The organism is Pseudomonas sp. H11T01 (genome assembly GCF_048515765.1).
Taxonomy (GTDB): Bacteria; Pseudomonadota; Gammaproteobacteria; order Pseudomonadales; family Pseudomonadaceae; genus Aquipseudomonas.
In genome coordinates, this window is the sequence record NZ_JBLYED010000012.1 from 57,672 (window position 1) to 234,984 (window position 177,313).

At 59.2% G+C, this 177,313-nt stretch carries 140 protein-coding genes, 2 tRNA genes, 5 pseudogenes and 1 riboswitch (1 of these 148 running past the window's edge); of the genes and pseudogenes, 60 read left to right on the forward strand and 87 right to left on the reverse strand.

The features are described 5' to 3' along the window. Positions 1 to 1,111 carry the 3' portion of an AGE family epimerase/isomerase gene (locus ACN1C3_RS17405; RefSeq protein ID WP_419117008.1) on the forward strand. It extends 23 nt beyond the left edge of the window, so only the last 1,111 of its 1,134 coding nucleotides appear in the window; the start codon falls outside the window, past its left edge; the stop codon is at positions 1,109 to 1,111. Between the two features lie 136 nt (positions 1,112 to 1,247). On the opposite strand, the gene ACN1C3_RS17410 is transcribed toward ACN1C3_RS17405, so the two are convergent. The 8 genes from ACN1C3_RS17410 to ACN1C3_RS17445 form a co-directional block, all read right to left on the reverse strand. After that, complete coding sequence (locus ACN1C3_RS17410; RefSeq protein WP_419117009.1) at positions 1,248 to 2,015, reverse strand: SDR family oxidoreductase; 768 nt, start codon at positions 2,013 to 2,015, stop codon at positions 1,248 to 1,250. A 931-nt stretch (positions 2,016 to 2,946) separates the two neighbouring features. Next, a complete protein-coding gene (locus ACN1C3_RS17415) occupies positions 2,947 to 3,663 on the reverse strand; it encodes an ABC transporter ATP-binding protein (protein WP_419117010.1) in 717 nt (238 codons plus the stop codon). After that, positions 3,660 to 4,535 carry an ABC transporter ATP-binding protein gene (locus ACN1C3_RS17420; protein WP_419117011.1) on the reverse strand — a complete coding sequence of 292 codons (876 nt, stop codon included), beginning with the start codon at positions 4,533 to 4,535 and terminating at the stop codon, positions 3,660 to 3,662. The genes ACN1C3_RS17415 and ACN1C3_RS17420 overlap by 4 nt, the downstream gene beginning before the upstream one ends. Next, the gene (gene livM / locus ACN1C3_RS17425) at positions 4,532 to 5,815 is read right to left on the reverse strand and encodes a high-affinity branched-chain amino acid ABC transporter permease LivM (protein ID WP_419117012.1); all 1,284 of its coding nucleotides are present in this window, start codon (positions 5,813 to 5,815) and stop codon (positions 4,532 to 4,534) included. The genes ACN1C3_RS17420 and livM overlap by 4 nt, the downstream gene beginning before the upstream one ends. A gap of 2 nt (positions 5,816 to 5,817) precedes the next feature. Beyond that, the gene (locus ACN1C3_RS17430; protein ID WP_419117148.1) at positions 5,818 to 6,732 is read right to left on the reverse strand and encodes an ABC transporter permease subunit; all 915 of its coding nucleotides are present in this window, start codon (positions 6,730 to 6,732) and stop codon (positions 5,818 to 5,820) included. Between the two features lie 191 nt (positions 6,733 to 6,923). Continuing rightward, positions 6,924 to 8,057 carry an ABC transporter substrate-binding protein gene (locus tag ACN1C3_RS17435; protein WP_419117013.1) on the reverse strand — a complete coding sequence of 378 codons (1,134 nt, stop codon included), beginning with the start codon at positions 8,055 to 8,057 and terminating at the stop codon, positions 6,924 to 6,926. A gap of 364 nt (positions 8,058 to 8,421) precedes the next feature. Beyond that, complete coding sequence (locus ACN1C3_RS17440; RefSeq protein WP_419117014.1) at positions 8,422 to 9,705, reverse strand: NAD(P)/FAD-dependent oxidoreductase; 1,284 nt, start codon at positions 9,703 to 9,705, stop codon at positions 8,422 to 8,424. A 166-nt stretch (positions 9,706 to 9,871) separates the two neighbouring features. Next, a complete protein-coding gene (locus tag ACN1C3_RS17445) occupies positions 9,872 to 11,362 on the reverse strand; it encodes an aldehyde dehydrogenase family protein (protein WP_419117015.1) in 1,491 nt (496 codons plus the stop codon). Positions 11,363 to 11,538: 176 nt separating this feature from the next. Between ACN1C3_RS17445 and ACN1C3_RS17450 the strand changes: the two genes are divergently transcribed. From ACN1C3_RS17450 to nadE, 3 genes are all read left to right on the forward strand, one after another. Beyond that, a complete protein-coding gene (locus ACN1C3_RS17450; protein WP_419117016.1) occupies positions 11,539 to 12,426 on the forward strand; it encodes a LysR family transcriptional regulator in 888 nt (295 codons plus the stop codon). A 236-nt stretch (positions 12,427 to 12,662) separates the two neighbouring features. Beyond that, positions 12,663 to 13,889 (forward strand): nicotinate phosphoribosyltransferase, encoded by a 1,227-nt coding sequence (pncB, locus tag ACN1C3_RS17455; RefSeq protein WP_419117017.1) that lies wholly within the window; start codon positions 12,663 to 12,665, stop codon positions 13,887 to 13,889. A gap of 3 nt (positions 13,890 to 13,892) precedes the next feature. Beyond that, complete coding sequence (gene nadE / locus ACN1C3_RS17460) at positions 13,893 to 14,720, forward strand: ammonia-dependent NAD(+) synthetase (RefSeq protein ID WP_419117018.1); 828 nt, start codon at positions 13,893 to 13,895, stop codon at positions 14,718 to 14,720. Between the two features lie 198 nt (positions 14,721 to 14,918). On the opposite strand, the gene azu is transcribed toward nadE, so the two are convergent. Next, positions 14,919 to 15,365, reverse strand: coding sequence for an azurin (azu, locus tag ACN1C3_RS17465; RefSeq protein ID WP_419117019.1), 447 nt, complete (start codon positions 15,363 to 15,365; stop codon positions 14,919 to 14,921). 343 nt (positions 15,366 to 15,708) lie between these two features. Between azu and ACN1C3_RS17470 the strand changes: the two genes are divergently transcribed. Further along, entirely contained in the window at positions 15,709 to 16,296 is a 588-nt protein-coding gene (locus ACN1C3_RS17470; protein WP_419117020.1) for a TIGR00730 family Rossman fold protein, read from the forward strand. Positions 16,297 to 16,364: 68 nt separating this feature from the next. After that, complete coding sequence (locus tag ACN1C3_RS17475) at positions 16,365 to 16,553, forward strand: hypothetical protein (protein ID WP_150640425.1); 189 nt, start codon at positions 16,365 to 16,367, stop codon at positions 16,551 to 16,553. A 230-nt stretch (positions 16,554 to 16,783) separates the two neighbouring features. On the opposite strand, the gene ACN1C3_RS17480 is transcribed toward ACN1C3_RS17475, so the two are convergent. The 11 genes from ACN1C3_RS17480 to rnr form a co-directional block, all read right to left on the reverse strand. Further along, on the reverse strand, positions 16,784 to 17,677 hold the full coding sequence (locus ACN1C3_RS17480; protein WP_419117021.1) for a transglutaminase family protein: 894 nt from the start codon (positions 17,675 to 17,677) through the stop codon (positions 16,784 to 16,786). After that, entirely contained in the window at positions 17,677 to 20,163 is a 2,487-nt protein-coding gene (locus tag ACN1C3_RS17485; RefSeq protein WP_419117022.1) for a circularly permuted type 2 ATP-grasp protein, read from the reverse strand. The genes ACN1C3_RS17480 and ACN1C3_RS17485 overlap by 1 nt, the downstream gene beginning before the upstream one ends. Positions 20,164 to 20,251: 88 nt before the next feature. Beyond that, positions 20,252 to 23,527 carry a DUF2126 domain-containing protein gene (locus ACN1C3_RS17490; protein ID WP_419117023.1) on the reverse strand — a complete coding sequence of 1,092 codons (3,276 nt, stop codon included), beginning with the start codon at positions 23,525 to 23,527 and terminating at the stop codon, positions 20,252 to 20,254. Between the two features lie 311 nt (positions 23,528 to 23,838). Further along, the gene (locus ACN1C3_RS17495; RefSeq protein WP_419117024.1) at positions 23,839 to 26,142 is read right to left on the reverse strand and encodes a YgiQ family radical SAM protein; all 2,304 of its coding nucleotides are present in this window, start codon (positions 26,140 to 26,142) and stop codon (positions 23,839 to 23,841) included. 124 nt (positions 26,143 to 26,266) lie between these two features. Next, complete coding sequence (gene dnaB, locus ACN1C3_RS17500) at positions 26,267 to 27,661, reverse strand: replicative DNA helicase (protein WP_419117025.1); 1,395 nt, start codon at positions 27,659 to 27,661, stop codon at positions 26,267 to 26,269. 123 nt (positions 27,662 to 27,784) lie between these two features. Continuing rightward, positions 27,785 to 28,231, reverse strand: a complete 447-nt coding sequence (rplI, locus tag ACN1C3_RS17505) for a 50S ribosomal protein L9 (protein WP_419117026.1) — start codon at positions 28,229 to 28,231, stop codon at positions 27,785 to 27,787. A gap of 18 nt (positions 28,232 to 28,249) precedes the next feature. Continuing rightward, positions 28,250 to 29,143 (reverse strand): hypothetical protein, encoded by an 894-nt coding sequence (locus ACN1C3_RS17510; RefSeq protein ID WP_419117027.1) that lies wholly within the window; start codon positions 29,141 to 29,143, stop codon positions 28,250 to 28,252. A gap of 36 nt (positions 29,144 to 29,179) precedes the next feature. Then, positions 29,180 to 29,410 (reverse strand): 30S ribosomal protein S18, encoded by a 231-nt coding sequence (rpsR, locus tag ACN1C3_RS17515; RefSeq protein ID WP_002551829.1) that lies wholly within the window; start codon positions 29,408 to 29,410, stop codon positions 29,180 to 29,182. A gap of 28 nt (positions 29,411 to 29,438) precedes the next feature. Then, positions 29,439 to 29,864 carry a 30S ribosomal protein S6 gene (gene rpsF / locus ACN1C3_RS17520; protein ID WP_419117028.1) on the reverse strand — a complete coding sequence of 142 codons (426 nt, stop codon included), beginning with the start codon at positions 29,862 to 29,864 and terminating at the stop codon, positions 29,439 to 29,441. A 318-nt stretch (positions 29,865 to 30,182) separates the two neighbouring features. Then, entirely contained in the window at positions 30,183 to 30,950 is a 768-nt protein-coding gene (gene rlmB / locus ACN1C3_RS17525) for a 23S rRNA (guanosine(2251)-2'-O)-methyltransferase RlmB (RefSeq protein WP_419117029.1), read from the reverse strand. Continuing rightward, positions 30,947 to 33,577, reverse strand: coding sequence for a ribonuclease R (rnr, locus tag ACN1C3_RS17530; RefSeq protein ID WP_419117030.1), 2,631 nt, complete (start codon positions 33,575 to 33,577; stop codon positions 30,947 to 30,949). Before rnr ends, rlmB begins: the two co-directional genes overlap by 4 nt. 224 nt (positions 33,578 to 33,801) lie before the next feature. Here rnr and ACN1C3_RS17535 point away from each other — a divergent pair. The 4 genes from ACN1C3_RS17535 to ACN1C3_RS17550 all read left to right on the forward strand — a co-directional run bounded on the left by ACN1C3_RS17535 (position 33,802) and on the right by ACN1C3_RS17550 (position 36,955). Continuing rightward, positions 33,802 to 33,888: transfer RNA gene (locus ACN1C3_RS17535), tRNA-Leu, on the forward strand. A 166-nt stretch (positions 33,889 to 34,054) separates the two neighbouring features. Continuing rightward, positions 34,055 to 34,141, forward strand: a tRNA-Leu gene (locus tag ACN1C3_RS17540). Positions 34,142 to 34,364: 223 nt separating this feature from the next. After that, on the forward strand, positions 34,365 to 35,390 hold the full coding sequence (locus ACN1C3_RS17545) for an extracellular solute-binding protein (RefSeq protein WP_419117031.1): 1,026 nt from the start codon (positions 34,365 to 34,367) through the stop codon (positions 35,388 to 35,390). Further along, positions 35,390 to 36,955, forward strand: a complete 1,566-nt coding sequence (locus ACN1C3_RS17550) for an ABC transporter permease (RefSeq protein ID WP_419117032.1) — start codon at positions 35,390 to 35,392, stop codon at positions 36,953 to 36,955. Before ACN1C3_RS17545 ends, ACN1C3_RS17550 begins: the two co-directional genes overlap by 1 nt. Positions 36,956 to 37,076: 121 nt before the next feature. Here the strand turns inward: ACN1C3_RS17550 and ACN1C3_RS17555 are convergent, their stop codons facing one another. The 12 genes from ACN1C3_RS17555 to ACN1C3_RS17610 form a co-directional block, all read right to left on the reverse strand. Further along, on the reverse strand, positions 37,077 to 39,011 hold the full coding sequence (locus tag ACN1C3_RS17555; protein WP_419117033.1) for a methyl-accepting chemotaxis protein: 1,935 nt from the start codon (positions 39,009 to 39,011) through the stop codon (positions 37,077 to 37,079). A 138-nt stretch (positions 39,012 to 39,149) separates the two neighbouring features. Continuing rightward, a complete protein-coding gene (locus ACN1C3_RS17560) occupies positions 39,150 to 40,442 on the reverse strand; it encodes an adenylosuccinate synthase (protein WP_419117034.1) in 1,293 nt (430 codons plus the stop codon). 54 nt (positions 40,443 to 40,496) lie between these two features. Beyond that, a complete protein-coding gene (locus ACN1C3_RS17565; protein ID WP_419117036.1) occupies positions 40,497 to 41,684 on the reverse strand; it encodes an ATP phosphoribosyltransferase regulatory subunit in 1,188 nt (395 codons plus the stop codon). Positions 41,685 to 41,960: 276 nt separating this feature from the next. Next, a complete protein-coding gene (hflC, locus tag ACN1C3_RS17570) occupies positions 41,961 to 42,830 on the reverse strand; it encodes a protease modulator HflC (protein ID WP_419117037.1) in 870 nt (289 codons plus the stop codon). Beyond that, on the reverse strand, positions 42,830 to 43,999 hold the full coding sequence (gene hflK / locus ACN1C3_RS17575; RefSeq protein ID WP_419117038.1) for an FtsH protease activity modulator HflK: 1,170 nt from the start codon (positions 43,997 to 43,999) through the stop codon (positions 42,830 to 42,832). Before hflK ends, hflC begins: the two co-directional genes overlap by 1 nt. A 96-nt stretch (positions 44,000 to 44,095) precedes the next feature. Then, positions 44,096 to 45,397, reverse strand: coding sequence for a ribosome rescue GTPase HflX (hflX, locus tag ACN1C3_RS17580; protein ID WP_419117039.1), 1,302 nt, complete (start codon positions 45,395 to 45,397; stop codon positions 44,096 to 44,098). A 12-nt stretch (positions 45,398 to 45,409) separates the two neighbouring features. After that, the gene (gene hfq / locus ACN1C3_RS17585) at positions 45,410 to 45,670 is read right to left on the reverse strand and encodes an RNA chaperone Hfq (RefSeq protein ID WP_419117040.1); all 261 of its coding nucleotides are present in this window, start codon (positions 45,668 to 45,670) and stop codon (positions 45,410 to 45,412) included. A gap of 97 nt (positions 45,671 to 45,767) precedes the next feature. Continuing rightward, positions 45,768 to 46,739 (reverse strand): tRNA (adenosine(37)-N6)-dimethylallyltransferase MiaA, encoded by a 972-nt coding sequence (gene miaA / locus ACN1C3_RS17590; RefSeq protein ID WP_419117041.1) that lies wholly within the window; start codon positions 46,737 to 46,739, stop codon positions 45,768 to 45,770. Next, positions 46,739 to 48,637: a DNA mismatch repair endonuclease MutL gene (mutL, locus tag ACN1C3_RS17595; protein ID WP_419117149.1), complete on the reverse strand. Its 1,899-nt coding sequence runs from the start codon at positions 48,635 to 48,637 to the stop codon at positions 46,739 to 46,741. Before mutL ends, miaA begins: the two co-directional genes overlap by 1 nt. Positions 48,638 to 48,645: 8 nt before the next feature. Beyond that, the gene (locus ACN1C3_RS17600; RefSeq protein ID WP_419117042.1) at positions 48,646 to 50,073 is read right to left on the reverse strand and encodes an N-acetylmuramoyl-L-alanine amidase; all 1,428 of its coding nucleotides are present in this window, start codon (positions 50,071 to 50,073) and stop codon (positions 48,646 to 48,648) included. After that, positions 50,074 to 50,544 carry a tRNA (adenosine(37)-N6)-threonylcarbamoyltransferase complex ATPase subunit type 1 TsaE gene (tsaE, locus tag ACN1C3_RS17605; protein WP_419117043.1) on the reverse strand — a complete coding sequence of 157 codons (471 nt, stop codon included), beginning with the start codon at positions 50,542 to 50,544 and terminating at the stop codon, positions 50,074 to 50,076. Next, entirely contained in the window at positions 50,532 to 52,031 is a 1,500-nt protein-coding gene (locus ACN1C3_RS17610; RefSeq protein ID WP_419117044.1) for an NAD(P)H-hydrate dehydratase, read from the reverse strand. The genes tsaE and ACN1C3_RS17610 overlap by 13 nt, the downstream gene beginning before the upstream one ends. Positions 52,032 to 52,094: 63 nt before the next feature. Between ACN1C3_RS17610 and queG the strand changes: the two genes are divergently transcribed. Then, a complete protein-coding gene (gene queG, locus ACN1C3_RS17615; protein ID WP_419117045.1) occupies positions 52,095 to 53,186 on the forward strand; it encodes a tRNA epoxyqueuosine(34) reductase QueG in 1,092 nt (363 codons plus the stop codon). Positions 53,187 to 53,214: 28 nt separating this feature from the next. Here the strand turns inward: queG and ACN1C3_RS17620 are convergent, their stop codons facing one another. From ACN1C3_RS17620 to orn, 3 genes are all read right to left on the reverse strand, one after another. Then, the gene (locus ACN1C3_RS17620) at positions 53,215 to 54,279 is read right to left on the reverse strand and encodes a Fic family protein (RefSeq protein ID WP_419117046.1); all 1,065 of its coding nucleotides are present in this window, start codon (positions 54,277 to 54,279) and stop codon (positions 53,215 to 53,217) included. A 174-nt stretch (positions 54,280 to 54,453) separates the two neighbouring features. After that, complete coding sequence (locus ACN1C3_RS17625; protein WP_419117047.1) at positions 54,454 to 55,065, reverse strand: trimeric intracellular cation channel family protein; 612 nt, start codon at positions 55,063 to 55,065, stop codon at positions 54,454 to 54,456. Positions 55,066 to 55,253: 188 nt separating this feature from the next. After that, positions 55,254 to 55,796: an oligoribonuclease gene (gene orn / locus ACN1C3_RS17630; RefSeq protein WP_419117048.1), complete on the reverse strand. Its 543-nt coding sequence runs from the start codon at positions 55,794 to 55,796 to the stop codon at positions 55,254 to 55,256. Between the two features lie 107 nt (positions 55,797 to 55,903). Between orn and rsgA the strand changes: the two genes are divergently transcribed. Next, entirely contained in the window at positions 55,904 to 56,935 is a 1,032-nt protein-coding gene (gene rsgA, locus ACN1C3_RS17635; protein WP_150803046.1) for a small ribosomal subunit biogenesis GTPase RsgA, read from the forward strand. Positions 56,936 to 56,986: 51 nt separating this feature from the next. Here rsgA and motB read toward each other — a convergent pair whose 3' ends face one another. Further along, complete coding sequence (motB, locus tag ACN1C3_RS17640) at positions 56,987 to 58,033, reverse strand: flagellar motor protein MotB (RefSeq protein ID WP_419117049.1); 1,047 nt, start codon at positions 58,031 to 58,033, stop codon at positions 56,987 to 56,989. 3 nt (positions 58,034 to 58,036) lie between these two features. After that, entirely contained in the window at positions 58,037 to 58,888 is an 852-nt protein-coding gene (gene motA, locus ACN1C3_RS17645; RefSeq protein WP_419117050.1) for a flagellar motor stator protein MotA, read from the reverse strand. A gap of 165 nt (positions 58,889 to 59,053) precedes the next feature. Between motA and ACN1C3_RS17650 the strand changes: the two genes are divergently transcribed. From ACN1C3_RS17650 to ACN1C3_RS17665, 4 genes are all read left to right on the forward strand, one after another. Then, a complete protein-coding gene (locus ACN1C3_RS17650) occupies positions 59,054 to 60,592 on the forward strand; it encodes an HDOD domain-containing protein (protein ID WP_419117051.1) in 1,539 nt (512 codons plus the stop codon). A 39-nt stretch (positions 60,593 to 60,631) separates the two neighbouring features. Beyond that, positions 60,632 to 61,447 carry a thiosulfate sulfurtransferase gene (gene rhdA, locus ACN1C3_RS17655; RefSeq protein ID WP_419117052.1) on the forward strand — a complete coding sequence of 272 codons (816 nt, stop codon included), beginning with the start codon at positions 60,632 to 60,634 and terminating at the stop codon, positions 61,445 to 61,447. An 18-nt stretch (positions 61,448 to 61,465) separates the two neighbouring features. Then, complete coding sequence (gene asd, locus ACN1C3_RS17660; RefSeq protein ID WP_419117053.1) at positions 61,466 to 62,326, forward strand: archaetidylserine decarboxylase; 861 nt, start codon at positions 61,466 to 61,468, stop codon at positions 62,324 to 62,326. Between the two features lie 154 nt (positions 62,327 to 62,480). Further along, positions 62,481 to 64,283 (forward strand): molecular chaperone, encoded by a 1,803-nt coding sequence (locus ACN1C3_RS17665; protein WP_419117054.1) that lies wholly within the window; start codon positions 62,481 to 62,483, stop codon positions 64,281 to 64,283. A 38-nt stretch (positions 64,284 to 64,321) separates the two neighbouring features. Here the strand turns inward: ACN1C3_RS17665 and serB are convergent, their stop codons facing one another. Then, entirely contained in the window at positions 64,322 to 65,536 is a 1,215-nt protein-coding gene (gene serB / locus ACN1C3_RS17670; RefSeq protein ID WP_419117055.1) for a phosphoserine phosphatase SerB, read from the reverse strand. 134 nt (positions 65,537 to 65,670) lie between these two features. Here serB and ACN1C3_RS17675 point away from each other — a divergent pair, with 134 nt between their 5' ends. Beyond that, positions 65,671 to 67,218: an AhpA/YtjB family protein gene (locus ACN1C3_RS17675; protein ID WP_419117056.1), complete on the forward strand. Its 1,548-nt coding sequence runs from the start codon at positions 65,671 to 65,673 to the stop codon at positions 67,216 to 67,218. A gap of 317 nt (positions 67,219 to 67,535) precedes the next feature. On the opposite strand, the gene ACN1C3_RS17680 is transcribed toward ACN1C3_RS17675, so the two are convergent. From ACN1C3_RS17680 to ACN1C3_RS17720, 9 genes are all read right to left on the reverse strand, one after another. Then, positions 67,536 to 68,243 (reverse strand): PqiC family protein, encoded by a 708-nt coding sequence (locus ACN1C3_RS17680; RefSeq protein WP_419117057.1) that lies wholly within the window; start codon positions 68,241 to 68,243, stop codon positions 67,536 to 67,538. A gap of 176 nt (positions 68,244 to 68,419) precedes the next feature. Next, positions 68,420 to 70,678, reverse strand: coding sequence for a DNA topoisomerase IV subunit A (gene parC / locus ACN1C3_RS17685; RefSeq protein WP_419117058.1), 2,259 nt, complete (start codon positions 70,676 to 70,678; stop codon positions 68,420 to 68,422). Positions 70,679 to 70,688: 10 nt separating this feature from the next. Continuing rightward, positions 70,689 to 71,210 carry a retropepsin-like aspartic protease family protein gene (locus tag ACN1C3_RS17690; RefSeq protein ID WP_419117059.1) on the reverse strand — a complete coding sequence of 174 codons (522 nt, stop codon included), beginning with the start codon at positions 71,208 to 71,210 and terminating at the stop codon, positions 70,689 to 70,691. After that, the gene (locus ACN1C3_RS17695; protein WP_419117060.1) at positions 71,207 to 72,190 is read right to left on the reverse strand and encodes an esterase-like activity of phytase family protein; all 984 of its coding nucleotides are present in this window, start codon (positions 72,188 to 72,190) and stop codon (positions 71,207 to 71,209) included. Before ACN1C3_RS17695 ends, ACN1C3_RS17690 begins: the two co-directional genes overlap by 4 nt. Continuing rightward, on the reverse strand, positions 72,190 to 74,094 hold the full coding sequence (gene parE, locus ACN1C3_RS17700; protein ID WP_419117061.1) for a DNA topoisomerase IV subunit B: 1,905 nt from the start codon (positions 74,092 to 74,094) through the stop codon (positions 72,190 to 72,192). Before parE ends, ACN1C3_RS17695 begins: the two co-directional genes overlap by 1 nt. A 45-nt stretch (positions 74,095 to 74,139) precedes the next feature. Next, positions 74,140 to 74,748 (reverse strand): YqiA/YcfP family alpha/beta fold hydrolase, encoded by a 609-nt coding sequence (locus ACN1C3_RS17705; RefSeq protein WP_419117062.1) that lies wholly within the window; start codon positions 74,746 to 74,748, stop codon positions 74,140 to 74,142. A gap of 97 nt (positions 74,749 to 74,845) precedes the next feature. Then, positions 74,846 to 75,661 carry a 3',5'-cyclic-AMP phosphodiesterase gene (cpdA, locus tag ACN1C3_RS17710; RefSeq protein ID WP_419117063.1) on the reverse strand — a complete coding sequence of 272 codons (816 nt, stop codon included), beginning with the start codon at positions 75,659 to 75,661 and terminating at the stop codon, positions 74,846 to 74,848. 99 nt (positions 75,662 to 75,760) lie between these two features. Further along, a complete protein-coding gene (locus ACN1C3_RS17715) occupies positions 75,761 to 76,213 on the reverse strand; it encodes a DUF1249 domain-containing protein (RefSeq protein ID WP_419117064.1) in 453 nt (150 codons plus the stop codon). After that, the gene (locus tag ACN1C3_RS17720; protein ID WP_419117065.1) at positions 76,204 to 76,821 is read right to left on the reverse strand and encodes an NUDIX domain-containing protein; all 618 of its coding nucleotides are present in this window, start codon (positions 76,819 to 76,821) and stop codon (positions 76,204 to 76,206) included. The genes ACN1C3_RS17715 and ACN1C3_RS17720 overlap by 10 nt, the downstream gene beginning before the upstream one ends. A 266-nt stretch (positions 76,822 to 77,087) precedes the next feature. Between ACN1C3_RS17720 and ACN1C3_RS17725 the strand changes: the two genes are divergently transcribed. Continuing rightward, positions 77,088 to 77,831 (forward strand): RsiV family protein, encoded by a 744-nt coding sequence (locus ACN1C3_RS17725; protein ID WP_419117066.1) that lies wholly within the window; start codon positions 77,088 to 77,090, stop codon positions 77,829 to 77,831. Here the strand turns inward: ACN1C3_RS17725 and cytX are convergent. Next, positions 77,800 to 79,089 carry a putative hydroxymethylpyrimidine transporter CytX gene (cytX, locus tag ACN1C3_RS17730; protein WP_419117067.1) on the reverse strand — a complete coding sequence of 430 codons (1,290 nt, stop codon included), beginning with the start codon at positions 79,087 to 79,089 and terminating at the stop codon, positions 77,800 to 77,802. The genes ACN1C3_RS17725 and cytX overlap by 32 nt on opposite strands. Before the next feature lie 195 nt (positions 79,090 to 79,284). Beyond that, entirely contained in the window at positions 79,285 to 81,174 is a 1,890-nt protein-coding gene (gene thiC, locus ACN1C3_RS17735; RefSeq protein WP_419117068.1) for a phosphomethylpyrimidine synthase ThiC, read from the reverse strand. 153 nt (positions 81,175 to 81,327) lie between these two features. Next, a riboswitch (TPP riboswitch) is annotated at positions 81,328 to 81,433 on the reverse strand. 195 nt (positions 81,434 to 81,628) lie between these two features. On the opposite strand from thiC, the gene ACN1C3_RS17740 reads away from it, so the two are divergent. Next, entirely contained in the window at positions 81,629 to 83,065 is a 1,437-nt protein-coding gene (locus tag ACN1C3_RS17740) for a TolC family outer membrane protein (RefSeq protein WP_419117069.1), read from the forward strand. A 178-nt stretch (positions 83,066 to 83,243) separates the two neighbouring features. Here the strand turns inward: ACN1C3_RS17740 and waaA are convergent, their stop codons facing one another. Then, on the reverse strand, positions 83,244 to 84,518 hold the full coding sequence (gene waaA, locus ACN1C3_RS17745; RefSeq protein ID WP_419117070.1) for a lipid IV(A) 3-deoxy-D-manno-octulosonic acid transferase: 1,275 nt from the start codon (positions 84,516 to 84,518) through the stop codon (positions 83,244 to 83,246). A 22-nt stretch (positions 84,519 to 84,540) separates the two neighbouring features. Beyond that, entirely contained in the window at positions 84,541 to 85,431 is an 891-nt protein-coding gene (locus ACN1C3_RS17750) for a LysR family transcriptional regulator (RefSeq protein ID WP_419117071.1), read from the reverse strand. Positions 85,432 to 85,534: 103 nt separating this feature from the next. Between ACN1C3_RS17750 and ACN1C3_RS17755 the strand changes: the two genes are divergently transcribed. The 4 genes from ACN1C3_RS17755 to ACN1C3_RS17770 all read left to right on the forward strand — a co-directional run bounded on the left by ACN1C3_RS17755 (position 85,535) and on the right by ACN1C3_RS17770 (position 89,050). Then, the gene (locus tag ACN1C3_RS17755; RefSeq protein WP_419117072.1) at positions 85,535 to 85,867 is read left to right on the forward strand and encodes a DMT family transporter; all 333 of its coding nucleotides are present in this window, start codon (positions 85,535 to 85,537) and stop codon (positions 85,865 to 85,867) included. 191 nt (positions 85,868 to 86,058) lie between these two features. Beyond that, positions 86,059 to 87,234 (forward strand): NAD(P)/FAD-dependent oxidoreductase, encoded by a 1,176-nt coding sequence (locus tag ACN1C3_RS17760; protein ID WP_419117073.1) that lies wholly within the window; start codon positions 86,059 to 86,061, stop codon positions 87,232 to 87,234. Continuing rightward, on the forward strand, positions 87,231 to 88,043 hold the full coding sequence (locus ACN1C3_RS17765; RefSeq protein WP_419117074.1) for an aldo/keto reductase: 813 nt from the start codon (positions 87,231 to 87,233) through the stop codon (positions 88,041 to 88,043). The genes ACN1C3_RS17760 and ACN1C3_RS17765 overlap by 4 nt, the downstream gene beginning before the upstream one ends. A 41-nt stretch (positions 88,044 to 88,084) precedes the next feature. Next, positions 88,085 to 89,050, forward strand: coding sequence for a metal ABC transporter ATPase (locus tag ACN1C3_RS17770; protein WP_419117075.1), 966 nt, complete (start codon positions 88,085 to 88,087; stop codon positions 89,048 to 89,050). Positions 89,051 to 89,112: 62 nt separating this feature from the next. On the opposite strand, the gene hldE is transcribed toward ACN1C3_RS17770, so the two are convergent. From hldE to ACN1C3_RS17795, 5 genes are all read right to left on the reverse strand, one after another. Beyond that, positions 89,113 to 90,534, reverse strand: coding sequence for a bifunctional D-glycero-beta-D-manno-heptose-7-phosphate kinase/D-glycero-beta-D-manno-heptose 1-phosphate adenylyltransferase HldE (hldE, locus tag ACN1C3_RS17775; protein ID WP_419117076.1), 1,422 nt, complete (start codon positions 90,532 to 90,534; stop codon positions 89,113 to 89,115). Between the two features lie 103 nt (positions 90,535 to 90,637). Continuing rightward, positions 90,638 to 91,249 carry an adenylyl-sulfate kinase gene (cysC, locus tag ACN1C3_RS17780; protein WP_419117078.1) on the reverse strand — a complete coding sequence of 204 codons (612 nt, stop codon included), beginning with the start codon at positions 91,247 to 91,249 and terminating at the stop codon, positions 90,638 to 90,640. After that, positions 91,242 to 91,946 (reverse strand): sulfotransferase family 2 domain-containing protein, encoded by a 705-nt coding sequence (locus ACN1C3_RS17785; protein WP_419117079.1) that lies wholly within the window; start codon positions 91,944 to 91,946, stop codon positions 91,242 to 91,244. Before ACN1C3_RS17785 ends, cysC begins: the two co-directional genes overlap by 8 nt. Positions 91,947 to 92,129: 183 nt before the next feature. Continuing rightward, positions 92,130 to 93,938, reverse strand: a complete 1,809-nt coding sequence (gene msbA, locus ACN1C3_RS17790; protein WP_419117080.1) for a lipid A export permease/ATP-binding protein MsbA — start codon at positions 93,936 to 93,938, stop codon at positions 92,130 to 92,132. Positions 93,939 to 93,953: 15 nt separating this feature from the next. Further along, complete coding sequence (locus ACN1C3_RS17795; protein WP_419117081.1) at positions 93,954 to 95,126, reverse strand: O-antigen ligase family protein; 1,173 nt, start codon at positions 95,124 to 95,126, stop codon at positions 93,954 to 93,956. A 108-nt stretch (positions 95,127 to 95,234) separates the two neighbouring features. Here ACN1C3_RS17795 and ACN1C3_RS17800 point away from each other — a divergent pair, with 108 nt between their 5' ends. Next, positions 95,235 to 95,840 carry a toluene tolerance protein gene (locus tag ACN1C3_RS17800; protein WP_419117082.1) on the forward strand — a complete coding sequence of 202 codons (606 nt, stop codon included), beginning with the start codon at positions 95,235 to 95,237 and terminating at the stop codon, positions 95,838 to 95,840. Here the strand turns inward: ACN1C3_RS17800 and ACN1C3_RS17805 are convergent. The 14 genes from ACN1C3_RS17805 to glnE form a co-directional block, all read right to left on the reverse strand. Continuing rightward, on the reverse strand, positions 95,829 to 96,929 hold the full coding sequence (locus ACN1C3_RS17805; protein WP_419117083.1) for a glycosyltransferase: 1,101 nt from the start codon (positions 96,927 to 96,929) through the stop codon (positions 95,829 to 95,831). The genes ACN1C3_RS17800 and ACN1C3_RS17805 overlap by 12 nt on opposite strands. A gap of 48 nt (positions 96,930 to 96,977) precedes the next feature. Then, the gene (locus tag ACN1C3_RS17810) at positions 96,978 to 97,739 is read right to left on the reverse strand and encodes a glycosyltransferase family 2 protein (RefSeq protein WP_419117084.1); all 762 of its coding nucleotides are present in this window, start codon (positions 97,737 to 97,739) and stop codon (positions 96,978 to 96,980) included. 54 nt (positions 97,740 to 97,793) lie between these two features. Next, the gene (locus ACN1C3_RS17815) at positions 97,794 to 98,750 is read right to left on the reverse strand and encodes a glycosyltransferase family protein (RefSeq protein ID WP_419117085.1); all 957 of its coding nucleotides are present in this window, start codon (positions 98,748 to 98,750) and stop codon (positions 97,794 to 97,796) included. An 84-nt stretch (positions 98,751 to 98,834) separates the two neighbouring features. Next, a complete protein-coding gene (locus tag ACN1C3_RS17820; protein ID WP_419117150.1) occupies positions 98,835 to 100,238 on the reverse strand; it encodes a PIG-L deacetylase family protein in 1,404 nt (467 codons plus the stop codon). Between the two features lie 8 nt (positions 100,239 to 100,246). Next, positions 100,247 to 101,143: an antimicrobial resistance protein Mig-14 gene (locus ACN1C3_RS17825; protein WP_419117086.1), complete on the reverse strand. Its 897-nt coding sequence runs from the start codon at positions 101,141 to 101,143 to the stop codon at positions 100,247 to 100,249. Further along, complete coding sequence (locus ACN1C3_RS17830; RefSeq protein WP_419117088.1) at positions 101,143 to 102,273, reverse strand: glycosyltransferase; 1,131 nt, start codon at positions 102,271 to 102,273, stop codon at positions 101,143 to 101,145. Before ACN1C3_RS17830 ends, ACN1C3_RS17825 begins: the two co-directional genes overlap by 1 nt. Beyond that, on the reverse strand, positions 102,257 to 104,014 hold the full coding sequence (locus tag ACN1C3_RS17835) for a carbamoyltransferase (RefSeq protein WP_419117089.1): 1,758 nt from the start codon (positions 104,012 to 104,014) through the stop codon (positions 102,257 to 102,259). The genes ACN1C3_RS17830 and ACN1C3_RS17835 overlap by 17 nt, the downstream gene beginning before the upstream one ends. Positions 104,015 to 104,189: 175 nt before the next feature. Beyond that, entirely contained in the window at positions 104,190 to 104,525 is a 336-nt protein-coding gene (locus ACN1C3_RS17840) for a YceK/YidQ family lipoprotein (protein ID WP_419117090.1), read from the reverse strand. Positions 104,526 to 104,713: 188 nt separating this feature from the next. Next, positions 104,714 to 106,156, reverse strand: a complete 1,443-nt coding sequence (locus tag ACN1C3_RS17845) for a lipopolysaccharide kinase InaA family protein (RefSeq protein ID WP_419117091.1) — start codon at positions 106,154 to 106,156, stop codon at positions 104,714 to 104,716. A gap of 119 nt (positions 106,157 to 106,275) precedes the next feature. Next, positions 106,276 to 107,082 (reverse strand): lipopolysaccharide core heptose(I) kinase RfaP, encoded by an 807-nt coding sequence (gene rfaP, locus ACN1C3_RS17850; protein ID WP_419117092.1) that lies wholly within the window; start codon positions 107,080 to 107,082, stop codon positions 106,276 to 106,278. Beyond that, complete coding sequence (locus ACN1C3_RS17855; protein WP_419117093.1) at positions 107,082 to 108,203, reverse strand: glycosyltransferase family 4 protein; 1,122 nt, start codon at positions 108,201 to 108,203, stop codon at positions 107,082 to 107,084. Before ACN1C3_RS17855 ends, rfaP begins: the two co-directional genes overlap by 1 nt. After that, positions 108,203 to 109,267 carry a lipopolysaccharide heptosyltransferase I gene (gene waaC, locus ACN1C3_RS17860; protein ID WP_419117094.1) on the reverse strand — a complete coding sequence of 355 codons (1,065 nt, stop codon included), beginning with the start codon at positions 109,265 to 109,267 and terminating at the stop codon, positions 108,203 to 108,205. The genes ACN1C3_RS17855 and waaC overlap by 1 nt, the downstream gene beginning before the upstream one ends. A gap of 1 nt (position 109,268) precedes the next feature. After that, the gene (gene waaF / locus ACN1C3_RS17865) at positions 109,269 to 110,303 is read right to left on the reverse strand and encodes a lipopolysaccharide heptosyltransferase II (protein WP_419117095.1); all 1,035 of its coding nucleotides are present in this window, start codon (positions 110,301 to 110,303) and stop codon (positions 109,269 to 109,271) included. Between the two features lie 117 nt (positions 110,304 to 110,420). Then, complete coding sequence (gene glnE, locus ACN1C3_RS17870) at positions 110,421 to 113,360, reverse strand: bifunctional [glutamate--ammonia ligase]-adenylyl-L-tyrosine phosphorylase/[glutamate--ammonia-ligase] adenylyltransferase (protein ID WP_419117097.1); 2,940 nt, start codon at positions 113,358 to 113,360, stop codon at positions 110,421 to 110,423. Between the two features lie 382 nt (positions 113,361 to 113,742). On the opposite strand from glnE, the gene aceE reads away from it, so the two are divergent. The 5 genes from aceE to msrA all read left to right on the forward strand — a co-directional run bounded on the left by aceE (position 113,743) and on the right by msrA (position 123,708). After that, entirely contained in the window at positions 113,743 to 116,388 is a 2,646-nt protein-coding gene (aceE, locus tag ACN1C3_RS17875; RefSeq protein ID WP_419117098.1) for a pyruvate dehydrogenase (acetyl-transferring), homodimeric type, read from the forward strand. A gap of 11 nt (positions 116,389 to 116,399) precedes the next feature. After that, positions 116,400 to 118,358: a dihydrolipoyllysine-residue acetyltransferase gene (gene aceF / locus ACN1C3_RS17880; RefSeq protein WP_419117099.1), complete on the forward strand. Its 1,959-nt coding sequence runs from the start codon at positions 116,400 to 116,402 to the stop codon at positions 118,356 to 118,358. Positions 118,359 to 118,695: 337 nt separating this feature from the next. Beyond that, positions 118,696 to 120,090, forward strand: a complete 1,395-nt coding sequence (locus ACN1C3_RS17885; protein WP_419117100.1) for an alkaline phosphatase D family protein — start codon at positions 118,696 to 118,698, stop codon at positions 120,088 to 120,090. Positions 120,091 to 120,292: 202 nt separating this feature from the next. Then, the gene (locus ACN1C3_RS17890; RefSeq protein WP_419117101.1) at positions 120,293 to 122,986 is read left to right on the forward strand and encodes an EAL domain-containing protein; all 2,694 of its coding nucleotides are present in this window, start codon (positions 120,293 to 120,295) and stop codon (positions 122,984 to 122,986) included. A gap of 74 nt (positions 122,987 to 123,060) precedes the next feature. Beyond that, complete coding sequence (gene msrA / locus ACN1C3_RS17895) at positions 123,061 to 123,708, forward strand: peptide-methionine (S)-S-oxide reductase MsrA (RefSeq protein WP_419117103.1); 648 nt, start codon at positions 123,061 to 123,063, stop codon at positions 123,706 to 123,708. Positions 123,709 to 123,809: 101 nt separating this feature from the next. On the opposite strand, the gene ACN1C3_RS17900 is transcribed toward msrA, so the two are convergent. The 9 genes from ACN1C3_RS17900 to putP all read right to left on the reverse strand — a co-directional run bounded on the left by ACN1C3_RS17900 (position 123,810) and on the right by putP (position 136,308). Next, complete coding sequence (locus tag ACN1C3_RS17900; RefSeq protein WP_419117104.1) at positions 123,810 to 124,646, reverse strand: 23S rRNA (adenine(2030)-N(6))-methyltransferase RlmJ; 837 nt, start codon at positions 124,644 to 124,646, stop codon at positions 123,810 to 123,812. Between the two features lie 281 nt (positions 124,647 to 124,927). Then, the gene (locus ACN1C3_RS17905) at positions 124,928 to 125,251 is read right to left on the reverse strand and encodes a hypothetical protein (RefSeq protein WP_419117105.1); all 324 of its coding nucleotides are present in this window, start codon (positions 125,249 to 125,251) and stop codon (positions 124,928 to 124,930) included. A gap of 512 nt (positions 125,252 to 125,763) precedes the next feature. Continuing rightward, on the reverse strand, positions 125,764 to 126,180 hold the full coding sequence (locus tag ACN1C3_RS17910) for a hypothetical protein (protein ID WP_419117106.1): 417 nt from the start codon (positions 126,178 to 126,180) through the stop codon (positions 125,764 to 125,766). Further along, positions 126,180 to 126,557, reverse strand: coding sequence for a hypothetical protein (locus ACN1C3_RS17915; RefSeq protein ID WP_419117108.1), 378 nt, complete (start codon positions 126,555 to 126,557; stop codon positions 126,180 to 126,182). The genes ACN1C3_RS17910 and ACN1C3_RS17915 overlap by 1 nt, the downstream gene beginning before the upstream one ends. Positions 126,558 to 126,666: 109 nt before the next feature. Further along, complete coding sequence (locus tag ACN1C3_RS17920; RefSeq protein WP_419117110.1) at positions 126,667 to 127,083, reverse strand: hypothetical protein; 417 nt, start codon at positions 127,081 to 127,083, stop codon at positions 126,667 to 126,669. Between the two features lie 10 nt (positions 127,084 to 127,093). Continuing rightward, entirely contained in the window at positions 127,094 to 131,875 is a 4,782-nt protein-coding gene (locus ACN1C3_RS17925) for an RHS repeat-associated core domain-containing protein (RefSeq protein WP_419117111.1), read from the reverse strand. Then, positions 131,875 to 132,612, reverse strand: a complete 738-nt coding sequence (locus ACN1C3_RS17930; protein WP_419117112.1) for a DUF4123 domain-containing protein — start codon at positions 132,610 to 132,612, stop codon at positions 131,875 to 131,877. The genes ACN1C3_RS17925 and ACN1C3_RS17930 overlap by 1 nt, the downstream gene beginning before the upstream one ends. Next, on the reverse strand, positions 132,602 to 134,473 hold the full coding sequence (locus ACN1C3_RS17935) for a type VI secretion system tip protein VgrG (protein WP_419117113.1): 1,872 nt from the start codon (positions 134,471 to 134,473) through the stop codon (positions 132,602 to 132,604). Before ACN1C3_RS17935 ends, ACN1C3_RS17930 begins: the two co-directional genes overlap by 11 nt. A 350-nt stretch (positions 134,474 to 134,823) precedes the next feature. After that, positions 134,824 to 136,308: a sodium/proline symporter PutP gene (gene putP / locus ACN1C3_RS17940; RefSeq protein WP_419117114.1), complete on the reverse strand. Its 1,485-nt coding sequence runs from the start codon at positions 136,306 to 136,308 to the stop codon at positions 134,824 to 134,826. Positions 136,309 to 136,768: 460 nt separating this feature from the next. On the opposite strand from putP, the gene putA reads away from it, so the two are divergent. Both putA and ACN1C3_RS17950 read left to right on the forward strand, forming a co-directional pair. Next, entirely contained in the window at positions 136,769 to 140,722 is a 3,954-nt protein-coding gene (gene putA / locus ACN1C3_RS17945; protein WP_419117115.1) for a trifunctional transcriptional regulator/proline dehydrogenase/L-glutamate gamma-semialdehyde dehydrogenase, read from the forward strand. A gap of 244 nt (positions 140,723 to 140,966) precedes the next feature. Continuing rightward, on the forward strand, positions 140,967 to 142,769 hold the full coding sequence (locus ACN1C3_RS17950) for an acyl-CoA dehydrogenase (RefSeq protein ID WP_419117116.1): 1,803 nt from the start codon (positions 140,967 to 140,969) through the stop codon (positions 142,767 to 142,769). A 147-nt stretch (positions 142,770 to 142,916) separates the two neighbouring features. Here the strand turns inward: ACN1C3_RS17950 and ACN1C3_RS17955 are convergent, their stop codons facing one another. The 4 genes and pseudogenes from ACN1C3_RS17955 to ACN1C3_RS17970 all read right to left on the reverse strand — a co-directional run bounded on the left by ACN1C3_RS17955 (position 142,917) and on the right by ACN1C3_RS17970 (position 145,495). Beyond that, positions 142,917 to 143,762 carry a methyl-accepting chemotaxis protein gene (locus ACN1C3_RS17955; protein ID WP_419117151.1) on the reverse strand — a complete coding sequence of 282 codons (846 nt, stop codon included), beginning with the start codon at positions 143,760 to 143,762 and terminating at the stop codon, positions 142,917 to 142,919. An 18-nt stretch (positions 143,763 to 143,780) separates the two neighbouring features. After that, a pseudogene (locus ACN1C3_RS17960) lies at positions 143,781 to 144,899 on the reverse strand (cache domain-containing protein); the annotation flags it as partial. A gap of 66 nt (positions 144,900 to 144,965) precedes the next feature. Next, positions 144,966 to 145,268: a cell division protein ZapA gene (locus ACN1C3_RS17965; RefSeq protein WP_419117117.1), complete on the reverse strand. Its 303-nt coding sequence runs from the start codon at positions 145,266 to 145,268 to the stop codon at positions 144,966 to 144,968. After that, positions 145,265 to 145,495, reverse strand: coding sequence for a hypothetical protein (locus ACN1C3_RS17970; RefSeq protein WP_419117118.1), 231 nt, complete (start codon positions 145,493 to 145,495; stop codon positions 145,265 to 145,267). The genes ACN1C3_RS17965 and ACN1C3_RS17970 overlap by 4 nt, the downstream gene beginning before the upstream one ends. A 342-nt stretch (positions 145,496 to 145,837) precedes the next feature. Between ACN1C3_RS17970 and ACN1C3_RS17975 the strand changes: the two are divergent. The 5 genes and pseudogenes from ACN1C3_RS17975 to selO all read left to right on the forward strand — a co-directional run. Continuing rightward, positions 145,838 to 146,494, forward strand: a pseudogene (locus tag ACN1C3_RS17975) (MCP four helix bundle domain-containing protein); the annotation flags it as partial. Between the two features lie 303 nt (positions 146,495 to 146,797). Next, a pseudogene (locus ACN1C3_RS17980) lies at positions 146,798 to 147,397 on the forward strand (methyl-accepting chemotaxis protein); the annotation flags it as partial. A gap of 325 nt (positions 147,398 to 147,722) precedes the next feature. After that, positions 147,723 to 149,465 carry a potassium/proton antiporter gene (locus tag ACN1C3_RS17985; protein WP_419117119.1) on the forward strand — a complete coding sequence of 581 codons (1,743 nt, stop codon included), beginning with the start codon at positions 147,723 to 147,725 and terminating at the stop codon, positions 149,463 to 149,465. 35 nt (positions 149,466 to 149,500) lie between these two features. After that, positions 149,501 to 152,851 carry a mechanosensitive channel MscK gene (mscK, locus tag ACN1C3_RS17990; RefSeq protein ID WP_419117120.1) on the forward strand — a complete coding sequence of 1,117 codons (3,351 nt, stop codon included), beginning with the start codon at positions 149,501 to 149,503 and terminating at the stop codon, positions 152,849 to 152,851. Positions 152,852 to 152,899: 48 nt separating this feature from the next. Further along, positions 152,900 to 154,363 (forward strand): protein adenylyltransferase SelO, encoded by a 1,464-nt coding sequence (selO, locus tag ACN1C3_RS17995; RefSeq protein ID WP_419117121.1) that lies wholly within the window; start codon positions 152,900 to 152,902, stop codon positions 154,361 to 154,363. Between the two features lie 7 nt (positions 154,364 to 154,370). On the opposite strand, the gene ACN1C3_RS18000 is transcribed toward selO, so the two are convergent. Together ACN1C3_RS18000 and ACN1C3_RS18005 are read right to left on the reverse strand one after the other, a co-directional pair. Further along, the gene (locus ACN1C3_RS18000) at positions 154,371 to 154,733 is read right to left on the reverse strand and encodes a type II toxin-antitoxin system PemK/MazF family toxin (protein WP_419117122.1); all 363 of its coding nucleotides are present in this window, start codon (positions 154,731 to 154,733) and stop codon (positions 154,371 to 154,373) included. Continuing rightward, positions 154,733 to 155,002 (reverse strand): AbrB/MazE/SpoVT family DNA-binding domain-containing protein, encoded by a 270-nt coding sequence (locus tag ACN1C3_RS18005; RefSeq protein ID WP_419117123.1) that lies wholly within the window; start codon positions 155,000 to 155,002, stop codon positions 154,733 to 154,735. The genes ACN1C3_RS18000 and ACN1C3_RS18005 overlap by 1 nt, the downstream gene beginning before the upstream one ends. Before the next feature lie 487 nt (positions 155,003 to 155,489). Here ACN1C3_RS18005 and ACN1C3_RS18010 point away from each other — a divergent pair, with 487 nt between their 5' ends. Together ACN1C3_RS18010 and trxC are read left to right on the forward strand one after the other, a co-directional pair. Next, entirely contained in the window at positions 155,490 to 156,008 is a 519-nt protein-coding gene (locus ACN1C3_RS18010) for an Hcp family type VI secretion system effector (RefSeq protein ID WP_419117124.1), read from the forward strand. Positions 156,009 to 156,169: 161 nt separating this feature from the next. Further along, positions 156,170 to 156,604: a thioredoxin TrxC gene (trxC, locus tag ACN1C3_RS18015; protein ID WP_419117125.1), complete on the forward strand. Its 435-nt coding sequence runs from the start codon at positions 156,170 to 156,172 to the stop codon at positions 156,602 to 156,604. A 10-nt stretch (positions 156,605 to 156,614) separates the two neighbouring features. Here the strand turns inward: trxC and ACN1C3_RS18020 are convergent, their stop codons facing one another. Next, positions 156,615 to 157,385 carry a ParA family protein gene (locus tag ACN1C3_RS18020; RefSeq protein WP_419117126.1) on the reverse strand — a complete coding sequence of 257 codons (771 nt, stop codon included), beginning with the start codon at positions 157,383 to 157,385 and terminating at the stop codon, positions 156,615 to 156,617. A 391-nt stretch (positions 157,386 to 157,776) separates the two neighbouring features. On the opposite strand from ACN1C3_RS18020, the gene ACN1C3_RS18025 reads away from it, so the two are divergent. The 20 genes from ACN1C3_RS18025 (at position 157,777) to ACN1C3_RS18120 (ending at position 175,917) form a co-directional block, all read left to right on the forward strand. Continuing rightward, a complete protein-coding gene (locus ACN1C3_RS18025) occupies positions 157,777 to 158,502 on the forward strand; it encodes a beta-ketoacyl synthase chain length factor (protein ID WP_419117127.1) in 726 nt (241 codons plus the stop codon). Next, on the forward strand, positions 158,478 to 159,299 hold the full coding sequence (locus ACN1C3_RS18030; protein WP_419117128.1) for a lysophospholipid acyltransferase family protein: 822 nt from the start codon (positions 158,478 to 158,480) through the stop codon (positions 159,297 to 159,299). The genes ACN1C3_RS18025 and ACN1C3_RS18030 overlap by 25 nt, the downstream gene beginning before the upstream one ends. Then, positions 159,268 to 159,540 (forward strand): phosphopantetheine-binding protein, encoded by a 273-nt coding sequence (locus tag ACN1C3_RS18035; RefSeq protein ID WP_419117129.1) that lies wholly within the window; start codon positions 159,268 to 159,270, stop codon positions 159,538 to 159,540. The genes ACN1C3_RS18030 and ACN1C3_RS18035 overlap by 32 nt, the downstream gene beginning before the upstream one ends. Positions 159,541 to 159,549: 9 nt before the next feature. Then, complete coding sequence (locus ACN1C3_RS18040; RefSeq protein ID WP_419117130.1) at positions 159,550 to 159,804, forward strand: acyl carrier protein; 255 nt, start codon at positions 159,550 to 159,552, stop codon at positions 159,802 to 159,804. Beyond that, entirely contained in the window at positions 159,801 to 160,346 is a 546-nt protein-coding gene (locus ACN1C3_RS18045) for a hypothetical protein (RefSeq protein WP_419117131.1), read from the forward strand. The genes ACN1C3_RS18040 and ACN1C3_RS18045 overlap by 4 nt, the downstream gene beginning before the upstream one ends. Then, a complete protein-coding gene (locus tag ACN1C3_RS18050) occupies positions 160,343 to 162,022 on the forward strand; it encodes an AMP-binding protein (protein WP_419117132.1) in 1,680 nt (559 codons plus the stop codon). Before ACN1C3_RS18045 ends, ACN1C3_RS18050 begins: the two co-directional genes overlap by 4 nt. Further along, positions 162,015 to 162,749, forward strand: coding sequence for a glycosyltransferase family 2 protein (locus ACN1C3_RS18055; protein ID WP_419117133.1), 735 nt, complete (start codon positions 162,015 to 162,017; stop codon positions 162,747 to 162,749). Before ACN1C3_RS18050 ends, ACN1C3_RS18055 begins: the two co-directional genes overlap by 8 nt. Next, positions 162,746 to 163,690 carry a glycosyl transferase gene (locus tag ACN1C3_RS18060; RefSeq protein ID WP_419117134.1) on the forward strand — a complete coding sequence of 315 codons (945 nt, stop codon included), beginning with the start codon at positions 162,746 to 162,748 and terminating at the stop codon, positions 163,688 to 163,690. The genes ACN1C3_RS18055 and ACN1C3_RS18060 overlap by 4 nt, the downstream gene beginning before the upstream one ends. Next, positions 163,671 to 165,215 carry an HAL/PAL/TAL family ammonia-lyase gene (locus ACN1C3_RS18065; RefSeq protein WP_419117135.1) on the forward strand — a complete coding sequence of 515 codons (1,545 nt, stop codon included), beginning with the start codon at positions 163,671 to 163,673 and terminating at the stop codon, positions 165,213 to 165,215. Before ACN1C3_RS18060 ends, ACN1C3_RS18065 begins: the two co-directional genes overlap by 20 nt. Further along, positions 165,208 to 165,633 carry an acyl-CoA thioesterase gene (locus tag ACN1C3_RS18070; protein ID WP_419117136.1) on the forward strand — a complete coding sequence of 142 codons (426 nt, stop codon included), beginning with the start codon at positions 165,208 to 165,210 and terminating at the stop codon, positions 165,631 to 165,633. Before ACN1C3_RS18065 ends, ACN1C3_RS18070 begins: the two co-directional genes overlap by 8 nt. Before the next feature lie 164 nt (positions 165,634 to 165,797). Further along, positions 165,798 to 166,382, forward strand: a complete 585-nt coding sequence (locus ACN1C3_RS18075; RefSeq protein ID WP_419117152.1) for an outer membrane lipoprotein carrier protein LolA — start codon at positions 165,798 to 165,800, stop codon at positions 166,380 to 166,382. Then, on the forward strand, positions 166,366 to 168,705 hold the full coding sequence (locus ACN1C3_RS18080) for an MMPL family transporter (protein ID WP_419117137.1): 2,340 nt from the start codon (positions 166,366 to 166,368) through the stop codon (positions 168,703 to 168,705). The genes ACN1C3_RS18075 and ACN1C3_RS18080 overlap by 17 nt, the downstream gene beginning before the upstream one ends. Next, complete coding sequence (locus ACN1C3_RS18085) at positions 168,705 to 169,862, forward strand: sodium:proton antiporter (RefSeq protein WP_419117153.1); 1,158 nt, start codon at positions 168,705 to 168,707, stop codon at positions 169,860 to 169,862. Before ACN1C3_RS18080 ends, ACN1C3_RS18085 begins: the two co-directional genes overlap by 1 nt. Further along, entirely contained in the window at positions 169,849 to 171,096 is a 1,248-nt protein-coding gene (locus ACN1C3_RS18090; RefSeq protein WP_419117138.1) for an NAD(P)/FAD-dependent oxidoreductase, read from the forward strand. The genes ACN1C3_RS18085 and ACN1C3_RS18090 overlap by 14 nt, the downstream gene beginning before the upstream one ends. After that, the gene (locus tag ACN1C3_RS18095) at positions 171,093 to 171,818 is read left to right on the forward strand and encodes a class I SAM-dependent methyltransferase (protein WP_419117139.1); all 726 of its coding nucleotides are present in this window, start codon (positions 171,093 to 171,095) and stop codon (positions 171,816 to 171,818) included. The genes ACN1C3_RS18090 and ACN1C3_RS18095 overlap by 4 nt, the downstream gene beginning before the upstream one ends. Continuing rightward, positions 171,818 to 172,303 carry a hypothetical protein gene (locus ACN1C3_RS18100; protein WP_419117140.1) on the forward strand — a complete coding sequence of 162 codons (486 nt, stop codon included), beginning with the start codon at positions 171,818 to 171,820 and terminating at the stop codon, positions 172,301 to 172,303. The genes ACN1C3_RS18095 and ACN1C3_RS18100 overlap by 1 nt, the downstream gene beginning before the upstream one ends. Continuing rightward, positions 172,300 to 173,496 carry a beta-ketoacyl-[acyl-carrier-protein] synthase family protein gene (locus tag ACN1C3_RS18105; protein WP_419117141.1) on the forward strand — a complete coding sequence of 399 codons (1,197 nt, stop codon included), beginning with the start codon at positions 172,300 to 172,302 and terminating at the stop codon, positions 173,494 to 173,496. Before ACN1C3_RS18100 ends, ACN1C3_RS18105 begins: the two co-directional genes overlap by 4 nt. After that, positions 173,493 to 173,966, forward strand: coding sequence for a 3-hydroxylacyl-ACP dehydratase (locus ACN1C3_RS18110; protein WP_419117142.1), 474 nt, complete (start codon positions 173,493 to 173,495; stop codon positions 173,964 to 173,966). Before ACN1C3_RS18105 ends, ACN1C3_RS18110 begins: the two co-directional genes overlap by 4 nt. Next, positions 173,963 to 174,691, forward strand: coding sequence for a 3-oxoacyl-ACP reductase FabG (fabG, locus tag ACN1C3_RS18115; RefSeq protein ID WP_419117143.1), 729 nt, complete (start codon positions 173,963 to 173,965; stop codon positions 174,689 to 174,691). Before ACN1C3_RS18110 ends, fabG begins: the two co-directional genes overlap by 4 nt. Beyond that, positions 174,691 to 175,917 (forward strand): beta-ketoacyl-ACP synthase, encoded by a 1,227-nt coding sequence (locus ACN1C3_RS18120; RefSeq protein WP_419117144.1) that lies wholly within the window; start codon positions 174,691 to 174,693, stop codon positions 175,915 to 175,917. Before fabG ends, ACN1C3_RS18120 begins: the two co-directional genes overlap by 1 nt. 296 nt (positions 175,918 to 176,213) lie before the next feature. Here ACN1C3_RS18120 and ACN1C3_RS18125 read toward each other — a convergent pair. Beyond that, positions 176,214 to 176,537, reverse strand: a pseudogene (locus tag ACN1C3_RS18125) (2Fe-2S iron-sulfur cluster-binding protein); the annotation flags it as partial. A gap of 104 nt (positions 176,538 to 176,641) precedes the next feature. Between ACN1C3_RS18125 and ACN1C3_RS18130 the strand changes: the two are divergent. Both ACN1C3_RS18130 and ACN1C3_RS18135 read left to right on the forward strand, forming a co-directional pair. After that, on the forward strand, positions 176,642 to 177,127 hold the full coding sequence (locus ACN1C3_RS18130; protein WP_419117145.1) for an Hcp family type VI secretion system effector: 486 nt from the start codon (positions 176,642 to 176,644) through the stop codon (positions 177,125 to 177,127). Further along, a pseudogene (locus ACN1C3_RS18135) lies at positions 177,124 to 177,313 on the forward strand (hypothetical protein); the annotation flags it as partial. The gene ACN1C3_RS18130 and the pseudogene ACN1C3_RS18135, both read left to right, overlap by 4 nt.

Sequence of the window (177,313 nt, forward strand, 5' to 3'; positions counted from 1 at the left end):
CTCCCAGCCTGAATTGACTGCCCTGTTTGCTGCTGTGCAGCAGCACTTCCATGACGTGATTGTGCCGCTCTGGCAAGGTCCCGGCTGGAATGCAGAATTGGCGCTGCCCTATGAAGCGCTGGACGCCGAACATCGGCCATTGCCGCCACAACGCTACCGGGCCATGGCTTGCGCGCGGCAGTTGTACCTGTTTTCAAGCCTGATCGGCGAACCCGGCGAACCCACCGCCCAGGACCGCGCAGGCGCGTTGTTCCGCTCGTTGCAGCGACATTTCCACGATGCCGAGCATGGTGGCTGGTTCTACAGCATCGACGCCCATGGCGCGCCGCTGGACAAACGCAAAGACCTCTACACCCACGCGTTCATCATCTTTGCCTGCGCCCATTACTGGGACAAGGTTCGCGAGCCGCTGGTGGAATCGGTGCTCAACGCCGCCCTGGAAGTGGTGGCCGAGCGCTTCGCCACGGACGACGGATTGTATGAAGCCAGCCTCGATCGGGACTGGTCAGCACTCAAATCCGGGCCATTGCAGAATCCGTTGATGCATCTGGCCGAAGCCTTCCTCGCCACTCTCGCGGTTCGCGAAGACGCTGCCGTGCAATCTGCACTCGGCACGTTGTGCGATGCCATGCAAAGGCGCTTCATCGACCGTCAGCACGGTGTGATGATGGAAAAACCGCTGGGGGCTGTGGATAACTGGTTCGAACCGGGGCATCAGTTCGAGTGGTTCTTTCTGCTCGAGTCTTCCCCGCGGCTCAAAGGCACGCCTCTGCACACTTCGCTGGAGCGCGCCTTCGTCTATGCCGAACAGGTCGGTGTCGACCCGCAAACCGGCACTGTCAGCGGCATGCTGGATATCGATGGTACGGTTCGCGACGGCACACAGCGGATCTGGGCTCAAGCGGAGTACCTGCGCGCCCTGACGTTGCGTCCTGACAGCCAGGCGCTGCTCAACCGCCAATTGAAGGCACTGCAACAGCGATTTCTGCATGCCGGTGGTTGGTATGAGTGCCTGGATGCGACCGGTACCGTCAGCCGCCGGGATATGCCATCGACCACGCCTTATCATCTGGCAACCTGTTATCGCGGTCTGATCGAATATTTCGGCTGACTGTCAGACCGCTATCGCGAGCAAGCCCGCTCCCACATTAGATATTCGTCGATCACATAACTTGTGATCGACACTGGTCCAGTGTGGGAGCGGGCTTGCTCGCGATGAACCGGGGTCGCGCTCGACCGACTCGGTCTTAGGCCTTTGCCCCGCGCTCGATGGCGAAACCACCCCAGGTCTGGCTCACTGGCATCAGCTCAAGGCTATTGATGTTGATGTGGGCCGGGGTGTTGAGGACCCAAAAAATCGTCTCGGCAATGTCCTGCGGCTGGATCGGTTCGGCGCCAGCGTAGGTGGCGTCGTAGCGGGCCTGATCACCGGCAAAGCGCACCAGCGAAAACTCGCTTTCACACAGGCCCGGCTCAATGTTGGTCACCCGCACACCAGTGCCTTGCAGGTCGCAGCGCAGGTTCAGCGAGAACTGTTTGACGAAGGCTTTGGTCGCGCCATAGACGTGGCTGCCCGGGTACGGGTAGTTACCGGCAATGGAGCCCAGGTTGATGATCCCGGCACCGCGGCCGTGGGCGATCAGCCGTGGCAGCAACAGGCGAGTGCTGTACATCAGGCCTTTGATGTTGGTATCGACCATGGTGTCCCAGTCGTCCAGATCGCACTTGGGGGCCGGATCGACGCCCAGGGCCAGGCCTGCATTGTTGATCAGCCCGCGCAGTTTGGCGAAGGACGGCGGCAGGTTGGCAATCGCGTCCTCCATGGCCTTGCGATCACGCACGTCGAGCACCAGTCCATGGACCTCGGTCTGCGCTGACAACTCGGCGCACAAGGCGTTGAGGCGCTCTTCACGACGGCCTGTCAGCACCAATGACCAGCCGGCCTCGGCAAAACGACGGGCGCAGGCTTCACCAAAACCTGCGGTCGCGCCGGTAATAAACAGGGTGTTGGACATCGTGTTCTCCTTGCTGGGCTTCAAGCAGCCATTGGAATAGAAAATCAACTGGCAGCATGCCCGGCCAGCGTCGTAGCGGCAACTGGTGTGCGGGAAATCAACAACACGCAGATTCCCTGTAGCAGCTGGCGAAGCCTGCGTCCGGTCGCGGAGCGATCGCAATCCTGACGACTCAATAGATGCTGGATAAACGCATCCAGTCTATTTGCGACTGCTTCGCAGCCGGACGCAGCCTTCGGCAGCTGCTACGAAGAGCGCGAACCCTGTACAAAAATTGATCACTCGATTCAAAACCATACCCGCCGTGGCCTACAGCCAATTGCACGCACCTTATCCACAGCCCCGTCCACAGTCTTTGGGGGCAAGTGCAAAACGCTCAAAGCCACTATCCACAGGGCCTGTAGCGCGAATCTGCAAGTTTTTTGCTTGACCCACAGAGCGCCACATGTAGCAGTTTCGAAACGAGGCGACTACTCAGTCTTCAGGGCGATGGCGCCAAGCCAGTAATTACGCCACCTTGCGGAGTCTTTCCAGAGTTTAACCACAGACTTATCCACAGGCTTCATCACGCTTTTTCGGCCGTCTTTCTGTGACAATAAAAGGGTTGACAACCCCCATTCCAAGCTACGTAAAAACGCCTGATCAAAAAACAACCACAACGCTACAGACCACGCCCATCAAGGCTTTCAGCCAGCTACTCCCACGTTACCCACAGCCAGCTCCACAGCAAACGGGGACAAGTCAAAACCGTGACAAAACAACTATTTGCAGCGGCTTTATGTCGCGCTTTAACAGGTTGTTAAATTTGTTTTCCACAATTTCCCGAAACGCTATAGACACCCGAAAAACCTCGGACCGGTTGGCTGTCGTACACACAAAAAACGCCCTGACACGCGGAGCACGTCAGGGCGTTTTTGATGACCTCGATGGCTTAGTGACCGCCGAGATAGGCGTTGCGCACCTCCTCGTTGACCAACAGCTCTTCGCCGGTGCCGGTCAAGCGGATTTTACCGTTGACCATCACGTATGCCCGATCCGACAATTTCAGCGCATGGTTGGCGTTCTGCTCCACCAGGAAGATGGTCATCCCACTCTTGGCCAGCTCACGCAGGGTATGGAAGATCTGCTTTACGATGATCGGCGCCAGCCCGAGCGACGGTTCATCGAGCAGCAGCAACTTGGGTCGACTCATGAGTGCCCGAGCGATAGCCAGCATTTGCTGTTCGCCGCCGGACATGGTCATGGCACGCTGATTGCGACGTTCCTTGAGTCGCGGAAACAGCTCGAACATGCGCTGCATGTCTTGCGTGGCGAACTTGTCACCGATGGGGATGGTGCCCATCAACAGGTTTTCCTCGACGGTCATGTCGGGGAACACCCGCCGCCCTTCCGGCGACTGCGCAATGCCGTTGGAGGCGATGTAGTGCGAGGACTTGTGCGTGATGTCGACACCGCGATAGATGATCTGCCCACTGCTGGCCCGCGGCTGACCGAAGATCGACATCAACAGCGTCGACTTGCCGGCGCCGTTGGAGCCGATCAGGCTGACGGTTTCACCTTCGTTGATGTGCAACGATACTTTTTTCAGCGCCTGAATCGGCCCGTAAAACACTTCGATCTCTTTTAGTTCGAGGATCGGTTCGTTCATACCAACTCCTCTTCATCAGCACCCAGGTACGCAGCAATCACTTTCGGATCGTTGCGGATCTGGTCCGGACCACCTTCGGCAATTACGTTGCCGTGATCAAGTACCACGATGTAATCGGAAATACTCATGACCATGCCCATGTCGTGTTCGATCAGCACTACGGTCAGGTCGTGTTCGTCGCGCAGTAACCGAATCATCTTGCTCAGGGCTTCGGTTTCCTGCGGGTTGAGGCCGGCAGCCGGTTCGTCCAGACAAATGATCTGCGGCCGCGTGCACATGGCCCGGGCGATTTCCAGACGCCGTTGTTGACCGTAGGACAGTTCCCCGGCCAAACGGTTGGCGCAATCCACCAGGTCCACCACTTCCAGCCAATAGAATGCATGGTCCAGCGCGTCGCTTTCGGCTTTGCGGTAACCCTTGGTATTGAGAATCCCCGCCATCAGGTTGCGATTGACCCACATGTGCTGGGCCACCAACAGGTTTTCCAATACCGACATTTCCCGGAACAGACGAATGTTCTGGAACGTCCGCGCCAGCCCCGCACGATTGATCAGGTGCGTGCCGCCGAACATTTTGTAGAACAGACGGCTGCCAAACGCTTTGGGCGAGACGAAATCGGTCGCCTTGAACGGCTCACCCAGCATCTTGATCACATTGGTGCTGGTGCCCCGGCTATTGAGCTGAATGCGGCCACCCGTGGCCTTGTAGAAGCCAGTCAGGCAGTTGAACACAGTGGTCTTGCCAGCGCCGTTGGGGCCAATCAGGGCAGAGATCGAGTTGCGTTTGATCTTCAGGCTGACATCACTCAGGGCTTTGATCCCGCCAAAGTGCATCATCAGGTTTTCTACCGAGAGAATGACTTCATCGTTCATGGCGCCACTCCTTTACGTGGGGTCACACCGGTACGGCTGATACGAATCAGGCCCCGCGGTTTCCAGATCATCATCAGCACCATGAGGACGCCAAACAGCAACACGCGGTATTCCGCGAAGCCGCGCAGCAGTTCCGGGGCGACGGTCAGCACGAACGCGGCGATCACCACACCGACGGTCGAACCCATACCGCCGAGCACGACAATGGCGAGGATCAATGCCGACTCGAAGAATGAGAACGAGGTCGGGTTGACGAAGCCTTGATAGCTGGCGAAAAACACACCGGCCAGACCGGCAGTGGAAGCCCCCAGGGTAAAGGCCGACAGCTTGACCAGTACGTGGTTGAGGCCCATGGCACGGCAGGCGATTTCATCTTCACGCAAGGCCTCCCAGGCACGACCGACCGGCATGCGGGTCAGACGATGCTTGATGTACAGCACCAGCATCACGACGAGAAACAGCACGCCATAGATGAGCATAAACTTTACGTTCGGATTGTATTCAGTCCCGAAGAATTCATGGAAGGGTATCCCGCCATCCTTCGCCACGCGCCCGAACTCAATACCGAAAACCGACGGTGATGGCACCGGCATACCGTTCGGCCCGCCCGTGAAGGACAGCCAGTTGGTCAGTATCAGGCGAATGATTTCACCGAAGCCCAGGGTCACGATGGCCAGGTAGTCGCCGTGCATGCGCAAGACCGGGAAGCCGAGTATGCATCCGGCCATCGCCGCCATGAGTGCCGACAGCGGCAACATGGTCCAGAAGCCCAGGCCAAGGTAGTGATAACCCAGCGCCAGGCCATAAGCGCCGATGGCGTAGAACGCCACGTAACCCAAGTCGAGCAGACCCGCCAGACCGACCACGATGTTCAGGCCAAGGCCCAGTAACACGTAGATCAGCCCAAGGATCACCACCGTCAGCAGGTACTTGTCGGCGAAGATCGGAAACACGATAGCGATCACGATCAAACCCGGGATGATCACGCGCAGCCGCGACTTGTAATCAGGTGGCAGCACATGCACGCCTGAGCCGGTGACTTCGAAGCTTTGCTGGACCTTCACGCCCCTGGCGGTCTGCATGAACAGGCTCAAGACGAGACGGCCGATCATCACCGCTCCGACCATCCAGGCCACACGTGTCGGCTGCAGGTTGTAGCTATAACCTTCAAGCACTACGCCCACGATCGGGCCGAAGACAATCAGGGCAATCAACCCGGCCAGAACGGCGTCGATCAGGCTTTTTTTGACATCGATAGGTTTGTTATTAGCGTCGGACATACTTATACCTTCGCCACGAGTGGGCGACCCAACAGGCCTTGAGGACGGAAAATCAGGATCAGTACCAGCAGCGTGAAGCTGAAGACGTCCTTATAGTCAGAGTTGATCACGCCGGAAAACAGCGACTCGGAGATGCCGAGAATGATCCCGCCGAGCATGGCGCCAGGTAGCGAACCAATCCCGCCGAGCACCGCAGCGGTGAAGGCCTTGATGCCGATCACGAAGCCTGCGTAGAAATCGAAGGTGCCGTAGTTCACCGTGATCAAGACACCGGCCAGCGCAGCCATGGCGGCACCGATGATGAACACGTAGGAGATCACCCGATCGGTGTTTATCCCGAGGATCGAGGCCATCTTGCGATCTTGCTGGGTCGCACGACACATGCGCCCCAACTTGGTGTATTTGATGATGTAGGTCAGCAGGGCCATCCCGACAAACGCTGCGACCAGAATAAAGATCTTGGTGTAGGTGATCTGCACAAAACCAGTACCAATCTCGAATCTCAGCCCACCGCTCAGCAGCGTAGGGATACCCTGTTGCCGTGAGCCCTGAGCGATCTGTGCATAGTTCTGCAAGATCAGAGAAACGCCGATAGCACTGATCAGCGGTGCCAGTCGGGTGGAGTTGCGCAGCGGTTTGTAAGCGATTCGCTCGATGACCCAGCCATACACACCGGTCACGAAGACAGTGAACAGCAGAGTACCCAGGATCAACAACGGAAAGGATTCGACGCCGAAGTAGGACAGTAGAGCCAGGCTGATCGCCGCGAGGTACGCGGAAATCATATAAACCTCGCCGTGGGCGAAGTTGATCATACCGATGATGCCGTAGACCATTGTGTAGCCGATGGCGATCAGGCCGTAGACCGACCCGAGAGTCAGACCGTTGATAACTTGTTGCAGGAAAATACCGTCCATCATGCACTCTCACTAACTTGAGAGGCCACCGCGAACCCGGTGTCGATGAGCCCTTGTGAGGCGCACTTGGCCGGGTTCATGTGGCTCAGAAGAAAAATACCGGGTCGGCACGATTGCAGAACCCATAATCAAAGCCAGGCCTGCGCCCCACGACGACTATCGAGAGACCCAGGGCTGGCGATGCGCTTATCTCACTTCTGTGTTTCCAACTGGTGGTATTTGCCCGCTTTATCCCACTGGTAAACCACGTAGTCGGAGATTTTCAGGTCGCCCTTGCTATCCCATTCCTTCTTGCCCATCACGGTCTCCACCGGGTGCGCTTTCAGCCATTTAGCAGCGTCTTCGCCTTTGTTCGTCTTGGCACCGTTGAAGCCGGCAGCCAGGGCTTGCACCGAGGCGTAGGCGTACAGGGTGTAGCCTTCAGGCTCGTAACCGGACTTGCGGAAGGTGTCTACGACAGTCTTGCTGTCTGGAATCAGACGCGGGTCAGCGCCAAAGGTCATGTACACGCCGTCGACGTACGGAGCACCACCGGCAGTGGTGACCATTTCGTCAGTCACGATGCCGTCATCGGACATGAACTTGACGTCCTTCAGACCTTGCTCACGCAGTTGGTGGACCAGTGGGCCGGCTTCCGGGTGCAGGCCGCCGAAGTAAAGGACATCAGCCCCTACCGAACGGACTTTGGTGATCAGGGCGCTGAAATCTTTCTCGCCGCGGGTCAGACCTTCTTCAAGAACCGGCTTCACGCCACGTGCGGTCAACTGCTTGGCTGTCGCGTCCGCCAGGCCTTTACCGTAGGTGTCTTTGTCGTTGATGACGGCAACTTTCTTGCCTTTCAGGACGTCGACGATGTAGTTACCCGCGACGATACCTTGCTGGTCATCACGCCCACACATACGCATCATGGCGGGTAGGCCGCGCTCGGTGACCGCCGGGTTGGTAGAACCTGGAGTGATTGCGATGATGCCTGCGTCGGAGTAGACCTCAGAAGCCGGGATGGTCGACGACGAGCAGAAGTGCCCAACTACGCCGATAACCTTGTCCTGCACCATTTTGTTCGCGACAGCTACAGCCTGTTTCGGTTCGCAGGCGTCATCTCCCTGGACCAGTACGATTTTTTCGCCGTTGATGCCGCCTTTGGCGTTGATTGCATCCGCCGCAGCTTGCGCGCCTTTCATGTATTGCAAGCCGAAGGAAGCGCTAGGACCGGTCATTGGACCTGCCACACCAATTTTGACATCAGCCTGAGCAAACGCAGAAACACCCAACGCAGTTGCCACTGCGAGGGCCAGAAAGCCTTTTTTGTAAAACGTCTGGGACATGAGGTGATGCTCCATGGTTCTTTTTTAGTTGGCACTGCGACTTCACTGAATGCTCAGAGCAAGGGCCGTGCCATAGGTTTTTTATTCTGAAAAAAGTCGCTCTTATATTGTTATTTCGACTGTTTCGAGCCCATTTTCATTGGGCGTGCAACCGTCTAAACCGCGGAAGGTGAAACCTTTATTTTTAAAAGGCGCAACCGGCAAGTGCCATCATTGCAACCAAGACACTTAACGGCGTGCAACCACCCTGTAACAGCATGCGTCACCGAAGTGCACACTCTCGGTGCGAGACTGCTACAACCCGCACCACTACAGGCTAGCCGCTTCGCTGAAAAGCGCCGCATCCAGCAACACATTTCAGCTATCAAATAACGATCCGCAAGCACTGGCCCGCGTGATACAGGGAGAAGCCCGCCTCGTACAAACAGCTACGCAGCCCAACACCGGTCAAGGGCTGCATGGGTGCGAAGGGAATCGGCAAGGCTTGAGGATTTCCGTTACACAAGTAATCGGCGAAGGCTTTGCCAACCACAGTGCCGGTGGTCACGCCACGACCGTTGTACCCGGTGACAGCTACTAAACCGGGCGCCGGCTCGAACAAACGCATCAAGTGATCAGGCGTAAAGGCGATGCAACCGGTCCAGGTGTATTCCCATTCCACCGGTTTGAGGTAAGGGAAATAATGCTGCTGAACCCGGTCGGCCCAGGATTTCAAGAACCAGGTCGGTTTCTGATTGCCATTACCCAGGCTACCGAGCAGCAGACGCCCGTCGGCATCCCGACGAATACTGCTCAGTACCTGACGGGTATCCCAGGAGCCTTGGCCGCCGGGCAGAATCCGTTTCGCCGCTTCTTCAGTCAGTGGTTTTGAGGCCACTTGGTAGTAGTAACCAGGGAAGAAGTTACGTCGTAGTTCGGTCCACTCGCCTTCGGTGTAGGCGTTGGAGGCGATGACAACTTGCTCGGCCAGCACTGAACCCTGTGCCGTCTGCACCGACCAGCGCTGGCCCTGACGCTCAAGCTGAGTGACCGGCGAATGGTCAAATAATTGACCGCCCAACGCGACCGCAGCCTTGGCCAGACCAGAGGTGTAGGCCATCGGGTTCAGGGTGCCGGCACGCCGATCAAGCAAGGCAGCAGCGATTTTTTTGGTGCCGGTGGCGGCTTCGCAGGCAGCACCGGTCAACAACTCCACCGGGGCACCGCGACGCTTCCATTGTTCTTCTCGACTGCGCAGATCCGCTTCGCCACGGGCGTTGTGGGCCATGTGCAGCGTGCCCTCGCGACGTAACTGGCAATCGATGTTGTATTTGTCGATCAGACTGAACACCAGGGATGGCGCTGCGCCGAGCATCCGATTGAGCTGGCTGCCGACCGTTTTACCAAAACCTGCTTCGATCTCGTCCGGGGGAATCCACATCCCGGCATTCACCAGCCCGACATTGCGCCCCGAGCCGCCATGCCCCGCGCGATGGGCTTCCAGCACACAGACGCTTTTGCCCTGTTCAAGCAAATGCACCGCTGCCGACAAACCGGTGAAACCGGCGCCGATCACGCAGACATCCGCCGTCACCTCGCCTTTGAGCGCGGCATTGTCAGGCCTTTGCGGCGTCAGTATTTCCCACAGACATTCTTCGCGTAACGGCATTGCCAGACTCCGAAAATGAAACCTAACCTACCTCGTTGATCGTTCCCACGCTCTGCATGGGAATGCCTCACTTGGACGCTCCGCGTCCGCTTCGGCTGTGACGCAGAGCGTCACGGGCTGCATTCCCACGCAGAGCGTGGGAACGATCGATCATCAAACAATCGACTCAGTCGAAAGTGATGCCCTGCGCCAACGGCAATTCCAGCGAGTAGTTCACAGTGTTGGTCTGGCGGCGCATGTAACCGCGCCATGCATCGGAGCCGGACTCACGACCGCCACCGGTTTCTTTCTCGCCACCAAAGGCGCCGCCGATTTCTGCGCCGCTCGGGCCGATATTGACGTTGGCAATGCCGCAGTCGCTGCCCACCGCCGACATGAATTGTTCAGCCTCACGCACGTCAGTGGTGAAGATGCACGACGACAGGCCCTGTGGCACGGCGTTGTTCAAACGCAACGCCTCGGCGAAATCCTTGTAGCCCACAACGTACAGAATCGGCGCGAAGGTTTCAGTGCAGACCACATCGCTCTGCTCTGGCATTTCGACGATGGCTGGCGACACGTAGTAGGCGTTGGGGAACGTGTCTTCCAGTTGGCGCTTGCCACCGAACACCCGGCCGCCTTCGCTCAAGGCCTGCTCCAGCGCGTCCTGCATGTTCTCGAAGCTGTGCTTGTCGATCAGCGGGCCGACCAGATTGCCTTCCAGCGGGTGACCGATGCGCACTTTGGAATACGCGGCTTTGAGGCGTGTGACGATTTCTTCTTTCACCGATTCGTGAGCGATCAAACGACGCAGAGTGGTGCAACGCTGACCGGCGGTACCAACAGCGCTGAACAGAATCGCCCGCACGGCCATGTCGAGGTCGGCGCTTGGGCCGAGGATCATTGCGTTGTTGCCACCCAGCTCAAGAATGCTGCGGGCGAAACGTGCGGCGATTTTTGGCGCCACTTCACGGCCCATGCGGGTGCTGCCAGTAGCGCTGATCAAAGCCACGCGCGGATCGTCGACCAACGCTTCACCGGCATCACGACCGCCGATGATCACTTGACTGAGGTACTGCGGCGCATCGCTGAAGTTCTTCAGCACGCGCTCGAACAGCGCCTGACAGGCCAGTGCGGTCAGCGGGGTCTTTTCCGACGGTTTCCAGATCACCGCGTTGCCGCAGACTAGCGCCAGTGTGGTGTTCCAGGCCCAGACGGCAACCGGGAAGTTGAATGCGCTGATCACCCCGATCACTCCCAGTGGGTGCCAGGTTTCGCGCATGTGGTGGCCAGGCCGCTCGGAAGCAATGGTCAAACCGTACAGCTGACGAGACAGGCCGACGGCGAAATCACAGATGTCGATCATTTCCTGCACTTCACCCAGACCTTCCTGAGTGATTTTGCCGGCCTCCCAGGATACCAACTCACCGAGATCGGCCTTGTATTCACGCAGAATATCGCCCAGTTGACGTACTAGCTCGCCACGACGCGGTGCCGGCACCTTGCGCCAGAGCTCGAACGCATGCTCTGCGCGACTGACCTGCTGCTCGACTTCAGCGGCGCCTTCCCAGTTCACGGAGGCGATCTGGCTGCCGTCGATCGGCGAATGCACGGGCTGTTTACCGGTCTGATACAAGGCCGGGTTTACACCAAGACGATCAAGCAATGCGGCAACCATGGGTCACTCCTTCAGCATGTAAAACAGAAATTTCGTAGCCTGCGAACGCGACTATTCAGACCTCTAGTTGTAGCCGGACTGAGACTTGCCAACAAACGACGATTAGGCGAGATATCATTCCGTTTATTCATGCTGCACTGGCACAGCAGCGCTGAGACAAGAATAAGGGCCCACCCATGTTGAATAAACGCTACCTGCCATCGATCACCGCGCTGCAGTGCTTCGAGGCCGTGACCCGTCATCTGAGCTTCACCCGCGCCGCCGAAGAGCTGAACCTGACCCAGAGCGCGGTCAGCAAGCAGGTCGCCCAGCTGGAAGAATTGCTCCAGCACCTGCTGTTCCGCCGTGTTCGCCGACGCCTGCAAATGACCCCGGCTGGCGATCTGTACCTGGTCGAGGTGCGAAAAATCCTCACCCAGGTTGAGATGTCGACCCATTATCTGCGCTCCTACGGCGGTGAAACCGAAGTCCTGCGAGTCTCGACGCCATCGACCTTCGGCGCACGCTGGCTGGTACCGCGCCTCAAGGGCTGGCGTCTGCGCCATCCGCATATCCATCTGGACCTGTGCAACGAACAGGAAGCCGACGACCTGCTGCAAGGCCGCAGCGACCTGGCCTTCTACTTTGGCCAGGGCTCGCGCCCCGGCACCGAGAGCCTGAGGTTGTTCGGTGAAGAGCTCGTGCCGGTGTGTGCACCGGGCAGCCTGCCGGACAAGCCATTCACCGATCCGACGCAACTCAGCGAACTGGTGCTGCTGCAAAATGCCTCCCGCCCCCAGGCCTGGCACGACTGGTTCGACAGCCAGGGTTACCACACCGAACACAGTTATCATGGCCCGCGCTTCGAAACCTTTTACATGTGCATCCGCGCCGCCCAGGTCGGCTGCGGCGTGGCGCTGTTGCCACGGTTTCTGGTGGAAGAAGAACTGGCCGACGGCAAACTGATCATCCCGTGGCAGCATGCAATGCCCAGCAACGACGCCTATTACCTGGCCTACCCGGAGCATTCGGCGGAAGTGCCCAAGGTCCGGGATTTTGTGAGGTGGATGCTGGAGCAGGTGTAGGAGCTGCCGGAGGCTGCGATCTTTTGATCTTGGTCCTTGGTGCAAGTCTCACCGCAGCAGCGCTCCCGAAAAGATCGCAGCCTGCGGCAGCTCCTACGCAGAGATGTCTCGCCGTGAATCCATGGGAATGCAAAAAACGCTGGCAATGCGGGCCGCTGATATGCGCCACTAGCCCCATTCATTGAAACAGCTGAGATGCCGCTGCCAAAGCGGTGATCAGCATGGAGATTCCCGTTATGAGCGAGAGTGTATTTGCCGATCGCATCGTGCAGAACCTGCTCGACACCGACTTCTACAAGCTGACCATGATGCAGGCGGTGCTGCACAACTACCCTAACGTTGACGTCGAATGGGAGTTCCGCTGCCGTAACAGCGAGGATCTGCGCCCGTATCTGGCGGAGATTCGTTTTCAGATCGAGCGTCTGGCCGAATTGAGTCTGAGCGCTGATCAATTGAGCTTTCTGGAACATATCAGCTTCCTGAAGCCGGACTTTCTGCGCTTTCTTGGCTTGTTCCGTTTCAACCTGCGCTACGTTCACACCGGCATTGAAAACGGCGAGTTGTTCATCCGTCTGCGCGGTCCGTGGCTGCATGTCATCCTCTTCGAAGTACCGTTGCTGGCGATCGTCAGCGAAGTGCGCAACCGTTATCGCTACCGCGAAATCGTCCTGGAGCAAGTCCGCGAGCAGCTGTACCGCAAGTTTGACTGGCTGACGGCCAACGCCAGCGCCGATGAACTGGCGCACCTGCAAGTGGCCGACTTCGGCACCCGTCGGCGGTTCTCGTACCGGGTCCAGGAAGAAGTGGTCAACGTCCTCAAGCACGACTTCCCCGGGAGATTCGTCGGCACCAGCAACGTGCACCTCTCTCGCGAACTGGACATGAAGCCGCTGGGCACCATGGCCCATGAATGGATCATGGCCCACCAGCAACTCGGCCCACGGTTGATCGACAGCCAGATCGCCGCGCTCGATTGCTGGGTTCGCGAGTACCGCGGCCTGCTGGGAATCGCCCTGACCGATTGCATCACCACCGATGCCTTCCTGAGCGATTTTGATCTGTACTTCGCCAAGCTGTTCGACGGCTTGCGCCACGACTCCGGTGACCCGATCCTCTGGGCCGAAAAGGCCATCGCTCACTACCACAAGCTGGGCATCGAGCCGATGAGCAAGACCCTGGTGTTCTCCGACAGCCTGACACTGCCCAAGTCATTGGAGATATTTCGCGCGCTACACGGTCGGATCAATGTCAGCTTCGGGATCGGTACCAACCTGACGTGCGATATTCCCGGTGTCGAGCCAATGAACATCGTGCTTAAAATGAACGCCTGCAATGGCGAGCCCGTCGCGAAAATTTCCGATGAAGCGGGCAAGACCCATTGCACGGATCCAAACTTCGTCGCTTACTTGCGCCACGTTTTCAAAGTCCCTGCCACCCCTTTTGGCACATCAAGCAAGGAGTGAATCATGCAAGCCGTACAGCGTGAGATTGCTGAACAGCTCAAGGTCCAACCGCCGTTTGCCGACCAAGTCGCCCTCGAGGCGGAAGTCGCCCGGCGGATTACCTTTATCCAGGACTGCCTGCTCAATTCCGGGCTCAAGACCCTGGTACTGGGCATCAGCGGTGGTGTCGACTCGCTGACCGCCGGCCTGCTGGCCCAGCGGGCGATGGAGCAACTGCGCGAGCAAACTGCCGATCCGCAGTACCGCTTCATTGCGGTGCGCCTGCCCTATGAGACCCAGTTCGATGAACACGATGCTCAGGCATCGGTAGATTTCATTGCGCCGGACGAGCGCCACACGGTGAACATTGGCCCAGCGGTCAAGTCACTGGCCAACGAAGTCGCAGCCTTTGAAGGCAAGCAGGCGGTCTGGGTGGATTTCGTCTTGGGCAACACCAAGGCGCGGATGCGCATGGTCGCGCAGTACACCATCGCTGGCGCCGCCCATGGTCTGGTGATCGGGACTGACCACGCGGCGGAAGCGGTGATGGGCTTTTTCACCAAATTCGGCGACGGCGCCTGTGATCTCGCGCCACTGAGCGGTTTGGTGAAAAATCAGGTTCGCGCCATCGCCAGGCACTTCGGCGCGCCAGAGTCGCTGGTGGAAAAAGTCCCCACTGCCGACCTCGAAGACCTATCCCCCGGCAAGCCGGACGAAGCCTCTCACGGCGTGACCTATGCCGAGATCGATGCCTTCCTGCACGGCCAACCGGTGCGCGAGGAAGCGTTCAAAATCATCTGCGACACCTACAAGAAAACCCATCACAAGCGTGTGATGCCGTTCGCGCCGTAAGCGGCGGCTGGGACGAAAAAAGCCCACTGAAGGTTGAACCTCAGTGGGCTTTTCGTTGGCTAAAGCATTTGTCGATGCTAAGGCCCCTATCGCGAGCAGGCTCGCTCCCACATTGGTTCTGCGCCGTGATCGACGCATAACCTGTGGGAGCGAGCCTGCTCGCGATGAACGATAACGCGGTCTGAATGAAGCAGCCGATCACTTCAGAACAACATCGCCTTTCATCATCGAGTTGTGGCCCGGGAACGAGCAGAAGAACTGGTAGCTTTCGCCAGCGGTCAGTTTCGAGACGTCGAAGGTCACCGAGTCTTTCTCGCCAGTGCCAATGATCTTGGTGTGGGCGATGATGCGGTCGTCGCCGTCTTTCAGGTAGTTTTTGTCGATACCGGCGGCCATGCCGTCGGTGGCGATGCCAGCCATGTCTGCGGTTTTGCTCAGTACCCAGTTATGGCCCATGACGTTCTTCGGCAAGCTGCCGGTATGCGTCAGGTTGACCGTGAAGGTCTTGCAACTCTTGTCGATGGTGATTTCCTTGGTGTTGAAGGACATCTGATCGGTGGCGTCGACATTGACCTTGCACTCTGCAGCCATCAATTGGCTGCTGGCCAGTGTCAGCAGGGAAACCGCAACGAGTTTGGCAAACATGGTGAATCTCCATGACAGGGTTAACAAAAGGCATTTGGAGTGAAGACTGCCTGAAATCGGCACAAACTCCTATGACCTGAATCAAGAAATTGTATACAACTTTCGGGCTATGACGCTGATCGAAACAATCAACCAGCCAGACGCCAGGCAGCGCCCTATGATCAGGTCGTCATCACCCTCTGGAGTGTCTGTCATGCAGCTTAGTAGCCTGTTTCGCAGTTTGCTTGCCGCTTATGCCTGCGGTGCCAGTGGCACCTACGAAAAGCCGCAACGCGAGGTTTAACCCTTGGAGAGCCGCCAACCAGCCATTACTCTGAGGTCATTACTGACCACGGAGTAAGGCATGTCTTTAGCGTCTGTTTGTGTATTTTGCGGTGCCAGCACTGGCACCCACCCGGCTTACCGTGAAGCAGCGATTGCCTTGGGGCAGGAATTGGCCAGGCGCAAGCTGACCCTGGTCTATGGCGGCGGCGCAGTCGGCTTGATGGGTATTGTTGCCGATGCTGCGCTGGCGGCCGGTGGTGAAGTGATCGGAATCATTCCCCAAAGCCTGAAGAACTCGGAAATCGGCCACCAAGGCCTGACCCGCCTGGAAGTGGTCGACGGCATGCACGCGCGCAAGGCCCGTATGGCTGAATTGAGCGACGCCTTTATCGCCCTGCCCGGCGGCTTGGGCACCCTGGAAGAGCTGTTCGAAGTCTGGACCTGGGGCCAGTTGGGCTACCACGGCAAGCCACTGGGTTTGCTGGAAGTGAACGGTTTTTACGAGAAACTCACCGGTTTTCTTGATCATGTCGTCGGCGAAGGCTTCGTTCGCGACCATCACCGTGCCATGCTGCAAGTGAGCGAATCGCCGCGCCAATTGCTGGACGCGCTGGATGCCTGGCAACCCTCGGTGCCACCAAAATGGGCCGGGCAAAAACCCAGCTAACCCTAAAGCCCTGTTTAAAGGCAGAATACGCGCCGCTCAACCTCACCTTCGACCCCAGAGGATCGCCCATGGCTAAACCTAATTACTCGTTCGCCAAACGTCAGAGAGACTTGGCTAAAGAGCAGAAGAAAGAGGAAAAGCTTCAACGCAAGAAAGCTACCGCCGAAGAAGAAGCCGCCGCACTGAACCCGGATGCAGAGGGTGAAGTGGTTGCTGATGATGTTGAAGCACCGAAAGATCAGGCGCCTGACGCCTGAGTCCCTCAGGGCCCGATGATCTGATCAGGCCCACCGGATCTGTGTCCAGGGTCAGCAGTCACGCTGCTGACCCTCACAGTCCCAATGCTCTTACAATCGAATTTGATCGTTCCCACGCTCCCGCGTGGGAACGCAGCCAGTGACGCTCTGCGTCACAGCCGAAGCGGACGCGGAGCGTCCAGTGAGGCATTCCCACGCAGAGCGTGGGAACGATCTATAACGATCTAACGTCACTCATCCAACGGCATCACCGTCACCTGCACTTCCGGATCATGGCTGCCGCCCCCCAGAATCACCCCGCGCAGCGGCGATACATCGGAAAAATCCCGACCCCAGGCCAAAGTGATGTGTTCCAGCGCTGGCTGCACGTTGTTGGTCGGGTCAAAGTCGACCCAGCCCAGCACCGGACAAAACACCGAGACCCAGGCATGAGACGCGTCAGCCCCGATCAGCCGTGGTTGGCCGAGCGGTGGCTGGGTCAGCAGGTAGCCGCTGACATATCGCGCCGCCAGCCCACGGGAACGCAGGCATGCGAGCATCAGGTGAGCAAAGTCCTGACAGACCCCACGCCGACGCTCCAGCACTTCAACCAACGGCGTTGCGACCTGGGTCGCCTCGGCATCGAAGGTGAATTCGCTGAAGATCTTCTCCATCAGCGCCTGAACGCCCAGCAGCAACGGTCGACCAAGGGGAAAACAGCTCTCGGAAAACTCGACAAAGCTGCTCTTCAAATGCACGTAGGGCGATTCGAAACGATAGCGGCAGGCTTCCAGCAAATCAGCGGAAACCGGCTGACTGTTGTAAGTCAACGCATTGCGGGTCGCGTCCCAGGCCAATGACTGGCTGAAGTCCAGCGCAGGCCTGGCCAACACCTCGACCGTCAGCCGGGCATTGACCAGCAGTTCGTCGTGGGGTCGTTCGAAGGCCAGGCGGGTCAGCGGATTGCCGAACACATCCCGCTCATCGCAGCGTGTGGTCGGTTCCGGGCTGATTAGCAGTTGCTGTTCGGTGCAGCGCTGCCAGGCACAAGGTCGCGGCCATAAGTGAGCAAGCTGCTGGGCCAGCGACACCGGGCTGTCGTAGTGATAGTGAGTGTCGTGGAGAATCTGGTAATGGGCGCTCATCAGACGGACACCGTTTGCTGGCTAACATCATCGACATGGGCGAAATGTCGCAGCGCCAGGCGGTCAGACACTTGTCCGCCAACGTCGGCGACTTCTTGCAGCAGGTCCGCCAAACCATCAAGGGCGGCGCGCACGCTGGCCTCGCCGAACAGGGGATTTTCCAGACAGCCAAGGTCGAAGCGCGCCAAACGCTCGACCAGTTGAGCGAGCCCGGTTTCTCGCGGTACACCGAAGTCGTCGTTCAAACGCTTGAGGGTGCGCGTCACCAGTTTCAACTGGAACAGCACCGCGTGGGGGTTCTGCTCGTCGAGCAATAGCAAGTCGAGCACGGGAATCAACTGCGCCACCGCCAGGTAACGCGAGCGGTAGGTGATGCTGCTGTTGCCCAGCTCCAGCAGCCACTCAAGCCCGGCCTGATCAAACGCCGCGGCGCCGCGCAAGAATGCCGCCAGGCTGCTGCTGAGAAACTGCAACCGCTCAAGCCGCCGACCGGTCATCAAGAAGCGCCAGCCTTCGTCGCGGGTCATGTCGTCCAGGGCAAACCCGGACAATGCCGCCAACGACATCACCAAACGGTTGAGGAAATCCAGCAACTCGCCAAAATCCGGTTCTTCGGTTTCCAGCTCCTGAGCTTCGCGCTGCAGCTCCACCAGCGCTTGCCAGTTCTCCCGCGAAAGCTTGCCGCGCACCTGGGAGGCCGTCCACTGCAAGCGCTGTAAGTTGGAGCGCAGACTGAACGCCCAGTCATCACCGAGCAACGCGGCCAGCAGCCGCTCAGGCAATTCGCCCTCCTCCGGCAGCAGCATCAGGCTCTCACCCAGATCGACCGCCGCTTGCAACGCCTGCGGGTCATCACCGTCGATATACCGCGCCAGCATGATCCGCAGCAGTCGGGCACTGTCGTCGCAACGCTCGCAATAACGGCCGAACCAGAACAGGTTTTCCACCACTCGCGAGGGCAAATACGGATCGCGGCGCACCAGATCGTGCACGCCGATGGCCCGTTGAGTCTTCCATTGCTCGCCGTTTTGCGCGCGCTCACCCAGCACCCAAGTGTCCTTGCTCGCACCGCCGCGCTGCATCGACACCACCTCGGCATCAGCCTCAGCCGCCACCCGGGTCAAGCCGCCGGGCAGCACGCGATAACCGTCGGCACTGGCCACCGCGTAGACCCGCATGCCAATAGCGCGCGGCTGCAACTGACCGTCTTCGGTTTGCCAGATCGGCGCTTGCGATAACTGCGCCAACTCCTGCGCGACATAGGCGTAAGGACGGGCCTGCATCCGCTCGGCCAAGGCCTGGCGCTGCTCGTCATTCAGATCGCGACCGAACACCGGCGCAAAACTTTGTGAGGGGAAGGCTGGTTTGATCAGCAGTTCCGGCATTTTTTCCAGCGCCTGAGCCAGTACGGGCGCTTCACCGCACCACCAGGTCGCGATGGACGGCAGGATCAGTTCTTCACCGAACAAGAATTGATTGATCCGCGGTAAAAACCCCAGCAACGCCGGCGACTCCAGCACCCCGCTGCCCAACGCATTGGCCACCAATACCCGACCCTGGCGCACCGCCTCAAGCAGGCCAGGCACACCCAGGGCCGAGTCGGTGCGCAGTTCCAACGGGTCGCAGAAGTCATCGTCGAGCCGACGCATGATGGCGTGGACGCGACGCAGACCGCTCAGGGTCTTCAGATAGACCGTGGCGTTGCGTACGGTCAAATCACCGCCCTCGACCAGTGGATAGCCAAGCTGGCGGGCCAGATACAGATGTTCAAAATAGCTCTCGTTGAAACGCCCCGGTGTCAGCAGCACCACCAAGGGTGCTTCATCATCGCTCGGTGCCTGGCGAGCCAGGGTTTCCTGCAAGGTGCGGAAGAACCCGGCCAGATGCTGCACTTTCAGATCACGGTACAGCTCGGGAAACGCTCGCGAGACGATGGTGCGATTTTCCAGCGCATAACCGGCACCGGATGGCGCTTGAGTCCGGTCAGCCGTCACCCACCAACGCCCATCGGGACTGCGCGCCAGATCCACGGCGTACAGATGCAGAAAGGCCCCGTCAGGCGGTGCAATGCCCTGACAAGGCCAGAGGAAGTTGTTATGGCCAAACACCAGTTCGGCCGGTAGCAGCCCTTCGGCGATCAAACGTTGCGGGCCGTACAGATCCGCCAACACCGCATTGAGCAAGCGCGCACGCTGGGCAATCCCGGCGGCGAGTTGCTGCCACTCATCGGCGGCAATCACATGGGGCAGCAGATCCAGCTCCCACGGGCGATCAGCGCCCTTGGGGTCGGCGTAGACGTTGTAGGTCACGCCATTTTCCTGGATCTGTCGGGCCAGCAGCGCCTGACGCTGAACCAGCTGCGCCGGGGTGCTGCGTTGCAATTGGTCGAACAGCCGACGCCAGTGCGGGCGCACCGCGCCGCTGTCGTCGAGCAATTCGTGATAAGTGCCCGCCGTCAGCGGGTAGCGGTCAAGCAGGTCAGGCATGGAAAGCTCGGCAGATACCAAGGAAAAGGCAGATTAGCGCAGACAGATGACGCCCGGATATCCGAAAAATCCGAGCGTCGTATCTGCTTTAGAAACGTCGTAAATCGAGCGTCATCGGCAGCTCGTCGTTGATCGTCAGGGTCGGCACCAGCAAGGTGCCAGGGCTGTGGCCAAGGCGGAAGAAGCGCGCCATTCGCCGGCTCTCGGCTTCGTTGGCGTTCACCGGCAAGCTGTCGTAGTTGCGCCCGCCCGGATGGGCGACGTGATACTGACAGCCGCCCAGCGAGCGCTGCATCCAGGTATCGAGCAGGTCGAACACCAATGGCGCATGCACAGGAATGGTCGGTTGCAGGCAATTGGCCGGCTGCCAGGCGCGAAAACGCACACCAGCAACAAATTCACCGACCCGCCCGGTCGGTTGCAGCGGCACCGGAATGCCATTGCAGGTCAGTAAATAACGCTGCGGCGCCAACCCCTTGAGCTTGACCTGCAAGCGCTCCAGCGACGAGTCGACATAGCGCACCGTGCCTCCCACTGCGCCCTCTTCACCCAAGACATGCCAAGGCTCAAGCGCCTGGCGCAACTCCAGCTCAATGCCGCTGACCGCGTAATCACCAACCTTCGGAAAGCGGAACTCCAGATGCGCGGCGAACCACTCCGCGCGCACGGCATAGCCCGCGGCGTTCAGGTCGACGATAACGTCGGCGAAGTCCTGCTCGATAAAGTGTGGCAACAGGAAACGATCATGCAGTTCGGTGCCCCAACGGGCCAGCTTGGCCGGCGCATAAGGCTCACGCCAGAACCGCGCCACCAGCGCCCGCAGTAGCAGCTGCTGGGCCAGGCTCATGCGCGCATGAGGCGGCATTTCGAACGCTCGCAACTCCAACAGACCGAGGCGACCGGTCGCGCCATCAGGCGAATACAGTTTGTCGATGCAGAACTCGGCCCGGTGAGTGTTGCCAGTCACGTCGATCAGCAGGTTGCGCAGCAAGCGGTCGACCAACCATGGCGGGCACTCTTCACCCGGCTTGGGCATTTGCGCGAAGGCGATCTCCAGCTCATACAACGCGTCGTTACGCGCTTCGTCTACTCGCGGCGCCTGGGACGTCGGGCCGATGAACAGTCCGGAGAACAGGTAAGACAGCGACGGGTGGTTATGCCAGTAACTGATCAGGCTGCGCAGCAGATCCGGGCGACGCAGAAACGGTGAGTCGGCCGGTGTCGCGCCGCCCAGTACGAAATGGTTACCGCCGCCGGTGCCTGTGTGGCGGCCATCAATCATGAATTTCTCGGTGGTCAGTCGCGTCTGCCGCGCCTCTTCGTAGAGGAACTCGGTGCGCTCCACCAGTTCATCCCAACTGGCGGAGGGCTGCACGTTGACCTCGATCACACCCGGGTCGGGGGTGATCCGGAAATTGCTCAGACGCGGATCGCTCGGCGGCTCATAGCCTTCCAGCAACACCGGGCAATGCAACTCCTCGGCGGTGGCTTCGATGGCGCTGACCAGTTCCAGATAGTCTTCCACCCGCTCCAACGGCGGCATGAACAAGTACAGCCGCCCTTCCCGCGCCTCAGCGCAGAACGCGGTACGGGTCAGCCAGTCGGCGGACTCGTCCAGTTTTGGTGCGCGTTCAACGGCGGTCGCCGGGTTGCCATGAACCTGCAACTGCGCGGTGGCGGGCAGTTCAGGCAAGTCCTGATTCGGATCGGTCGGATGCACAAACGGATATTCCGCCGCCGTCACCCAAGGCTGCGAAGCCAGCGGCAAGCGATAGCCCAACGGCGAATCGCCCGGCACCAGTCGACAATGGCTGTCACGCAAGTACCAACTACCGCTCTGCCATTGATCACCTTTGGCGGTGCGCGCCAGCGGCAGGACCTGACCAATGACCTTGTCCAGGCCCTGGCTGAAGACTTTATGCAGGCGGGCCCGCTCGAGCTCGTCGCCCAGACGTGAGTCTTTGGCGCTGACGTTCAGCGGCAAGGCGCCTTCACGCCAGAGGTAATAGAAATTGTCTTCGTAGGCCGGAAACACAAAGCGTGTCGGCAGTTTCAAGCGCTCGGCGACACTCGCCAGAAAACGCCCGGCCAGCTCACCATCAGCGCCATAGTCTTCCTGCTCATCGGCAATCAGTGCGCTGTTGTGCCAGATCGGCACGCCGTCGCGCCGCCAATACAGATTGAGCGACCAGCGCGGCAGCTGCTCGCCGGGGTACCACTTGCCCTGGCCGAAATGCACCAAGCCCTTGGGCGCGTAGTGTTTGCGCATGCGCTGGAACAGTTCGGCGGACAGCTTGCGCTTGTCCGGCCCCAGCGCGGCGGTGTTCCATTCAGCGCCATCCGGATCGTCGATAGAGACGAAGGTCGGCTCACCGCCCATGGTCAGGCGTACGTCGCCCTCGAGTAGATCAGCATCGATCTGTCGGCCCAACGCCTGAATCGCCAGCCACTGGTCTTCGGTGTAGGGCTTGGTAACCCGAGGGGCCTCCCAGATCCTTTCCACTGACATTTCGTGGGTGAATTCACACTCGCACGGTTCGACCAAGCCACTGATCGGCGCGGCAGAGGAAGGATCAGGGCTACAGGCCAACGGAATATGCCCTTCACCGGCAAACAGCCCAGAGGTTGCGTCCAGGCCTATCCAGCCAGCACCCGGCAAGTACACCTCGCACCAGGCATGCAGATCGGTGAAATCCACCTCGGTGCCGGACGGGCCGTCGAGGGCTTTGACATCGGCGGTCAGTTGAATCAGATAGCCGGAGACAAACCGCGCCGCAAGGCCAAGGTTGCGCAGCAATTGCACCAGTAGCCAGGCCGAGTCGCGGCAGGAGCCCGAGGCGTTTTCCAGCGTGTGCTCAGGCGTCTGCACACCCGGCTCCATACGGATCAGGTAACTGATGTCTTCGCTCAGGCGCTGATTCAGCGCGACCAGGAAGTCGACGCTGGGCAGCGGCGTGCGGTCGATGCCTTCCAGGTAGGCCTCGAATTTCGGCGTCAGCGGCAGTGTTTCCAGGTACGGCGCCAGCTCACGCTGTTCGTCAGCAGCGTAGGCGAAAGGGATCTTTTCCGCGTAGGGCTCAAGGAAGAAATCGAACGGATTGAACACCGCCATCTCGGCCAGCAGATCGACCTCGATCCGCAGCTCGTCGGTTTTCTCCGGGAATACCAGTCGCGCCAGGTAATTGCCCTGGGGGTCTTGCTGCCAGTTGATGAAATGCTGTTCGGGCAAAACCTTCAGCGCATACGAGAGAATCCGCGTGCGACTGTGAGCAGCCGGACGCAGGCGAACAATCTGCGGCCCGAGTTCTACCGCACGGTCGTAGCGGTAATGTGTGACATGGTGTAATGCGACATGGATCGACACGGCGTGCCTCCTGCGAGCCTGGACGTTATCGAAAGCGGCGCAAGACTTATGCCATACAGACAAGTCTGGCGCTTTCTTCGGTTACCCAGGGCAGTACAGCACTAAAATCGGGCGATGCGGGATTTTGCTTTGGGAGAGTTGCACGCAAATGAGGCGGCGTGCGGGCAGGTTGCTCGTTTGACTCAAGACCCACCCCTCACCCCAGCCCTCGCCCCTCTGGGGAGAGGGCTAGGGTGAGGGGTCGATCTATCTGACACCACAACGCAAAACGCCAGCCCGAAGGCTGGCGTTGTCTTTACTGCTGACTGCGCTTAACGCGGTACGACCGGCTTACGCGCAGGCTTTGGCCCCTTGCCTTTGGCCGCATCCTTGCGCTCCTTGGCAGCTTGCTGGTTGCGGGCGAACGCCGCCGCTTTGGCCTGTTCGCGCTTGTCCCACGGGTTGCCGCCATCGCTGGCACGTGGAGGCAGGCCGGTGTGCTGGGTCAGGATCTTGGTGGTCTTTTCCTGGGCCACTTTATGACTGCCGGCCGGCGTCGAGTTTTTGCGACGGGCACTCTGGTAGCTGTCGGTCGCCGGCTGGTGCAGCGGGATCAACTGGTTCTTGCCCGGCCCGATCAGGTCGGCACGACCCATACGGGTCAAGGCTTCACGCAGCATCGGCCAGCCTTTCGGGTCGTGGTAACGCAAGAACGCCTTGTGCAGACGACGCTGCTCTTCGCTCTTGACGATGGTCACGCTGTCGCTCTTGTAGGTGACCTTGCGCAACGGGTTCTTGCCCGAGTGGTACATGGCGGTGGCAGTAGCCATCGGCGACGGGTAGAACGCCTGCACCTGGTCAGCACGGAAGGCGTTGCCCTTGAGCCACAAGGCCAGGTTCATCATGTCTTCGTCGGTGGTGCCCGGGTGCGCGGCAATGAAATACGGAATCAGGTACTGCTCTTTCCCGGCTTCCTTGGAATACTTCTCAAACATCCGCTTGAACTTGTCATAGCTGCCGATGCCCGGCTTCATCATCTGGTTGAGCGGACCTTCCTCGGTGTGTTCCGGGGCGATCTTCAGGTAACCACCAACGTGGTGGGTCACCAGCTCCTTGACGTACTCCGGCGACTCGACCGCGAGGTCATAGCGCAGGCCGGAGGCAATCAGGATCTTCTTCACACCTGGCAAAGCGCGAGCGCTGCGATACAGCTGAATCAGCGATGAGTGGTCGGTGTTCAGGTTCGGGCAAATGCCGGGGAACACGCACGAAGGCTTGCGGCACGCGGATTCGATTTCCGGGGTTTTGCAGGCAATGCGGTACATGTTCGCGGTCGGGCCGCCGAGGTCGGAAATGACACCGGTAAAGCCTGGGACCTTGTCGCGAATCTCTTCGATCTCGCGAATGATCGACTCTTCGGAGCGGTTCTGGATGATCCGGCCTTCGTGCTCGGTGATCGAGCAGAAGGTGCAGCCGCCGAAGCAGCCGCGCATGATGTTCACCGAGAAGCGGATCATGTCGTAGGCCGGAATTTTTTCCTTGCCGTACGCCGGATGCGGAATCCGTGCGTAAGGCATGCCGAACACGTAGTCCATTTCTTCGGTGGTCATCGGGATGGGCGGCGGGTTGAACCAGACGTCCACTTCACCGTGCTTCTGAACCAGCGCGCGGGCGTTGCCCGGGTTGGTTTCAAGGTGCAGCACGCGGTTGGCGTGGGCGTAAAGAACGGCATCGCCACGGACTTTCTCTACCGACGGCAGACGAATCACGGTCTTGTCGCGGGTCATCCGCGGGCTCGCCAGGATCTGTACGACCTTGGCTTCTTCTGGATCTTCGACCGGACCTTTCTCTTGCTCGATAGCGCAGGCCTGGGTGTCCTGGGTGTTCACGTACGGGTTGATGATCTTGTCGACCTTGCCCGGACGGTCGATACGCGTGGAATCGACCTCGTACCAGCCTTGCGGCGTGTCGCGACGAATGAACGCTGTGCCGCGAACATCGGTGATGTCTTCGATCTTGTGACCGTAGGACAGACGCTGGGCGACTTCGACGATCGCGCGCTCGGCGTTGCCGTAGAGCAGGATGTCGGCGCAGGCGTCGATCAGGATCGAGTTGCGAACCCGGTCCTGCCAGTAATCATAGTGGGCGATGCGACGCAGCGAAGCTTCGATGCCGCCCAGAACGATCGGCACATTCTTGTAGGCTTCCTTACAGCGCTGGCTATAGACCAGGCTCGCGCGATCCGGACGTTTGCCAGCCATGCCACCGGGGGTGTAGGCGTCATCGGAACGGATTTTCTTGTCGGCGGTGTAGCGGTTGATCATCGAGTCCATGTTGCCGGCCGCGACGCCGAAGAACAGATTCGGCTCGCCAAGCTTCATGAAATCGTCTTTGGACTGCCAGTTAGGCTGCGCGATGATGCCGACGCGAAAGCCCTGAGACTCAAGCAAACGACCGATGATCGCCATGCCGAACGACGGGTGATCGACGTAGGCATCACCGGTGACGATGATGATGTCACAAGAATCCCAGCCAAGCTGATCCATCTCCTCCCTGCTCATCGGCAGGAATGGCGCTGGCCCGAAACATTCGGCCCAGTACTTGGGATAGTCAAATAACGGCTTGGCTGCTTGCATGTCGATGACCGGTGTTGGCTTTCAATGGGACTCTTTGTTTCCAAAGAATTTCGCGGGCGCGGAATATAGCACAAAATTTAACCAATTCCGACGACCATGGTCGGAAATTGGTGGCACCAACAAGTTATTCGTCTTCGAAGTTGTAACTGCCTGGCGCGAGGTTTTCGAAACGGGTGTACTTACCGATAAACGCCAGGCGAGTGGTGCCGATCGGACCGTTACGCTGTTTACCGATGATGATTTCGGCGATGCCTTTGTGCTCGGTTTCCGGGTGATACACCTCGTCCCGGTACACAAACATGATGACGTCAGCATCCTGCTCGATCGCTCCAGATTCCCGCAGGTCGGAGTTGATCGGGCGTTTGTTCGGACGTTGCTCCAGGGAACGGTTGAGCTGCGACAGTGCAACCACCGGGCAGTTGAACTCCTTGGCCAGGGCTTTCAACGAGCGAGAAATCTCGGAGATCTCGTTGGTCCGGTTATCGCCGCCAGAGCCTGGAATCTGCATCAATTGCAGGTAGTCGATCATGATCAGGCCAACCTCGCCATGCTCACGCACCAGTCGACGAGTACGCGCACGCATCTCCGAAGGGCTAATACCCGCGGTGTCATCGATGAACAGCTTGCGATCGTTGAGCAGGTTGACCGCCGAGGTCAGGCGCGGCCAGTCATCGTCTTCCAGGCGACCGGCACGGACTTTGGTCTGGTCAATCCGGCCCAGTGACGACAGCATACGCATGATCAGCGATTCGCCTGGCATCTCCAGCGAGTAAACCAATACAGCCTTCTCGCTGCGCAGTACGGCGTTCTCCACCAGGTTCATGGCGAAGGTGGTCTTACCCATGGACGGACGGCCAGCGACGATGATCAAGTCCGACGGCTGCAGGCCGCTGGTCATCCCGTCGAGGTCGGTATAACCGGTGGACAGGCCGGTGATGGCGTTGTCGGTGTTGAACAGCGTATCGATACGGTCGATGGCCTTGGTCAACAGGTCGTTGACGCTGACCGGGCCGCCGGTTTTCGGACGCGCTTCGGCGATCTGGAAGATCTGCCGTTCGGCTTCGTCGAGAATCTCGGCGGCACTGCGGCCTTCCGGGTTGAAGGCGCTGTCGGCGATTTCAGTACTGATGCCGATCAATTGACGCAAGGTCGCTCGCTCACGAACGATTTGCGCATAGGCCTTGATGTTGGCGACCGATGGCGTGTTTTTCGCCAGTTCGCCCAGATAACCAAGACCGCCGACTTGCGAAGTCTGACCTTCCTTGTCCAATTGCTCGGCAAGGGTCACGACGTCGATCGGCGAGTTCTGATCGGCCAGTTTGGCGATCGCACGGAAGATCAGGCGGTGGTCATGTCGATAGAAATCGCCGTCGGAGACTTGATCGAGCACGCGTTCCCAGGCGTTGTTGTCCAGCATCAGACCACCGAGTACAGCCTGTTCGGCCTCGATGGAATGCGGCGGCACCTTCAGGGCAGCGGTTTGCAGATCGTATTGCTCAGGAGCAGAGATATCGTTCATGGCCACTTGGGTTCTGGTTATGAAAAGCGGGGGTCTACAGAAAGACAAAGGGCACGACCTGTAAACAGGATCGTGCCCGATGTTACCGGCAAGCACCCTAGGGTGCCAGCCGACAAGTACTGCTTAAGCTGCTACCACAACAACGCGTACGGTTGCTTCAACTTCAGCGTGCAGGTGCACGGCTACGTCGAATTCGCCTACGTTGCGGATGGTGCCGTTCGGCAGACGAACTTCGCTTTTTGCAACTTCAACGCCAGAGGCGGTCAGTGCATCAGCGATGTCGTGGGTGCCGATCGAACCGAACAGCTTGCCTTCGTCACCGGCGGTGGCAGTGATAGTCACTTCCAGCTCAGCCAGTTGGGCAGCGCGAGTTTCGGCAGAAGCTTTTTTGTCTGCAGCCAGTTTTTCCAGCTCAGCACGACGCTCTTCGAACGCAGCCAGGTTGGCAGCGGTCGCAGCGGTAGCTTTGCCGAAAGGCAGCAGGTAGTTACGGCCGTAACCAGCCTTAACATTTACCTTATCGCCCAGGTTGCCCAGGTTGGCGATTTTTTCCAGAAGGATCAGTTGCATGTGAAAATCCTCTAACTTTTAACCTTCACCGTTCGCGTTATCGGCGTCTTTCGGCGCCAAACGACCGCGAATATCAATCAGGCTGTCGACAATGGCCAACACCACGAGTAACGGATAGATCAGTTGCATAAACAGCAACAGCGTTACGTACAACCCCACCAGCCAAAACTTGGCCAGTCGCTTTTCAGCCACCAGCCCGTGAATCAGGGCCAGCCCGGCGAACACCAGCGGTACGCTGCACAACGGCGTTAACATCGCCATCTGAGAACCGAAATTCGGCCCCAGAAGCATGCACGCCAGCAGCAACATCGCTGGCCCCAGCGGGATACGGATGGCGCGAAACTCGCGACCAAAACCACCGGGGTTGTACAACAACGCCTGCCAGTAGCGCCCAAGAATCAGGCTCAGCACACTGACGATCTGCAACAAGGCCGCAATCAAGCCGGTCAGGACGGGGGCAATCAGTGACGCCAGACGCGCTCGCTCTTCTACCGAAAACTGCTGGTAGAGATCTCCAAGCGCCAGCGGCAGGATTTTTACCAACTCCTGCGCCAGGCTTTCGATCTGAGGGCGGAAAGCCGCACCCAACACCACTGAAAACACCAATCCCATCGCTATGCTGACCAGCAGCACGCGGTTCCAGGACTCACTTGCGCGTAAAACCAACGCAAGGCCCGACGACCCGAGCAGCACCATAAGTGCGCGTGGATCATCAGAGTAAAGCCACCAGATCAACGCCGGCAGCAGTCCCAGAGCAAGAACGCCAAGGGCGTCCTTCAATCCGCGCCGCAGGAGCACGAGGCTTCCCGCGGCAGCACCCAACCAATACAACAACGGCAATGCTGCACATCCGGCCACTACCAGAGTGGCCTGCATACGACCGCGCATGATGAACTCAGCTAAGGCGCGCATGCATTCAATCCCTTACTACGTGTCGACTGCCCGGTCTCAGCGGCCGTGGCTGTCGGTGTAGGCCAGCAGGGCCAGGAAGCGGGCGCGCTTGATAGCGGTGGCCAGCTGACGCTGATAACGAGCTTTGGTACCGGTGATGCGGCTTGGAACGATTTTGCCGGTCTCGGATACATAAGCTTTCAGAGTGTTGAGATCTTTGTAATCGATCTCTTTCACGTCTTCAGCGGTGAAGCGGCAGAATTTACGACGACGGAAGAAACGTGCCATGTAATTGGCTCCTCAAAAGGTCCGTGGATTACTCGTCAGCGTTATCGCTGGCGTCGCTGTCATCACCATCAACGCCATCGGCGCTGTCGGAGTGCTCAGGACGGTCGCGACGCTCACGGCGCTCACTGCGGTTTTCTTCAGCCTTGAGCATCTCGGATTGGCCGGTAACGGCTTCTTCGCGACGGATGACCAGGTTACGGATCACTGCATCGTTGTAGCGGAAGTTGTCTTCCAGCTCAGCCAGGGCTTTGCCGGTGCATTCAACGTTCAACATCACGTAGTGAGCCTTGTGAACATTGTTGATTGCGTAGGCCAGTTGACGACGGCCCCAATCTTCCAGACGGTGGACTTTGCCGCCGTCTTCTTCGATCAGCTTGGTGTAACGCTCTACCATGCCGCCGACTTGCTCGCTTTGATCCGGGTGGACCAAAAAGATGATTTCGTAATGACGCATGAATGCTCCTTACGGGTTGTAGCCTGCCGCTCAAAAGCGGTCAGACAAGGAGTGAATGACACTTGTGTGTCTTGCCAGAGGTAGGCACATGTATGCCTGCCGTCACAGCAAGGGGCGCAATTGTAGAGAAGGGGTGAGAGAGGCGCAAGGCAATTGGTGATTATTTGAACAGTCTCGTTCATGCCACAACCTTTCGCCCTGATACAAACCATTGTGGGAGCGAGCCTGCTCGCGATGGGGGCGCAACATTCAATATTTATGCTGAATGTTACACCGCTATCGCGAGCAGGCTCGCTCCCACAGGGGATCTGCAGCAGATCAGGACTTCTTGGTAGTTCCGGCAGCCTTGACGCTGCGCTGGCGCAGCGCTTCGAACAGGCAGACGCCGGTGGCCACGGAAACGTTGAGACTGCTGACGCTGCCGGCCATCGGCAGACGCACCAAGTAGTCGCAAAGATCGCGAGTCAGGCGGCGCATCCCGCTGCCTTCCGCACCCATGATCAGGATGGTCGGACCGGTCAGGTCTTGCTGATACAGATCCTGCTCAGCCTCGCCCGCCGTACCGACGACCCACAAGCCGCGCTGCTTGAGTTTTTCCAGGGTACGCGCCAGGTTGGTCACGGCCACCAACGGAATCACTTCCGCCGCGCCACAGGCGACTTTCCGCACCGTCGGAGTCAGGGTGGCTGACTTGTCCTTTGGTACGATCACGGCCAAAGCACCCGCCGCATCGGCAGAACGCAGGCAAGCACCGAGGTTGTGCGGATCGGTCACGCCGTCGAGCACCAGCAGCAATGGTGCGCCTTCGGTGCGATCGAGCAATTCGTCGAGCATCGCCTCGCCCCAGACCTGGCTCGGGCTCACGTCCGCCACCACGCCCTGGTGCACGCCTTCGACCCAGGCATCCAACTCACGACGCTCGGCGTTGCCGACGGCTACGCGATTTTCGTTCGCCAGCTCGATCAGCGTCTGAACCCGCGGATCACTGCGGCCTTCAGCCAGCCAGATCTGCTTGACGCGTTTTGGGTGATGACGCAACAGCGCTTCTACAGCATGCACGCCGTAGATTTTTTCCAACTGACTCATGACTTGGCCTTAGGTTTACGCACTCCGCCGCTTTTCGCGGCTGGAGCCGAGCCCGCTTTTGGCGGGCCTTTACGGTGTTTACTCGGTTTGGCTGGCTTGCCCGTCGAACTGGCTGACCCCGACCTTCCGGACTTTCCCTCAGACGCCGCTTTACCGCCGCTTTTCGCTTCGTTCAGCAACGCCTGCTTCATTTCACGACTTTTGCGCAGCTCGGCGTTTTTCGCCGCAGCATCGCTCGGACGATAAGCTTCGCCGGATTTTTTATCTGCCGCAGTACGCCGCCCGGTTTTCGCCGTTGCCGGCTCAGGAACAGGTTTCGCCGCAGGCACATCGACACCCGCCGTACGCTTTTTGCGACCGATCGGTGCGCTGATGGTTTTTTCGGCCATCTCGAAGTCGATCTTGCGTTCGTCGAGGTCAACCCGCATGACCCGCACTTCCACGGTGTCACCCAAGCGGAAGCTGCGACCGGTACGCTCACCAGCCAGGCGATGGTGCACAGGATCGAAGTGGTAGTAGTCACCCGGCAAGGCGGTGACGTGCACCAGACCTTCGACATAGATATCGGTCAGCTCAACGAACAGACCAAAACCTGTCACCGCGGTGATCACACCTGGGAACGACTCGCCAACGCGGTCTTTCATGAACTCGCACTTGAGCCAGTTCACAACGTCACGAGTGGCTTCATCGGCACGCCGCTCGCTCATCGAGCATTGCTCGCCGAGCTGCTCCAATGCCGCTTCGTCGTACGGGTAAATACGCGCTTTCGTGATGGTCATCGCACCGGCACGCTTGACGTGCGGGGTGTTCTGTTTGGAATGGATGACACTGCGAATCGCCCGGTGCGTGAGCAAGTCCGGGTAACGGCGGATCGGCGAAGTGAAGTGGGTATAGGCTTCGTAATTCAGGCCAAAGTGACCCTGGTTATCGGCACTATAAACCGCCTGACTCAACGAGCGCAGCATGACGGTCTGGATCAGATGGAAATCCGGACGATCCTTGATGCCGGCAAGCAACGCCTGGTAATCCTTCGGCGACGGACCCTCTTTGCCTTTATGCAGGGACAGACCGAGCTCACCCAGGAACGCGCGAAGCTTTTCCAGACGTTCCGGCGGCGGACCCGCGTGGACCCGGTACAACGCAGGGATTTCGTGCTTTTTCAGGAACTCAGCGGTGGCCACGTTGGCCGCCAGCATGCATTCCTCGATCAGTTTGTGCGCATCGTTACGAACGGTCGGGGTAATTTCAGCAATTTTGCGCCCGGAACCGAAGATGATTCGGGTTTCCATGGTTTCAAAATCGATCGCACCACGAACATGCCGCGCGCCGAGCAGCACTTTGTACAGCGCGTACAGCTGCTTGAGGTGCGGCACGACATCCGAGTATTCGCCACGCAGTTGCTTGGCTTCGCTGGTTTTCGGCTGCTCGAGGATCGTGCTGACCTTGTTGTAGGTCAGACGTGCCTGAGAGTGGATCACCGCTTCGTAGAACTGGTAATCGGTCATCTCGCCGGTTTTCGAGATAGTCATCTCGCACACCATGGCCAAACGGTCGACTTTCGGGTTCAGCGAGCACAGGCCGTTGGACAACTGCTCCGGCAGCATCGGTATCACACGCTCGGGGAAATACACCGAGTTGCCGCGTACCTGGGACTCGGTGTCCAGCGCCGACCCAATCTTCACGTAGCTGGAAACGTCGGCGATGGCCACGTACAACTTCCAGCCGCCGGAGAACAGGCGCAGCTTGCCCGGCTTGACTTCGCAATAGACCGCGTCGTCGAAGTCGCGCGCATCTTCGCCGTCAATGGTGACGAACGGCAGATGACGCAAGTCGATGCGTTTCTCTTTGTCTTTTTCTTCAACTTCCGGCTTGAGCTTGGCGGCTTCTTTGAGCACCGCTTCAGGCCAGACGTGAGGAATATCGTAAGTACGCAGCGCGACATCGATTTCCATGCCCGGCGCCATGTAGTTGCCCACGACCTCGACCACGTCGCCTTGCGGCTGGAAGCGTGGCGTTGGCCAGTGAGTAATCTTCACTTCGACGAACTGACCGACTTTGGCGCCGGCATTGCGACCCGGCGTGACCAGCACTTCTTGCTGGATCTTCGGGTTGTCGGCAACGACGAAGCCGATACCACCCTCTTCGAAGTAACGGCCAACGATGCTTTCGTGAGCACGGGTGACCACTTCGACGATCATGCCTTCACGACGACCACGACGGTCCAGACCGGACACCCGGGCCAGCGCACGATCACCGTCGAACACCAGACGCATTTGCGCCGGGCTCATGAACAGGTCGTCACTGCCGTCGTCAGGGATCAGGAAGCCGAAGCCATCACGGTGACCACTAATGCGACCAAGGATCAGGTCGAGTTTGTCCACCGGCGCATAGGTGCCACGACGGGTGTAGATGAGTTGAGCATCGCGCTCCATGGCGCGCAGGCGGCGACGCAGGGCTTCGAGTTGGTCTTCTGTGGTCAGACCAAACTCCTCCACCAACTGCTCGCGGTTAGCTGGCGAACCCCGATCAGCAAGATGCTTGAGGATCAGTTCGCGGCTAGGAATAGGGTTTTCGTATTTTTCCGCTTCACGAGCGGCCTCGGGATCGAGGGACTGCCAATCGGCCATTAGAGAGTTTTCACCTTGTCTATATGCGGGTTAGTTTGGCATACGCGTATTGAAACGGGAAATTTCAGGCTCGGACAGCACGTGAAAAGCCCTTTGCCAAGCATAGAAAGCTCACAGAAATGCCGCTCGCGAAATTTTCCAGGTATTTTTGATAACAGGGGTTTACAGTTAAAAAGTTGGTCCGTATAGTGCGCGCCATCGACGACGGAGACGTTGTCGATATTGCCCAGATGGTGAAATTGGTAGACACGCCAGCTTCAGGTGCTGGTGACCGCAAGGTCGTGGAAGTTCGAGTCTTCTTCTGGGCACCAATTTAGAGTTGGAGATTACATGAATCTTCAGACTCTCACAAAAACCCGCGAAAGCGGGTTTTTGCATTCTAAGTGTTTGATTTATTAAAACCAAAACAGGGGTTTACAGATCAAAACGCTCTCCGTATAGTGCGCTCCATCAACGGCGAACAACGCTGCTGATACTGCCCAGATGGTGAAATTGGTAGACACGCCAGCTTCAGGTGCTGGTGACCGCAAGGTCGTGGAAGTTCGAGTCTTCTTCTGGGCACCAATTCAAATTCAAGAGCATCGTTCTTGAGTTTCACAAAAACCCGCGAAAGCGGGTTTTTGCGTTTCTGGCTTTCGAATCTACAAAGCCCATCTCAATACCCCCCGATCCAACACCCGTCTTTATAACCTCAAAGCCCAAACCTCAGCCTCTAACCGCACATGAGAAACGATATCGTTTATCATTGTTACAAGTTTTTGCGATACGACAGCGAGGAATCCTGCGAATGATGTTTCGAAATACCCTGCTCCCGACATCCCTTCTGCGTGGCCTGACCATCACCCTACTAGGCCTGACCCTCGCCTCTCCCCTCACCCAAGCTGCCGATCCGGTTTCCCTGACGCTTTACAACGGTCAACACAAGGAAGTCGGCGACGCCATCGCCAAAGCGTTCGAAGCCAGGACCGGCATTCACGTCAACGTGCGCAAAGGCAGCAGCAACCAACTCGCCAGCCAGATCGTTGAAGAAGGCGACCGCTCGCCTGCCGACGTGATTTACACCGAAGAGTCGCCGCCGCTGAACAAACTCGGCGAACAAGGCCTGCTGGCGAAGATCGACGCCGCAACCCTCGACGTACTGCCCAAGGAATACGTGGCCGGCAACGGCACTTGGATGGGGGTCACTGCACGAGTCCGGGTGGTCGCATTCAACCCGAAACTGATCGACGAGAAAAACCTGCCGAAGTCGGTCATGGAGTTCTCCCAACCACAATGGCAAGGAAAGGTAGGCTTCGTCCCAACCAGTGGTGCCTTTCAGGAACAGGCCGTGGCGATCATCAAAGTGCACGGAATGGACGCTGCCGAAGAGTGGCTGACCGGCCTGCGCGCCTTCGGCAAGGTCTACAGCAACAACATGGTGGCCTTGAAAGCCGTAGAGAATGGCGAAGTCGCCAGCGTCCTGGTAAACAATTACTACTGGTTCGCCTTACAGCGCGAAAAAGGTCAGCTCGACTCAAAACTGCATTACTTCACCGGCGGCGATGTTGGCGGGCTGATCACCGTATCCAGTGCGGCCGCACTCAAATCCAGCAAACACCCGAAAGAAGCCCAGCAACTCCTCGCCTTCATGGCTGGCGAAGAAGGCCAGCGCGTGATTACCCAGACCTCGGCGGAATACCCGCTGCGCAAAGGTATGGAGTCGGATCGGGGCCTGAAACCCTTCAACGAACTGCAACCACCCAACGTAACCCCGGCGGATCTGGGCAATGCAGAGCAGGCACTGGACCTGGAACGTGACGTTGGCCTGAACTAATGAGCGCATCGCTACCCGCCTCCGCTTCGCGCGAAGGTTATGCGCCACGGCGCAAACAGCCGTCGATCTGGCTGCTGCTGCCGGTCCTGCTGTTGGTCGCCCTTAGCCTGTTGCCGTTGTTGTATGTCGGGCTCAAGGCCTGGCAAGCCGGCTGGGTGCAAGCGCTGCACCTGTTGTGGCGGCCCTATGTGTTCGGCTTGCTGCGCAACACGCTGCTGCTGATGGTCGGCGTCACGCTGGCTTGCGCAGTGATCGGGCTATCGCTGGCCTGGCTACTGGAACGCAGCAATTTGCCCGGCCGCCGCTTGTGGGGCGTGGTGCTTTGCCTGCCATTTGCCGTGCCGGCGTTTGTCAGCAGTTTTACCTGGGTTTCGCTTAGCGCGAACTTCGAAGGCCTGGGCGGCGCCATTCTTGTCATGACCCTCTCCAAGTACCCACTGGTTTTCCTTCCGGTGGCCGCCACGCTGCGCAACCTCGACCCTTCGCTGGAAGAGTCAGCACGAACCCTGGGACAAAACCGTTGGGGCGTATTCTTCAGGATTACCCTGCCCTTGCTTTGGCCTTCTTTACTGGCCGGATCACTGCTGATCGCCCTGCACATGCTGGTGGAGTTTGGCGCCCTGTCGATCATCGGCCTGCAAACCTTTACCACAGCCATCTATCAACAGTTCGAGCTGGAATTCAGCAACGCCAATGCGGCGATGTTGTCTGCCGTATTGCTCGCACTTTGCCTGGCGCTGCTGTGGCTGGAGTTGCGGGTTCGCGGCAAGGGCCGCCATGTGCGGATCGGCCAGGGTGCCGCGCGGCATGCCGAGCAGGTTCGCCTGGGTAAGTGGGCGACTGTCGGTCAGCTTTATTGCCTGTCGCTCGCGATTATCGGCAGCGGCATTCCTTTGGGCATGCTGGCGTATTGGCTGGCAGTGGGTTCGTCAGCGGCATTCCCGGTGGGCGCCATCAGCGAAGCGTTGTTGTCTTCGCTATCGCTGTCCCTGGGTGGTGCAGCGCTGTGCCTGGTGCTGGCCGTGCCGGTTGGCTTGCTGGTGGTGCGTTACAAAGGCCGATTAGCACTCTGGGCGGAACGCTTGCCCTACTTGCTGCATGCACTGCCGGGATTGGTGATCGCACTGACGCTAGTGTTCTTTGCGCTGCATTACGCTCCCGTGCTGTATCAGACGTCCACGCTGCTGCTGATCGCTTATGCGCTGCTGTTTCTGCCGCTGGCTCAAGCGCCAATCCGCACTGCACTGAATAAGGCCGCGCCGCAACTGGAAGAGGCTGCCCGAACCCTCGGCGCATCGTCCTTCAGCGCGTTTTGCCGAGTGACTCTGCCGATTATCTTCCCGGCCCTAGGGGCCGCGTTTGCGCTGGTGTTTCTTGATGCGATGAAGGAACTCACAGCGACGTTGCTGCTCAGCCCGACAGGACTGAACACGCTGGCGACGGAAGTCTGGGCGCATACGGCGAATGTTGAATTCGCGGCAGCAGCACCTTATGCGGCGTTGTTGATTCTGGTTTCTGGTTTGCCGGTCTATTTGCTGACGACGCGGATGTACCTGAGCCGCTGAGATTGTCATCGCGAGCAAGCCCGCTCCCACACTAGGTCTTCTGTGAGCACACTATTTGTGAGCAGCAGAGATCAAATGTGGGAGCGGGCTTGCTCGCGAATGCGATAACCCAGACAACAAATCAGGCCCTGAACTGCCCCAAGCTCGCTTTCAACTGCGCCGCCAGACCATCCAGCACTTTGCCGCTGGCAGTTGTCTCCACCACCGCCTGAGCCGCGCGCTCTGCCTGGGCATGGATGGTTTCAACCCTTCCGCGCACCGCGTGCGCACCTTGCGCCTGATGGGCTGCAGCCTGGGTAGCCAGACCGATCGCGGCGTGCACTTGCTCAACCGATGACTGCACCGACTGCTGCAGCCGCGCACTGTCACGCAACACCAGCAAACCTTCACTGGCCTGGCGACCCGCCTGACCAATCGCCGCTACCGCTTCGCGTGCACCTTGCTGCAAGGCGCCGATATGCGCCTGAATGTCGCCGGTGGAACTCTGAGTCTTGCTCGCCAGTGCCCGCACTTCATCGGCCACCACCGCGAACCCGCGCCCGGTTTCACCGGCACGCGCCGCTTCGATGGCCGCGTTCAGCGCCAGCAAGTTGGTCTGCTCGGCGATTCCATGGATCACCGTCAGCACCACCTCGATCTGCTCACTTTGTTGCGCCAGGCGCTCGATCACTTTAGATCCGGCCTCCACCTGCCCGGCCAACGCTTCGATCAGACTGCCGACCTGAGCGGACGTGCGAGTGTTCTCGTCGGTCGCCTGACGGATATCCACCACCTGTTTCAAAGCCGCCTGCATGGCATGACTTTCGGCCTGCGCTTCATCGGCCATTTTCGACAACGCACGCAAGCTCTCTGCCACCTCGTCTCGCTGCGACGCTGCCGCCGCATCTGCACCGGCATTGCGCAGCGTCATGGCACCGATTTCTACACCCGTGCGCTGCGCCACATCGCCCGCTTCGCGCACAATCGGCTGCAACTTATCCACAAAGCGATTGACCGCCGCGGCCATTTCGCCGATCTCGTCCTTGCTGTTGAGCTGGACGCGCTTGGTCAAATCGCCCTCACCGGCCGCCAGGTCATTGAGGGCGGCAATCAACAGATGTAACCGGTTGACCACCCGACGCCCTAGCACGACCGCCAGCAACAGCAAGACACCGAGCCCAACCAACGCCAAGCCCATACCGATCCGCCAGCGCAAGGTTGCGGCCGCTTCCTGGACGGTACTGGTGGTGTTGTCCTTCATCTGCGACGCAGTGGTTTGCGCCGACTGCAGCCGCGCTCGCATCGCCGTGGCGCTATCAGCCGCCGCCCCCTTGAGGCTATCGCCAACCAGTTGGTCACTGCTGGCGATCAAAGCAGAGAAGCGCTTATCCAGAGCCGCCAGATCAGTCTCAACTGAAGCCGTGGAGACGCCCATCAAGACCTTGCCGATTTCCACCCCATTGGGACTGATCGAAGCTTCGAGGTAGTAAACCGAAGGATCGTTTTTCGCCGCATCCAACACTTTATCCATTGCGCGCTCGCCCTGGCCTTTTTCCAAAAGGGCCTTGTTGATCGGGTTTTCCCGATTCATATAGCGAGTCAGGTGCTGGCCGGTAGCGTCGTCATACACCACGAACAGCACGTTGGGATTGCGTTGGGCACGTCGAGCGAACTCGGAAAGGGCCGGGACGTCGCTGTCCCACATCGCGCGCGGAGCCACAGAAGCAAGAAGCTGGGCCATGTCATTGGCCGAGTCCTTCAAATCCTTCTCCAACGTCGCACGCAGTTGCACCTGCTCGTCCTTCAGCCGCGAGGACAGCCCTGCCGTGAGGCGCTGACGCGTACTGGTGGACAGACTGTCGAGGCTCGACGTGACTTCGCGTCCCGCCTGCTCGAGTTCGCCAGAGAGCTTCTGACTATCGACGCCCAGGCGATTACCGAGATCGGCTTCCAATGCGGTCACCGTGCTTCGAGTCAATGCAACAGCCACCAGCACTTGCACCAAAAGGGCGATACCAAGCGTAACGAATACAGGCCGCAGCAAACGGCTTTGTAACAGTGAGAGAACGGCCGACACAGGAAATCCCTCTGCTTTGGCGCCATTAAATTGATGGCACCCTGGAAAGGATAATCACAGCAAAGGTCGTGCCGCCCAACAGACAGAAACGACAAAGGGCCCCATAAAGGGCCCTTTGTCTTTTACATCAACGACTTATTAAGCGAACGGGTGACGCAGAACGATGGTCTCGTTGCGGTCCGGGCCCGTCGAAATAATGTCAATCGGCGCGCCGACCAACTCTTCGACGCGTTTGATGTAGTTGCGAGCAGCCTGAGGCAGCTCTTCCAGGGTCTTGGCACCCAGGGTCGACTCGGTCCAGCCCGGCATTTCTTCGTACACCGGCTCCAGGCCGATGTAGCTGTCAGCGTCGGTCGGTGCGTCGATGACTGCACCGTTCTGGTTCTTGTAGCCCACGCAGATATTGATGGTCTCAAGACCGTCGAGCACGTCGAGCTTGGTCAGGCACAGGCCGGAGATGCTGTTGACGTCGATAGCGCGACGCAGGATCACGGCATCGAACCAGCCGCAACGACGGGCACGGCCGGTGGTAGCACCAAACTCGTGGCCACGCTTGGCCAGGAACGCGCCAACGTCGTCGAACAGCTCAGTCGGGAATGGACCCGAGCCAACGCGAGTGGTGTACGCCTTGGTGATGCCGAGGATGTAATCCAGGTACATCGGACCAAAACCCGAACCGGTAGCGATGCCGCCAGCCGTGGTGTTGGAGCTGGTGACGTACGGGTAGGTACCGTGGTCGATGTCCAGCAGGGAACCTTGGGCGCCTTCGAACATGATGTCCTTGCCGGCACGACGCAGTTCGTGCAGTTCGGCAGTCACATCCAACATCATCGGCTTGAGCAGCTCGGCGTATTCCATGCACTCGTCGAGTGTCTTCTGGAAGTCGATCGCTGGCTCTTTGTAGTAATTGACCAGTACGAAGTTGTGGTAATCCAGCAACTCGCCCAGCTTCGCGGCGAAACGCTCGCGATGGAACAGGTCACCGATACGCAGGCCGCGACGTGCAACCTTGTCTTCGTAAGCCGGGCCGATGCCGCGACCGGTGGTACCGATCTTGAGCTCGCCACGGGCTTTTTCACGGGCTTGGTCCAGCGCCACGTGGTAGGACAGGATCAGCGGGCAGGAGGGGCTGATACGCAGGCGCTCGCGCACCGGCACGCCTTTCTCTTCCAGCTTGATGATTTCACGCAGCAAGGCGTCAGGTGCAACCACTACACCATTACCGATCAGGCACTGCACACCTTCACGCAGCACACCCGACGGGATCAGGTGCAAGACGGTTTTCTCGCCGTCGATCACCAGAGTGTGACCGGCGTTGTGGCCACCCTGATAGCGCACTACGGCGGCGGCATGTTCGGTCAGCAGATCAACGATCTTGCCTTTGCCCTCATCACCCCATTGGGTGCCCAGGACTACGACATTCTTACCCATAACACTTGTCCTCATTCGCGCAAACTTGGTGCCGGCAGCCGCCGGCAGGAAAACTCAAGAAGCCAGCGGCAATACTTGCCAAAGCCCGTTCTGCAGAATCAATTGCCGGTCGCAGTCCGCTTCACGGGCGGCGGCCAAAGGTTGCCCAGGCAGCGCCTGAACGACACGCTGACCCTCACTGCGCAACTGGCAAACCTGCTGCCAGAGGGCCGCGTCCGTACTGTCAGGCATCCAGATACCGCCAGACGGTAGCTCGATTTCAGCACGCCCCAGGGTCACCAGGGTTTTCAAATCGGTAGAGAAGCCAGTCGCCGGACGGGCACGACCGAAGTCGGCACCGATGTCGTCATAACGACCACCCTGAGCGATGGACTGGCCTACACCCGGTACGAATACCGCGAACACCACACCGGTGTGGTAGTGATAACCGCGCAACTCGCCCAGATCGAAGTAAAGCGGTAACTCAGGGAAACGCGCAGACAATCGCTCGGCAATCGCCAGCAAATCATCCAGCGCAGCCAGAACTGGCGCCGGCGCACTGGCCAGACGCTCGCGCGCCGCAGCCAATACTTCACGCCCACCGCACAGGTCGACCAATGCCCGCAACATGCCCGACAAATCGGCAGGCAGGCCTTCGGTCAAGGTAATGACCTCATCGATCGCCTTACGTTGCAGAGCGTCAAACAATTGTTGTTCCACTTCACCGGACAAACCGGCGGCACGGGCCAGACCGCGATAGATCCCGACATGGCCGAGGTCCATGTGCACATCCGGCACATCGGCCAGTTGCAGCATCGCCAGCATCAGGCTGATGACTTCAACATCGCTGCTTGGACTGGCGTCGCCGTAGAGCTCGGCGCCCAGCTGAATCGGGCTGCGCGAGGACGACAAGGCCCGCGGCTGCGCATGCAGAACGCTACCGGCATAGCATAGGCGACTCGGGCCTTCGCGACGCAGGGTGTGCGCATCGATGCGCGCCACTTGCGGCGTGATGTCAGCACGGAAGCCCATCTGGCGACCCGACTGCGGGTCGATCACCTTGAAGGTCCGCAAATCGAGATCCTGACCTGCGCCAGTCAGCAGCGATTCCAGGTATTCGATATGCGGGGTGACGACGAACTCATAGCCCCAGCTCTGGAACAGATCCAACACCTGACGGCGCGCCACTTCGATGCGCGCCGCTTCTGGTGGAAGTACTTCTTCGATGCCATCTGGCAGCAGCCAGCGGTCTACCGTTGCCATTACGCCATTCCCCTGTGATCCGGGCGGCAAGCCCTTGGGCGAGCCTTGAGTGAAGCAGAAAGCACTCGCATCCGGCGCGAACTCAGCCGGACAGGCAGCCTAAAAGGCTGTGCAGAGCGCTTTCCTCGAAAAATCTTGCCGGGCTCTCAAGCGAACTCCAGCCAATCAAACGTGCAGACGCAAAAAAGCCGGGAATTTCCCGGCTGCCGCATCATACACTCGTTTTCCCAAAGGATCACCCCGCCAAGCGCTTTAGCCGCCCGGCGGGGTGCCCCATCAAGGCTTGGCTTTTTCCAGATAACGGAAGAAGTCGCTGCCTGGGTCCAGAACCATGACGTCGGTTTTGTTCGCGAAGCTTTCACGGTAGGCACGCAGGCTACGGTAAAACGCGTAGAACTCCTGATCCTGACCATAGGCCTTGGCGTAAATCGAAGCGGCCTGGGCGTCGCCATCACCGCGAACCTCTTCAGACTCACGATAAGCCTCAGCCAACAGCACGCGACGCTGACGATCGGCGTCGGCACGAATGCCTTCTGCCAATTCGTTACCTTTGGCGCGATGCTCACGAGCCTCACGCTCACGCTCGGTGCTCATACGCTCGAACACGCTGCGATTCACTTCCTTCGGCAAATCGATGGCTTTGACCCGAACATCGATGACTTCGATGCCCAGCTCTTTTTCCGCCATTTTATTGAGCGAAGCAGTGATGTCCGCCATTAGCGCATCACGCTCACCAGAAACCACTTCATGCAGGGTCCGTTTGCCGAACTGGTCACGCAGGCCCGATTCCAGACGGCGCGAGAGGCGCTCGTCAGCAATCTGCTTGAGGCCGGATGTCGCGGTGTAGAAGCGCTCGGCATCTTTCACGCGCCACTTGGCGTAGGCATCGACCATGACGGCTTTCTTTTCCAGTGTCAGGAAGCGCTGCGTCGGTGCATCAAGCGTCATCAAGCGCGCGTCGAACTTACGCACCTGGTTTACGTAAGGCACTTTCACATGCAGGCCCGGCTGAACATCAGCCTGAACCACGCGACCGAACTGCAGCAACACCGCACGCTCTGTCTGAGCCACGATGTAGAAGCAGTTCCAGGCAGCGATAGCCACGACGACGCCGACAATAAGGGCGATCAGCGATTTATTGCTCATCAGCGACTCTCCCTGGAACGCGTTGGCTGTTGCTGCGAATCCGCTGCGCGCGTGCTCACATCGTTGTTGCCAACGGCCGCCGCGCCCGTTACGGGTGCAGTGCCGCTACGGCCACCGTCGATCATCTTGTCCAGCGGCAGGTAAAGCAGATTGTTCTGCCCACCCTTGTTGCCGGTCACAAGCACCTTGCTGGTGTTGCTGAAGACTTCCTGCATGGTGTCCAGGTACAGACGCTGACGGGTCACTTCAGGGGCCTTGCGATACTCAGCCACAAGCTTGGTAAAGCGATCAGCCTCACCCTTGGCGCGAGAGACGGTCTCGTCGCGATAACCGTTGGCATCCTCAAGGATGCGCTGAGCCTGACCACGAGCTTCCGGCACGACGCCGTTGGCGTAGGTCTCAGCCTGGTTACGCGAACGCTGCTCATCTTCACGAGCGCGGATCACGTCATCGAAGGCTTCCTGGACTTCACGCGGTGCAGCTGCGCTCTGAACGTTGACCTGGGTGACGGTGATACCGGTGCGATAGGTATCGAGGAAACGTTGTAGACGCTCCTTGATTTCGCTGGCCATCAATTCACGCCCCTCGGTCAGCACCTGATCCATCGCAGTGGAACCCACCACATGGCGCAGGGCGCTCTCGGTCGCGTGCTGCAGGCTGATTTCCGGCTGATCGACGTTCAGCACGAAGTCCTGCAAGTTGCTGATCTTGTACTGCACGGTCAGCGGTACTTCGACGATATTTTCGTCTTCAGTCAGCATTTGACCCTGCTTGGTATAGGCACGCTCACGCGTGACGTTTTCCATGTACTTGCGATCGATCGGCGGGAAATAGATATTCAGGCCCGGGCCGACGGTTTCATAGTATTTGCCGAAGCGCAGCACCACGGCCTGCTCCTGCTCGTCTACCACGTAAACCGCGCTGTACAGCCAAACGGCTGCCAATATGACAAGACCAATGCCCAGCAAGCCGTAACCACCGCCCTTGCCTGAACCACCGCCGTCATCACCCCGTTTCTTACTACCACCGAACAACCCATTCAGGCTTTCCTGTAGCTTTCGGAAGGCCTCGTCGAGATCTGGTGGCCCCTTGCGGTCGCCATTATTGCGGCGCTTACCACCCCAAGGATCCTGATTATTCGAGTTGCCACCCGGCTCATTCCAAGCCATAGCGCTCTCCATCTGATAAAGCAAAGACGCGCCCACGGCGCGCCGACCAATGCTACAGAATGCCCGTCACAGCGGCACAACCGCTTTTTCAGGCTTTTATTGCAAAGTGTGTTGCTCGATGAATTCCAGCGGTTGCATTCCTTCGCGACTCACCAGTCGATTCAACTCGACCCGTGGCAAGCGAACAGCCAGCAAACTGATGCCTTCTTCGTCGTGTTCTTCTTTCTGTACTGCGCCTAAAGCGAAGAACTGAGCCCGCAGTCGAGCAAAACGCTGCGGCAAGCGCAAGGTGCCGACGAACAAATCGTTGCCGAGCAATTCTGCGACAGCCTGTTTGAGCAGGTCCAGGCCCTGACCGTCCCGCGCCGACAACCAGACCCGCTGCGGTTTACCCTCGGCATCACGCTGGATCTGCGGCTCCACGCCTTCGAGCAAATCGAGTTTGTTATAGACCTCCAGGATCGGCAAGTCTTGAGCACCAATCTCACCGAGCACCACCATGACCTGTTCAATCTGGGCCATACGCTCGGGTTCATGGGCGTCGATCACGTGCAGCAACAGGTCGGAGTTGCTCGACTCTTCGAGCGTAGCCCGAAAAGCCTCGACCAGTTTGTGCGGCAAATGACGAATAAAACCCACAGTATCGGCCAGCACAATGGGACCGAGATCGTCGAGTTCAAGCCGGCGCAGTGTCGGGTCAAGGGTGGCGAACAGCTGGTTGGCCGCAAAGACATCGGAATCGGTCACCGAGTTGAACAGCGTCGATTTGCCGGCGTTGGTATAACCCACCAGTGAAACCGTCGGAATGTCAGCACGCTTGCGCCCGCGTCGCGATTGCTCACGCTGGCTGCGAACCTTTTCCAGTCGCCCCTTGATCTGCCGCAGTCGAACCCGCAGCAGACGCCGGTCGGTTTCGAGCTGGGTTTCACCCGGGCCGCGCAGACCGATACCGCCTTTCTGCCGCTCAAGGTGAGTCCAACCGCGAACCAGCCGCGTACTCATGTACTCAAGCTGGGCCAGTTCGACCTGGAGCTTGCCTTCATGGGTGCGTGCGCGTTGGGCGAAGATATCGAGAATCAAACCCGTACGGTCAATCACGCGACACTCGAAAACACGTTCGAGGTTACGTTCCTGACTAGGTGTGAGAATGTGATTGAAAATCACCAGATCTACCTGTTCGGCTTTGACCAGGTCGCGTAACTCTTCGACCTTGCCGCTGCCAATCAGGTATTTGGCGGATGGCCGATGACGCGGCACGTTAAAAAACGCGACGGTCTCGGCACCAGCCGATATTGCCAACTCCTGAAACTCCTGCGGATCTTCGCGCGCCTCAGGGTCCTGACCATCCAAGTGAACGAGGATTGCCCGCTCACCACCACCGTGGCGCTCAAAGAACAAAGGAGACTCCTATCAGGCGTTACCTGGCTCAGCGTCGCCCTGTTCGGTTTCGGTTGCGCTAGGCAAGCGAATTGGACGAACCGGCACCACTGTCGAGATAGCGTGTTTGTAAACCATCTGGCTGACGGTGTTTTTCAGCAAAATCACGAACTGGTCGAAGGACTCGATCTGACCTTGCAGTTTGATCCCGTTGACCAGATAAATGGAAACCCCAACTTTCTCTTTACGTAAAGTATTCAAGTAAGGGTCTTGTAGCGAATGCCCTTTTGACATGTGCCGCACTCCTTTAAGGATCAATAATAAAAAAAATTAGAAAACAGATGGCTTGTGGCCGCCACTCCCCCAAAGGATAGACGGCAATTGCAAGGACTCAGCTCAATATGGAGACCGTTCCCAAGTATTTCAAGGCGCGTGGCAGATTGTCGCAATCCAGGCTGTCCAGCCAATGCAGGTCAGCCCAGCTGCGTAGCCAGGTGAACTGGCGCTTCGCCAATTGGCGCGTGGCAATGATGCCGCGCTCCTGCATCTCGGCTGACGTCAGCTTGCCATCCAGATGATCCCAGACTTGTCGATAGCCTACAGCACGTATAGACGGCAACCCGGTATGCAGGTCACTTCTTGAACGCAGAGCTACGACCTCGTCAATGAACCCCTGTTCCAACATTTGTGTGAATCTTTGTGCAATTCGCTCGTGCAGTACCTGACGGTTCGCCGGAGCGATGGCCAAGTTCGCGACAGTATAGGGCAATTGTCCGTGTCCCGAAGCGGCTGCTTCAGTACTTTGCGCAGATTGTCGCTGTCGATGAGCCGTCATGCTCAGGCCGCTGACTCGATAAACTTCCAGCGCCCGGCTCAGTCGTTGCGGATCATTGGGATGGATTCTCGCCGCAGATTCCGGATCGATAACCGCCAGCTGGTCGTGCAGGGCTTGCCAGCCAAGGCGTGCAGCCTCTTCTTCAATTTCTGCGCGCACCTGCGGATCGGCCGCTGGCATATCCGCCAGACCTTCGAGCAAAGCCTTGTAATAGAGCATTGTCCCGCCCACCAGCAGCGGAATCTTGCCGCGCGCGGTGATGTCGGCCATGGCCGCCAGGGCGTCAGTACGAAATTCAGCCGCTGAATAGCTCTGCGCCGGATCGAGAATATCGATCAATCGATGGGGAAATTGCGCCAACAGCTCTTTTGAAGGCTTGGCGGTGCCGATGTCCATGCCGCGATAGACCAGCGCCGAATCGACGCTGATCAGCTCGCAGGGCAGCACTTTAGTCAGTTCGATGGCCAGATCGGTCTTGCCCGCAGCCGTCGGGCCCATCAGGAATATGGCTGGAGGGAGCTGACTCATCAACGACCGCGCAAGAACAGTTTGTCCAGATCGTCCAGACCCAATTGGGTCCAGGTCGGCCGGCCATGGTTACATTGGCCGCTACGCTCGGTGTTTTCCATATCGCGCAGCAAACCGTTCATTTCCGGCAAGGCCAGGCGCCGATTGGCGCGAATCGCACCGTGGCAGGCCATGGTCCCGAGCAACTCGTTGAGATGCGCCTGGATTCGGTCGCTGGTGCCGTACTCCATCAGGTCCGCCAGGACGTCATGAACCAGACGGTTGGCCTCGGCCTGCTTGAGCAGCGCCGGAATTTGCCGGATGGCCAGGGTTTCAGGGCCCAGCCGCTGCAACTCGAAGCCCAGACGCTGGAACCATCCGACGTGCTCTTCAGCGCAATCCGCTTCGCGCTGACTGACTGCAATCGACTCAGGCACCAACAATGGCTGACCGCTCAGGCCTTCGCTGGCCATGGCGACTTTCAGCCGCTCATACATGATCCGCTCATGGGCTGCGTGCATATCCACCAGCACCAGACCCTGGGCGTTTTCTGAAAGAATATAGATGCCTTTGAGCTGCGCCAGCGCATAACCCAAGGGCGGAATATCACCTTGGCCGTCGGGCAATGACACTGCCCCGCTTACTGGCAAAGGCGCATAAAACTCGCGATAGGCACTCTGGGCTTCGGCGGCCGGCAGCGCCGATTGAGGCCGTGGCGTGTATTGGTATTGATAGCCCGCCCCGGCGCCGGAGCCTGGCGTATTGAATGTCGGTTGCGGCTGGGGCTGTTCCAGCAGCAGATTGGCCGCCAGACGCATTTCACCTTGCGGACCGAACTCACCGGCCTCGATTCCGCTTGGCCGGACAACGCCGGCAACAGCGGCTGGCGCGGCCAGATGATCTTCCGGACGCACGTCGCCCAAGGCGCGGTGCAAGGTCCCGTAGAGGAAGTCGTGAACCATGCGCCCGTCACGGAAGCGCACTTCGTGTTTGGTCGGGTGGACGTTGACGTCCACGACCGCCGGGTCGACTTCGAAAAACAGTACAAAAGTCGGATGCCGGCCATTGAAGAGCACGTCCCGGTAAGCCTGACGCACCGCGTGAGCCACCAGTTTGTCGCGCACGGCACGGCCGTTAACATAGAAATATTGCAAATCCGCCTGACTGCGGGAGAACGTCGGCAACCCGACCCAACCCCACAGATGCAGACCATTACGCTCGACCTCGATCGGCAGGGCCTGCTCGAGAAAACCGGCACCGCACACCGCCGCCACACGCCGGGCGCGGGCTGCATCGTCATTTGCTTCGTGCAGGCTGAGGATGGTCTTGCCGTTGTGGCGCAAGTGGAAAGCCACGTCGAAACGCGCCAGCGCCAAACGTTTGATCACTTCTTGCAAGTGATCAAATTCGGTTTTCTCGGCTTTGAGGAATTTACGTCGTGCCGGAGTATTGAAAAACAGATCGCGCACTTCCACCGAAGTCCCGACCGGATGGGCCGCCGGCTGCACGCGCGGCGCCATGTCACGACCTTCGGTCTCGACTTGCCAGGCCTGGTCGGCATCGCGGGTACGGGAAGTCAAGGTCAACCGCGCCACCGAGCTGATGGACGCCAGTGCCTCCCCACGAAATCCCAGGCTCATGACGCGCTCAAGGTCTTCCAGATCGCGAATTTTGCTGGTGGCATGGCGTGCCAGGGCCAACGGCAGGTCATCCGAAGAGATGCCGCTGCCATCGTCACGTACGCGCAACAGCTTGACCCCGGCTTGTTCGACATCCACATCGATGCGCTTGGCACCCGAGTCGAGGCTGTTTTCCAGCAATTCCTTGATCACTGACGCCGGGCGCTCGACCACCTCACCGGCGGCGATCTGGTTCGCCAGCCGCGGGCTGAGCAGCTCGATACGCGCGTTATTGCTCAGCATCTCGCTCATTCCTTGGCCGCCAGCTCAGTGCCCGGAATGGTCAGGTTCTGACCGACCTTCAGTTCATCGCTCTGCAGATTATTGGCGCTGCGCAGGGTGGAGGCCGAAACCTGATAGCGCACGGCAATCATCGCCAGCGTTTCACCCGGGCTCACCCGGTGGTCACGCGGTCCTTGGGCGATCTTGCCGGCATCACGCAGCCAGGCGATATAAGTGCCTGGTGGCGGATTCTGCTGGAAGAACTGGCGAATACCGCTGCTGATAGAGCGGGCCAGCGCTTGCTGATGGTTCGACGCTGCCAGTTTCGAGGCTTCGTTGGCGTTGGAGATAAACCCGGTTTCCACCAGGATCGATGGAATATCAGGGGATTTGAGCACCATGAACCCAGCCTGCTCGACGCGCTGCTTGTGCAATGGCGTGACCCGGCCAATGTTGCTCAGAACCTTCTGGCCGACGTTCAGGCTTGAGGTCAGCGACGCAGTCATCGACAAGTCCAGCAACACGCCAGCAAGCATCCGGTCCTTGTCATCGAGGCTGACATTCCCGGCGCCGCCAATCAGGTCGGAGCGGTTTTCACTGTCGGCCAGCCAACGAGCGGTCTCGGAGGTAGCACCGCGCTCAGACAGAGCAAACACCGAAGCACCAAAGGCCGCTGCGGACGGCGCCGCATCGGCATGGATAGAAACGAACAGGTCTGCGCCCTTCTTTCGTGCAATCTCGGTACGGCCGCGCAACGGAATGAAGTAGTCGCCGGTGCGGGTCAGCTCGGCGCGAAAGCCTTTCATGCCGTTAACCTGGCGCTGCAATTCTCTGGCAATCGCCAACACCACGTCTTTTTCCTTCTGACCACGGGAGCCGGAAGCGCCCGGATCTTCGCCGCCATGACCGGCGTCGATAACCACAATGATGTCGCGCTTGCCAGCCGGTGCAGGCGGAAGCTTGATCGCCGGCTCAACCGGAGTCACCGGAACCACGGGCACAGTCGCGACATTGGTCGGCGGCGGGATCGGCGCGGCATCAGCGGCGCTATCGAACAGGTCAACCACCAACCGGTTGCCGTACTGCGCATTCGGCGCCAGGATGAAACTTTTCGGCGTGACGGCTTTTTTCAGGTCGATAACCACCCGCAGGTCGGTTGGCGTACGCTGGGCCGAGCGCATGGCGGTAATCGGTGTATTGGCGGTGGAGACATTCAGCGGCGCTCCCAGCGTTGCACCATTGATGTCGATCACCAGACGATCCGGGGAAGTCAGGGTGAAGACGCTGTGCTCGACCGGACCGGACAGGTCGAATACCAGTCGCGTGTTATCCGGTGCGCGCCACAGGCGTACGCTGCGCACCTGTGTAGCGGCCACAGCGTCGACGGCCAATGCCGTAAGCAACAGTCCTACGACAGCAACCAACGCGCGAATGCGCATACCTAACCCCATCATTTATTTGAATTCCAATGCCAAAGCGGCACACCACGACTCGCCACGCGAGCCTTGGGGCAACAAACTCAGCGAACGTCCGCTGTTATGCGGGCTAATGGTAATGGTCAGGTCGGGCTTTGGCAAAAAGCCTGCACCACGCTGGGGCCATTCGATCAGACACAGTGCATCACCTTCGAAGTAATCACGGACGCCGAGAAACTCCAGCTCTTCCGGGTCGACCAGCCGATACAGGTCAAAGTGAAAAGCTCGCACCTCTCCGATTTCGTAAGGCTCGACCAGGGTAAAGGTCGGACTTTTGACCGCCCCCACATGCCCCAGGCCGCGGATGATACCCCGCGACAAGGTGGTTTTCCCCGCCCCCAGGTCACCGTCCAGAAAGATTACCCCTAGCCCCTGGGTGACTTGAGCGATATGCGCCCCCAACTTGATCATGGCTTCTTCATCGGCCAGATACAGCGTTACTTCAGACACGGTGATTGCTCCTCCAGCAACTGACGAATGACTGGAATCAAATCACTGGCCGCCAGCCCCCGACCCCATTTTCCTTGACGCTCGCCAGCGCTGGCGTGCAACCAGACCGCCAGACAAGCTGCATCGAAAGCGTTCATGCCCTGAGCCAGCAACGCGCCGACCAATCCGGCGAGCACATCCCCCAGGCCCGCCGCCGCCATTGCCGGATGGCCACGATCACACAGCGCCAGGCGACCGTCTGGACTGGCGATCAGGCTGCCGGCACCTTTAAGAATGACCACTGCCGAGTGTTTCTGGCTCAATTCGCGCGCAACAGTAAAGCGATCTGCCTGAACGTCCGCTGTCGAAATACCTAACAGACGCGCCGCCTCGCCCGGATGCGGGGTGATCACGCAGCCCCTTGGCAATTCCAGCCCACCTTTAGCCAGCAGGTTCAGCGCATCGGCATCCCAGACTTGCGGCAAAGGCGCATTGACCGCCGCTGACAACAGACTGCGGCCCCACGCGGCCTGACCCAGCCCAGGGCCAACCACCAATACCGAAGCCTGCTCAAGCAGCCCCATCAATTGGTTCGCCGAATGCGTGCCCACCGTCATCACTTCTGGCAAGCGCGCCAAGGCTGCCGGCACGTGTTCGCTGCGAGTCGCCAGGGACACCATGCCCGCACCGCTGCGCAGTGCACTTTCGGCACTTAATAAGATGGCACCACCAAAACCGCGGTCACCGCCAATCAGCAACACATGGCCGGATTGACCTTTATGGGCAGTGGGGGAGCGTGATGCCAGACGCGGCAAGTTGTCCGGCATCAGACGTTTCGCGCTTGCGCAGGCTTTGGCAAGGAGTTCTGGAGGCGCTTGCAGATCATTGAACACCAGATCTCCCACACAATCCGGTGCCTGTGCGGTGAACAGACCAAGCTTCAACCCGATAAACGTCACCGTCAGATCAGCCCGCACGGCCACGCCCAGGACCTGTCCGGTATCGGCACAAAGGCCCGAAGGAATATCCACCGCAGCAACTGGCAGGCCGCTGGCATTGATGGCAGTAATAATGCTGGCGTAAGGCTCACGCACCTCGCCCGCCAGCCCTGTGCCCAGCAGCGCATCCAGCACCACACCGCTCAAGGTTGCCTGTGCGGTCCAGGCCTGGACACTTACCCCGACTGCCAACGCCTCTGCATGGGCCAACGCGGCATCCCCTTGTAACCGCTGCGGATCAGCTGCCGCCAGAACCTGTACCTGCCAACCGGCACGCAAGGCCAGCGCCGCGACCAGATAGCCGTCGCCCGCGTTATTGCCATGCCCTGCCACAACACTGAGTTCGCCCGCATTCGGCCACCGCCGGACCAGGGCCCGCCACATTGCCCGCGCGGCACGCTGCATCAATTCGAAGCCCGTCGTGCCTGCGGCAATCAGGCTCGCGTCGAGGTCGCGAACTTGAGCGGCGCTATACAGCGCGTCGGGTAAATCGTCTTTAATTTGCGGCATGCGTCTTCAGGCTCCGATGTCTGGCAGAATTATACGCATCTCAGCCCCGGTTTCTCTCGCCTCATGCTTGCTATTACTACAGACCTTCCCGCCCTCGCCCAATCGATCAAGGATTGGGGCCGCGAGCTGGGCTTTCAGCAAGTCGGCATCAGCGGCCTGGACCTGGCCGAGCATGAGCAGCACCTGCAGCGCTGGCTCGACGCCGGATATCACGGCGAGATGGACTACATGGGCGCCCACGGCAGCAAACGCTCCCATCCCGAGGAGTTGGTACCGGGGACGCTGCGGGTGATTTCGCTGCGCATGGATTACCTGCCGGGCGATACCCAGATGGCTCAGCGCCTGGCCCAGCCGGAAAAAGCCTATGTTTCGCGTTATGCCTTGGGCCGCGACTATCACAAGCTGATTCGCAAACGCGTGCAGCAGCTGGCAGATCGCATCCAGCAGGTGATCGGCCCATTTGGTTATCGCGCCTTCGTCGACAGCGCCCCCGTGCTGGAAAAGGCCATCGCCGAACAGGCCGGGCTTGGCTGGATCGGCAAGAACACCCTGGTCCTCAACCGCAAGGCTGGTAGCTATTTCTTTCTCAGCGAACTGTTTGTCGACTTACCGCTGCCGGTGGACCCGCCCCACACCAGCGAACACTGTGGTCGCTGCACCGCTTGCCTGGACATTTGCCCGACCAACGCCTTCGTCGGCCCTTACGTGCTGGATGCCCGGCGGTGCATTTCCTACCTGACCATCGAACTGAAAACCGCCATCCCCGAGGATTTGCGGCCGCTGATCGGCAATCGGGTGTTTGGCTGTGATGACTGCCAGATCGTCTGCCCGTGGAACCGCTTCGCCCGCCCTTCGGGAGAAGGCGACTTCAAACCCCGGCACAATCTGGATAACGCCCAACTGGCCGAGCTGTTTATGTGGGATGAAGACACATTCCTCAGCAGCACCGAAGGTTCGCCGCTGCGCCGGGCTGGCTACGAGCGCTGGTTGCGCAATCTGGCGGTGGGGCTGGGGAATGCGCCTTCAACGATTCCGGTGCTGGAAGCGTTGAAGGCACGGCGCGATTACCCGTCAGAACTGGTGCGTGAGCACGTGGAGTGGGCGCTGAAGCAACACGCACAACGCGCTCGCAGCGAAGGGTTATCAGGCGCTTAGCAGTGCAACGAATCGAGTGAAACTGGATTTAGGCTTGCGCTTGCAACCCGCTTTGTTTTTTCCACTTGGCACTACGCCCCTTTCCTGTCGGCTCAATGAGCCCTTCGGCTTTCAACGAACGGAGAACCATACGCACAGTATCGCGACTCACGCCTGGACAAGCCTCTTCAATCTCTGAAATCGAAAATGGCAGCGCGCGCTTCAGCGCCTCGGCTCGAACTCGGTCGCTTTTGCCTCCATGGCGCTTATCAATGGTGCCAACGCGTTCCTCAAACTCCTTATAAGCACGAAGCAGCGCTCCCCAGAAGTAGTTGAGCCATGGTTGGACATCGTGCTTACCTTCGTGCCAGCCTTGAGAACTGACTTCAAGTGTTTCGTAGTAGCTTTCCTTCGAGTCCTCGAAGATGCGCTCAAGGCTGATAAAGCGGCCTACGCAATAATCAAATTGGTAAAGCAGCAACAAAGTCAGCAGCCGAGCTACGCGGCCGTTGCCATCCGAGAAGGGATGTATGCAAAGGAAGTCAAGGATACTCAGGGGGACCAGGACCAAAGGATCGGCAAGATTCTGATCTACAGCAGCGCGATATCCTATGACCATATCGGCCATTGCAATGGGGGTCAGATGTGCAGCGACCGGCTGAACGCGTATACGTGAGCTACCGTCAGGATGGCGTTCGATGATGTCGTTGTTGGTTCCTTTCCAATCCCCTCCATCCTGCGGCATATAGCGGTAGAGCATATTGTGCAGTTGGCGAATGGTCCCTTCAGAAAATGGCATTTCCCCTGTTGTTTCGTGGATTAAAGCCAACGCATCGCGGTACCCGGCAACCTCTTGCTCAGAACGGCTTTTGGGTTCTGCATTTTTAATGATGAGAGATTTCAAGCGCCCAGGTGCTACAACCACGCCTTCCAGCCGGTTCGATGATTCGGTGGACTCGATGACCGCAAGTTGCTTCAGGCCTCCGAGAATCTCTGGAGATTGAGCGACGAATAGTTGCTGCTTGCCGCGATACTCACCCAAGGCGCGCAACGTCGCGATTTGTAGACCGTTGTAGCGTAGCTTTGAGAGGAACTCGGGTGTGAGCGATCGCATATTGCAGCCTTTCCTTAATGGGGTAGCATTTAGCTTAAACAGGGTAAACCGCTACAGGTTTACCCCCTTTAATGCTTTTTTACCCCATTCAGGTAGGTCAGGCCAGACCGATCCATCAACATCATGTTTCGAGCTTAATGACCTCTGAATATCCGCCAGTTCAACGACGAAATTTCAATGTTCGTCGTTGTAGACGAACTTCGGCATTTCCCAGTGAAAACGTATCGCCAGCAAGCGCAATAGAAACCCACCGAACAAGGTAAGCAGAATCGCCTGTTCGCCCGGTAATTGCAGGTAGACGCAAAGCAGATAACACCAGGCGGCCGCGAACGAGACGCTGGCATAGAGTTCGCGGCGGAAGATCCACGGAATGTCGTTGCAGAAGATGTCCCGCAGAATGCCGCCGAACACGCCGGTGATCACGCCGCTGACCGAAGCCACCAACATGCCGTGGCCCATTTCCAGGGCGGTCATGCAGCCGATCAGGGTGAAGGCCACCAAGCCTAAGGCGTCGAGCACCAGGAACAGTGAACGCAGGTGGCGCATCCACCGCGCGATGAAGATCGTCACCAGCGCTGCGATCGAGGTCAGTACCAGATATTCCGGGTGTTTGACCCAAGTCAGCGGGTAGTGCCCCAGCAGCACATCACGCACCGAACCGCCACCGAGCGCCGTCACGCAGGCGATCAGCACCACACCGAACCAGTCCATGCCGCGGCGACCGGCAGACAACGCACCAGTCATAGCTTCGGCGGTAATGGCAATCAGGTAGAGCATCAACAACATGGCGGGAGGTCCTTGCAAGAAGGCGCGCAGTCTACTCACTCGACGCGAGCACCAAAAGAGGGCAACCCTTAATCTCAGCTATTGAACGCATGTAGGAGCTGCCACAGGCTGCGATCTTTTGATCGTCTCAACTCAGGTGATCCTGAAAAGATCGCAGCCTGCGGCAGCTCGTCAACCGAGTTCCTTCATTAAAATTTGATGAAGTTCTTGCGGTAATGCTGCAATTCGGCGATGGACTCGCGGATGTCGTCCAGCGCGAGGTGAGTGCTGCCCTTCTTGAAGCTGTTGAGCACATCCGGCGCCCAGCGTGCAGCCAGCTCTTTCAAGGTCGACACATCAAGATTGCGGTAATGGAAGTAGCTTTCCAGCGCTTTCATGTGGGTATAGAGAAAGCGGCGATCCTGGCAAATACTGTTGCCGCAGATCGGCGACTTGCCCTTGGGCACCCACTTCTCCAGGAACGCGATGGTCTGGGCTTCGGCTTCGGCCATGCTGATGGTGCTTTCGCGAACCCGTTGAGTCAGGCCGGAACCGCCGTGTTGACGGGTATTCCACTCATCCATACCCGCGAGGATTTCGTCGCTATGGTGGATGGCGATGACCGGGCCTTCAGCCAAGGTATTGAGATTACTGTCAGTGACAATGGTCGCCATCTCGATGATGACGTCGGTGTCAGGGTTCAGACCGGTCATTTCCAGATCGATCCAAATCAGATTCTGCGGGTTTTGCATGTGTCGGCTCCTCGGCGTAGTTGCGCAGTTTAGCCTAGCCAGTAGGCAGGGCGTGCTAAACTCGCGGCCGTTTTACCTAACCGCAGCATTATTGACACGGAACACCCATGGCCAAACGCCAGCTCAATCGTCGCCAAAACTGGCGCATCGAAAAGATTCAAGGTGAACGCGCTGCCCGCGCCGCCAAACGCGAATCCTCTGCTGTGGAAGCACTCGAGGGCGGCGATCTTGGCCCCGAGCAAACCGGTCTGGTAATCGCCCACTTCGGTGTGCAGGTCGAGGTCGAAGCTCGCGACGGCGAACTGGCCGGCCAGGTTTTCCGCTGCCACTTGCGCGCCAACCTGCCCGCGCTGGTGACCGGTGATCAGGTGGTCTGGCGCGCCGGCAACCAGGGTATCGGTGTCATCGTTGCGCAATTGCCGCGTAACACTGAACTCTGTCGCCCGGACAGTCGCGGCCAGCTCAAGCCTGTAGCGGCCAACGTCGACATGATCGTCATCGTCTTCGCCCCGCTGCCAGAACCCCACGCCAACCTGATCGACCGTTATCTGGTGGCCGCTGAGCATGCGGGCATCAAGCCACTGCTGTTGCTGAACAAGTTCGACCTGATCGACGAGCAAAACGCTCCGGCGCTGAATGCCTTGCTGGCGGTTTACCGCTCGCTGGGTTACCCGGTGCTGGAAGTCTCGGCCCATCACGGCGATGGCATGGAGAAATTGCAGGAGCAGCTGGACGGGCGCATCAGCGTGTTCGTCGGCCAGTCCGGCGTCGGCAAGTCCTCGCTGGTGAACACCCTGCTGCCGGAAGTCGAAGCCCGTGTCGGCCCGCTGTCCGAATTGTCCGGCCAGGGTACGCACACCACCACCACTGCCCGGCTGTTCCACTTCCCGGGCGGCGGTGAACTGATCGACTCCCCGGGGATTCGTGAATTCGGTCTGGGCCATGTCAGCCGCGCTGACGTCGAAGCCGGCTTCATCGAGTTCAATGATCTGATCGGCACCTGCCGCTTCCGTGACTGCAAGCATGACCGCGAACCGGGTTGCGCGCTGCTCAAGGCGCTGGAAGAAGGCCGCGTGCAGCAGCAACGGATGAACAGCTACCGCTCGATCATCGCCAGCCTGCCGGAAAACAGCTATTAAGTAGCGATCCGCAGAGACGAAAAAGCCGCGATCATCGCGGCTTTTTCGTGGTTACTGCTTCGGCGGTTCAGGAGCTTTGCCCGTCCCCCCTGCTTTCGGTGGACTGTCCTCAAAGAGGTTCAATCTCTCCCGAAGTTCATGGGCCGGCAGCGGCTGCTTGTCTGCCGGCACAGCGTTTGGATCGGCGGCCGCGTCCGGCACTTCCCCCGGCGCGCCCTGCCCTGGTGCCGGCGCTGGTACAGGCTCGGCACCTTGCTCGCCTTCGATGGCGCGCTGGGCTTTCTTGGTCAGCACAACGATGTCGATCCGCCGGTTGACCGGATTGAACGGATGCTCGCGATCAAACAATGCCGACGAGGCGAAACCCACCACCCTGGCCACTTGCTTATCCGGATAACCTCCAGCAACCAGTGCTCGGCGCGCGGCGTTGGCACGGTTAGCCGACAGCTCCCAGTTACCAAAGTCGCCGGTGCCCGTGTACGGTTTGGCATCGGTGTGGCCACTGACGCTGATCTTGTTCGGCACCGCTTTGATGGTGTCCGCCATGGCCAACAGGATGTCTTCAAAGTACGGTTTCAGCCGCGCACTGCCAGAGTCGAACATCGGCCGGTTCTCGGCGTCCATGATCTGGATGCGCAAACCGTCCGGGGTGATTTCGAACAGGATCTGGTCCTTGAATTTCTGCAGCTGCGGGTTCTCTTCAACCTTGTTCTGCAATTCTTGCAGCAGCAACTCGAGGCGTTCCTGCTCGACCTGTTCGGCCATGCTCTCGACCTGCTGGGTATCGACGGTGACCTTGTCCGGCTGCGGCTGAGACTTGACCTCGGGATTGATGGTCTTCTCCGGCGCCAGCTCCGGCGAGCCGCCCAGATCGATGATGAACGGCGTACCGCTTTCGGAGAAACCGATCGGGTCCTTGAAGTAACCGGCGATGGCGATCTTCTGCTCCGGGGTCGCGGTGGACAACAGCCACAGCACCAGGAAGAACGCCATCATCGCCGTCGCAAAGTCCGCGAAGGCAATTTTCCAGGCGCCCCCGTGATGCCCACCGGCGTAGCGCTTGACGCGCTTGATGATAATCGGCTGATTATTTTCCATGGCTTAGCGACCGCGAACCGCTTGTTCCAGCTCAGCGAAGCTAGGGCGGTGCGACGGGTACAGAACCTTGCGTCCGAATTCCACCGCCAGCGACGGCGGCATGCCAGAGGCCGATGCCACCAGCGAGGCCTTGATGGCTTCGTAGACGTTCAGTTCTTCCTTGGCATCATGGGCCAGCGAATGAGCCAGTGGGCCGAAGAAACCATAGGCCGCGAGAATACCGAAGAAGGTACCCACCAGCGCCGCGCCCACGTGCATGCCGATGGCTTTCTGATCACCTTCGCCGAGGGAGGCCATGGTCACCACGATACCCAAGACCGCCGCGACGATACCGAAACCGGGCATCGCATCAGCGATACCGTTGACCGCGTGGGAAGGATGCTCCAGATCTTCTTTCAGGCTGAACAGTTCCATGTCGAACAGACCTTCCAGCTCATGGGGAGCCATGTTGCCGGAGGACATGATGCGCAGGTAATCACAGATGTACGCAGTCATGCGGTCATCTTTGAGCACCGCCGGGTACTTGGCGAAGATCGGGCTGGCGGCAGCGTCTTCGATGTCGCCTTCAATCGCCATCATGCCTTCGCGACGGCTTTTGTTGAGGATCTCGTAGATCAGGCCCAGCACCTCCAGATAGAAGGTGTGAGTGAAACGCGAGCCGAACATCCCCAGGGATTTTTTGAGGACGTGCTTCGTCATATGGCCGGGGTTGGCTTGAAGGAACGCACCGAGGGCTGCACCACCAATGATCATGACCTCAAAAGGCTGAATCAGGGCGGCAATCTTGCCGTGGGAAAGCACGTATCCGCCAAGCACGCTCGCGAATACGACGATGATGCCGATAATTTTAGCCATAGTAGGAAAGTACTTATTGAGTCGGGTTCAAGGTCATATTCAGAAGTTAATAAAACTCTTCTTCTGCTTATCGGCAAAACTGCGCCAGACTGTAGGCCGTTAAGGCGAAAAACCAACTTGCCTCCTTTGGGGCGTGTTAATTGTGAATGATGATCGCGCCCAACCATGGCAAATGAAACGACAGTCCAAATTCCAAAACCCAACACCCTCGAAGGCTGGATAAAGCTCCTCGACTCGGTGCGTTTACCGGTGCCGCAAACCAGTCATGACCGGGTATGCAAAGCCATCGCCGACAGCCGCAGTTCAATGCGCGATATCGCCGAGTTGATGCAAGAGAGTCCCGCGTTGGCCCTCAGCGTGATTCGCGAAGCCAACCAACACACCCACGGCAGCATGACCGAGCCGGCCGAGAACCTTGAGGTCGCGATCAATCGCCTCGGTTTGAAGCGCACTGAAGAATTGCTCGCGCGCCTGCCGGCCTTGCCTCAGGACGAAATTCCGGTGGCGTTGCGGCAGTTGCAACTGATCAGCCAGCACGCCACACAACAAGCCAACGGCCTGTTTTCCAGCCGCCTGGCGCGACTCTGGCAAGACATCCACTGGGGCAGTTTGCTGTTCCTCTCACCCCTCTGGCCGATGGTGCTGACACATCCGCAATTGCTGGAAGAGTGGGAGCTGCGGGTCATTCACAAAGGCGAGTCGGCGAGCAAGGTCGAACAGGAACTGTTCGGCGTGCGTCTGTTGGAGCTCTGCCAGACCCTGGCCGAAATCTGGCACTTGCCGATCTGGGTGATGCAGGGTTATCGCCTGCTGCTCAAGGAGCAACGGGTACTGGTCAAGGTCTTGCGTATCGCCCGTGACAGCGATCACCGTTTGCGTCAGCAACAGCGACTGGACGCCGATCCGGCGTTGCGCCGCTGGCTGAATCAGCCGGCCAATACCGTGCTACTGGCCAATGGTCTGGCACTGTCGGCACAACACGCCTGGGACAGCCCGCACAGTCTGCGCTGGCAGTACCTGACCAGCCTCTATCTGCAAATACCGCTGGATGAATTGCAGCAACAATCTCACCAGCAGTCCGCACAGAGTGCACGCAACCATGCAATGCCCGACCTCTGGCACCCGGCCGAAGCGTTGCTCTGGCCCTGGAATGCACATCGCATCCATAGTGGTCTGCTCCCGGCGGCACCGCCCTCGGCCGAAGACCTGGTGGTGTGGCGCAAGCACTGTGCAGAGTTGCTGGTAGAACCGAGCCGCTTCACCAACGCCATGCACCTGACCACCTGCGCCCGTGATGCGCTGGTGGCCTGCGGAATGCGACGGGTAATGCTGTTGATGGCCGACCGCAGCCAGAGCAGTCTGCGAGTCCATCAGATCGCCGGCCTGCCCAAGGAATCGGCCATGCTGAATCTGCAGGTCAGCCAGAGCACCGCGCTGCAACGCCTGCTGGCACAACCGGCACAAGTTCGCCTGACACCGGCCAACAACGCACAATTTTCGACGCATCTGCCCAACAGCTTGCGCAGCCAGTTCGGTGGCGAGCATCTATTGTTGCGCTCGCTGAGCAGCAACGGCCGGGTGGTGATGCTGGTGGTGGCCGACCAGGGCGGCGGCCCGTTCTCGGAAATCACCGTGCAGGCCTTCGGAAAAACCGCGCAGTGCATCGAAAAGGCACTGCACAGCTTTACCAACCGCGGCAACTGACGCGCTACAATCCTCCCTTTTGTGCTCTGGAGACCTCACATGTCTGACTTCTCTGGCTTGCCGTTGGTGATCGAGCCCAGCGACCTGCTCGCCCGCCTCGACGCCCGCGAACTGATCCTGGTCGACCTGACCAGCAGCGCCCGCTACGCCGAGGGACACATCCCCGGTGCACGCTTCGTTGACCCCAAACGCACTCAGCTTGGCCAGGCGCCTGCGCCGGGCCTGCTTCCGACACAGGCCGCTCTTGAAGCGCTGTTCGGCGAACTGGGACACAACCCCAATGCGGTCTACGTGGTCTATGACGACGAAGGCGGCGGTTGGGCCGGGCGGTTCATCTGGTTGCTGGATGTCATCGGCCATAGCCACTACCACTATGTCGACGGCGGCCTATCAGCCTGGCTGACAGAAGGCTTGCCAATGTCGATCCAGGTCCCGGCAGCGGTTGGCGGCCCGGTCGCTCTGACCCTGCACGACGAACCCACGGCCACCCGCGAATACCTGCAAAGCCGTTTGGGCGCTGCCGATCTCGCGATTTGGGATGCGCGCGGACCGCTGGAGTATTCCGGCGAGAAAGTGCTTGCGGCCAAAGGCGGGCATATTCCCGGCGCGGTCAATTTCGAGTGGACGGCGGGCATGGATCGGGCACGCAACCTGCGCATCCGCACCGACATGCCGCAGATTCTCGAAAAACTCGGCATCACTAAAGACAAAGAAGTAATCACCCACTGCCAGACTCACCATCGTTCTGGCTTCACCTATCTGGTGGCCAAGGCGCTCGGTTATCCGCGAGTCAAAGGCTACGCCGGCTCCTGGGGCGAATGGGGCAACCACCCCGACACGCCTGTTGAGATTTAAGGTTTTTAAGGACAGTTAATGAAAAAGCGTTTGTTTATCCTCAGCCAGTACCTGCTGCCCCATCACCTGCTCTCGCGGCTGGCCGGCTGCATTGCAGAATGCCGCGTGCGCTGGTTCAAAAATGCCCTCACCGCCTGGTTCGCCAAGCGTTATCAGGTGGACATGTCGCAAGCGCTGGTCGAAGACCTGACCGCTTACGAGCACTTCAACGCCTTCTTCACCCGCGCCTTGAAAGACGGCGCGCGGCCGCTGGACCAGACGCCGGGCGCGATCCTCAGCCCGGCGGACGGTGCGGTCAGCCAGCTCGGTCCGATCGAGCACGGTCGCGTTTTCCAGGCCAAAGGTCACAGTTTCAGCGTGCTGGAACTGCTGGGCGGTGATGCCGCTGCGGCGGCGTCGTTCATGGGCGGCGAATTCGCCACTATTTACCTGTCGCCAAAAGACTACCACCGCGTGCACATGCCGCTGGCCGGCACCCTGCGTGAGATGGTCTACATCCCGGGCCGGATCTTCTCGGTCAACCAGACCACCGCCGAAAACGTCCCGGAACTGTTCGCCCGCAACGAGCGTGTGGCGTGCATTTTCGACACCGAGCGTGGGCCAATGGCCGTGGTGTTAGTGGGTGCGATGATTGTCGCTTCGATCGAAACGGTCTGGGCCGGGCTGGTGACACCGCCCAAGCGCGAGCTGAAAACCGTGCGTTACGACGAAGCCGCGCGTGCGCCGATTCACCTGGAAAAAGGTGCTGAACTGGGACGCTTCAAGCTCGGTTCTACCGCAGTCGTATTGTTCGGACCAGAGCAGGTGAAGTGGGCCGAAGAGCTGGTTGCCGGTTCGCCGGTACAGATGGGCCAAGGCATGGGCTTGCCCAAAGCGTAAGCATTTCTCCTTGTTTTTCGCCCCCACGAACCCTCGTGGAGGCGCAAAAGGTCGGCGCAGCGGGCGCCATTGCTGCTAGAGTCTGGGCAATCACTGGCCAGCCTTGTTCGATGTCTGGCCAGGTAATTGGCACTGGCCGGAGTCTGTCACTGACATGAATGAGCCCCGCCCCCCTCTACTATTACGCTCCCCGATACCTACGCAATCACGTCTGTCGTTCTGCGAAGCCACACCGCGCGACTTGAAGCGCTGGATTGCCAGCCTGCCGAAAGCCAACATCGGCGAAACGGCGCGTCAGTTGTACCAAGGACTTGCCGAACTCAACCAGTTGCTCACGCCCAGCGCTAACCGTCTGCAACTGCTCGAACTGCTACGGCCCGAGGTGTATTACGTCTGCAAGCACCTGGAACGGCACTTTCTCAACCAGGCGATTGTTCTCGACGAACGTCCGCGCAAGATCGCCAACCTCTGCCAGGCACTGCAAAACCACCTCGCCATTGGCTACAAACAAATCGTCATGCGCATTGCACCTCGCTTCAGTAAGGAACGCGGGCCGCTGCTGGCCACCGCCGTGCAGCGAGCAATGCATTGCCTCAATGGCTCACTGATTCGCGCTAGCCAACTCTATTGTCCGGTTCCCGAGGGTGTATGGCTGGAGCTGCATCAGCTTTATCGGATCGCCAGCCAGCACGGGTTGCAGCACAGCACCGTCCCTGATGAATTGGCCAGCCAGCCCCGGAATCCGAGCGTCGAGCAGACCTACGTGGTCGCCTTGTTGATGGGGTGTTCGCGTTGTAATCAATTGCGCCAGAATCACATTGCCCGGCTCGCCGAAGTGCTTGAGCCCTGGAGTCAATGGGTCAAGCTGCAACCGATGACACAAGCCTCCAGCTTGTTTGCCATCAACCCCGGTGTTGACGCCCCGCCGCGCTACAAAACTTCGTTCGGCCCCGAGCAACAAGGATCATTGCTAGGGATCAATCCGCTGCAGCTGGCCGACGCCATCGGGTATTACCTGGCATTGCCCGCTGAGCAACGCAGCCAATCACCGTTGCCGGTGCCCGCCGGGTTCAGCCTGGAAACGCTGCTGCACTTGTGTGCTGCTTGGGGCGAAGCCGCCGAACGGACGTTCCAGCGCACCACCGGCCAAGGCACGCTAACCCTGTGCATCGGGATGAGTGCACTGCACTTTTATCTGGGCGGACAACGTTCGTTCGGTGAAATACTCAAACACCCGGCTGGCAGTAAAGCGGCGAAGTTCAGTGCATCATCACTGGCCAAAAACCGTGTACAGGATCCCTGGGCTCACGCGTTTGATGCCGAACGCCAAGGCAGTGCGGACACTCTGCTGCCCTACGAAGAAATCCAATACCAACAGACGGAGGCCGATGGCGGCGCCCCGTCGTCCAATAGCAATCAGCATTTCCCGACCTATGCGTTATCCATCATCAACCACAGCCCTGGCGGTTACTGCCTGGCGTGGCCAAAAGAGGTGCCCGGCGAGTTGCAGGCCGGAGAGATGGTCGGCATTCAGGATACGAGTGCGCAAGCCTGGAGCATTGCGGTCGTGCGCTGGGTTCGTCAGGTGCGCAAGGGCGGCACGCAGATGGGCATTGAACTGGTCGCGCCCTACGCTCAACCCTGCGGTTTGCAATTGATCCGCACCAGTGAGGGCAACAGCCAGTACCTCAGGGCATTGTTGCTGCCGCAAATCAGCGCTATCGACCGGCCTGCGACCTTGCTCGCCCCGCGTCTGCCGTTCCAGGAGGGCAACAAGGTGATGATCAACACCGACGGTGAGGAACGCCGCGCCAGCCTGAACAAGCGTCTGACCAGCACCGGTAGTTTCAACCAGTTTGAGTACTGCACACTGGAACAACCCATCACTGAAAACGCCGCAAGTAGCGGCGCGCCCAGTGCTGAAGAGAATTTTGATTCGTTGTGGAAGTCGCTTTAACTGTGGCGAGAGGGCTTGCCCCCTCACCACAAGGTCACTCAGAGCTGCCCGTCGCGATCCCTGAATCCCAGCAAATACAGTACCCCGTCCAGCCCCAAGGTCGAGATCGCCTGTTTGGCCGATTGTTTGACCAGTGGCTTGGCGCGGAACGCTACGCCAAGACCGGCGATCGCCAGCATCGGCAAGTCGTTGGCGCCGTCGCCCACCGCAATGGTCTGCTCCAGACGCAAGCCTTCCTTGTGGGCCAGTTCTCGTAACAAGTCGGCCTTGCGTTGAGCGTCCACGATCGGTTCGACCGCCACGCCCGTAACCTTGCCGTCGACCACTTCCAGCTCGTTGGCGAACACGTAGTCGATACCCAGCTTGGCTTGCAGTTGTTTGGCAAAATAGGTGAAACCACCCGACAGAATCGCGGTTTTATAACCCAGGCGTTTCAGTTCGGCGAACAACGTTTCAGCGCCTTCGGTCAGGCGCAGAGAAGCGCCGATCGAGTCGAGCACGTTGACATCCAGCCCCTTGAGCAGGGCCAGGCGCTCCTTGAAGCTGGCGCGGAAGTCCAGCTCGCCGGCCATCGCCCGCTCGGTGATCTCGGCGACGCGGTCACCGACGCCGGCGGCCTTGGCCAACTCATCGATAACTTCCGCTTCGATCAGGGTCGAGTCCATGTCAAACACCGCTAAACGGCGGTTGCGCCGGAACAGCGAGTCTTCCTGGAACGCGATGTCGACATTCAGCTCTTGCGCCACACTGAGGAACTCGGCGCGCAAGGCTTGCGGGTCAGCCGCTTCGCCGCGAACGGAGAACTCGATGCAGCCCTTGCCCTTGTCCGCAGGGGTATCCAGCGGCATGCGCCCGGACAGGCGATCGATGTGATCGATGTTCAAACCGTATTTAGCGGTGATCGAACTGACTCGCTGCAGTTGTTCAGCGGTCACTTTGCGGGTCAACAGCGTCACGATGTGACGTTTCTTGCCCTGACCGCCCACCCATTGCTGGTAATCTTCTTCGGACACCGGCGTGAACCGCACTTGCTGATCCAGCTTGTAGGCCGTGAACAGGATGTCTTTGAGCACCGAGGAGCCTTGCTCGGTACTCGGAATTTCAACCAGGATGCCGAACGACAGGGTGTCGTGGATCACCGCCTGGCCGATGTCGAGAATGTTCACACCACCCTGGGCCAAAACGCCAGTAATGGCCGCAGTCAGACCCGGACGGTCGACACCCGTGATGTTTATCAGGACGATTTCGCGCAAGGCGCACCCCCGCAAGTGGAAAAAAACCGCATTCTACCCACATTCAGTGACCATCGGGCACAGCCAGCGCTTTGCCGGTCTAGGGCCTGTCGCTATACTGCGCCTCAACTTCACGGACAAAAGAGCCGAGCTCAGTGAACCGGCCTACGCCAGTTAAAACCGATAACTTCTTTCTGCTGATCTTCCGGGCACTGCGCCACCGCCGTGTACCGATCGCATTGCGCATTGCCAGCCATAACGTGATCCTGGTCGCTCTGGCCCTGGTGATCTATGCCTGCGTGATGGGTCTGCAGTTCAAACAGGCGATGCACGAGCAGGCGGATGCCCTCGGTCAGAGCCTGACCACCCAGACTGCCACTTCAGCGACCGAACTGCTGGTGTCCAACGACATCCTCAGTCTCAACGTGCTGCTGAACAACCTGACCAAGAACCCATTGGTGGCCCACGCTGCAATCTATAGTGTGGACAACCGGATTCTCGCCGAAGCCGGCCAGCGCCCGAAAAACGGTCTGTTGGGTGAAGCCGAAGGTCTGTATCAGACCAAGATCACCTTCCAGGACGTGACCGCCGGACATCTGCGAATCAGCCTCGATATGCAGCAGTTCCAGCAGCCGATGACCATCAGCCTGCAAAGCATGGGCATCCTCAGCGCGATTCTGCTGGCGCTCTCCCTGGCCTTGAGTTTGCGCCTGGGTCGGCATATCTCCACGCCGCTGATGCAATTGCGTGTTTGGCTACGGGATATTGACGAACATACCCCGGCGACTCAGCGTCAGGATGAAATCGGTGACCTGGCCCGTCAGCTCCACGCCAATTTCGCACCTGAGAAGGTTGAGCCCGAACCAGTGCCTGAAGAGGACTACGACGACAGCGATTACGACGAAGCCGAAGCCGAAGAGCAAGAGCCGGCTTTCGAGGTGCGCAACCTACGGGACCCAAGCTTCGACGAAACCGCACCTGTCGCCGGACTCAAGTCTGCGCCGCGGCATGTTGTCAGCGCTGAAGAAGACGACCTGGACGAAGAAGACCCGTTCGCCGATCTGCGTGACCACTCAGTAGCGACTGCGCCTAAACAGGTACCAAAACCGATTGCCCCTTCGCAGCCACAGCACAGTGCAGTCCTGGCGGTGCAACTCGGCGCGCAGGATCAACTGCGTCGCCTGCCCCGCGCACGTCTGACAGAGCTACTCGAACGCTATCGCGACTGCCTCGATCAGGCCGCTTCGCTCTACCAGAGCGAGCTGCACACCCTGAATGACGGCAGCACGCTGATGCTGTTCCACAGCGAAGACAGCGGTGACGACTACCTGACCAACGCCATCTGCTGTGGCGAGCTACTGCGGGCGCTGGGCCATGCCCTGCAAATCGAAGTTGCAGACAGCGGTATTACCTTGCAACTGCAGCTTGGTCTGACCCTGGGCGACGAACTCTTCGGCTTGAGCCAGATCGATCTACTGCTGACTGAAACCGCCCAGGACGCCCTCGCCCTGTCCCAACACAGCCGCAACCTGCTGCTGGTGGAGCGCAAGATCAGCGATGACGTGCTGATCCGCCAGCGCGCACGCATTCGGCCGATCGCCAGCCCCGAAGGCGCTTGCTGTGTAGAACGGCTGATGGAGCCTTATCCATCGATGCTCGAACGGCAACTGGCGCGGATGCACGAGACTCGGGCCAAGAGCTGAGTCAGATAGAGCATTAAGCAAAAGCCCGCAGACGAGTAATCGCTGCGGGCTTTTTGTTGGTAGTAAGATTGCCTCGATGCCGCTCGTCACAGATACCCTTCCGACACCCAGGCTGAATGTTCAACCGTCTTCGCGGGCAAGCCCGCTCCCACAGGATTTGTGTTTATCTCTGGGATGAGAGGGCAGCACTGCCCTTGTGGGATGGGCCGGGCGACGTTCGCTTGCCCGCGAATAGGCCGGAACAGGCGCTCGAGATTTCCAATCTACAGAAACAACAAAGCCCGCTGTTGAGCGGGCTTTGTTTTACGCCATATCACTTAGAACCGAAACACTTCCATATCCGTACGAATTGGCGCGGCCATCGGGATCTTCGGTTTCTCTGGTTCAGCTGGCTTTGCCGATGCAGGTGCCGATTTGCGCGGCGCTTCAGCTACAGGCGGCTGATTGGCCAGCGGCTTGAGTGCCACCGATAGCTGTTCCGCCAGGCGTTGCAACAACACGCCCTGGGCTTGTACCTGAGCAGCCGTGCTGCCGGCATGCTGTTCCTGCAAGTGAATGATACGGTTGTCGCGGACCTGTCCACGGCGGTCGATCAAACGCCACTGAGCATCGAGAATCGCTGGTTGCGAGGCACCCGAATCCAGACGGGTGATCGACAACAGAACCTGAACATCCGGTGTAAAGCCGAGCGTTGCCGGCGCCAGCACTACCCGCTGACTGTCCAGATGCCCGGCCACTTGGCGCAACAACAACTGATTGATATCGGAAGACAGGCTCCCCGCCCAACGACCGTCGGTCGCCGCTTGCAGGCTGCCATCAGGCTGGCGCTGCAACAGGGTCTCGCGTTGCAGGTAGTCGGCTATCTGAACCGGGCCAAGCAATACCGCCATACCAGCGCTTTGTGCTGGTTGAGTTGGACTTCCGCTGTCCAACTGATACAGCGACACCGGCTGGTGTACGCTGCAACCCGCCAGGCCAAGTAAGCCTGCGAGCAACAAAATAAAAGGAAGGCGTAAAGCAATCATCATCCCATCCAGGTGGCGGCCACAAGGCGAGCCACAGTGTAAATATCCAAAAATTCTAAAGAACGCTCAGCCACGCCGGCGCTTGAAAGGCCATATCATCCGTGAATATGCGCCGCGACTCCAGCGTTGTAGCGTCGATCTACCGCTTAAATCGTAGATCGAGCGCTCTAGACCGCTTAATTGAGAGTTTCTACCAATAACGCATCCACCCGCTGGAAGCCACGTGGCAGCTTGTTCCCACGGCGTCCGCGCTCACCTTTGTAGTGTTCGAGGTCGTCAGCCTTGAGCGACAGTGTGCGCTTACCAGCTTGCAATACCAGCGTCGCGCCGTCCGGTAGAACAGCAATATCGGTGACATATTCCTCACGGCTGGCCACACGCTCGCCGGAAATCCCGATGATTTTGTTGCCCTTGCCTTTGCCCAGTTGCGGCAAATCGCTGATCTTGAAGATCAACAGCCGACCTTCGGTGGTCACCGACGCCAGCCAGTTCTGTTCGCGATCACTGACCGGACGCGGCAGGATCACCTTGGCGTTGTTCGGCAGACTCAGCAGCGCCTTGCCGGCCTTGTTTTTGGCCTGCAGGTCTTCACCCTTGACCACAAAACCGTAACCGGCATCGGAAGCGATGACGTACAGCGCATCGTCTTCGGGCAGCAACACACATTCGAAGGTCGCCCCTGGCGGTGGCGTCAGACGACCGGTCAGCGGTTCGCCCTGACCCCGCGCCGATGGCAGGGTGTGGGCTGCCACCGAGTAGCTGCGCCCGGTGGAGTCGATAAACACCGCGAACTGATTGGAACGTCCCGCGGCCGAGGTTTTGAAGCCATCCCCGGCTTTATAGGAAAGCCCGGTAGCATCAATATCATGACCCTTGGCGCAACGTACCCAGCCCTTTTCCGACAGAACGATGGTGACCGGCTCGGTCGGCATCAGCTCGTTTTCCGACAAAGCCTTGGCTTCGGAACGGGAGACGATCGGCGAGCGACGGTTATCGCCATAGGTTTCAGCGTCGTTGATCAGTTCGGTACGTACCAGCTTCTTCAGCTTGGTTTCGCTGCCGAGCAGGGCCAACAGCTTGGCCTGCTCCTTGCGCAACTCATCCTGCTCGGAGCGCAGCTTCATCTCTTCCAGCCGCGCCAACTGACGCAAGCGGGTGTCGAGGATGTAGTCGGCCTGGATTTCGCTCAGGGCGAAACGCTCGATCAGCTTGGCTTTTGGATTTTCCTCGGTACGGATGATGTGAATCACTTCATCCAGATTGAGGTAAGCGATCAACAAACCGTCCAACAGGTGCAGACGGCGCTCGACCTTGTCCAAACGGAACTGCAGGCGGCGGCGTACGGTGTTGACGCGGAACTCCAGCCATTCGACCAGCAGGGCCCGCAGGTTTTTCAGCTGCGGCTTGCCGTCCAGACCAATGATGTTGATGTTGACCCGGTAGCTGGATTCCAGCTCCGTGGTGGCGAACAGATGCTGCATCAGTTCGTCGAGATCGATCCGATTGGAGCGCGGGATGATCACGATACGGCATGGGTTTTCGTGGTCCGACTCATCGCGCAGGTCAGCAACCATCGGCAGCTTCTTGGCCTGCATCTGTGCAGCAATCTGCTCCAGTACTTTGGCGCCCGAGACTTGATGCGGTAGCGCGGTGACGATGATGTCGCCGTCTTCGATACGGTACACGGCGCGCATACGCACTGAGCCACGACCGGTTTCGTAGATTTTCAGCAGATCGGCGCGCGGTGTGATGATTTCAGCTTCGGTCGGATAATCCGGGCCCTGGATGTGCTCACAAAGCTGCTCGACCGTGGCTTTAGGCTCATCCAGCAAACGTACGCAAGCCGTCGCGACTTCCCGCAGGTTGTGCGGCGGCACGTCAGTGGCCATGCCCACGGCGATACCGGTGGTGCCATTGAGCAGGATATTCGGCAAACGTGCCGGCAACACCAGAGGCTCGTCCAGGGTGCCGTCGAAGTTCGGGCCCCAGTCCGCGGTGCCCTGGCCCAGTTCGCTGAGCAGTACTTCGGAGTAACGCGACAGCCGCGCCTCGGTGTAACGCATGGCGGCGAAGGACTTGGGATCATCCGGCGCACCCCAGTTACCCTGGCCGTCCACCAGCGTGTAGCGGTAGCTGAACGGCTGTGCCATCAGCACCATGGCTTCGTAGCAGGCCGAGTCGCCGTGGGGGTGGAATTTACCGAGCACGTCACCGACGGTCCGTGCGGACTTCTTGTGCTTGGAGTCAGCGTCCAGCCCCAGCTCACTCATGGCGTAGATGATTCGCCGCTGTACCGGCTTCAGGCCGTCGCCGATATGCGGCAATGCACGGTCCATGATCACGTACATGGAGTAGTTGAGGTAGGCATTTTCGGTGAAGTCAGCCAGCGATCGGCGTTCAACGCCATCTAAGCTGTCTGCAAGGATGTCACTCATGCGGGCCTCATTAATTCGTTGTCTGGCGCAGCAGCAAGGTGCCGCCACGCTGGGTAAATTCAAGTTTTTTCAGGGCGCTCATGCCCAGCAGCACTTGATCGCCGCTCAAGCCTGGCGCCACCAGCGCGCGGACATCGTGCAAGACGATATCGCCCAATTGCAGGCGGTCGATGCGGGTTCGATAACCCTCGCTGCGACCATTGGCGGTGCTTAAGGTCACCGGGGCACCTTTCTCCAGACCAAGACGCTCGGCCAGCCCGGACGGAATCGACACATCGGTCGCACCGGTATCAAGCATGAAATCCACCGGCTGACCGTTGATCTGGCCGCTGGCGACAAAATGCCCCTGGCCGTTGCCGACCAGCTTCACTTCGATATAACCCTCGCCTTGTTGCGAGGTGACGACAGCATTGGGATTTTCCTGACGTTGCTCCCACTGCCCGAAAAATCGCGTTGCCAAAAACAGCCCTGCTCCCCAGGCCAACACCAACAGCACCCGTGCGGCTCGTTTGCCGGGCGGTTGCTGGCTCATGGCTTGGCGCTCCAGCCATCGGCCGGTGCGGCAAAGCGCCAGACAATCGGCCGCTTCTCGCCATCGGCGCGAACATGGCTACCGTTGTCGACACCGATCCAGGCGCCGTCATCGTCAATATTCAAAGCTTCTGCCATACCGTACCGGGTTTTATAACGCCGGCTGTCGGTCAGCGTTTCTTTGGCGAACGACCAGCAGCGCTCGATCTCGCCAGTCGCCGGTGTGCGACGACAAATACGATAAGCCATGCGTTCAAGGGTAAACAGCTTGTCCTTGTAGAACACCAAATCGGAAAAATCTTTTTGTTGCCCGCCGGTCACTTTGACCTGAGGCGGCGGTTGTTCAAGCCCGCCTTCGCTCAATACCACGCAGTTGCCGTCGCAATCCCAGACCGCCTGCTGTTTATGCACCACCAGCAAACCACGGCGCTCGCGCTCGGCCGCCAACCACAGCAGGTTGCCGGCCGGGTTGATGGCAATGCCTTCGAACACCGCGTTGAAATGCAGCAACAGGCCACTGGCACGCGCTTGACGAACCATCAGCGGCGAGATTTTCAACCAGGAGGGAGCTGCCGTTGGCGGCACTTGCAGTACGGCCGCATGAGCCTCGCTGACGATGTAACGATTACCATCGCTGTCGCAGGTGATGCCCTCGAAATCCAGATCGCCGCCACGCAACGGAGTGGCCGCCCAGGCGCGCATGCGCAACCCCCAGGGCAGCCCGCTGTCTGGCACTGGCGGCACGTCGATACGGACCGTCTCGGCCTGCCAGACGGTCTCGCGGGTATCGAGTCGATAGATCTGATCATCATCGCGATCAGAAACCGTCCACAGCTCTGTTCCGCACTGCGCAAGCCCGGACAGGTTACCGCCGCGCATGCCTTCTACCGGGTGCTCGGAGAGCAGCGTCAGTTCAGACAAAGGCGCAGCCACCACCGAGGTCGCCAACATCAGAAACACCAGGGCGAAACCGCTCCGCATCAGGCCAGAACCTCGGCCAGGTTGCCTTTGGATTCCAGCCAGGACTTGCGATCGCCTGCGCGTTTTTTCGCCAACAGCATGTCCATCATTTCCGACGTGGCTTCGAAATCATCCAGGGTCAGCTGGACCAGGCGCCGGGTGTTCGGGTCCATGGTGGTTTCGCGCAGTTGTGGCGGGTTCATTTCACCCAGACCTTTGAATCGGGTGACCTGCGGTTTGCCGCGCTTCTTCTCGGCCACCAGGCGATCGAGAATGCCATCGCGCTCAGCTTCATCCAGCGCGTAGTAAATTTCTTTACCGAGGTCGATCCGGTACAACGGCGGCATCGCGACGTAGACGTGACCGGCATCCACCAACGGGCGGAAATGCTGGACGAACAGCGCGCAGAGCAAGGTTGCGATGTGCAGACCGTCGGAGTCGGCGTCGGCGAGGATGCAAATTTTACCGTAGCGCAGCTGGCTGATGTCCGCCGAGCCCGGATCGACACCAATGGCCACGGCGATGTTGTGCACTTCCTGGCTGGCGAGCACTTCGCTGCCGTCGACTTCCCAGGTGTTCAAGATCTTCCCGCGCAACGGCAGGATCGCCTGGAACTCTTTGTCCCGCGCCTGCTTGGCCGAACCGCCGGCAGAATCACCTTCCACCAGAAACAGTTCAGAGCGCATCGGGTCTTGCCCGGCGCAGTCCGCCAGCTTGCCCGGCAGCGCCGGGCCTTGAGTGATGCGTTTGCGCTCGACCTTCTTGCTGGCCTTGAGGCGACGGCCGGCATTGTTGATCGCAAGCTCAGCCAGTTGCATGCCCAGCTCAGGGTGTTCGTTAAGCCACAGACTGAAGGCGTCCTTGACCACACCGGAAACGAACGCCGCCGCCTCGCGGGAGGACAGCCGCTCTTTGGTCTGACCGGAGAATTGTGGTTCCTGCATTTTCATCGACAGGACGAAAGCGATCCGCTCCCAAACGTCTTCCGGTGCCAGCTTCACGCCACGCGGCAGCAGGCTGCGGAATTCACAGAACTCGCGCATCGCGTCCAGCAAACCCTGGCGCAAACCGTTGACGTGGGTGCCGCCCTGAGCGGTCGGAATCAAGTTGACGTAGCTTTCCTGGACGCTGTCGCCGCCTTCCGGCAACCACAGCAGCGCCCAGTCCACTGCTTCTTTATTACCGGCGAGACTGCCACAAAACGGTTCGTCCGGCAGGCGCTCGAATTCGGTGACTGCATCCACCAGATAGGAGCGCAGACCGTCTTCGTAATGCCACTCGACTTTCTCGCCGGTAGCCTTGTCTTCAAAGCTGACCAGCAGGCCCGGGCACAGAACGGCCTTGGCCTTGAGGACGTGTTTGAGGCGGCTGACCGAGAATTTTGGCGAATCGAAGTATTTCGGGTCCGGCATAAAGTAAACGCTGGTGCCGGTATTGCGCTTGCCAACGGTGCCGACCACTTCCAGATCGGTGGCCTTGTAACCATCGGCGAAGGTCATCTGGTACTCGTTGCCATCACGCTTGACGCGCACCCGGACTTGAGTCGACAGGGCGTTGACCACAGAAATACCGACCCCGTGCAGACCGCCGGAGAACTGGTAGTTTTTGTTGGAAAACTTGCCGCCAGCATGGAGTTTGGTGAGGATCAGCTCGACACCCGACACACCCTCTTCCGGGTGAATGTCCACTGGCATGCCGCGGCCGTCATCGCTGACTTCCAGGGAGTGGTCGGCGTGCAGGATGACTTGCACCGATTTCGCATGCCCGGCCAAGGCTTCGTCGACGCTGTTGTCGATGACTTCCTGGGCAAGGTGGTTCGGCCGACTGGTGTCGGTGTACATGCCCGGGCGTTTTCGTACCGGGTCGAGGCCCGAGAGGACTTCGATGGCGTCTGCGTTATAAGAGCTAGCGCTGGGAGTGGCCATGGGGTCTCGTCGTTAGTCGTTCAATGAAAATAGAGGCCAGGGATTTCACAGTGCGGTGAAATCGATCGCCTGATACTGATCTGCGCCGATGCCGGCAAAACTCAACAGCGCCGGTAGCTGCCCGGCAAAGCCTTGGAAACTGTGGTCGCCGCCGGCCTGGATGCGCAAGGCACAGGCTCGGTAATACTGCTGGGCGAGGCGATAGTCCAGGGTCTCGTCACCTGTCTGCAACCATACCTGAAACCGCTGTGGGTCCTGTGGCGCCGGCACTTCCAGTTCGGCCAGAGCCGTTACATGGTCGTGGGTCATTTCCCAGGTTTCATCGGTATACAGGTTTTTCTGGCTGCCCAGGAATCCGTCGAACATCCGATGAGGGCTGACGGCGGGGTTGACCAACAAGGCTTTGAGGCCATGGCGCTCGGCAAGGTGAGTCGCATAGTAGCCGCCGAGGGAGCTGCCGACCAGCAGTGGCCGACCAAGTTCGGCAATCGCCTGTTCCAGCTGGCCAATCGCCTCACGCGGGTGGTGATGCAAGGCCGGCACCTGCAATTGCTCACTCAAGCCAAGGCGGTCCATCACGCTGATCAACTGACAGGCCTTTTTCGACGCGGGCGCGCTGTTGAAACCGTGGATATACAGGATCGAACCGAACATGCGAGCTCCCTCTATGCATCAGTCAAAGATGAGGCAGTTTACAGGGACTGGCGTGGATTGACTTGCTCTGAGATGTATCAGGCCCTTGTAGCAGACGTCAGTAGCCCTTGCTGCCGTAATCAACCTGAAAATCGAAACCGGTCACTCGCTCAACCCCGGTTTCCAACCGGCCATCGGGCAACAAACGTAGCCAGCGATAGCCCGGTGCCAGATCATCGACTTTGAAATCCTTGCTGCCGGGCTCGAACTGGATGCAGGTCGACGGCGAAGCAATCAAGCGCACGCCATTGCGTAGCTGGTCGATTTCCTGATGTACGTGCCCCCAAAGCACCGCGCGAACCTGAGGAAAACGGTCCAATACGGCGAATAGCGCCTCTGGATTGCGCAAACCAATCGGCTCCATCCAGGCGCAGCCAATGGACACCGGATGATGGTGGAAACACACCAGATGATGACGCTCGGGGGCCTCGCTCAGGGATCGGGCGAGCAATTGCAACTGCTCGTCTTGCAAATACCCCGGCACCGAGCCTGGCACCGCAGAGTCCAGAAGCGTGATGCGCCAGTTGCCGATATCCACCACTGGATCAAGCAGAAGGCTTTGGGTGGCCGCCTTGGCCATAAAGTGCGGTTCATCGTGATTGCCGGGAATCCAGCGCGCCGGCGCATCGATCTGCCGGGTCATCTCACGAAACAGCTGATAGGACTCAAGCGTGCCGTCCTGGGACAGGTCACCACTGGCGATCATCAGATCGATCCGCGGTTGCTGGGCCAATACCAGTTCGATGACCTTTTGCAGGCTCTGGCGGGTATTCATGCCCAGCAACGTCCCGTCGGCCTCGGCGAACAGATGGCTGTCAGACAGTTGCACCAGCAACACCGAATCGGTGGAGGTCAGAGTGGATACGCTCGGCAAGGCGTTCTCCCAGGGCGTGATCACGAAAGTGGATGAATGGCGCAATTATGCTGGGGGAAAGTCAAAAGGGGAAACCTGCGAAGCGGACGCAGTTCACATCTATCGCACAGCTTCGAACTCATGGCCGCAGGCCAGGCAGTGGCTCAGCCATTCGCCGAGGAACACATTGAGCTGGGCCTTCTCATCCGGCTGGTGCATGAAGGCATTGGGGTATGGATAAATGCCGCGAAAGCGTCGGGCATTTTCGGCACAGATGACCTCAGCCATTCGCGCATCGTGGTAAACCTGAACTTCCAGTTGCGGGATCGGCAGCCATGGCAGGCTGTGTTCCTGGCGCACTTGCAAGGTCGTGGTGTAAGGACAGGCTTGCAGCACTTCCAGTGCCAGCACGCCGAGCATCTGGTCGCCTTGGGTGACAGCAATCCGCCGCGCGACAGGCTGGTTGCGCATGTCTGGCAACAGGCGCATCAAGCGAGCGTAGTTCGCCTCACACGCGGCTTGCAGCCCGACCAGGTCGACCCGGTAGCGATCGCGTAACTTGTTTACGACCATAACCCCCTCACTTCAACGCGGTTCAAAGCCAGCCATTGCAGGGCAATGATGCTTGCCGCGTTGGAAATCAGTCCGTCGCGAACGGCTTGCAGGGCATCTTCGAACGCCCAGACCGTCACACGGATATCTTCCGCCTCTTCCTCCAGCCCATGTAAACCGCCGGCCCCAGTACTGTCACAACGCCCCAGAAACAGGTGTACGTATTCGGTGCTGCCACCCGGCGACGGAAAGTATTTAGTCATCGGCCAGAGTGCGGTGAACACAAGCCCAGCTTCCTCCTGCGCTTCGCGGTGAGCAACTTCTTCCGGTTGCTCATCTCTGTCGATCAGACCAGCTACCAATTCGATTAGCCACGGATTGGCAGTCTTGCCCAAAGCACCGACGCGAAACTGCTCGATCAACACCACTTCATCACGCTGCGGATCGTAAGGCAGTACGCAGACTGCATCATGGCGAACAAAGAGTTCACGACTGATTTCACGGCCCATGCCACCGGCAAACAGCTCATGGCGCAGATGCACGCGATCGAGCTGATAGAAGCCTTGAAAGCATTTCTCGCGCCGAACGATATCGACGGCTGTCGGCATGGCGTTGGCAAAGTCAGTCATATCAATCCTCGTTCTTGCGGTCCGATCCGAGGCTCCCCCTCGACTTCGCGCCATCCTAACGCGCTCTCGCCTGTTGATGCAGCCCCTTTCCAGTCAGCGGGATAGACGGCTGCCCGCAAACCAACTCTAATTAGCGTAGGTCGTGTTGGCGTTAAATGACGGTCGCACCGTCATTTAACGCCAACACGACCTCGCGGCGAACTGACGGCTGCGCTGACAGTCGAAGCCGGTAACTTTTGCCTATCTCTGATTTACGAAGGACGCACATGTCGCTTTTTAAAATCGCCTCCGTGGCCTGTATCGCGCTGACTCTAGGTGCCTGCCAAAGCCTGTTTCAGCCCAACTATCGGGCACCGCTGGAAACCAAACGCGACGCCTCGGAGCAAATCAAGCCGGGCTGCACCCCCCCTGATTGCCCGCTGGTGAATATCGATACACTGCAGTTCCCTGCCGAACCGCAACTGGACGGCATCATTGAAAAGCGTCTGCTGCAATTGACCCGCACCTCGCCGGACGCACCGGTTCCGACCTCGCTGAACGCCTATCGGGAGCAGTTCCTGCGTGAATCCGACAGCCAAAGCAGCTACTTGCAGGCCAAGGTACGTGAGCAGCATGACGGCTTGGTGATCATCGAATTGTCCAGCTATCTGGACACTGGCAGTGCCGATAGCCTGCCGGGCCGCGGTTTCATCAACTATTCGCGCCAGCAACACAAAGTGCTGAATCTGTCGGACATGTTGCTGCCGGGCCAGGAAGAGGCGTTCTGGAAGGCCGCTCAAGTAGCGCACAACAGCTGGTTGATCAGCACCAAGCTGGATCAGGAAGCCGAGTTCGTGAAAAACTGGCCATTCCAGAAAACTCCGAATGTGGCTCTGACCTATGGCGGGGTGATCCTCAAGTACGACGTGTCCACCATCGCACCTTATGCGCTCGGACACATCGAACTGAAGATCCCTTACCCGCGTCTGAACGGTATTCTCAAGCCCGAGCTGTTTCCCGGCCGTAACTGAAGGCCCGGCCCAGCACGAACTGCAACAGCCCTGCCAGCACCAGTGACGGCAGGGTTGCGCCGATCTCCGGATAGAGATTGGCCAGCAGGTGATAGGTGCTCACCCCGCCCAACCAGGCCAGCAACGCCGGCCAGCGCAACGCTGACAACGCCACCTGCGCACTGCGCTTGCGCAGAATGAAATGATCCACCAGCACCACACCGAACAGCGGCGCGAACACCGAACCGATCAACAACAGGAAGTTCTGGTACTGCGCCAATGGCGCGAAGCAAGCGATCAGCGTGCAGATGACACCGATGGCCAACGCCAGATGTTCGACTTTCAAGCGCAACAGAATCCCGCTGGACACCGCTGCCGAGTGAATGTCGGCGAAAGCGTTTTCTGATTCATCCAACAGAATCAGCAGCAGCGGGATCCCCAGGCCAGCACCGGCCAGCGCCAACAGCAAGGCATTCACTTCACCGCTCGGCGCGAACGCCAGGGTGTAGGCCACGCCCAGGCTCATCAGCCAGAAGTTACCGATAAAGAACCCCAGAGCTGTACCACCGAACACGCTTTTGGCGCGTTTGCCGAAACGCGAGTAGTCGGCAATCAACGGCAGCCAGGACAGCGGCATGGCGATGGCGATGTCGAAACCCACCGCAAACGGCATCGAACCATCACCGGCCTGGGCCCACAACGCGGCCAGATCAGCCTTGGCAAACAGGTTCCAGGTCAGCCAGATGCAGGCCGCCAGCAGCAGCCAGATACCCCATTTGCGCAGGATCTGCCGCACGAAGGTCAACGGACCGCTCACCGCAAGCAAGGTTGCCAAGGCGCCAAACACTAGAGTCCAGAGCAGCGGATTGGCCAACAGGCTGCCCTCGCTGAATGCACGTGCGCCGAGCAGGCTGGCTGCATCGCGCATGACGATGATTTCGAACGAGCCCCAACCGATCAGTTGCAGCAGGTTCAGCACCGCCGGCAGGCTCGCTCCGCGGGTGCCGAGGCTGAGCTTGAGCGCAGCCATGGACGACAGACCGGTGTCGCTGCCGATCACGCCTACAGCAGCCAGCAGCAGTACGCCCACTGCCGTGCCGAGAAAAATGGCCAGCAACGAACCGGACAGGCCCAGGCCTGGCGCGAGCAAAGCGCCGGTCTGCAAGACCATCAGGCCGATGCCGAGGGAGAACCACAGGGAAAACAGATCGCGTGCACCGAATACGCGCTTTGCCAAAGGCACGGCGTGATCGGGGGAATAAGTGCTGGGTGTGTTCACAGGGTGTTATCTCGGAGGAAATATGTGCGTGGTTTCGCCATTGAGATCTCTGTTGTCTGTGCCACCGCTATCGCGAGCAAGCCCGCTCCCACACTGGATCTGCTTCAACCACAAAAGGATGGTTAGCGCAGAACTAATGTGGGAGCGGGCTTGCTCGCGATGAGGCAGTACAGGCGCCATCAATCTCAGCTCAGATCAAACCTTTTTGTACAGCTGACTGCCTTCTTTCTTGAACCGCTCGGACTGCTCGCGCATCCCTTCTTCAACCTCTACATCGACGGCTTCAATGCGCTGGTTGGCCGCGTACTCACGCACTTCCTGGGTAATTTTCATCGAGCAGAATTTCGGCCCGCACATGGAGCAGAAGTGCGCGACCTTGGCCGAATCCTTCGGCAGGGTTTCATCGTGGTACGAACGCGCGGTGTCCGGGTCCAGACCGAGGTTGAACTGGTCTTCCCAACGGAATTCGAACCGCGCCTTGCTCAAGGCGTTGTCGCGGATCTGTGCGCCCGGATGCCCCTTGGCCAAGTCCGCGGCATGGGCTGCGATCTTGTAGGTGATGATCCCGGTCTTCACGTCATCCTTGTTCGGCAGGCCCAAGTGTTCCTTCGGCGTGACGTAGCAAAGCATGGCGCAACCGAACCAGCCAATCATCGCCGCACCGATGCCGGAGGTGATGTGGTCGTAACCCGGTGCGATGTCCGTGGTCAGCGGGCCGAGGGTGTAGAACGGCGCCTCGTCGCAGCACTCGAGCTGCTTGTCCATGTTCTCTTTGATCAACTGCATCGGCACGTGGCCAGGGCCTTCGATCATGGTTTGCACGTCGTGCTTCCAGGCGATCTTGGTCAGCTCGCCGAGGGTTTCCAGCTCGCCGAATTGCGCTTCGTCGTTGGCGTCGGCAATCGAGCCCGGACGCAGGCCATCGCCCAGCGAGAAGCTGACGTCGTAGGCCTTCATGATTTCGCAAATGTCTTCGAAATGAGTGTAGAGGAAGTTTTCTTTGTGGTGCGCCAGGCACCATTTGGCCATGATCGAACCGCCACGGCTGACGATCCCGGTGACGCGCTTGGCGGTCATCGGCACGTAGCGCAGCAACACGCCGGCGTGGATGGTGAAGTAGTCGACGCCCTGCTCGGCCTGTTCGATCAGCGTGTCGCGGAACAGCTCCCAGGTCAGGTCTTCGGCGGCGCCGCCGACTTTTTCCAGCGCTTGATAGATCGGTACGGTACCGATCGGCACCGGCGAGTTGCGGATGATCCACTCGCGGGTTTCGTGAATGTGCTTGCCGGTGGACAGGTCCATGACCGTGTCCGAACCCCAGCGAATGCCCCAGGTCAGTTTTGCCACTTCTTCTTCAATGGAAGAACCCAGCGCACTGTTGCCGATGTTGCCGTTGATCTTCACCAGGAAGTTACGGCCGATGATCATCGGTTCCAATTCGACGTGGTTGATGTTCGCTGGAATGATTGCGCGACCGCGGGCGATTTCTTCACGAACGAATTCGGCGGTGATTTCTTTAGGGATGCTGGCGCCGAAGCTATGGCCCGGGTGTTGCTGTTTCAGCAGGCCAGAAGCACGGGCTTCCTGAAGCTTCATGTTCTCGCGGATGGCGACGTATTCCATCTCGGCGGTGATGATGCCCTGACGCGCATAGTGCATCTGGCTAACATTGGCACCAGCCTTGGCCCGACGCGGGTTGTTCACGTGGGCGAAACGCAGTGCGGTCAGCTCCGCATCGGCGAGGCGCTCCTGGCCGAAGTTCGAGCTCAGGCCGGACAGACGCTCGGTATCGCCACGGGCGTCGATCCACGGCGAACGCACGTCGCCCAAGCCTTTGCGTACGTCGATGATCACATTCGGGTCGGTGTAGGGACCGGAGGTGTCGTACACCACCACTGGCGCGTTGATCTCGCCGCCGAATTCGGTCGGGGTGACGTCAAGGCTCACTTCGCGCATCGGCACGAGGATGTCCGGGCGTGAACCCTGGACGTAGATTTTTTGCGAGCGGGTAAAGGGCTGAACCGATTGCTGATCGACCTTGGCCGAATCACTTAAGTTAGCGGTGTTTTTTAGTTTTGTACTCATCACGGGCTCTCCAGACACACATCCAGGCAGTGGATTTTTTGTCGGAGCGAACCTGTAACGAATGGACGCACCAGGACTGGTGCTGTGCTGAGTGCACGAGGGTTGTTCGATTGTCGAACAACATCCCGGACGAAGCACAAGAGGACTCGCCGGGGGACGAGAAATCTTGTTCCCTACGCAGGCGCTAACCTGATCAGGTTCAACGGGATCCGGAATTATCCGATCTCAGCCTCATAGCAAGGCACCCCGACAAGAACGTGGCCAGTCTAGACAGAACTCACAAAGAACGCCAACACCGGTGCAAACAGCGTGATGAATGGCGCAATTACAGGATTGTTGCCGCAAGCCTGCACAACTACACTCGCTACGCTGTGCCGTCCTTGACGCTCTGCACCGCGCGCCGTAGCCTTGGCGTTTAAATTATAGCCGTAATATTCACTCTAGGGATCGCCTCATGCTGCGCAAACTCTCACTGGCCCTCGCCGTGTCTTGTGCGTCCAATGGAATGGCCTGGGCAGCAGAAGCGCCCTTATCGACCAAAACCGATCTGGTCAGCGTCTACCAGGAAGCGGTGGACAACAACGCCGATCTGGCCGCCGCCCGCGCCCAGTACGGAGCTCAAAAGGAAGTCGTGCCCCAGGCCCGCGCCGGCCTGCTGCCCAACCTCTCGGCCGGGGCCGATGTGAGCGATGTGCGCACGCAATTCGACCAACCCGCGGCCACGGCCAACCGCAGCGGCCATGTGTATCAGGCAACCTTGAGTCAACCGCTGTTCCGTGCCGATCGCTGGTTCCAGTTGCAAGCCGCCGAAGCGGTCAACGAACAGGCGGCGCTACAACTCTCGGCCACCGAGCAGAACCTGATCCTGCAAAGCGCTGAAAACTACTTCAACGTCCTGCGCAGCCAGGACAACCTGGCCTCGACCAAAGCCGAGGAAGCCGCGTTCAAACGCCAACTCGACCAGTCCAACGAACGCTTCGATGTCGGCCTGTCGGACAAGACCGACGTGCTGCAGTCGCAAGCAAGCTACGACACCGCGCGAGCCAACCGGATTCTTGCCCAGCGCCAGGTGGATGATGCGTTCGAAGCGCTGATTACCCTGACCAACCGTCAATACAACTCGATTCAGGGCATTGTGCATACCTTGCCGATCCTGCCGCCGGCACCGAACGATGCCAAGGCCTGGGTCGACACGGCGGCCAAACAGAACCTCAATCTGCTGGCCAGCAACTACGCGGTCAGCGCCGCCGAGGAGACCCTCAAGCAGCGCAAGGCCGGTCACGCACCGACCCTCGATGCCGTGGCGCAATACAAGAAAGGTGATAACGACGCCCTGGGTTTCACTAACCCTACCTTTGGCCAGCCATTCGGTGGCAATGTCGAACAACGCTCGGTCGGCCTGCAACTGAACATTCCGATCTACAGCGGTGGCCTGACCAGCTCCCAGGTCCGCGAATCGTATTCGCGGCTCAGCCAGTCAGAGCAGCAACGCGAAGCCCTGCGTCGGCAAGTGGTGGAAAACACCCGCAATCTGCATCGCGCGGTGAACACCGATGTCGAGCAAGTACAGGCGCGTCGCCAGTCGATTATCTCCAACCAGAGTGCGGTAGAAGCCACGGAAATCGGCTATCAGGTGGGCACGCGCAATATCGTTGACGTGCTGGACGCTCAACGTCAGCTGTACACCTCGGTGCGCAACTACAACAACACACGCTACGACTACATCCTCGACAACCTGCGTCTCAAGCAAGCGGCTGGTACGTTGAGCCCGGGAGACTTGCAGGATCTGTCGCGTTACCTCAAAGCCGATTACAACCCGGACAAGGACTTCCTGCCACCGGACCTGGCCAAGGCCGCGCAAGAGCAGCTCAAGGCTAATCCGGGGTATTGATTTGTAGCCGATCCGTGGCGCGCGGGCTTTTTGTGGCGAGGGAGCTTGCTCCCGCTGGATCGCGAAGCGGTCCTAAAACCTGCGACCGCGCTCTAACAGGTAAACCTCATTCGCAGGATTTACGACTGCTGCGCCCGAGCGCGGACCGGCCGGCGGGAGCAAGCTCCCTCGCCACAGGTTATGAGATCAACCTACCCAACCCATCCAGCAAGCGCTTTAGCGCACCTTGATTGGCGCGCATCACCTTCAGGCCTGCTTCAGCCATCTTCTGCGCATCGTGCGGCAGTTCGAACAGTCGCTGCACTGCCACCGCCAAACCTTGCGCATCGTCCACTTCCTGTAACGCTCCGGCCTCCCGCAACAGCGCGGCGATTTCGAGGAAGTTGAACAGGTGTGGGCCACTCAGCACCGGTTTGGCCAGAGCTGCCGGTTCCAACAGGTTATGCCCGCCGTTGGCCACCAGACTGCCACCGACAAAAGCGATGTCCGCCAATGCGTAGAGAAACAGCAATTCGCCCATGGTGTCGCCGAGCAACACCGAGGTGTTCGCGGTGACCAGCTCAGCCTTTGAGCGGCGTACGGTGGCGAAGCCCCGCTGCTGACACAGCTCGAAGACAGCGTTGAAACGCTCCGGATGACGTGGCACCAGAATCAGCAAGGCATCCGGATGGTTGGCGAGCAACTGTCGGTGGGCCGCGAGCACCACTTCGTCTTCACCTTCATGGGTGCTGGCGGCGATCCACACCGGACGCTCCGCTGCTTGCCATTGACCGCGCAACTCGGCGGCGCGCGCCAGTAATTGCGGATCGATGCTCAGATCGAACTTGATCGACCCGGTCACCTCGACCGTTTCAGGCCGCGCCCCAAGCCCAAGAAAGCGCTGCGCCTCTGCCTCGGTCTGCACCGCGAAAAAGCTCATTTCGGCGAGCATGGGTTGAGTCAGTTTCGCGAAACGGCCGTAGCCCTTGGCCGAGCGTTGCGACAACCGCGCATTAGCCAGCGCCACCGGAATTCCACGCTTGGCGCACTGATGAATATGGTTCGGCCAAAGCTCGGTCTCCATGATCACCGCCAGCGTCGGCTGGACCCGCTCGAGAAACCGCGCCGCCGCACAGGGCAAGTCGTACGGCAGATAGCAGTGTTGGATGCGCGGTTCACCGGCGAACATCGCCTTGATCCGCTCCGAGCCGGTCGGGGTCATGCAGGTCACGGTGATCGGCAGCTGTGGATAACGTTCAAGCAGGCCACGGATCATCGGTGCGGCGGCGATGCTTTCGCCCACAGAGACCGCGTGCACCCAGATCCCGCCGGGACGCATCGTTGGCAGGCCGAAAGAAAAGCGTTCGCCGATGCGCTTGGCATAGGCCGGCGCCTTGCGCGCCCGCAGCCACAGACGCAACGCTACCAACGGCAGCCCCAGGTAAAACAGCGCGGTGTAGAGAGTTCTATTCATGGCGGCGGAGTTTATCGGTTTTTTAGCCGATCGCCTGCAAGTGCACGGCAAAACGTTCAGCCAGCCAGCGCGCGGCCGGGCCAAGGGGTTCGTCGCGGCGCCAGACCAGTTCTACCACCAGCGCCGGCGGGGTCCATTCGCTGACCAGTTCGACCATCTGCCCCTGATACGACGGGTACTGCACCACATGCCGCGGGAGCCAGGCCCAGCCCAAGCCACGCATCAGCCACTCGGCCATCACGTAGAAGCTGTCGGCGCGCCAGACCTGCGGACTGGCCTGTTCGCTGCCGGGATAGACACTGGACTGCGTGGCCATCAGCAGCTGTCGATGCTGCGCCATTTGCTGGCAGTCCACCTTTCCTTCGGCCGCCAGTGGATGCCCCACACCGCACACTGTCACCATTTCGACACTGCCCAGCACCCGCCGCTCGAGGGCTTCGGGGATTTGGTCATGGTAAAACAGCAAACCCAGATCGGCTCGACGCTCAACCAGCTTGCGCGCCACATCGCCCTGGGCGGCGCTGGTCAGCTGCACTTCAAGGCTGGGAAATTGTTCGGCCAATGCTTCGAGGCTGTCGATCACCGGTTGATAGGGCATCGCCTCATCTTGAGCCAGCCGCAAGCGTGCTTCCTGACCACGCATCAATGCCAGGGCCCGACCGTTGAGGCGCTCACACTGACGCAACACTTCCCGGGCCTCTTCGAGCAGGGCGTGGCCCGCTTCGGTCAATTTCGGCTGACGACCGCTGCTGCGGTCGAACAGACTGACGCCAAGGTCTTCCTCCAGCATAGCGATGGCACTGCTGATCGCCGACTGCGCCTTGCGCTGGTCCCGGGCCACCGCAGAAAACGAACGCTGTTCGGCTACGCTGACGAACAAGCGCAGTTGCTCCAGATTCCACTGAATATTCATGGCCCAACCCATCTTCAGAACAGATAGGTAATGACTTTACCCCATCTGTGCAACCTCTAGAATGCCGACCTAAGAAAGCAGCACTAAATATGAGGATTCGCCCATGAACGCTTACTACTATCTGGCCATCGCCATCTGCGCCGAAGTGATCGCCACTGTTTCGATGAAAGCGGTCAAGGGCATCAGCACACCTCTGCCCCTGCTGTTGGTCATCGTCGGTTACGGCATCGCGTTCTGGATGCTGACACTGGTGGTGCGCAGCGTTCCGGTGGGCGTGGCTTACGCTGTGTGGGCCGGCATGGGTATCGTAATGGTCAGTGTCGCCGCGCTGTTTATCTACGGGCAGAAACTCGACATCCCGGCCATCGTTGGCATGGGGATGATTGTTCTGGGTGTAGTGGTGATTCAGCTGTTTTCGAAAACTGCGGGGCACTAAAAATCGCAGGCTTCGCCAGCTCCTACGGGATTTGCGCAAGACGCGCTTTTGTAGGAGCTGCCAATAGGCTGCGATCTTGGCAATCTACCTACCCCCCTCAATTCAGCAGCCTCCATCATTGATTACCGGCAAAGCCTGCGATCTTCGAGTCTGTATACTGCGCCCCTAGTCTTGAACACTGAGGTCGCTGCATGCCATCCGTTATTTCCACCGACGTTCTGATTGTCGGCGCCGGGGTTGCTGGCCTCTGGCTGAATGCACGCCTGCGGCGCCAGGGCTTTTCGACTGTGCTGGTGGAAAGCGCCAGCCTCGGCGGCGGGCAAAGCGTGAAGTCCCAGGGGATCATCCACGGCGGCGCCAAATACGCGTTGCACGGTGCGCTGACCGGCGCCTCGGAAGCCATCGCCGACATGCCACGCCGCTGGCGCGAAGCCCTGGCCGGAAACGGCGAACTGGACCTCACCGGCGTACGCCTGCTCTCTGAAGCCCACTATCTCTGGTCCCCCGGCACGATTGCCGGCAACCTCACCAGCTTCTTCGCCAGTAAAGCAGTGCGCGGGCGAGTCGATCAGGTCAAAGGTGATCAGTTGCCACCGGCCCTGCAAGACCGCCGCTTCAAGGGCAAGGTCTATCGTCTGGCCGAGCTGGTGGTCGACGTGCCGAGTCTGATCCAGCGCCTCGCCGAACTGGCGGGTGATGGCCTGCTGGCAGGTCAGACCATCGAACCCTTGCAGGAAAATGGCGAACTGGTCGGCCTGCGGGTCGATGGGCGGGAAATCCGCGCACAACGCATCGTTCTCAGCGCGGGTGCCGGCAATGCCGATTTGCTCAAGGCGTTAGGCTTGAGCCAACCAGCGATGCAACGTCGGCCATTGCACATGATCATCGTCAAAGGTCCGACCCTGAAACCGCTGTACGCCCACTGCCTGGGCGGCGGGCCAAAGCCGCGGATCACGGTCACCACGCACCCGGCGGCCGATGGTCAGTGGGTCTGGTATCTGGGCGGTGATATTGCCGAAGCCGAAGGCGTCGCCCGTGAACCGGCCGCGCAAATCGCCGCCGCGCAGAAAGAACTCGGCAGCCTGCTGCCGTGGGTCGACCTGAGCCAAGCGCAATGGGCGACCTTGCGGGTTGATCGGGCAGAACCGGCGCAATCGGGCCTGACCCGTCCAGACAACGCCTTCCTCGCCGAACAGGATCGCCTGTTGGTGGGCTGGCCGACCAAGTTGGCCCTGGCGCCGGACTTCGCTGATCGCGTGCTGGCCGCGCTGGACCGTGACGGCATCCAGCCAAGTCACCCGGCGTCTTTGCCCGAACTGCCGAAACCGCCGATGGCACAACCCGCCTGGGAGCAATTGTTGCCATGAGCCAACCGACCTTGCACGATTTGCATCGCCCCCTCGGCAGCACTGGCCTGTTGGTCTCGCCGTTGGGCCTGGGCACCGTCAAACTCGGTCGCGACCAAGGCGTGAAGTACCCCAATGGCTTCCGGATTCCCGACGATGACGAAGCGCGCATGCTGCTCAAGTTGACTCGTGACCTGGGCATCAACCTGATCGACACTGCCCCCGCTTATGGCCGCAGCGAAGAACGCCTCGGCCCGCTGTTGCGAGGTCAGCGCCAGGACTGGGTGATCGTCAGCAAGGTCGGCGAAGAGTTCGTCGATGGCCTGTCACACCACGACTTCAGCGCCCAACACACACGCTTCTCCGTCGAACGCAGCCTGCAACGCCTGGAAACCGATTTTATCGATCTGGTGCTGGTGCACTCGGACGGGAACGACCTCGCAATCCTCAACAACAGTGAGGTCTACCAGACGCTTGCCGAGCTGAAACGTGAAGGAAAAATTCGCGGCTTTGGCTTCTCCGGCAAAACCGTCGACGGCGGATTGAAGGCTCTGGAACAAGGCGATTGCGCCATGGTCACCTACAATCTCAACGAGCAGGCTGAGCGGCCAGTCATCGACTATGCTGCCGCACACGGCAAAGGCATTCTGGTGAAAAAAGCATTGGCCAGCGGTCATGTCTGCTTGAGCCCGGGTGTCGACCCGGTCCGCGCCAGTTTTGAGTTGCTGTTTGAACATCCCGGTGTCGTCAGTGCTATTGTCGGGACCATTAATCCGCTGCACCTCGCCCACAATGTGGCGACTGTCGCGCAGGTTTTGCGCAGAAACTGACGCCGCCGACGCGGCCGCCCCCGACGCAAGAAGGAGCTGAGATGTCGCGCACGCTCATTAGAAAGAACCCCAGCAACTTCAAAACCCTGCCGTTGATCGTCCAAGCGACTCCCGAAGGCCTGAGCTATCACAGCGTCGGAATGCCGCTCAATTTTTCGCAGACCTTGCAGCGTCGTCGTCCAGTGACGGTCGCTGACGCCGAGCGTTTTTCTCTCGAACTGGCCAACCTCGGGGTTTCAGTTCGCCTGACCCTGCATTGGCAGAATCGTGATTACTGGGTCCTGGTTCGTCAACGGCGCCAGGACCGTGGCGATGTAGTACTAAAGCTGATCTCTGGTTATGTGCCGGCCCACGAATTGAACCTGCCGCTGCACACCGCGATTCAGGAGATTGCTGAAGAGTGCTTGCTGGAAACCCCGGAAGGCTGGCTCAACGGGCGCTTCAACGACACTTGGCTGCCGGCACCCTATTCGACTGCGCTGCATTACCGCGAAGCCCTGCCCTTTCGCCTGACGCCACTGTCCGGTTCTGCGCGTCCGGTGCGTTGCGCCAGCATGCAACTGATCGAACGACCAAGAGCCTACGTTCACCTGCCCACGGCTTCGCTGCAATTGATTTACGATTTGCGACTGGATGTGCCGAAAGAGGCCAAGTCACTGAGCCTGTTCCACGTCGATGAGCGTCTGGAGGGCGATCAACTGGTCGCTCGTCTGGACCGCAAACGGCCGGACCTGTACCTGATGCCGCTTGAGGATGGTCAACCTCTGGCCGAGCTCTATATCTTGAAAAAGGATCAGCTACACCCGGCCAGTACCCGCGGACTGTATCTGGCAGAAAGCTTTGCCCGACAGGAAGGCTGGCTGGTGCGCGATGAGCGGATTCGCTGGAAGGACTGGCTCAGGCAGCAAGGCTTAAGCCAACCGGGCAAGGACTCGGGTTTCAAGCGCCTGACGGGCAAGGCGCGGCAGTTGTTGAAGAAAATGGTGCCAAGGAGCGCTGCGCGCTAAACGCGGGATTGATACGAACCTGTGGTGAGGGAGCTTGCTCCCTCACCACAATGACCACGCAATCAGTGGTTGCGGATCTTCTCGACAATCGCGGTGGTCGAGCTGTTCTCAACCAGCCCCAGCACCTTGACCGTGCCGCCATAGGCACTGACGATATCGGCACCGACAACCTGGTCGATGCCGTAGTCGCCACCCTTGACCAGTACATCCGGCTTGACCTGAGCCAACAGGTTTTCAGGCGTGCCTTCGGGGAAGCTGATCACCCAATCCACCGCCCCCAGACCGGCCAGTACCGCCATGCGACGGTCGACACTGTTGATGGGGCGACCTGGCCCTTTCAGGCGGCTGACCGATGCATCGTCATTGACCGCAACGATCAAGCGATCGCCTTGTGCCCGCGCTTGCTCAAGATAGGTCACGTGCCCGGCATGCAGGATATCGAAGCAACCGTTTGTGAAGACGATTTTCTCTTTATGCGCACGAGCATCGTCGATCGCCAACAGCAGTTGATCGAGACTCAGCACACCGCGCTCGGAACCTTCCTCGCGCTGGATGGCGCGACGCAGTTCCGGCGCGCTGATCGCCGCTGTACCCAATTTGCCGACCACGATACCCGCGGCCAGATTGGCCAGGGCCACCGCATGGGGCAACTCTTCACCGGCAGCGATAGCCGCCGCCAAGGTGGAAATCACCGTATCACCGGCACCGGTCACGTCGAACACTTCACGCGCCCGCGCCGGCAGATGCAACGCCGGGTGATCGGGACGCAACAGCGTCATGCCGTGTTCGCCGCGAGTGACGAGCAAAGCGCCCAGCTCGAGGTCGTGCATCAGTTTGGCACCCTTGGTCACCAACTCATGCTCATCGGCGCAACCGCCGACAATGGTCTCGAACTCACTGAGGTTAGGTGTGATCAGGCTCGCACCGCGATAGATCGAAAAGTCTTTGCCTTTCGGGTCCGCCAATACCGGAATGCCGCGCGCGCGCGCAGCCTGGATCAGCACCTGATGATTCCTCAACGCACCTTTGCCGTAGTCAGACAGCACCAGCACTTTGATGCCTTCAAGCAGGCCATCGACCTCGGCAGCCAATGCCGGCGCATCGGTGGCGAAGGGTTCTTCGAAGTCGATCCGCAGCAGTTGCTGGTGACGACTCATGACCCGCAGCTTGACGATGGTCGGCTGGTGAGCGATGCGCTGGAACAGTGCTCGCACGCCTGCGCCATGCAAGCTGTTGGCCAGGCTGTCGGCGGCTTCGTCATCACCGGTCACGCCGACCAGTGAAGCGGGCGCACCGAGAGCGGCAATGTTCAAGGCAACGTTGGCCGCACCGCCCGGGCGGTCCTCTATTTGCTCAACCTTGACCACCGGTACCGGCGCCTCAGGGGAGATCCGTGAGGTACCACCATGCCAGTAACGGTCGAGCATGACATCGCCGACCACCAAGACAGGGGCTTGATCGAATCGCGGCATGGACAACTTCATGGAGCAACCCACATACAAAATGAACAGGGGCGCGATATTAGCACAGGGTGAACGCTGCCTAGTTCGAGAGCTTCACCGGGCGTGTAACACGCCCTCACATTGATCATTTTTCAAGCAAGACAGCCAGGACACGCTGTATAGCCTCCGCCAGATCGACCTCGTCAGTGTTGATCTCACAGTCGGCCTGCTGCGGTGCTTCGTAAGGACTGTCCAGACCCGTGAAATTTTTGAGTCGCCCTTGCAACGCCGCTTGATACAAACCCTTTGGATCGCGCCGGGCACAAATATCGAACGGCGTGCTGACATACACCTCAAGAAATTCGTCTGACCGGAACAGCGCTCTGGCCGCGGCCCGATCAGCACGAAACGGCGAAATCGCCGAGACAATCACAATCAACCCCGCGTCGACCATCAACCGTGCCACTTCGGCAATACGCCGGACATTCTCCTGGCGCGCCATAGCGTCCATGCCCAGGTCATTGCACAAACCATTGCGCAGGTTATCGCCGTCGAGCACAAAGGTATGCCGCCCCTGCTCATTGAGCTGCATCTCAAGGGCATTGGCCAGGGTCGACTTGCCAGCGCCGGACAGGCCCGTCAGCCAGAGGCAGCAGGGTTGTTGATGCTTGAGTGCAGCTCTGGCGGTTGGCGACAGCGACAATGCGTAAGGGCGAATCTGCGGTCTGGGCGCAGCACTTGAAGACGGCTTACTCATAACCGAGCATCTCGTAATCACGCTGGTAAACACGCCGCACCAGCCGTCGCGTGCGCACCGAACAAAAATCGCGCGCGGGTGCAGCACGACGTTGTTCCGAGCCGTTCAGATGAGGCAACAATGAAGTCACCCCAAGCTGTTGGCACAGCAGCTGAAAATCACGCCCCAGATGCTCCTGATAGCCGATGAAATCCATCGCCATACGCCCCATGGAGTCAGTCAGAAAGTCCGTCTGCAAAGCAAAATGAAGTTGCCTGTGGACAGTGTCCGAGTGCAGCCAACGCCGAATGAAATCATCGAAATCCCGGTAACTGCTGACCAGTGCTTGAGCCGGCAGATCTCGCTGACTCAGCGTGTTACCCCGTAAAAAAGCGTAGGCCGAGTAAGCCCGCTCCAGCGGGTCACGCACAAACGCGAATTTGAAACTGTGGGAAAAATGCTCGGGAAACTGTTGTTCGTACCAATACAGTGGCAGATGCCCTGGGGTCCAACCGTCGAACAGCGCCGAACAGACACTACTCCCGGCACATTTCGGAACATGGATGAACAGGCAGGAGCGCTGCTGAAAAGGGACCGGAAAGGAGGTGTTGCCAGACAACGATTTGTTCACCACCTGCCGGTCGACTACCGACAGACGCCCCAACAGAAAGGTCCGCTGGGTCTTGGGTAGTAGTTTCCAGAGATAGCGCTGCAGCATTTCAGTCCCCACGCGAAAGGGTTGACCCCCTCGTGTTCAATCAAAATCGAGGCTGGAACTGTAGCAAGCGCGGGACGGAGAATTATTTAGCCTTGGTCAAGTGTGTAAAGTATTGGATACAACACCTCGGGCGCATTGCACGCCCGGGAAGCTGACAGGGTGACTCTCACCCTGAAGTCGATATCAGACGATGCCGGCCGTGACAGGTTCGTCCAGGCCCATGGCATGCAGGCGCGAGTAGTAACCGCCCTGCGCCAGAAGCTCGGCGTGGGAACCACGTTCGACAATTTCGCCGTGATCCATTACCAGGATCAGGTCTGCCTTCTCGATGGTCGACAAGCGGTGCGCGATCACCAGCGTGGTGCGACCTTTCATGACTTTATCCAGTGCCGCCTGAATGTGCCGCTCGGACTCGGTGTCCAGCGCCGAAGTCGCCTCATCGAGAATCAGCAACGGGGCGTTTTTCAACAAGGCCCGAGCGATTGCAAGACGCTGACGCTGACCACCGGACAACAACACGCCATTCTCACCAACGTCGGTGTCCAGACCTTGCGGCAACTGCGCAATGAAGTCCATTGCGTAAGCGTCTTCAGCGGCCTTCTCGATATCTGCACGAGGAGCACCGGCCAGATCACCGTAGGCGATGTTGTTGGCAACAGTGTCGTTGAACAGGGTGACGTGTTGCGTCACCTGAGAGACGTGCCGACGCAAATTGCGCAGACGATAGTCTTCGATCTCCACGTCATCGAGCAGTATTTGCCCTGTTTCGTGATGGTAGAAGCGCGGAATCAGGCTCGCCAGCGTCGACTTGCCGCTGCCTGAACGTCCAACCAGCGCGATCATCTGCCCCGGCGCAGCCGTGAAGCTGATGTTCTTCAGCACTTCGCGGTCGGTCCCCGGATAAGTGAAGCTCAGATTGCGCACGTCCAGACGACCGCTGACACGTTCTTTCTCGACGGTACCGGTATCGACTTCCGACTCGACATCCAGCTGCTCGAAGATGCTTTCCGCGCCGGCCACGCCTCTCTGAATGGTCGAGCTGACTTCCGACAACTGTCGAATCGGTTTCGGCAACAAACCGGCTGCGGTGATATAGGCCACCAGATCACCGGCCGTCGCATCACCACGCAGGAACAGCACCAAAAACATGAGCGCCGCCATGGCGGTGTAGATCACCAGCTGCAGCATCGGGGTATAGACCGCACTGGTCTTGGTCATGCGCAGCTGCTTGTCGGTATTGCTTTGACTGGCTTTGGCAAAGCGCTGCTGTTCGTAGTTTTCGCCACCGAAGCTGCGCACGACGCGATAGCCCTGAATGGTCTCGGACGCCACGTGAGTCACGTCGCCCATTGCCACCTGGATCTTCTTGCTCTGCTTGCGGAACTTCTTGCTGGTGTTGCCGACCATGAACGAAATCATCGGCAGAATCGCCAGCATCACCAGGGTGAGTTTCCAGTTCATCCACAACAGGTAGGCGAACAGGAAGATCACGGTCAGACCTTCACGGAAAACCACCTTGATGGCATCGGTGGCGGCACCGGTGACCATCGTCACGTTGAAGGTGATACGGGAAATCAGGTGCCCGGAGTTGTGGGTATCGAAATAGCGGTTGGGCAGCACCAGCAGCTTGTTGAACAACTCCACCCGCAGGTCATGCACCAGCCCAAGGGAAACCTTTGCCAGGTAGTAGTTGCCGAGGAACGAACCAAGGCCCTGCCAGGCGGCGATCAGAACAATTAGCAACGGCACAGCCATCAGCAGCTGCAAATTGCGCAGATAAGGAACATTGGGGAAGAGCACCGCTTCAGGGTTGCTCAAGCCATCGACGAAATATTTGAGTATCCCGGCCAACATCGGTTGGGTGGAGGCAAATATTACGAAGCCCACGATACTCACCAGGAAAATGCCAGCGTAGGGTTTTACATACCCCAACAGCCGAAAATAGATTTTCAGGCTGGAATCCTGTTCCGCATTGGGCGGTGCTTTACTCATCGTAGAGCTCACTGATTAGGAAGAACGCGGGATTTTATCACAAGCACTGGATTTGGCCCGTGTCCATGCCAAAACACTGGCCAGGCCGATCGGTAGCCAGCTGATGAACCATTCGGCTCGTGGCGTTCCGTTCAGGCTGGCCGCATCGAACTGCATGGCAAGGAACGAGAACAGCCAGATTCCGATGAGGCCTTGACCGTACAACGATTCACGGGCTCGCCATGCCTCACGCAGCACCGCAAACCAGACCACACACCACAATAGCAGCCCGGGAAGCCCCAGCTCGATGGCAATGTGAGAGAACAAGTTATGAGCATGATCAAAATACTGGCCTTCGGCAAACACCTTATAGTCGGCACCCAGGCCAAGGCCACGCCACGGGTGTTCGGCGATCATTTGCAGACTCGCCACGAAAATTTGCGGACGGAAAGAAACCCCACGAGCCACGACCAGTGACTGAAGCGCCCAGAAAGCCAACACCGCGAGAACCAGCGCGGCAACCGCGATGATGCGGCGGCGTCGATCACGGCACCAGATCGGCATGGCGAGCACACTGAGCAACAAGGCCAGCGCCGCGCCACGACTCTGGCAAAGCACGACAAACACTCCGAGCAAAGCCAGTGCGACCACCCAGACCACTTGCAGCCCGCGCGCGCGCGGCACCCAATGCACCATCCAGACGGCGGCCAGCCCAATGACGTAACCACCGAGAATCGGGTGAGCCAACTCTCCCAGCCCTTCAAGACGCGCCCACCACAGGTTCCCGTCGATCCAATAGAACTTGACGATGGCCACCAATGCACTCAACGCCAGACCGAGGCCACCCCATTGCATGACACGAATCATCCGTTCAGGTCGGGCATCGGCAAAGACCGGAAAGAACAAGAGAAAAACAACGATATACAGCAAGCGCTTTTCTTCGCGAGACGGGTCCTCTACGTTGGTCCATAACAGGCTGATCAGCGCCCAGGCCACCAACCCTATCAACGCCAGGTAAATCAGACGTTGCGCGCGCCAGACTTCACCAAGCCGATCCCGTGCCGACCAGGCAAAGGCCATCGCTGGCAACCAGAGAAACGCGACCAATCCTTGCTGATAGAGTTTGTTGGTAGGCGCAAATGCAATAGCCAGTAAAAACCACAGTAAACCAATCGTCATCCACACTTGCGCCCAACGAGTTGATTGCATCAATTAGCTCCTTAATGATTCACCCATCCAACCCGGCATGGTTAAAACAACAACTTTTCGGCATCATTGCCCGCCACTGTACCGGCTATTCCAACAAGGTTTCCTACGATGCAATGCTCCCGGCTTCCCCAAGCCGCTTTAAATCAAACGATTGAAGGCGCCAGAGTACTAGAGGCCGACAGCTTCGGTCCGAAAGTCTATCTGTTGCAGGATGGGAATATCCTCAAACTGTTTCGCCGCAAACGTCTTTTTTCATCAGCGCTGTTTCGACCTTACTCGAAGCGCTTTATCGACAATGCCGTTGAATTGAAAAGACTCGGCGTGCCCACCTTGCAGGTCATGGAGTGCTATCAGCTGCAAGTTCCTGGCATGACGGCAGTGCTTTACCAGCCTTTGCCAGGAGAGACACTGCGCCAGATTTCCAGTAAAGACGGCTTCAACTGGCAGCAAACCCTCCCGGCACTGGTGGAGCTGATTCACAGCCTTCACACGTCGGGGATCTACTTTCGCTCATTACATCTGGGCAACATTGTCGTCACACCGGACCACCAGCTCGGCCTGATCGATGTGGCTGATATGCGTTTCTTGCGCGCGCCGCTGCCCAATCATCTGGTCAGACGCAACCTGCAGCACTTCGCCCACTATATTGCTCGGGAGAAGCTGAACGAGAGCTTTCCAATGCAAGCATTGGAGCGAGCCTTACTACCTGCATGACAGTAATTCCCGGGCTGTTTCACTAAAGCTCCGCCAGGCCTTGTCAGGTGCGAGCGCCTGATATTGCTCAGCCGCGATCGCCTCAGGGGAAGTACTGAACGCCCGCACGATGGCGTCGCTCCAGGCGCTCACGTCGTCTACGGGGGCATACCATCCGGTCTCTGCCAACTGTTCCTGGAACACTGCCAGTTCGCTGGTCAGCACCGGAACACCCGCCATCACCGCTTCCTGCAGAATCAACCCCAAACCTTCGTCCAGTGAAGGAATCGCTACCCAGTCGAATGCGCTGTAAAGCCTGGCAGCATCATGAAAGTGCCCAGGCAATGAAACCTTGTCCGTCAACCCGAGATGATTAATCCGCGCCTCAAGTGCTGCCCGTGCGTGCCCCTCACCGATTATCACCAACCGCAAGTCGGACCGGCGCAACAACGCTTGAGCAAATGCCTCTAGCAAACAGGCAAAGCCCTTATCATCCACCAAGCGTCCAACCGCACCGAGTACCGGCGAAGTATTGGTGGGCAGGCCCAATCGTTTACGTGCCTGCTCACGAGGTAAAATGCCGGCCCGGAAGGTGACGGGATCAAACGCGCTACGCAACGCGATCACCGGAATCTGAAGCTCATCCTGGAGTGACGAGGCTAACGTTTGCGAAACGGCAGCCAGCGTCAGCTGCGAAGAAGGGGACTGCTGAAACAGTTCCCGATCAGTTTTGTGAAGTCGTGTAGCGCCATGAACGATGACTACCGCGCGCATCTGGGGCAGTTTTTTGAGAATCGGCAATAGCGTACGCGCCACACCCAATCCGTCGAGCAGCAACACATGCGCCTGACTTTCCTCAAGAGCCTTTTGGAAGCGTGCCTGCATCCAGGGTTTAACCAACCTCCATAAGTGCCTGCCCTTCAATTGAGCGGAAGACAGATTCCACTCGCGAGTCTCTCCAACATCGACCACGCATCCGGCAGCACTACCCTGCAATAGCCAGGTCTTGATCGGCGTTCCAGGTTCAACTTGAGAAAGTATTTGCTTATGGACCTTGTGAACCGAGGCAAACGGGGAGCCGCCCGCCCACATGACGTTTAAGATACTCATTGAGCAAGAAGCCCTCTTGCGTATCTCAGAGTGTCAGCTGCGGCGCACTTAATTGATGAACCAGCCAATACAGACTCCAAGCAAGAGGACCAAGGCGAGCTTTATTTGTTCGCGACGACTGCGGCGTGCCTTACGCTGGCGTTCAGCAGGCGTTTCTACGTGAAGACCAAAGCCGGTATGTAAAACAGCATCCCCCTCAAGCGTTACAGCCGTTAGATTCAGCTCTGCATAACGCTGCGACAGAGCCTTCTCCCCGCCGTATCCGGTAAACGGGGCACAGATCCGATACTCTTTGAGGCGGCGCAATCCTGGGTTGAGCGAAAAGCTCTGCCATTCCGGTTTGTCGGAGAGCAACGGATAGCACGGCACGCCACCGACCACCTCACGCGCTCCCAAGCTGATGTAAGGGCTGTGAACATGTAAATCATAGACGTAGTTGCGTAGCCAGACCTGAAGGATCTGGGGGCGCAATTCAAGAATGGTTCTGGAGTCCTCGACAAAGCCGGGACGATAGAACTCCCAATCATCTTCACAATGAAAGATAAAGGGTGTCTTGACCTGCTCATAGGCGAGATCGATCGACGCAAGCTGACCCAGCTTCGGGCGATTGACGAAGAACGTACAGTGATCCTTCCAATGGGCAGGAATCGCTGCGCGCACGCCGTCATCACCCGAGTCTTCAGTGATGAAGACCTCGCGAATAGGGGCTGTGTTAAACCGATCGAAACTCTCAAGGGTGTGCTTGAGCAGATCCAGACGGCCACAACTGGTCACCACCAGGGTGATGTCACTCTCTTGACAAAATTGCACTTGATTCTCGTTTGTTCAAAAGTGCCGCTACTATCATGGGTGAGAAAATCACTGTCAAACACCTAGCTTCAAACGCAGACGCTCGACCAGGCTCAATGCCGCGCGGGGACGCAATGCAGGCCGAAGTTCCTCGACGATGCGCTGACCAATACGTGCGAAGCTATATTCGGACATCGCCAGTGTTTGCCCGTTTCGAGCAATAGACGTCGCCCGCTCAGGATCAGCGCGAAGGATGGCGAGCTTCTCTTGCAGTTGCGCAATGGTTTGATAGAAGACCACGTTGTGCATGTCTTGCAAACCCAAGGCGCGATTCTCGGCATCGCCCTGATCAAAAGCCAGTAACACACAGCCACAGGCCATGGCTTCGAAGTTCTTGATCATGTATTCGCCCATACCGACATCCGCACTGACGAAGAAGCGGATACGGTTGAGTGTGTCGCAGTACTCTTCACCGGACTGGGTGCGGGTCACCACCAAGGGTTCGACGCGCCCCAACTCATCGAGCAACGCTTTGCGACCGCTGTAGGCAACGCTATTGATACTGCCGACAAACGCCAGCTCGATATCGCGTTCACGTCCCTGGTCCTGTAACTGCGTCTGGTCGTAACCCTTGGGTACGAACACCGCGTCGAAACCCTCCTCGCGCAAACGCTCGGTGACCATGAAACCCGAACTGATGACCCGTGCCCACGGCAAGCGACGGTAATGCGCGCTGAACTTGCCGGTGTACTTGCAGGGGATGTAGTTCTGGTAGGCATCGTGTTCGAGAATCACCAGATTGGGGATCGTGCGGATAAACCCGGCCTGACGAACTTCCTGTTTGAAACGTAGGAAGAATACGATCCGGTCGTAATGCGAGACATCCACTTCACGCCGGAAGTAGCCGCGCAAATTGCGCTGTTCATCACTGCTCAGCCAGCGCAGGTCGCACTCGCAATGAGCGGCCACTCCTTCGTATAAGCGATCCAGAATGGCTCGCTGTTCTTTCTGCACCAGAAATAGAACTTTCATCTTCTTCCTTGCAGCGCTGAGCAGCCCGACAAAAACCTGAAATTACCTCTCTGCCCGAGCAGAAAGGCTTCATGCGACAGCCATTTACAAACGCCAGAACAGCTCGTGCCGACGCACAGCTTTGCGGAAAAATTCGTTTTCACCGTAGGGCGAACCCGAGCGCCCCGCCAACAGACGCTGCAACCCGCGACGCAATCGACGCTTGAACGGCGCCCGTGGCTGCAAGTCATGCATCATCCCCAATGCCATGGCCTTGTTGCGTTGCTGGTCCAGAGAAAGCTCCAGACAGTACGGCTGCAGCAACTGCATCGAGTCGAACACCGGAGGCAATGCAATACCCGCCCCTGAATCGCCCATTGGCCAACGATCATTGTCATGCAGGTGATTGGCGTAGCCGAGCAATGTCGTCGGCTGCCACTCAAGCCCCTTCAAGGCTTGCAGCACAGCTTGCTGCGCACAGAGGTGATCAGGATGCGGATCCAGCGACGGATGCGGCAGCACTATCACTTCGGGGCGCGCCTTAAGCAACAGTGCACGCAAGTCCGCCAGCAGATTGTTCCAGGTCGGCAAGCCGTCGTTGTCCGCTGGCAAGGGAAACGGATTCAATTGGCGGAACAGACGAATATCCGATAGATCGGCTTCGCGAGACGAAACCGGCTGATCCGGCGCCGCCTGCATCGCTGGCAGCTGCAAACAGAAATACCCCAACTGCACGCAATGCGCCTCAGGCACACCAGCCCAGCGCGGTACGGCGATGCTGTCCCAAGCGCGCAGACGTCCCTTGATCCGCGCAGCGTCAGCCCGGTTCATGCCCATCTGCTGATAGTGTTCGGCTTCGATTTCACCGGCGGTCAGCGTGACGATCCAGGCTTCATCGGCCTGGCTGTACAAACCGAAGGCGGCCAACTCGGCGTCATCGGCGTGCGGCGCGATGACCATCACCCGCTGACGGCGATAATCGGGCTGCTGAAATGCCCACAGCGTCGGCTCACCGAACGGCCTGCAGAAGCGTCCATGCAGGCGCAACTCGCCGCTCGCCAACGGAGTAGCCAGGCCACTGAGGTTGAGGTAACGCAGACCATTCACGCCGCGCTCGAATGTCTGACGATCCGGGTTTTCGCCACCCTGCAATTCAACCGAGGGATCAAAAAAGCGCCCCAGCCAATTGCTTTTTACCTGCAACGCCAGAATCAGGGTTTCGTCGCCAATCAGATTGACTGCCCGATCCAACAGCAAACGACCACCTTCCAGACGAACCCCGGACTGCTTGGCTTCTGGCGCAAATGTGTAGTGATAGTCGTCTTGGGACGAATAGAAGAAATGGTCAGCGAACCACGCTTCGTGGGCTACCCAGCCCAGCACGCCGAGCAGCAACGGCAGCCACCAGGCCACCAGCACGCCGACGGCGATCAGCAGCAGCAAACCGATTAACAGCCCCATACGCTTGTTGCGCCGATGGCGCTTGAGCAATTGTTGTTTGCGGTTCACCACCTGGCTCATACCGTGAACACCGGCACAGGGTTACACCAACGATCCTTATATTCACGGTCTGCGCGGCCGAACGAAAAACGCAGCGGCTTGCCAATGGCTCGCGCCTCTTCCCAGGCACTTTGAGTGTTAAGAAAGCTCAACACGCTACCGGGGCTGAACTCACGCGTCTCGGGATCGACACCGCCGTTGATGTACTCAATGCTGATCCAGTCCGGCGCCTCGACGCGGTAGACCAACTGAATCGCGATCGGCGCATCGTTGAGAAAAATCACCGAGCCGATCATCAACTCGCGCAACAACTCGACAACCTCAGCCATACGCTCAGCCCCCGTTGCCGGGAAACCCCAGCGGCGCTGAAACAGATCGCAGTAGATGGCCGCCAGCTCGCTGCTTGTGAACTCGCTGATCGGCCGCACCACACCGCCCGCCTCTTCCAGCAAACGCAATTCGCGGCGCTGGTTGTAGCGAAATTTCTTCGACAACTCTTCAGGCGTGCGGGCCATGGCCAACTGCTCGGTTTGCAGCTTAAGGGTGCTGAAACGTCCTTCGTTCAAGGCCGAGAGATAGCGACCGCGATGGCGCAACGGAACTTGCGCATCGGCGGCGGCTGGCAGAATCAGTTCGGCATTGCCGAGGTCGAACAGGCCTTTCTTGCCGCGGCGTTTGAGCACGTCCTTGGACAGCGCCAGATCGCCCCCCCAGGTTGGGATGGCGGCTTTGAGTTCGCCGTTTTGCTCCCAGGCCAGATAACGCACCGGGATCTGTGCCAGATGTGCCAGACGCTCTACGACCAGCGGATGGGTCGCGACGCTACCGCCAAAACGCTGCCAGGCATCGGCATACGTCGATGCGTCCACAGCTGTCCAGCCGCGCTCGCGCCAGCCTTGAAATCGGTTGAGCATCAGACCCTCGCGGTCAGGTTGATGACTTGTGGCAAGTGCCAGAACGCATCACGCACCGCGCGGTCCGAGAAGCGCTCGCGCAAGCGGTCGAGCATCAGCTCGGCACACTGATGACGTTGCTGCTCGTCCATCGCGGCCAGATGCTGCAACCCTTGAGCCATATGCTCGGCATCACCTTGCGGGAACAGAATGCCAACGCCTTCGACCACTTCCTTTGCACCACCGCAAGCAGTAGCCAGCAACGGCACGCCAGCGGCCATAGCCTCTAGCAGCACCATGCCGAACGGTTCGTTATCTGAGCTCAGGGCAAACACATCGAAGGCACGGAAAAAGCGTCGCGCTTCTGGTACCTGACCGAGAAACAGCACACGGTCGGCGACGCCGAGTTCGCGGGCCTGCTCCTTGAGGTCCTGCTCCAGACGTCCCGTGCCCAGGATCGCCAGTTGGCTGTTCACCGGCAAACCAGGTAACGCCGCAGCAAAACCCTGCAACAGCGTGGCCTGATCCTTGTCCGGATGCAGGCGGCCGACGTTGCCGACAATCCAGGCATTCGACGACAGGCCCAGGGTTTCCCGAGCCTCGGCGGCCGACACCTGGCTGGCCTGCAAAGTCTGGACATTGATGCGGTTGTAAAGTGTCTGAATGCGCGTGCCCGGCCAGTTGGGCAGGCAACGACGCATATCGTCGCGCACGGCATCGGAGACCCCGAGCAGGCTCAGGCGCTTGCGAAAAATATGCGCGAACAGTTTGCGCGTGCGCCGCTGGTAATCACCAAAAGCGTGATGCACGCCGATTACCGGCAAACCGGTGGCCAGCAAAGCGATATAGATCGGTTTGAAACGGTGAGCGATACAGAAACTGAAGTTGCGCGATGCAGCGATTTTGCGCAGGTCGCCAATCGCGCCCAGCTTCAGGCCACGAATGGCCTTTGAGCTGTACTCCAGAAACAGTACTTCGTCAGAGGCACAACCCGCGGCGACGTCGGCATCGGCAACCCCGGTCAAAAACACCGTGGTTACCCGGTAGCCGGTCCCCGCGAACAGGCTGGCGTATTGCCGGGCGCAGTCCAGGAACGGCCCGTCATAGCCGTGACAGAACTGCAGTACATGGCGCTCAGCCGAGCGTGTCATAAGCGTCCACGCCATCCTTGACCACAAGGATGTCTTCCATGATCAGGTACTGCAGGTCGGAACCGAAGAACATGTTCAGGGCGTCGGTCGGCGAGCAGATCATCGGCTCGCCACGGCGGTTCAGCGAGGTGTTCAGCGACACGCCGTTACCGGTCAGCACTTCCAGCTCTTTCATCATGTCATAGTAGCGCGGGTTGTATTCGCGCTTGAGCACCTGGGCGCGGGACGTACCGTCTTCGTGGACAACTTCCGGCACACGGGTTTTCCACTCTTCAGACACTTCAAAGGTGAAGGTCATGAACGGCGCCGGGTGATCGATCTTGATCATCTGCGGTGCAACGGTGTCGAGCATCGACGGGCAGAAAGGCCTCCAGCGCTCGCGGAACTTGATCTGATGGTTGATGCGATCGGCCACGCCAGTGGCGCTCGGGCAACCAATGATCGAACGACCGCCCAACGCACGCGGACCGAACTCCATACGGCCCTGGAACCAGGCCACAGGGTTGCCGTCGACCATGATTTTGGCGATGCGCTGCGGGGTGTTGTCGATCTGACGCCAGGTCGGCTTGCTCGGGTGACGGGCACACGCGGCAATCACGTCTTCGTTGCTGTAGGACGGGCCGAGATAGACGTGTTCCATCTTCTCTACCGGTACGCCACGGGCGTGGGAAACGTAGGCCGCCGCGCCAACCGCAGTACCGGCATCGCCGGACGCTGGCTGCACGAACAGCTCTTTGATGTCGTCGCGAGCGATGATCTTCTGGTTCAGTTTGACGTTCAGCGCACAGCCGCCGGCGAAGGCCAGCTTGCCGGTCTCCTTGAGGACGTCGCCCAGGTAGTGGTCGATCATCTGCAACGCCAGTTTTTCGAACAGCGCTTGCATGCTCGCAGCGTAGTGAATGTACGGTTCGTCGGCGATATCGCCTTCACGTTTCGGGCCCAGCCACTCGATCAGCTTCGGCGAGAAGTAAAAGCCTTTGCCCTTCTCTTTATAGCGGCGCAGGCCAATGACGTTGGCGTAATCGGTGTTGATCACCAGTTCGCCATTCTCAAAACTGGCCAGACGCGAGAAATCGTATTTGCTGGCGTCGCCGTACGGCGCCATGCCCATGACCTTGAATTCACCGTCGAGCATCTCGAAACCGAGGAACTCGGTTATCGCGCCGTACAGGCCGCCAAGGGAATCCGGGTCGAAAAATTCTTTGATCTTGTGGATCTTGCCGTTTTCGCCATAACCGAAGAAGGTCGTGGCGTACTCACCCTTGCCGTCGATCCCGAGAATTGCGGTTTTCTCTTTGAAGCCGGAGCAGTGGTAAGCGCTGGAGGCGTGAGCCAGGTGATGCTCGACCGGCTCGATCTTGATTTTCTTCGGATCGAAGCCCAGTTGTTCGAGGCACCAGACGATCTTGTTGCGATAGCGCTTGTAACGGCGGTTGCCCATCAAAATCGCATCAAGGGCGCGGTCCGGCGCGTACCAGTAACGCTTGGCGTAGTGCCAGCGGGCCTTGCCGAACAGGCTGATCGGAGCGAATGGAATCGCCACCACATCAACGTCCGAAGGTTTGATACCGGCCTGCTCCAGGCAGAACTTCGCCGATTCGTAGGGCATGCGGTTCTTTGCATGTTTATCGCGTACGAAGCGCTCTTCTTCAGCCGCTGCAACCAACTTGCCGTCGATGTACAGGGCTGCGGAAGGATCATGGCTAAGGGCGCCGGACAGGCCAAGAATCGTCAATGCCACAGGGGTCTAGCCTCTATTAGTCTGCATACAGGCGGCGGGCGCCTGAGAAAAATGTGTCCTCGCAAAGCGGCGAGAAACAGCTAAAGGGCGGGATTATAGCGTAAAGATGGCGGGAATGACCCTGCGGTTATCAGGCCCCTGAAGATGACCTTGGGCGACAGCGTTTCGCCTTTGCTCATCCGCGACCTGTTCTCCAGTAAATTCTGATATTGCCCTCTGTACTCTGCCGATAAATCGTATACGGCAAGAAAACCGTGTCGAAGACACCCGACAGGGTCAAATCCAACAACATGAACGGCGCAAGGATGCCTGTGGGATCCGGTGGCGCATTCAATACACAAAAATCATAAGCCAGACCGCTGTAGATACGAGGAATGGACTGACAGTAGGTTTTTTGCTTCCTGAGATCCCGGGCCGCCTGCGCATCATCTTGCAACACCGTTTTGACGGTCCCACAGCCAGTCAAAGCCAGTGAGAAAACGCCAAGTAAAACAGCCATTTTATTAGTCAATAACCTGCCCTCCGAGAACATCAGGCAAGCTAGCACCACGGCTGTTTACGCTACAGTTCACGACCTCTCCAGATTACGTAGGAAACTTCACAACAATTTGTCGCCCATGACATACAAAAGCCCGCACAAGGCGGGCTTCTGAACTCAGGTGTCCATTGAGGCGCTCCCATGCGGGAGCGTGAGAACCTTCAATCAACCGTCTTGGGTAACCGCTGATCAATCACTTGATACAGCGCGCTGTTCTCGGGCCAGTTGCGCATGAACCGTGCACGGTCACGAGCGTAGGCCGGGGCGAAGCTGCTGGCTGAGTGATGCTGACACATCGAATCCAGATCGATCAGCGCCCAACGGTCGTGGTGCCAGAACAGGTTATGCCCCTTGAAGTCACCATGACTGATGCGTTCGCCAATCAGTTCGGCGAACAAGTAATCCAGAGCTTGCAACTCCAGCTCCGGCGCTTCGCCGCTCTCAACGAACGGCGCAAACCGCTCGACAATGTCCGGCCCGGGCAAGTATTCGGTGATCAGATAGGCACGACTGCGCAGCCAGAAAAAACGCCGCTCCAGCAGCGCAAGCGGCTTGGGCGTGGCAATCCCGAGGAACGCCAGGCGATTTCCTTCGCGCCATGAATGCCAGGCCCGGCTTGGGCGCCAAAAGCGCTTGAACCAATGGGCGAAGCCTTTGATGTTGTAGCGCTTGATCACCAGCGAACGACCCGCCACTTCAACCCGTCCGACGCTCGCGGCGCCGCCGGTTTTGTACAGGTGGCCCTGGTCGAGCAAGGCATCGGCCTGATCCAGTATCGGCAGCATCGCCGGCTCTTCCTCGCGACGAATCGCCCGCAAGGCGAACGCACCACGCTGCACGCTGAACAGCGTGCAATCACGGCCAACCTTGTTGAGGAAGTCTTTCAAACGCCAGCTACGCACTTTGTTCACCTGCTTTTGCAGGGATTCGAGTGGCAAGGCGTGCTCGCCATTGCTCAACAGGTAATGCACCAGCAATTCTTCGGTAAACGGCTCGAAAACCTTTGGCAGTTGCGCAAAGAAGACGCCGAGGTTTTCCAGGACTTTTTGCCGAGACAACGGCTTACCCGCTTGTTCGACGCAGATCCCAGCGCCATCGATCAAATGCAGCTGACCTTGGTGACGCAGCAGGTTGTCCAGATGCAGGTCTTCCTGCCATAGGCCTTTGCTGTGCAGCTGACCAACAGCCGCCAATGCCTCAGCCAGAACTGCTTGTTGCTCGTCAGCCAACACCGGGAGCGCTTCGACGCGTTTCCAGGCATCACCCAGACTTTCAGCGCCTTCGAGATAATCAAACAGCAACCAGCCGCCTTCGCCTTCCTTCAAGCCATCGGCCAATAGCAGTGGCGTGGTCATGCCTTGGGCGGCGAGCAAACGCACGCCGTCCAGCTCACGCTGAAAATGCCGTGCTGCTTTGCTGCCCACCAACAACTTGGCCAACACCGTGCGCCCGCGCCAAACCCCTGCGCCGACATAACGCTGCCCCGGCAACACCCGCAGCAAACTGAGTAATTGCAATTGGGCCGGACCCGCTGCATCCGCCAACTCCAGGCTCAGCGGCAGGTTTGGCGTGCGGCCCGCATTCTTCAACTCAGACAAACGCATCAGTGGGTCTCCTTGTGACTGCTACGCGCGGTCAGACGCCGAACCCAGGCATCAACCATAGGACTACTCAAAGGCTGATCCAGATAAGTGGCGAGCAAGCGCCATTTTCCAACCCGCCATCAGAGCGCGTCTCCGTACCGCTGTTTACGCTCGTAAAGCTTGCCGGCCTTGCCTTCCAGTCGCGCGAGCAATGGCGCTTCGTCCTGCAGGATCTGCCGCAACGGCTGCTGAAAGTAGCCCTTGAGAAAGCGCAGCTTGTCGCGATGGGTAAGACCGATGTCCAGTGCCGAGAAATACAAGGCCGCCAAATCCTTGTTGCGCCAGCGCCTGGTGATCGCCGGGCGAGTCTGGGCGCGGTGCAGGTCAATCACCGAGAGTTTCAAATCGTCGGCAGTCACCGGCTTATCGGTGTGCAGCAGGAAATGGCAGATATAGCAGTCGCGGTGGTTGACCCCGGCGCGGTGCATCATGCCGGTCATGCGTGCCACTTCAGCGATCAGCGCGCGTTTGAGTCTGGGCTCTGGCGGCTGCTTGACCCAATCGATGCTGAAGTCTTCGAGGCTGATGGTCGGCGCCAGCTCTTCGGTGACGATGAACGAATGCTGATCCGCCGGGTTACTGCCGCGTTCGCCATAGGCGACGGCGGTCATGGTGGGCACGCCGGCTTCGTGTAGACGCTCCAGCGCCCGCCATTCCTGACCGGCACCGAGCACCGGCAGTTTGGCGGTGAGCAAATTCTTGAAGATTTCGCCCCAACCGATACCACGGTGGATCTTCACAAAATAGCCGCGGCCGGCGACTTCCGTACGCAAAGTACGACGCGCTTCCAGCTCACGGTAAACCTGACCGCTCAACCCCTCGACGTCGGCGAACGCATCGCGCCCGGCCCACAGGGTCTTGAACGGTTCGGCAAGAATCAACTTCATCAGTGTTGCTCCGCCAGAATCACATCCGCAGCGTGTTGCGGCATGCTATAGAGGTCCGCCGTCTCGGCGAAGGCCAGGCCATTACGGCTCCAGGCCGTGCGTGCGGCATCATCGGCCAACATGGTGCTCAGGTATTGAGTGAGCTGTGCCTGTTCGAATGGCTCGTCCAGCACCAGACCGCTATTGGACTCGGCGATGTAATGGGCGTAGCCGCATACCGCGCTGACCAGCACCGGCAAGCCGGCGACCAGAGCTTCAAGCAAGACCGTACCGGTATTTTCGTTGTAAGCCGGGTGGATCAACAGATCGGCGCCCAGCAGGAACCGCGGAATATCGCTGCGACCCTTGAGGAACTGCACCTGATCACCCAGCCCGAGTGTCGCGCTCTGCAATTGGAATACTTTGGGGTCGTCCTGGCCGATTACAAATAGCCGGGTGCGTTTCTTCAATTCAGCAGGCAGTGCCGCCAGCGCCTTGAGGCTGCGATCGACGCCTTTGGTCTTGAAGCCGGAACCGATCTGCACCAGCAGCAGATCATCATCGGCCAGTTTGAATTCCCGACGGAATTGGGCCCGAATCTCAGCCGCATTGGCCGGTGCGCGACGGTCCTGAGCGATGCCCGGTGGCAGCAGGTGGAAGCGCTGCAATGGGGTGTCGTAGTGCTTGATGAACAGCGGCTGCTGGACTTCGGAAATCATCAGGATTTCGGTTTTGGCGTCTCTGGCGAACACCGCGCGCTCGTACTCGGCGAAGTGCCGGTAGCGACCCCAGCGGCGATAGAGCGAGTTGCGCAGGTTCTGAGCCTTATCCTCAAAACAGCCGTCGGCGGCGTAGTACACGTCCAGTCCCGGCATCTTGTTGAAACCGATCAAGCGGTCAACCGGACGCTTCGCCAGATCGGCCTCCATCCAGGCGCTGAGTTTCTCGTTGCGCCGATGGTTGAAAATCGCTTTGACCGGCGCCACCAGCACTTCGAAACCCGGCGGAATATCGCCTTCCCAGATCAGCGTGTAGACGCGAATCTGATGTCCGCGTTGCTGGCATTCCAAGGCAATACGCATGAAATCGCGCTGCAAACCACCAAACGGGAAATATTTATAAAGGACAAAAGCCAGTTGCATCAGCGCAGCTCCTCAGCCAGTAACAACGTGCTTAATCGGCTTGCGACACGCTCGGGATTCAAGCGAGTGAAGCACAATGGCCACTCGCGCTTCAGATCGAACCGGCGCTGGTCTTCAGCCGTCGGTTGATAGGTGCATTTCTTTTGCAGGCAAGGCGCGCAGCTTGGGAAGTCGCTCGCCAGATGGATCTGGCTCTTGCCGTAAGCGCCGGTCAGCCCCGGATTGGTCGGACCGAACAGCGACAGGGTCGGCACATCCAGCGCCGCCGCCAGGTGCCCGAGGCCAGTGTCCACCGCGACACAGGCCTGAGCGCCGGCCAGAACCTTGGCCACGCCGGCCAGATTCAGCTTGGGCAGCACTTGAGCGTTACTCAGACCACTGGCAATACGTTCAGCCCGGGCCTTCTCGGCCGGATTGCCCCACGGCAGTTTCACCTCGACGCCCAACTGGCTCATGCGCTCAGTGAGCTCGCGCCAATAAGCTTCGGGCCAATGCTTGGTGTCCCACGTGGTGCCGTGCAGGAACAGCACAAACGGATTTTTGCGCGGCAGCTCAACCAGTTTCTCGACACTAAGGCCGTAGTCGCCGAGGCCTTTGGGCAGGTCATAGCCCAGCGCCACCGCGAACAACTGACGCACGCGTTCTACAGCGTGCTGCCCACGGGCCACCGCCAGACGACGCGAATAAAAACGCGCAGCCAAGGGTTCGCGGGCCGACTGCTTATCCAGCCCGGCCACCGGTGCCTGGACGTAACGGGTCAGCCAGGCGCTTTTCAGCAAGCCTTGAGCATCGATCACCAGGTCATATTTAGTCGCGCGAATGCTTTGTTTGAAACGCCGCCATTCGCCACTTTTGAGGGTATGCCAGATGTTCTGGCGCCAGCGACGGATCGCCACCGGAATCACTTTGCCAACAGCCGGGTGCCAGGTTGGAATCTCGGCAAAGCCTTCTTCCACCACCCAGTCAAATTTGATCCCGGGGATCGCCCGCGCCGCGTCGGTCAATGCCGGCAGCGCGTGAATCACATCACCCAGGGAGGACGTCTTGATCAACAATACCCGCAACTTACTGAACCTCGACCACAGAGCCCTGCAACCGCTGCAAGGCATCGACCACCGATTGCGGCAGGAGCTGGCGCAAGCAGTTGTAATGGCCGAAACGGCAGGTGCGATCAAAACACGGGCTGCACTCGATACCCAACCGGACAATCTCGACCTTCTCGGCCAACGGCGGGGTGAAACCTGGCGACGTCGAACCGTAGACCGCCACCAGCGGCCGGTTCAACGCAGCCGCCACGTGCATCAGGCCTGAATCGTTGGACACCACCGCATCCGCGCACGACAGCAAGTCGATGGCCTCGGCCAGCGAGGTGCCTCCACTGAGGTTCACCGATTCTTCACGCAGACCGGGAATCAGCCGCGCGCGAATGTCTTCGCCGACGGCATGATCGTTTTTCGAACCGAACAGCCAGACTTGCCAACCCTCGCGAATTTTCGCCTCGGCGACTTTGGCGTAATGCTCGGACGGCCAGCGCTTGGACTCACCGAACTCGGCACCCGGGCACAGCGCCAGCACCGGACGGTCCAACTCCAGGCCGAACTTGGCCAAGGTAGCGTCGCGAGTGGCGTGGTCGATTTGCAGAGACGGCCGCGGATACGGCGTGGGCAACTCGGCACCCGACTCATAGGCCAGCGCCATGAAGCGTTCGATCATCAGCGGGTAACGTTCTTTATCAAGCGTGCGCACATCGTTGAGCAGGCCATAGCGAAACTCGCCACGCCAACCCGTGCGTTTAGGAATACTGGCAAAAAACGGCACCAGCGCCGATTTCAGCGAGTTGGGCAGCAAAATCGCCTGGTCGTACTGACCGGCCAACGATTTTCCGATGCGCCGGCGGGTTGCCAGTTCGAGCACGCCATGACCGAGCGGAAAGCTCAAGGCCTGCCGCACTTCGGGCATGCGCTCAAGGATCGGCCGACTCCATTCGGGAGCCAGCACGTCGATCTCACACTGCGGATGGCGCTGTTTCAGACACTGGAACAGTGTCTGCGCCATCACCATGTCACCGACCCAGCTGGGCCCAACGATCAGAATTTTCATAGTTATCCACAAACGAGCGGGGAGGCATGACCAGTCGACCTGGTTGCCTCCCCGTCTTATTTATCCAGGCTATATGTGACCAGTGTACGCCACTCGGCATGGGCGGACAGACCGGTTCTAGCTCAACCCCAGCTCGGCCCAAATCCGCAACACTTCCCGCCGTTCGGCCTCGAACTGATCACCGCCGATTATCCCGGCCTCATTCTGCAAGGCTTGACGGTGAGCGGCCGCCCGGTAGGCCTTATAGGCTTCGCGTAACAGACTGGCATCGGTAGCGGGCATCAGCCCGACCTCCTCCAACCCTTCGAGAATGCGGATATTGTCGGTATAGCGCAGCAACGACGGGTGCTCTTCGGACCACGCCAGGGCCGCGTATTGCACCATAAATTCAATATCGACGATACCTCCGGCGTCCTGCTTGAGATCGAACGGCGCCGTGGCTTCGAAGGCATTTGCCGCGGTTCCGGCAGCCGTCGCTTTACTCCCAAGGTTGTCGCGCATCTTGGCGCGCATCTCGCTGACTTCCAGACGCAACGTGGGCAGATCCCGCTCACGCCCCAGCACCTGCGCCCGGACGTTCTCGAACGCCGCCCCGACATGCTTACAACCGACCAATACCCGCGCCCGCACCAGCGCCTGATGCTCCCAGGTCCAGGCTTCATTCTGCTGATAACGCTCGAAAGCGCCGAGCGAACTGACCAACAACCCCGATGCTCCGGACGGTCGCAGGCGCATATCCACCTCATATAACTGACCCGAGTTGGTCTGAGTGGTCAGCAAATGGATGATTCGCTGGCCCAGTCGGGTGAAAAACTGCGCGCCATCGATGGGTTTGGCGCCATCGGTTTCCGCCTGTGGATCGCCATCGTGGATAAATACCAGGTCCAGGTCGGAACCATGCCCGAGCTCCAGGCCACCGACTTTCCCATAACCGACAATGATGAAGCCCGGATCGCACAAGGTGCCATCCGCGCGCTGCGGCGAACCGTATTTACTCACCGTCTGACGCCAGGCCAGCGCCAGTACTTGCTCCAGAATCGCTTCGGCCAGCCAGGTCAGGTAATCGCTGACTTTCATCAGCGGCAAGCTGCCGGAGATTTCCGACGCAGCTACCCGCAGGCGGTGGGCCAGTTTGAAGTGACGCAAGGCTTCCATCTGTTGTTCGAGGTCATCCTCAGGGATTCGCGTCAGCCGCTCGCGCAGTTCGGCGGCCAGTTCCGGCGCCAGCGGCGGTTTGAACAAACGACCTTCATTGAGCAATTCGTCGAGCAACAGCGGGAAGCGGGTGATTTGTTCAGCGATCCAGGGGCTTGCCGCGCACAAGGTCAGCAGTCGGCGCAGGGCTCCCGGGTTTTCCGTGAGCAGCACCAGATAAGCGGAACGTCGCGCTACCGCCTCAACCAGCGGCAATACCCGCTCCAGCACCAGATCTGGATTGGCATGCTCAACGGACTGGGCCAGCAAGCGCGGAATAAACGCATCGAGCCGCTCACGACCGAGGCGCTGCATAGCGCGCAATTGCGGGCTACCACGCAGGCCGGCCAAAGTTTTCAAGGCTTTCGGTGCATCGACGAAACCGCCTTCCTCTAATTGTCGGCAAGCGGCCTCTTCGTCCTGGGACTCTTCCCACAACGGTAGCCATTCACCGCCAACCACCACTTCGCTTTCGTCGCCCTCTTCTTCATCAGGGTCAGCAATCACCTGACGGAAGTGCCAATCCACCCGTCCACGCCAATACATAAGTTGTTCATGGAACGCCGTCCAGTTGGCAAAGCCGAGCATGAAGGCGATTCGCGCCTGATCCCGCTCACCGTCCGGGAGCATTTGCGTCTGCCGGTCAGCAATCGCCTGGATCGCATGCTCGGTGTAACGCAGGAACTCATAACCTTCGCGTAACTCGCTGATGACCGCGGGCGGCAGATAACCCTGCCCTTCCAGAGTGCTCAGTACTTTTAATAGCGGGCGCTGCTGCAGGCTCAGGTCGCGGCCACCGTGAATCAGCTGGAATGCCTGGGCAATAAATTCGACTTCGCGGATCCCGCCGGAACCGAGCTTGATGTTCTCGGCCATGCCTTTGCGCCGGACTTCCTGCTGGATCAGCTGCTTCATGGTGCGCAGCGCTTCGATCGCGGAAAAATCCAGGTAACGCCGATAAACGAATGGCCGCAGCATATCGAGCAATTGCGCGCCAGCGACCTGATCCCCAGCCACCACCCGCGACTTGATCATCGCGTAGCGTTCCCAGTCGCGGCCCTGGTCCTGGTAATACTGTTCCAGCGCGTTGAAGCTCAGCACCAGAGCGCCAGACGAACCATACGGACGCAGGCGCATGTCGACACGGAACACGAAGCCATCGACGGTCATTGGGTCCAGCGCCTTGATCAGCCGCTGACCCAGACGAATGAAAAACTCCTGATTATCCAGCGCACGCTTCACCCCAACGGTCTCGCCACCTTCGGGGTAGGCAAAGATCAAATCGATGTCAGAAGACAGGTTGAGCTCCACGGCACCGAGCTTGCCCATGCCGAGGATGACCATCTGCTGCGGCTCGCCACTGCGCCGACCGGTCGGCGTGCCGAACTGCTGGCAATGGCGCAGATACAGCCACTGATAGGCCTGGTCGATGCTGGCGTCAGCCATGTCCGACAGATCGCGGCAGGTTTGCACCAGATCCGCCTGGCGGTTCAGGTCGCGCCAGATGATCCGAACCTGATGCCGGGCGCGCTGACGACGCAGGGCACGCCCCAGCTCATCCTCACTCTGCGCCAGTTGCACGGCCGCAGCGATCTGGCCGCACAACTCGCCAGGGGCAAAGTTGCGGTCCAGCTCGCCGGACTGCACCAGCTCGAGCAACATCAAAGGGTCACGCACGCTCTGCTCAATGACGAAGTCGCTGGACGCAACGACGCGAGCGAATGCCGCCCAACGCTCAGGCGACCACGTGGACAAACCATGATCATCATCCAGAGCGGCAACTGCGGTACGTAACGACTGCTCGGCGCGATTGACCAATGGCAGAAGAATGGCCGGCAGTTCGGCCAGCGTTGGCAGGCTCATGGTCTATCCTTGATCGGCGTATGGGAGGCGGCCTGTAGTGAACGTAAGAAACACGCTACCTGAAGGACTGTCGAACAAAAGTTAGAAATAGCTAAAAAAACAATTTTCTTGGCAGTAAACATCAAACCCCTACCTTTTTTTGTTCGATAAAGACCAACAATAACGATTATTCTCACCCACCAGAAGGAGCGTATTGGTCGCTATTCTGTAGTTTTACTACTGGTATATACATTCGAAAGGCTGAAATGCCCGATGATTTGTAGTAAAACTACACGCCGCCGGAACAACCTCTGGCAATCCAAGAATTTATATCGTCTGCCCACAAGGCCAGTCGCTAACTCAGGCAACCGATTCTGGAAGCCTTTCCGCCCTGGAGCAAGCCATGCAAGACCTCGATCCCGTCGAAACCCAGGAATGGCTGGACGCCCTGGAATCGGTTCTCGACAAAGAAGGCGAAGACCGTGCTCACTATCTGATGACCCGTATGGGCGAACTCGCTACCCGCAGCGGTTCGCAACTGCCCTACGCCATCACCACGCCGTACCGCAACACGATCCCTGTTACCCACGAAGCACGCATGCCTGGCGACCTGTTCATGGAACGCCGCATTCGCTCGTTGGTACGCTGGAACGCGATGGCCATGGTGATGCGTACGAACCTGAAAGATTCTGACCTGGGCGGTCACATCTCCAGCTTCGCCTCCAGCGCAACCCTGTATGACATCGGCTTCAACTATTTCTTCCAGGCCCCGACCGACGAACACGGCGGCGACCTGATCTACTTCCAGGGTCACACTTCGCCAGGCGTTTACGCTCGTGCGTTCATGGAAGGCCGCATCACCGAAGACCAAATGAACAACTTCCGTCAGGAAGTCGACGGTCACGGCTTGTCGTCCTACCCGCACCCTTGGCTGATGCCTGACTTCTGGCAGTTCCCGACCGTATCCATGGGTCTGGGCCCGATCCAGGCGATCTACCAGGCGCGCTTCATGAAGTACCTGGAAGCCCGTGGCTTCATCCCTGAAGGCAAGCAAAAAGTCTGGTGTTTCCTGGGCGACGGCGAGTGTGACGAGCCGGAATCCTTGGGCGCCATCTCGTTGGCTGGCCGCGAAAAGCTGGACAACCTGATCTTCGTTATCAACTGCAACCTGCAGCGCCTCGATGGCCCGGTTCGCGGCAACGGCAAGATCATCCAGGAACTCGAAGGCGTGTTCCGCGGTGCGCAGTGGAACGTGACCAAAGTCATCTGGGGCCGCTTCTGGGACCCACTGCTGGCCAAAGACGTCGACGGTATCCTGCAACGTCGCATGGACGAAGTCATCGACGGCGAGTACCAGAACTACAAAGCCAAAGACGGCGCGTTCGTGCGTGAGCACTTCTTCAACTCGCCAGAACTCAAGGCGATGGTTGCCGATCTGTCCGACGACGAGATCTGGAAGCTCAACCGTGGTGGTCACGACCCGTACAAGGTCTACGCGGCGTACCACGAAGCGGTCAACCACAAAGAACAACCGAGCGTCATCCTGGCCAAGACCATCAAAGGTTATGGCACCGGTGCCGGCGAAGCGAAGAACACCGCGCACAACACCAAGAAGGTTGATGTTGAAAGCCTGAAGCTGTTCCGTGATCGTTTCGACATTCCGGTCAAAGACACCGAGCTGGAAAACCTGCCGTTCTTCAAACCGGAAGAAGGCAGCGCCGAAGCCCGTTACCTGAGCGAGCGTCGCACCGCACTGGGCGGCTTCGTCCCTCAGCGTCGCGCCAAGAGCTTCAGCCTTCCGACCCCGCCACTGGACACCCTCAAGGCTATCCTGGACGGTTCCGGCGACCGCGAAATCTCCACCACCATGGCCTTCGTGCGGATTATTTCGCAGCTGGTCAAGGACAAGGACATCGGTCCGCGCATCGTCCCGATCATCCCGGACGAAGCCCGTACCTTCGGTATGGAAGGCATGTTCCGTCAGTTGGGCATCTACTCGTCCGTTGGCCAGCTCTACGAGCCAGTCGATAAAGACCAGGTGATGTTCTACAAAGAAGACAAGAAGGGCCAGATCCTCGAAGAAGGCATCAACGAAGCAGGCGCCATGAGCTCCTTCATCGCTGCCGGTACTTCGTACTCCAGCCACAACCAGCCAATGCTGCCGTTCTACATCTTCTACTCGATGTTCGGCTTCCAGCGTATCGGCGACCTCGCCTGGGCCGCTGGTGACAGCCGCACCCGTGGTTTCCTGATCGGCGGCACCGCCGGCCGGACCACGCTGAACGGCGAAGGCCTGCAACACGAAGACGGTCACAGCCACATCCTGGCGGCCACCATCCCGAACTGCCGCACCTTTGATCCAACCTACGGCTACGAGCTGGCGGTGATCATTCAGGACGGCATGAAGAAGATGACCGAAGAGCAACAGGACGTTTTCTACTACATCACCGTGATGAACGAATCCTACCAGCAGCCAGCCATGCCGGCCGGTGTCGAGGAAGGGATCATCAAGGGCATGTACCTGCTCGAGGAAGACACCCGCGAAGCGGCGCACCACGTACAGCTGATGGGCTCCGGCACCATCCTGCGTGAAGTCCGTGAAGCGGCGAAGATTCTGCGTGAAGAGTTCAACGTCGGCGCTGACGTGTGGAGCGTAACCAGCTTCAACGAACTGCGTCGCGACGGCCTGGCCGTGGAGCGCAGCAACCGTCTGCACCCAGGTCAGAAGCCTAAGCTGAGCTACGTCGAAGAGTGCCTGAACGGCCGTCAAGGTCCGGTCATCGCCTCTACCGACTACATGAAACTGTTCGCTGAACAAATTCGTCAGTGGGTCCCGTCCAAGGAATTCAAAGTCCTGGGCACCGACGGTTTCGGTCGCAGTGACAGCCGCAAGAAGCTGCGTCACTTCTTCGAAGTCGACCGTCATTTCGTGGTGTTGGCAGCCCTGGAAGCCTTGGCTGACCGTGGTGACATCGAACCTAAGGTTGTGGCCGAAGCCATCGCCAAGTTCGGTATCAACCCGGAAAAACGCAACCCACTGGACTGCTGAGGAGATTTTCTGTGAGCGAACTCATTCGCGTACCTGACATCGGCAGCGGTGAAGGTGAAGTAATTGAACTGATGGTCAAGGTCGGCGATCGCATCGAAGCCGACCAGAGCATCCTGACGCTTGAGTCGGACAAGGCAAGCATGGAGATCCCTGCACCAAAGGCCGGGATCGTCAAAAGCCTGAAAGTGAAGCTCGGCGATCGTCTGAAAGAAGGCGACGAGCTGCTGGAACTGGAAGTCGAGGGTGCCGCTGCTGCGGCGCCAGCGGCGGCTGCGCCTGCTGCCAAGGCCGAAGCAAAACCGGCTGCCGCCCCTGCTCCTGCAGCGGCTGCACCGGCTGCTGCTCCAGCGGCTGCAACCACTCAGCAAGTGCACGTGCCGGACATCGGTTCGTCGGGCAAGGCCCAGATCATCGAGATCCAGGTCAAGGTCGGCGACACCGTCGAGGCTGATCAATCACTGATCACCCTGGAATCCGACAAGGCCAGCATGGAAATCCCTTCGCCCGCCGCTGGCGTGGTCGAAAGCATCAGCGTCAAGCTCAACGACGAAGTCGGCACTGGCGACCTGATTCTGGCCCTGAAAGTGGCGGGTGCTGCGGCACCGGCTGCTGCCGCGCCAGCCCAGGCTGCTGCGCCGTCCGCCGCTGCTCCAGCGCCAGCCGCTGCGGCCCCGGCTGCACCGGTCGCTGACAGCGTCCAGGACATTCACGTCCCGGACATCGGCTCGTCGGGCAAGGCCAAGATCATCGAAGTTCTGGTCAAGGCCGGCGACACCGTTGAAGCCGATCAGTCGTTGATCACCCTGGAATCCGACAAGGCCAGCATGGAAATTCCATCGCCAGCCGCTGGCGTGGTGGAAAGCATTTCCATCAAGCTGGACGACGAAGTCGGTACCGGCGACCTGATCCTCAAGCTGAAAGTCAAAGGCGTAGCGGCGGTTGCTGCCCCTGCTCCAGCCGCAGCACCTGCTGCTGCCAAGGCTGAAGCCGCCCCTGTGGCCGCAGCTCCGGCACCTGCCGCTCCTGCTGCTGCACCGGCCAAGCCAGGCGCCAAGGTTCACGCAGGTCCTGCGGTGCGCCAACTGGCCCGTGAGTTCGGCGTCGAGCTGAACGCGGTGAGCCCAAGTGGCCCACACGGCCGTGTGCTGAAAGAAGACGTGCAGGTTTACGTCAAAGCCATGATGCAGAAGGCCAAGGAAGCACCGGCCGCTGCTGCCGGCGTAACTGGCGGCGCGGGCATCCCGCCGATTCCGGTCGTGGACTTCAGCCGTTTCGGCGAAATCGAAGAAGTGCCGATGACTCGCCTGATGCAAATCGGCGCGTCGAGCCTGCATCGCAGCTGGCTGAACATTCCGCACGTGACCCAGTTCGACCAGGCAGATATCACCGAGCTGGAAGCGTTCCGTGTCGCTCAGAAAGCCGTCGCAGAAAAGGCCGGCGTCAAGCTGACCGTACTGCCGCTGCTGCTCAAGTCCTGCGCGCATTTGCTCAAGGAACTGCCGGACTTCAACAGTTCGCTGGCGCCAAGCGGCAAAGCGATCATCCGCAAGAAATACGTCAACATCGGCTTCGCCGTCGACACTCCAGATGGCCTGCTGGTACCGGTCATCAAGGACGTCGACAAGAAGAGCTTGCTGCAACTGGCTGCCGAAGCCGCCGTACTGGCGGAAAAAGCCCGGACCAAGAAGCTCACGGCTGATGACATGCAGGGCGCTTGCTTCACCATTTCCAGCCTCGGCCACATTGGCGGCACCGGCTTCACGCCGATCGTCAACGCGCCGGAAGTGGCGATCCTCGGTGTTTCCAAGGCAACCATCCAGCCAGTCTGGGACGGTAAAGCCTTCCAGCCGAAACTGATGCTGCCACTGTCGCTGTCCTACGATCACCGTGTGATCAACGGCGCCGCTGCTGCACGCTTCACCAAGCGTCTGAGCGATCTGCTGGCGGACATCCGCACTATCCTGCTGTAAGACCGGCCGGCCCTCCTTTGCGGGAGGGCCGACCGCGTTCCACGTTTTCCGAGCGCCACGCTCGTACCTCAACCCCGCCAATTTGGCGGGGCTTTTTTTGCCTGAATTTCCAGCGCCTCCCCGTTCAAAGTCGAAAGCTCTGACGAGCCTGACAACTTCTCGCCCACTGCTTTTTACCGAACGACGTACTGCCTCCGTCCACAAGCGCCACACACTAGAACTCATTGCATGAACAGCTTATCCCGCCTCGGCAGTTAACCTTACCTAAACAAAGCAGAACCACTGGCTTCGTTGGCAATAACTATTGACTCAAGACTTTTTTCGAAAGGACTCGGAAATGATCAAACCCAGCGTTGGCCCGATCATCGGCCATACCACCGCCCATCATTCGCGCCTATTTCTGCGCGCTATTTATAGCGGAGCCCCTTTGACCTTCGGCGGTATTCGCCATCGCCGGGCGGGAGAGCAGACATGGTCGCAAGGCGCTTTCGTTTTGCTGGACAAGCAGCACGATATGTCCGGCATCGTTGTACTGAAGGGGCTGGAAGCGGCTACCCGATATGAGTATCAGGCAGGCTGGTTCACCACGGCTGACAGGAGCGAAACGGTGGATACGGTCCACGATCTTCCTCTGCGGTGGCCCGAACCTGTTTATACCTTCAAAACCTGTTCTAACAATAAGACCCGGCCACGCGCTTACATCATTGGTTCCTGTCGTTACTTGCGCATGACCTTAGGCATACCCTCCGCTCCCGAACGGGGTGACGGTATATTTGCCGCGATCAACGCCTTGGTACGAAATCCCGAGACACCGGTTGACGGGATGTTGATGGTCGGGGATCAGGTGTACGTCGATGATCTGAACATTGTCGCGCCAGACCGCGAATACAAAGACATTCTGCAGAAATATCAGACCGCGTTTTCTCAGCCGCATATCCGCCAGCTGATGGCCCACGTGCCGACGTACATGATTCTGGATGACCATGAAATCGAGGATAACTGGCCGGCCAAGGCCAGCAGCAATGACCAATCGCTGTTCAACAATGCCATCCGCGCCTATGAGCTTTACCAATGCAGTCACAGCCCGGCCCATGCGCTTTTGCCTTCAGGGCAACTGGACCGCAACATTCCTCACTACTGGTATCAGTTCGCACATGGAGACATTGAATGGTTCGTGCTGGATACCCGAACCCGGCGCACGCTTTCCAAGGAAGACCGGCGCATGCTCGACAGCGAACAGGAACACGCACTGCTCGACTGGCTTATCACCAGCAGCGCGAGGGTCAAGTTGGTGGTCACCAGCGTCATGTTCTACCCGGACCGCCGGAACGATGGCGGTGATGCCTGGAAATCTTTCCCGGCGCAGCGTGAGCGGATCCTTGAAACCATCCGCAGTCACACGATCAAAAATGTGATCTTCATCGCTGGCGATGTCCACGGCTCGATGACCAGCCAACTGACCCACAGTGACGACCCGGACTTCAGGGTCCACACCATCGTTTCCTCACCGCTGTGCAACAGCAAGCTGCTGCCCTATGCCAAAGCCGACAGCTTCATCCTGGACCGGCCGCTCGCCAGCCTTGGCCACGGCAGCTACAACCAGGAACTCACCAGCAACGTCATCAGCCAGGACAACTTTGCGCGTATATCCATCGATACAGAGCACATCCGCGTCGATTATTACGACAAATACAGCACCCTCCTGCAATCAGTGAATATCGTGCTGCAATGATTCCCCGCGCCCGGTACCCGTGCGCAGGGACATCAGTTTCCCTGTCACCTGCAGAAATCCCCGGCCCTGCCGATAAACGTTTATAGCACTTAGCCTTCATCCTCTCTTGTCAGTCTGTGCCGCATGATGCAACCTTGCCGCAAGCAACAGTAAAGAGGGCGCGAGCCCGGCGCGATCAGCATTTTCGAAGCGAGTTTCTTCCATGAAAAGCCAACCCGATGCCGCCAGCCGTATGGCGGCCGAGGTAGTGACGCAGTTGCCTGTGCCCTCGCGGCTCGGCATGCTGCGTTTCGAGCGGCTGAATGAGGCTAGCTGGGCGCTGCTGTTCCTTGATCCCAACTGTGAACGTCAGTTCGGTCTGGCCGCCATCGAGCTCTGCGCATTGGTGGATTCACCCTATGCCAGCCTCATGGAGCCTGAAGCGCGCTATCAACTGCATGACGCGATCCAGCAGCAGTTGACCGCAAGCCCCTATTACCTGATCCGCTACACGCTGCACACCGCCCACGGATCCTTGAGCCTGCTCGAACTGGGCGAAGCCTACAAACAACACAATCGACATCTGCTACGCGGTTATTTGCTGGTGGTCGACGGCCTGTTCAACGACGCCCCGCAACAGCCAACGCTTGATCTGGAGACCCAGAACAGCCGACTGCAAATCGCCTTGGAACTCAACCAACGAACGCAGCAGGAACAACTTCAACACCTTGAACGGGTTCGCGCCCAGCAGGACCTGATTCTGCTCCTGGCCCGTCAGCGCTACAGCAACAGTAACTCCTTGCAAGAAGCCGCCGAACTGATCACCCGCAGCGCTTGCGACATCTATGAGGTCGATTGCGCAAGCATCTGGAATCTCGTAGATCAACAACTAGTGCCGATTTCTGCGTACAACCGAGCCTCCCGGGAATACCGGATGCCAGGCGTCATCGACGCGAGCGTTTTCCCCGACTATCTGGAAGCGCTGCACACCAGTCGGGCGATCGATGCTCACAACGTCATGCACGATCCACGCACCCGGGAAATGGCCGAGAGCCTGAGATTACGCAACGTCAACGCCATGCTCGATGCCAGTATCCGCGTCGACGGCCAATTGGTCGGCGTGCTGTGTCTGGAGCAGCTCGGTGCAACCCGCGCCTGGCAGTCAGACGAGATCGCTTTCGCCGGCGAGCTGGCCGATCAGTTCGCTCAGGTCATCAACAACCACAATCGACGCACCGCTACCAGCGCTCTGCACCTGTTCCAGCGCGCGGTCGAGCAAAGCGCCAACGCCTTTCTGCTGGTCAATTGCGACGGTGTGGTGGAGTACGTCAACCCAAGCTTTACCGCAATCACCCAATACAGCACCGAAGAAGTCCACGGTCACAAACTGTCGGAACTGCCGGCGCTGGAGAACCTCAGCGAATTGCTGTTCGACGCGCCGTCGAGCCTGGCCAAGAGCAATAGCTGGCAGGGCGAGTTCAAGAGCCGGCGTAAAAACCTCGAACCCTACTGGGGCCAGCTGTCGATCTCCAAGGTCTACGGTGACAATCGAGAGCTGACCCACTACATCGGCATCTACGAAGACATCACCCAGACCAAGCTCGCCCAGCAACGCATCGAGCGTCTGGCCTACACCGACAACCTGACGAATCTGGGCAACCGTCCGGCGTTCATCCGCAACCTCGACGAACGTTTCGCCCGCGACAGCGACACACCGATCAGCCTGCTGTTGGTGGACATCGACAATTTCAAGCGGATCAACGACAGCCTCGGCCACCAGACCGGCGACAAACTGCTGATCAGCCTGGCCCGACGCCTTCGTAACAGCCTGAGCCCGAGCGGCAGCCTGGCGCGTTTCGCCAGTAACGAATTCGCGGTGTTGCTCGACAACACCGACCTTGAGGCTGGCCAGCAGGTCGCCAGCCAATTGTTGATGACGCTGGATAAACCGATGTTCGTCGACAACCAGTTGATCAGCGTCACCGGCTCCGTGGGCCTGGCCTGCGCACCACTGCACGGCCGCGACCCGCAAACCCTGATGCGCAACGCCGGGCTCGCTCTGCACAAGGCCAAAGCCAACGGCAAGCATCAGGTTCAGGTGTTTACCGAAGCGCTGAACGCCGAGGCCAGCTATAAGCTGTTCGTCGAAAACAACCTGCGTCGCGCCCTGACCCAGAACGAGCTGGACGTGTTCTATCAGCCCAAGCTTTGCCTGCGCAGCGGTCGCCTGCTGGGGATGGAAGCCTTGCTGCGCTGGAATCATCCGGAAAAAGGCATGATCCGACCGGACCAGTTCATCAGCGTCGCCGAAGAAACCGGACTGATCATTCCCATCGGAAAATGGGTCGCCCGCGAGGCCTGCCGCATGAGCAAGCAACTGACCGCTGCCGGCCTGGGCAATCTGCAAGTGGCGATCAACCTGTCGCCCAAGCAGTTTTCCGACCCGGACCTGGTGGCGTCCATCGCCAGCATCCTCAAGGAAGAACAGCTGCCCTCCTCCTTACTGGAGCTGGAGCTGACCGAAGGCCTGCTGCTGGAAGCCACCGAAGACACTCACTTGCAGCTCGATCAGCTGAAACGCCTGGGCCTGACCCTGGCCATGGACGACTTCGGCACCGGTTACTCGTCCCTGAGTTACCTGAAGAAATTCCCGATCGACATCATCAAGATCGATCGCAGCTTCATTCATGAGATCCCGGACAACCAGGACGACATGGAGATTACCTCCGCGGTGATCGCCATGGCCCACAACCTGAAACTCAAAGTAGTCGCCGAGGGTATCGAGACCGCTGATCAGCTGGCGTTCCTGCGTCGCCACCGCTGCGACGTCGGCCAGGGCTACCTGTTCGACCGGCCAATCCCGGGCAGCGATCTGATCGAAAAGCTCAAACGCTACCCGCGTGGCCCAATCGCCTGACAGCGCTGTAACACTCGGGCAAACTGTCAGTCTGACTCTTTACTGTTAACTCAATCTGACTGAGAGGACTGATCATGGTCTTGCGCTCGGAAATTCTGGTGAACAAAAACGTGCTTCCTACCAAAGAACAAGCTCTGCCTGGCCGCGAAACCCCAATGACCGTGCCGGAAAAACACTTCGTCCACGACGCCCCGTTGCTGGGGCCGTTCGTCACCGACGTGGACTTCGCGATCTTCGGCCTGGGCTGCTTCTGGGGCGCTGAGCGCAAGTTCTGGCAGCGCGAAGGCGTGGTCAGTACGGCGGTGGGTTACGCCGGCGGTTTTACGCCGAACCCGACGTATGAAGAAGTCTGCTCCGGCCTGACCGGCCACAGCGAAGTGGTACTGGTGGTCTACGAGCCGGCAAAAGTCAGCTACGAAGAGCTGCTGAAGATGTTCTGGGAACTGCACAACCCGACCCAGGGCATGCGCCAGGGCAACGACATCGGTACCCAGTACCGCTCGGTGATCTACGCCACCAACCCGACTCAGTTGGCCGCCGCCAAGCACAGCGAGCAAGTCTTCCAGGCCGAACTGACCAAGGCTGGCAAAGGCACCATCACCACCGAAATCGAAGAAGCGCCGACATTCTTCTTCGCCGAGGCTTATCACCAGCAATATCTGGCAAAGAACCCTGAGGGTTACTGCGGGATCGGCGGCACAGGCGTGACGTGCCCGATTTGATGTGAAACCCCCGGCCCCACATTGGAATGCAATCAAATGTGGGAGCCGGGCTTGCCCGCGATGAGGCCCGCTCAGCCAACACAAGGCTCAGACCAGACAGATCACTCCGCGATCAACCAATCCATCTGCCAGCCACCCTGAGTCTGCCCCAACTTCTTCGACAGCCATGGCAGCAACTCACGCAACTCCTCCTCCAGCCCCCACGGCGGATTAGCAATCGCCAGCCCCGAACCGTTCAGACTATTGGGCGTATCCAGCGGATGCACCAACAACTCCACCCGCAACAACTTCGGCGCACCGGTGCCGGCCAGGTCCTGATAGAACCGACGCAACATCCGCTGATCCTTCACCGGGTACCAGATCGCCGCCACCGTCTGACGCATCCGGCCAATCGCCTCTTTCAACGACGCCGCACAGCGCTGCATCTCATCGAGCTGCTCGAATGGCGGATCGATCAACATCAACGCGCGCTTCTCCGCCACCGGCAGCAACGCCCGCGGCACATGCCAGCCTTCGCCCAGGTGCACCGCAACGCGACGATCACCTTTCATGTTGTCCTTGAGCAAACGCCCGTCTTCCGGGTGCTTCTCGTTGAGCAACACCCGATCCTGGGAGCGAGTCAAACGCCGCGCCAGCTCCGGCGAACCCGGGTAATAGCGCAACTCGCCATCCGGGTTCATCTCATGCAGCACCTGCATGTAATCAGCCGTCAACAGCGGCAGATCCGGCTCGCCCCACAACCGGGCGATACCTTCCAGATACTCGCCGGTACGACTGGCCTCGTCACCCTTGAGGTCATACAGACCAATCCCGGCGTGAGTATCGAGATAGGCAAACGGCTGTTCCTTGCGCGACATCAAAGCGATGAGGCGGGTCAAAGTCAGGTGTTTGAAGACGTCGGCGTGGTTGCCGGCGTGGAAGGCGTGGCGATAGTTCATGGTTGCTCCTGCGCAGGAGGCGAAGTTTACCTTGTACGGCGCAGAACGTCAGGGGTTCACAGCCAAGCGGACAGATGCCGCAAAACCTGTGGCGAGGGGGCTGCCCCCGCTGGGCTGCGAAGCGGCCCCAAAACCTATAACCCGACTCTTCCAGACACACCGCATTGATCGTTCCCACGCGCTGCGTGGGAATGCAGCCCGTGACGCTCCGCGTCACAAGAGCGGACGCAGAGCGTCCGGTGAGGCATTCCCACGCGGGAGCGTGGGAACGATCATCAGGGTTATTTCGAAACCTGTGCCTGCAACCGCCGCCCAATCACATCCAGCAAATCACACCCATCGCGCAACGGAATGGCACACAGCCGCGCAAAGTCATGCAGGATCACCGCATCGGTATGAATCTCCTCACGCATCGCCAGATTCTCCATCACCTGAGTGACCGCCCGAATGCGGTAACCGGCAGCATCTTGCAGCACATCGAGAGGGGCTTGAGTGTCGATGAACAGAGTCGGGATATCGCAATCGTTGCTGGTGAGGGCCATGTAGCGACTGGTGGGCTGGGTGGTATCGGTGGAAAAGCGTGGATCGGGGGTAAGTGTTTTCATTTTTAAAGCTCCGGTTATGCATGGGAGCTGCCAACAGCCTTCCTACAGGCTTGGGTGGCAGCTATACGCGGGGTAGGAATACCGAGTACCAGAGAAACTCGACCACGCCGAAACGTGCCCGCGCACAGCCGCCGAAACTGATCTTACGGACGCATGTTAATTGCCGCAATCAAGTGTCGACGCTAAGCGTCTCCGATAGTTTTGAAGGGTTCCTACACCCCGTCACTGAATGTGCAGTGACACCCAAAAGACTATCGATGAAGCCAATCCCCCGCCAGTTCACACAAACCGCCACAACCTGCGGGAAATCTCCGACGAGTTCGCCCAGAAATATCGTCGCCTGACAGACCGCCTTCGCGGGCAAGCCCGGCTCCCACAAGGGAACGCAATCTAATGTAGGAGCGAGGCTTGCCCGCGATCGAGCGCGTAGCGCTCGTAAATGTGCTACCCCTTTCTGCCTGACTCAATTTGCAACGACTGTCATGCAAACGCTCTGAAAACGGACCAAGTCGCTACCAAGTAGAAGGGTCTTCTTGACTCGCCTTGTAAAGCTCTTCAACCCAATCCTCAGTCGCCAATATGCATATATCTTCAAAAAACGCCCTAGGATTTTTCATCTCATCCCAGCCTGGTGGAAGAGATGAATGCGACTCAGGGTCATGCGCCAACACATCTGAAAAATCATAATCTTCATCCTCAAGAGCATTAACCAACACACTCAACAGGACAAATTTGTGCCGATAGCTTAAATTTCTATACCGATAAGTCACATATCGACATATGAGGACAGCTCTATCGCCCGGACAGTTCGGATCGTATTTACACAATTCCTCCCCGAGACTATCCTCACGATCATATATATCAAATCCACCTAAAAAATGGCCCAAACCTGGCGTATAGGGGGCATTCAGAAACGGATGTTTTAGCATCACGGCTTACCTATAGGATATGCAGCTACCGGAACTAGAGCCTCATAGTCAAATTTAACTTCAACGCCCTTCATATCACCATTAAATAATGGATTTTTGAAATCCTCTTTATTCGGCACATAGCCTCTACCTGCACTTGGGACTTCCATCCGCACAACCAAATTTCCTTTTTTATCTTCACCCGTAAAGCGAGGCATATTTCGAGCTTCTCGGGTCGCGGCCTCATTCAATGCGTGAAGCTGCGTCCGCCAACTTGAAAACTGAGAACTGCAGTTAACTGCCCATTTCTTACCTGTTGTCGGAAGAGCGCCATCTATTGCACGCTGCTTTAGTGCGGCGTCAGCTACCTCTGGCCCGTGCTTATCACTACTACGCATTCCGTACTTCTCCCTTCCCTATATCCTCATCGAGCACATAGCGATCGTAAATCCGCCGTATTAATTATCTGGAAGGGGACAGACTTGTTTAGCCCCCTCCCTAGTCCTCTCACCAAGTGGATTGATCTTCGAGACTTGCCTTATAAAGGTCAGCCTTCCACTCTTCACTTGCCAACCTGAAGATATCTTCAAAGAAGACGCGCGGATTCTCCATCTCGTCCCATCCAGGAGGAAGTGAAGAAAATTCCTCTGGGTCGTACGCCAGCAATGATTGAAAGTCATAACTTTTATCCAAGAGAGCTTCTTTAAGACATTCAACAAGTAAAAATTTTTGTCTATACGGGAGTTTCCACCGCTTACTCAAGCAATATTTAAGTATCAATATTTCCCTATCAGCTGGTTTGTCAGGATCATACTTTTCAAGTTCCTCACCCAAGGTTTCTTCGCGATCATATATATCAAAACAGCCTAAAAAATATGATGGCGTTGGAACGTAGGGCTTACCGGTACCTGGATCAATCAACATATTTTCTCCTTTATTTAATTGGGAACAATGTGAATGGTATGCCTGTATCTCGATCAAACTTCATCTCTATACGGTTCATATCCATAAGTTTCGGATTCTCTGGTGATTTTGGATTTGGTATGTACCCCTCACCCGCTCCAGGGAATTTCATTCTCACAATATCATTGCTGCTTCGATCTTTACCGGTGAAGGCAGGAAGACCGTTCTCTGTTCTTGAAGTGGCTAACTTGTAAGCCTCCAATTGTAGTTCCCAGCTATAAAACCTAGAGCTTGAGCTCCCTGCTTTATGCCTCGGTCTCTTACCTGTGATCGGATTTGTACCATCAATAGCTCGTTGCTTCAGAGCGGCGTCTGGAACCTCTGGACTATGCTTTCCAACCATATGCATGCCCTGACTATCGTTCAATCTTTTAACTTCTTTCTTGGCAAGCTCTTCAGCACTCAACTTGTGCTTCGGCAGGTCAGGCTCACCCTCATCCACCCGCGCCTTCGCCGCCGGGTCTTTCACCCCCATCGACGGCTTGCACCCGTCCGCTCCAGGGCAGGTGTTGAGCCCCAACGGATCCACCCACCCCGTCGGATTCGGGGTGTATTGGTAGGCGTTCAGCCCACCGGCCAGCTTGAGCGGATCCGGCGTCAGGTAGCGGCCGATGTCTGGATTGTAGTAGCGATGGCGGTTGTAGTGCAGGCCGGTTTCTGGGTCGAAGTATTGGCCCTGAAAGCGCAGCGGTTGCTCAGGTTTTTCCTCGCGAGTCTGGTTGAGGCGGGTGAGTTTGCCGTAGGCGGTGTAGGTCGCCGACCAGACGATTTCGCCGCTGTAGGCGGTGAGTTCCTGCGGCGTACCGAGGTGGTCGAGTTGGTAGTAGAACGGGCGGGCGTGGTGCGGGCCTTCGCCGTCAAGCAGTGCCAGGGGGCGGAAGCTGCCGGGTTCGTAGAGGTAGCTGCGGTAGTGGCTATTGCTGCGTTCGGCGATCAGTTGCTCGCCTTGCCAGAAGAATTCGGTGCTCTGGTCGTCGACGGTTTTGCCGATGCGCCGGCCGAAGGCGTCGTAGCGGTAACTGGCCTGGCTGCCATCCGGTAGGGTCACGCCGATCAGGCGGTGTAAACAGTCGTAGCGGTATTCGGTGACCAGGCCGTGGGCTTTCCCGCGGCGTTCGCGGATCAGGTTGCCGTAGGCGTCGTAGTCGTAATGGCGGTCGCCCTGCATCAGCAGGCGGTTGCCTTTGATCGAGGCCGGGCCGGGGCGGTCGTGGATCAGCAGGTTGCCGGCGGGGTCGTGGCTGAAGTGTTCCGGGCGTTCGCCGTGTGGATGGCGGACGCTGGTCAGTCGGTCCAGCGGGTCGTAGTGATACGCCCGTTGGCCGTGGCGGCTGTCGCTGATGAGGGCCAGGTGGCCGTTGGCGGCGTAGGTGTAATGCCGGCGATACAGTCCACGTTCCGGCTGGCTGACGGCGTGGGCCTGCAAACGGCCCTGTTCGTCGTACTGGTACTGGCTGAGCAGCAGGCCTTGCTGGCGTTGCAGTTCGCGACCGGCGCGGAACTGGTGGCTGGTCAGCCGTGTGCCGTTGAGGTCGATGGCGCTGAGGCTGCCGCCCTCGGCGTGGTGGTAGTCGAGTTTGTTGTTGTCCGGCAGGCGCAGGTGGTTGAGCCGGCCGCAGGCGTCGTAGCGATAACGCAACGTGCCCCAGCCCTGATGCTCGGTGATCAGTCGGTCGTGCCGGTCGTACTCGAATTCCAGCGGCCAGTCGTGGCCATCGTCGACACTGACCAGCCGGCCGAGGCCGTCGTAGCAGTAAGAAATCTGGCTGCCATCGGCCAGGGTCTTGCGGGTCAGCCGGCCGTGAGCATCGCGCTGGTAGGCGGTGACCAGCTGACTGCCGTCGTCGCCAAACTCGGTTTTCTCCAGCAGCTGACCGTTGAGGTCGTAGGCGTACGCGGTGCGTCGCCCATCGAAACCGGTTTCCTGCCGGATCAGGCCGTTGGCGCCGTACTCGAGCTGATAGCGTTCGCCGGCTTCATTTTCGATCTCGCTGAGCAGCAAGCGCGCGTTGTCGTAGCGGTAGCGCAACTGGCTGCCGTCGGGGTTGATCCGGCGGCTGACCAGGTGCAGGTCATCGGCGTACTCGTAGCGGGTGACGCGTCCCAGTTCATCGCGCTCGGCGGTGACTTTGCCGTAGGCGTTGTAGCTGAAGGCGCGGGTCGCGCCGCCGGGCAAGGTGGTCTGCAGCAGCCGGCCCACGGCATCCCACTGGTAGCGGGTGACCGCGCCGTGCTCGTCCTGACGGTAGATCTGCCGGCCGCGGACGTCATAGGCATAGCGGCGCTGGCCGCCGTCCGGCAACACCTCTTCGATCAGTTGGCCAAGCGCGCTCCAGACCAACCCATGATGGCTGTGATCGGGGTAGCGGATGCCGGTTAACTGGCCTTTGACGTCGTAGTAGTACTGGGTGATGTGACCGCTGGGATCGGTCTGCCGGGTGATGTCGCCCTGCGCATTGCGCTGGTAGGTCCATTGCGCCTGGCCGCGCTGACGGCGGTGCAGATGGCCGTCGCGGTACTCGAACGCCGTCGGCTCGTCCTCGGCGGGCAGCACCGCAGTAAGGCGGCCGGCGTCGTCATACACATACTCGGTGACGGCGCCGAGCGGGTCCTGTTCGGCGGTCAGCCGACCGTGTTCGTCGTAGGCCTTGCGGTGTTCGGCGCCGTCCGGCTCGACCTTGCGCACCAGCCGCGCCTGCTCATCGTGGACGTACACTTCTTCGCTGCCGTCAGCGTGCCGGACGCTGACGCCGCCCCGCTCGTCCCAGACGTAACGCGCATCCATCTGCGCAAAACTCGCCCAGTGCCGGATGCAGCGCGCGGTTTTGCCCGCGCGCTCCCATTCCCAAAAGAAGCTCGCGCCGCCGGCCAGTTGCCGCTGGAGGATGACCTGCTGATCGTCGTAGTCGTAGCGCTCGCGTTCACCGGCGGCGTTGCTCGCCTCGACCAGCCGTTGACGCTCGTCATAGCGGTAGCTGACCAGGGTCTGCTCGGTGCGCCAGCACGCCTCGAGGTGGTCCGCCGGGTGAAAGCTTTGGTAGTCGACGGCGATGATGTGCCCGCGGTCATAGCGCAGACGCAGGGCGCGGCCGGCGCCGTTGTCGAGGCGCTGGATACGGGCGTGGATATCGCGGGTGATCTGCAGGCGGTTGCCATAGGCATCGCTGATAGCGCTCAACCGGCCCGCACGAAAATGGTAGAACCGCGCGCTGTCGCCGGCCTGGGCGAGGATCAGTTCCTCCGGCTCGTCGCCCAGGTAAATCGCCGCCCGCGCCAGGCTGTTGTGGATCGCCGGGCGCTCGGCACTCGGCAACGGAAAGGTGGTGCGACGGTTCTCCGGATCGATCCAGATCACCGCATCGCCGCTGATCTCCAGGCGCTGCGCCAGCCCATGGCTCCAGCCAAACCCGAGGCCGCAATCGAGCTCCACCGCACTGCTGCGGTACAACCGGGTCCAGCTAAACGGCAGCACCCCGTCCAGTTCACCGTCGGTGAGGGTCAGCAGCTCTTCGCCGGTGACCATCGACACCGGGCAGCCGCTGGTGGCGGTTTTATCCGCGGTGTCGGCGCTGTCGCCGTTGGGGTTTTTCGCTTGGTGGGGGGCGTCGTCGTGGTGTTCCTGTTTCTTCAGCGTGGTGTTGCTGCGCGCGCCCCAGCGCATTTCCAATACGCCCTGTTTCTGCGTGCCCGCCAGTCCCCGGGCGGCGACCTTTTTGTAGCGATCGACGTAGCCGATAAAGCTGTCGATGATCTTGAACAGGGACTCGATGAAGCGCAGGCCGGCTTTGAGGATCTGCGCGCCATGGTCCGCCAGGCGCAGCGTCAAATAGGCGATGCCGACGCCGGGGCCGACCCCGATGCCTGAACCGGCCACAGTCAGCACAAGGCCAATCAGCAGGTCGATCAGGATCTCGACCACGACCTTGGTAGTCATCTCGGCCGTCTTGCCAGCGATCAAACTCGGCGGCAAGGCGTCCAGCCAGAGACTCGCGGTGCGCAACAACAGGCACAGCGCCGCTTCGTCGCTGGCCAGCAGCATGGCTTTTTCTATCAGGTCCGGCGAGCGTTGCGCCAGGTCAGCCAATTGCTTCGCGCTACCGCCCAGGCGTTCGAGGTGAGCCCCCGGGTTCTTGAGGATCTCACTGAGCAGGCCGATGCCGTCCCAGACACCCTCGATCGCCGCCCAGCTCCCGGCGAGCATGCCGTTGCCGGCCGCTTGAGCCGACTGCTGCGACCACTGCGGTTTAAACCCTTGCCACTCGCTGCGTAGCCAGCCTTCCAGATCCCGCGTCAGCCCGTCATAAGAAGAGAACAGCTCCTCGACTTGCTCCGGGGTCACTGCACTGTGAACCCGGACCCGATAGAACTTACCGGCCTCACCCTTGAACTGCGCCTTGCCCTGTTCATTCAGCGTGATAGGCAACGCGGGGCCACCACCTGCCGGGATGACTTCGACCTGAATATTGCCGAGCGGAATGTCGTAAACCGACTCGAACTTGCTCTCGATTTCGAGAACCCCATTGGCCGGGCATTGGGCGACGCTGGAGATGAAGTCGTCGTCGCTCAGGCTGACCGAGGTGCTGGTGGTCCCGACCTTGATCACCCGTTCCATGTCCAGCAACGACGGCAGATCGGCGGCGCGGCTGCCCTTGTCCAGCGTCCTGCTAAACCAGCTGCCGACCTGTTTGCGATAGAGGCCGAGGGTGTCCTTGAAGGTGTCGAGTTGCGCTTCGATGTGAGCAATGTGATCCATCAGCCTTGCTCCGAGATCAGGTAATCAGCGAGTGCTTCTTTCGGCGTGCGGGGCAGGTCCGAGCGAGCAACGAAGGCCGCCACCTTGTGCCTCAAAACGCTTTGCGAATAAGCACCGTAAAGCTCTGGGCGGGCCTCGCTCAGCCAGGTCAGCAAGTTGTTGGTTTGGGTTGCGGCATCCTTCCCTGCAAGGCGATCCAGCAGTGGCAGAGGCACTTCCCACCAAGGGCAGACCCTGGTCGTGCTCACGGCACTGGCGCCGATCTCAAGACTTTGGCCATTGATCAGGCAACGCTTGAACAGCGGCAGCAGCTCGCTCGCATCGACCTCAGGCCCCTCAAGAATCGGCAGCAAATGGCGCCCGTCCCAGAAGCGGAAAAACACCTGTTTGCCATTGGGTAACAGCACCTTGGTCAGGCTGCGAAAGTGCTCGACCAATACCGCCTGACTGGCCGAAGAAACCGCTAGCCAGCCCCAATCCATCGCGTCGGTGTTGGCGACCCAGTCAAGGAATTCACTATCCGGGGCGACGATGCCGACATAGGGCATCACCGCGTCCCATTCGGCATAAGCGGTGTCGGCCCAGATCGGGCTGGGAGCCTGAATCGCGGCAGCCTGCTGGTAGGCCTTGAGTGGATTGGCATCGCTGGCGTTGCCGAGGATCACGAACAACTGCTCTGACGGCTGCAATGGCTGGCGCTCGAGCCAAGCCTGTGGCGAAAGGTTCTCAGGCTGCACAGACACCGTCCTTACAGCGCTCGCATTCTTCGCAGAATGGCGCGTCGCTTTTCAGGCTGAGAATCTGTGCCACGCTCAGCAGTGCTGGCGGGACCAACGTTGGCGCCGCAGTCAATTGCGGAGCGCCGCCGACCTCGATCGGTACGCTGCTGAAAATCCCGCCAGCATTAATGTTGATCCAGTGCCCGCCGGCCTGAATGGTCACGTTGGCGCCGCCGTCGATGACCACTTGCCCGAGAGCAAGGACGTGAACCTGCTCACTGGCATTGAGTAATTGGTTGCGCACTCGCAGGCTTGAGGTGCCTTTGACGACGATGCTGTGATCGTTATCCACTTGCACCCGCTGGTCATGCAGTACGTGCTGGTTCCAGTCGCGTTGGGCGCGCAGATAGATTTCCTCGGCACCCTTGCGATCTTCGATGCGTAACTCGTTGTAGCCCCCGCCACCGGGACTGCTGCGGCTGCGAAACATGCTCCGGGTTTTATCGGCCGGCAGATCGAGCGGTACGGGGTTGGCGGCATTTGGCAGGCAGCCCATGACCAACGGCTTGTCGGCATCGCCGTCGACAAAGCCCACCAGCACCTCCATGCCAACTCGCGGAATCAACACGCTGCCATAACGGTCGTGAGCCCAGCCGGTGGCCACCCGTAGCCAGCAACTGGAATGCTCGTTGAGCTTTCCGTGGCGGTCCCACTTGAACAGAACCTTGACCCGGCCGTACCTATCGCAATGAATTTCGTCGTCACCCTGACCGGTAACAACCGCATGTTGATAGCCTGGTATTCGTGGCTTGGGTTTACCCAATGGCGGGCGGAACAAGGCATCCCACGGCGTCGCCAGAAAGGTGTTGCGATACCCCTGGGAAAAGCCATCCGCAGAGTTGTTGGTGACCGACTCCTCCAGCACCTGAGGCTGCTTGCCTTGGTGCTCGATTTCAGTCAGTAGCCACAGGTCATTCCACTCCGAACGCGGATGCCCGGAGACTTTCAAAAAATATCCGCTGATCAGTGCCGATTGATCACTGCTGCCTTCGGCCTGGCGATAGTCCGCGCGGTGGCGTTCCAGCGCTCGCCGAGCCAGGTGTTTGCCATCGTCGCGGTGAGTGAATTGGCCAGGGTAATCGTAGTCTTCCAGCGCCTGCGGCTGCCCACCCGAAACCGCACTTTGCAGCAGCAAATGCGGCTTGTTGAAATCGTAATCACGGCGGGTCACGCCCGTGGTGCGGGTTTCCAGTCGCACACTGAAGCGCTTGATCGCCGGTTCTTCGGCGACCATTGCGCTATCCGGCAGGTAAGCGGTTGGCCTAGGCAATTTGGGAAATACGGTTTGATCGTCGCCGAAGATCAGACGATGACCATCCGGGCTGTGCTGGAAGTGATAGTGAATGCCGACTTCGGCGCAGAGCCGCTGAATGAAAGCCAGATCGCTTTCGGCGTACTGCACGCAATATTCGCGCTTGGGATATTGGCTATTGAGTTGAAACTCGAAGGCATCACGGGGAATGTGGTCTTTAAGCACCTGGGCGATGATCGCCGGCACCGTTTTGTGCTGAAAAATTCGTTGGTTGATGCGTTGGCCGAGATACGCCAGTTGCGGCACCAGGCTGATTTGATAGCGAGTCAGACGCTTGCCGGAATCACCTTGGGCGACACGATAGATCTGCCCGTGAATGCCATTGTTCTGCGCATCAAAACTGAGGAACGCCTGTCGGTGCAGGAGGCTTTCGAGGTCAAGGTCCGGGCGTTCGCTAACCAGTTCCAGGTCAAAACGATACGGTTGGCTGATGGCTTCCTTGCCGGTGAACTCAAGCACCTTGAGGTCACTCCGGACGCCGTCGAGGGTCAAGGTGAAATGCGACATCCAATGTCTCTCTGCAGAGTGAAGGCGAGCAATTCTGCATGAGCACAAACGGACATTGACGGGGGACATAGAAATCAGATTGCCCCTACATTTACCTGGAATTGTTCCGTCATAGATGTCGGGTTACGGCTACATAACTCTCCAAAAAATGGGGTGTCCTCCCGAAAAGATCGCAGGCTACGCCAGCTCCTACGCCGACTTGGTACACCCGTAAAATTCCGGACGTACATCTTTCCTACGGGATATGCGTACACCGGCCGACTAATCGGCAGGCATAAAAAAACGGCCCGCATCCAGAAGGAGGCGGGCCGTTTTATGTCACCGATGACTAGAGCATCCGCTCATCTCACTCAGCTGTTCAGCTGGAAGTCTTTCTCGGCAGCGGCGAAACGCTTGAGCATACCGGCAGTCGGAGCGCCCATCTTGCTGACGAAGAAGATCGCGAGGCTGGCGAAGATGAAGCCAGGGATGATTTCGTACAGACCCAGCAGATTGAAGTGTTTCCAAACGATCACGGTGATCGCGCCGACCAGAATACCGGCCAGTGCGCCGTTGCGAGTCATGTCTTTCCAGATGACTGAGATCAGTACAACCGGACCGAATGCTGCACCGAAACCGGCCCAGGCGTAGCTGACCAGACCCAGAACACGGTTATCCGGGTTGGCCGCCAGGCCGATGGCGATCAGGGCAACCAACAGCACCATGGCACGACCGACCCAAACCAGTTCGATCTGGGAGGCATTTTTACGCAGGAAGGTCTTGTAGAAGTCTTCGGTCAGGGCGCTGGAGCACACCAGCAACTGGCAGCTCAAGGTGCTCATCACGGCCGCCAGAATGGCCGACAGCAAGACACCGGCAACCCATGGGTTGAAGAGGATTTTTGCCAGTTCGATGAATACCCGCTCGTGGTTTTCACTGACTGGAAGGGCCACCGCCGGGTGCGCCGAGAAGTAGGCAATACCGAAGAAACCAACGGCCACGGTGCCACCCAGGCACAGGATCATCCAGGTCATGGAGATGCGACGGGCCTTGGCGATCGACTTGACCGAATCCGCCGCCATGAAGCGCGCGAGGATGTGCGGCTGACCGAAGTAGCCCAGACCCCAGCCCATCAGCGAAACGATGCCGATGAAAGAGGTGTTTTTCAGCATGTTGAAGTTGCCTGGATCTTGCGCTTCGATGGCCAGGAAGGTGGTATCGATGCCGCCGGTGGCCAGCAGCACGATGATCGGTGTCAGCAGCAGGGCGAAGATCATCAGTGTGGCTTGTACGGTGTCAGTCCAGCTCACTGCCAGGAAACCACCCACAAAGGTGTAGGCAATAGTCGCTGCAGCACCGGCCCACAGCGCAGTCTCGTAGGACATGCCGAAGGTGCTTTCAAACAGGCGGGCACCGGCAACGATGCCGGAAGCGCAGTAGATGGTGAAGAACACCAGAATCACGATCGCCGAAATAATCCGCAGCAGACCGCTTTTGTCTTCAAAACGGCTGGCGAAGTAATCCGGCAGGGTCAGTGCGTCGCCGTTGTGCTCGGTCTGCACACGCAGACGGCCGGCCACGAACAACCAGTTCAGGTAGGCGCCGACGATCAGGCCGATGGCGATCCAGCTTTCCGATAGACCGGACATGTAGATAGCGCCCGGCAAGCCCATCAACAACCAGCCGCTCATGTCCGAAGCACCGGCGGAAAGCGCGGTCACCACACTGCCCAGGCTGCGGCCGCCCAGAATATAGTCAGAAAGGTTGTTGGTGGAGCGATAGGCCATGAAGCCGATCAGCACCATTGCCGCGATGTAGATCACGAACGTGATCAAGGTTGGATTACTTACGCTCATTGAGTGACGCCCTGGCATTGTTTTTATGTAGCAGCGGCTGTTGAACCGTCGGTAAACGACTACGTTTGTCAGACGATTCTGGGGGCCGCGCATTTATGACTGATGTTTCCCCAGGAAAGCCATCAGCCGATGAACCGTTCTTTTGAACTGGTTGCACCTTTGGCGCGAATGCTATTCAACAAAGCAAATAAGGTGCAACCTCTTTCGCTCGAATAAGTTGCACCTAGTCGGGTATTTTATGAAACCAATTGTTTTTGCTCCTTTTTGGAGCAAGAAGCCGTTTTCCCAGACGTAAAAGCACCAAGCAGGCACTTCTTTTCTCTAGCGGAATATATTTCCTGACGCGCTGCCTATTTTTCCGACAAAAAAAGGGTTGCACTCGGTTGCACCTCAGCCTGCGCACGGCTAATCTTGCCGTCAGCTGATGTCACGCAGTTGTGGCAAACATGAGGATAAAAATATGGCTACCACCACCCTTGGGGTCAAACTCGATGACCCTACCCGCGAGCGCCTCAAAGCCGCCGCGACCTCGATTGATCGCACGCCCCATTGGCTGATCAAGCAGGCAATTTTCAATTACCTGGAAAAACTCGAGGGTGGTGCAACCCTGACCGAGCTGAGCGGTTTGATCAGCAAAGACGCTGACGACGCCGGTGACGTGCAGGCTGACCACGCACACCAGTGCTTCCTCGAGTTCGCTGAAAGCATCCTGCCGCAATCGGTCCTGCGCGCCTCTATCACCGCCGCCTACCGTCGCCCGGAGCCGGAAGTGGTGCCCATGCTGATGGAGCAGGCCCGCCTGCCTGCCGCCATGGCCGAAGCCACCAATAAGCTGGCCGCCTCAATTGCCGAGAAACTGCGCAATCAGAAGAGCGCCGGGGGCCGTGCCGGTATCGTTCAGGGCCTGCTGCAGGAATTCTCCCTGTCGTCCCAGGAAGGCGTGGCACTGATGTGCCTGGCCGAAGCGTTGCTGCGCATCCCGGACAAAGGCACCCGTGATGCGCTGATCCGCGACAAGATCAGCACCGGCAACTGGCAGCCCCACCTGGGCAACAGCCCCTCGCTGTTCGTCAACGCCGCCACCTGGGGCCTGTTGCTGACCGGTAAACTGGTCGCCACCCACAATGAATCAGGCCTGACTTCGTCCCTGAGCCGCATCATCGGCAAGAGCGGCGAGCCGATGATCCGCAAGGGCGTCGACATGGCCATGCGCCTGATGGGCGAGCAGTTCGTCACCGGCGAAACCATCGCCGAAGCCTTGGCCAACGCCAGCCGCTTCGAAGCCAAAGGTTTCCGCTATTCCTACGACATGCTCGGTGAAGCGGCACTGACCGAACATGACGCACAGAAATACCTCGCGTCCTACGAGCAAGCCATCCATTCCATCGGCAAGGCTTCCCACGGTCGCGGCATTTATGAAGGCCCGGGCATTTCGATCAAGCTGTCGGCCTTACACCCGCGTTACAGCCGTGCCCAGTACGAGCGCGTGATGGACGAGCTGTACCCGCGCCTGCTGTCGCTGACCCTGCTGGCCAAGCACTACGACATCGGCCTGAACATCGACGCCGAAGAAGCCGACCGCCTCGAGCTGTCGCTGGATCTGCTGGAGCGCCTGTGTTTCGAGCCGAAACTGACCGGCTGGAACGGTATCGGTTTCGTTATCCAGGCTTATCAGAAGCGTTGCCCTTACGTGATCGACTACGTGATCGACCTGGCTCGTCGCAGCCGTCATCGCCTGATGATCCGCCTGGTGAAAGGCGCGTACTGGGACAGCGAAATCAAGCGCGCCCAGGTCGAAGGTCTGGAAGGCTATCCGGTCTATACCCGCAAGGTGTACACCGACGTTTCCTACATCGCCTGTGCACGCAAACTGCTGTCGGTGCCGGAAGTCATCTACCCGCAGTTCGCCACCCATAACGCCCATACCCTGTCGGCCATTTACCATATCGCCGGTCAGAACTATTACCCGGGTCAGTACGAGTTCCAATGCCTGCACGGCATGGGCGAACCGTTGTACGAGCAAGTGGTGGGCAAGGTTTCCGAAGGCAAGTTGAACCGTCCATGCCGCGTCTACGCGCCGGTCGGCACTCACGAAACACTGTTGGCCTATCTGGTTCGTCGTCTGCTGGAAAACGGTGCGAACACTTCGTTCGTCAACCGCATCGCTGACCAGTCCATCTCGATTCAGGAGCTGGTGGCCGATCCAGTGGCCAGCATCGAGCAGATGGCGACGCTGGAAGGCGGCTTCGGCCTGCCACACCCACGTATTCCACTGCCGCGTGATCTATACGGTGCTGAACGCGCCAACTCCAGTGGCATCGATTTGGCCAACGAACACCGTCTGGCGTCGTTGTCCTGCGCACTGCTGGCTACTGCTCACAACCACTGGAAAGCCGCACCGATGCTCGGCTGCGCATCCAGCGCTGAAACCCCTGCGCCAGTCCTCAACCCGTCGGATTTGCGCGACGTGGTCGGCCATGTGCAAGAAGCCACCGTTGAAGACGTCGACAATGCCATCCAGTGCGCACTGAACGCTGCACCGATCTGGCAGGCCACCCCGCCCGCCGAGCGCGCCGCGATTCTCGAACGCGCTGCCGACCTGATGGAAGGCGAGATCCAGCCGCTGATGGGCCTGTTGGCTCGCGAAGCCGGCAAGACCTTCGCCAACGCCATCGCCGAAGTGCGTGAAGCGGTGGACTTCCTGCGTTATTACGCGGTGCAGGCACGCAACGATTTCACCAATGACGCCCACCGCCCACTGGGCCCGGTGGTGTGCATCAGCCCGTGGAACTTCCCGCTGGCGATCTTCAGCGGTCAAGTCGCCGCTGCTTTGGCGGCCGGTAACCCGGTGCTGGCCAAACCGGCCGAACAAACCCCGCTGGTGGCCGCGCAAGCGGTACGCCTGATGCTCGAAGCCGGGATTCCGGAAGGCGTGTTGCAACTGCTGCCGGGCCGTGGCGAAACCGTCGGCGCCCGTCTGGTCGGCGACGATCGGGTCAAAGGCGTGATGTTCACCGGCTCCACCGAAGTCGCTCGCTTGCTGCAACGCAATGTCGCCGGCCGTCTGGATGCCCAAGGCCGTCCGATCCCGTTGATCGCCGAAACCGGCGGCCAGAACGCCATGATCGTCGACTCCTCGGCGCTGACCGAACAAGTGGTCATCGACGTGGTGTCGTCGGCCTTCGACAGCGCCGGTCAACGCTGCTCGGCCCTGCGCGTGCTGTGCTTGCAGGAAGATTCCGCCGACCGCGTGATCGAAATGCTCAAAGGCGCCATGGCTGAATGCCGTCTCGGTAACCCGGAACGCCTGTCCGTGGACATCGGCCCGGTGATCGACGCAGAAGCCAAGGCGGGTATCGAGAAACACATCCAGGGCATGCGCGACAAAGGTCGCAGCGTGTACCAGGTGGCGATTGCCAATAGCGAAGAAGTCAAACGCGGCACCTTCGTGATGCCGACCCTGATCGAGCTGGAAAGCTTCGACGAGCTGCAACGGGAGATCTTCGGTCCGGTGCTGCACGTGGTGCGCTACAAGCGTAAAGAGATCGATCAACTGATCGGGCAGATCAACGCTTCCGGCTACGGCCTGACGCTGGGCGTACACACCCGCATCGACGAAACCATCGCCAAGGTGATCGACAACGTCAACGCCGGTAACATCTACGTCAACCGCAACATCGTTGGCGCGGTGGTCGGCGTGCAACCGTTCGGCGGCGAAGGCCTGTCGGGCACCGGTCCGAAGGCTGGTGGTCCGCTGTACTTGTACCGCCTGCTGTCGACGCGTCCTACCGACGCGATCGAACAGTCCTTCGTTCGTGGCGATGCACTGAGCGCTCCGGATGTTCGTCTGCGCGACGCCATAAGCAAGCCGCTGACCGCCCTGCAAACCTGGGCCGACAGCAACAAGCTGACCGATCTGAGCGCACTCTGCGGACAGTTCGCCGCCCAATCGCAAAGCGGTATTACCCGCCAGCTGAACGGCCCGACCGGCGAGCGCAACAGCTACGCCATCCTGCCGCGCGAGCACGCATTGTGCCTGGCGGAAGCCGAGGCCGATCTGCTGACCCAACTGGCTGCGGTATTGGCCGTGGGCGGTTCGGCGGTATGGCCGGAAACTGAATTGACCAAGGCACTGTTCGCACGTCTGCCGAAGGAAATTCAGGCGCGGATCAAGCGGGTTGCCGATTGGAACAAGGACGAAGTGCTCTTCGATGCCGTCCTGCATCACGGCGACTCCGACCAGCTGCGCGCGGTCTGCCAGCAAGTGGCCAAACGTGCCGGGGCTATCGTCGGGGTTCAGGGCTTGTCCCACGGCGAAACCAACATTGCGCTGGAGCGTCTGGTGATCGAGCGTGCTCTGAGCGTCAATACTGCTGCTGCAGGTGGTAACGCCAGCTTGATGACTATCGGTTAAACCGCAATACGACCGGGACGCCTGCAATGGGCGCCCGGTTGCCGAACCCTGTGGGAGCGAGCTTGCTCGCGATAGCGGTCTGTCAGTCACATCAGTTCTGGATGTGCCGCCGCCATCGCGAGCAAGCTCGCTCCCACATTTGATTAGCGGTGCTCGGACTGCACCATCACGCTCATCAATCATCCTGTTCACCCCGCCCTCCCCCCACCTAGACTCGGCCTATTCCAAAAAAAGGTAAGCCGCTATGTCCGAGACGTTGCTCAGTTCCCGCAATCTGGCTTTCGAGCTGTACGAAGTCCTCGATGCCGAGGGCCTGACTCAGCGTGAGCGGTTCGCCGAGCACAATCGCGAGACGTTCGATGCCGCCATCGGCACGGCACGCAGCATTGCCGAGAAGTTCTTCGCCCCACACAACCGCAAGGGCGACGAGAACGAACCGCGCTACGAAGACGGCCAGGCGATCCTGATTCCAGAGGTGAAACCGGCGGTCGATGCCTTCCTTGAAGCCGGCTTCCTCAACGCCGCGCGCAGTTTCGAAGCCGGCGGCATGCAACTGCCTACCCTGCTCTCGCAAGCCTGCTTCGCGCATTTTCAATCGGCCAACGCGGCGTCGACCTCCTACCCGTTTCTGACCATGGGTGCGGCGAATCTGATCGAAAGCTTCGGCACCGATGAGCAGAAACAACGCTTCCTGCAACCGATGATCGACGGCCGTTTCTTCGGCACCATGGCGCTGACCGAGCCCCATGCCGGCTCGTCACTGTCGGACATCCGCACCCGCGCCGAACCGGCCGCCGATGGCACTTATCGGCTCAAGGGCAACAAGATTTTCATCTCCGGTGGCGATCACTCGTTGTCGGAAAACATCGTGCACATGGTGCTGGCCAAGCTGCCGGATGCGCCGGCCGGGGTGAAGGGCATTTCGCTGTTTATCGTGCCCAAGTTCCTGGTCAACGATGACGGCAGTCTCGGCAAGCGCAACGACGTATTGCTCGCTGGGCTGTTCCATAAGATGGGCTGGAAAGGCACCACCTCCACCGCGCTGAACTTCGGCGATAACGGCGAGTGTGTCGGCTATCTGGTGGGCAAACCGCACCACGGCCTGAGCTACATGTTCCAGATGATGAACGAGGCGCGGATCGGCGTCGGCATGGGCGCGGTGATGCTCGGTTACGCCGGTTATCTCTACTCGCTGGAATACGCTCGCGAGCGTCCGCAAGGTCGTCTGCCAGACAGCAAAGACCCGAATACCGCACCGGTCTCGATCATTCAACACGCCGACGTCAAACGCATGCTGCTGACCCAAAAAGCCTACGTCGAAGGCGCTTTCGACCTCGGTCTGTATGCGGCGCGCTTGTTCGATGACACCACGACCCTTGAGACCGAAGCCGAACGCAAACAGGCCCATGAACTGCTGGACTTGCTGACGCCGATCGTCAAATCCTGGCCGTCGGAGTTTTGCCTGAAAGCCAACGAACTGGCGATCCAGATTCTCGGCGGCCACGGCTACACCCGCGAATACCCGGTGGAGCAGTACTACCGCGACAACCGCCTGAACCCGATCCACGAAGGTACTCACGGCATCCAGTCGCTGGACCTGCTGGGACGCAAACTCGCACAGAACGGTGGCGCCGGGCTCAAGCAATTGATTCGCTTGATCGCCGACACTGCCGAGCGTGCGCAAAACCATGAATCCCTGGATGCACTGCGCCAGCCCCTTGAGAAGCTGGTTGCACGGCTGCAAAGCGTGACCATCGGCCTGCTGACCGATTTGGGCCAGGGCAAGGTCAACAGCAGCCTGGCCAACTCGGCGCTGTATCTCAAAGCCTTCGGCCACACGGTGATCGGCTGGCGCTGGCTGGAGCAGGCGATCCATGCCGAGGAAGGGTTGGCCAAGGGGAATGTGGCGGATGTCAGTTTCTATAAAGGCAAACTGCAGGCCGCGCGATACTTCCTGACCTGGGAAGTACCGGGCTGCCATCATGAGCTAGCGATTCTTGAGGCGCGGGATGATACGTGCCTGAGCATGCAGGATGAGTGGTTCTAACTAGAACCTTGTGGCACGGCTGAAATCCATTCGCGAGCAAGCCCGCTCCCACACTAGTTCTGCGGTGAACACATTATTTGTGAGCACCAGTGATCGAATGTGGGAGCGGGCTTGCTCGCGATGGCGTCAGCACAGACAACGCATTTATCAGCTCAACCTGAACCCACCCATCTGCCGCGCCAAATCATCGGCCAACCGCTGCAACGTCTGGCAATCCTCACGACACGCCCGCACTTCAGCGGCAGTCGCCCGGGCCAGATCCGAGATGCCTTGCACGTTACGATTGATCTCTTCAGTCACCGCCGACTGCTCTTCGGTGGCGGTCGCCACTTGGTGATTCATGTCGCTGATGCGCTCGACTTGCCCGGTGATCGCCGTCAGCGAAGCCCCAGTACGTTGGCTGGATTCGACACCAGTCCCCGTCGCTGCTTGCCCCGAATGCATCGACGACACGGCATTTTCCGCGCCCTGTTTGAGGCTCTGGATCATCTGCTGGATTTCATCGGTGGACGACTGGGTCCTGCGCGCCAGAGTCCGCACTTCATCGGCAACCACCGCAAATCCTCGGCCCATATCCCCTGCTCGCGCCGCTTCAATCGCCGCATTCAACGCCAGTAGATTGGTCTGCTCGGAAATGCCTCGAATCACCGCCAACACCTGATCGATAGAGGCCACCTGAGTTGCCAACTCGCCCACCGCACCGGCGGCGATGCCAATTTCATCGGACATGCTTTCGATATGGCGGATCGACCCACCGACCGCTTCCCGCGCCTGCAAAGCTTCATCGCGAGCGGTTTGCGAGGCGACGGCGGCATGGCCGGCGTTTTGCGCGATTTCCTGCACGGTGAGGCCCATCTCATGCACGGCAGTGGCGACCATGTCGGTCATTTCCTGCTGCCGGCCGGAGCGTTCGGCGGTGTTATCCACCACCAACACGACCTGCCCGACGGCGGTACGTAAACGCTCACTGGTGGCCAGGACTTCGCCGATCATCTCACGCTGACTGTCGAGGAAACGATTGAAGCCGCGCGCCAGATCACCCAGCTCATCGGCTCGTGAAGAATCTAACCTGTGGGTCAAATCGCCACCACCGCTACCAATCGCCACCAATGCCGCTGTTACCTGACGGATTGGCCGCACCAGTCCACGCGCCAGCAACACCACTAACAACAGGCAAACCAGAGCCACGCCCAAACCGATGGCGCTGGTCATCCACATCGCCTGCCGGGCCTCGGAGTAGATCTGCGATTGCGGCACTTCGGCCACCAGGGTCCAGCCCAAATCCCGCAACGGGAGGCTCAGGGCCAGGAAGTCTTCGCCATCACGGACGAAACTGCTGCTGATCAGCCCCTGATGCCCCATCACCGCCTGCGCTGCCGGACCACCGATCTGCTCGGCCAATTGGCGTTTGTTGCTCAATTCAGCGTCTGGATGCACCTGGATCAAACCGTCGGAACGCACCAGATAGACCTTGCCGCGCTCACCGAAGCTGAAGTTGTGAATCAACTCCGACAGCTCGCGCATGCTCAGGCCCAGCCCGGCAACGCCCAGGACTTTGCCGCCCTCCTCGACCTTGAGGTCGATAAACAGCGCCAACTCTCCGGTGCGGGTGTCTTTGTCGATGTTCAGGGTGCGCGGCTGATTGCTGTCCAGGAAGGAGTAGAACCAGGCGTCGGTTAGAGTGGATCGGCTCAGGGTCCGATCAAGGCCTTTTTCGGTGTAGTAGTGGCTCGACTCGGAGCCGGCGATCAGCGCGGTAAAGGCTTTGTGCTCGGAGCGGATACTTTCCAGGTAGCTGATGAAACTGTTGGTCTGGGCGCTGTTTTCGCCCCCGGCCAGCCATTCGCGCACCATGCTGTTGCTGGCGATGTCTTTGGCGGCGGTCAGCGGCTGGACCAGAATCCGTTCGATGTCATTGCGCATCGCTTCGATGCTGGAGGGCAGCGCCTTCTCCACCAAATAGCTCTGGGCCAGGCGGTTGACCACCAGGGTATAAATGCCAACCACGATCAGAATACTGACCAGCAGGGCGGTGCCCATACTCAGGATCAACTGCCATTGAATACTGCGTCGCCAGAACTGCATGGAGCACCCCCAAAGAATAAGAGGCTGAAACACTGCAACAGCCATGCCGATTGTATACAAACCACAAAACAGTTTGTTCGACAGCTTATTCTTTGGTTGTGTTCAATTCGATCAGGCTTGGCCGATCGTCCGTGAAATCACTTCAACCGTGGCGCTGACTTGCTCTTGGTAACGGTCGAGTTCCTGCTTGTGCCGTTTCTGCATGTCGATCTGCTGCGAGCACAGATTCATCGCCGCCAGCACCAACAGTTTGTCTCCAATCAGAGTCGGGTATTTCTTTTTGGTGTTGGCCAGAGCGGCCTTCAGCATTAAAGCGGCGTCCAGCAGGGTCTGCTCTTCCCCGGCCGGAGCCTTGATCGAATAGTCCTCCCCGAGAATCGAGACGACTTTTATCCCGTCGGCGCCGTTTCTCATGCGCTCACAGGACCTGCGCTGACACGCTCAACCAGGGCTTGAATGCGCGCGGCGGTGGCGCCCTGCTTTTCTTCCTGCTCCATCAGGCTCAGTTGCAGGCTTTCGTTTTCATCCTTGGCCTGGGCCAGTTCTGCGCTCAGGGTTTGGTTTGTGCCGAGCAGATCCTGGTTCTGTTGCACCAGCTCACTGACCAGCTGTTCCAATTGGCTTAGGGATGCTTCCAACATTTTGATTTCTCAGGCATTTTCAAAGGGCGCGTACGATAAAGAAAAGTCATCATGGATGCCAGGGTTATCCGGGCCGGACGCCTTGATTTTCCTGGCGACAACCTTGCTTGCGAGTTTTAAAGACTGCGATTTGTCCATCTGGTTCCTGATGATTCGTCGCAGCGCCTAACCTGCGACAAAATCGCACAGGAGCTCAAGACTTTAGTCTTATGACCGATAGGTCACCTATACCCAGTCTCAGCTCCCGCATGGATGCGCTCTTTTCGGTGACCACTAATGTCCCTTCGTAATATGAACATCGCACCGCGGGCGTTCCTTAGCTTTGCCTTGATCGGCAGCCTGATGTTGATTCTGGGTGTATTTGCCTTGAATCAGATGAGCAAGATCCGCGGGGCTGCTGAAGACATCACCCTGAACAGCGTACCGAGCATCAAGAGTCTCGATGAGTTCACTCAACTCAGCCTGCGCCTGCGGGTACTGTCCTACCGTCTACTGGTCAACCGCGAACCCGATGTCCAGCAAAAGACCATGGAACTGCTCGACACCCGCAACCAGCAGATCCGTGCCGCACAGAGCGTCTATGAAAAGCTGATCAGCAGCCCGCAGGAACGCGCGGCCTACGACCAGTACGTGCAATTGCTGGGTCAATACCGCCAGATTGAAGACCGGATGAAGACGCTGTCGCGTAATAACCAGGTCGACGAATTGCGCGCATTGCTGAACAGCGAATTGCTGACCAACTCCGAAGCGATTAACACCGTGCTGAACCGCCTGCTCGAAATCAACACACAGCAGACCGTCGACACCAATCAGCAGGCCGCCGATCAGTACTCCTCCGCGTTCGATCTGGTGGTCGCACTGCTGGTCATCGCTACCGGCCTGACTTTGCTGTTCGCCTGGTTACTGACCAACAGCATTACCCAACCGATCGCCAATGCTTTGAGCGCTGCCGAAGAAATCGCCGAAGGCAATCTGACCCGGCCGATCAAGGTCGATGGCAGCGACGAAGCGGGCCGTCTGTTGCTGGCCATGTCGAAGATGCAGGAAAAACTGCGCGACACCCTGCAACGGATTTCCGGTTCTGCCACGCAGTTGGCGTCTGCTGCTGAAGAATTGAACAGCGTCACCGACGAAAGCGCCCGTGGACTGACTCAGCAGAACAACGAAATCGAACAGGCTGCCACCGCAGTCAATGAAATGACCAGTGCCGTGGAAGAAGTCGCGCGCAATGCGGTGAGCACCTCCGAAGCCTCGAAAAACGCTACCACCTCTGCCGGCGATGGCCGCGATCTGGTACAGGAAACCGTCAGCGCCATCGAACGCATGAGCGGTGACGTGCAGAGCACCGCAACGCTGATTGGCAACCTGGCGGAAGAATCGCGGGACATCGGCAAAGTGCTGGACGTGATTCGTGGCCTGGCCGACCAGACCAACCTGCTGGCGCTGAACGCCGCGATTGAAGCGGCGCGCGCCGGTGAAGCGGGTCGTGGTTTTGCTGTAGTGGCGGATGAAGTTCGCGCCCTGGCGCACCGCACCCAGCAGTCCACCAGCGAAATCGAACGCATGATCGGCAGCATCCAGAGCGGCACCGAACACGCCGTCAACTCGATGCGCAACAGCACCGAGCGCGCCGAATCGACGCTGAACATCGCCAAGGGCGCTGGCCTGTCGCTGGACACCATCAACAGCGCCATCGTCGAAATCAACGAACGCAACCTGGTCATCGCCAGCGCCGCCGAAGAACAGGCGCAGGTCGCCCGTGAAGTCGACCGCAACCTGGTGAACATTCGCGACCTGTCGGTGCAATCGGCCACCGGCGCCAACCAGACCAGCGCCGCGAGCAATGAGCTGTCGCGTTTGGCTGTGGACCTGAACACTATGGTTGGGCGGTTTAGCCTGTAAGTAGCGGCGCCCTTCAGGACCACCCCTCACCCCAACCCTCTCCCCACGGGGGAGAGGGAGCTGACCGTGAGTTTCTCTCGAGATCCTGCGACCTGGGATATCGAGTTGAATGGAGGTTTTGAAAACCATACAAATCGGCTCCCTTTCCCCCCTCTCCCCCATGGGGAGAGGGCTGGGGTGAGGGGTGGGCTTCAAGCCAAGCGAAGATCTCGACCTCACCCTCTAAAAGCTTTTTGACAGCATCACATTTCAACAGGTTAGAATCGATGGCACGCAGACTGCATGGTCAGTTTGTGCCCGCCTTTCTGCTTCTGGAGTACTGCCATTGAATGCGACGACCATCAACAGCCTGTTCTTGATCGGCGCGTTGCTGGTAGGTGCGAGCATTCTGGTGAGTTCTCTTTCGTCCCGCCTTGGTATCCCGATTCTGGTGATCATCCTGGCCGTGGGCATGGCCGCTGGCGTTGACGGCGGCGGGATCATCTTCGATAACTACCCCACAGCGTATCTGGTCGGCAACCTCGCCCTTGCGGTGATCCTGCTCGACGGCGGCCTGCGCACACGGGTCGCGAGTTTCCGCGTGGCGTTATGGCCGGCACTCTCGCTGGCCACGATCGGTGTGCTGATCACCACCGGCCTGACCGGCATGGCGGCCGCATGGCTGTTCGACCTGAACCTCATTCAAGGCCTGCTGATCGGCGCCATCGTCGGCTCAACCGACGCCGCGGCGGTGTTCTCGCTGCTGGGCGGCAAAGGTCTGAACGAACGGGTTACCGCCAGTCTCGAGATCGAATCCGGCAGCAACGATCCGATGGCGGTGTTCCTCACCGTGACCCTGATCGACATGCTCGCCAGCGGCGAGACCGGTCTGCACTGGAATCTTCTGGTTCACCTGATCCGCGAATTCGGTATCGGCGGCATCATCGGCCTGGGCGGCGGCTGGCTGATGCTGCAATTGGTCAACCGGATCAAGCTGGCCTCCGGCCTTTACCCTATTCTGGTGATCAGTGGCGGCCTCGTCGTTTTCGCCCTGACCAACGCCCTGCACGGCAGCGGCTTCCTCGCGGTGTACCTGTGTGGGCTGGTGATCGGCAACCGCCCGGTGCGCAGTCGTCACGGCATTCTGCACATGCTCGACGGCATGGCCTGGCTGGCACAGATCGGCATGTTCCTGGTGCTGGGCCTGCTGGTCACCCCCCACGATTTGTTGCCGATCGCCCTGCCGGCCCTGGGCCTGGCGCTGTGGATGATCCTGTTTGCCCGCCCACTCTCGGTGGTGGCCGGCTTGCTGCCGTTCAAGGCCTTCCATGGTCGCGAGAAGGCCTTTATCGCCTGGGTCGGGCTACGCGGAGCGGTCCCGATCATTCTCGCGGTGTTCCCGCTGATGGCCGGGCTGCCCCATGCTCAGCTCTACTTCAACCTCGCGTTCTTTATCGTATTGGTCTCACTGCTGGTGCAAGGCACCAGCCTGCCGTGGGTCGCCAAACTGCTGAAAGTCACAGTACCGCCGGAGCCTGCGCCAATCTCCCGAGCGGCGCTCGAAGTGCATGTCACCAGTGAGTGGGAGCTGTTCGTCTACCGCCTCGGTGCGGAAAAATGGTGCATCGGTGCGGCACTGCGTGAGCTGAAAATGCCCGAAGGCACCCGCATCGCGGCACTGTTTCGGGGCCAGCAACTGCTCCATCCGTCGGGTAGCACGGTGCTCGAAGTCGACGATTTGCTCTGCGTAATCGGCCATGAACACAACCTTCCAGCCCTCGGAAAACTGTTCAGCCAGGCACCACAACGGGGTCTGGATTTGCGCTTCTTCGGCGACTTCGTACTCGAAGGCGACGCCCAGCTGGGTGCGGTTTCGGCGTTGTACGGGCTGCAACTGGACGGCCTTGATCCAGACATGCCGCTGAGCCGCTTCATTACCTATAAAGTGGGCGGTGCGCCAGTAGTCGGTGACCAGGTGGAGTGGAACAACACCATCTGGACAGTTGCCGTGATGGACGGGAACAAGATTGGCAAAGTGGGCGTCAGATTCCCCGAAGGAAGTCGCCCAGGTCCCGGGTTGTTCCTCTAAACTGCTCCCACTTTCCACTGTTTCGACCGGTATCTATGTCAACCCTGCGCACTTATTTCGCTATTGTCCTGCTTGGGCTGAGTCTTTCTGTCGGCGCGCTGCAAGCAGCTGATCTGCCTTCCAGTGAGTCGGTCCAGCAGAGCCTGGACAAAATTGCTGCTCGCAAACTGCCTGAGGCTGACCAAAAAGCCCTGCAAGCGATTCTGCAGCAGACGTTGACCCAGCTGGCCAACAAGCAGGATTACGAACAGAAACTGACCAACCTCAAACAGCAACTGGGCACCGCACCACGCCAGAACACCGAAAACCAACGCGAACTGGTGCGTCTCAAGGCCACCAAGGTGGTACCTGTAGCGCAACGTTATGCCAACCTGCCAGTCCCGCAACTCGAGCAGTTATTGACCGAACGCAGCACTCAACAGGGCGATTTGCAGAAAGCCCTGGCCGAGGCCAACAGCCTGATCATCACCGCCCAGACCCGTCCGGAACGGGCTCAGGCCGAGATAAGCAGCAGCCAGACGCGCATCCAGCAAATCAACGGCATCCTGAAACTCGGCAGGGACAACGGCAAGCCACTGAGCGCCGAACAGCGCGACCTGCTCAATGCCGAACTGGCCGCGCTCAATGCATTGATTCCGTTACGCCGTCAGGAACTGGCGGGTAACAGCCAACTGCAAGATCTGGGCAACAGTCAGCACGACTTGCTCATGGAAAAAACCGCGCGCATGGAGCAGGAAATCCAGGACCTGCAAACCCTGATCAACCAGAAGCGCCTGGCCCAATCCCAGGAGACGGTGACCCAACAGTCGATCGAAGCGCAAAAATCCGGTGGCAGCAGCCTGCTCGCCACCGAAAGCGCAGCCAATCTGAAACTGTCCGACTACCTGCTTAAAAGCACAGACCGTCTCAATGAAGTCACCCAGCAAAACCTGCAGACCAAGCAGCAGTTGGACAGCGTGACCCAAAGCGACGCAGCCCTGGACGAGCAGATCAATGTGCTCAAGGGCAGCCTGCTGCTCTCCAAGATTCTCTACAAACAGAAACTATCCCTGCCACGCCTTAAGCTCGACCGTAATCTGGCCGACCAGATCGCCGACATTCGCTTGTACCAGTTCGAGGTCAGCCAGCAACGAGAACTGCTCAGCAGCCCGAGCAGCTATGTCGATACCCTGCTGGCAACCCAGCCGCCGGAGCAAGTCACACCACAGTTGCGCAAAAATCTGCTCGAACTGGCGATCACTCGCGCCGATCTGCTGGAACGGCTGAACCGCGAACTGAGCGCCGTGCTCAACGAGTCCATCACCCTGCAACTGAATCAGAAACAGCTGCTCAGCACCGCGCAAAGCCTGCGTGCAACCCTCGACGAACAGATGTTCTGGATTCCCAGCAACAAGCCTCTGGACTTCGAATGGATACGGGCGGTGCCCGACCGGCTGGAAAGACAGGTCACCACGCTGCCATGGGCGTCCAGCCTGAGCGAGCTGGCCGACGGCCTGACCCAGCGCCCTCTACTGTTCTTGCCGCTGGCGTTCCTCATCGGCGCCTTGCTGTGGAGACGCAAGTACCTCTATGCCCGGCTGAACAAGGTTCACCAGGACATCGGCCATTTCAAGCGCGACAGCCAATGGCATACGCCGCAGGCGATTCTGATCAACATCCTCCTGGCGATGCCGGTTTCCCTGGCATTGGCCTTGTGCGGCTTCGCCTTGCAGATCGATGCCCGAGGACAGAACACCAACTTGGGCGCGGCGCTGCTGCAAATTTCCCAGGCCTGGCTGGTGTTCTACACCGCCTACCGGATCCTCGCGCCGGGCGGTGTAGCCGAGCTGCATTTTCGCTGGGAGAAACGCCAGGTCGAGTTTCTCCAGGGCTGGGTCCGCCGACTCGGGCTGGTGGTGTTGGCACTGGTGGCGGTGGTCGCCGTCGCGGAGCTGCAACCCGCGACATTGGCCGATGACGTCCTCGGGATGCCCGTGGTCCTGACCTGCTACGCCTTGATGACCTGGTTGCTCAGTCGCCTGCTCGTCAGTAGTCCGACACACCATGATGCTTCGCTATTTCGCAAAGCCGTCGGGATGCTGTTCACTGCCTTGCCGATCGCCTTGTTCATCGCTGTGTGCTTCGGCTATTACTACACCGCGCTGAAACTCAGCGACCGACTGATCAACACCCTTTACCTGCTTATGTTCTGGCTGGTGATCGAAGCCACTTTCGCCCGTGGCCTGGGGGTCGCGGCGCGACGTCTGGCCTATCAGCGTGCGCTGAGCAAGCGCCAGGCGGCCAAGGAAGCCGGTGATGGCGAAGCGGTAGTCGAAGAGCCCACACTGGATATCGAGCAGGTCAACGAACAGTCCATGCGTTTGATCCGTCTGGCGCTGCTCGGTGGTTTCATCGCCGCGCTGTATTGGGTCTGGTCGGACCTGATCACGGTCTTCTCGTATCTGGACAACATTACCCTCTACGAATACACCAGCGGTACCGGCGTCAACATCAGCATGGTGCCGATCAGTATTGGTGACTTGGTGGGGGCGCTCATCATCATCGGCATTACCTTCGCCCTGGCGCGCAACCTGCCCGGCCTATTGGAAGTTTTGGTGTTATCTAAGCTCAACCTGGCTCAGGGCAGCGCCTACGCCACCACGACGCTGCTGTCCTACGTGATCGCCGGGATCGGTTTCGTCTCCACGCTGTCCACACTCGGCGTGAGCTGGGACAAACTGCAATGGCTGGTGGCGGCGCTCTCGGTGGGTCTGGGCTTCGGGATGCAGGAGATCTTCGCCAACTTCATCTCGGGGATCATGATTCTCTTCGAGCGCCCGGTACGGATCGGCGACACCATCACCATCGGCAACCTGTCCGGCACGGTGAGCAAGATCCGCATTCGTGCCACGACGATCACCGACTTCGACCGCAAGGACATCATTGTCCCGAACAAGACGTTTATTACCGGGCAACTGATCAACTGGTCGCTGACGGACACCATCACTCGGGTCACCCTCAAGCTCGGCGTCGACTACGGCTCTGACCTTGATATGGTCCGCGAGCTACTGCTCAAGGCAGCCAATGAAAACCCGCGCGTGCTCAAGGACCCCGCGCCGTCGGTGTACTTCCTGAATTTCGGCGAGAGCACGCTCGACCACGAGCTGCGTATTCACGTACGCGACCTCGGCGACCGTAACCCGGCGCTCGATGAGATCAACCGCTTCATCAACCGCGAGTTCAAGAAACACCACATCAACATTTCGTTCCGGCAGATGGAGGTCTACCTGAAAAACCTCCACGGTGAGGAGTACAAACTGGTGCCCATCAAACCGGAAACCAAAACCATCGCTCCAGCGCCCGATGGCAAACGGCCGCCAGAGCCGCCATCGGCTGAACTCGACTAACCACGCCATCCCTAGCAGAATGCTCGGACATTCTGCTGGAGATGGCCGTTGAAAGCCCTCGACGAACTGACCTTCGACAATCGCTTCGCCCGCCTGGGCGACGCGTTCTCAACCAATGTGCTGCCCGAGCCCATCAACGATCCACGGCTGGTGGTGGCCAGCCCCGCCGCCATGGCGCTGCTCGATCTTGACCCGGCGGTAGCCGAGACACCGGTGTTTGCCGAACTGTTCAGCGGGCATAAGCTCTGGGCCGAAGCCGAGCCTCGGGCGATGGTTTATTCCGGGCATCAGTTCGGCTCCTACAACCCACAACTGGGGGACGGGCGCGGGCTGCTGCTGGGCGAGGTCTACAACGAGGCGGGCGAGCATTGGGACCTGCACCTCAAGGGCGCCGGCCAGACACCGTATTCGCGCATGGGCGATGGCCGGGCCGTGCTGCGCTCATCAATCCGCGAGTTTCTGGCTTCTGAAGCCCTGCAGGCGCTGGGTATCCCCACCACGCGTGCGCTGTGTGTGATTGGCTCGAGCACGCCTGTCTGGCGCGAGAAGCAGGAACGGGGAGCGATGGTGCTGCGCCTGGCCCCAAGCCATCTGCGCTTTGGGCATTTCGAATATTTTTACTACACCAAAAAACCCGAACAACAGAAGCAGCTCGGCGAGCACGTGCTGGCGATGCATTTTCCAGAGTGTCTGGAACAACCCGAACCGTATCTGGCGATGTTCCGCGAGATCGTCGAGCGCAACGCCGAGCTGATCGCCAAATGGCAGGCTTATGGTTTCTGCCACGGCGTGATGAACACCGACAACATGTCGATTCTCGGCATCACCTTCGATTTCGGCCCGTTTGCCTTTCTCGATGACTTCGACGCCAATTTCATCTGCAACCATTCCGATGATCAAGGCCGCTACTCCTTCAGCAATCAGGTGCCCATCGGCCAGTGGAACCTCAGTGCACTGGCTCAGGCCCTGACACCGTTCATCAGCGTCGATGCCCTGCGCGAAACCCTTGGCCTGTACTTCCCGTTGTACCAGGCCCACTACCTTGACCTGATGCGCCGCCGCCTCGGCCTGACCACCGCCGAAGACGACGACCAGAAACTTGTCGAAGGTTTGCTGCAGTTGATGCAAAACAGCAGTGTCGACTACAGCCTGTTTTTCCGTCGATTGGGTGATGAGTCCGCCGAGTTGGCCGTCGCCCGCCTGCGCGACGACTTCGTCGACCTCAAGGGTTTCGATGCCTGGGCCGAGCGCTACACCGCCCGTGTTGCCCGAGAAGGCGCAGAGGATCAAGAACAGCGCCGCACCCGCATGCACGCGGTCAACCCGCTCTATATCCTGCGCAACTATCTGGCGCAAAAAGCCATCGATGCGGCAGAAAGCGGCGACTATGCAGAGGTTCGTCGCCTGCACGCGGTACTGAGCAAGCCGTTCGAAGAACAGCCGGGAATGGAGAGTTATGCGGAACGACCGCCCGAGTGGGGCAAGCATCTGGAGATCAGTTGTTCGTCATGAGAATGGGTCAATCTTGAGGGTCAATTGCACTGACAACTCGTGAAACGATATCCATCATCGTCACGTCGTCGAGACGTTCGATAAACTTGGCAGAACCCTCTCGGACTCGTTGCTCGATATCAAAACTGCGCACCTGATTACACACCGCGACGCCATTGGTCTCGTGCCCGGTGACAACCACCGCCAAACCTGAGTTTCGGCTAAAGCTGCCGCCGCTGGTCACCGGGACGGTCATGCTCACTCCCAAGGCATTGATCTCTCGCGGTGTTATTACAACAAACCGGTGGCGGTTCATCATCTCTCGACCCGCCACCGGGTTCGGATCAATCCAGTAAACATCACCTCGTTGCGGGGCCTGTCGACGAACCATCAGCCCAACTCCCGGCCAACTGGATCGCCTTCACGAGCCCAAGCTGTTTCAGCGTTCAACTCCGCGATTTCGTCGGCCCCTTCCAGCAGTTGAGCCAAGGTATAGCGCTTGCGCACTGGCTTTACGACTGGCCGAGCTATCAATTCGCCATCGACCACATTCAGCTCCAATTGCGCGCCCACCTCCAGATGCAGCAGTTTCAATAAAGTCGGCGGGATGGTCATCACCGCAGCACCGCCTTGTCGGCGGATTTTAGAAGTCACGGACATGAGTGGACTCCGATCCATAATAAGGTTGATATCGATATCTCGATAAGTGCAACAAAAGTAGCACGCAGCTGGGAGCAAAGCGAATTCCTCACTAGGTCACTTGAAAGTGTTGAACGCTGTTCCCAGCCTAGACCTGCGACGTAAGCGGCCAACCTCAAATAGGTGAGTTCATGCGACTACAAGGGAAGGCGGCACTGCGCAACTTGTTGCGCAACAGCCTGTGCATAACTCTGTTGATATCTCCTCGCAGGCCATACACCACAAGCCTCTCAGGCTACTGCGCAAGAACTTGCGCAGCAGTGCGCAGCTTCTTGCGCAACTTTCTTCGCGAATCACTGAATAAAGCTGGAAAAACGCCCGAGGCAATATCTATCTAATTGATTTATATAGATTATTTTTTAGTGGCATGGACCTTGATAGCTGTCAGGCACCAGAGGGCGATTTTGCCTCCTGGGCACCATCAGCTATTTAGGCAAGGAAAGCACTTATGCCAACACCCGCGTATTTGACCCTCAGTGGCACCAAACAAGGCTTTATTACCGAAGGCAACTTCACTCAAGATTCGGTCGGCAATATCTATCAGGAAGGCCATGAAGACCAGATCCTGGTTCAGGCATTCAGCCATCAAGTCATCATTCCTCGCGACCCGCAATCCGGGCAGCCGACCGGGCAGCGTATTCACAAACCGCTGATGATCACAAAGATCTTCGACAAGTCCTCGCCACTGCTTTTCACAGCACTGACTACCGGTGAAAAACTGATCGAATGCCATCTGGAGTGGTACCGCACCTCCGCCGCCGGTACCCAAGAGGCCTATTACACCATCACACTGGAAGACGCCATTATCGTCGACATCCAATCGCGCATGCCGAACTGCCAGAATCCGGATAATGCGCACTTCACCCACCTGGAAGACGTGTACTTCAGCTACCGCAAAATCACTTGGGAGCATATAGCCTGCGGTACCTCCGGTTCCGACGACTGGCGTACCCCTGTCGCTGGCTAAGCCGGACCGCTGCACCGCATCGACCGGCTCTGCTGGTCGATGTTGTTAATAACATCTGAAAAATCAGAACCTCTGTGCGCTGCCCCCCAGCCACCCACGCCTTGATAATCCCTGCCTGCGACTCCAAATAAGCTTCATTGCCTATTCTCCGGAGCCCGCTCATGTCCGACCCACTGCTGATCCCCTGCCCCCACTGTAATGGCCTCAACCGCATCCCCGCCGAACGCCTGAACGACAAGCCCAAGTGTGGCCGTTGCAAAGCCGAGGTATTGCTCCACAAGCCGTTCGAGTTGAAACAGGGTGATTACGCCAGTCAGATCAAGGGTGATTTACCGTTGCTGGTGGATGTGTGGGCGGATTGGTGCGGACCATGCAAGTCATTTGCGCCGGTGTTTGAGCAGGCGGCGGGACAGTTGGCGGGCAAGTGCCGCTTGGCCAAACTGGACAGCGAGGCCAATCAGCAGTTGTCGGCGCAGCTGGGGATTCGCTCGATTCCCAGCCTGATTCTGTTCAAAAACGGCCAGGAAATCGCACGCCAGAGCGGCGCCTTCCCGTTACCGCAGTTGCTGAGCTGGTTGCGCAGTCAGGGCATCTGACTGCCGGCTGTCAGGCGTTTTCCAGCAAGGCGTGCAACTCGACAAACTGCTGGGTCAGCTTGTGCCGAGGGTCGAGGTGGATCAGCGGCATGTTGGCCTGATGGGATTCGCGCATGCGCACTGAGCTGCCCAGGTATACCGGCAGCACCGGTAGACCTTCGCTGATCAGTTCGTCGAGTATCTGCTGCGGCAGGCTGGCGCGGGCCTGGAACTGGTTGACCACAATGCCTTCGACTTGAAGGTCTTCGTTGTGGTCTTCCTTGAGCTCTTCAATTTCTGCCAGCACGCCGTAGAGCGCCTGGCGCGAGAAGCTGTCGCAGTCGAAGGGGATCAATACACGGTCGGCGGCGATCAATGCGGACACTGCATAGAAGTTCAGCGCCGGCGGGGTGTCGAGATAGATCCGGTCGTAGTCTTCTGCCAACTCATCCAGCAGTTTGCGCAGTTTGTTGATCTTGTGTTTCGCCTCAAGCTTTGGCTGCAGGTCAGCCAGTTCGGCAGTGGCAGTGACCACGTGCAGGTTGTCAAACGGGGTTTCGTAGATATCCACCTGGTTTTTTTTAGCGAACGGCCCGGAAGACAGGGTCTGTTTGAAGAAGTCGGCGATGCCCATGGGGATATCGTTGCCGGTAAGCCCGGTGAGGTATTGAGTGGAATTGGCCTGAGCATCGAGATCCACCAGCAGGGTTCGGTAGCCTTCATGGGCACTGACCGCTGCCAGATTGCAGGCAATACTGGATTTGCCTACACCACCTTTCTGATTGAACACCACGCGCCGCATGTCAAAACCTCCGTGTATCAAAGAATGACCGAGTGTAGTGGTCCACGGCTCTGCTTAGCTACCTCCTCGGAGGGAGATGTAGGAGCAGCCGGTCGACGCTCGATTGGTCCGGGCGGCGTTCCGACGATAGACTCAAGGGCGGCGCGTTTGTTCAGAAAACACGCGTTATCGTTAACGTCCATCGCGAGCAAGCTCGCTCCTACAAAAACCGGACAATGACCCAACAGCACTTTTTCCCCGAGAATGTGTCTATTCCATTGAGCAAAATGTAACCAGCGTTTGCTACAAGTCTGCTGTGCCGGGATAATGCGCACCACTCGGCCATAGCGCCATGCAAGGCCGATCGCCTGGAGCGATCCGCCGAGTAAAGGAAGCCCCCGGGGCGGAATGAATGTCTGTGATCAATTTCAACATCGCCCAATGGCGCGCCTGGGCCCCTGGGCTCGAAAGCGTGGGCGATTGGCAAAGCTGGAGCCGACAACCGGTCGTGCTCGACAGCAGCGATGCCGCCCCCGACGTTTCATTTCTCCCCGCGATGCAACGCCGACGTCTCGGCCGCATGGCGCGGATGGCCTTCAGTGTTGGCTGGCCATTGGCCGATGGCCGTGAACAGCTACCGTTGGTCTTTATTTCCCGCCATGGCGAAACCGCGCGAACCTTCGAGATTCTCATTGATCTGGCAGCCGAACAGCCCTTGTCGCCGACCCAGTTCAGCCTGTCGGTGCATAACTCGGTGATTGGTCTGTGGTCGATCATGCGCGGCGAAACCAGTGAAATGACCGCCCTCGCCGCTGCAGGCGATGGCCTCGAACACGGCATGCTAGAGGCCGCTGCGCTGCTCAATGAAGGCGCACCCGCGGTGCTGCTGGTGGTCACCGAAGAGCAGCCGCCCGAGGCCTATGCCACCTGGATTGACGACGTACCCTTCCCGTATGCCGTCGGCCTGTTGCTGACCCCGGGCAATGACTGGCAGCTGTCGCTGAGCAGCGCCGCTGGCGAATCACCCAAAGCCGACTGGCCCCATGCCCTGAATCTGCTGCGTATTCTGCTCAGTGAGCAGACCACCTGCCAACATGCCTGGAAGAACCGTGTATGGAACTGGCAACGCAACCAATAACCGGTAAAAGACGTGACGCCTATTACTGGCGCCTACTCGCCACCGCAGCAAGCTTTGCGCTGTTCGGCCTGGGCGGGTTATGCCTGCGACTGGTAGTTTTCCCGCTGCTCAGCTGCTTGCCGGGCGATGTTCAGGTGCATCGGCAACGGGCGCGGCGCACCCTGGGTCGATTGTTCTGGTTTTTTATCCGGTTCATGGCCCGCGCTGGCGTACTGACCTATGAGATCATCGGTGCGGAAAAACTCGGCCGTCCGGGACAGATGATCATCGCCAACCACCCGTCGCTGATCGATGTGGTGTTTCTGATCGGCCTGGTGCGCAACGCCAACTGCGTGGTCAAGCAAAGTCTCTGGCAGAATCCTTTCACTCGAGGTCCGCTGCGCTCCACCCAATACATCAGCAATGACGGTAGCATGGACATGCTCGATACCGCCGCGGATGCGCTTCGAAGCGGGCAGACGCTGATTATCTTCCCCGAGGGCACCCGCACCCGGCCGGGCCAGCCGCCGGCCTTTCATCGGGGCGCCGCGGCAATCGCCCTGCGTGGTGCGAAAGTTGTGACCCCGGTGATCATCAAAGTCAGCCCGACCACCCTGACCAAAGCCGAACCCTGGTATCGCATTCCACAACGCCGCGTGCACTTCAGTTTCCGTGTCGGCGCCGATATAGACCCACAGACCTTTGCAACGCAAGGCCCGATCCCCCAGGCCTCGCGCAAGCTCAACGATTATCTGCACCACTACTTTATCAAGGAGCTCGCCGAAGATGAGCGATCTACAGCACGACCTTCAGCATGAAATAAAACTGTTGATCATCGACGCCCTGGGCCTCGAGGACATCAGCGCACAAGACATCGGCGACGAGCAGATTCTTTTCGGTGAAGGTCTGGGTCTGGACTCGGTAGATGCTCTGGAACTTGGCCTGGCCATCCAGAAAAAGTACGGCATCAAGATCGACGCCGACGCCAAGGACACCCGCAACCACTTCACCAATGTGGCCAGCCTTGCGGCTTTCGTCACTGCAAAACAGGCAGCTTGAGACCGGACCATGCAAACTCGTGACGACATTTACAACACCCTGCGCGATGCCCTGGTCGAACTGTTCGAGCTGGAACCCGAACGCATCACTCCTGAGTCCAACCTGTATCAGGACCTGGAAATCGACAGCATCGACGCCGTTGACCTGATTGACCATATCAAGCGCCAGACCGGCAAGAAAATCGCTGCCGAAGAGTTCAAGTCCGTGCGCACTGTCAGTGACGTGGTCGATGCGGTCTATCGCCTGGTTCAACCGGCCGCATGAGCCGATTGATCGGCCTTGGCTTGCTGCTGGCAGGCCTGTTGTACCCCTTTGCGGTGTATTACGGCATGGAGCATTTCGCGCCGTGGCAGTTCGGTCTGCTGCTGGGCAGCCTGTGGCTGGCCCGCGCACTGACCGGCAAGCGGCGTCCCGGCAGTCTGTGGATGGCGGTCGCTGCGATTGCTTTTTGCCTGTTGCTGGCACTGCTCGATAGCCCGCTGCTACTGCGCTGGTACCCGGTGCTGATCAGCAGTTTCATGCTCGCGCTGTTTGGCCTGAGTTTGAAATACGGACCGCCGGTGGTCGAGCGTCTGGCGCGCTTGAGCGAGCCGGATCTGCCGGACAAGGCGATTCGCTATACCCGTCAGGTGACGATTGCCTGGTGTGTGTTTTTTCTCTGTAACGGTTTGCTCGCCGCCGCCCTGACCCTCTGGGCGCCGGTGAGTTGGTGGACGTTGTACAACGGCCTGATTTCCTACGGGTTGATGGGATTGCTGTTTGCCATTGAATGGCTATTACGACAACGCGTACGAGGCCGCGCATGAATTGGATAAAACTTGAGCACCTGCTGCTCAAGGCTCAGCCGGGGCGCGCCGTCACAGCGGGCCCCGCATTGAATCACGTTGAGCTCTGCGAGCAGGCGTTACGCCTCGCCGCCGGCCTGCAAGCCCACGGCGTGCAACACATTGCCGTGCATCTGGAAGACGCCGGTGAACTGGCGATAGCCTTGCTCGGCGCCTGGCGTGCCGGGGTCAGCGTGTTATTGCCCGCGGACCTGCAAGCCCAGACCCGTCAACGCTGGTCGAGCGAGGTCGATCTGTGGCTGACCGATCAGGCGGACGACGCAGCGCTCAGCGACCTGTTTCAAGCCCCGTTGCCCGCCGCCGAACTGGATCTTGACCCATGCTGTCTGAGCCTGTGCACGTCCGGCTCCAGCGGTGAGCCCAAGCGCATCGAAAAAAACCTTCGGCAACTGGCCAACGAAGTCCAAGCCCTGGAGCAGCTGTGGGGCGCCGATTTGGGCCAGGCCTGCATCATTGGTAGCGTCGCGACCCAGCATATTTATGGTTTGCTGTTCCGCGTGCTCTGGCCACTGTGTGCGGGACGCCCGTTCGTGCGTAAACAACTGCCATTCCCTGAGGACTTGCAACGCGCCAGCCGTGAACACCCGGCCTTCGCTTGGGTCGCCAGCCCGGCGTTGCTCAAGCGCATGGGTGAGAACCTCGACTGGCCGGCCTTGAGCGCTGTGCGACGGGTGTTTTCTTCCGGCGGCGCGTTGCCTGCCGAGGCCGCGCAGAGCTTGCGGCAACGCTTGCAGCAATGGCCCTCGGAAATTTTCGGCAGCTCGGAAACCGGCGGTATTGCCTGGCGTCAGGGCGACAGCCTCTGGCAGCCGTTCGCCGATGTACAGCTGAGCCAGGACAGTGACGGCGCGCTGCGCATTGCTTCGCCATACCTGCCCCCTGGTCACGTCGAACAGACCTTTGATGCTGCACGAATTAACGCCGATGGGCGCTTCGAGCTACTGGGTCGATTGGACCGTATCGTCAAACTGGAAGAAAAACGTATCTCGCTGCCAATGCTCGAACACGCGTTAATCAATCACGACTGGGTCGCTGAAGCGCGCCTCGGTGTGGTTCAGGAAAACCGTGCGTCCCTGGGTGCCCTGCTGGTGCTGAGCGAACAAGGCCTGCATGCCCTGCGCAATCAGGGTCGGCGCGCCCTGACCCAGGAACTGCGCCAACACCTCAGCCAGCATTGCGAGGCCCTGGCCCTGCCACGGCGTTGGCGCTTGTTACGGCAACTGCCGTTGAACGCCCAAGGCAAACTGCCGCAAGCCGAGGTCGAAGCCCTGCTACTGGCCCCACGCCCGAAGGCACCGCAAGTGTTGGAACAGGTCGAATCCCAGGGCGAGTGGAGCCTGGAACTGGCGGTCCCGCCGGACCTGGCCTACTTCAGTGGCCATTTCATGCAAACACCCGTGTTGCCGGGCGTGGTGCAAATCGATTGGGCGTTGAGCCTGGGTCAGCAGTTGCTGGCGTTGCCGGAGAAGTTTGCCGGGATGGAAGTACTGAAGTTTCAGCAACTGATGCGCCCCGGCGACCAGGTTCAACTGCATCTGCGGTTCGACCGCGAGCGCGGCAAGCTGTATTTCGCTTATCGCAACGACACTGCAACGTGCTCCAGTGGGCGGATATTGCTGGAGGCGGCACATGCATAACCCCTGCGCCATCATCCCGGTCTACAACCACGAAACCACCGTCCCTGCGGTGGTCGAGGCGCTGCTCGCCAATGGTCTGCCCTGCCTGTTGGTGGACGATGCCAGTAGCCCTGCCTGCTCAGCCGTGCTTGAACAGCTGGCCCGGCGTGAACAGGTTTTCCTGGTCAAATTCGCCGTCAACCAAGGCAAGGGCGCTGCAGTCATGGCCGGTTTTCGCGAAGCTTCACGCCTGGGCTTCAGTCACGCCCTGCAAGTGGACGCCGATGGTCAGCACGACCTGCACGACATCAAGACCTTCATCGAGGCTTCTCGCACCCATCCGCACGCACTGATTTGCGGATACCCGTTATACGACGCCAGCGTGCCGAAGGGCCGTTTATACGCGCGTTACCTGACTCACTTCTGGGTCTGGGTCAACACCCTGTCGTTTCAGATTATCGATTCCATGTGCGGATTTCGCATCTACCCATTGCCGCCGACCCTGGCACTCATCAACTCGGTGAAGATCGGCAAACGCATGGACTTCGACTCGGACATCATCGTGCGGCTGGCCTGGCGTAATCAGCCGATGCGTTGGCTGCAAACCAGGGTCCATTACCCGCAGGACGGTATCTCGCATTTCCGTCTGTTCCACGACAACGTACTGATTACGAGCATGCACACCCGGTTGTTCTTCGGCATGTTGTTGCGCGCGCCAATGATTCTTTGGCGACGGTGGCAGGCATGAGCATCAACGCCGACAAAGAGCATTGGGCCGAGCACAAGGAACGCGGCAGTTTCTGGCTGATGAAATTCATGGCGTTCGGCGTCAAAGTGCTGGGCCGTCGGGTGTTGAGTCCGGTGCTGCACGGTGTCGTTTTGTACTTTTTCCTGTTTGGTCGCGGCGCCCGGCAAAGCGCCTGGCAATACCAGCAACGCCTCGCCGACTGGAGTGGACGCAGCGAATTGCGCCCAACCCACTGGCGGGTGTTCGGCCAGTTCATGGCCTTCGCCGACTCCATGCTCGACAAACTCGACGTGTGGAACGGCAAACTGGGCATCGAGCAACTCGAAATCGTCGACCCGGCGCTGCTGCGCAAACAGTTGCGCGGTCAGCGCGGGCAGATGTTGGTGGGCGCTCATCTGGGCAACCTAGAGGTCTGTCGCGCCCTGGCCGAACTGGGCGAAAAAGTGACGATGAACGTGCTGGTGCACACCAAGCACGCCGAACGCTTCAACCGTCTGCTCGGCGAAGCCGGTGCGACCCATCTGCGGCTGATTCAGGTCAGCGAGCTGGACCCTGCAATCATGCTGCAACTCAACCAGCGACTGGATCGCGGCGAGTGGCTGGCGATTGCCGGCGATCGCGTGCCACTGCATGGCGGGCGCACTGTGCGAGTCGACTTCCTCGGTCATCCGGCAGCCTTTGCGCAAGGCCCCTGGCTGCTGGCCGGGCTGCTGAAATGCCCAGTCAATCTGTTGTTTTGTCTGAAGCACAATGGGCGCTATCGGGTGACCCTCGAACCCTTTGCCGAGGCTGTGGTCTGGAAGCGTAGCGACCGAGAACACGTGATCGCCGAATGGACTGCACACTACGCCGAACGCCTGGGGCAGTACTGTCTCGAAGCGCCCCAACAATGGTTCAATTTTTACCCTTACTGGAAGACCGATGACGACGCATCCGCTTGAGCCGGTAACCTTCGGCGAACTCCCATTGCGCATCGAAAACGTGCTGGCCTTGGCCAACCGTCAGGTGCCAACGCAGTTGCAAGGCGACCCTGAGTTTCGCCAGCGCATCGCCAAGGGCGCGCAGTTCCTCGACTCCTTGCTGGACAAGGAAGGCGTGATCTACGGCGTCACCACCGGCTATGGCGATTCCTGCGTGGTCGCGGTGCCGCTGCATCACGTCGAAGCGCTGCCCCGTCATCTGTACACCTTCCACGGCTGCGGGTTGGGCAAAATGCTCGATGCTCAGGCCACTCGTGCGGTACTGGCGGCGCGTTTGCAGTCGCTGTGCCAGGGCGTGTCCGGGGTTCGCGTGGAGCTGCTGGAACGCCTGCAAGCCTTCATCGACCAAGACATCCTGCCGCTGATCCCGGAAGAGGGCTCAGTGGGCGCCAGCGGGGACCTGACACCGCTGTCTTACGTGGCCGCGACCTTGTCCGGCGAGCGTGAAGTCATGTTCCGGGGTGAGCGTCGACAAGCCGCCGACGTACACCGCGAACTCGGTTGGACCCCGCTGGTGCTGCGCCCCAAAGAAGCCCTGGCGCTGATGAACGGCACCGCGGTGATGACCGGTCTGGCTTGTCTGGCTTACGCCCGCGCCGATTACCTGCTGCAACTGGCCACACGCATCACCGCGCTGAACGTGGTCGCGCTGCAAGGCAACCCGGAGCATTTCGACGAGCGGCTGTTCGCCACCAAACCGCACCCGGGGCAAATGCAGGTCGCCGCGTGGTTGCGCAAGGATCTGGCGATCGACGCGCCGACCGCACCGCTGCATCGCCTGCAAGATCGCTACTCACTGCGCTGCGCACCCCACGTGCTCGGCGTGTTGGCCGACAGCCTGAACTGGCTGCGCTCGTTCATTGAGATCGAACTCAACAGCGCCAACGACAACCCAATCATCGACGCCGAAGCTGAACGCGTGCTGCACGGCGGGCACTTCTACGGCGGGCACATCGCTTTCGCCATGGACAGTCTGAAAACCCTGGTGGCTAACGTCGCCGACCTGCTGGACCGGCAGCTCGCGCTGTTGGTAGACGTGCGTTACAACCACGGTCTGCCGAGCAACCTGTCCGGCGCCAGTGCCGAACGGGCGATGCTCAACCACGGCTTCAAAGCGGTGCAGATCGGCACTAGCGCCTGGACCGCCGAAGCGCTGAAAAACACCATGCCGGCCAGTGTGTTCTCGCGCTCCACCGAGTGCCATAACCAGGACAAAGTCAGCATGGGCACCATCGCCGCCCGCGATGCGATTCGCGTGCTGGAGCTGACCGAACAAGTTGCCGCCGCCACGTTGCTGGCCGCCAATCAAGGCGTCTGGCTGCGCAGCCAGGCAGAAGATGCTCGGCCTTTGCCGCCGGCTTTGGCCGAGATGCACGAAGAACTCGCCAAGGACTTCCCACCGGTCATCGAAGACCGCGCGCTGGAAGCCGAACTGCGTCTGTGCCTGCGACGCATCGCCGAACAACACTGGAGGCTGCATGCGTAGCAAGGGAGTGATTCATGCCGATACGGAAATCCTGGTGCCATTCTTCGACATCGACACGATGGATGTGGTCTGGCACGGCCATTACGTCAAGTACCTGGAAGTCGCTCGTTGCGCCTTGTTGGACAAGATCGGCCACAACTACATGCACATGAAAGCGTCCGGCTACGCGTGGCCGGTGATCGACCTGCAACTGCGCTACGTGCGCGGCGCCGTCTTCGGCCAGAAGCTCAACGTGCGCGCAAGCCTGGTGGAGTGGGAAAACCGGCTGAAGATCAGCTACCTGATCAGCGACCTTGAAAGCGCCGAGCGCCTGACCCGTGCCAGCTCGGTGCAGGTTGCGGTGAACCTCGCCAGCCGCGAAATGCAGCTGGCATCGCCGCAAGTGTTTATCGATGCCGTTGAGAAGGTGCTGCCATGAGCTTTTGGCTATTTACGCAGACCATGCGTAGCAGCTGCCGCCAGGCTGCGTCCGGCCGCGAAGCGGTCGTAAAACCTGCGTCCCGGATTCTGAACGGGAAATGGGGACGCCGGATTGCGACTGCTGCGCAGCCGGACGCAGGCTTCGCCAGCTGCTACGGGAGGTTGTTAAGCCTGCTTTTTTTGCTTGGCCTGTCCTCCTTGGCCAACGCCTTCGACCTGCAACAATTGAGCGATCAACTGGCCAAGCCCGAGGTCATCCACGGCAGTTTCATCCAGGAAAAACACCTGCGCGCGCTGCCGCAGCCGCTGACCAGTAAAGGCACCTTCGTGCTGGCCAAAGATCACGGCTTGCTCTGGCTGCTCAAGACCCCGCTGCAACAGGACTACCGCATCAGCACCAAAGGCATCGCCCGCCGCGACGGCAACGGCTGGCAAATGCTCCCGAACAAGAGCGCCGGTGCCGAGCAGAACCGTATATTCCTCGCCGTGCTGCAGGGCGACAGCAGTGGCCTGCAACGGGACTTCGACCTGCAACTGCAAGGCGACGCCCAGCAATGGAAGCTGACCCTGACCCCGCGCTCCATGCTGCTCAAGCAAGTCTTCACCCAGATCAACATCGACGGCGGCACGCTGGTGCAACGTATCGAACTGCTGGAAACCCAGGGCGACAGCACCGTATTGCGCATGCAGGACACCACCAGCACCAAACCTCTAAGCGATCCGGAGCAACATGACTTTGCCGAGTGAACGCTGGCTGCCCCGACTTTTCCTGATTCTGCTGGTGGCCGTATTGGCGCTGGCCGGCTGGCAATGGCGCGGCGCTGCACCGCTGTCTGCCAACCTGATGGAACTGGTGCCGGGCACCGCGCCAGATGCGCTGGAATTGCGCGCTGAACAACGCATGCAGGAGCCACTGAACCGCGAAATGCTGGTATTGGTCGGCCACGCTGATCGCCAGCAGGCCATCGCCATGGCCGAGCAACTTGGCGATCAATGGAAGGCCAGCGGTTTGTTCGAGAAGGTTCAGTGGAACCTGCAAGCGGACTTGCCCGCGCTGCGTACACAGTTGCTGCAAGGGCGGCTGGCGATGCTCTCGGCGGCGGATCGGCAACAGCTGATTGAGCAACCACAGGCGTTTATCCAGCAACGGGTACAAGCGCTGTTCGACCCCTTTACCGGCTTCAGTCTGGTGTCAAGCCAGGACGACTGGCTAGGTCTGACCGGGCGCATTCAAAACAGCCAGCCGCAGCGTGGCGCGGTGCAGCTGGACATTGGCAGTGGCGCGTTGATCGCTGATGCCGATGGCAAGAGTTGGGTGCTGCTGAGGGCTCGCACGCAAGGCAACGCCTTTGATATGCACTTGCCGCTGCAAGTCGCCGAGCTGCTCAAGCGGAGCCGCGAACAAGCAAGTAAGGCCAACGTGCAATTACTCGCCGCCAGCGGCCTGCTGTATGCAGCCAACGGTCAGCAACAGGCAACACGCGAGATCACCTGGGTCGGCGGCGGTGCCACCGTCGGCATTCTGTTACTGCTGCTGTTAGCCTTCCGCCGCTTTCGCGTGCTGCTGGCCTTCATTCCGGTGCTGGTGGGCATGCTGTTTGGCGCGGTGGCTTGCGTGGCGCTGTTCGGCCATATGCATGTGATAACGCTGGTATTGGGGTCGAGCCTGATCGGCGTGGCGGTGGATTACCCGCTGCATTACCTGTCCAAAAGCTGGAGTCTGAAACCCTGGCGCAGCTGGCCGGCGTTGCGCCTGACCCTGCCAGGGCTGACCCTGAGCCTGGCCACCAGTTGCATCGGTTACCTGGCGTTGGCCTGGACGCCGTTCCCGGCGCTGACCCAAATTGCAGTGTTTTCCGCTGCCGGTTTGCTCGGCGCTTATTTGTCTGCCGTGTGCTTGCTGCCGGCAATGCTCAAGGGCACCGATCTGCGCCCGGCGCAGTGGCCGCTGCACCTCGCACAATGTTTAGTGAGCGTGCGCGAAGCGCTGCTGCGTCGGGTTCGCAGCCCGATACTGCTGGGGTTGTTGCTGCTGTTTTGTGCTGGCGGTCTGTGGCAACTCACCACCAAAAACGATATCCGCCAGTGGATCAGTACACCGCCACAACTGATGGACGAAGCTCAGACGATTGCGCGGATCACCGGCTATCAACCTACCAGTCAGTTCTTCCTGGTGCGCGCTGCCGATCAGCAACAACTGCTTGAGCGTTCGACCACCCTGAGCCAGCGCCTGGATCAACTGGTTAACCTGGAAAAGCTCCAGGGCTACCTGTCGCTGAATCAACTGGTTAGCCCGCCCAGCGAACAACAACGGGTTCGCGAGGCACTGAGCAAACTGCCGCCGTTCTGGCAGCCGCTGCTCGACCTCGGCGTACCCGCCAGCGCGCTGCACACCGAGCTGACGCAATTGCAGGCGCTCCCTATCCAAGACATCGACGCTGCCCTGAGCGGACCGCTGGCCGAGCCGTGGCGCCCGCTGTGGCTGGGCGCTACCAGCGATGGCGTGGCCGGGATGGTCAGCCTGCAAGGGTTGAATAACCCAGAGTTGCTGCGGGTTCAGGCGCTGGATTTGCCTGGTGTGCAGCTGGTTGATCGATTGGGAGACTTGAACAAGGTTTTCGCCGCGACCCAAATCAGCGCCGCTGAATTGAAGTTGATGTCGTGCATCCTGATCGTACTGCTGCTGATCCTGCCGTTTGGCTTCGGTGGGGCGCTGCGGATCGTCGCACTGCCGCTGCTGGCGGCGTTGTGCAGCCTGGCCAGCCTCGGTTGGCTCGGGCAGCCGTTGACGCTATTCAGCCTGTTCGGCCTGCTGCTGGTGACGGCCATCAGCGTCGACTACGCAATCCTTATGCGTGAGCAAATTGGCGGCGCGGCGGTGAGCCTGCTCGGCACCCTGCTGGCGGCCGCGACCACTTGGCTGTCGTTCGGCCTGCTGGCGATTTCCAGCACGCCGGCGGTGAGCAACTTTGGCTTGTCCGTGAGCCTGGGTCTTGCGTTCAGCTTCATCCTCGCACCTTGGGCCCGGCATCATGCCCATGCTGCAAACGTCGTGGAGTCGGCAGCGTGATGGTCGCGCTATTCTGGCTGCTGGCCCTGGCGCTGTTCGCCGTGGCGACCCGTGTGGGGCGTCACTTCGGGCTGATCCCGATCGTCAGCCAGTTACTGCTGGCGACTTTTGGCCTGCCGCTGTTGATGCTGCTGTGGATCGAGCCGCATTGGCAGCTGAGCGGTGCCGAACTGGTATCGCCGGGCTGGCTGAAAAACCTCTACAGCCTGAGCTTTGCGCTGCTGCTGGGGCACATTTTGAGCGATGTGATTGATCTACAGCTGGACCGCCAGAGCCTGAAAATCGCCCTGCCAAGCTTCTGCATTCCGTTCGCCGTCGGGCTGGCCACTGCTTTCTGGCTGTTGCCGAGCCAGCCGTGGCTGAGTTCACTGGCGGTGGGGTTGCTGTTCGCGATCACCGCGATTCCGGTGCTCTATCTGTACCTGCACCACATCAACTATCCGCCTGCGGCAACCCGTCGACTGGTGCAGACCGCAATACTCATCGACCTGACGTGCTGGAGCCTGTTCGCCATTGCTCAAGGCAGCCTGCACCTGAGTAGCCTGCTGCTGCCGCTGGCCGGCGCCTGCGTGCCGTTGCTGCTGTGCGCACTCGGTTTGCGTCGGCCGTTGCTCCACAGCCTGGGCTTCTTCGGGCTGCTGGTGGTCGCCGAACACTACAAGCTCAATGCGCTGATTTTCGGCATTGGCTATCTGCTGTGCATGGCCGTCCTCAAGCTACCGTTGGTGTTGCCGTTAAAGGCCGCCTGGATGAGCCGTTTACAGACCACTATCGCGATCCCGCTGATCCTGACCTTCGGCATCGTGCAGATCAACGTACACAGCGCCATGGACAGCCTAAGCTGGGTCCAGCTGGGAGCGTTGCTGGTCTTGCCGATCCTCAGCAAACTGCTGGGCAACTGGCTCGGCCTGGGCTGGGCCGGCACCTCGTTTGTCGGCGCCAGCCGCTGGCGGGAAAGCCTTCTGCTGAACATTCGCGGGTTGAGCGAGATCGTCTTTCTCAACCTGCTGTTGCAACAACAATTGATCAGCCCGGCGCTGTACTTCGCGCTGATGCTGATGGGCTTGATCGCAACCTTGCTACCGGCACTCGCCGGTATCCGTCGTATTCCTTCACACGTTGCCGTCCCGGCAAGGAGCCCCCGTGCCAATAGTTGAAATGGAAACTCGTCAGGTTGTGGTGATTGGCGCCGGCCCATCCGGTGCAATCGCGGCCGCGCTGCTCAAGCGTAAAGGCCACGACGTGCTGATTATCGAGCGCCAGCATTTTCCACGGTTTTCCATCGGTGAAAGCCTGCTGTCCCACTGCCTGGATTTCGTCGAAGAAGCCGGCATGCTCGACGCCGTAAAGGCCGCCGGTTTCCAGTTGAAAAACGGTGCGGCCTTCGCGTGGGGCGAGCGCTACAGCGCCTTCGATTTCGGTGACACCTTCAGCAACGGCAAGCCGACCACCTTCCAGGTCCAGCGCGCCGACTTCGACAAACTGCTGGCCGATCAGGCCCAATTGCAAGGCGTAGAGATCCGCTACGGCGAAGAGATCATCGGCGTCGATTTCGACCTGCCGAAACCGCAACTGAGCGCCCGTCGCGAAGACGGTAGCGAGTACCGTGTCGAGGCTGACTTCGTGCTCGACGCCAGTGGTTATGGCCGCGTTTTGCCGCGCCTGCTGGACCTTGAGGCACCGTCGAACTTCCCGGTGCGTCAGGCGGTGTTCACCCATGTTGAAGACCATATCGACAGCCCGCATTTCGAGCGGGAGAAAATCCTCATCACCACTCACCCGACCCATCGCGATATCTGGTTCTGGACCATCCCGTTCAGCAACGGTCGCTGCTCAGTGGGCGTGGTCGCCGCAAAAGAGCATTTTGAAGGACGCACTGGCGATCTGGATGAGTGCCTGCGCGGCTTTATCGCTGAAACCCCGAGCCTTTCAGGTGTGCTGGAAAACGCCGTATGGGACACCCCGGCGCGAAGCATCGGCGGTTACTCGGCCAACGTTAAAACCCTGCACGGGCCGGGCTTCGCCTTGCTCGGCAATGCCGCGGAATTCCTCGACCCGGTGTTCTCCTCCGGCGTGACCATCGCCATGCGTTCGGCGAGCATGGCCGCCGGCGTGCTGCATCGCCAACTGCAAGGTGAGCGTGTCGACTGGCAGAACGAGTTCGCCACTCCCTTGAAGCGTGGCGTCGACACCTTCCGCTGCTACGTCGAAGGCTGGTACGCCGGGACTTTCCAGGATGTGATTTTCCATTCCGGCAGTTCGTCGGAGATTCGCCGCATGATCAGTTCGATCCTCGCCGGCTATGCCTGGGATGAGCGTAACCCGTTCGTCAGCGAGCCCAAGCGGCGCCTGCGGATGTTGTCTGAAATCTGCGCGAGTGATGCCCTATGAGCTATTTAAGCGACAGCTACGTCGAAGAAACCCGCTTCGGCCTCTGGTTCCTGCGCAGCCACACCTGGCAGCACCGTGTACTGCGGGTGGCGATCAACGATCTGCGCAAACTGTTCAGCGATGAGTTGCCGAGCAACCCAGTGCTGCTGGATGCCGGTTGCGGCCAGGGCAAGTCGTTCCAGTACTTGCATCAGGTGTTTGCGCCGCAACGCCTGATCGGTCTGGACGCCGACCCTCACAGTCTGAGCTTTAGCAGCGAGGAAGCCCGTCGCCAGAACATCAACGTCGAGCTGATTGGCAGCGACTGTGCGGCCCTCGATGTGCCGGACGCCAGCGTCGATCTGCTGTTCTGCCACCAGACCTTTCATCACTTGGTGGAGCAAGAGCAAGCCCTCGCCGAGTTCTATCGAGTGCTCAAGCCGGGCGGTTACCTGTTGTTCGCCGAGTCCACCGAGGCCTATATCGACACTTGGGTGATCCGCTGGTTGTTCCGCCATCCAATGCAGGTGCAGAAGAGCGCCGAACAGTACCTGGAAATGATCCGCAATCAAGGTTTTGAATTCGGCCCGCAAAACGTGTCTTACCCTTATCTGTGGTGGAGCCGTGCGAAGGATTTCGGCCTGCTGGAACTCTTGGGTCTGCGCCGTCCGAAACCCTTCGGCCAACGTGAAGAGACGCTGGTCAACGTGGTCGCGCGCAAACCCCTTGAAGGTAAAATCTGATGATCCGCGCTCTGCTCTTGAGCTGTGTTCTGCTGCTGAGCGCTTGCGCCAGCCAGGCGCCGTTGCCCGAGAGAAACCCGACCTTGCCGTTGCCACTGCAATTGCACATTGAACGCCAGCAAGCCGAGCAACGTCAGGACTGGTTGCTGGTGATCCAGCGTGAAGGACAAAGCATCCGCTGGTCGATGATGGATCCGCTGGGAATCCCCCAGGCCCGTCAGCGACTGATTGACGGCGCGTGGCAGGCCGACGGTTTGTTGCCGCCGAATCCGGAAGCCCGCGAGCTGTTCGCCGCGCTGTTGTTTGCCTTGACGCCTGAGGGTGAACTGCTTGGCAATTATCCAACGGCGCAGCAACAAGGTTTGCAGCGCGCCATCGGCCCACGTTGGAGAATTCGCTATCAACAGCCTTTGGACTTTGAGTTGAACCTGCCTCAAGGCCTGCACTATCACATCACCCCGTTGACCGCCGAGACTGCACCATGACGGCTTATTTAAATGCCCTTGGGCTGATCTGCGGCTTAGGCCGCAACAAGCACGAAGTCGCGCGCAACCTGTTTGCCGGTGACTGCTCGGGCATGCGCATCGAAGCCGGCTGGGTGCCTGATCGTGCGTTGCCGGTGGCGGCCGTACAGGGCGAACTGACGACCATTCCCGCCGAACTGGTCCAGCACAGCAGCCGCAATAACCAGCTGTTGCTGGAGGCCACGCTACAAATTCGCGATGACATTGATCAAGCGATTCAGACCTATGGCCGTGATCGCATCGGTATCGTCCTCGGCACCAGCACTTCGGGCATTGATGAGGCCAGTCACGGCATTGCCAACTACTTACGCGACGGGCAGTTCCCCGCCGACTATGACTATCAGCAACAGGAACTCAGCGCCCCAGCGAACTTCCTCGCGGACTGGCTGCAACTGAGCGGCCCGGCCTATGTGATCTCCACGGCGTGCACCTCTAGCGCCCGGGCCTTGATGAGTGCTCAGCGGCTGTTGGACCTGGGACTGTGCGATGCGGTGCTGTGCGGCGGTGTCGACACGTTGTGCAAGCTGACCCTCAATGGTTTCTCGGCGCTGGAAGCCGTCTCCGAGCAACGCTGCAACCCGTTTTCGGTCAATCGCAACGGCATTAATATTGGCGAAGCGGCGGCGCTGTTCCTGATGAGCAAAAGCGCCAACGGTCGCCAGCCGATTGCCTTGCTCGGTGGTGGCGCCAGCTCCGATGCCCACCATATTTCCGCGCCTGAACCGAGCGGTCGCGGCGCGCTGCAAGCCATGGCCAAAGCCTTGAGCTGCGCACACTTGGAGCCCGAACAAATCGGTTATCTGAACCTGCACGGCACCGCGACGCAACACAACGACGCCATGGAAAGTCTGGCGGTCGCAACACTGTTCCCGAGCGGCGTGCTCTGCTCATCAACCAAACCTATGAGCGGCCACACCCTCGGCGCGGCCGGGGCGCTGGAAGCCGCCTTCTGCTGGCTGAGTCTGGCCGCTGACAACAGCGAACACGCCTTGCCACCGCATGTCTGGGACGGCCAGGCCGATCCCCGGCTACCGGCGCTGAGCTGGGTGACGGCCGCTGATCGCCTTGACCAAACCGCACCGCGCTGCCTGATGAGCAACTCGTTTGCCTTCGGTGGCAACAACGTCAGCCTGATTATCGGAGACGCCCCATGATTGACTGGCCGCTCGCCGAGCTGATTCCCCACTCGGGCGATATGATCCTGATCGATCAGGTCCTGTCGTTCGATGAAGAGCAAATCCACACCCGCCTTACCGTCAAACCCGGTGGCATCTACAACCAGACAGACGGCAGCCTGCCAGCCTGGGTTGGCGTTGAGATAATGGCGCAGACCGTCGCCGCCTATGCCGGTTGTCGCGCACGCGTGTTAGGCAATGCCGTCGAGTTGGGATTTCTGCTCGGTACGCGTAAATTTGTATGCAATGTGGAACACTTTCCTGTCGGAACCGAACTGACCATCCACGCACTGCGCTCGCTGGAAGCAGACAACGGCATGGGCGTATTCGAATGCCACATCAACGGACCCGGTATCCATGCCACCGCGCGCCTGAATGTGTTCTGCCCGCCTCAGTCGGCTCACTATCTTCATGAATCCCCTGCCACTTCAACAGGAACCCAGTCATGACTGAATCCGTACTGGTCACCGGCTCCAGCCGCGGTATCGGCCGCGCCATTGCTTTGCGTCTGGCCCAGGCTGGCTACGATTTGGTGCTGCATTGCCGCAGCGGCCGCAGCGACGCCCAAGCGGTTCAGGCCGAAGTCGAGGCGCTGGGTCGCAGCGCGCGCATCCTGCAATTCGACGTGTCCGATCGCGCCAGCTGCAAAGCGATTCTTGAGGCCGACGTTGACACCCATGGCGCCTATTACGGCGTGGTACTGAACGCTGGCCTGACCCGCGACGGTGCCTTCCCGGCGCTGAGCGAGGAAGACTGGGATGTGGTGATGCGCACCAACCTCGACGGTTTCTACAATGTGCTGCACCCGGTGATGATGCCGATGATCCGCCGTCGCGCCGCCGGGCGAATTGTCTGCATCACCTCCGTTTCGGGGCTGATCGGCAATCGCGGGCAGGTCAACTACAGCGCGTCCAAGGCTGGATTGATCGGTGCCGCCAAGGCCCTGGCCATCGAACTGGGCAAGCGCAAAATCACCGTCAACTGCGTGGCACCGGGCTTGATCGACACCGCGATGCTCGACGAGAACGTACCCGTCGAAGAACTGATGAAAATGATCCCCGCACAACGCATGGGCACTCCGGAAGAAGTCGCCAGTGCGGTGAACTTTCTGATGTCTGCCGAAGCGTCCTATATCACCCGGCAGGTTCTGGCTGTCAACGGAGGCCTGTGCTGATGAAGCGCGTCGTCGTCACCGGCATGGCCGGTATCACCTCATTGGGCAGCGATTGGGAAACCATCGCCGCCAACTTCCGCGCCAACCGCAGCGGCATTCGGCGCATGGATGAGTGGGACCGTTTTACTGAACTGAACACCCGACTGGCCGGGCCGATCGATGACTTCAAGGTGCCCGCCCATTGGACTCGCAAGCAATTGCGCAGCATGGGCCGGGTTTCGCGCCTGGCGGTCGCCGCGGCTGAGCGAGCCCTGGCCGATGCCGGACTGCTGGGCGATGAATCGATCAAGGACGGCCGCATGGGCGTGTCCTGCGGCTCCTCCACCGGCAGCACCGACGAGATCAAAGCCTTCAGCAAGATGCTGCTGAACTCGGTCGCAGAAGGTCTGAACGCCAACTCTTACGTGCGCATGATGCCGCACACCACCGCAGCCAATATCAGCATCTTCTTCGGCCTGACCGGCCGGTTGATCCCCACGTCCAGCGCCTGCACCAGCGGCAGCCAGGGCATCGGTTATGCCTATGAATCCATCAAGTTCGGCCGCCTGCCGCTGATGCTCGCCGGCGGCGCCGAAGAGCTGTGCCCGACCGAAGCCATGGTCTTCGACGCGCTTTACGCCACCAGCCTGAAAAACGATGCGCCACAGACCAGCCCGCGCCCTTACGACAGCGCCCGTGATGGTTTGGTGATCGGTGAAGGCGGCGGCATGCTGGTGCTCGAAGAACTGGAGCACGCACTCGCTCGGGGCGCGCATATCCACGCAGAAATTGTCGGTTTCGGCAGCAACGCCGACGGCCAGCACGCGACCCGTCCGGAACAAATAACCATGCGCCGGGCCATGGAGCTGGCGCTGGAAGATGCCGGGATTACGCCTGCCGATATTGGCTACGTCAATGGTCACGGCACCGCCACCGAGCAGGGCGACATCGCCGAAACCCTGGCCACCAACAGCCTGTTCGGCAGCCGCATGCCCATCAGCTCGCAAAAGAGCTTCCTGGGCCACACCCTCGGCGCCTGTGGTGCGCTGGAGTCGTGGTTCAGCATCGAAATGATGAACCGCGACCTCTACGTGCACACCTTCAACCTCGATGACATCGACCCGCGTTGCGGCGAACTGGACTACCTGCGCGGCGAATTCCGGCAGATGAGCAACCAGTACGTGATGAACAACAACTTTGCTTTTGGTGGGGTTAATACTTCGCTGATCTTTCGGCGTTGGCAATAACTGACAATTGTGTCGTCTGAGATGACGCTATCGCGAGCAAGCTCGCTCCCATATGGTCATGCGCTGTACCTGTTGGAGCGGGCTTGCCCGCGAATGGTCTTGAGTTGTACTCGACCATATTCATTACAGCCAACGTTGCGCACACTCCATATAAATACAAAGTGGACTCTGACTTACTCAGTATTGAGTCAGAGCCCCCCAAAATTACTGCGCGATAGTGCTTACCGTGTAACAAACTGTATTTGTTCGGACGCATTTAAATGAGCGCCTATCGCACAGGACGCTGCTCCCAGACTTCAAAACTCGATGCGCACATCACCCTTCGGCACACTGCAGCACGACAGGATGTAACCCTCGGCTTCATCTTCTTCAGTAGTGCCATCGTTGTGCTCCATGTCGACTTCCCCGCCCAGCTTCATCACTTTGCAGGTGCCGCAGATCCCCATGCCGCAAGCTTTCGGAATCAGCAGTCCAAGCTTGGCCGCAGCGGCGTGAACGGTTTCTCCCGGTGCGACGCGAATGCCTTTGCCGGAGGCGGTGAATTCCACCTGGTGCAGGTCGGCGACATCGATTTGCGGGGCGTCAGCCGCTTGTTCGGCTTGTTCCACGGCGTCGGCGCGCTTCCACCGAACTCACCCCATTACTCTATTTTCGGAATTGACCTACATAAATGCTCGAAATCCTTGTCGTAGACTGCGCGCCCTGACTACAAGGAGTGGTATGTATGGCTAATCATGGTTACATGACCATCACCGGCAAGGCTCAAGGACTGATTTCAGCGGGTTGTTCAACCCAGGATTCTATTGGCAATAAGTTTCAGGCAGCGCACACGGATGAGATCATGGTGCTGTCTTACAGTCACGACATGGCCAATATCGGGAATATTAATAAGTCGACGCACAGCCCGATCATCATCACGAAAAGCGTTGATAAATCATCACCGCTACTCGCTCAAGCGCTCTCGAACAGAGAAGAAATAAACTGCACGATCAATTTCTACCAAATAACGTCCGCAGGTGGGCAGGAAAAGTTTTATTCAGTGTCGATCAAGGGTGGGGTTATTACTGAACTGACGCTTGAAATGCCTCATGTGATTTATCAAAGCGACGCGGAGCCCCAAGAACAGTTAGCCATTCGTTACCGCGACATTACCTGGACCCACCACATAGCAAAAACCTCCGGTTACAGCTCATGGGGTGAAGAGGGATGAACCCAAACCGTTATGACCTCTGGGACGTCAACAGCGCTGCTGGCAAACTGGCCGGACAAGCCCACACTATCAGCGTTCGCCATCTTACCCACGGTACAGCGCGTGAGCAGTTCAATTGGGAAGTCGCCTATTACGCAAGGCGGATTGCCGATGATGTCGCCCAAGGCCATAAAACCCCGGAACAAG

Excerpts from the sequence above, each read along its gene's own strand:
- ACN1C3_RS17815 (WP_419117085.1), bottom strand. The coding sequence starts at position 98,750 with ATGAAAGTTCTATTTCTGGTGCAGAAAGAACAGCGAGCCATTCTGGAT.
- ACN1C3_RS18000 (WP_419117122.1), bottom strand. The coding sequence starts at position 154,733 with ATGGTTCGTCGACAGGCCCCGCAACGAGGTGATGTTTACTGGATTGAT.
- ACN1C3_RS17430 (WP_419117148.1), bottom strand. The coding sequence starts at position 6,732 with ATGGACGGTATTTTCCTGCAACAAGTTATCAACGGTCTGACTCTCGGG.
- ACN1C3_RS17925 (WP_419117111.1), bottom strand. The coding sequence starts at position 131,875 with ATGGATCACATTGCTCACATCGAAGCGCAACTCGACACCTTCAAGGAC.
- ACN1C3_RS17450 (WP_419117016.1), top strand. The coding sequence starts at position 11,539 with ATGTTGAATAAACGCTACCTGCCATCGATCACCGCGCTGCAGTGCTTC.
- motB (WP_419117049.1), bottom strand. The coding sequence starts at position 58,033 with ATGGAAAATAATCAGCCGATTATCATCAAGCGCGTCAAGCGCTACGCC.
- ACN1C3_RS17800 (WP_419117082.1), top strand. The coding sequence starts at position 95,235 with ATGCAATGCTCCCGGCTTCCCCAAGCCGCTTTAAATCAAACGATTGAA.
- ACN1C3_RS17545 (WP_419117031.1), top strand. The coding sequence starts at position 34,365 with ATGATGTTTCGAAATACCCTGCTCCCGACATCCCTTCTGCGTGGCCTG.
- ACN1C3_RS17620 (WP_419117046.1), bottom strand. The coding sequence starts at position 54,279 with ATGCGATCGCTCACACCCGAGTTCCTCTCAAAGCTACGCTACAACGGT.
- ACN1C3_RS17445 (WP_419117015.1), bottom strand. The coding sequence starts at position 11,362 with ATGGTTGCCGCATTGCTTGATCGTCTTGGTGTAAACCCGGCCTTGTAT.
- ACN1C3_RS18100 (WP_419117140.1), top strand. The coding sequence starts at position 171,818 with ATGATCCGCGCTCTGCTCTTGAGCTGTGTTCTGCTGCTGAGCGCTTGC.
- ACN1C3_RS17965 (WP_419117117.1), bottom strand. The coding sequence starts at position 145,268 with ATGAGAAACGGCGCCGACGGGATAAAAGTCGTCTCGATTCTCGGGGAG.
- ACN1C3_RS17410 (WP_419117009.1), bottom strand. The coding sequence starts at position 2,015 with ATGTCCAACACCCTGTTTATTACCGGCGCGACCGCAGGTTTTGGTGAA.
- rnr (WP_419117030.1), bottom strand. The coding sequence starts at position 33,577 with ATGGCCGATTGGCAGTCCCTCGATCCCGAGGCCGCTCGTGAAGCGGAA.
- motA (WP_419117050.1), bottom strand. The coding sequence starts at position 58,888 with ATGGCTAAAATTATCGGCATCATCGTCGTATTCGCGAGCGTGCTTGGC.
- ACN1C3_RS17565 (WP_419117036.1), bottom strand. The coding sequence starts at position 41,684 with ATGGCAACGGTAGACCGCTGGCTGCTGCCAGATGGCATCGAAGAAGTA.
- ACN1C3_RS17550 (WP_419117032.1), top strand. The coding sequence starts at position 35,390 with ATGAGCGCATCGCTACCCGCCTCCGCTTCGCGCGAAGGTTATGCGCCA.
- hfq (WP_419117040.1), bottom strand. The coding sequence starts at position 45,670 with ATGTCAAAAGGGCATTCGCTACAAGACCCTTACTTGAATACTTTACGT.
- ACN1C3_RS17690 (WP_419117059.1), bottom strand. The coding sequence starts at position 71,210 with ATGAGCCAGCAACCGCCCGGCAAACGAGCCGCACGGGTGCTGTTGGTG.
- ACN1C3_RS17885 (WP_419117100.1), top strand. The coding sequence starts at position 118,696 with ATGATCAAACCCAGCGTTGGCCCGATCATCGGCCATACCACCGCCCAT.
- ACN1C3_RS18105 (WP_419117141.1), top strand. The coding sequence starts at position 172,300 with ATGACGGCTTATTTAAATGCCCTTGGGCTGATCTGCGGCTTAGGCCGC.
- dnaB (WP_419117025.1), bottom strand. The coding sequence starts at position 27,661 with ATGAACGATATCTCTGCTCCTGAGCAATACGATCTGCAAACCGCTGCC.
- hflC (WP_419117037.1), bottom strand. The coding sequence starts at position 42,830 with ATGAGCAATAAATCGCTGATCGCCCTTATTGTCGGCGTCGTCGTGGCT.
- ACN1C3_RS17900 (WP_419117104.1), bottom strand. The coding sequence starts at position 124,646 with ATGAACTATCGCCACGCCTTCCACGCCGGCAACCACGCCGACGTCTTC.
- ACN1C3_RS17785 (WP_419117079.1), bottom strand. The coding sequence starts at position 91,946 with ATGCTGCAGCGCTATCTCTGGAAACTACTACCCAAGACCCAGCGGACC.
- ACN1C3_RS17415 (WP_419117010.1), bottom strand. The coding sequence starts at position 3,663 with ATGAACGAACCGATCCTCGAACTAAAAGAGATCGAAGTGTTTTACGGG.
- ACN1C3_RS17715 (WP_419117064.1), bottom strand. The coding sequence starts at position 76,213 with ATGGTCGTAAACAAGTTACGCGATCGCTACCGGGTCGACCTGGTCGGG.
- ACN1C3_RS17420 (WP_419117011.1), bottom strand. The coding sequence starts at position 4,535 with ATGAACGATGAAGTCATTCTCTCGGTAGAAAACCTGATGATGCACTTT.
- putA (WP_419117115.1), top strand. The coding sequence starts at position 136,769 with ATGGCTACCACCACCCTTGGGGTCAAACTCGATGACCCTACCCGCGAG.
- ACN1C3_RS17935 (WP_419117113.1), bottom strand. The coding sequence starts at position 134,473 with ATGTCGCATTTCACCTTGACCCTCGACGGCGTCCGGAGTGACCTCAAG.
- rhdA (WP_419117052.1), top strand. The coding sequence starts at position 60,632 with ATGTCTGACTTCTCTGGCTTGCCGTTGGTGATCGAGCCCAGCGACCTG.
- parC (WP_419117058.1), bottom strand. The coding sequence starts at position 70,678 with ATGAGTGACATCCTTGCAGACAGCTTAGATGGCGTTGAACGCCGATCG.
- ACN1C3_RS17725 (WP_419117066.1), top strand. The coding sequence starts at position 77,088 with ATGTCGCTTTTTAAAATCGCCTCCGTGGCCTGTATCGCGCTGACTCTA.
- ACN1C3_RS17805 (WP_419117083.1), bottom strand. The coding sequence starts at position 96,929 with ATGAGTATCTTAAACGTCATGTGGGCGGGCGGCTCCCCGTTTGCCTCG.
- trxC (WP_419117125.1), top strand. The coding sequence starts at position 156,170 with ATGTCCGACCCACTGCTGATCCCCTGCCCCCACTGTAATGGCCTCAAC.
- asd (WP_419117053.1), top strand. The coding sequence starts at position 61,466 with ATGAAAAAGCGTTTGTTTATCCTCAGCCAGTACCTGCTGCCCCATCAC.
- ACN1C3_RS17705 (WP_419117062.1), bottom strand. The coding sequence starts at position 74,748 with ATGTTCGGTTCGATCCTGTATATCCACGGTTTCAACAGCGCGCCCGCG.
- ACN1C3_RS18130 (WP_419117145.1), top strand. The coding sequence starts at position 176,642 with ATGGCTAATCATGGTTACATGACCATCACCGGCAAGGCTCAAGGACTG.
- mscK (WP_419117120.1), top strand. The coding sequence starts at position 149,501 with ATGTCAACCCTGCGCACTTATTTCGCTATTGTCCTGCTTGGGCTGAGT.
- ACN1C3_RS18085 (WP_419117153.1), top strand. The coding sequence starts at position 168,705 with ATGGTCGCGCTATTCTGGCTGCTGGCCCTGGCGCTGTTCGCCGTGGCG.
- ACN1C3_RS17560 (WP_419117034.1), bottom strand. The coding sequence starts at position 40,442 with ATGGGTAAGAATGTCGTAGTCCTGGGCACCCAATGGGGTGATGAGGGC.
- ACN1C3_RS17825 (WP_419117086.1), bottom strand. The coding sequence starts at position 101,143 with ATGCTCAACCGATTTCAAGGCTGGCGCGAGCGCGGCTGGACAGCTGTG.
- ACN1C3_RS17845 (WP_419117091.1), bottom strand. The coding sequence starts at position 106,156 with ATGCGTTTGTCTGAGTTGAAGAATGCGGGCCGCACGCCAAACCTGCCG.
- rpsR (WP_002551829.1), bottom strand. The coding sequence starts at position 29,410 with ATGGCACGTTTCTTCCGTCGTCGTAAATTCTGCCGCTTCACCGCTGAA.
- ACN1C3_RS17495 (WP_419117024.1), bottom strand. The coding sequence starts at position 26,142 with ATGCAAGCAGCCAAGCCGTTATTTGACTATCCCAAGTACTGGGCCGAA.
- ACN1C3_RS17890 (WP_419117101.1), top strand. The coding sequence starts at position 120,293 with ATGAAAAGCCAACCCGATGCCGCCAGCCGTATGGCGGCCGAGGTAGTG.
- ACN1C3_RS18030 (WP_419117128.1), top strand. The coding sequence starts at position 158,478 with ATGGAACTGGCAACGCAACCAATAACCGGTAAAAGACGTGACGCCTAT.
- ACN1C3_RS17760 (WP_419117073.1), top strand. The coding sequence starts at position 86,059 with ATGCCATCCGTTATTTCCACCGACGTTCTGATTGTCGGCGCCGGGGTT.
- rpsF (WP_419117028.1), bottom strand. The coding sequence starts at position 29,864 with ATGCGTCATTACGAAATCATCTTTTTGGTCCACCCGGATCAAAGCGAG.
- ACN1C3_RS18095 (WP_419117139.1), top strand. The coding sequence starts at position 171,093 with ATGAGCTATTTAAGCGACAGCTACGTCGAAGAAACCCGCTTCGGCCTC.
- ACN1C3_RS17650 (WP_419117051.1), top strand. The coding sequence starts at position 59,054 with ATGGCAAATGAAACGACAGTCCAAATTCCAAAACCCAACACCCTCGAA.
- ACN1C3_RS17910 (WP_419117106.1), bottom strand. The coding sequence starts at position 126,180 with ATGCTAAAACATCCGTTTCTGAATGCCCCCTATACGCCAGGTTTGGGC.
- thiC (WP_419117068.1), bottom strand. The coding sequence starts at position 81,174 with ATGAGTACAAAACTAAAAAACACCGCTAACTTAAGTGATTCGGCCAAG.
- nadE (WP_419117018.1), top strand. The coding sequence starts at position 13,893 with ATGCAAGCCGTACAGCGTGAGATTGCTGAACAGCTCAAGGTCCAACCG.
- ACN1C3_RS18010 (WP_419117124.1), top strand. The coding sequence starts at position 155,490 with ATGCCAACACCCGCGTATTTGACCCTCAGTGGCACCAAACAAGGCTTT.
- ACN1C3_RS18080 (WP_419117137.1), top strand. The coding sequence starts at position 166,366 with ATGACTTTGCCGAGTGAACGCTGGCTGCCCCGACTTTTCCTGATTCTG.
- ACN1C3_RS17855 (WP_419117093.1), bottom strand. The coding sequence starts at position 108,203 with ATGCAACTGGCTTTTGTCCTTTATAAATATTTCCCGTTTGGTGGTTTG.
- livM (WP_419117012.1), bottom strand. The coding sequence starts at position 5,815 with ATGTCCGACGCTAATAACAAACCTATCGATGTCAAAAAAAGCCTGATC.
- ACN1C3_RS17610 (WP_419117044.1), bottom strand. The coding sequence starts at position 52,031 with ATGCCGCAAATTAAAGACGATTTACCCGACGCGCTGTATAGCGCCGCT.
- ACN1C3_RS17795 (WP_419117081.1), bottom strand. The coding sequence starts at position 95,126 with ATGCAATCAACTCGTTGGGCGCAAGTGTGGATGACGATTGGTTTACTG.
- rfaP (WP_419117092.1), bottom strand. The coding sequence starts at position 107,082 with ATGAAGTTGATTCTTGCCGAACCGTTCAAGACCCTGTGGGCCGGGCGC.
- ACN1C3_RS17440 (WP_419117014.1), bottom strand. The coding sequence starts at position 9,705 with ATGCCGTTACGCGAAGAATGTCTGTGGGAAATACTGACGCCGCAAAGG.
- ACN1C3_RS18040 (WP_419117130.1), top strand. The coding sequence starts at position 159,550 with ATGCAAACTCGTGACGACATTTACAACACCCTGCGCGATGCCCTGGTC.
- ACN1C3_RS17435 (WP_419117013.1), bottom strand. The coding sequence starts at position 8,057 with ATGTCCCAGACGTTTTACAAAAAAGGCTTTCTGGCCCTCGCAGTGGCA.
- ACN1C3_RS17765 (WP_419117074.1), top strand. The coding sequence starts at position 87,231 with ATGAGCCAACCGACCTTGCACGATTTGCATCGCCCCCTCGGCAGCACT.
- ACN1C3_RS18055 (WP_419117133.1), top strand. The coding sequence starts at position 162,015 with ATGCATAACCCCTGCGCCATCATCCCGGTCTACAACCACGAAACCACC.
- msrA (WP_419117103.1), top strand. The coding sequence starts at position 123,061 with ATGGTCTTGCGCTCGGAAATTCTGGTGAACAAAAACGTGCTTCCTACC.
- ACN1C3_RS17480 (WP_419117021.1), bottom strand. The coding sequence starts at position 17,677 with ATGAGCGCCCATTACCAGATTCTCCACGACACTCACTATCACTACGAC.
- ACN1C3_RS17695 (WP_419117060.1), bottom strand. The coding sequence starts at position 72,190 with ATGCGGAGCGGTTTCGCCCTGGTGTTTCTGATGTTGGCGACCTCGGTG.
- ACN1C3_RS17720 (WP_419117065.1), bottom strand. The coding sequence starts at position 76,821 with ATGACTGACTTTGCCAACGCCATGCCGACAGCCGTCGATATCGTTCGG.
- ACN1C3_RS17830 (WP_419117088.1), bottom strand. The coding sequence starts at position 102,273 with ATGACACGCTCGGCTGAGCGCCATGTACTGCAGTTCTGTCACGGCTAT.
- ACN1C3_RS17770 (WP_419117075.1), top strand. The coding sequence starts at position 88,085 with ATGTCGCGCACGCTCATTAGAAAGAACCCCAGCAACTTCAAAACCCTG.
- ACN1C3_RS17600 (WP_419117042.1), bottom strand. The coding sequence starts at position 50,073 with ATGATGGGGTTAGGTATGCGCATTCGCGCGTTGGTTGCTGTCGTAGGA.
- ACN1C3_RS18045 (WP_419117131.1), top strand. The coding sequence starts at position 159,801 with ATGAGCCGATTGATCGGCCTTGGCTTGCTGCTGGCAGGCCTGTTGTAC.
- ACN1C3_RS17755 (WP_419117072.1), top strand. The coding sequence starts at position 85,535 with ATGAACGCTTACTACTATCTGGCCATCGCCATCTGCGCCGAAGTGATC.
- ACN1C3_RS17970 (WP_419117118.1), bottom strand. The coding sequence starts at position 145,495 with ATGTTGGAAGCATCCCTAAGCCAATTGGAACAGCTGGTCAGTGAGCTG.
- ACN1C3_RS17740 (WP_419117069.1), top strand. The coding sequence starts at position 81,629 with ATGCTGCGCAAACTCTCACTGGCCCTCGCCGTGTCTTGTGCGTCCAAT.
- ACN1C3_RS18070 (WP_419117136.1), top strand. The coding sequence starts at position 165,208 with ATGCGTAGCAAGGGAGTGATTCATGCCGATACGGAAATCCTGGTGCCA.
- ACN1C3_RS17750 (WP_419117071.1), bottom strand. The coding sequence starts at position 85,431 with ATGAATATTCAGTGGAATCTGGAGCAACTGCGCTTGTTCGTCAGCGTA.
- rsgA (WP_150803046.1), top strand. The coding sequence starts at position 55,904 with ATGGCCAAACGCCAGCTCAATCGTCGCCAAAACTGGCGCATCGAAAAG.
- azu (WP_419117019.1), bottom strand. The coding sequence starts at position 15,365 with ATGTTTGCCAAACTCGTTGCGGTTTCCCTGCTGACACTGGCCAGCAGC.
- pncB (WP_419117017.1), top strand. The coding sequence starts at position 12,663 with ATGAGCGAGAGTGTATTTGCCGATCGCATCGTGCAGAACCTGCTCGAC.
- ACN1C3_RS17680 (WP_419117057.1), bottom strand. The coding sequence starts at position 68,243 with ATGATTGCTTTACGCCTTCCTTTTATTTTGTTGCTCGCAGGCTTACTT.
- ACN1C3_RS17915 (WP_419117108.1), bottom strand. The coding sequence starts at position 126,557 with ATGCGTAGTAGTGATAAGCACGGGCCAGAGGTAGCTGACGCCGCACTA.
- orn (WP_419117048.1), bottom strand. The coding sequence starts at position 55,796 with ATGCAAAACCCGCAGAATCTGATTTGGATCGATCTGGAAATGACCGGT.
- ACN1C3_RS17625 (WP_419117047.1), bottom strand. The coding sequence starts at position 55,065 with ATGTTGTTGATGCTCTACCTGATTGCCATTACCGCCGAAGCTATGACT.
- glnE (WP_419117097.1), bottom strand. The coding sequence starts at position 113,360 with ATGAGCCTGCCAACGCTGGCCGAACTGCCGGCCATTCTTCTGCCATTG.
- waaF (WP_419117095.1), bottom strand. The coding sequence starts at position 110,303 with ATGAAAATTCTGATCGTTGGGCCCAGCTGGGTCGGTGACATGGTGATG.
- miaA (WP_419117041.1), bottom strand. The coding sequence starts at position 46,739 with ATGAGTCAGCTCCCTCCAGCCATATTCCTGATGGGCCCGACGGCTGCG.
- ACN1C3_RS17665 (WP_419117054.1), top strand. The coding sequence starts at position 62,481 with ATGAATGAGCCCCGCCCCCCTCTACTATTACGCTCCCCGATACCTACG.
- ACN1C3_RS18035 (WP_419117129.1), top strand. The coding sequence starts at position 159,268 with ATGAGCGATCTACAGCACGACCTTCAGCATGAAATAAAACTGTTGATC.
- putP (WP_419117114.1), bottom strand. The coding sequence starts at position 136,308 with ATGAGCGTAAGTAATCCAACCTTGATCACGTTCGTGATCTACATCGCG.
- ACN1C3_RS17475 (WP_150640425.1), top strand. The coding sequence starts at position 16,365 with ATGGCTAAACCTAATTACTCGTTCGCCAAACGTCAGAGAGACTTGGCT.
- rplI (WP_419117026.1), bottom strand. The coding sequence starts at position 28,231 with ATGCAACTGATCCTTCTGGAAAAAATCGCCAACCTGGGCAACCTGGGC.
- ACN1C3_RS18020 (WP_419117126.1), bottom strand. The coding sequence starts at position 157,385 with ATGCGGCGCGTGGTGTTCAATCAGAAAGGTGGTGTAGGCAAATCCAGT.
- rlmB (WP_419117029.1), bottom strand. The coding sequence starts at position 30,950 with ATGAGTCAGTTGGAAAAAATCTACGGCGTGCATGCTGTAGAAGCGCTG.
- ACN1C3_RS18005 (WP_419117123.1), bottom strand. The coding sequence starts at position 155,002 with ATGTCCGTGACTTCTAAAATCCGCCGACAAGGCGGTGCTGCGGTGATG.
- msbA (WP_419117080.1), bottom strand. The coding sequence starts at position 93,938 with ATGAGTAAAGCACCGCCCAATGCGGAACAGGATTCCAGCCTGAAAATC.
- ACN1C3_RS18025 (WP_419117127.1), top strand. The coding sequence starts at position 157,777 with ATGTCTGTGATCAATTTCAACATCGCCCAATGGCGCGCCTGGGCCCCT.
- ACN1C3_RS18120 (WP_419117144.1), top strand. The coding sequence starts at position 174,691 with ATGAAGCGCGTCGTCGTCACCGGCATGGCCGGTATCACCTCATTGGGC.
- hldE (WP_419117076.1), bottom strand. The coding sequence starts at position 90,534 with ATGAAGTTGTCCATGCCGCGATTCGATCAAGCCCCTGTCTTGGTGGTC.
- hflK (WP_419117038.1), bottom strand. The coding sequence starts at position 43,999 with ATGGCTTGGAATGAGCCGGGTGGCAACTCGAATAATCAGGATCCTTGG.
- ACN1C3_RS17905 (WP_419117105.1), bottom strand. The coding sequence starts at position 125,251 with ATGAAAACACTTACCCCCGATCCACGCTTTTCCACCGATACCACCCAG.
- cysC (WP_419117078.1), bottom strand. The coding sequence starts at position 91,249 with ATGAGTAAGCCGTCTTCAAGTGCTGCGCCCAGACCGCAGATTCGCCCT.
- ACN1C3_RS18065 (WP_419117135.1), top strand. The coding sequence starts at position 163,671 with ATGACGACGCATCCGCTTGAGCCGGTAACCTTCGGCGAACTCCCATTG.
- ACN1C3_RS17485 (WP_419117022.1), bottom strand. The coding sequence starts at position 20,163 with ATGCCTGACCTGCTTGACCGCTACCCGCTGACGGCGGGCACTTATCAC.
- parE (WP_419117061.1), bottom strand. The coding sequence starts at position 74,094 with ATGGCCACTCCCAGCGCTAGCTCTTATAACGCAGACGCCATCGAAGTC.
- ACN1C3_RS18110 (WP_419117142.1), top strand. The coding sequence starts at position 173,493 with ATGATTGACTGGCCGCTCGCCGAGCTGATTCCCCACTCGGGCGATATG.
- ACN1C3_RS17950 (WP_419117116.1), top strand. The coding sequence starts at position 140,967 with ATGTCCGAGACGTTGCTCAGTTCCCGCAATCTGGCTTTCGAGCTGTAC.
- ACN1C3_RS17470 (WP_419117020.1), top strand. The coding sequence starts at position 15,709 with ATGTCTTTAGCGTCTGTTTGTGTATTTTGCGGTGCCAGCACTGGCACC.
- queG (WP_419117045.1), top strand. The coding sequence starts at position 52,095 with ATGCTTGCTATTACTACAGACCTTCCCGCCCTCGCCCAATCGATCAAG.
- ACN1C3_RS18060 (WP_419117134.1), top strand. The coding sequence starts at position 162,746 with ATGAGCATCAACGCCGACAAAGAGCATTGGGCCGAGCACAAGGAACGC.
- ACN1C3_RS17510 (WP_419117027.1), bottom strand. The coding sequence starts at position 29,143 with ATGCGCGCCTTAGCTGAGTTCATCATGCGCGGTCGTATGCAGGCCACT.
- waaA (WP_419117070.1), bottom strand. The coding sequence starts at position 84,518 with ATGAATAGAACTCTCTACACCGCGCTGTTTTACCTGGGGCTGCCGTTG.
- ACN1C3_RS18050 (WP_419117132.1), top strand. The coding sequence starts at position 160,343 with ATGAATTGGATAAAACTTGAGCACCTGCTGCTCAAGGCTCAGCCGGGG.
- ACN1C3_RS17955 (WP_419117151.1), bottom strand. The coding sequence starts at position 143,762 with ATGATCGGCGAAGTCCTGGCCACCAGTGAGCGTTTACGTACCGCCGTC.
- fabG (WP_419117143.1), top strand. The coding sequence starts at position 173,963 with ATGACTGAATCCGTACTGGTCACCGGCTCCAGCCGCGGTATCGGCCGC.
- aceE (WP_419117098.1), top strand. The coding sequence starts at position 113,743 with ATGCAAGACCTCGATCCCGTCGAAACCCAGGAATGGCTGGACGCCCTG.
- ACN1C3_RS17920 (WP_419117110.1), bottom strand. The coding sequence starts at position 127,083 with ATGTTGATTGATCCAGGTACCGGTAAGCCCTACGTTCCAACGCCATCA.